Genomic DNA, 230,686 nt, shown 5'->3' with positions numbered 1-230,686 from the left:
GCCGGGCGTCTCCGGCGCGGCATTCACCGACGCCCAGGGCAACGCGCAAAGGCTGCCGAGCAAGAGCAGCCGGTAACCCAGCCCCGGCATCCTAGAACTCCCGAGCCATTACGCGATGCACCACCGTGTCCGGGCAAACCAGCGTCTTGATCCGCGCCAGCAATTCGCGGCTGTCGGCGGGCTTGAGCAGTACCGCGTCGAAGGCCAGGTCTTGTGGGAAACTCTCCGGCCTGTGTGGCGGGACCGCTGAGTACAGCATCACCGGTAGATCATGCTCACGGGCACGCACGTGTCGCAGCAGTTCCCAACCGTCCATCCCAGGCATCATCTGATCGCTGATCAGCAGGTCGATTGGCTGTTCCGCCAGGCAAGCCAAGGCATCTCCGCCGCTCGCCGCCATGCTCACATCGAAACCGTAACCGGCCAGCAGGTCATAGAGCCATTCGCTGTTTTGTTCGATGTCGTCCACCAGCAACACGTGTTTGCCCTGGCCATCGAGCGGCGTGATGTTGTTATCGACGATGCCGTTTTCCAGGTCATCTTCTTGGGCGCATTTGAGTTGCAGGCGAAAACTGAAGTGGCTGCCCTGCCCCGTGGCCTGGGGTTCGAGACGGCTGCCCATGCGTTCCAGCAATTGGGTGACGATGGACAGCCCCAGCCCGCTGCCTTCGTAGCGTTGGGCGTTGCGGCCACGGCGGAACGGTTGCAGCAGTTGTTCGAATTCTTGCGGGTCGATGCCGATGCCGGTGTCGATCACGCTGAAGCGCAGCTCCACGGTGTCGGCGGTTGCTCCCGGACAACAGCCCACTTCGAAACGGATCTGGCCGTTGCGGGTGAACTTCGCCGCGTTCGCCAGAAGGTTCATCAACACCTGCCGAAGCCGCTTGAAGTCGGCCTCCACCAGGGGCGGCAGATCCTGGGCCATTACCGCGTTAAAGCTGTTGCCCTGGCGCGCGGCGAGAAAGCCCGCCTCGTCGGCGATTTCCTGGAGAAAGCCGTACAGATAGCCCGGCGCGAGGGTCAGTTGCATCTGCTCCAGCTCGCCCTGGGAGAACTCGAGCATCTCGTCGATCAGCTCCAGTTGTTGACGGGCGTTGCGCTCGATCGTCGCCGGGTAGTCGCGATTCGGCCCGCCGTGTAGCAGGCGCGCATAGTCGATGATGCGCACCAGTGGCGAGCGCAGGTCGTGGCTGATCCGCGCCATCAATGCGCTGCGAGCCGCGAGGGAGTCGCGCAACTGCGAGGTGCGCAGGGCCACGGTGCTTTCCAGGCGCTCGTGCTCTGCCTGGCGCTGCTGTTCGAGGGTCGACAGCGCGTGCTTTTCCCGGTTGCGGCTGCGGGCCACTTCCATGATCAAGGTGCACACCAGCAACACCACGCCCGCCAAGGTGGAAGACAAGCTGTACTTGCTTTCCGGCGACTGCCAGGGCAATTGTTCCTGGGGGAAGAAAATCCGCATCAGCAGTTGCCCCACCAAGAGCCCGGGCACCAGCCATGCCATCCAGCTGTAGCTCAGCCGCCTGCGCCACGCCATGAATAACGTAGCGAACAACACGCCGTAGAAACTCATCAGGAAGACCTGAACGATCTGCGCGCCCTGGACCGCATCGATCTTCAACCACCAAAGTCGGCCGAAGACACAACCTAGCAGCGGCACCCAATAGCTCCAGCCGATGATCCTGGGCAGCTGGGACACCTGCAACAGTACGCGGAAGTACGCCAGGAACAGTACGAACGAGAGCGCGCTGGCGCAGGTCAGCAGCTCGCGCATCCAGCCCAGCGCCGACGGCCAGTAGATCAGGTAACCGTTGAGGATGCAGGTCAGCAGGATGTAGCTCAGTACCGCACCCGCGTTCACCATCAGCAGCCGGGAGCGCAGGATCCAGCCGACGATAAAGCCGAACGGCACGACCAGCAGGACAATGCCGAGGGAGAGCCCGTCGCTCAGGTACGTCTGTTGCTGACTGCGCAGCAGCGCCGGTTCGGACCACAGTTCCGGCTCCAGCAGCATCTGGAAGTTGCTCGCCACCCGGACGAACACCGTGGTGCTCTGCCCCGCCGCCAACGACACTGGGAACGCCGGCTGACGCGCCGCCGGTTGAGGCCATTCGGCCAGGGGATAGGCGCCGCCGCCGTGTGCCTCGTACCCCGGTTGGTAGACGCGGATGTCTTCCAGGCGCGGCGCCCCGACCACCAGCAAGCGCGAACACGCCGCATCGCTCGAATTGGTCAGCCGTAATTTCAACCAGAAGGCGGAGCGGCTGTAGCCCTGCGTCGGCCAGCTTGGGGTGGCGGCTTTGAACTGCGTGTCTGGCAGCCGAGCGACTTCTTCCAGGCTCAGGCGTGCCTGAGTGTCTTCGAGAATCCGCACGACGGACATCAGGTTCAGAGAGTCGGCGCGGCAGATATCCACAGGTGCCGCACGCAGCAGGCCTGTGGATAACAATGTAATGGTCAGCAATAGAAACTGAAGAAGCCGCATCAGGTGCGCCCGGCCGACTCGGTTTCAACGATGCCCAGGGTTTGCTGGCGAAACTGGCTGGGCGTCATGCCGATTCGCTGGCGGAAGGCCGTGGTGAAGTTGCAGGCGCTGCGAAAGCCCACCAGTTCGGCGACATCCTGCACGCTCATGGCGCTTTCGCACAGTAGATCCTGGCCGCGCCGCAATCGCGCGTCGCGAATATAGGCGAACACGGTCAGCCCGAGATGCTCGCGAAAAATGGCGGAGAGGCGTTTCTCATGGGTGCCGACTTTTTGCGCGAGCATGCCCAGGGACGGCATGTCGTCCAACTGGTTTTCTATCAGTCGCATGGCCGCGCGCAGCACGATTTCATCACCCTGCGGCTCCGGATCGGCCGGACTTTCCTGGACGGTTGGTGGTGCGCGCCAAGTCAGCTGCAGGTGGATCTTGATGCGCGCCAGCACTTCTTCGGGGGCGCAGGATTTGGGGATGTAGTCCACGGCGCCCACGGTCAGCCCTTCCAATCGTTCCAATGAGGTATTTGCAGAAGACAGGAACAGAATCGGGATATGCCGGGTGGCCGGTGCCTCGCGCAACAGCCTGCACAGGCTGAAGCCGTCCATTTGTGGCATGTGCACATCCAGGACGATCAGGTCCGGGCGCAGCGCAAGTGCCCGTTGATAGCCCTGATAGGCGTCGCTGGCCAGGGAAATGCGCCAGGGCTGGGCCTTCAAGAGGATGAGCGTGGCGCGGATGTCTTCGGGGATATCATCGATCAGCAGGATATGCGGCACGGGCTCGGACACCGCCGTGCCCTCCGCCGTCGCTGCCTGCCTTGCGTATCGTCCGTTGTCCATTCGCCAGGTCTCTTGTTGTGTTTAGCCAGCTCTCTGTCGCGAAACTGCCGGCGGAAGATCACCTATCGGGCCGGCAATAAATGGATATAACGGCAGGGCGGGCGAGAACTGAAGCTATCAAATTTTCAACAGACGATAAACGGTCACGCCGTTCGGGGTGGGATGTAGTTGGGGGGCATAGACATGTGGCGAGGGGATAAATCCCCTCGCCACAAACGAGATATGGTCGACTAACTGTGCCGAACTGCAGGGCCTGCTGCGCAGCCCAGCGGGAGCAAGCTCCCTCGCCACGGGTTTGTTGACTACCTTGAATGAGCGGCGTTTGGTTAGAACTGGTACCCAATCTGGGCCAGCAGTTGTGGGTTTTCCTGACGCGTGTCGCTTTGCGCTTCACCGCCGGAGTGACGCCAGGCGACCGTTGCGTCGAACGAGAGCGGGCCGTACTGAGCGCGCAAACCCACACCGCCGCCGGAGATGCTGCGGGTGTTTTCCTCATCAGCCCACTCGTCGTGGTTGATGCGCACTTTGCCGGCGTCCCAGAACAGGTAAGGCGTCAGCTTGTCGATGGGGTAGCGAAGCTCGATCTGGGTCAGCATGCCTTCGTCGCCCGAGGCTTCGCTTTGTGGATAAGCCCGCACCCCATCGATGCCACCGAGGCTGAAATCTTCGGAGGAATCGAGGTTGTCCTGGCTCCATTGGCCGAGGAACCGGGCGAACAGCGTGAAGTTGGCGGGCAGCGCTTGCAGGCGGGCAAGGTCGACGTTCACCTTGCTGAATTGACCTTCGGTCTGGGCGGTCTGACGGTCGCCCTCGCGCAGGGCGGAATCGAGTTTCAAGTCACCGTAGGTCAGCGTCGCGCCGCCGTAGGTGATGCCGCCGCCGAGCAAGGTGTCCCTTACATCGAACTGCAGGCTGATGGGCAGCGAGTCGCTGCTTTTTTCAAAGCTCAGGCCCAGTACTTCGTACTTATCTTCTAGATCCTTGTGCTGGTACTGCCCGGCCAGCATTAGGTTCGCCTGATTGCTGCGAACGAGCGGATAACTCAAGCCGACGCTGCTGACTTCGGCGGTACCGGTCGCACCCAGGTCGGCGAATTCAGCGCCCAGGTCATAGGAGCTCTTGGCGTAGCCCACGTTGCCGCGCAGGCCAGAGGTTCCCAATGGCATCGAGTAGCCGAGGCTGCCGAAATACAGCTCCTCATCGGTGGCCATCACGGCGGCGCTCAGCCGGTCGCCCAGCATCATCGGGCTGTTCCAGTCACCTTGTACCGTCAGGCGATTGCGCCCCGAATACCGGTTGCCGTGGTTGTCCAGCGTGGCCTTGCCTTCGAAGGCCTTGGTTTTGCTCACCTGGGCATCGAGGTCGCCCGTACCGAGCTCGTCACCCGGGCGGATGACCGGACGAACCGCCACGCCCGGCAGGTCGGACAGAACCAGAATGCTGCGCTCCAGGCGGTCACGCTCGATCACGTCGCCCGGCTGCAAGTCGTCCAGGAAGGGCTGCGCCTGCGCGGCCAGTTTTGCATCGTCGTTGACGGCAGTGACTTTGCCATAACGCCCTTCGATCACCGCGATGGTCAGCTCGCCGTTGGCCATGCGCTGAGCCGGCAGGTAGGCGCGTGCAAACGGGTAACCGTGCTCACGGTAGTAAAGCGTGACCTGCCGGGCGATTTCCCGCAGCTCGTCCAGATCAAGGGACTTGCCAATGGCCGGCGCGACGACGCGTTGCAGGCTGGCCTCGTCGATACGGGTATTGTCGGTGAAACGCACGGCATTGAGCTGGACCTTGGCGCCGCCGACTTTTTCCTGCGCCGGTTGCGGCGCCTCGACGTCCAGGCGAATGCTTTGCGGCAGTTCCTGTTGAGGAATCGGCAGTTCTTGCAGGATGCGCCCCGCGTCGGGGATCGGGCGTGCCGGTAGGGTCGCCGCCCAGGCCGGGGAAGTGGACAACAGCGCCAGACCAGCGGCGCAATACATCAATTTGTTATGCATTGAATATGTCTCGAATAAAGCGGGTTGCCTGAGCCCCTTGGCCGCGTCCGGGGACGCGGCCAAGGGGCTCCTTCAAAGGGAAAAGTGAGTGTCAGGGGTCAGGGACGCATGGCCAGGCTCGGCAAGCGCACACCGCCGCGCACGACGAAAACAGTCTGTGGCGGGTAGGCCGCACAGGCGGCCCCACCCGATACACCGCCGTCGGCGCAGACAGTCCCGGCCAGTTCCCGCTCGCTGTCGGCGTCCTGGGCCTGGGCAGCCGAATCGCCGTCGCCTTGGGCCAGGGCGTCGCCCGCAGCGTTGCCGCCATTGGCGTTTGCCGGCGCGCCGCTCTGATCCACCAGCAGCAGGCCGCCGTCCTCGACCCCGACGTCGGACCAATCAGTCGGTTTCGGCTGGACCGGATTGAGCTCCGGCGCATGGGGCGAAGTCACTTGCACGACGATGCGCGTTGCATCGGCGACGCTCTGCTGGATGGCGCTGATATCGATGGACTGCGTCACCGTGAGGTTGCCATTGGCCGGGTCGCTGACGATCAGGTAACCGAGGTCAGCCAGCCCACCGATATTGATCTGGTGGGTGCCGGGGTCTGGGTTTCCTATCGAATACTCCGGCTGGCCGAGCATCTGTTTGGTGTCACCGTTCTGCAGGCCGTTGACGTCGAAACCGGCTGCACCGCCACCGTTGAACGTGGTTTGGCCGTCGAATGGTTTGGTCTGGGTGGTCGTACCGTTCGTGGACACCACCAGCGTCGGTTGCTCGCGGTATACGGCATGAACCCCGGTGTTGCCCAGCGCCCGACCGAAATTGCTCTGCTGCTCGTCGCTGTTGTAGCGGAAGTTGCCGCTGCCACTGCCCACCACATCCACCACGCCGGTGCTGCCGGCGAGGCTGCCGGTGTAGATCACCGCCCGGCCACCCGCGCCGGTGGACACCGTCACGCCCGCGTTGGCTTTAACGTCACCGCCCGAGGCCACGCCCGCCGAAGCGGATTGACCGGCGTTGAGCACGATCGCATCAGCGGCATTGCTGGTGGTGCTGACGTTCTCGGTCAGGGTGATATTACCGGTGGTCGTTACAACCTGGACTTTGCCGGTGTTGCCGATGCCAACGATCTGATCCAGCTGGGTGCCGTCCAGCGCCGTCTCGGTCAGCCTGCCGACGGTGACGTCCGTGCGGTTGACGAAGTTGACGTCCTTCGCCCGGCTGGCGATATCGCCGACCCAGTTGCTGGCATTGCGCAGGTCAAAATCGCCGCCCTTGAGCGCCAGGCCATCGGCGGTGATGGTGCCGTTGGCATCTTGGGTGGTCTTGCCATCGACGTTGAGGAACACGTTGCCGTTGGTGGCCAGCGCTTCGTTGATCGCCAGATCGCCGTCGGTGCCGATGCTGACGTCGCCGGTGTTGTTCACCCCGGTGGTGGACTTGACCACGTTGCCGTTGCCGTCGGTTTCAGTCAGCGTGCCGACCTTCAGGTTGCCAGTGTTGTTGAACGCGACCTTGCCCGCCTCGCTGGCGATGTCGCCCACCACGTTGCCGTTGTTGCGCAACTCGAAGTCGCCGCCGTTGAGCGCCAGGCCGTCAGCGGTGATGTTGCCGTTGGCATCTTGGGTGGTCTTGCCATCGACGTTCAGGAACACGTTGCCGCTGGTGACCAGTTCTTCGTTGATCGCCAGATCGCCGTCGGTGCCGATGCTCACGTCGCCGGTGTTGTTCACGCCGGTAGTCGTCTTGACCACGTTGCCGTTGCCGTCGGTTTCAGTCAGCGTGCCAACCTTCAAATTGCCAGTGTTGTTGAACGCGACCTTGCCCGCCTCGCTGGCAATGTCGCCCACCACGTTGCCGTTGTTGCGCAACTCGAAGTCGCCGCCATTGAGCGCCAGGCCGTCAGCGGTGATGTTGCCGTTGGCATCCTGGGTGGTCTTGCCATCGACGTTGAGGAACACGTTGCCGCTGGTGGCCAGCGCTTCGTTGATCGCCAGATCACCGTCGGTGGCGATGCTGACGTCGCCAGTGTTGTTCACACCGGTGACGGTCGTTTGCGTGCCATCGGCATGGGTCGCGGTAAGCGAGCCCACTTTGAGGTTCCCGTTGTTGTTGAACTGGACCTTGCCCGCATCGCTGGCGATATCGCCGATCACGTTACCGCTGTTGCCCAGGGCGTAGTTGCCGCCCAGCAGCACCAGGCCGCTGGCATCGAGCTTGGCCCCGGCGTCACCGGCCTGGGTGGTGTTGCCCGCCACTTCCAGGGTGATGATGTCGTCGGCGCGGGTTTGACCCTGGCCGGCGTCATCCCGTGGGCCGTTTTCGATGGTGATGCCTTTAACCAGCGACAGGTCGTGGTCGGTTTTCAGGGTGACCGCTTCGTTGGAGGTAATCCCAACGGTGCCGTCCACGACGCCAACCGTCAGGTTGCCGTTGCCGGCGAATTTCAAGCTGCCGACATCGGCGGCGATGACGCCCACGTCATGCCCCTTGCCCAGGTCGAAATCGCCTTCGCCGCGCAGGGCCAATTCGTCCGCGGTAATGGTCGCGCCCGTTGCCTGGGTCGCCCCTTTGCCGCCGTCGACGGTGAGGGTCAGGCCTTTGCCGGTCGTGCCGTCTTCGTCGGTGCCTTCGGGATCCTCGAGGGTCAGATCGCCCAGCAGGTTCAGGACACCGTTGGCGACCAACGCCAGGTCGTCCATGAGCGTCGCGCCTTCATCGTCGACGGTGATGTTGCGGGTCTTGTCATTGCCGATGACGACCTTGTCGAAACCGTCCTGGATGTTGGCCAGGTCAGCGTCGGACAGCACCAGCGGATCGTTTGGCCCGGTCACCTCTGGGTCATCACTGCCGCCCACGTGGATATCCAGGCCTGGGGTCTTCTGCTGCAAGGTGAGACTGCCGCCACCGGCAACGCTCGCGGCGAGATCGATTTCGTCGGCGGTCAGGCTCGTATTGCCCTGGGTCGCCAATGCCTGGCCGACCGTAAGCGTGTCGGCGATAAGGTTCAGGTCGCCGGTCTGGGTCATGCCGGCCACCGGCACACCTTGCGGGTTCGCCGGGGTCTGGCTGTCAGGAACGGTGACGACGCCGACGGTCAGGTCATCGACATCGGCAAAGCTGACGGTGCCGGTGTCGCTGGCAATCGTGTCGACGTCGTTGGCGGCGTTGTCCAGGTCATGGACGGCGCCGTCACCCAGCAACACCAGGCCATCGGCGACAATGGCGCCGCCAGCGGTCTGGTCGATCTTGCCGCCATTGCTTTGCAATGCCAGGACCGGAGCCGGTTTGTTGTCGTCGTTGCCGGTGCCTGGTGCGTCCGCCACGGTCAACTGGTCATTGATGTGGATATCGCCGGTGCCGGCATCGAGGATAAGGTTGTCGTTGATGCGGGTGGCTTCGATGATGCTGATGTCACCGGTCATGTCCGCGCCACCGATCTTGACGGAAGTGAACCCGTCGCCCAGGGCGCTGATGTCGGTGCCGGTCAGTTCCAGCGAACCGGCGGCGTCGCCGGTGCTGCCGCCCACGGCAATGTTTTTGCTCGGGGTGTTGGTTTCAAGGGCAATGGAGCCATTGCCGGTAACGCTGCCGGCGCCGCCGTTGAAGTTGATATCGTCGGCCTTGATGGCCAGGTTGTTGTCGGTGCCGTTGAGGCTGCCGTTGAACGTAATCGAACTGCCTTGCAGGCCCTTGCTCCCCGAGGTGTTGGTCTTGATGTTGTCGACGTACAGCGAGCCGCCAACCTGCTTGCCGGCGGTCTGGTCGAAACTGCCCGAAACGAACACGAATTTGTACGTGCCGGCCTTGTCAGCGGTCGCCGTATGGCTTTTCCAATCCACCGCGCCCGTGCCGTTCCCCGTTTCGTTCAGGATGATCTGGTATTCACCGGTGTTGACGTTCAACAGATAGCCGAAGACGTCATAGGTGTCGCCGCCCGCGACCGGTTTGTAATCGAAACTGACCGCTTCCCCCGCCGCCAGGGAGACCGTGCCCTCGCTCACCACCGACGGACCGCGCATGATGCAACCGGCGGGTGCGTTCTGGCAGTTGGAGTTGTTCTCGGTGCCCAGCAGCAGCGCAGCGCCACCGTCCTGGCCCTGGCCAGCCGCGACGACCGGTGTGAGGGGCTTGTAGTTCATGTCGCCCTGGTCGCCAGGCGAAACGCTCGGCGGGTTGCCATTGGTCGGCGATGTGGTTGGCAGCGTCGGGTCATCGGGAGATACCACGCCCTCCACCACGGTCACACCAGTGAAGAATTGGTCGATGGAGGTCTTCCAGCCGACCAGGCCGTTTTCGAAGTCGGCGTTCAGGAACTGCGAGGTGCCCATCTCAACCGCACCGTTGTAGACCTGCTCGCCGCTGGTGAAGACTTTTGCACCGTTGATATACGTCTTGCCGGCGCCACTGGTGGTCGCGTACAGGGCGCCCAGGGCGCTGTTACCGCCCACCATGTCGCTGAAGATGATCGAGCCTGAACCTGCGTCCACGCGCAGCTCGCGCTTGTTGGCCACCGCATCGGAATCCACCACGCCGGCAAACACGATGTTGCCGCCGTTGCTCTTCAGGCTGACGTCGGTGTTGAGCGCCATCTTGCCATTGAAGATCAACGCCAAACTGTTGCCATTGCCCGCGCCGCTGGCGTCGATGTCACCGTTGAGGAAGATATTGCCGAAGACGTAGCGGCCCGTGCCGACGTCGTTGTGCCCGGACTGCAAGGTCAGCGTCCGATCGCCGCTGATGTTCGTCGGGGTGTAGTCGCCGTTCCAGTGGATGCTGTTGTCGGCTTTGATCGCCACATCGGTGCCGCCGGCCAGGGCCGTATCGATCGCGTTGAAACCGACCGTGGCCTCTGTCCCGTTGGCGCCGCCCGTCAACCCGCCGTTGCCCGGTCCCACCGTGACGCTGTCCGGATCGAGCAACCACAAGCCGCCCATGCCGTTTTTGGCCGAGGCATCGGCGGCTTTGCTCACCGCCAGCTTGGCGCCGCTGGTTTCGATCTTGCCGCCGTCACCGCCCTTGGCGCCGCCGGTGGCTTTCAAGGTGCCGTCCACGCGCGTCACGCTGCCAGGCTTCTTCACATCCGACCAGGCCACCACGGTGCCGCCTTTGCCGTTATCGGTGGCCGATGCATCGAGCACGGCGCCTGCGGCGATAGTGGTCTGGCTGGCCTGCTTGATCGAAGCGTCCTTGCCTTGCCAGCTCCCGCCCACGTAAATCTCGCCGCCGCCCTTGGCGCCGGTGGCGTCGAGCGCAGCGCCGCCGTTGATGGCCACGCGATCCCCGGTCACGACGATCTTGCCGCCCTTGGCGGTGTCGGAAGACACATCGATGCGCCCGGCGACTTGTACGTCGCCCCGGTCGCCCATCAACGTGACCACGCCGTTTTCACCGACATCCAGGGAACGGGCTTCGATCAGGCCGGTGTTGTTGATGACGGTGCTCGCCAGGGTTTCCGCCGCACGGGCGGTCAGCAGGATTTTCCCGGCATCGGCACGAATGGCACCGCCGTTTTCAATCAACGCCTGCAACGCGCCTTCCTGGACTTCCAACTGCACCGGCCCACCCAAGTCGAGCGTCACGACGCTGCCGGCGCCCAGCAGCACGTTGCCCTTGTGCGCGGTGATGTTGCCTTCGTTGACGATTTTCGCAGCGATCAGGGCAACAGTGCCGCCCTGCGCTGCGTTGATGTTGCCCTGGTTGACCACCGACGCGGCGCTGTCGCCACTGAAACGGTAATTGCCGGCAAGGAAATCTTCGGTGGATAGATTAAGCGTGGAGGCCACCAGACCGCCCACATCCACTTGCGCGCCGGGGGTGAACAATACGCCGTTGGGGTTGACCAGGAACACCTGGCCGTTGGCTTTCAGCGCGCCCTGTATCACCGACACATCCGAGCCCAATACCCGGTTCAATGCGACAGAATTCGCGCCAGGCTGGACGAACTGGACGGTGTTGCCCTTGCCGATGGAGAAGCTCTGCCAGTCAATCGCAAGCTTGTCGCTGCCCTGATGAATGACCATGCCCGTGCCGCCCTGGTGGATGCTGCCGTTACCCGCCACGATATTGCCGCCGGTCGGCAAAGGCCCCGCCGTGGCAAACGAGGCGAATACACCGCCGCCCACGCCCATGACGAGGCTCAGTCTGGTGTTGAGGGATTGACGGCTTTTGTCCTTGCCCTGGCTTTTGACCAACTCGGATGCCACCTGCCATGCGCCCATCACGGCATTCCAGACGACTCGGTAACTTCTATTCATTGTGTTCACTCATTCCTGATACAGCGGGTCACGCCAAGACGACCCGACGGTTCCTGTCGACAAATCAAACGGAGAAACCGAATCCGGGGCGGATTGCGGCTCGAAAAATCCCACAGTGCTGCGCCCATCATGTCCGCCGCGCTGGGGGCAGTGCCTTTGCTTGAGCGCCCATGGCTTTTGAATGAGGGGATGGAATTCCAATTTTCCGATGGGTGGCTCGCTGGTCACCTCCTCGTCGGCGACCTATGCTCAGTCGGTCCAGTTTCCACAGGCGGGCCCTGATGATCCGATGCAAACGCGCCTACGAAACCGCCACCGCCGAGGATGGCGTGCGGGTGCTGGTGGACCGTTTGTGGCCGCGTAACCGCCCCAAGGATGCCTTGGCGATCACCGAGTGGCTGCCGCAGGTCGGGCCTTCCCATCCATTGCGCAAGGCGTTCAAGGCGGGCGCGGTTTCGTTCGAGCAGTTCCGCGAGGCGTATCGCAAGGAATTGGCGGCGCGGCCGGAGCATTGGTGGAAGCTGGTGGACCTTGCGCGGGATGGAACGCTTACCCTGGTGTATGCGGCCAAATCGACGGATGAAAATAACGCGGTGGTGCTGGCGCAGTGGTTGGAGGATGAGGTGGAGAAACGCACGGAGTCGAGCTCACCGGTGTGTTATCTGGATGAGTTTCCAGAGCTTTGAAAGGGGCTTGCTGTAACACCGTGGCGAGGGACCTTGCGCCCTCGCCACGGGTTGTCGATTTGCCTAAGATCGGCGCAGAGAATTCACCGGGAGGACAGCCGTGACGCCATCGCCCTTTGATCCGTTGGTTCATATCGATTGGAAAACACCCGGCAGCGACTTGCTTGGGCTGCTGCAGCATTACTACCCCGACATCGGGGTGTTTGCCGGCCCGGGGTTCGAGACGTTATTGGATAAGCTGTCCAACGAGATGCCCGAGGTCTGCTTCGAGGCGCTGGCGGCGCTGTTGTCGCACCATGGTTACGACCTGTGGAACCTGGACGCCGGCGGCGATGATTATCGGCCGGTTATTTTCCCCTCCGACCAACGCGAGGCGTTTGCCCAGCATTGGCAAAGCCCACGTGGCGAACCCAGATTCACGCCGAGATTGATCGAGCCGCCCAAGCCCATGGTGACCGAACACAAACCGGCCAAGACCAAGCGCGGCAAGGTGAACTGGCTGCAGGAAGTCCATGACTACCCCGGCCCCACTCACGTGCATGAATACAACTACCGCAATGGCTGGGCTGCCATCACCGAGCAGGACGAAGACCGGTGGTTGTGCTTTTTGATCGACTACAACCAGTGGCCGCCTGTCGAGCTGGACATGCTCGAACAACGCACCGATGAGGTGGATGGCGGGGACCTGCGGCTGATCGACGCCAACGCCCAGCGCAGCCTGTGGCGACGCCAGGTCAAACGCGGCGATTACAGCGCGGATGATCGGTTCAAATATGAGACTCGCCGGGGCGATACCATAGAGGACTTCGGACCTGCCGGCCAGGAGTGGCAGGCATTCGAAGAACCCTGCGTTGTGGCAGACGACACGATTTTCGAGCGCCAGCGCATTTACGAGCCCAAGCACCTGACGAGGATCAGGCGGACCACGGCGGACAGCAGCGAGGTGATTTTCGAGGACTCGGATGAGCTGACCATCCTGCCCGTCGGCCCGCGCCGATTGCTGTTCATGCAACACAACGGCAAGCGCTGCTGGGTCTGGAACCAGGACCCGCCGCACCAGGCCGTCGCCGCCAAGCCAATGCCCGCCGAGGCTTATAAGCTGCGCGCATCGACCGCGTACCTGGGCGGTGACGAGATTTTGCTGTTCAGCGAAGGCGCGCGGCCGAACGTCGAGCACTCGGGTTATCAAGAGACGGTGCTGTTGGCGTGGCGCTTCAATTTCATCACCGGCACCAAGGCGAAGGCGACGTTGGACGGCTTCGGCAGCGAGCTGCGCCAGGACACCCGCCTGCTGGTCACCCAGCCCAAGCAGGTGATCACGCTGCGCACGTTCCATGGACAGCTTCATGTGTCCCGTGGGCATGGTGATTGGTGGGTGTGGCGTTATCGCGCCAACACCTTCGGCACCCAGACCCTGGCATGGTTTTGGAATCAACGCAGCAATGAGGTAGTGAAGCTCTCGACCAAGGATATCCCGCGCGTCAAGCCTGAGATTCGTTACGTGCCGGCGCAGGATCGGTATCTGGCGTTCGAGACGGATTTTGTGGCGCGGTTGCCGGGCTTCGCGCAGATCCTTGAGGCCAAGGGATGTGAGGTTCTGACTTTTCAGTGAGGCGATTTAGCGGCGGCGACCTCCGTGGCGAGGGAGCTTGCTCCCGCTCGACTCCGCAGCAGTCGCAAAACCTGCCAACCGTTTTCCCCTGCCATGCCGCCGGGGCCTGCTGCGCAACCCAGCGCGAGCAAGCTCCCTCGCCACGGGTTTGTCTTAAACCTGCAGCACCCCACGAAACCCACGCGCCGCGTAATACGATTGCACCCCATTGTGGTAAACGAACACCCGGCCATAACGAAAATCGCCAAACAACGCCCCACCCAGCGCCCGGATTTCCGAAGGTGTTGCCAACCAACTGGACGTCTTGGCATCAAACTCACCCAGCGCTTGTAATGCCCGGTATTGCACTTCGGTCAACAGGCTCACGCCCATCGCTTCGGCCAATTCCAGGGCACTGCCTTTGGGTTTGTTCTCCTTGCGCGCATCCAGGGCCGCACGGTCGTAGCAGAGGCTGCGGCGGCCGGTCGGGCTTTCCTTTACGCAATCGCAAAAGGTGATAGAGCCTGTCTTCGCGTCCAGGCCAATCACGTCGGGCTCGCCGCCGGTGGCTTCCATGGCTTGGAGCGTTTCAAGGGCGCTGGGGTTGTTGTCGAGCCGCGTCTGGACGTCGGCCCATGGGATGTTTGGATGGCGGTCGGGTTTCTGTTCAAAACGGGCCCGAAGGGTTTGCAGCAAGGTTTGTTGTTCTTGTTCTTTCATGGCGCGAGGTCCTTGGGTGCCGATGGGTTGTGCATGGAGCGCTTAATAGCGATATGCAGCAAGTCACAGCTTCGATATTTCTATTTGATATTGGCTACTGTCGACTCTGACAGTAGTTGCGCAGCGGCGTTGGCTCTTAACCTGCTACAGGTTCGCGAGCAGGAGCCTAGGGTGAATACAACGATAAGCTGCATCAGAGCGCTGCCACTTATCCTGCCTATTACATTGGCCGGCACCTGTTTCCCGGCGCTGGCGACCGAGGACTGCAATATTCAGAAAGTCGGGCTGGCGATGATTCTGGAACCTGGAGGTATAGCTCAAAAAGCCTTGTCCAAAGCCCAGTACAGGGAAAAACTGGATGTGAAGCGCGTGCGGATCACCCACTCGGAACGGGCCAAGCACCCGGATAAATCTCGCCTCACTGTGGTGATCGACAAAAAAAGAAAAGTGAAGCACATCTATTGCGAATGAACACCCGCTGCTGGTGAGCCCGTGGAAAGGACACCCGGTCAGCGCCTCACCTGGGCGCTACGCGGCGCGAATTGTGGAGCTGCCCCAGCTATACCCGCTTGGCCCGTGACGCGGACAAGGCACAGCGTTGGAATCGCATGCACCCCGGGATGCCAAGACGATCGTCGCATCTGCTCGACTGCCTGGGCCCCTCGGACAGTCCGGTCGTCGCGGTGACGGGTTACGCGCAGCACGTCGCCGAGCAGATCGGCAGCCACATCGGCTCACGGTTCGTGGCCCTCGGCGCCGACTCTACCGGTGCCGCTTGCGCAGCGGTGGATAAACACTGGATCGTGGTGTCGTCGTTGCAGGCCCTGGCTCAGGATGGGCTTATCGACCGAGCGTTGGTCGAGCAGGCGATGAGCCAATACCTGTTGCAATGACCACACATCGCTCATCCCGCTCGCCCACTGGAGCGCGCCGCTTTGGCCGCACGTTCCAATGCTTCGCTGAAGACTCGTTGCTGGTCGTCATCGAACTGCGACAGGAACAATTCGTCCACCGCGCCTTCATAGACCTTCCACATCTTCTTGCGCAGCGCTTTCCCGCTCTCGGTGATGGCCGCGTACGCGCCTCGACCGTCGTCGCTGGCGCGGCTGCGGGTGACCAGGCCTTCAGCCTCCAGGCGGTCGACCAGGCGCGTGAGATTGTAGCGTTCGATGGCCATGACATCGGCCAATTCGCTCATCCGCCGCGCGCCGTCAGGGCCACTTTCCAAGCCCCATAACGCGTCGTACCAAGCATAGGCAGGCAGCCCCTCAGCCGCCAGGCGACGCTCTATTTCGCGGATCAGGCAGCGGTGGGCCCGGACGAATCTGAACCAGGTGTCCGGCTCGTTTGAAGACATGCAGCACCTTTTTAATGAGATCGATTTAGTTGCAATTGTAGCGCGTGGCAGGATAAGTTCTCGCTCGTAGTTGCAAATGCAACTACAAAATTCCAGAAGGTTGGCGTCCACCCACGCCCCTTAGTCAGGCACCAAACGACTCGGTGCTGCAGCACTGACCAGGAGACGACAACGATGGCACAACAATCCATGTTTCTCGACGAGGATCCACAAGAGACTCGCGAATGGCTCGAATCCATTGAGTCGGTGGCAAGCGTCGAAGGGCGCCCTCGCGCTCACTACCTGATCGACCAGATGCTTGATTTCGACGCCAACCGCCACGGCGATTTCTACGGCCGAGTGACGACCCCCTACGTCAATACGATCCCGGTCGACCGCCAGCAGCCCTACCCTGGCGACCTGGCCGTCGAGCGCCGGATCAACGCCTATATCCGTTGGAATGCGCTGGCCATGGTGCTGCGCGCCGGCAAACATTCAAACGTGGGCGGGCACATCGCGTCCTATGCATCGGCGGCCGTTTTGTATGACGTCGGCTTCGAGCATTTTTTCCGTGGCCGCACCGAGCAATTCGCTGGCGACATGGTGTACATCCAAGGCCATTCTTCACCCGGCATCTATGGACGCGCCTATCTGGAAGGTCGCCTGAGCGAAGAGCAGCTGGACAACTTCCGCCGCGAGACTGACCGCGACGGTGTTTCGTCCTATCCGCATCCACGGCTGATGCCAGACTTCTGGCAGTTTCCAACGGTCTCCATGGGGCTCGGACCGATCACCGCCGCGTATCAGGCCCGGTTCATGCGCTACCTTGAAGATCGTGGCCTGAAAGAACACCAAGGCCGCAAAGTCTGGGCGTTTCTCGGTGACGGTGAAATGGATCAGCCGGAATCGCTGGCGGCCATTTCCCTGGCGGGCCGGGAGAAGCTCGACAACATCATGTTTGTCGTCAACTGCAACCTGCAACGCCTGGACGGTCCGGTGCGTGGCAACAGCAAGGTGATCCAGGAGTTCGAAAGCCTGTACCGGGCGGCCGGCTGGAATGTCATCAAGGTGATCTGGGGCAGTGGCTGGGATGCCCTGCTGGAAAAGGACAAGAGCGGCCTGCTGCGCCAACGGATGATGGAATGCGTTGACGGCGACTACCAGAACTATAAATCCCAGAACGGCGCCTATGTGCGTGAACACTTCTTCGGCAAGTATCCCCAGTTGCTGGAGCTGGTCAGCGACCTGAGCGACGACGACATCTGGAAGTTGTCTCGCGGTGGCCACGATCCGGAAAAAGTCTACAACGCCTATGCCGCTGCCATGCGCCACACTGGCGGGCCGACAGTCATTCTGGCCAAGACCGTGAAAGGCTTCGGCATGGGCGAAGCGGGTGAAGGCCAGAACATCAATCACCAACTCAAGAAAATGGGCGACGAGGCGGTCAAGGCGTTCCGTGACCGGTTCGCACTGGCGCTCACCGACGACCAGTTGGGTGACATGCCTTATCTCAAACCCGCCGCGGACAGCGTCGAAGCCCTCTACCTGCAAGCCAGGCGGACCCAGTTGGGCGGCTATATCCCGGCGCGTTTCAACGCCGTGGCGCCATTGCAGGTGCCACCCTTATCAGCGCTGGATACACAGCTCAAAGGCACGGGCGAACGGGCGATTTCCACCACCATGGCGTTCGTGCGCATCCTCGGCACGCTGCTCAAGGACCCGAACATCGGCAAGCTGATCGTGCCCATTGTGCCGGACGAATCTCGCACCTTTGGCATGGAAAGCCTGTTCCGCCAGATCGGCATTCACTCCCATGTCGGCCAGTTGTATACCCCACAAGACGCCGGCCAGTTGAGCTACTACAAAGAAGCCCGGGACGGCCAGATCATGCAGGAGGGGCTGAACGAGTCCGGCGGGATATCTTCGTGGATCGCCGCAAGCACGTCCTACAGCACCCATGGCGTGATGATGGTGCCGTTCTACATCTTTTACTCGATGTTCGGCTTCCAGCGCGTTGGCGACCTGGCCTGGGCGGCGGGCGACGCACGCGCTCGCGGCTTCCTGCTCGGGGCGACTTCCGGCAGGACGACGCTCATGGGTGAAGGCCTGCAACACGACGACGGCCATAGCCACGTGCTGTCCTCGACCATCCCGTGTTGCGTATCCTACGACCCGACCTACGCCTACGAACTGGCGGTGATCATCCAGGACGGTATGCGGCGGATGTACGCTGAAAACGAAGACATCTTCTATTACATCACCGTACTGAACGAAAACTACGCCCACCCACCGATGCCCGAAGGTGTCGAGGAAGGCATTCTCAAGGGCATGTACCGCCTCTCGGCGCCGGAAAAACCTGTCGAAGGCAAGCATGTGCAGCTGATGGGTTGCGGTTCGATCCTTCAGGAAGTCGTTGCGGCGGCCCAATTGCTGGAACAGGATTTTGCTGTCAGCAGCGAAGTCTGGAGCGTGACCAGCCTGACCGAACTGCGCCGTGACGGCCAGGAAGCCGAACGCTGGAACCTGCTGCATCCCGAGCACGCGCCGCGCGTCAGTTATGTGGAAAGTTGCCTGCACGACAAGCAGGGCCCGGTGGTGGTCGCGACGGACTACATGAAGATTTTCGCCGACCAGATCCGCCCGTTCGTACCCAAGCGCCGCTTCGTGGCCCTGGGCACGGATGGTTTCGGTCAATCGGACACTCGCGAGTCGCTGCGCAGATTCTTTGAGGTGGACCGTCACTTCATCGCCCTCGCGGCGTTGAAGGCCCTGGCCGACGACGGGCAAATCCCAAGGGAAAAAGTCGCTGAGGCGATTACACTTTATGGGATCGATCCGCAAAAGCAGAACCCTGCGAAAGTTTGACCCCACGATCAACCTGTGGGAGCGAGCTCGCTCCCACAGTGGATGGTGATGCAGGTCATTGCGCCTTCAGTTCGACCACACCCCGGACTCGCTGCAACATATTGATCAAATGCAACCGCATCGAAGCCCGTGCTGCTTGCGCATCGTGCCGCGCCAACGCCGCGTAGATCTGCTCCCGCTCGCGCACCACCAGTGCCCGGTTCTGGCCTGTCACCGACGGCCCGGCCTGTTGCACTACCTCGATCAACGTGTTGCCCACATGGGCCATGGCATCGATGAAAAAGCTGTTGCCGGTGCACTGGGCGACCTGCCGATGAAACTCGAAATCGACCCGGGCGCTTTCCTCATCCGTTGGATCAAGCGCATTCGCCGCATCGAGCGCCTCACGCATCGTTAGCAACTGATCCGGCGTGGCGCGTTGCGCAGCGATACCCGCAGCTTCCACTTCCAGGCTCAGGCGCAGTTCGATCACGGCCAGCGCGTCATAAGCGCCACCCTTGACATGTTTGCCGCCCTGGAAATCTCCCGGGCGCGCGGTGTCCACCACAAACGTGCCGATGCCATGTCGGGTTTCCACCAAGCCTTCAGCCTGGAGCCGGGACATGGCTTCACGGACAACAGTCCGACTGACGCCACGCTCCTTGATGATCACCTGTTCCGTTGGCAACTTGCTGCCCGCAGGCAGGTCGCCCGCGAGTATCTGCTGCGTCAGGTCGACCACCAGTTGCTGAGTCATGCTCAGGCGTCGATCGGTTGTGACACGCTCCATTGCACCTATCCATCAAGCCAGACGATCGCGGCATTATAGCCGCGACCTTGCCTCAAAACTCACTATAATGCCCGCTGATCTCACTAGAGCACGCCGATGACGGACCAAGCGTTATCTCCATTGAACAAGCCGCGCCGCCTGGCCGAAACGCTGGTCGACCGTTTTGCCCAGCGCATGCGCGACGGCATCCTGAAATGTGGCGAAAAACTGCCCACCGAAGTGCACATCATGGAAGCCGAAGGCGTCAGCCGTTCGGTGGTGCGCGAGGCATTGTCGCGTTTGCAGGCGGCGGGGTTGGTAGAGACGCGCCATGGCGTCGGCACGTTTGTTCTGGATATGCCGGCACCGGAAGGGTTTACCCTCGGGCCGGCGACGATTGCCACATTGTCCGACGTGCTCAACTTGCTGGAGTTTCGCCTGAGCCTCGAAGTGCAGGCCGCCGGCATGGCCGCCGAACGCGCCACGCCCGAAGCCCTGGCCGAACTGGCCCAGGCGTTGGATGCGTTGTTGCAAGGGCCGGAAAAATCCGGCACCACCATCAACGCCGACTTTCAGTTCCACTTGAAAATCGCCAAGGCGGCCGGCAATTACTACCTGATCGACATCATGAAGCACCTGGGTACGAAGCTGATCCCGCGCACCCGGATGAACTCCGCCTACTCAGGGCAAAGTGATCGCAGCGCCTACCTGCAGGGGATCAATGCCGAGCACCAGCAAATATTCGATGCCATCGCCAGTCGCAATGTCGATGCGGCGCGGGCGGCCATGTACCTGCATTTGAGCAACAGCCGCATGCGCCTGTGTGAAACCCAACAACGCCAGGCGTTCTACAACGAATAACCCCCCCAGTTTTGTGGCTGCAGTAACCACCGCATTTTTATTCTCCACCGCCCCCTGTGGGAGCGAGCTTGCTCGCGAAGGCGGCGGAACATCCAATATCACCGGCACAGGCAGGCCGCTATCGCGAGCAAGCTCGCTCCCACAGTTTTAATTCAGTGTTGACTACCTCTCCCACCACTCAGAAAAAGTTGTACTGGATCCCCACCCGCAACCGCAGTTGGCGATCACTGTCCACCGAGTTGACCTTGATATCACCCACTTCAAAGAACGGTGCCCAGCGCTTGTCCCACTTGTACTTGACCACGGCATTCTGCTCATAGTCGTCAGTACCGCCGTTGTAGCGGATGTAATCGGCATCAAAGTACGTCAGTTGATATTCATACGCCCAAGGCCCTTGATCCGCGTAGTTGAGGTACACGTCATAGCGATGGATCGTCTGGTCGTCCTGGCCGTTGTCCGGCACGTCGCGATCGACTTTGTCGCGGTCCAGCTTGGAGGAATCGTAACGGTAGCGACCGGCGATGCTCAGTTCTTTGGTGATCTTGTAACCCAGGCGCATGCCCATTTTGTAGGTCGTGGATTCCTCGTCGCTCTCCAGGGCCAACGAAGGCGTCAGCGTCCAGCGATCATTGATCTTATGCTGGTAGTTGACCGTAAACTCATGGCCGCTGCCGACGGTATTGTCGAAGGCGACGTCTTTCCGGTCACCGGCGGTCTTGTATTTGAGTTCACCTTCCAGGCCCACGCCGTTATCCAGCCTGATGCCGAACTTGGCGCGGTCGGCATGCATTCGAGTCTTTTCAGCATATTGATGCCGGACATTGATATAACCGGTATCCGCCTGAGCGACAACCGAGGTGAACAACGAAGCGATCGACAAAACTACGAGGGTCTTTTTCATATTTTTTATTCTTGTAAGTTGAAATCATTAGTTGGGTTGAACGCCAAATCGCAGGCGAGCGCGTACGCGCATTGAAACGTGCGGTTCAACGTGTTCTGCGGTTTAAAACAGGTACAGCGGGTCAGTTACTTCAAACGGCAATAGGTACGCGTTGAATATCGCGACTGGCTTGCACCAACAGGCGCGTGTATTCATGGTCGGCGCCATTGTTCGCGAGCAAGTGACTGTCGAGTGTCTCCACTACCCTGCCCTGCTGCATCACCGCCAGCCGATCGCACAAATGCGCAACGACGGCCAAGTCGTGGGTGACCATCAAATAGGTCAGCCCTTCCTGGCGACGCAGATCGGCCAACAGATTGAGGATTTCCGCCTGCACCGAGACATCCAGCGCCGAGGTCGGCTCGTCCAGCAGCAACACCCGAGGGCGCAGGATCAGCGCACGGGCAATCGCCACGCGTTGGCGCTGGCCGCCGGATAATTGATGCGGGTAACGAAAGCGAAAGCTGTCGTTCAAACCAACCTTGCGCAGGATCTCGCTGACCTTCGGCCCACGCCCGTCGATACCGTGGATACGCAGTGGCTCCTGCAGCGCGGCGTCGATGGTGTAGCGCGGATGCAGCGAGGCGTACGGGTCCTGGAAAACCATCTGCACGGTACGGTAGTGGTCCAGCGGCAGCTTGCGCGTCACTGCCCTGCCGGCGATTTGCAGTTGACCAGTCCAGTGCTGGTATTGTCCCGCCAGGCAACGCAGCACGGTGGTCTTGCCCGAACCGGACTCCCCCACCAGGCCAAACGCCTCACCTTCGCCAACGCTCAGGCCCACGTCGTGCAGTACCGCGTTCAGTGCCGCGCCGGTGCCGAAACTGAGGTTCAGGCCGGTGATTTCGATCATGCTCATGACAGGCTCCTCAAGGATTCAACCAGTGTGGGTCGCGCTGCAACACCGGCAGCGTGGCGCGCGGATGGTCCAGGCTGGGCAATGCGGCCAACAGGCCTTGGGTGTAGGGATGGGTGGCGTTATCCAGGTCGGCGGCGGCAATCGACTCGACCACGCGGCCGGCGTACATCACCAGCACGCGGTCGCAGAAATGCCGTACCAGGTTCAAATCGTGGCTGATGAAAATCAGTCCAAGGTCACGCTCGCTGACCAGCTCTTCCAGCACGTTGAGCACCTGCCGGCGCACCGATACGTCCAAGGCCGAGGTGGGTTCGTCGGCGATGATCACCTGGGGATCGGTGATGACCATCATGGCGATCATGATCCGCTGGCCCATGCCGCCAGAGACTTCGTGGGGGTGCAGGTCATAGACCCGACGAGGGTCACGAATGTGCACCTTTGCGAGCATGTCCAAGGCCCGTTCCCGCGCTTGGCGATGGGGCACTTTGTGATGGGCAAGATAGGCTTCGGCGATTTGCTCGCCAACGCGCACCACCGGGTTCAGTGAATATTTCGGGTCTTGCATGATCATCGACATGCGCGCGCCGCGAATCGCCTGGATCTGCTTTTCGCTCGCGCTCAGCAAGTCGATATCGGCGAAGCGCAGGGTCTTGGCGGTGACCCGCGCCGTCGGCGGATGCAGACGCAAAAGGCTGCGGCCGACGGTGGATTTGCCCGAGCCGGATTCGCCGACAATGGCGAGTTTTTCCCGGCCCAGGTTGAACGACACATCACGCACCGCCAGCGAGGTTTTGCCCGCGTTGCGAAACTCCACGCACAAATCCTGTACCGCAAGTTTTATCTCAGTCATGACTTGTTCCTCAGGATTGGCTGCGGGGATCAAGGACGTCGCGCAAGCCGTCGCCCAACAGGTTGAAGGCCAGGCTGACCAGCATGATCGCCGCACCGGGCGCCGCCACCAGCCACCAGCTTTCGAGCATGTAGCGCCGCCCGGTGGAGATCATCGCCCCCCACTCCGGCAAGGGTGCCTGAGCGCCGAGGCCGAGAAAGCCCAGGGCGGCGGCGGTGAGGATGATGCTCGCCATGTTCATGGTCAGGCGGATGATCACTGACGACAGGCACATCGGAATGATGTGGCGCAGGATGATCCGGGGACTCGACGCGCCCTGGAGCTGGACCGCCACGACAAAGTCAGCGTTGCGCAGCGGCAGGGTTTCAGCGCGTGCCAATCGGGCTATCGGCGGCCACGCCGTCAGCGCGATGGCGATCACCGCGTGCTCCAGGCCCGGGCCGAGGGCAGCGATGAAAGCCAGCGCCAACACCAGGCTGGGGAACGAGATGAAGATGTCAGTGATGCGCATGTACAGGCTGTCGACCCAACCGCCGAAGTAACCGGAAACCGTGCCGACCAACAGGCCGATAGGGCCGACGATCACCGTCACCAGCAAGACGATGTACAGCGTGATGCGCGAGCCATACACCAGCCGGGCGAACACATCGCGACCGTACTCGTCAGTGCCGAACCAGTGCTCGCTGCTGGGCGCATGCAACGCGCCAGCAAGGTTCTGCGCCAAGGGATCGTGACCGGCGATCCAGGGCGCGAAGGCCGCGACCAGGATCAGGGTCGAGACGACGACCAGGCCGGCGAACGTCATCGGGTTGCGCAGCAGAAATCGCAGCAGCCGGGTGGCGCTGGCGACCAGCGCAGCCGTACTCGAAGCAGGCAGCGCGGCACTGCCGGCTGCGCTGGAAGCAAGGGGCAGGTTCATTAGCGAGTCCTCGGGTCGAAGATCTTGTAGAGCGCATCGCTGATCAGGTTCAGCGTCACGAAGATGAGGCCGATCAACAGAACGCAAGCCATCACCGCGTTCATGTCACCGAGCAACAGACTGCTCGTCAGGTACTGCCCGAAGCCCGGCCAGGCGAACACGGTTTCGATCAGCACCGCGCCTTCGAGCAACCCGCCGTAGGCCAGCGCGACAATGGTCAACAGCTGCACGCGAATGTTGCCGAAGGCATGGCCCCAGACGATCTTGCGCTGGGACAGCCCCTTGACCCGGGCCGTGATGATGTACTCCTGGGACAGCTGTTCGAGCATGAAGCTGCGGGTCATGCGGCTGATGTAGGCGACCGAGTTGAAGCTGAGGATCACCGCCGGCAGCAGGATGTGCCGCAGTGCGCTGCGAAAGGCCTCCCAATCGCCGGACCAAGCCGTGTCGATCAACAACAATCCGGTGTGACTGGGGATCAGCCCGTCATAGGCCAGGCCGATCCGCCCGACGCCGCCGGCCCAACCCAGCCAGGCGTAGAACACCAAAAAAGCCATCATGCCGATCCAGAAAATCGGCGTGGAATAACCGAACAGCGTGATCAGCCGTGCGATATGGTCACCGGCACGGCCCTGATGGGTCGCCGCGTAGACACCCAGCGGCAGGCCCGCCAGCACGCCGAACAGAATGGCCAGGGTCGCCAGTTCCAATGTCGCCGGGAATACTCGGGCGATGTCAGTGATGACTGGGTTGCCCGTCAGCAACGCCATGCCGAAATCACCGTGAACCAGATCGCCGAGATAGATAGCGAACTGGGTCCACAATGGCTTGTCCAGGCCGAGCTCTTTATATACCTGGGCATACGCCGAAGCGTCGGCGTCCGGGCCGACGATGGCCAGCACCGGGTCCAGGGGCATCACGCGCCCGATAAAGAAAGTCAGCAGCAGCAACCCCAGCAGCGTCACCGCCACCGAGCCGCCGCGCCGGGTCGCCGAAACGGCCCGGGTGGTCCAGATTGAAAAGGATGCAGTCGACATATTCATTCCTGCCTTGGCCTGCGGCCGTCGATTTCAGCGCTGCTTGTAGACGTCCCGAAGGCGCGTGGTAGCGGCGGTGTGTCCGATGTAGTTGCGCACGTCAGCGTGGATCACCACCTCATCGACCATCTGTGAGACCGGCATGATTGCCCCGGCCTGTTGGTCATAGAGGGTCTGGACCTGGGCGTACATTTGCCGCTGGCGCTCGGGGTCGCGCTCGCTCTCGGCCTGTTCGATCAACTGGTTGAGCTGCGGGTTGAAGAACGAGGTGCGCCAGCCCTGGAAGTTGCTCAACTTGGCTTCGGTGCGGTTGTCCGGGTTGTACACCAGAGCGCGCAGGCTCGAATGCGGATGGCGCTCAGCCCCGCCACCACCACGCCCCACGAGGATGTCGAACTGTCGGTCGCGCATCGCCCCGTAAATCTGGTTGCCGGTGCCGGTGATGATCGTCGCCTGGATGCCCGCCTGGGCCAGCGTCGCTTGCAGGCTGGTGGCGATGTTGATGAACGGCGGGTCGGTCAGCGAGCGAATGCTCACCTTGAAGCCTTCGGCATGTCCGGCCTCCACCAGCAGCCGCTTGGCCTTGGCCACGTCCAAGCGATAACCCGGATCCTCCAGGCGCGCCGGCAAGCCCAATTGCATCGGCCGCTGGTTGATCACGCCGTAATGCGGCATCACCACATCGTTGATGCCCTGGTAGTCGATCAACAGACGGATCGCCTGGCGCACGCGGATGTCCTGGAACAGCGGTTGCTGCATGCTCATCGCCACGTAGTACAGCGTTCCGCGGGCGATGCTCTGAATGCGCACCTCGTCGACCTTGCCCAGCGCCTTGATGTCGGTGGCGGCCATGCCGCGCGCTACGTCCAGGTCACCCCGCTCGACCATCAGGCGCAACGCCTGTGACTCGGTCATGTTGCGCATGATCACCCGGCGCAACTTCGGCGCGCCGCGCCAATAGTCGTCATTGCGACTCATCAGGATCACATCGTTGGCCCGCCATATGTCGAGCTTGAATGCGCCTGACCCGGCCGTATGCGTAGCCAGCCAGGCCGCGCCCTGATCGTCACCGACCTGATGCTGCAAGGCCACCGAGCGGTCAACGATGAAGGCACTGGGCGAAGTTGCCAAGGTATTGAGCACCAGCAGCGGATCGGTGCTGCGCGCCAGCTCCATGACAAAGGTGTGCGGCCCTTCTGCCCGCATCAGTTTGACGACATTTTCGGCTGTGAAACCGTAAGCTTTCCAAGTCGAAGCCAAGGCGCGGTTGAGGATGACAACGCGTTGCAAGGACCAGGCGACATCCTGCGCAGTGAGCGGAGCGCCGGAGTGAAAGCGTACGTCGTCGCGCAATTGAAACGTCAGGCGCATCCGGTCCGGGCTGATTTCCCAGCTTTTGGCCAGGGCCGGAACCAGCGTGTCCGGCTGCGCCGCGTCTTGCTCCAGGAGCATGTCGTAGACGTTGGCGTTGACCTCGGCAACCTCCAGGCCCGTCGCGGCGGCCGGGTCCAGGGACAGCAGGTTGATCATGCTCATGCCCACCACCAATTGGTCGGCGGGCGTTTCGCCTTTGGCCAGGCTGACGGGCACCTGCACTGTGCACAGCGCCACGATGACACACAGCAGCCTGGACAGGCGCTTGGGCCAGAGTTTCATGGTTCAGTCCTTTTTTATATTTATATAGACTTGCCGTCCGGGCCATTCAGCCTCGGACGCAGTGCGCCATCAATGTCGGGATAATGTGTTGGCTTCGATATAGGCGAAGTTGATGTCCTCGCCCAACCCCGGCCGATCAGACAGGTGCACATAACCGTCGGCGTCCATCGGATCGACGATGCTGTTGAGATGCGCCGGCACTTGCTCGTAATCGAGGAACGGGTGCAGCAGGCCACGCTCGTACCAACGACAATTGCTGATCGCCCCCACCACGGCGAGGTTCGCCGCGCCGTTGCCGTGGACTTCGCAATCCATGCCGAACGACTCGGCCAGGTGCGCCACTTTCAGGCAGGGCCCGATGCCGCCGACGCCGGCCACGCCGGCGCGCAGGATGTCACAGGATTTGTGCGTGACCCAACTGGCGCGGCTGTGGAATTTGCCGGCGATGCTTTCGGGGCCCAGCACCGGAATATCCAGGTTGGCCGCCAGCCAGGCGTAGGACTCGGCGGAGTCTTCCATCATCGGCTCTTCGAACCAGGCGAAATTCAACTTTTCCAGGGCCTTGCCGATGGTCAGCGCGTCCATGCGGCTGTACCAGTGGTAGCCGTCGAGCATCAGCGCGATATCCGGGCCAACCGCTTCGCGCACGGCGGCGCAGGCCTGGATATCCATTTGCGGATTTGGCGCGAAGGAAATCGGCGGCATCCAGGTGTGCAGCTTGATTGCCTTGTAGCCGCGCTCGACGAGCTTTTCGGCAAACTGGCCGTACTCATCCGGCGTCGATAGACCGCCCGGCAGATCATCGCCGCACATCGTCGAGCCGTAGGCCAGGACTTTGTCGCGGTAACCGCCGATGAGCTTGTGCACCGGCAGCTTCAGCTTGCGCCCGGCCAGATCCCACAAGGCTTGTTCCACCAGGGCCAGCGCCCGGTCGGTGAACTGCCCTGCGCTACCGCGCTGCCAATGCGCCAGGTCCTGCCAGATGCGCTCACGGTCCATCGGGTCGCGACCGATCAGCACCTTGCGCACGAAGGATTCGATGATGTGCGGTCGAATCAATTCAGGCGTACCGAACGCATAACCCTCCGATCCATCGTCGCAGCTGATCCGCAGCAGGGCCATCTTGATCATGACTTCGTCGCCGGGATGAGCGTGGCCGGCGCTGTCCTGGGCGCGACGCGACGGAGTGGAAAATATTTCGACGTGAACGCCTGTGATTCTCATAGGGAGGGCACCGTGTTGTTATTTATATTTGTATGTCGTCATACAACGTGTCCGATTATTTGAGCACCTTAGCCGACCTGTCAACCCATCAAATCAACGAAGGAAGAGATTTACCTTGTCCGGACAGCTTTTTACAACCATGACATCTTAAGAAGTCGTCATACCACAAACCACTTCATCGCCACGAATCAGCCCGTGCCCGTTGCGGGAATCATTGGCTACAGTGACTGGACTCATTGGCGCCAGAACTCATGCGGAGGCCGACATGAAGAACTTCAGCATCGAGCGCATCGACCACATCGTCTTGCGCGTGAAAGACATCGAACGCAGCCTCGCCTTCTACACATCGGTATTGGGTTGCGAGCTCAGGAAACGTCGGGACGAGCTGGGACTGATCCACCTCGGAGCCGGTGCATCGATGATCGATCTGGTGGACGTCGACGGGCCACTTGGCCGTCAGGGTGGCGAAGCAGCCGGCGAACACGGCCATAACGTCGACCATTTCTGCCTGCGCATCGAACCGTTCGACGAACCAGCGCTGCTCGCTCATCTACACGCAGCAGGCCTGGAGGTCGAGAAAGCGCAAATGCGCTTCGGGGCGGAGGGTAAGGGCTTATCGATCTACTGCTGCGATCCGGATGGCAACCAGATCGAGTTGAAGGGGCCGTCGCTGGAGCCCTGAGCTCCAGCCGGCCTGCTGCGATCAGGCCAAGAGGTGCCTGGAGATGACCTTGGAGATTTCAACGATACCGGTCTTGCCGGTGAATTCGAACTTCACCTTGCCCAGGGACGAAAAGTAAATCTCCAGTTCAGAATCCAGGTCGAAGGTGCCGGAGGTTTCCACCGAGTACGCGACGATGTTTTTATAGGGCAGCGAAGTGAAGTCCTTCTTGCTGCCGGTGATGCCCTGCACGTTCACGGCAATGATGCGTTTGTTGGTAAAGACCACCCCATCGCGCATGGACTTGTAGGCGTCGATGACTTGTTCGCCGTCCAGCAAGAGGGCTGTGACGCGTTCGGCGTACTCATCGTTTTGCTTGAGCTTGAAGAAACCTTTGTTGTTGAAATCGATCATGGAGCGAAGTCCTTGCTGGTGTTTGAGAACATCCTGCTTGCTTGATTCTGAAGGCCAGTCCCGGCAGGTGCCAAGCGATTTTACCCACCACGCCAAAACAGCCCGGCGGCCCGCATTTTATCTCCTAGACTTGCCATTGTTTGCTGTTCGCAGGGGCATCGAAGGTGTCCGTACGATAAACATAATTCCAAGAGATCCGCCATGCTCAAATCCTTGTGGAAAGCGCTCGCCTGTACATTGGTCATTACCGCATCGGGCGCCGCCATGGCAGCCGATCCCATCGTCATCAAGTTCTCCCACGTAGTCGCCGAGCAGACGCCGAAGGGCCAAGGCGCGCTGATGTTCAAGAAACTGGCGGAAGAACGCTTGGCGGGCAAGGTGAAGGTCGAGGTTTACCCCAACTCCACGCTGTTGGGCGATGACAAGGAGATGGAAGGCTTGCTGCTGGGAGACGTGCAGATCATTGCCAGGTCACTGGCGAAGTTCGAGCAGTACACCCGCAAAGTCCAACTGTTCGACCTGCCGTTCCTGTTCGATGACATCGCGGCGGTAGATCGCTTCCAACAAAGCCCCCAGGGCCAGCAATTGCTCAAGTCCATGGAGAGCAAGAACATCACTGGCCTGGCCTATTGGCACAACGGCATGAAACAGCTCTCGGCGAACAAACCGCTGCGCATGCCCAGCGATGCGCAGGGCCTGGTGTTTCGTGTGCAGACTTCCGCCGTGCTGGAGGAGCAGTTCAAGGCGGTAGGCGCCAAAGGGCAACCGATGATTTTTTCGGTGGTGTATCAGGCCCTGCGCGCGGGTGTGGTCAATGGCGCGGAGAACCCCTATTCGAACTTTTACAACCAGAAACTGAACGAGGTGCAAAAGTACGTTACCGAGACGGACCACGGCATTCTCGACTACATGCTCATTACCACGTCCGATTTCTGGAACGGTTTGCCAGCGGACATTCGCGTCGAACTGGACAAGATCGTGGTCGAGGCAACCGCCCATGCCAACAAAGAGGCGCAGCGACTGAACCAGCACGACAAGGAACGGGTTCTGGCCGCCAAGACCACCGAAATCACTACCCTCACGGCGGACGAGCGCAACGCGTGGCGCGACAAGATGAAGCCCGTTTGGGCGAAGTTTGAAGCAGATATCGGCCCGGATCTGATCAAGGCTGCCGAAGCGTCCAACAAGACGCAGTAAAGCCGTGCACTTGATGTCACAATGCCCCGGCAAGCTAATTTCTGCCTAGACTTGCAACGGTCCCACCGTGCGTTGTGTTTTGAATGAGCCCGCACGGGCGAAACTAAAAATAAAAGGAAACCCCAATGTTTAAACCTATGTGGAAAGCACTCGTCTGCACGCTGGCTCTCAGCGCGCTGAGCACCGCCATGGCGGCTGATCCGGTGGTCATCAAGTTCTCGCACGTGGTGGCTGAACAAACGCCAAAGGGCCAGGGCGCGCTGCTGTTCAAGAAGTTGGTGGAAGAACGCCTGCCAGGCAAAGTCAAAGTCGAGGTGTACCCTAACTCCTCGCTGTTCGGCGACGGCAAGGAAATGGAAGCCCTGCTGTTGGGCGATGTGCAGATGATCGCCCCGTCCCTGGCCAAGTTCGAGCAATACACCAAGACGGTGCAGTTGTTCGACTTGCCCTTCCTGTTCGATGACATCTCCGCCGTGGACCGCTTCCAGCTGAGCCCAGAGGGCCAGAAACTGCTCAAGTCCATGGAAAGCAAGAACATCACCGGCCTGGCCTATTGGCACAACGGCATGAAGCAACTGTCCGCCAACAAGCCACTGCGCGAACCCAAGGACGCCCGTGGCCTGAAGTTCCGCGTACAAGCCTCCGCCGTGCTCGAAGAGCAGTTCAAGGCGGTGAACGCCAACCCGCGCAAGATGAGCTTCGCCGAGGTGTACCAAGGCCTGCAGACTGGCGTGGTCAACGGTGCGGAAAACCCGTACTCGAACATCTACAGCCAGAAAATGCATGAAGTTCAGAAGTACATCACCGAATCCAACCACGGTGTACTCGACTACATGTTGATCACCAACACCAAGTTCTGGAGCGGCCTGCCGCCAGACGTACGTAGCGAACTGGACAAGATCCTGGTTGAAGTGACCGCGCACGTGAACAAAGAAGCGGCGCAACTGAACCAGAACGACAAGCAGCGCATTATCGACGCCAAGACCACCGAGATCATTACGCTCACGCCTGAAGAGCGCAACGAATGGCGCGAGAAGATGAAACCGGTGTGGAAGAAGTTCGAAGGTGACATCGGTGCCGACCTGATCAAGGCCGCCGAAGCCTCCAACAAGGCTCAGTAATGGGTTGGCCGGCGCTGCCGTCATGGCAGCGCCGACCTGTCGTCCTCCCTGCAGGAGATGCCATCCATGAACGCCCTTCGGCGCACTTGGGAACATTTCGAGGAAGCTTTCATTGCCTTCCTTTTGGCCGCCATGACGTTGGTCACCTTCGTCTACGTGGTCCTCAACAACCTTTATGCGGTGTTCTACAGCCTTGGCGACAACTGGCCGGCCGCCAGCGAGCCCATGTTCGCCATCGGCGACGGCATCATGGGCATGGCCCAGGCCATGACCTGGAGCAGCTCCTTGACCAAGGCGCTGTTCGGCTGGTTGATTTTCTTCGGCTTGTCCTACGGCGTGCGCACCGCCGGGCACATCGGTGTCGATGCGCTGGTGAAACTGGCGAGCAAACCGGTGCAACGCTACATCGGCGTGATCGCCTGCCTGTGCTGCCTGGGTTATGCCGGGTTGCTCGCGGTGGCGAGTTTCGAGTGGATCAACACCTTGATGATTGCCGAGATCGGCGCCGAAGACCTCGGCCACTTCGGCATCATGCAATGGCATATCGGGCTGATCGTGCCCGTAGGATTCGCGTTGGTATTCATCCGCTTTGCGGAAATTCTCGTACGCATCCTGATGAATCGTCAGACCGGCCTGGGCCTGGCTGATGAAGCGGCGGAAGCGATCAAACTGACCGATATCGAGGAAGACAAGCCATGACCATTGCCTTCCTGTTCCTCGCGTTGTTCGTGCTGATGTTTATCGGCGTGCCGATCGCGATTTCCCTGGGCCTGGCCGGATCGCTGACGATCATTTTCTTCAGCCCCGACTCGGTACGTTCCCTGGCGATCAAGCTGTTCGAAACCAGCGAACACTACACCCTGCTGGCGATTCCGTTCTTCCTGCTGGCCGGTGCGTTCATGACCACGGGCGGCGTGGCGCGACGGCTGATCGACTTTGCCAACGCCTGCGTCGGCCACATTCGTGGCGGCCTGGCAATTGCGGCGGTGCTGGCGTGCATGCTGTTTGCCGCCTTGTCCGGCTCCAGCCCCGCGACGGTAGCGGCGGTGGGTTCCATTGCCATCGCCGGCATGGTGCGCTCGGGTTATCCGCAGGCATTTGGCGCGGGTATTGTCTGTAACGCGGGCACCCTGGGCATCTTGATCCCGCCGTCGATCGTCATGGTGGTGTACGCCGCCGCGACCGAAACCTCGGTGGGCAAGTTGTTCATGGCCGGTGTGATACCGGGCCTGCTGCTTGGGACCGCCTTGATGGTGGTGATCTACATTGTCGCGGTGAAGAAAAACCTGCCGGCCATGCCCAGGGCAACCTTGCGTGAATGGCTGACGGCAGCGCGCAAGGCAGGCTGGGGCCTGCTGCTCATGGTGATCATCCTCGGCGGGATTTATTCGGGGATGTTCACACCCACCGAAGCAGCAGCCGTGGCGGCGGTCTACTCAGCGTTTATCGCACTGTTCGTCTACAAGGACCTGACGTTCCGCGAAACGCCCAAGGTGCTGTTGGAGTCGGCCAAGTTGAGCATCATGCTGATGTTCATCATCGCCAACGCCATGCTCTTCGCCCACGTGCTGACCACCGAGCAACTGCCGCAGCAGATCACTGCGTGGGTGATCGAAGCCGGGCTGACGCCAGTGACCTTCCTGCTGGTGGTGAACATCGTGCTGCTGATTGCCGGTGCGTTCATGGAGCCGTCGGCGATCATCCTGATCCTGGCGCCGATCCTGTTCCCCATCGCCATGAAACTGGGCATCGACCCGATCCACCTGGGCATCATCATGGTGGTGAACCTGGAGATCGGCCTGATCACACCGCCGGTGGGGCTGAACCTGTTCGTCACCTCGGCGGTAACCGGCATGTCGTTGACAGCGACCATCCGCGCGGCCATGCCGTGGCTGATGATCCTGCTGGCGTTCCTGGTGCTGATTACTTATGTGCCATGGATCTCGTTGGCATTGCCGAACTGGCTGGGCATGAGCTAAGTCTTGTGGCGAGGGAGCTTGCTCCCTCGCCACACCAGTGCAGCCTCCACAGCCCTCGGGCACATTGCGTTATGATCCTCGCTTTCCTTTGAAAGCAGAGCTTTTCCACGCATGTTGCCGTCCTCTTCCGACACCTCTTGCACCCTGCCCTCCGTCCTTGTAGGCCCGCTGCTGCGGCGGCTGGAGCCCCGGCGGCTGGTGATGTGGCTGGTGGGCTCGCGGCCGTTGGCGTTGACCTTGCGGCTGGACGGCGCAGCCGATCTGCAACTCGACGCCCTGCATTGCACGGTGGTGCCGGTGGGCCGCCATGCGTTTGTGCATTTGATCGATGTGCAACTCGATACCGCCCTGCCGCTGGACGCGGCGATTGACTACGACCTGCTGGTGGACGGTGCCGGCATCGCCGAATGGGCGCCGCATCTGGTGTATGGCGATGCACGGTGTCCAAGTTTCATGGTGCATTCGCGCATCGACCAACTGGTCCACGGCTCCTGCCGCAAACCCCATTTCCCCGCCAACGACGGATTGCTCTGCGTCGACCGGTTGTTGGCGCAATGCCCCGAACAACGGCCGGCGCTGCTGATGATGAGCGGCGACCAGGTGTATGCCGATGATGTGGCGGGCCCGATGCTGCGGGCGATCCATGCCTTGATCGAGCGCCTTGGGCTGTTTGAAGAGTGCCTTGAAGGCGCGGTGGTGCAAGACAGCGCCAAGCTTTACCAACACCCGGCCAGTTACTACCACCGCGCCGATCTGCTGCCGGCACTGGAAAGCAACGAAACCCTGCGGGAACGATTTTTCGGCGGGGCGCGCAAGCCGATCTTTACCAGCAGCAGCGCCGATAATCACTTGGTGACCTTCGCTGAAGTCATGGCGATGTATTTGCTGGTGTGGTCACCCGTGCCGTGGACGCTGATCGATCCGCAACCGCCGGAACTGACCGTCGAACGGCGCCAGCGCTACGAGCTGGAACACCAACGGATCGAGGCCTTCAAGACCGGGCTGGACGGCGTGGCGCGGGTATTTGCTCACCTGTCCTGCCTGATGATCTTCGATGATCACGACATCACGGACGACTGGAACCTGTCCGCCCAATGGGAAGAAACCGCCTACGGTCATCCCTTCTCCAAGCGCATCATCGGCAATGCATTGATCGCCTACATGCTCTGCCAGGGCTGGGGCAACAACCCGGATGCCTTTGGTGAGGTCATCCAGCAAACCGTGGCCTTGAGCGGAACCGCCCAGGACCGCTACATCGACAGCGCCCCCCAGGATGCGTTGATCGATAGATTGCTCAGTTTCCAACAATGGCATTACGTGTTGCCGACGACCCCGGCGTTGGTGGTCCTCGACACCCGTACTCGCCGTTGGCGCAGCGAGAGCAGTCTCAAGCAGCCGTCGGGCCTGCTGGATTGGGAGGCCCTGAGCGAACTGCAACAAGAATTGCTCGACCACCCTTCGGCGATCATCGTCTCGCCGGCGCCGATTTTTGGCGTCAAGCTGATCGAGACCGTACAAGGGGTGTTCAGCTGGTGCGGCTACCCGCTGCTGGTGGACGCGGAAAACTGGATGGCCCACCGTGGCGCGGCCCAGGTGATTCTGAATATCTTCCGACACTCGCGCACACCGGGCAGCTATGTGGTGCTGTCCGGCGACGTGCATTATTCGTTCGTCTACGAGGTATTGATCCCACATCGCAAGGGTGGCCCGCGCGTCTGGCAGATCACCAGCAGCGGCATCAAGAATGAATTTCCGCCGGCGTTGCTGGAGTGGTTCGACCGCCTGAACCGCTGGCTCTATTCACCCCGTTCGCCGTTGAACTGGTTCACCAAGCGCCGCAGCATGCGCATCGTTCCCCATGTCCCGGAACACGCCGAGGCCGGGGAACGGTTATGGAACTCGGCCGGGATCGGCCAGGTATTTTTCAACGAACAGGGGCAACCGGCGCGAATCTATCAACACAATGCCGATGGCAAGCCGCCAACGCGCATGCTGTCGCCAAAAAACCCCATGAGCTGATCACTTGCTGTCAGAGGTCATCAACGCCTATGCAACTGAACGACCGCTTTCGCGAGCAAGCTCGCTCCCATAGGGGGGTTGGGCCAGGTCAGAATGCCAGTTGCAGGCTCTGCTGGCCTTCAAGGCTGAGCAAATACTGTTTGGCGGCGAGGCCGCCGGCGAAACCGGTGAGGCTGCCGGAGGTACCGATGACCCGATGACACGGGGCGATGATCGAGATCGGATTGCGGCCGTTGGCCGCCCCTACCGCCCGGGTCGCGGTCGGTTGGCCGATCTGGATGGCGATGTCGCGATAGCTGCGGGTTTCGCCGAACGGGATGGTCAGCAACGCCTGCCAGACCCGCACCTGGAAGTCAGTGCCGGCGAAGTCCAGTGCCAGCTCGAACTGGCGGCGCTGACCGGCGAAATATTCAAGCAGCTGGCGCTCGGCCTCCTTGAGGGTCGGGTGATCGCTGTCGAGCTCCAGCGGTCCGAGGCGCACCCGGTTGAGCCGTTCGTTTTCCCACAGGATGGCTGCCAGCTTGGCGTCGCGAGCAACGAGGATCAGCTCGCCGACCGGGGATGGGATGGTTTTGTACAACGGCAACATTCGAGTGATTCCTTGGCTCAAACCCAATAGGTGCTTGTGGCGAGGGAGCTTGCTCCCGCTGGCATGAAGCAGCCCCATGCAAAGCCTGATACACCGCGGCGCTTGATGTTGGGGTCCGCTTCGCAACCCAGCGGGAGCAAGCTCCCTCGCCACAGGTTTCTCACAGCATCGTCATCCCAACAATCCCAACGCTTTGGCCCGAGCCACGGCCTGGGTGCGGCGCTCGACGCCGAGCTTGCTATTGATATGGCTGGCGTGGGTCTTCACCGTGTGCAGCGAGATGAACAGTTGCTCGCTGATCTCCTGATTGGAACATCCCTGGGCAATCAGTTGCAGCACCGCTCGCTCCCGGCTACTGAGGGTCTCCACCGATGGCGCGGCCTCGACAGGCAGTACCGTCGACGGTAAACGATCGAGCAACTGTTGACGCAACTCGCTGTGCGGCGCTTGCAGCAGTTGCTCACGCAACCATTCGGGACGCTCCTTGAACAACCATTCAAATGGCTGCAGCGCCCCCCCGATGGCGGCTTCGAAAGCCTCGGCCAATGTGCCGCGCGCATCGGGTTCGCGGCCCACGCTCAGCAGCAAGGCGACTTTCTGGTTGAGCACCATCACGGCGAGCATCTGCCGTCCGGTTTGCTGGGCGTGCTGGAGCAATGCATCGAGCCGCCCTTCAGCCTGCATCGGCTGGCCGCGGATGGACTCCAGCAGGGCTTGTTGCAGCTCGACATGCAGCGGCAGTTGCGGATGGAATTCCGGTGGCGCGGCGGCCCGTTCGCCGGTGTAGGTCTGCCCCAGCCGCGCCAGCCAGGCTTCGGCCAGTTCAGTGCGACCCTGGGCCAACCAGAGCTCGCATTTCACAAGGGTGATCATCGCCAGGTAGTACACCGGCGGAACATCCCAGATATGCATCAGGCGCTCGGCTTCGGCCAGTTCGGCAAAGGCTCGGGCAAATTCGCCCGCGTGGCCTTCGACGCGGGCGATCACGCAATGGCCGATCAACACGCTGATATCCCGGCAGGCACGGGCTTCAGTGAGGCCTGCCTGCAACCGCGCCAACCCGGCCGTGGATTGCATGCGCAGCGTCAACAGGAAACCTTCGTACAGGACCAGTCGCGCGCGCACCGCATACAACCGTTGAGGCGAGAGCGCGTGCAAGCGCTGCAAGCCCTGTTTCACCTCATCGAGCGCCCTCAGGATTTCCCCTCGGGCCTGCAACACCCGGGCGCGATCGTAATGGGCCAAAGCCTCGAAGAGTGGGTTGCCGACCCGCTGCGCCAGTTCCAGGGAATCGCGGTTCAGCGCCCGGGCGCGCCACAGGTCGCCGTCGGCAATCGCCAGGTTCGACAAGGTGGACAAGCACATCAGGCGTTGTCCGTAACGTTTTTGCGGCAGGCTTTCCAGGGCTTCGGTGCAATAGCGAAGGGTGGCCTGGCGATCGCCACGGCCACGGGCGACGATGCCGCTCAGGGCCAGCCACTGGGCGAGCATGGATTTATGCGCGGTGGCCGACGGGGCCGGCAGAAAGCGGCTCAAATGAGCGGCCAGCTCCTGCGCGGCATCGAGTTGGCAGGCCAGGCCCAAGGCCCAGCTGTAGAGCACGATCAAGCGCGGCGTGCTGATGAGCAGGCTGTCGGGCAGGTCCATTTTCCAGCGCAGCAACATACCGACATTCTGTTCGGCCAGCAGTTGTTCCTCCGAAAGGTTTTGCACCAGGTTTGCCGCCACGTCCAGATGCCCGGCGCGTAGCGCCTGCTCCACGGCTTCATCGATCAGGCCTTGGACGTTGAACCAGCGACAGGCGCGCAGGTGCAACGTTGCGCCCGGCACCATGGCTTGCGCGCTGGGCCGACTGCGCAACAGATCGGAAAACAGGTGATGGAAGCGATACCAGCGCCCGTGCTCGTCCAACGGCACGAGGAAAACCTGATGGGCCGCCAGGTATTGGAGAATTTCCTGGCTGTCGTGGGCGTCGCGCACCGCATCGCACAGCTCGCTGCAAAAACGTTCCTGCGGGGCGATGTCGTAGAGAAACGCTTGCACCTCGGCGGGCAGGCAATCGATGACTTCTTCCAGCAGATAGTCACGGATCAGCCCTTCCCCCCCGTGCAGGGCTTGGGGCAATCGCCCCTCGCTGCCGGCCTCGGAAGCAGCCAGCAGCCAGAAACGCAGCCCGGCGACCCAGCCTTCGCTGCGCTGGATCAGATTTTCCAAGGCTTCCCCACGCAGTGAACTGCTGTGGTGCTGAAGCAGCGTCAGCGCTTCGTCGTGGGTCAGGCGCAGGTCCTGCTCGTTGAGCTCGAGCAACTGGCGCGACAGGCGCAAACGCGCCAGATGCCAGTCCGGCCGCTGGCGACTGGTCACCAGCACCAGCAACCCATCGGGCAAGTGGTTGAGGAAAAACTGCAAGCAGCGATCCAGCACCGGGCTCTGGGCAAGATGGTAGTCATCGAGCACCAGCAGCAAGGGCGCCCGTGGCGATAGATGCCCGGACAGCTCGTCCAGCAGGCCGTCCAGCCATTCCTCGAAAGCAAAGGGCTGGTGGCGCTGGCGCATCTTCAACAGGCCCAACGCCTGGCCGCCCAACTGGGGGAAAAACGCCTGGAGCCCTTCAAGCAACCGCTCCAGGAAACGCCCCGGATCGTTGTCCCTGGCACTGAGCCCCAACCAGAGGCTGTGCCAATGCGTCGGCAAACCCTGGCAAAACTCCACCGCCAACGAGCTCTTGCCGAACCCCGCCGGGGCGCTCACCAACAGCAACCGGCCACCGAGCCCAGCGCTCAGGCGCTCGCACAACCGCGGCCGCACGACGTGGCCATCGGGCAAAGGGGGGCGATAAAAGCGCCCTTCCTGTACCGCGAAGGCTGCGCGGGAAGAATCCGGGAGTGAAGACAGATCAGTCATGGCCGGCTCTTGTTGGAATGCGGGTGGCGGCGTTGCAGATGTCCGCAGACTAGCCGTAAACGAGGACGTATTGAAGGGAGTGCTACAAATGGCTACAAAAAGACTACAGATTGTTTATGGCAGTTGTGGCGAGGGAGCTTGCTCCCGCTGGGGTGCGAAGCGCTCCCCAAAGCGGACCGCCCTGGCTTATCGGATACCGTGGGAGGGTTTGATCTGGGACTGCTTCGCAGTCCAGCGGGAGCAAGCTCCCTCGCCACAAAAGATATGCGTTGGCAAAAAAAACGCCCCGAACCAGTCGGGGCGTTTTTTCGAGGATGCGGCCTCGGGCAAAGCGGTTAGCGAACGCCTTCCTGGCGCAGCGCCGCTGGGGTGAAGTCGCTGGTGGACGCGGTGAAGCCGAAGTCGTAGGCCGATTTCTCTTCGTTCTTCATGCCCAGGGCCAGGTAACGACCGGACTGCAGGTCGTAGAGGGTTTCCAGGGCGTACCACGGCACTTGCTTGTCGTAGTAGTTCTCGGCATGGGCCTCGGCCACGCGCCACAGTTGGCCACGACCGTCGTAGTGGTCGATGACCGCCGCTTGCCAGGTGTCTTCGTCGATATAGAAGTCACGCTTGGCGTAGATATGGCGCTGGCCTTCCTTCAGGGTCGCGGTCACGTGCCAGACACGACGCAGTTCATAGCGCGCCAGGTCCTGGTTGATGTGGCCGGCCTTGAGGATGTCGGCGTACTTGAGTTGCGGCGAATCGATCTTGTGGCTGTTGGAGGCGATGTACAGCTCTTTCTTGCCTTCAAGCTTCCAGTCGTAACGGTCCGGCGCGCCGTTGTACATGTCCAGGTTGTCGGAGGTGCGCAGGCCGTCGGCGGCGGTACCCGGGCCGTCATAGGCGACTTGCGGGGCCTGGCGCACACGGCGTTGGCCGGCGTTGTAGATCCAGGCCTTGCGTGGTTCCTTCACCTGGTCGAGGGTTTCGTGAACCAGCAGCACGGTACCCGCCAGGCGTGCCGGCGCGGTCACTTGCTGCTTGAAGTAGAACAGCACGTTGCCCGGGTTGGCCGGATCGAAGCCCTTGATCTTGTCGCGGAAGACGAACTGATCCTGGAAGTAAACAAGGTTGTACGAACCGTTTGGCTGCGGCGTGGCCTGGGTCACCAGGCGGGTCACGCTGCCGCCGCGATAGCGGGTGATGTGGTTCCAGATCACTTCGAGTCCGCTCTGGGGAATCGGGAACGGCACGGCCGTCTCGAAATTCTCCAGGCCGTTGCCGCCGCCCACCAGTTTGGTGTTCACGGCGTTTTTCTTGATGGAGGCCAACACGTCATCGGGCACGGTTGCGCCGCGATGGGTCGTGTAGACCGGCATCTTGAAGGTTTCCGGGTAGCGCTTGAACATCGCGTACTGGCCGGGGGCGAGTTTGTCCTTGTACTGGTCGACGTTTTGCGCGGTGATCGTGAACAACGGTTTTTCACTGGCGTACGGATCGGCGAGGAAACCCTTGCCGTCCACGCTACCGGCGTTCTTGGCCATGGGTTTCCAGGCCGAAATCGAACCATCGGCGTTACCCGCCATCTCGGCGCCCATCGGCGTCAGGCTCTTGCCCAGCTTATCGGCCTCGGCCGCAGGCACGGCGGCCATGACGCTGGCCGCCAGCAGGGACAACCCCAGCGCTCCGACTTGCAACAGATTCTTTGTTATTTTCATAGTGTGTCGTCCTGAAATACGGTGCTTAGAAGGTCACGCCGACGCTGAGCGCCAGGAAGTCGCGATCGTCCACGGTACTGAAGTCGCCACCAAAGAAGTTGGTGTAGGCCAGGCTCGCGTTATAGGTGTTCTGGTACTCGGCATCCAGCCCGAGGCTGACGGCCTTGCGGCCTTCCTCGAAGTTGGCGCCAGGGCCTGGCGAGTAGCCTTTCACGTCATGGGACCAGGCCACGTTGGGCTTGAGGTTCACACCGGCGAAAACGTCCGGGTAGTCCCAGATGGCACGAGCGCGGTAGCCCCAGGAAGTGGCAGTGGTGAAGCCGTCGTTGTTGCAGTTGCTGTTGACGCCGCTGATGGTCTGGCCACCGCCTGCGGCGGTCGATGTGTTGAGTGTGTTGCAGAAGCCATTTGGCAGTTCACCCGGCCCGAATACCGGATCACGACCGTAGCGAACGTCGGATTTGCTTTCCAGACCGCCCACATGTGTCACACCGATCTCGCCCACCAGGGTCAGACGACTGGCGCCCATGACCTGATCGAGGAAGTGGGTGAATGTGGTCTGGAACTGGGTGATTTCCTTGCGACGGTAGCCGTGCAGATCCTGGCCTGGTACGCCTGTCAGCAGCGAAGCATTGTCGAATGGACGACCTCCGGGACCGAAATTGATCGGGCGAACACCCGCGAACAAGATATCGGTCGTGCTTAGCTGAACCGGTGCATTCGGCCGATAACTCAGTTCGCCGCTCCATGCCGTACCGGTAGGCAGTGTGGTGGAGAAGCTCAGGCCATAGAGGCGGATATCTTCTGGATATTCGACGAAGTATTCCGAGTTACCCGCTACGAGCACCGGCGCCGCTTGACCAAGGCCCGGTGCGATGTTGTAGATAGACTGTGGAGCGCCAGTGGCACTGAAAATTGGAGCTCGACTGTGATAGTTGATGAAGTAAGCGCCGAATTCGGTGTCCAATGGCTCGAACATGTATTTCAGGGAAGCACCCCATTGGCCACTGTCTCGAGCATCGCGGTCCGCGCCACGACGCACGAGCACGCCTTCACCGTTTATGTCGACGCCCAATGCACCCAATCCGGCTAATTGGCCCGCTGTAAAGCTGGAGCTTGGACTCAGAACCCGCAAATTATCCGAGCACCCATCGGCAATCACATCCGGCTGGGAGAAGAACGTCCCGCAGTTATCCACGACGGTCTGATCCCACTCAATTTGGTAGAAGGCTTCAGCCGACAGGTTATCGGTCAAGCTCTGGGACACATAGAACATGTTGACCGGGATCAGGCCTTCCTTGACCTCGGCGCCTGGACGACGGAACGCGGACACGTCGACCGGGTTGATGGCGTTGATACCGCCCTGGATGAAGGTGCTCTCACCCCAGCTGACGACCTGCTTGCCCAGGCGGACCGACCCCGGTTGATCGGCAATCGCGTAGTTGTGGTAGACGAATGCATCAAGGATCTGACCGCCGGAAGACTTGGCGCCTTCCTTGCGGTTGCTGTCGCTGATGTCTTTGAAAAGACGATTTTCGTCCTTGAGTTCAAAGTCGTACCAGTATTTGCCACGCACAAACACACCGGTGTCGCCGTATTTCAGTTCAAGATCGTGGATGCCCTTGAAGATCTTCGAGAAGGTTTCCCCACGCTTGAAGTTCAGGTGGCCGTCATCGGAAGTCTGGGACAGGCCCTTGCCGCCGTTGTTCACACCAATCAGGTCGCGGTTGGCCTTGGCCGTGGACCAGCTCGCGCCGACCGACAGGGACGAATCGAACTGGCCTTCGATTTCACCAATGTTGAAGCTGACGCCGAATGCCGGGCCGGCGAGCGAGGAGGCAAGACTGACGGCCAGAGGCAGTTTTGCCCGGCGCCAGAAAGTGTTTGCTGAGGTCATCGACGCAACTCCATGTGTTTTATTGTTATGGCAGTGGACGTTTCCGGAAACCCTTCGCCGTGCTGGCACGCGCGTCCCATTCCGAAAAGCCTTGAGCGGACTATAGCCAGCAGGTAGTACGGCTTGATCCCTCTAAAGTGTGATTTGCAGCCCCCGACCACTCTGGAACAGTCCTTCGCCAGGCCGACGTTTGTCGGCACGGCAAGGATGGCTGAAATTTCCTATTTAACAAGACAAGCGCTTGCTTGGTGGGGCTGCCGTGCCCTTTTCGGGCACGGCGAGGACGCTCAAAGCGTCGAAAGGAAGGTGCTGTTGTTGCTCTGCCATTCGGTGATGTCGACGCGGATACGTTTCTTGTCGAGCTTGCCGACGCTGGTCTTGGGAATTTCCGTAACAAGGGCAATCTGGCTTGGGATCGCCCATTTGCTCAGGTGCCCCAGCTCGACAAACGGCTTGAGGTGCTCCTTGAGCTCGCGAGCCCCGATCTGGTGCCCCTCACGAACGACCAGCAAGGCAAACGGCCGCTCGCCCCATTGCGGGTCGGGAATGCCGACCACTGCTACTTCGCGTACCGCCACATGCCGACTGATAAGGTCTTCCAGGTCCAGGGACGAGATCCATTCGCCGCCGGTCTTGATCACATCCTTGATGCGGTCGCGAATGTCGATGAAGCCCATGCCGTCGAGCGTGGCGACGTCGCCAGTGTGCAACCAGCCGCCACTCCAGAGTTCGGCGCCCTTCTGCGGTTCGTTGAAATAACCTTCGGTGAGCCATGGCGCGCGCAATACCAATTCGCCCTGGGTTTCGCCATCGGCGGGAAGGAAGCGGCCCTCGCCGTCGACGATCGCTGCCTCCACCAGTGGCCCTGGCACGCCGGCCTTGATCCGATAAGTGATGCGCTCGTCTTCGCCGCCGGCCATCAACTCATCGTTGAGGTGGGCGCAGGACACCAACGGGCCGGTTTCGGACATGCCGTAGGCGGCGGTGAGCTGGAAGCCCTTGGCCTTCGCCGCCTCGTACAGGCTGCGGTTCAGGGCGCTGCCGCCGATGACGATTTTCCAGCCGCCGAAATCGGTGTCCTGGGCGCCCTTGGCGTTGAGGACCATTTGCAGGATGGTCGGCACGCAGTGGGAAAACGTGACCTTTTCCTTGCGCCACAGCTCTACCAGGAACTCCGGGTCGTAGCGACCGGGGTAGACCTGCTTGAGGCCGAGCATGGTTGCCACGTACGGCAAGCCCCAGGCGTGAACGTGGAACATGGGGGTGATGGGCATGTACACGTCGTTGGTGCCCAGCAGGCGCACGCTGTCGATGGCGCCCATGATGGTCGACACACCCAGGGTGTGCAGCACCAGCTGCCGATGGGTGAAATATACGCCCTTGGGGTTGCCCGTGGTGCCGGTGGTATAGAACGTGGTGGCGACGGAGTTTTCGTCGAAATCCTGGAAATCGTAGGTCGGACTGGCGCCGGCCAGCAGTTGCTCGTACTCGCCCACGAGGTCGGGCAGGTCGGCGGTCTTGTCCGGCTGGTCGGTCAGCAGTAGCGTCTTTTTCACCGTGGTCAGTTGGCCGGCGATCGCCTGGTACAAGCCGACGAACTCGCTGTTGACCAGCACGAAGCGATCCTCGGCGTGGTTCATGGTGTAGAGGATCTGTTCCGGCGACAGTCGCACGTTGATGGTATGGATCACCGCGCCGATCATCGGGATCGCGAACATGCATTCCAGGTACCGATGGCTGTCCCAGTCCATGACCGCCACGGTATCCCCGGCTTTCACCCCGGCCTCGGTCAGCACGTTGGCCAGCCGTGCGACGCGCTCGATCAGGGTGGGGTAGCTGTAGCGCAACTGGTCCCGGTAGATGATCTCGCGGGTTTTCTCATAGCGTGCGCCGGACATCAGCAGCCGCTTGATCAGCAACGGGTATTGGTAAACGCCCTCGGCTGGAGGAATAACGCGAGTCTGCAACATAGGAATCCCTTTTCTGACTGCACGGTCTTGGCTGGAAAAGTAAGCACTTTAAAGCGCTTGTCCGCGGATCAAATCAGCCGAAGGAATGATTTGATCCGCCCGCAAACACTAGCCTTGAGCCATCATCAGGATTCGCTCAACTCGTTCAATGGGCCTCGGTAAACGCCAGTTTCACGCCGATGGCGATCAGCACGGCGCCCATGGTCCGGTCGAACCAATGGCCCATGCGGGCAAAACCGGCACGCACCCGCGCCTGGCTGAACAACATTGCGACCATGCAGAACCAGGCCGCCGTGGCAACCGCCAGGTACACACCGTAGCCGGCCTGGATCGCCAGGGGCGTATGGGGATTGATGACCACGGTAAACAGGGACAGGAAGAACAGCGTCGCCTTGGGGTTCAGGCCGTTGGTAACGAAGCCGGCGGTAAACGCGCCCCGAGCGGTGCGCTCACCTGCCTCCTTGTGCAGGTTTTCCTGGCTGGCCTTGGCCGGCTGGGCGCGCAGGGCCTTGAAGCCGATGTAGAGCAGGTAAGCGGCGGCGGCCCACTTCAAGGCGTTGAACAGCACGATCGACTGGGACACGATCAGGCCGATGCCCAGCAATGAATACCCCACGTGCAGGAAAATCGCCGTGCCGACCCCCAACGCCGTCCAGGTCCCGGCACGGCGGCCGTGGGTCACGCTTTCGCGGACCACCACGGCGAAGTCCGGGCCAGGGCTGGCCACGGCCAACAGGTGGATCAGGGCGACAGTGAGAAATTCGGCGAGGTACATGGTGGTGCTCCTGGCGACAATCTTTGTTGAATGAAATCCGTGGCGAGGAGCTTGCTCCCGCTCGGCTACGCAGCAGTCGCTCGTCGCGTATCGGGGCCTTGCCTTGCAGGCCAGCGGGAGCAAGCTCCCTCGCCACGGCAACTCTTCTGATAGGCTCGCCACATTACGCCTTCAGTCTTCTACATGACAGGTACAGCTGATGACCAATACCGCACGCGCAGTTTTCCTCGATCACGCTTCACTGGACCTCGGCGACCTGGAGCTGGCTCCATTGCGCGATTGCTTCACCGAACTGCAGCTGTTTCCCGGCACCCGCCCGGATGAGGTGGCAGGCCGGCTCGAGGGCGCCACGGTGGCGATCACCAACAAGGTCGTGATCGACGCAGCCGCCATGGCCGCCAACCCTGAACTGAAGCTGATCCTGATCAGCGCCACCGGCACCAATAACGTCGACCTCGCCGCTGCCCGCAGCCATGGCATCATCGTCAGCAACTGCCAGGGCTATGGCACACCGTCGGTGGCCCAGCACACGATCATGCTACTACTGAACCTGGCGACGCGCCTGGGCGACTATCAAAAAGCCGTGGGCGAAGGTCGCTGGCAACAGGCTTCGCAGTTCTGCCTGCTGGACTACCCGATCGTCGAACTGCAGGGCAAGACCCTCGGGCTGCTCGGCCATGGCGAACTGGGTGGCGCCGTCGCACGGCTGGCCGAAGCCTTCGGCATGCGCGTGCTGCTGGGGCAGATTCCAGGAAGGCCCGCCCGTGCGGACCGCGTGGCCCTGGACCAACTGCTACCCGCGGTGGACGCCTTGACCTTGCATTGCCCGCTCAACGAGCACACCCGCCACTTCATTGGCGCGCGTGAACTGGCGTCGCTCAAACCCGGCGCGTTCGTAGTCAACACCGCACGCGGTGGCCTCATCGACGAACAGGCACTGGCCGATGCGCTGCGCAGCGGTCACCTGGGCGGGGCGGCCACCGACGTGTTGAGCGTGGAGCCGCCGACCCAGGGCAATCCGCTGTTGGCAGGTGATATCCCCCGGCTGATCGTCACACCGCACAACGCCTGGGGCAGCCGCGAGGCCAGGCAACGGATCGTCGGCCAACTGGCGGAAAACGCCCGGGGCTTTTTCAGCGGTACAGCGCAACGAGTCGTCAATTGATAGACTGCCGCACTTTTTTACAAGGAGCAGACCATGGATCCGCGCAGTGAAGTACTGCTTCGTCAGGCCGAGTTATTCCAGGGTCCGGTCCTGCTGGCCGGGCTCCCCGCCGACGACCTGCTTGGCCGCTTGCCCGAGGCCCACGGCTGGTGCTGGCATGCCGGCGACCAGGCGGCCCTGGATGCCCGCTTCCCAGGGCGCAGCCATTTTGGCGTGAATGTACCCGAACTTTCGTTCGACGCTGCCGTGGTCTTCCTGCCCAAGGCCAAGGACCTGACCGACTATATCCTCAACGCCGTTGCCGCGCGCCTGGCTGGGCGCGAGGTGTATCTGGTGGGGGAAAAGCGCAGCGGCATCGAAGGCGCTTCCAAGCAGCTCAACCCCTTTGGCAAGCCGCGCAAGCTCGACAGCGCGCGGCATTGCCAACTGTGGCAGGTCACCGTCGCCAACGTCCCTGAAGCCAAGCCGCTGGAAAGCCTCGCGCAAACCTATGAACTGCCACTGGTCGAGGGCCCGCTCAAGGTCATCAGTTTGCCGGGAGTCTTCAGTCATGGCCGCCTTGATCGCGGCAGCGCGCTGTTGCTGGAGCATCTGGACAAGCTGCCCAGCGGCCACCTGCTGGACTTCGGCTGCGGCGCCGGCGTGCTGGGGGCGGCGGTCAAGCGACGCTATCCCCATAACACCGTGACGCTGCTGGACGTGGATGCCTTCGCCGCCGCCAGCAGTCGATTGACGCTGGCCGCCAATGGCCTGGAAGCCGAAGTGCTGACGGGTGACGGGATCGACGCCGCGCCCATGGGCCTGAACGCGATTCTGAGCAACCCGCCGTTCCACGTCGGCGTACACACCGACTACCACGCGACCGAAAACCTGTTGCGAAAAGCGGCCAAACATCTGAAAAACGGCGGCGAACTGCGCCTGGTTGCGAACAGTTTCCTCAAGTATCAGCCGTTGATCGAAGAGCACCTGGGGCCCTGCGCGATCAAGGCCGAGGGCCAAGGCTTTCGCATCTACCGGGCCAAGCGCGGCTGAAGCGTTTTGAGAAACAGCGCTTGCCCAATCGGATTTGCCTAGGCAGAATCCGCACCGTCCTAGGGGAGTAGTCTCCCGCGAGCGCCCTGCTCGCCCGGCATACGTCAACATACTTGGTCAGCAGACCATGGCGTATGCGGCCCAAGCGTCCACGCAGATGGTCGCTGGGTTTGACAAGACCTATGACACGCACACCTTACCCGGGGCGGGAAGGCTGTACGTGTCATAGCCGTGTCGACCCGCCCCTCTTAGGAACTACCTGATGCTGGACTCTTTCCTTGTTCCCACCGCCATCGTTGCACTGGCCGAAATCGGCGACAAGACGCAACTGCTTGCGCTTATCCTCGCTGCTCGCTTTCGCAAGCCGTGGCCGATCATCGCTGGCATCGTCGCCGCGACCCTGGCCAACCATGCGGCCGCGGGCGCGGTAGGAGCCTGGGTCAGCGGGTTCTTTTCCGATGCGGTGTTGCACTGGATATTGGCGGCAAGCTTCGCGGCCACGGCCCTTTGGACCCTGGTGCCGGACAAGCTCGACGATGAAGAGGCGAATACGGCCCGCAGGTTCGGCCCCTTCCTGACCACGCTGATCGCGTTTTTCCTGGCGGAAATCGGTGACAAGACCCAGATCGCGACGGTGATGCTCGCCGCGCAATACCCGGAACTGTGGCTGGTGATCATTGGCACCACCGTGGGCATGTTGATTGCCAACGTGCCGGTGGTACTGGCTGGCAACTTTGCCGCCGAGAAACTGCCCCTGGCCCTCATCCGCCGCCTGGCCGCCTCGGCGTTTTTCATCCTGGCGATCGTTGCGGTGTACAAGGCGATGCAGAGCAGTGGGTGGGTTTGAGGCTGTTGTGGCGAGGGAGCTTGCTCCCTCGCCACAAAAAAAACTTCACCACATGACGGTGGTTACTTCTTGGCTTGCTGATAAAGCGGCATCACCTTCGGAATCGCCGCCTGCAACGAGGCGATCCGGCTGCTCGAGGACGGGTGGGTGCTCATGAATTCCGGTGGTGCCCCTTCCGAAGCCTTGGCCATCTTGTTCCACAAGGTGATCGCGGCGTTCGGGTCGTAGCCGGCGCGGGCGGCCAGCTCCAGGCCGATCAGGTCGGCTTCGTTCTCGTTGCCACGGCTGTTAGGCAGGGTCATGCCATAGTTGGCAACCGTGTCGGCCAACGCCAGGCTATCCTGGCCCAGGCCGAATATCGCACCGGCACCCTGCTTGGCCATTTCGATGCCGTAAGCCTTGGACATGGCTTCACGGCCGTGCTCGCGCAAAGCGTGAGCGATTTCATGGCCCATGATCGCGGCGATTTCAGCGTCGGTCAGCTTCAGTTTGTCGATCAGGCCGGTGTAGAACATGATCTTGCCGCCGGGACCACAGTTGGCGTTGAGTTCATCGCTCTTGATCAGGTTCACTTCCCAGTTCCACTGCGCCGAATCCGGACGGAACACAGGCGCCTGGGCGATCAAACGATCAGCAATGACCTGCAGGCGCTTGGCGTCGCTACTGGTCTTGTCCAGGGCACCTTGCGCACTCGCCTCACCCAACGTCTTCTGATAGGACTGGGCATACATCTGGTTGACCTCGGCGGTCGACAGCATGCTGAACATGTACTGCTTGCGCTCCACGCCCACGGCTCCGCCGCTGGTGGTGTTGACTGACTGGCAACCGGCGAGCAGCAGAGCCACGCCCAGAGCGCTCACCATCAAAGTCTTGTTCATACAAAAGAAGCTCCATGGAATCGTGGGCGTATCCTAGGCTTTGATTTGTATCGGCGCCAGATACACAGCGAGCGATTACAGTTTTTTCGGACAGGTCCCACTCATCCTTTTACGACTCCCACCTAACCAATACAGTCACCCGACGAACAGCGCCTCATGCCCGCCCACGGAAATGCCGATACAGATACCAGACGTCATTTCCGGGTCCGGAGCCATTATGAAATTCAAATCGATCCAGTTTTCCGTTGCCGCCCTGGCCGGTGCCATCGTCCTCAGCGTTGTTGGTGCCCTGGTGCTGTACGCATTGTTCGCCGGCGCCCGTACCCAGGAAATGGTGCAACAACGGACCAAGGCGCAATTCGAGCAACTCATCGAACAACGCCTCAGTGCGCTCGCCCGCACCCAGGCCAGCCTGATCCAACGCGAGCTTGAAGCACCGCTGTTGCTTGCCCGAGGACTGGCGACGACTAACGCCCTGATGGGCATGAACCGCACGGACGGCAACCCGTTATTGAAGATGCCCCGTGAGCAGATGATCAGCCTGTTGCGCGAGTCCGTGGTGCGCAACCCGAAGGTCCTGGGTGCCTACATCGCCTGGGAACCGAACGCTATCGACCACGACGACGCCAACTATGTGAACAGCCAGGTGCTCGGCATGGAAACCAATGGGCGCTTCCTGCCGTGGTGGTTTCGCAACCAGGACGGCACCTTGGGCCTGGAAAAGCTCGCCGACGTGACTGACCAGAAACTGCTGTCCACTGGCATTCGTGCCAGCGAATACTACCTGTGCTCCCAGGACAGCAGGAAAGCCTGCGTGATCGACCCGGCGCCCTACCGCGTCGGCAGCACCATGACCATGCTGGCCTCCTTCATCGAACCGATCCTCGTCGATGGCAAATTCCAGGGCATCGTCGGCGCCGACCTGTCGGTGAACTTCATCCAGGACATGCTCGTTGCCGCTGACGCCAAGCTGTACGACGGCGCCGGGGAAATGGCCTTGCTCGCCAGCAACAATCGCCTGGTGGCCTTCACCAAGGACCCAAGCAAGCTCGGGGAAAAAGCCAGCGACCTGCTGGACGCCAACGAGCTGGACAACCTGGCCAAGCTCGGCGCTGGCGAAGTGCGTTACGACGTCGACGAAGCCCACGGTCACATCGAGGTGTACATGCCGTTCGGCATCGGCGAGACCAGCGCTCGCTGGACGCTGATGATGCAACTGCCGTTGAACGCGGTGATGGCAGATCTGCAAGCCCTGCAGAAGGACCTCGACGATCAGCGCGAGACCGACATTTTCGGCATGGCCATGGTCGGCCTGGCGATTGCCGCCATCGGCCTGCTGGTGATCTGGCTGGTGGGCCACGGCATCGCCCGGCCGCTCAAGCAAATGGTGGCGATGCTCGATGACATCGCCCAGGGCGAGGGCGACCTGACTCGCCGATTGACCAGCGACCGCGCCGATGAACTGGGCGCCATCGCCAAGGGCTTCAACACGTTCCTCGGCAAATTGCAGGGGATGATTACCCAAGTGGTGACCTCGGTGCAGAGTGTCAGCGATTCGTCGGAGCACACCGCCGACATCGCGATCCGCACCAACCAGGGCGTGCACAAGCAGATGTCGGAGATCGATCAGGTCGCCACCGCCGTGCATGAAATGACTGCCACCGCCCAGGACGTGGCCCGCAATGCGACCCAGGCCGCCCAAGCCGCCAGTCACGCCGACCAGGCCGCCAGCCAGGGCATGCAGATCGTACGCGACACCTCCACCTCCATTGGCGCGCTGGCCGTGGAAATCGGCAAGGCCGTGGGCGTGGTGCAAACCCTGGCCAAGGACAGCGAGAACATCAACGCGATCCTCACGGCCATCCGCGGGATCGCCGAGCAGACCAACCTGCTGGCCCTCAACGCGGCCATCGAAGCGGCTCGGGCCGGTGAACAAGGTCGAGGTTTTGCGGTGGTCGCCGATGAGGTGCGCAACCTCGCGCAGAAAACACAGCAGGCCACGGAAGAAATCCAGTCGATGATCCAGCAATTGCAACAGGGCACCCGCGATGTGGTGCGCGTCATGGAAGACAGCCAGCACCGCACCGATGAAAGCGTGCAGCACGCAGCCAAGGCAGCCCAGGCGCTGGAGACAATTACCCAGGCGGTGTCGGTCATCAACGACATGAACACCCAGATCGCCAGCGCCGCCGAGGAGCAAAGCGCCGTAGCGGATGACATCAACCGCAACGTGATCAACATCGGCCAAGTGGCGAACGAGGTGGCCAGCGGCGCCGACGAGTCGAGCGCGGCCAGTGCCGGGCTGACCAAGTTGGCGGAGCAGCAGCGGCGGTTGATCAATCAGTTCAGGGTCTGACCCAAGCACCTCATTGCGAGCAAGCTCGCAATGAGGCCTGCACAGCCATCACAAACCTCAAGCCGGCGTCAGGCATTCCGGCCCATTGAGTTTCGGGTCGTTGACCATGTTGGCCAGCACCCGCTCGCGCAGTTGCGCAGGCTCGCTCGCCAGCAGCCCTTGCAAGGCATGCAAGGGTGTCTCGGGGTCGAGCCACAACCGTTGGCCTTCTTCATCCAGAATCAATGGACGCCGCTGACCGGCCGCCGGCTGGGTGATGACGGCGGTGCTCAACCACACCTGTTCCTGCACCGGATACGCTTCCCAGATCGCCGCAAAAAACAGCGACGAACCTTCCCCCGGCGTCAGCCAATAGGGGCGTTTACGCGAACCACCGCGCCATTCGTAGAACCCGTTGGCCGGCAGCAGACACCGACGCAACCGCAGGGCCTCGCGGAACATCGGCTGTTCGGCGACGGTTTCGGCCCGAGCATGGGCCGGGGTCCGGGACAGGTCCGTCAGCCACGGCGGCGTCAGCCCCCAACGGACGCGGGCCAATTCGCGCTGGCCATCGGCGCCAGCCCGCAGCATCAGAACCGAATCATTGGGCGATATGTTCCATTGGGCCTTCTGGTCGGCAGGGAAGCCAGGCAAGGCCGCAAAGGCGGGGTTCCAGCGAAACAGGGCATAACGTCCACACATGGGGTAACACGACTCTCCTATCAAACGGCGGCCAGCCTAGGGTCTGTACGAAATGTATTCGCGCGAAGGCCAGACAAGGCGAAACGGGGCGAGGAAGCGCAGTGTACTGGAGTACATGAGCATTCCGAGCCCCGTTTCAACGCAGTATGGGTGAGTGCGGATACATTTCGTACAGAGCCTAACAGACCAGCGTTCCGGGGTAACTGTCCGGCTCATCGCCGGGCACCGGCAGCGCGGCATTGTAGGCGGCGATCAGTTCCTGGGCGTATTGCGCCTGTTCATCGTCCACCGCCAGCCCCAGCAAGCCATGCATCGGCAATTCCCCTGCGCCCCCCACCAGGTCACGTCCCACCAGATGCGCGGTGATGCCTTCGCTGGCGAGCATGCCTTGCAGCAATTCGCCTTCCATCAGGTTTTCCGATTCGTAGATTCGCTGCATGGCCGCCCCTCATTCGTTTTCGCTGAAGACCTCGAGGTGCCATTCTTCATCGTGTACCTGTAGTACGAAAATGATCGGCCGGCAACAGACCTGGCAATCCTCGATATAGGTCTGGTCGCCACCGGAAAGATCCAATGAAGTCTCGACCTCTTCTCCACAATACGGACATTCATATTCAGCAGCTTCCAGCATCGCGGTCTCCCGAGTGACTTGTGCGTATAATCGCCGGTCTATTTGCAGGGCTATTGTTGCCTGGACTGTCTTCCTGGCCGAGCCCTGGCGCTATTTATCGAACCTTTACTTACCCTAGCCGTTTCCAACAAGAGAGCATGATGGGCGAATTCGATGCCATCCGACCTTACGACGACAGTGAAGTCCCAGCGGTGCTGGCACGGCTGCTCAGCGATAAGGCGTTTCTAGATATCCTCACCCACTTCCGCTTCCCGCGCCTGGCCGGTGCTTTCGGCTGGATGCTCAAACCCCTTATAGCGCAGAAGCTGCGTCGAGAGTTCGCCGGTGTGACATCGGTCGCCACGTTGCAGGACAAAGTGGAGTTCTATGTCGACCACACCATCGAACGCGCCACCGATGGCGTGACCTACACGGGGGTGGAGCAGTTCAAGTCCGGCAACGCGTACCTGTTCATCGCCAACCACCGCGATATCGTGATGGACCCGGCATTCGTCAATTACGCCGTCTACCACGCGGGCCTGCCGACCCCGCGCATCGCCATCGGCGACAACCTGCTGCAAAAGCCGTTTGTCAGCGACCTGATGCGCTTGAACAAGAGTTTTATCGTTCACCGTTCCATCACCGGTCGCCGGGAAAAAATGGCGGCGTACCAGTTGCTGTCGGCGTACATCAATCACTCGATCCGCAACGATTGCGCCTCGATCTGGATCGCCCAGGCCGAGGGCCGAGCCAAGGACGGCGATGACCGGACCGAATCGGCGATCCTCAAGATGTTCCACATGAGCCGCAAGGACGAGCCGTTCGGCGAGGTCATCCGCTCGCTGAACCTCACGCCGGTGTCGATCAGCTACGAATATGATCCGTGCGACCAGGCCAAGGCCCGGGAGCTTTACATCCGCGCCACCACCGGGACCTACACCAAGGCACCAGGCGAGGACGACGTCAGCATCGCCAAGGGCATCACCGGCTACAAAGGCCGGGTCCACGTGAACTTCTCCGCGCCGATTACAGAGCTGTTCGAGGACACCAAGCAATTGGCAGCGGAGATGGACCGGCAGATTCTCGGCGGTTATCGCCTGTTCCCCGTGCACTACCTGGCCTACGCCCAATGGACCGATGCCGACCCGCAGCTGCAGGTGCCGACGGCGGCTGAAGTGTTCGGTGCCGAAGAACTGGCGAAAGCTCAGGAAGAATGGCAGCGTCGGTTGGATGCGTGCCCGGCGGAACAGCGGCCATTCCTGGTGCTGCAATATGCAACGCCGGTGCGTAATCAGTATCGGGTCAAGGCGGGGTTGCCGCTTTAAAGCAGTGATTGCTTAGCAGCTTTAATGGCGAGGGGGCTTGCTCCCTCGACACTGAAGCTGCTGCGCTCAGAGCTGCGTGCTGATCCAGGACATCAACAGCGCGACGCCCAGGCAGGCAAAGCCGAACCGGTAGAAAAACCGGTTCATGCGTTGGGTGGCCAGGTCCAGCAGGGCTTCGAATCGTTCATTGCTTTCGCCACTGCGCGCTTGGAGGCAGGCGCGTGCTCGCTGTTCGCGGCGGCGCGTTGCGTGCAATACCCAGCCACCCGGGCAGGCAAACAGCAGCGCGAGCAGGTTGATCAGTTTGGCCGGGTGGGCAGCGAACAGCGAAAACAATTGCAACGACATCACAGACCTCAAGCGAATAACGGACGCCTTGCGCCCGGGACCTACGAACAGGGCGCGGATTCTACCGAAAGCCTGGCGTGCTGCGTCGGTTTTTCCGACCGGTAACGATGCCTCGCAAGGTTGGGTGCTTTTGGGCGAGCGTGTTTGCGGATTAATTTCATCGGTAACGGTTTCGTCATATGGATAGGCCACCCTGTCGCCCTCCAAACCCGCACGGAACCCGTCATGCTGCACGCCGAAAACCAGGATCGCCTCTATCTCATCAGCCCGAGCGACGAACAACAGAACCTCGTCGACAGCCTGTCCTTCAACGTGCAGGACCGGCACTGGCTGGTGTATTGCGCCCTCGGCGGCCATTCACATGCCGATCTGCCGGAGACGGACCTGCTGACCGGAATCAGCGTGCTGGAGCTCTATTCCCAGGCGGCGTGAATTTATCGCCCATAAAAAACCCCTGTGGGAGCGAGGTTGCTCGCTCCCACAGGGGATACGGGTCTTCAGTCGTTACTCTGCCAACACCTGACCGATGGTCGGGTCCTTGAACAGACGGGTCAGGGCATCACTCAATACATCGCTGACCAGCTTGGTATTGGTGTCCTGGTTGGGCGCCATGCCGAAGCGTTGGTCCAGCGAAGCGCCATAACGACCGCTGTAGCGACGATTGGCGTTCTGCACGTCAGAGCGGAAGGTCGCGCCGATCGTCGCCTCGGTCACGTACATGCCTTCCTTGGGCGACTGGTATTTCAGTTCGGCCAGGGTCACGGTCAGTTGCGGGGCATTCATTGCATTGGCGGTGGGGGTGAAGCCCAGCAAACGCACGGCCGCCTCGGCCTGGGCCTGCAATTTAGGCAGGATTTGCGCACCCTGCACCGTGATCACGCTGGTTTCCGGGTACAAGCCACCCCGGGTGCCGAGGGTCGGCGACGGACGACCGTCCACGACACGGACCACCACCGGCTGGCCGCGACCCACCGGCGCCAGTTGGGCGTTGAGCTTGGGCTCCGGGTTAAGTTGTTGCGGGCTGTGGGCACAGCCGACGAGGGTCAGACTGGTCACTGCGATCAAACCGAACAACAGGCGTTGCAACATGCTCTTCTCTCCAGAATCGGGCACAGACAGGCCGGCAGTATAGCGGTGCGCCATCGCGGCGAACCAGCGCCTTCGATGAATACTGAAATGTCTGACACGGGCCCGGATAGGCGGTTCCTGTCACCCCGTTGTCACGGTCCTTACACCAGGGTGTCATGGCCGGCTGTCAGGCTGTCCCCAAGCTCCCCGGACACGGTACCTGACCATGCGTTTTCTCATCTCCCTGTTTACCCCGCGCCCGCATCATCGTTGCTTCGCCCTGCTGGACCGTACCGGCCGCTGCCAGGCATTCAAGCAGTGCAGCCTGCAGCCCATGGGCGATGGCTGGGTGGAAATCGAAGAGATCCGCCTCAACTGGCTGCACCAGCCCTTGCCTGCCAGTGCCCTGGTACAACCGCCTCGCACTCGCGTACGTAACCGCCAGCTGTTGGCCTTCTGACCGCAAGGCTAATAAAAGTCATAAAACACGACCATTTCCGCGCGTTTCTTCGTTACAATCTCCCCCCGATTATAAGGACGTCTCCTGATCGGGCCTCGCAACGCCGCTGATGCGCTTGTATTGGCACCCCGCACCGCCCACAGAGAGCCGCCCACACAGATCGAGTGAAGCTGGCGCGCTTGCTGTTTCCCTGGCAAATCACCGCTTTTCGCGAATCTGCAGAGCTGTCATTACGCTCGGTCACTGAGCTGTCTGCCCGTTTTGCCTGTCATGTATTGCATGGGGGCAACCAAACCGGGCCCGGTGCCAGGCTGGGACAGCCCTTTTTTGAGGTTCACGTCTTCAAAAGAGCGTGAAAAAACGGGTTTTCACAACTTCACAAGAGTGTGGCGAGCAAATGAAGAGTTTTGCGTCTGAACAAGCACCATCAGCGTCTGGAACAGCCCAACGACACAGGACCGGATATCGCTCAAGAACCGCCGCCTGAAGCCTGTCCGCTACGGATTTGGTTGCACGAACGGATGTCTCGGCCATAAGTCGAATTGCTTGCCCTGCGCTTAAATGAGTTCATGGGACTCTAGAGGCCAGGCTGCATGCATCCGCAAAAGTGCGAAAAATTGCGAAGATTCGGACATGGCGATTCCTGGCCATGGATACCTGGGGCGCAACTGACCTGCCCCGCTTCCTGGCCGCTATGCCGACAATTTGGTGCTGCAGATTTTGGAGACGCGTTAAATGGCGCATAACGAAGCAGTTGATGTAGTTCTGGTAGGGGCCGGCATCATGAGTGCCACCCTGGCCGTACTGCTCAAGGAGCTCGACCCGGCGATTTCCCTGGAAGTCGTCGAGCTGATGGACTCGGGTGCCGCGGAGAGTTCCAACCCCTGGAACAACGCCGGTACCGGTCATGCCGGGCTGTGTGAGCTGAACTACACGCCCCAGGCCGCCGATGGCACTGTCGACATCAAGAAAGCCGTGCACATCAACACCCAGTTCGAGGTGTCGAAGCAGTTCTGGACGTACCTGACTAAAAAGGGCACGTTCGGCTCGTCGAAATCCTTCATTGCCCCGGTGCCGCACCTGAGTTTCGTACAGGGTGAAAAAGGCGTGGAGTTCTTGAAGAAGCGCTTCGAACTGATGAGCCAGCATCACGCCTTCGCCGACATGGAATACACCGAAGATCGCGACCAGATGGCCGAGTGGATGCCCCTGATGATGCCAGGCCGGCCGGCCGATGAAGTCATCGCCGCCACCCGCGTCATGAACGGGACCGACGTCAACTTCGGCGCCTTGACCAACCAGTTGCTCAAGCACCTGGGCAGCGCGCCGGACACTCAGATCAAATACTGCAAGCGCGTCACCGGCCTCAAGCGCAAAGGTGACGGCTGGACCGTGAGCATCAAGGACGTCAATTCCGGCAGCACCCGCGAAGTCGACGCCAAGTTCGTCTTCCTCGGTGCCGGTGGCGCCGCGTTGCCACTGTTGCAAGCGTCGGGTATCGAAGAAAGCAAGGGCTTCGGTGGTTTCCCGGTCAGCGGCCAGTGGCTGCGTTGCGACAACCCGGAAGTGGTCAAGCACCATCAGGCCAAGGTCTACAGCCAGGCCGCCGTGGGCTCGCCACCGATGTCGGTGCCGCACCTGGACACCCGCGTGGTCGACGGCAAGAAATCCCTGCTGTTCGGGCCTTACGCCGGCTTCACCACCAAGTTCCTCAAGCACGGCTCGCTGATGGATCTGCCAATGTCGGTACGCGCCGGCAACATCGGCCCGATGCTGGCCGTGGCCCGGGACAACATGGACCTGACCAAGTACCTGATCAGCGAAGTGATGCAGTCCATGGAGCAGCGCCTGGAATCGCTGCGCCGCTTCTACCCCGAGGCGAAAGCCGAGGACTGGCGCCTGGAAGTGGCCGGCCAGCGGGTGCAGATCATCAAGAAAGACCCGAAGAAAGGCGGCGTACTGCAATTCGGCACCGAACTGGTGGCGGCCAAGGACGGAACCCTCGCCGCCCTGCTCGGCGCTTCGCCAGGCGCCTCGGTCACCGTTTCGATCATGCTGGAACTGATCGAGCGTTGCTTCCCGGAAAAAGCCAAGGGCGAGTGGGCCACCAAGCTCGCGGAAATCTTCCCAGCCCGGGAAAAAGTACTGGAAACCGATGCCGCGCTGTATCGCAAGATCAATGCGCAGAACAACATTGCGTTGGAACTGGTTGAAGAAAGCAGCGAGACCCAAAGCTACGCTTGATTCGGTCGGCTAAAAAAAGCCCCGCTCTCCATGAGGGCGGGGCTTTTTTTTTGAAGCTTTTCGTGGCGAGGGAGCTTGCTCCCGCTGACCTGCCAGGCAGGCCCTCGGCCTATCAGCCACGCGCCTTGTTGATCAACTCGATGTATTCCTCGGCGTTGCGCTGGTCCTTGTTCAGCGCAACGAAATCATTGCCATGTTCGTCCTTGCCATCGAGGTCGTAGCCCGCCTCGACGAAAAACACCAGGAAACGCTCGAAGTCGTCGACACGCAGCCCACGGTAGGCCTTGATCAGTTTGTGCAGCGACGGCGACGTAGCATCGACCGGTTCAAAATTGAGGAACAGCTTGATCTGTTCGTCGCCAATCTCGTCACCAATCACTTGTTTCTTGTCTTTACGCATTGCCGGCTCCAACTCGCACAATTCACGGGGCGGGCAGTTTACCCCCGGCGGGCGTTGCGGCTCAACGCGGGCGTGCGGTGCCGGTGTGCAGATCGGCCCAGATATGGCCGTTGGCGTAGCTGAGGAATTGCACGTACACCGTGTCATTGCGCAACAGGTCGATGACCACCCGGTACTGAGCCTGTGGATAAGACAAGGTCAAGGTCTTGCTCGCCTCGTCGTACGCCGGTTTCTTCAGGCTTTTGCTTTCCCCGTCGAAATTGAGAATCACCTGGCTGATGGTCGCGCCCTTGTTCAACGGTTTGCCTTTGAGGCGCACCATCAATGGTGAGGTGACCGGGATCGGCTGCTGGTTGGAAGGGCGCTGGTTGCCCAGTACCACCGAGTATTCGGTGACTTGCAGCAACTGCTGCTGTTCAGGCTGCTCCTGGCGCGCCACGAGGTCATCCGGCGGCAAGAACTGACTGTGCATCGGCGCGGCCACGGCCATCAAGGGCAAGCTAGTTAGCAACAGCAAAGTGGCGCAGCGGCGGATCGATACACTCATGACAGGCTCCGGAGGCTTGGCCGGGCACGCTAGCATTCATCGAAAAAATAAGCGACCCGGACAATTCATTCGCGGCACAGGCCATCAGCGCTGGCCTCATAAAAGCGCGATCGCCATCGATATTAGTCGAATTGAGCGCGCATCCAGGCCTGGTATTGCGCAACGCCGGGCTCGCCTTCGCGGGGCGCCCAAGGGGCCAGTTCGCCGTCGCCCACCGGCCGGTAGGGGCCGGCTTTGCATTCGAACATCAGGCTGTCGGCTTCCAGTACCACCAGGCCATGGTAGACACCGGCCGGCAGATCGACACCGAGGCAATCGCCACCGGCCTGCAGGATGCGCTTGCCGGTCACGGTTCCGGTTTCATCGAAGATCAACACACCGAGGCGGCCTTTGAGCACCAGTAAGGTTTCAGCCTTGTCGGCGCTCAGGTGGCGATGCGGCGGGATGTAGGTCGAGGGCTGCAAACCCACCGCCATGCGGTGGCAAGGCTCATCCATCTGGTGGAAATTGTGATGTTGGCGCCCACGCGCACTGGCCCCGGCCTTCTCGGCCAGCTCATCGAACAAGGCTTGATCCAGGAAGGCAGGGCCAGTCATCCGATTACATCCCCTTGACGGCGAAAATGCCATTGGCGTTGCGCCAGTAGCCTTTATAGTCCATGCCGTAGCCGAAGATGTAGCGGTCGATGCACGGCAGGCCGACAAAATCGGCCTTCAGGTCAGGTCGGGCCTTGCGGTCGTGGTCCTTGTCGATCAGCACGGCGGTGTGCACCGCGCGGGCGCCAGCGTGTTTGCAGAAATCGATGATCGCGCCCAGGGTATGCCCTTCATCCAGGATGTCGTCGATGATCAGCACGTCACGGTCGATGAACGAGACTTCCGGCTTGGCTTTCCAGAACAGGTCGCCGCCGCTGGTCTCGTTGCGATAACGGGTGGCGTGCAGGTAGGAAGCTTCCAGCGGGAAGTTCAGATAGGTCAGCAGCTTGCCGGAGAAAATCAGCCCGCCGTTCATCACGCAGAACACGACCGGATTGCTTTCAGCCAATTGATCGTTGATTTGCGCACCGACACGGGCGATGGCCGCTTCGACTTCAGCTTCGGTGTACAGGCAGTCAGCCTCTCGCATGACTTGACGGATATGCTCGAGATCAGCGGACATGTGCGCTCTCCAGGGGTGGCAGTTCGGAAAAGCGGGCAAAGGTACGCATCCCGCCCGGCCAGATCAAGCATTTGTGGACTAACGTTCTGTATTGTCTATAGGACAACACCCTCGGATAGATTAATCTAGGCCGGTTTTTTTGCCCGCCGCCGGAGCCTTCCCCATGCCCATCCTCGAGATCCGCCATCCGCTGATCAGACATAAACTCGGCCTGATGCGCCGCGCAGACATCAGCACCAAGAACTTCCGCGAACTCGCCCAGGAAGTCGGCGCCCTGCTCACCTACGAAGCCACCAAAGACCTGCCGCTCGAATCCTACGAGATCGCCGGCTGGGCCGGTGCGGTGCAAGTGGAAAAAATCGCCGGCAAGAAGATTACCGTGGTGCCGATCCTGCGCGCCGGTATCGGCATGCTCGAAGGCGTGCTCAGCTTGATCCCGGGCGCCAAGGTCAGTGCCGTGGGCGTGGCTCGCAACGAGCAGACCCTGCAAGCCCACACCTACCTGGAAAAACTGGTGCCGGAAATCGACGAGCGCCTGGCAATGATCATCGACCCGATGCTCGCCACCGGCAGCTCGATGGTCGCCACCATCGATCTGTTGAAAAAGGCCGGTTGCCGCGATATCCGCGCCATGGTGCTGGTCGCCGCGCCCGAAGGCATCAAGGCCGTGGAAGATGCCCACCCCGACGTGACCATCTACACCGCCTCCATCGACCAGAAACTCAACGAACACGGTTACATCATTCCGGGCCTGGGCGATGCCGGCGACAAAATCTTCGGCACCAAGCAGAAGGACGCCTGAGCATGCAGGACGAATTCAACGATCCGCTCTGGCGTCAGGTGCTGTCCGGCGCGCAGATGCTGTTCGTCGCCTTCGGCGCGCTGGTGCTGATGCCGCTGATCACGGGCCTGGACCCGAACGTGGCACTGTTCACGGCGGGCCTGGGGACGATCCTGTTCCAGATCGTCACTGGGCGCCAGGTGCCGGTGTTTCTGGCGTCGAGCTTTGCCTTCATCACACCGATCATCCTCGCCAAGGGCCAGTTCGGCCTGGCGGCGACCATGGGCGGCGTGATGGCGGCCGGTTTCGTCTACACGTTTCTGGGCCTGGCGGTGAAGATCAAGGGCACCGGGTTCATTGACCGCCTGCTGCCGCCGGTGGTGATCGGTCCGGTGATCATTTCCATCGGCCTGGCGATGGCGCCGATTGCCGCGAACATGGCCATGGGCAAGGCCGGCGACGGCACCGAGCTGATTCATTATCAGACCGCGATGATGATTTCGATGCCGGCGTTGCTCACCACGTTGATTGTCGCCGTGTTCGGCAAGGGCATTTTCCGCCTGGTGCCGATCATCTCCGGCGTGCTGGTGGGCTTCGCCATGGCGTTTTTCTTTGGCGTCGTCGACACCGCGAAGATCGCCGCGGCCCCCTGGTTCGCCCTGCCCGCCTTCACCGCACCGGAGTTCAACTGGCAGGCGATCCTGTTCATCGTGCCCGTCGCGCTGGCACCGGCCATCGAGCACATCGGCGGCGTCATTGCCGTGGGCAGCGTGACCGGTCGCGATTACCTCAAAAAGCCAGGCCTGCATCGCACGTTGTTCGGCGACGGCGTCGCCACCACCGCAGCCGGCCTCTTCGGCGGCCCGCCCAACACCACTTACGCCGAAGTCACCGGCGCGGTGATGCTGACCAAGAACTACAACCCGAAGATCATGACCTGGGCCTCGATCTTTGCCATCAGCCTGGCGTTCATCGGCAAGTTCGGCGCGCTGCTGCAAAGCATTCCGGTGCCTGTGATGGGTGGGATCCTGTGCCTGTTGTTCGGCTCGATTGCCGCAGTGGGCATGAACACGCTGATTCGTCACAAGATCGATCTGGGCGAGGCGCGCAATTTGGTGATCGTTTCGGTGACGCTGGTGTTCGGCATCGGCGGCGTGCTGGTCGGCACCGGCACGGGCCCGGACGACTTCGGCCTCAAGGGCATCGCGCTGTGCGCCGTGGTGGCGATCGCGTTGAACCTGATCTTGCCGGGCAATGACGGATGGAAGCAGAAGAAGGCGGATGAGCCGCTGGTCTGACTCAGCTTGAGGTTATTGCTGTCAGTCAGATTGCTTTGGCGAGCAGGCTCGCTTCCACAGGAGATCCGTTGTGAACACAAATTTTGTGACCACTCGAGATCTACTGTGGGAGCGAGCCAGCTCGCGAAGGAGCCGCAGAATTTTTATAGAGCTAGAGGCGCCCGCTCGCAGAGGGTACTCAAGGCCTGCGCCCAGCGCGGATCGTCATTGAGACAAGGCACCAGTACCAACTCCTCGCCTCCCGCCTCGCGGAACTGCTCTCGGCCGCGATCACCGATTTCCTCGAGCGTCTCGATGCAATCGGCCACGAACGCCGGGCACATCACCAGCACTTTTTTCACGCCGCTCTTGGCCAGTTCTTCCAGACGCGCTTCGGTGTAGGGTTCGATCCACTTGGCACGGCCCAATCGCGACTGGAACGACACCGACCATTTACCCTGCGCCAGGCCCATGCGCTGGGCGAACAATTCGGCGGTACGAATGCACTGGGCGCGGTAACAGGTCGCCATGACTTCAGGCGGCGCGTTCTTGCAGCAGTCGGCATCCCTGAAGCAGTGGTAACCGGTGGGGTCGAGCTTGGTCAGGTGCCGCTCGGGCAAGCCATGGAAACTCAACAACAGGTGATCATGGTCCTGCATCAGGTACGGCTTGGCGGTGGCAACCAGCGCATCGAGGTATTCCGGCTGATCGTAGAAAGGCTGGAGAATCGAGAATTTCACGTCGAGCTTCTTCTCGCGCGCAACCCGCTTGGCTTCTTCGATGACTGTGGTGACAGTGCTGTCGGCAAATTGCGGATACAACGGGGCCAGGGTGATGTTCTTGTGGCCCTGGCTCGCCAGGCGCACCAAGGTGGACTCCAGCGACGGCTCGCCGTAACGCATCGCCAACTCTACGGGCCCCTGCGTCCATTGGGCGGTCATCGCCTGTTGCAAGCGGTGGCTGAGCACTACCAGGGGTGAGCCCTCTTCCCACCAGATCGACGCGTAGGCGTGGGCAGACTGTTCGGGGCGCTTGATCAGGATCAGCGACACCAGCAACCGCCGGACCGGCCATGGCAGGTCGATCACGTACGGGTCCATCAGGAATTGATTGAGGTAGCGGCGCACATCGGCCACCGAGGTGGAGGCAGGCGAACCCAGATTCACCAGAAGCAACGCGTGATCGGTCATGCAACGTCCTATTTCAAAGGCGACCCGATAAATCTTCCAGGGCCGCGGGCAAATCAGTGAACTGGAATGAAAAACCCGCCGCCTGCAATCGGGCCGGCGTGGCGCGCTGGCCGCCCAGCAACAGCAATGACAATTCCCCCAACGCGACTTTCAGCGCAAGCTCCGGCATCGGCACCACGGCCGGGCGATGCAACACGTGCCCCAGGGCCTTGGCAAAATCGCGGTTGCGCACCGGGTTCGGCGCGCAGGCATTATAAGGACCGCTGGCATCACTGCGGTGCAGAAGAAAATCAATCAGAGCGATTTGATCGTCGATATGTATCCATGGCATCCACTGCCTCCCGTTGCCGATACGCCCGCCCAGCGCCAGTTTGAAGGGCAGCAGCAACCGCGACAAAAAGCCGCCCTCGGCGGACAGGACCAGGCCGGTTCGAACCAGGACCACGCGCAGGCCCAAGGCCTCGGCCCGCTGCGCCGTTTCCTCCCAAGCGATGCACAGCTGGCTGGCGAAGTCCTCGCTGACCGGCCCTGATTCCTCGGTCAGCTCCCGCTCGCCACCGTCGCCATACCAGCCCACGGCGGAACCGGAAATCAGCACCTGCGGTTTCTGCTCGCACCGTTCCAGCCATGCAAGCAAAGCCTCGGTCAACGTGATGCGGCTGCTCCACAGCAAGATCTTGCGCTTGTGGCTCCAGGGCCGATCAGCGATGGGCGCGCCGGCGAGGTTGACCACCGCGTCCACCGGCTCGCCAATTTCATCGAGCGCGGCGATGCCGCGCACCTGCGCCCCGCAGATTTTCGCCACCTGCTCGGGTCGACGACTCCATACCGTCAAGCGATGGCCTTGCTCCAACCAGTGCTGGCAGAGCTGACGTCCGATCAAACCAGTACCGCCGGTCAGCAATATGTGCATGAGGTGTTCCTCGCATCGCGTTTTACCCGGCCCATTAGTCTATTTTTATAGGTAGAGATTTTTCACATCGGCCAAGGTCTGTTTCTAACAATAGGACAACCTGCCAAAACGCGAACGGTAAAACTTATACCAAAAACCAAAATTGTACAGGATTAAAGACGGCGTAGTCTGTACAGAAAGTAAACGAGGCCCTCATGACTGTACCTATCGCAATCATCGGCACCGGCATCGCCGGACTCTCCGCCGCCCAGGCCCTGACGGAGGCCGGGCATGTCATCCAACTTTTCGATAAAAGCCACGGTAGCGGCGGACGCATGTCGAGCAAGCGCAGCGACGCTGGCGCGCTGGACATGGGCGCCCAGTATTTCACTGCCCGGGACCGGCGCTTCGTCACGGAGGTGCAGCGCTGGCAAGCCAACGGCTGGGCAGCGGAATGGAACCCGCAGCTCTATCACTTCCAGGACGGGCAGATGAGCCCTTCACCGGACGAACAGACCCGTTGGGTCGGCACCCCGCGCATGAGCGCGATTACCCGTGCCCTGCTCGGCGACCTGCCCGTGCAGTTCTCCTGCCGCATCACCGAAGTGTTTCGCGGCCAGGAGCACTGGCATCTGCAGGACGCTGAAGGGTTCACCCATGGCCCGTTCGGCCAGGTGGTCATCGCCACGCCCGCGCCCCAGGCGACCGCATTACTGGCCGCGGTGCCGAAACTGGCTGGCGTGGCCGCCGGGGTAAAAATGGACCCGACCTGGGCGGTGGCGCTGGCCTTCGAACAGCCTTTGGATACGCCCATGGAAGGCTGCTTCGTACAGGATAGCCCTCTCGACTGGCTGGCACGCAACCGCAGCAAGCCAGGCCGCGATAGCAAGCTCGACACCTGGGTGCTGCACGCCACCAGCGACTGGAGCCGCCAGCACATCGACATGTCCAAGGAAGCGGTCATCGAACACCTGCACGGTGCCTTCGCCGAACTGCTGCACAGCGCCATGCCCGCTCCGAGCTTCAGCGTGGCCCACCGCTGGCTGTACGCCCGCCCCGCCAGCAGTCACGAATGGGGCGCGCTGGCCGATGCGGACCTGGGGTTGTACGTGTGCGGAGATTGGTGCCTGTCCGGCCGGGTCGAAGGGGCTTGGCTCAGCGGCCAGGACGCCGCGCGCCGGTTGCACGCCAGCCTCCAGTAGATCGCCCTTGCCTCCCTCGCTGCTGTCGCAATAGACAGCAGCCCATCTGCGCCCTCCGTGGCATCGCCCGTTCATTCCATTGCCGGTTGACTTGTGTCCATTCAGACCTATGATTAAAAATATTGTACAGCGAAGTAAATATGTACAAGATTTTTATCCCAGAGGTAGCTCATGCCCAGCGAAGCGAACGCCAAACCCAAGATTGCTATCAGCGCATGCCTGATGGGCGCCGAAGTTCGCTTCAATGGCGGGCACAAGCAATCCCAGCTATGCAGCCGCACGCTTAATGACTTTTTCGATTTCGTCCCGGTTTGCCCTGAGGTCGCCATAGGCTTGGGCATTCCCCGGGAACCGATTCGGCTGGTGGGCAAACCCGAGCAACCCCACGCGGTCGGCACCGTGAACCGCGATCTCGATGTCACCCAACCGCTGGACGATTACGGTCGGCAAATGGCCGAGGAACTAAACGACGTTTGCGGCTACATCTTCATGCAGAAGTCGCCGTCGTGCGGGCTGGAACGGGTCAAGGTCTACGATCACAACAGCGTGCCTCAGGACGGCGGCGGGCGTGGTATCTACGCGCAGGCCTTTTGTGCACGCCATCCGGACCTGCCGGTGGAAGAAGACGGTCGCCTCAACGACCCGGTATTGCGTGAGAACTTCCTCACGCGCGTGTTCGTCTACGCCGCTTGGCAACCGCTGCGCCGTCGCGACCTGACCCGGCGCGATCTCATTGAATTCCACTCGCGCTACAAATACTTGCTGATGGCTCACGATCCGGTGCAATACAAGGCCCTCGGCAACCTGTTGGGCAACATGGGCACGTCGGATCCCAATGAGTTGGGCCCGCGTTATTTCAGTGCCCTGATGACGGCCTTGAAGAAATGCGCCACCCGTCGAACCCACGCCAACGTACTTCAACATTTGAGTGGCTATCTCAAACGCGCTATCGGCGCCGATGACAAGCGGGAAGTGCAGCACCTCATCCAGCAATATCGCCTCGGCATCGTGCCCTTGGTGGTGCCGCTGACGTTACTCAAGCATCACCTGCGCCAGCATCCCGATCCATATCTCGCGCAACAGGCGTACCTGCAACCCCACCCGGAAAATCTCAGCCTGCGAAACGCCATCTGATGAACGACGAACCCGACTCCAGCGCCAGCGAAGACCTCGGCGCTGATTTTGCCACAGCGCTGGCGCAGGGCTGGCTGCCCATACGCGAAGTGTCCCGGCGGACCGGCGTCAACGCCGTCACGCTGCGTGCCTGGGAGCGCCGCTATGGCTTGATCGTGCCGCACCGCACCCCCAAGGGCCATCGCTTGTTCAGCGCTGAACATGTGCAACGGATCCAGAGCATCCTCACTTGGATCAATCGCGGCGTGGCCGTGAGCAAGGTCAAGCCGTTGCTCGACACTCCGCAGCCGCCCGACGAGCCATTGGAAGATGATTGGCAGTGCCAGCGCCACGCCCTTGCCCTGGCGGTGATGCAACTGGCCGAGCGGCAAGTCGATCATCTGGTCAACCAGGCGATGGCGCTTTATCCGCCCAGTACTGTTTGCGAACAGTTGCTGCTGCCCTTGCTCGACGAATTGCAGACACGTTGGCAAGGGCAATTCGGCGCGCAGTTGGAGCAGGTGTTCTTTTATTCCTGGCTGCGCAGCAAGTTCGGCAGCCGGGTCTACCACAACAACCGCCAGGTGCATGGCGCGCCGTTGCTGATGGTCAATCATTCTCTGTCGTCCCAGGAACCGCACCTGTGGTTGACGGCCTGGCTCGCCAGCAGCGCCGATTGCCCCGTGGAGGTCTTCGATGCGCCTTTGCCGGCGGGAGAGTTGGCGCTGGCGGTCGAACGGCTCAAGGCCCGCGCCGTGTTGCTGTATTCAAGCAATGCCTTGAACCTTTCCCAATTGCCTAGGCAACTGAATGCCGTCGACTGCCCGATCATCATCGCCGGCCCGGCCGTGTCCATTCATCTCGCCAGGCTATCCACCGACGTCTCGATGCCCCACGTCAGTTGGGCCGAAAACCCGCTCTGCGCTCACGCCGAACTGAATCGTCGGGCGCTTCTTTAAAGAGTATGTCCATGCAATTGATCTGGCTGCGCAGCGATTTGCGCGTGCACGACAACACCGCGCTTGCCACCGCTGCCGCCCGAGGTCCCTGCGTGGCGGTATATCTGCCAAGCCCGGGGCAATGGCGCGCCCACGATGATGCGCCTTGCAAAGTCGACTTCTGGTTGCGCAACCTGGCGTCGCTGAGCACGGCGTTGGAACGACTGAACATCCCGCTGCTGATCCGCCAAGCGCCCCAATGGGACCAGGCGCCAGAGATATTGGCGACACTGTGCCGGGAGCTGAACATCGACGCCGTGCACGTCAACGAAGAATACGGCCTGAACGAAACCCGACGCGACACCGAAGTCGCTCATGCGCTGGCTGGAGAGGGTGTCGAGTTTCATAGCCACCTCGACCAGCTCTTGTTCAAGCCCGGCAGCGTGCTGACCAAGACCGGCAACTATTTCCAGGTATTCAGCCAGTTTCGCAAGGTGTGCTACCAGCGCTTGCATTTCTCGCTACCGAGCGTGGTGCCCACGCCTGCCCGGCAAGCGTCCACCGCCATAGCCAGTGATCCCGTGCCGACGTGCGTCGAAGGTTTCGAGCCACCCAGCGAAACGCTGCGAACCCTGTGGCCGGCCGGTGAGAGCGAAGCCCGGCGGCGGCTGGATGGGTTTGTCGAGCAGCACATCGACGACTACCTGACTGAGCGGGACTTCCCGGCCAGGCCTGGCACCAGCCAGCTTTCGGCCTACCTGGTGGCCGGCGTGGTATCGCCGCGCCAATGCCTGCACGCGGCACTGCACGCCAACCAGGGTGAGTTCGAAAGTGGAAATGCAGGAACAGTGACCTGGATCAATGAATTGCTCTGGCGGGAGTTTTACAAACACATATTGGTGGGCTATCCACGCGTGTCCCGACACCGCGCGTTTCGCCCGGAGACCGAGGCCTTGGCCTGGCGCCAAGCGCCGGATGAACTGGCGGCGTGGCAACAGGCGCGCACCGGCCTGCCGATCATCGATGCGGCCATGCGCCAGCTGCTGGAGACGGGCTGGATGCACAACCGGTTGCGGATGGTGGTGGCCATGTTCCTGACCAAGAATCTGCTGATCGACTGGCGCGAAGGCGAACGTTTTTTCATGCGCCATCTGATCGACGGCGACCTGGCGGCCAACAATGGCGGCTGGCAATGGAGCGCTTCCACCGGGACGGACTCGGCGCCCTGGTTCCGCATCTTCAATCCACTGAGCCAATCGGAGAAATTTGATCGCGAGGGACTATTTATCAAGCGTTGGCTGCCTGAATTGAACAATTTGGATAACCAACGTGTCCACCGTCCTGATGCCCAGCGCGAACTGTTTGACGCAACGGATTATCCGTCACCGATCGTTGATCTGGCGCAATCGAGAATGCGGGCTTTGGCGGCCTTCAAGCGGTTGCCGTCTCGCCAGGCCATGAAATCAAACTGAAGCGCGATTATCAGACATGAAATTGGGTAGATCGGGAATTCACATCGCGCTGGACCTTATATAGTCTTACTAACTTAGGGCTTCTGCATAGGACGCAGGCCTCGATATGACACTCAGGATAGGAGAACAGGATTGGGACGAAGGTATTGGCTAACCGGTGCGGCTGATGGCGTGGGTGCCTCGCTGGCTGAAGCATTGCTTCAGACCGGGGCGCAGTTGGCTATCGGCTCGTCTAAAATGTCTAAGCTCCTGTCCCAGCGCTTTCCCGACCAAGTCTTGGCGGTCCCGGCCAAATTGACCAACAGCCAGATCGCTCGAGAGGTCGGCCAATTGATTTCCCAGCAATGGGGCGCGTTGGACACGGTGATCATCAATGCCGGAACGGCCGAATACGTTGAAGGCCAACCGGCTGACCATACGCTGGTCGAACGCATCATCCGCAGCAATCTGTTGGTTGCAAGTTTTTGCATTGACGTGGCGCTGCCGTTATTGCGCCTGGGGGCCACGCCTCACCTGGTAGGCATTACCAGCCCCGTCACGTACCTGGCACCTTCCCACGCGCCAGGCGACGGCACTACGCTGCGCCAGGTGTTTGAATCGGTTCGTGGCGCCCCGTCCGGCAAAGGCATCGACGTAACGCTGGTTATCCCAGGATTCGACGACCCGGCGATGGGTCTCGACGGTAGCCTTCCCATCCCGACCCGATGGTCGGCCCCAGCGACGGCGAACTACATCTTGGCGCAGTTGAACGAACGCCCCCACGAAACGCCCCTACCCGCCGCCTCCATGAAGACCCTCTGGCCGTTACCCTCCCCGGCCAACAATTTTCCCGCGGACACCCAGCCCGCTGGCGAATCCCCGATCAAGGGACAACCCTGATCGACCCGGTTGCCGTACACTGCGCGCCATGAAAACCATCCCCCTCGTTGAACTGCCTGCGCCGGTCGTCACGTGCTCGACATGCGCGGCGTGCTGCTGCCAGCTGGAAGTGATGTTGATCACCGATACTGGCGTTCCGGAACGTTTCATCGACACCGACGATTGGGGTGGGGAGGTCATGCTGAGGCTCGATGACGGCTGGTGCGCGGCGCTGGATCGCGACAGCATGATGTGCACGATCTACGAAAAGCGTCCGCTGATCTGCAGAGAATTCGAGATGGGCGCGCCGGAGTGCCTGGAAGAACGCCAGGGCATTGCGACGGCGTATCGATAAAGAATGATCTGACGCACTGGATCCCTGTGGAGCGAGCTTGCTCGCGATAACGGTGGACCAGGCGAGTGCAGGCGCTGGTCACCGCTATCGCGAGCAAGCTCGCTGACACGGTTTTTGCTGTTACAGCGGCATCGTGTAGTGCAGCGCGTAACTTTCTACCCCGTCGTTGTCCGACGAGATGCCGGCGTTGGAGTAGTGAGTGGCACGAATGCCCACTTCGTGTCCGCCATTGAAGCGCAGGCCGAAACCGACACGGTCTTCGAACTGGAACGACGTACCGAGCTTGTTGGTTTCGATCTCGGTATTGTCAAAAAACGCGACGCCGATCCCCGCCTCGATGTAGGGCTTCACGTTCTGACCCGCAAATTCGTACACAAACACCGGCGAGAACGACAGACTATGGTTACTGGAGGTCTTGTCCCCTTCCCAGTAAGTGTAGGCACCGCTCCAATAACCGGTCAGCCGACCCACGTCACTCTGTAGCCAGCTCTTGTCCCAATCGAACTGCATGCCCAGGCGATAGGTCATGGTCGAGTCGCCGGTCTGGCCGACCCCGAACTCCACGCCTGCCGCCTGTGCGGTGTAAGTGTGCCCCAGCAACGCAGCCGCAAGCGCGGCAAAGCAGAATAAACGCTTCATTAGAAACATCCTTTTCCGACAGCTTTAGTTAGTTTTTTCTTACAAACAGACAGAGCTATAGAAATCCGCGCCAAAACAGAAGTTCAGCACGATTTACATAATTTTCACGTTTTTTTTACAGGACGAAGCTTCGCACAATGCCGGAAGAATTCCATAGCATCGGTAGGATTTTTCTTAGATGTGACGGATCGGCACTGCTCCAGAATTGCGTTTCGCCAGCAGGCCCCTCGGCAGCTATTGCCCGCTCGCTCAGTAAGCGCTGGAGTTGGCGAGCCACGGCAGCGCCAGTGTCGATCAGGCTGACATCCTCCGGAACCATCTCTTTGAGCAGTGACTTGAGGAATGGATAGTGCGTGCAGCCCAGGATCACCGTGTCGCAACCAGCCGCCAGCAACGGGGCAACGTACCCCTGCAGCAACTGGCGCAAGGCCGGGCTGTGCAAGTCGCCAGCCTCGATCAGTTCGACCAAGCCGGGACAGGGCTGCGTGACCACTCGCACGTCCGTGGCGAAACGGTCGAGCAATGCGGCAAATTTGGCGCTCTGCAACGTGCCTGTGGTGGCGAGCACACCGACGATGCCGCTTCGAGTCGCCGCAGCGGCCGGCTTGACCGCCGGTTCCATGCCGACAATGGGCCAGTCCGGATAATCACGACGCAGGTCAGCCACTCCGGCGACGGTTGCCGTATTGCAGGCCACCACCAGCGCCTTGGCTCCCTGGCGTTGAAAAAAATCGGCAATGATCGCGCACCGCCGACGGATGAATTCCGGGCTTTTTTCTCCGTAGGGAATATGCCCGCAATCGGCTACGTACAGCAGCGACTCATGGGGCAGCAATCGGCGAATTTCCCCCAGCACCGACAGCCCGCCGACCCCTGAATCGAACACCCCGACCGGCGCCTCACTCATGTCGGGTACCGCAAACGCCGCACTCCGGATCACGCTTGACCCGCAATTCGCGAAATCGCGTGCCCAGCGCATCGATCAACAGCAGGCGCCCCATTAGCGGCTCACCAAAGCCGGCCAACAGTTTCAGGGCCTCAAGCGCCTGGAGACTGCCCACCAACCCCACGAGCGGCCCAAGAACGCCGGCCTCGCTGCAGGTCAGCTCGGCTTCGCTGCCGTGCCCGTAGAGACAGTGGTAACAAGGGCTTTCGGGGCGGCGCGGGTCGAATACCGACAGTTGGCCCTCCAGGCGGATGGCCGCGCCGCTGATCAAGGGCTTGCCCGCGGCGACGCAGGCTGCGTTCACCGCTTCGCGGGTGGAAAAGTTGTCGGAGCAGTCCAGCACGACGTCGACCGCCGCCACCGCGTCAGCCAGGCTGTCGTCGTCCATGGCCGCTGGATGGGGGACCAGTCGGACTTCAGGGTTGATGGCGGTGAGGCGGCGCATCGCCGAATCGACCTTGGTCAACCCGACGCTATCAGTGTCGTGGATGATCTGTCGCTGCAGGTTGGTCAGGTCGACCGTGTCGAAGTCGGCCAGGTGCAACTCGCCGACACCGGCTGCGGCCAGGTACAACGCCACTGGCGCGCCCAGGCCACCGAGGCCGACAATCAATGCGCGGCTCTGCTTGAGGCGCAGTTGCCCATCGATGTCGACGTGTTGCAACAGGATCTGTCGACTGTAGCGCAGCAGCTCTTGATCGTTCAGCACGGCAGGCGTCCCAGACTGATGCGTTCGTGATCACCGAGGTCCTTGCGGCTATGGACCTGGGCAAAACCTTGGTCTTGCAGCAGCCCCCGCACCGCGTCGGCCTGGTCATAACCATGCTCGAGCATCAGCCAGCCGCCTGCCTCGAGGTGATCGGGGGCCTGCTGGACAATCGCGCGCAAATCGTCGAGCCCGTCCGGCCCCGCCACCAGCGCACTGGCCGGCTCGAAACGTACGTCGCCCTCGGCCAGATGCGGATCGCTGGCGGCTATATAGGGCGGGTTACTGATGATCAGCCCGAAACGTTCGCCTTCCAGCGCACTGAACCAGTGGCTGCTCAGGACTGCGACGTTACGCAGGCCCAGGCGCTGGCGATTGCGTTCGGCCAACGCCACAGCCTCCAGCACACGATCGACCGCCGTCACGCTCCAGGCCGGACGCTCGCTGGCCAATGCCAAGGCAATCGCGCCGCTGCCGGTGCCCAGGTCGAGGACCCGGGCCGGCGTGGCTGTCAGCAGCTCCAACGCAGCCTCAACCAGCAACTCCGTGTCGGGACGCGGGATCAATGTGTGGGGCGCGACTTCCAGGTCCAGTTTCCAGAAACCCTGCTGCCCGAGGATATAGGCCACCGGCTCGCCGGAGCGACGACGGCGTAGATATTCGGAAAACACCAGCGCGGCCTCGCTCGGCACGATCCGCTCGGGCCAGGTGTGCAGGAAGCTGCGGGACTTGCCCAGGGCAGCGGCCAGCAACAACTCCGCATCCAAGCGTGACGTGGGGGAATCCGGCAATTCGGCGGCGCGAAGCAAACTGGCGATGATGGTCATTGGGTCACCCGTCCTTACTCGCCAATCGCGGCCAGTTGGTCGGCCTGGTATTCGGCGAGCAAAGGCTCGATGACGGCGTCCACACCACCGGCCAGGATTTCGTCGAGGGAGTACAAGGTCAGGTTGACCCGGTGATCGGTGACCCGGCCCTGGGCAAAGTTGTAGGTACGGATGCGCTCGGAACGGTCGCCCGACCCCACCAGCAGTTTGCGCTCGCTGGCGATGGCGTTGGCGGCGGCGCTGGTCTGCTGGTCGTTGAGCTTGGCCGAAAGCCAGGCCATTGCCCGTGCCCGGTTCTTGTGCTGAGAGCGTTCTTCCTGGCACTCGACGACAATGCCCGAGGGCAAGTGAGTGATGCGGATCGCCGAATCGGTCTTGTTGACGTGCTGGCCACCAGCCCCCGAAGAACGGTAGGTGTCGATCCGCAGGTCCGCCGGATTGATCTCGATGGCTTCCTGCTCGTCCGGCTCGGGCAACACCGCGACGGTGCAGGCCGATGTATGGATGCGGCCCTGGGATTCGGTGGCCGGCACCCGTTGTACGCGGTGGGCGCCGGATTCGAACTTCAACTTCCCGTAGACGTTGTCGCCCTCGACCCGGGCGATGACTTCTTTATAGCCACCGTGTTCGCCTTCGTTCTCCGACAGGATCTCCACCCGCCAGCCGCGACGCTCGGCATAACGCGAATACATGCGAAACAGGTCGCCGGAAAAGATCGCGGCTTCGTCGCCGCCCGTGCCGGCGCGGATTTCGAGAAAGACGTTTCGTCCGTCATTCGGGTCCTTTGGCAGCAACATGCGTTGCAGATTGCTTTCCAGCTCGACCAGTTGTTCCTTGGCTTCGCGCACCTCCTCCACGGCCATTTCGCGCATGTCCGGGTCGCTGTCCTTGAGCAGCGCCTGGGCGCCCTCGAGGTCGCCCTGCACTTTGAGCAGTTGCTTATAGGTGGCGACAATCGGCTCGACTTCCGCGTACTCCTTGGAATAGGTGCGGAATTTGTTCTGGTCGGAAATGACTTCGCCGTCGCCCAGCAAGGCGGTCAGTTCCTCGAAACGGTCCTGGAGAATGTCCAGCTTATTGAGCAGTGACGCTTTCATTGCGATTTTTTATCCGAAAAGCTATCCGGTGAAGCCTCACCGAGGGCGAAAAGTTCCTGGGCCATGGCCAGCGCATCGAGGCGGCCCTCGGCCGTCAGCTTCTTGAGCTGGACGCTTGGGGCATGGAGCAATTTGTTGGTCAGGCCGCGCGCCAGTTGCACCAACACCTCTTCGGCGCTGCCGCCGTTGGCCAGCAGGCGCTGGGCCTTTTGCAATTCTTCGTCGCGCAGGCGCTCGCTTTGCTGACGATACGCCTTGAGCACGTCCACCGCCGCCAGCTCGCGCAGGCGCACCATGAAATCCTCGGCGCCAACGGTGATCATTTCCTCGGCGGCCTGCGCCGCGCCTTGCCGGCTCTTCAGGTTCTCGGCTACGACTTCGTGCAGGTCATCGACACTGTAAAGGTATACGTCGTCCAGTTCGCCGACTTCGGGCTCGATGTCGCGGGGCACGGCAATGTCGACCATGAAGATCGGCTTGTGCTTGCGCAGTTTCAAGGCGCTTTCCACCGCGCCCTTGCCCAGGATCGGCAACTGGCTGGCGGTGGAACTGATGACGATGTCGCTGTGCACCAGTTCGGCGGGAATATCCGACAGCAGCACCGCATGCGCACCGAATTGCTCGGCCAGGGTACTGGCGCGCTCAAGGGTGCGGTTGGCGACCACGATGCGCTTTACCCCCAGGTCATGCAGATGGCGGGCGACCAGGGTGATGGTCTCGCCAGCACCGATCAGCAGCGCCTGGCTGCGTTGCAAATCGCTGAATATCTGCTTCGCCAGGCTAACAGCGGCAAACGCCACGGACACAGGGTTTTCGCCAATGGCGGTGTCGGTGCGCACTTGCTTGGCGGCGTTGAAAGTGGCCTGGAACAGACGCCCCAGCAGCGGCCCGACGGTGCCGGCCTCGCGCGCCACGGCATAGGCCGACTTCATCTGGCCGAGAATCTGCGGTTCGCCGAGCACCAGCGAATCGAGCCCCGAAGCGACACGCATCATGTGACGAACGGCCGCATCGTCCTCATGGACATAGGCACTGGCGCGCAGCTCTTCCAGACTCAGGTCATGGTATTCGGCCAGCCAGCGCAGCACCGAATCGGCCGAGACGTGATCCTGTTCTATATAAAGCTCACTGCGATTACAGGTGGAGAGGATCGCAGCTTCGCGGCTGTCGGTGAGTCGGCAGAGCTGCTGCAGGGCCTCAACCAGCTGCTCAGGCGTAAAGGCCACGCGCTCGCGGACATCTACTGAAGCAGTCTTGTGGTTAATACCAAGTGCAAGGAAGGCCATTCAAGGTCGCTGATGGTGACGTGAAGCCGGCAATTGTCCTACTTCGCCAGATTGAGAACAACCACCACCGACTATTGTCACAATTACCTGTGCCTATAAGGCATCCGCCGAGACTCGGTTATGTTTGACCGATGGCTTGTGTCATGATGATCCGACCGCAGGTAAGTCGTCCTCTTCCTATATGAATAGATCTTTTGCGTTGCTCCTCGCTTTTGCCTTTCTCGGCGGCTGCCAGTCCATGGCCCCCGTTTCGACGGACGGTACGCCACCGGTCGAAGGCAGCACTCCGGCTCTTGAAAAGCCCAAGGTGTACGGCTCGTTCAGCGAAGAAACTGTCTTCAGCCTGCTGAGTGCCGAGCTGGCAGGCCAGCGCAATCGTTTCGACATTGCCCTGGATAACTACGTCACCCAGGCCATCAACACTCAGGATCCGGGCATTTCCGAGCGGGCGTTCCGCATTGCCGAATACCTGGGGGCCGACCAGGCCGCGCTGGATACGGCGCTGATCTGGGCCAAAAACGCCCCGGACGACCTCGAAGCGCAACGCGCCGCCGCCGTGCAACTGGCGCGCGCCGGGCGTTACGACGATTCCATGGTGTACATGGAAAAAGTCTTGCTGGGCAAGGGCGATACCCATTTCGATTTCCTTGCGCTGTCCGCCGCCGATACCGACCAAGAGACCCGCGACGGCTTGAAGAAGAGTTTCGATCGCCTGCTGGAACGTCACCCGAACAACGGCCAGTTGATTTTCGGCAAGGCCTTGCTGCTGCAGCAGGACGGCGACTCCCAAGGCGCCCTCACCTTGTTGGAAGACAACCCGCCGGAAGCGGGCGAAGTGGCGCCTATCCTGTTGCGTGCACGCTTGCTGCAAGGCATGAATCGCGGCGACGAAGCGCTGCCGCTGATGGAAAAAAGCATCAAGAAGTACCCGGACGACAAACGCCTTCGCCTCACCTACGCCCGCATGCTGGTGGAAAACAACCGCATGGACGACGCCAAGGTCGAGTTTTCCAGCTTGGTGCAGCAATACCCCGAAGACGACGATTTGCGTTATTCCCTGGCGCTGGTCTGCCTGGAAGCCAAGGCGTGGGAAGAAGCCAAGGGTTATCTGGAAGACCTGATAGCCCGGGAAAGCCACGTCGACTCGGCCCACCTGAACCTGGGCCGCATCGCCGAGGAGCGCAACGATCCCGAGAGCGCGCTGATCGAGTACGCCCAGGTCGGCCCGGGCAATGACTACCTCCCAGCGCAGCTGCGCCAGGCTGACATCCTGATCGGCAACGGCCGGACGGCCGAGGCCCAGAGTCGCCTGGCCGTTCAGCGCGACACCCAGCCGGACTATGGCATCCAGCTCTACCTGATCGAGGCCGAAACCCTGTCGGCCAACAAGCAGGGCGATAAAGCCTGGACTGTCCTGCAACAAGCGTTGAAGCAATACCCGGACGATCTGAACCTGCTGTACACCCGCGCCATGCTCGCGGAAAAACGCAACGATCTGGCCCAAATGGAAAAAGACCTGCGGCTGATCATCCAGCGCGACCCCGACAACGCGATGGCCCTCAACGCCCTCGGCTACACGCTATCGGATCGGACCACCCGCTACGATGAAGCCAAGGTGCTGATCGAGCAGGCCCACCGGATCAATCCGGAAGACCCGGCCGTACTCGACAGCCTCGGTTGGGTGAATTTCCGCCTGGGCAACCTCGACGAAGCCGAACGCCTGTTGCGCCAGGCCCTGGAGCGCTTCCCCGACCAGGAAGTCGCCGCGCACCTGGGTGAAGTACTGTGGGCCAACGGCAAACAACGCGAAGCCAGGCAGATCTGGGACAAGTTCCTCAAGGAACAACCGGACAGCCCGATTCTGCGCGGCACCATCAAACGCCTGACCGGATCAGAGACCCTTTAAGATTATGTTTGTGCGCCACTTCATTATTTTCAGTTTCATCGCCCTGCTCGCCGGTTGCGCGGGCTTCGGCGCCCGAGAATCCGTCCAGGGTCATGGCGACCCGGCCCAGTGGCGCGAGCATAAAAAACAGCTCAGCGGCCTCGACGGCTGGCAGATCGACGGCAAGATCGGCATTCGCGCGCCCAAGGACTCTGGCAGCGGTACCTTGTTCTGGTTGCAGCGCCAGGATTACTACGACATTCGACTTTCGGGCCCACTGGGGCGCGGTGCGGCGCGGCTGACCGGCCGGCCAGGGCAGGTTTCGCTGGAAGTCGCCAACCAGGGACGCTACGAGGCTCCGAGCCCCGAAGCACTGCTGGAAGAACAGCTGGGCTGGAAACTGCCGGTTTCCCACCTCACTTGGTGGGTTCGCGGCCTCCCGGCACCGGACAGCAAGAGCCGTCTGACCCTGGACGCCGACAGCCGCCTGTCGAACCTGGAGCAGGATGACTGGCAGATCGAATACCTGAGCTATGCCGAGCAGAACGGCTACTGGTTGCCGGAGCGCATCAAGCTGCACGGCAGCAACCTGGACGTCACGCTGGTCATCAAGCAATGGCAGCCGCGCAAGCTGGGACAATGACATGACCGCTGCACGCCTGACGCTGCCCTCCCCGGCCAAGCTCAACCTGATGCTGCACATCCTCGGTCGTCGCCCGGATGGCTATCACGAGCTGCAAACGATTTTCCAGTTCCTGGATTATGGCGATGAGATCACTTTTGCCGTGCGCGATGACGGCGTGATCCGTTTGCACACCGAATTCAACGGTGTTCCCCACGACAGCAACCTGATCGTCAAGGCGGCGAAGAAGCTTCAGGAGCAATCCGGCTGTTCGCTGGGCATCGACATCTGGATCGAAAAAATCCTGCCCATGGGTGGAGGGATCGGTGGCGGCAGTTCGAATGCGGCCACGACGCTGCTAGGCCTCAATCATCTCTGGCAGTTGGGCTGGGACCTGGATCGCCTCGCGGCGCTGGGCCTTTCGCTGGGTGCCGACGTACCGGTTTTCGTGCGTGGCCACGCGGCTTTCGCCGAGGGCGTCGGGGAAAAACTCACACCGGTAGAGCCCGAGGAACCTTGGTACTTGGTGCTGGTGCCGCAAGTCTCTGTAAGTACAGCAGAAATTTTTTCAGATCCACTGTTGACACGTAACTCTCCTCCCATTAAAGTGCGCCCCGTTCCCAAGGGAAACAGTCGAAATGACTGCTTACCGGTGGTAGCAAGGCGTTATCCAGATGTTCGTAACGCATTGAATTTGTTAGGTAAATTTACCGAAGCAAAACTCACCGGAACTGGAAGTTGTGTGTTTGGGGGCTTCCCAAGCAAAGCTGAAGCTGATAAAGTCTCGGCCCTTCTTACAGAGACCCTTACAGGGTTTGTAGCAAAAGGAAGCAACGTTTCGATGTTGCATCGCAAGCTGCAAAGTCTGCTCTAAAAGGAATCGAGTGCTGGGCACTCGCAGCAACAGATACAGGGGCGTCGCCAAGCGGTAAGGCAGCAGGTTTTGATCCTGCCATGCGTTGGTTCGAATCCAGCCGCCCCTGCCATTTTCCTATACTCATCCAGGTATACCCTCAGCCTTCAGGTACTGCGCGTGTCCAAGATGATGGTCTTTACGGGGAACGCTAACCCCGATCTGGCTCGGCGTGTCGTACGTCAGCTGCATATCCCTCTCGGTGACATCTCTGTCGGTAAGTTCTCCGACGGCGAAATCACCGCCGAGATCAATGAAAACGTTCGCGGTAAAGACGTCTTCATTATTCAGCCGACTTGCGCTCCGACCAACGATAACCTGATGGAACTCGTCGTGATGGCTGATGCCTTCCGCCGTTCCTCGGCTACTCGTATTACTGCTGTTATTCCTTACTTTGGTTATGCCCGCCAGGATCGCCGTCCGCGTTCCGCACGCGTGGCCATCAGCGCGAAAGTCGTTGCCGATATGCTGACCGTGGTCGGCATCGATCGTGTACTGACGGTCGATCTGCATGCTGACCAGATCCAGGGCTTCTTCGATATTCCCGTGGACAACATCTACGGCTCCCCCGTCCTGGTGGATGACATCGAGGATCAGCGCTTCGAAAACCTCATGATCGTGTCCCCGGACATTGGCGGCGTCGTGCGTGCACGGGCCGTAGCCAAATCCTTGGGCGTTGATCTGGGTATCATCGACAAACGCCGCGAGAAGGCCAATCACTCCGAAGTGATGCACATCATCGGCGATGTCGAAGGGCGCACCTGTATCCTGGTCGACGACATGGTCGATACCGCCGGCACCCTGTGCCACGCGGCCAAGGCCTTGAAGGAGCATGGCGCTGCCAAGGTCTTCGCCTACTGCACGCACCCTGTGCTGTCGGGTCGGGCGATCGAAAACATTGAAAATTCCGTGCTGGACGAGCTGGTGGTGACAAACACCATTCCGCTGTCCGCTGCAGCACAAGCCTGTGCGCGTATCCGTCAGTTGGATATCGCACCGGTGGTTGCCGAGGCGGTTCGCCGCATCAGCAATGAAGAATCGATCAGTGCGATGTTCCGCTAAGGGCCCTGCCCTTTCCCGGATATCTCGTTGACGAAAAGCGCCCCGCCCCAACACTCATGTTGGGGCGGGGCTTTTTTGCCCATACCGCTTTGGCGTCGGTCGCAGACGTCATTCGGATATGGCTATTTTGGAGAAACAACATGACCGATTTCATTCTGAACGCCCAAGCGCGTACCGACCTGGGGAAAGGTGCGAGCCGCCGCCTGCGTCGTCTCGCCAGCCAGGTTCCTGCCGTTGTATACGGTGGTGACAAGGCCCCTGAATCCATCACCATGCTGGCCAAAGAAGTGGCCAAGCTGTTCGAAGACGAGGCTGCTTTCAGCCACGTGATCGAACTGAACGTTGATGGCAAGAAGCAAAACGTCATCGTTAAAGCGATGCAGCGTCACCCGGCCAAGCAGTTCATCATGCACGCTGACTTCATCCGCGTCGTGGCTGGCCAGAAACTGACCGCTACCGTTCCAGTGCACTTCATCAACGAAGCTGCTCCGATCAAGAAAGGCGGCGAAATCTCGCACGTGACTTCCGAGCTGGAAGTTTCCTGCCTGCCGAAGGACCTGCCTGAATTCATCGAAGTCGACCTGGCTGACGCCGAGATTGGCACGATCGTTCACCTGTCCGACCTCAAGGCTCCTAAAGGCGTTGAGTTTGTTGCCCTGGCACACGGTGATGACAAGGCTGTTGCCAACGTCCACGCTCCACGTGTTGCTCCAGAAGCGACTGAAGAAGGCGCAGCAGAGTAATTACACTCTGTCGCCGGAGTGACCGGAAACATCGCGGACTGGAACGTAGCGAGACAACGGGCAAGAACGCGAAGTTTACTTAACGGTAGATCCGCAATTTTCGTTCGTTGTCGCCACACCGTCTGACCGCGACATGTTAACCACCACTCCAGGAAGGGCCCCTATCGTGACTGCCATCAAACTGATCGTTGGCCTGGGAAATCCAGGCGCCGAATACGAACAGACCCGGCATAACGCAGGGGCCCTTTTTGTTGAGCGCATCGCGCACGCCCAAGGCGTCAGCCTGGCCGCCGATCGCAAATATTTTGGCCTGACCGGGCGTTTTTCACACCAGGGTCAGGATGTTCGCCTGTTGATTCCCACCACCTATATGAACCGCAGCGGCCAGGCCGTGGCGGCGTTGGCCGGTTTCTTTCGCATCAAGCCTGAAGAAATCCTGGTGGCCCATGACGAACTCGACCTGCCTCCGGGCGTTGCCAAGCTCAAGCAGGGCGGCGGCCATGGCGGTCACAACGGGTTGCGCGACATCATTGCGCAACTGGGCAATCAAAATACCTTTCACCGCCTGCGGCTCGGCATCGGCCACCCGGGCGTTGCCAGTATGGTTTCAAATTTTGTCCTGGGTCGCGCGCCTCGCGCCGAACAGGAAAAACTCGATGCCAGCATCGACTTTGCCCTCGGCGTGCTGCCGGATATCCTCGCCGGTGAATGGAACCGCGCGATGAAAAACCTGCACAGCCAGAAGGCCTGACACTTATCCGAGGGGAAACACCATGGGATTCAATTGCGGCATCGTCGGCCTGCCTAACGTCGGCAAGTCCACCCTGTTCAACGCCCTGACCAAATCCGGTATCGCGGCCGAGAACTTCCCCTTCTGCACCATCGAGCCGAACAGCGGCATCGTGCCGATGCCCGATCCGCGCCTGGACGCACTGGCGGCCATCGTCAATCCCAAGCGCATCCTGCCGACCACCATGGAGTTCGTCGACATCGCAGGCCTCGTGGCCGGTGCTTCGAAGGGTGAAGGCCTGGGCAACAAGTTCCTGGCCAACATCCGCGAAACCGATGCCATCGCCCACGTGGTGCGCTGCTTCGAAGATGAGAACGTGATCCACGTTTCCAACAGCGTCGACCCGAAACGCGACATCGAGATCATCGACCTGGAACTGATCTTCGCCGACCTCGACAGTTGCGAGAAACAACTGCAGAAGGTTGCCCGCAACGCCAAGGGTGGCGACAAGGATGCAGTCGTCCAGAAAGGCCTGTTGGAGCGATTGATCGCTCACTTCACCGAGGGCAAGCCCGCGCGTAGCCTGATGAAGGACATGAGCACCGACGAGAAGCTGGTGATCAAGGGCTTCCACCTGCTGACCACCAAGCCGGTCATGTATATCGCCAACGTCGCCGAAGACGGTTTCGAGAACAACCCGCATCTGGACGTGGTCCGTGCCATCGCCGAGGAAGAAGGTGCCATGGTCGTTCCGGTCTGCAACAAGATCGAAGCGGAAATCGCCGAACTGGACGATGGCGAAGAGAAGGACATGTTCCTCGAGGCCCTGGGCCTGGAAGAGCCTGGCCTGAACCGGGTGATCCGCGCTGGCTACGAAATGCTCAACCTGCAGACCTACTTCACCGCCGGTGTCGAAGAAGTCCGCGCCTGGACCGTTCGCGTGGGCGCCACCGCCCCGCAAGCCGCTGGCGTCATCCATACCGACTTCGAAAAGGGCTTCATCCGCGCCGAAGTCATCGCCTACGCCGACTTCATCCAGTACAAGGGCGAAGCTGGCGCAAAGGAAGCCGGTAAGTGGCGTCTGGAAGGCAAGGAATACATCGTCCAGGACGGCGACGTGATGCACTTCCGCTTCAACGTCTGAAATGAAAAAAACACCGCGTGGCAGTGACTGTCACGCGGTGTTTTTTTATGGGCGTCAACTTAACAAATGCCATTGATCGACGTCTGGCGCCACCCCGATCAGGCCTAGTTGGGCGTCGGGAGCCGCTGTGGGAGCAAAGACCATGTTGTCTTCGCCGAGGCTTTCCCGCCAGTCCCCGGCCAGCGCAACCTGGAACGAATGGCCTTGCGCGTCCGCTTGCGCATCCTTCAGGTAAGTGCGGTCCAATGCCTCGTTGTAGACCAACTTCAGCGTAGTGCCCGTACCCTCTCCGAAGCCGGTATAGCCTAGTGCCGACACATCGATCTTGTCGTCAACCGTAAAGCCTTCGATAAGGTCGGCAAAGCTCTGGTTGTCGGTACGGTAGCTGTCCTCGATGGAGAGATAGCGGAACACGTCGGCGTTTTCCCGATTGTCCGTCCACAACGAAGTATCGGCTCTGTCCCCACCGTTGAGACGGTCGGCGCCCGCGCCGCCGATGATGACATCCGCTCCGGCGCCGCCGTTGATACGGTCATTGCCGTTCAGGCCATGGATGATTTCCGACAAGGCAGAACCGGTAATCGTATCGTTGGTAGATTCCCCTTCAAGCGTGGGCGCTGTGAACACAAGATTCGTGTTGTTCAATTGCCCGACCAGATTGCCATCCAAGGTCAGTTCAAAACGTTGCCCGGTAGCATCGGCGTCGAAGCTCTTGAGGTAGGTGCGGGTGCCGTCCGCGCTGGCCTGGATGGCCAAGGTACCGTCATGGCCATCGCCAATACCGGTGAAGCCCAGGCCGATCAGGTCAATGCGGTCCTCGGAGACATCGAAGTCCTGGATTCGGTCGCTGCTGTTCAGCGTGGCGGTGCGGAAGCTGTCGCCCAGTTCGGTAAAACGGAAGATGTCCGAGCCTGAGCCACCTTGCAACACATCACGCCCGCCGTCGCCGTGGAGCACATCATCGCCCGCCAGGCCGTGGATGATTTCGGCGGCATCGGTGCCCCGCAAGATTTCCTCGCCGGCGTACCCCTCCATATGGAGCTTGCCGTCCTGGCTGCCAAAGCTTGAGTCCAGGCTACCGTCGGCGTTCAAGCGGATGACATTGAAATCTCCGTTGTTCGTGCCGGCAGCCAAGATCCTGCCATCGGCTTGCACCGTCAAAGCCACCGGCGTGTCGGCCTCGAAGGTCACCGAGCCATTGCTGCCGAAACTACTGTCGAATGACCCGTCAGCGTTGAGCCGCGCCACGGTAGCCAGGCGATCGCCCTCGCCATGCCCCATCACGATGATCTTTCCGTCAGCCTGCACGGTGACCACCGAGTCTTCGCCAAACCCCATGGCAGCGCTCAAATGCAGGACGCCGTCGTCACCGAAACGGGTATCCAACTGGCCGTCGGCGTTGAAACGCTGCAAGGCGAACGTCGGATCGCCCATGCCGGCGGCATTGTAGGCAGCCCCGACCACGACACTTCCATCTGCCAACACCGCAGTGGAGATCCCTCCGTTGAAAAACGGGTCTTCGTAAATGTCGACGGTGAGCACGCCGTTGTGACCAAAGCCGTCGAGCAAGCTGCCGTCATTGCCAGCCTTGGTCACGGAAGCCTGGTCAAACCCGCGGGCACTGACCTGAAAGGTGCCGTCCGTATTGACCGTCAGGTCGATATCCTTAAAATCATGGCTGATGTCGACCGTCATGACACCGTTCTGACCAAAGCCGACATCGCGCGTCCCGTCACTGTTGTAGCGCTCCACCTGTATGCCGGTGTTCAGCGCCACAGCGACGAGCACCTTGCCATCGGCCTGCACCGCCGTTAACTCATAGCGGGACGCTGGGGCTGTCGTGGTCGGTATCGTATCGACGCCACCTTCATGAAAGCGGGTGTCCAGGCTGCCATCCGCATTCAGGCGGATAACGGAATGGTTCTGCTCGTAGCCGTAGCTTTCCTCACCTGGCGCCCCGGGGTAGCCCCATGCCAGGTACTCGGTATAGCCGCCAATCAGTATCTTGCCGTCCGGCTGGATAATGATGCTCTGGGCATCATCTAGCTGGCCGGTGAGGTCGACCTGGACAGTGCCGGGGCCGGTTCTTACGGTATGGGAATTCAGGTTCGGGTTATCGACGGTTGCCATGGTTTAGTCCCTTAAAAGAAATGCCAGTTTCGTCACCTGGTAGAGCGACAACGCTTTGCACGCTGCCTCGGTCATAACCATGACCGGTGGCTTCTTGTTGGAGCCAATTGACTGGAACAGGCTCTTTGCGTCGGAAACACCAAAGAGCGGCAAGTTCATTCATGGCTCAGGGACAACGATAAACGGTACATCGACCCCATCCGGGGTCGAGAGCAAAAATGCCTGATGGATTGACCGAAGCTCTGTACGAAAGGTATCCGCGCTGGCCCATACTGCGTTGAAACGGGGCTCGGAATGTTCGATTCAGGCCCTTTTGGTCCTTGGCAGGAAAATCGCCAACACGCCGAACAACGGCAGGAACGAGCACAGCCAATACACGTATTCGATACCCCGGATGTCCGCCAGATGCCCCAGCAGCGCGGCGCCGATCCCACCGAAGCCGAACATCAACCCGAAGAACACGCCGGCGATCATCCCAACGTTGCCCGGCACCAGCTCCTGGGCATACACCACGATGGCGGAGAAAGCCGACGCCAGGATGAAGCCGATCACCACGCTGAGGATGCTGGTCCACAGCAGGTCCACGTGAGGCAAGATCAGCGTAAATGGCGCCACACCCAGAATCGAGAACCAGATCACCGCCTTGCGTCCGATCTTGTCGCCGATAGGGCCGCCGAAGAAGGTTCCCGCCGCCACTGCGCCAAGGAACAGGAACAGGTGCAGCTGGGAAGATGCCACCGACAGGTCGAACTTTTCGATCAGGTAGAAGGTGAAATAGCTGGTGAAACTGGCCATGTAGAAATACTTCGAGAACACCAACAGGCCAAGCACCACCAACGCACTCAGGACCCGCCCCTTGGATAAGCCATGCGTCGCCGCCTGGCCTTGCTTGAGCTTGAACAGGTTCAGGTGATTGGCGTACCAACGGCTGATGCGGTACAGCACGAACAAGGCAAACAGCGCGAACAAGCCGAACCAGGCCACATTGCCTTGACCGTAGGGAATGATGATCGCTGCGGCCAGCAGCGGGCCGAATGCGGAGCCGGCGTTTCCGCCCACCTGGAAAGTCGATTGCGCCAGGCCGTAACGACCGCCGGAAGCCAGTCGCGCCACTCGCGATGCCTCGGGGTGAAAAGTCGACGAGCCGATACCGATCAAGGCCGCCGCCAGCAGGATCATGGCAAAGCTGCCGACCATGGACATCATCACGATGCCGATCAGCGTGCACACCGTTCCGGCCGGCAACAGCCAGGGCTTCGGGTGCCGATCGGTGTGATAGCCGACCCAAGGCTGCAACAAAGATGCGGTCAACTGGAACGTAAGGGTGATCAGGCCGACCTGGGTAAACGTCAGGCCATAGCTATCCTTGAGCATCGGATAGATGGACGGCAGCACAGCCTGGATCAGATCGTTGATCAGATGAGCCAACGCCACCGCACCAATGATGCGCATGACCAAAGGACTGCTTTGGGGCGTGGCGCCAATGGGCGTCGCGTCAGCCGGAGTATTGCTGATAGCCATGGGAAGTTTCCAGACGGCAGGTGGGAGCACATGGGCAAGGTTCGCCAATGTGCCATTTTTCAGTGCGACAAGGCTATCCCCTTAGCTTGCTATCGACCGATAAAAAATAGTCGGCAAACAAGGTGATAGCGCAACGCCATGGTCTGAATCTTGCCTTGTAAAAGTCTTACGACGCGGCCCCTTACAAAGGGGACCGAGAATGGGAAGTTTCGCTACAGAGCAGGCCTACAGAGCCGGCCTGGACAAGCTTTCGAGGCCTTTTGAAAGAGCACCCGTTTCGGCACTTGTGTAAAAACGCACAAAAAAAGTGCAAGGGTGTTCAGGGGAGTATGGGCATGCAGGCTTTTCTATCACCGGGCATCCGGTTGCTGGGGCATTTTGGTTTCGCCCGTAAATTCCAGTTGTTGTTCCTTTTGTTCATCCTGCCGCTCATGGGCAGCCTGTGGCTCATCGGCCAGGACTACCGGGACAAACTCAACCTGATTTCCGGAGAGCGCGCCGGCGTACGCCAGTTGCTCGCCCTGGATAACCTGGACAACCTGCTCGCCGCCCAGCGTAATCGCGCGGCGCGCTGGCGGGCCACGGAGACCAATCGACAACCCACCCCTGCGACGATCGCCGCCATGGCCGCGTTCGATGCGGTACAACCGGAGCTCAACCAGGTCGCCAACGATCTTGGCGCGACCTTGCAGGCCGAGGGCGTCGAAGCCGACACCCTCGCCCGCTACCAGGCCTTGCAGACCAGCCTCAACGGCCTGGATTCCAAGAGCCTGGGCGCCGTGGGTTGGTGGCCGGATGGCTATGATCGTTTCACCGCTGCCCTCAGCGCATTGCAAGCGTTGCGCGAACAGATGGTCATGGACAATCGCCTGACGCTCGCCTCCTGGCTGGAAACCTACCTGCTCACCCAGATTTCGACCCAGCAGACACCCGAGCTGATCGAACGTGTCGGCCGCCTGGCCAGCGTTGGCCAGGCCTCGGTGGTGTCAGGCCAATTCACTTTGCAGAGCCGCCTGCAACTGCGTGACTTGCGCAGCCGCATCGGCGACGCCCGGGATCAGTTGGTCAAGACCGGTGCGTTGCTGGAAACACGCTTGCCCAGCGAACTGCAATCCTGGGCTGGACAATTCCAGGGCAGCCTCAAGCACTTGGACGCCGGCTTGAAAATCTTGGATGAAGGCGTGTTCGGCGGCTCCATCAATCTCAAGCCGGAAGCGTTCGAGAAACACATGGACGCCCTTCTCCGAGACCTGGCGACCCTGCGACAACAATCGCTGGTCGCACTGGACACGCGGCTGGACCATTACCACGGCTCGGCGATCCGCCAGTTCACCTTGGTGGCCACGGTGCTGGGATGCCTGCTGTTGGCGGCGCTGTACCTGTTCGTCTGTCTGCAAGCTTCCATCCGCCGCAGCGCCAGTGGCATTACCCTGCTGGCTGAAGCGCTGCGTGACGGAAACTTGAGCCTGCAAGTTCCGGTACAAGGGCGTGATGAGCTGGCAGCTATCAGCACCGCGCTCAATGTCGCCGTGGTGCAGTTGCGCACCAGCCTGCTGGGCGTGGATCACGAAACGCTGCAACTGAGCGACGCCGTGCGCACCCTCAATACACATTCCAGCGGCGCCTTGGGCGAAGTCGAGGCTCAGCAGATGCAAATCAGCCAGATCGCCGCCGCCGCGACGCAACTGGCCGCAACTTCCCAAGGCGTTGCGAAAAGTTGCGAACAGGCGTCAGACAGCGCCCAACAGACCCGCCGCATCGCCGCCGACAGCAGCCGCGACAGCCTGCGCACCACGGCGAGCATTCAGCAGCTCAACCAGCGGCTCAACGAAACCGCCGCCGCCTTGGGCCGGGTCAGCGAGCAGGGCCAACAGATCCAGCTGGTGGTCGATACCATTCGCGGCGTGGCCGAGCAGACCAATCTCCTGGCGCTCAACGCCGCCATCGAAGCCGCCCGCGCCGGTGAACAAGGCCGGGGCTTTGCCGTGGTGGCCGATGAAGTGCGCAGCCTGTCGCAACGTACCCAGTCCTCCACCCAACAGATCGCCGGCACCGTCGACAGCCTGCGCGCCACGGTCAACGAAGCCGTCAGCCTGATGGAAGCGGCGTGCGGCCAGGCCCAGACCGACGCGCAAGCCGTGACCGGCCTTGGCGAGCGTCTGGGGGAAATTGCCAGCGCCGTACAGAGCGTCACCGATACCCTGGCGCAAATCGCCACCGCGGTGGATGAGCAGGCCAGCACAGCCGACGAGGTCAGCGGCAATATCCAGCAGGTCGATCAAGCGGCCATGCGCCTGCTGGAAGGCGCCCGCGCGGTGAACGTGGCGGCGGACACCTTGAGCCAAGGCAGCCAGGCCTTGAGCGCGAACACAGGGAGATTTCAGCTCAGTTGACGCACATCGGCGACGAGGATGGTTAAGCGGTTGAAAGTGCAGAGAAATATTTTGGATTTACGCTTGACACATCTTCGTTACCAGCGAATAATGCGCGCCACTTGGCTACATAGCTCAGTTGGTTAGAGCATAGCATTCATAATGCTGGGGTCCGGGGTTCAAGTCCCTGTGTAGCCACCAAGTCCTGTTCAAAGATGTTCCTGAATGTCTTTGAACAACAAGAAGCCCGCCTAGTGCGGGCTTTCTTGTTTCTGGGTATATCTCCCTGAATGCCCCCGCAAGATTCAGCTATTCCCACGGGGCGTAGTGATTTATGTGGCTTCCTGGAAATCCATCTCCGGTGGCTGGCGACGAAAGCCTCCCGTCAGCACCGCCAGATACACCAAGCCAATCGCCAGCCAGCTCAGGCCAAGGTAGATCGCCAAGTGATCGAGGCTGACCATCAGCCATACATCAGCCGCCAGACCAACGAACGGGAACAGCAGGAACAACACGAATTCACGCAGCCCTTTCTTCTGCGCGCCGATCCAGTAGTGAAAAATCACCGACAGGTTCACCAGGCTGAATGCCAGGAACGCGCCGAAGTTGATGAACGAGGTTGAGGTGGTGACGTCCAGTTTCAGCGCCAGCAACGCGACCACGGCGCACAAGAGAATGCTGTTGACCGGCGTACCGAAGCGTTCATGCAAGGCGCCAAAGAACGATTTCGGCAGTACGCCATCTCGGCCCATGGCGAACAACAGCCGGGAGCCGCTGGCCTGGGCCGACAGCCCCGACGCGAATTGGCCAACGATCAGGCCGATCAGGAAGATCGATACGAACAGGTCGCCACCGATATTGCGGGCAATTTCATAGGCCGCCGCGTCGACACTGTCGAACTGGGACGACGGATGGGCGATCTGCACGAAGTACGACACGCTGACGAAGATCAATCCGCCGACCAGGGTAATCAGCATGATCGCTCGTGGAATGGTACGGCGCGGGTCGCGGGTTTCTTCGGTCAGGGTACTGACCGCGTCGAACCCCAGGAATGAATAACAGGCGATGGCTGCGCCGCTCATGATCAATGGCATCTGCATGTCACCGTTAAAAAATGGCTCGACCGACCATAACGGTGTGCTCGCATCCCCGCCAACATAATGAACGCACAACGCAACGAAGGCGATCAGCACCAGGAATTGCACCAGCATCAACAGCGCGTTGATGCCGTTGGCCAGTTTCAGACCGACGATGTTGATCGCACTTGTGATGCCAATGAAGACCAGCACCCAGAGCCACTGCGGCACGGTCGGGAATGCGGAATGAAGGTAGGCCGCGCCGATCAGCCAGATGGCCATGGGCAAGAAAAGGTAATCGAGCAATACCGCCCAACCGGCGATGAAACCGAGTTTCGGGCTGATCGCCTTGCGGACATAGCTGTAGGCCGAACCGGCGACAGGGAACGCCGCGGCCATTCGGCCGTAGCTCATCGCGGTGAAGAACATCGCCACCAGTGCTGCCAGGTAAGCGGCGGGGACCATGCCGGAGGTGGATTGAGCGAGAATACCGAAAGTGCCAAGGACAATGATCGGTGTCATATAGGCGATGCCGAACAGCACCACCGACCCCAATGACAGGGTGCGTTGCAAATGAGCCATGAGTGACTACTCCGAATTATTAGATTTATGGCAGAGCCGAGTTCGGCGCAATTTCGGGTGTTAGGTTCTTGTTCTGTTTTTTTTCAACGCAAACATGTTGCTTGTCAGGGCCTCTTCGCGGGCAAGCCCTGACGACACAGATTCAGGATCAACGCGAAGGAATCAACAGCTCTCGCAATCCATAGGGATGCTCGACAATCTCTCCCGGCATCTTCAGCCGCTGATCATCGAGGTAGCGATAATCACGCCGCGCCGCCGTCAGTTGGTTCAGGTCCAATTCCACCGCAAACTGCCCTTCTTCGCGCCCGGCCTCGAACAACAGCGTGCCCAGCGGGTCCACCAACGCACTGCCGCCTGCGAACACCAACCCGCCATCCCCTTCTTCCACCCGATTGACCATCAGCGCATACGCTTGGTTTTCCTGGGCGCGAGCCATGATCGCGGTGCGGTGAGTCGGCCCGTAGGGGTCCATGTTGCCGTTGGTGACGATCAGCAGTTCGGCCCCCAGTTGCGCCAGGGCTCGGGCGGTTTCCGGGAACTCGATGTCGTAGCAGATCAGCAGACCAACGCGCACACCGTTCCACTCACACGTGGCGTAACGGTCGCCGGCCTCGAACACACCGCGGTCCGACGCCCAGAGGTGGGTCTTGCGATACTTCAGCGCGATACCCTGCGGGGTGATCAGCAGCGTGGTGTTGTAGAAGCGGCCACGGTCGTTTTCGGCCACGCCTATGACCACGGCAATGTTGTGCTCCCGGGCCGCAGCAAGCACCGCGCTGACAGTCGGGCCATCCAATGGCTCAGCGGTTTCTGCCACTGTCTCAAGCGATGGGAAGCCCATCAGGTGCGTTTCGGGAAATACGATCAACTGCGTATCGGCCGCACAGGCGGCAATCGCCTGAAGGGCGCGTTCGAGGTTATAGGCCGTGTCGTTATCACGGCCCGCCAACTGGGCGAGTTCGACTTTCATGGGTATTCCTTGTTCAAACCAGGCGGGCTGAAAGATTGCCCGGTCGGTGTCTGTGAGCCAGTATGCGCAGCAGGCCCACGGCGGGAAATCACGCCGCTGGGGTAACCCGATAGGGGTAGAGGCATGACACTTTCGTTAGACGACATCGCGTGGCACCGCTCGGTCGGGCAACTGATCGACGCCTTGGACAAGCCTAATTTCTGGACGCAGCTGGTCCGTTTGCTCGATCAATACGTACCTTTCGACAGTTGGGTGGCACTGCTTTTCAGCGCCGACCAGCGCCCGCAGGTATTCGCAGAGTGCCCGGGTGCGGACGGCAGTCCGGATCAATTGTTCCAGGATTATCTGCGCGGCCTGTATCTGCTCGATCCGTTCTACATCGCCTGTCGCGAGCAGTCGCGCACCGGGCTGTATCGCCTGTCGGAAGTCGCACCGGAACATTTCGAGTTGACCGAGTACTACCAGCGTTACTTCCGCCTGAATGTGGTGTCCGATGAGGTCCAATTCAATTGCCAGCTCGAAGGCGACCGCACGCTTTGCCTGTCGCTGGGCAGCAAGCAGCGGTTCAGTGGCGAGCAGACTGCCTTGCTGTCACTCATCCAGCCCTGGGTGCTCGGCCTGTTGCGCCAGCGCCTGCCTTACGAAATCAACGAAGTGGTGGCCCTTGCACCAGCACCGCCGCAAGCCGATTGGCGCGTGCAGCTGGAAGCGTCAGTCCAGCAGCTCAAAGGCGCGCAATTGACCGCACGGGAGCTGGATGTCGGGCGCTTGATGCTCAGCGGTTGCTCCAGCAAGGAAATCGCTCGCAAGCTGGAAATTTCCGCCGAAACCGTAAAAGTCCATAAAAAACATATGTACAGCAAACTGGGGATCAAGTCCCAGTCCGAGCTGTTTTCTATTTTTCTCCAGGCGCAGAACGCCTGACGTCTTGTGGGGGCGAAGCCGAATCGCCGCCCCCCGTCGATTTGCGCCCCACGCCTCGTATCGCTACAGTCGATCTCAATATCCTTGGCCCATGGACGGAGCGACACGTGCTTTCAGATCTCAAATCGAAACTTCATCGCCTGTCAGCCGTTTCCCTGCTGGCTATCGCCTTGGCACTCGTCGCCTGCAAGGCTCCGCCCTCCTCCACGTCCGCTTCTGCCTTGCCCACGGCTCCGGAAATCGCTTCCGGCTACCGCACCGATCTACAGACACGTCATGCCGACAAACACATGGCCGCCGCGGCAAACCCGCTTGCCGCGCAAGCCGGCCGGGAAATGCTCCGGCGCGGCGGGTCGGCCATCGACGCGGCAATTGCCATGCAGGCAGTGCTGACATTGGTGGAGCCGCAGTCTTCCGGCATCGGCGGAGGTGCGTTCATTGTGCTATGGGACGGCAAGGCGGTGCGCACCTACGACGGCCGCGAAACGGCGCCGGCCGGTGCTACCGAAAAACTCTTCATCCAGGCCGATGGCAAACCGATGCCGTTTACCGCCGCGCAGATCGGCGGCCGCTCCGTGGGTACACCGGGCGTGTTGCGTGCCCTGGAGCTGGCCCATCGCAAACATGGCCGCCTGAAGTGGGCGACACTGTTCGAGCCGGCAATTGTATTGGCGGAACAGGGGTTCAGGATTTCGCCTCGACTTCACTCGATGATTGCCGCCGATGCCTCTTTACCCGGCTCGCCCGACATGGCCGCCTATTTCCTGAATGCCGACGGCAGCCCCAAGGCAGTGGGCACCCTGCTTAAAAATCCGGCACTGGCGGGCGTCCTCAAGCGTATTGCCAACGAAGGCCCCAATGCTTTGTACGAAGGGCCCGTTGCTGAAGAAATTGTCGCCAAGGTCCAAAGCCACGCCAATCCGGGCAGTCTGTCGTTGAGCGACCTCAAAGGTTACGCCGCCCGGGAGCGCGCGCCGTTGTGCACCGACTACAAACGCTGGCAAGTCTGTGGCATGGCGCCGCCCTCCTCCGGCGGGATTGCCGTGGCGCAGATCCTCGGAACGTTGGAGAACCTGGAACAGCGCGACGGCCAAACCGCCCTCGCGGCATTGAAACCGATCAAATCCACGAAGCCCGCTGGTATCGAGCCTTTGCCCGAAGCCGTGCACATGATTTCCGAGGCTGAGCGCCTGGCCTACGCTGATCGCGCCCTTTACGTTGCCGATCAGGATTTTGTCCCCGTGCCGGTCAAAGGCTTGGTCGACCCCACGTATCTGGCGAGCCGCGCAGGCCTCATCGGCCCTCGCAGCATGGGCGTTGCCAAGCCGGGAACACCACCGGGCATCCAGATGGCCTTCGCGCCGGATCGCTCGCCCCTGCGAATTTCCACCTCGCAAGTAGTGGCCGTGGATGACCAGGGCGGCGCCGTGTCGATGACGACCACGGTGGAGTCAGCGTTTGGTTCGCACTTGATGGTGCAGGGATTCATGCTCAACAACCAGATGACTGACTTTTCCTTCATACCCGAAGAGAACGGGCGCAAAGTCGCCAACCGCGTCGAGCCCGGCAAACGCCCGCGATCGTCCATGGCTCCGACCCTGATCTTTGATCGCCAGAGCGGCGAATGGCTGGCCGCGGTTGGTTCCCCAGGTGGATCACAGATCATTGAATACGTCGCCAAGTCCGTCATCGGCCTGCTGGATTGGGACCTGGACCCGCAAGCCGCCATCAATCTTCCCAACTTCGGCAGCCGCAATGGCCCCACCGAACTGGAACAGGGGCAATTCAGCCCGGCGTTGGTCCAGGCGTTGAAAGACAAAGGCCACACAGTGGGCGAAATCGACATGACCAGCGGCACCCAGGCGATCATCCGGGTGCGTGATGGCCAAGGGAAATCCTCGCTGGCTGGCGGGGCCGATCCAAGGCGTGAAGGTCAAGCGCTGGGCGACTGATCGGATTCGCTTCGCGGCTGGTAAACCAGCAGGTCGGCCGGCTGACAGTGCAGATAGTCACAGATGGCTTCCAGGGTCGCCAAACGTATGCCCTTGACCTTTCCCTGCTTCAACAGGGAAAGGTTGGCCTCGGTGATGCCAATGGCGGCGGCAAGATCCTTGGACTTGACCTTGCGCATCGCCAGCATCACATCAAGTTGAATCACGATAGGCATGGGTATCTCAAACGAAAGTTCGGTTTTCTGAATCGACTTCAGCGGCCTGGGACAATATCCGGGCAATGATCGCAATGCACGCCGCCAGAAACAAAGCGACGAAGGACGGCGCGGTGATGCTCAAGCTCAGCAATCGCTGGCCAACGGGCGCATTGATGGTGAGCAGCAGGCTCAACAAAGGTTCGCACAGGAAATCCAGCAGCACCCACAATGCCACTGCGCGGCCGGCCTTGCCCAGTGCAATGGCGGCTTCGCCGGAGAAATACTGCCCCTGCGCATAGCGCTTGAAGAGCTGTCGCAGATTGACCAGCCCGACTGTCAGCGCCAGCAGAGGGATACTCGATAAGAAGATCGCGCCGAGGCTCTGCCAACCAGTCAACAAGGTCGCCTCCCCTGACAGGCTGGACAACTGACGCTGAGTCAACGCAAAGCCCAGGCCGTACTGCGACTCGATATCAGGAAACACCCAGACCAGGGCATTGATGGCCATCATGGCCGCAATGAATATCAGCGTGATGGCAGCCATGCGTTGACTATAAACAGCTAGGCGATTCGAACCCATGTGAGGCTCCAACAGAACGAAAGGAGCACAGAACATAGCCTTAAAATTATCGAAATACGATAATTAATTTGTAAAAAACAACAATAAACCGCCCTTATGTTGATAACTGATTGGCAAACTGGCTCACCGCGTCCACGACTTTCTTCGCGCCGTCCTGGATCTCGACGATTACCGTTCCCGCCTCGGCCGCCAAGGCCAGGCCCTGTTCAGCCTGGTGTTGGCCGTCGGTCATCAGCGCCACGGCATTGCGAGCCATGTCCTGGTTCTGGCGAACGACGCCGACGATCTCATCGGTTGCCTGGCTGGTACGCGACGCCAGTTGCCGGACCTCATCGGCCACCACCGCAAATCCGCGCCCTTGTTCACCGGCCCGGGCAGCCTCGATTGCGGCGTTGAGCGCCAGCAGGTTGGTCTGTTCGGCGATGCCGCTGATGGTCTTGACGATGGTTCCGATGACCAGCGACTGTTCGTTCAGTGCCTCGATACCCTGGCCAGCGGTCTGCATATGCCGGGCCAGGTCGCGCATCACGTCCACGGCCTGGGTCACGACGGTGGTGCCGCGCTGGGCGCTGTTATCGGTTTGCAGGGAAGTGCTGTAGGCGATGTTGGCGGCCGCGGCAACGGCTTTTTCCTGCTTGACCTGGTCGGTGATGTTGGTGGCGAACTTGACGATCTTGTACAGGCGATCGTTGGCATCGACCACCGGATTATAGGAAGCTTCCAGCCACACCTCGCGACCGCTGCTGTCGATACGCTTGAAGCGCCCGGCAACGAACTCGCCGCTGTTCAAACGCTTCCAGAACTGCTGGTAGGTCGCGCTGTTGTATTGCTCAGGCTCGCAAAACGTACGGTGATGCTTGCCCTTGATCTGCGCGAGGCTGTAACCCATCGCATTGAGGAAACGGTCATTGGCCGTCAATACATGGCCACCCAGGTCGAACTCGATTACCGCCGTCGAATGCACCAGGGCACTTATCAGGTTCTCATGCTCGCGGGAGTTTTCGATGGTGCGAGTGAGGTCGTTGGAGTACATCGAAAAAGAACGAATTCGCCCCTCGGCATTGCGTATGGGCTGGAGGATCGAGCGCAGCCAGGCCTCTTTGCCGTCGCCCCGCATCAGGCGCACGGCGCCGGAAAAATGCTCGCCACGGGTCAGCGCGGTCTTGAAGCGCGCCTGGAATTCATTGGACTTCAGGTAAGCCGGTACCAGTTCCTCGACAGAACGGCCAATCAGGTCTTGGCTCTTGTAACGCATGTCATCGAGAAAGTTCTGGTTGACCGACTGTATCCTCCCCTCAGCATCGAGGGTCAAACCGAGCATTTCGCGATCAAGGCTCTCTTTTATCTGCATGAGACTGGAGAGTTCTTGGCGAAGAGCGAGCAGCTCCTGCTTCAGGCGATTGTTGAACATGGCAAGCTCCGGCAGGCAGGAGAATTACTGCTGTTCCTTGCCATCGGCCCAAGGATTTTTTTCTGAAGAGCGCCGGTGTTCGGTCTGAAAAAAATCACGTCGGACTCCGAACGCCGGTCCGTCTCCCACGGTCATTGGAATGTTCCAATATTGGCGCCCGACCGCCGATGCTTCGTCGCTCCAGATACCGATAATCATAAAAACCCGAGGTAATTGCCGTGACCACTGACATTGAAGACAGCCGTTCCGCCCGCTTCGCGCTGCGCTGTTCCAGTTTTGCCGAGCGCTGGTTCCCCGACTCCTGGGTCTTTGCCGCGCTGGCGGTGCTGGTGGTCGCGCTGGCGACGCAGCTCATTGGCGCCACGCCCACTGCCGCAGCCATGGCTTTCGGCGATGGGTTCTGGAGCCTGATTCCCTTCACCATGCAAATGGCGTTCGTGGTGATTGGCGGTTATGTAGTGGCCAGCTCGCCTCCAGCCGTCAAGCTGATCGACCGCCTGGCGCGCATTCCCAGCAATGGCCGCTCCGCGGTGGCGTGGGTGGCCGTGATCTCCATGGTCGCATCGCTGCTCAACTGGGGGCTGTCGCTGGTGTTCGGCGGCCTGCTGGTGCGTGCCCTCGCCCGGCGCGCCGACTTGAAGATGGATTATCGCGCCGCTGGCGCTGCCGCTTACCTGGGCCTGGGCGCGGTGTGGGCGCTGGGGTTGTCTTCTTCGGCCGCGCAATTGCAAGCCAACCCGGCCAGCCTGCCGCCATCGATCCTGTCGATTACCGGCGTCATCCCTTTTACCCAGACGATTTTCCTCTGGCAGTCCGGTGTGATGCTGCTGGCGCTGATCGTGATCTCGGTGATCATCGCGTATGCCACCGCGCCGGGCCCCAACAGCGCCCGTGACGCCGCCGCCTGCGGGATCGACCCCAATTTCAGCATGCCGGCGCTGCAACCGCGCACCCGCCCCGGGGAATGGCTGGAGCACAGCCCGCTGTTGACCATTGCATTGGTGCTGCTCGCCGCTGGTTGGCTGTTCCATGAGTTTTCGACCAAGCCGGCCATCAGCGCCATTTCCGGGCTCAACACCTATAACTTTCTGTTCATTATGTTGGGCGCCTTGCTCCACTGGCGGCCACGCAGTTTTCTCGATGCCGTGGCCCGCGCCGTGCCAACCACCACCGGCGTGCTGATCCAGTTCCCGTTGTACGGATCGATTGCCGCACTGTTGACCACCGTCAAGGGCAGCGATGCGCAGACGCTGGCACACCATATCTCTACCTTTTTCGTACAAATCGCCTCCCATGACACCTACGCCCTGTTGATGGGCGTCTACTCGGCGGTGCTGGGCTTTTTCATTCCTTCCGGCGGCGGTAAGTGGATCATCGAAGCGCCCTATGTCATGCAGGTGGCCAACGACCTGAACTACCACTTGGGCTGGGCCGTGCAGATCTATAACGCCGCCGAAGCACTGCCGAACCTGATCAACCCGTTCTACATGCTGCCGTTGCTGGGCGTTCTGGGGTTGAAAGCGCGGGACTTGATCGGATTCTCTTTCGTGCAGTTGCTGGTTCACACGCCGCTGGTATTGGTGCTGCTGTGGGCCCTGGGGACCACGCTGACCTACCTGCCGCCAGTAATGCCATAAAGCCATAAAAAAGGGCCGATTTTTCCATCGGCCCACTTCTTCTTCGGCTCCGTCTGTCTCAGTATGGATACACCCTGTTTCCAAGGGCCCACGCTGAAAAGGATCTGAGCATGTTCAAACTCGCCGTACTTCCTATCGCCGCCTTGGCCTTGAGCGCCACCGCCCAAGCCGCCGACATCGGTGTCAACCTTGGCAGCACCGAACGCGTCACCCGCCTCTTCGCTTACCCCAACAACTGCAATGTCATCTGTTTTCGCAACTGGACACTCGAGCAGACCGTCGAGCATTATTTGACGCAAAGCGTCCAGCGCGACGGCTACGACGCGGCCAAAGTCGAGGTCAAAAGCGACAACGGCACCGTCTACGCCAACATCAGCGGCGTGCCGAAGAGTTATGGCCAACCGTTGGCCGCCTTGCTCAACGCCGGCGACCTCGCCTATAACGGCGCCACGAAACTCAACACCGATAAAAAATGGGCCTACAACTGGTACCTGTTCCTGCCCCTGGGCATGGCGCTGGAGAACCGCAAGAGCGTCGAGCTGCTGCACTTCCCGCCGGATTATTCGCTGACCCAGGCCCAGGATTATCTGGAGTCGGCCACCACCGACCGCTGGGCCACGCTGCTGACCGCCAACGGCATCGCCGCCGGGGACACGCCTGCTTACCAGACCATCATCGACATCGCGCCCATTGCGGCGCCGTCCAATGCGGGCAGTACACTCGCCGGCCTGTATAGCTATTTCAACGATTACCAGACCACCATGGTCAAGGAAGTCACTCGGAACGCCAGCGGGGCGTCGCTGCCGATGGTGGCTTTCGGAGCGCCCGTCCGGGACTGGATCAAGACCCAATACGGCCAGACCGTGGCGGTACTCGGCCTGGCGACCATCGAGCCTGCGCCGGGGGCCAAGGTTCCGGTGCTGGGCTCCAACCACCCCAGCTACATCTGGTACGCAGCCGATCCGGACAGTTATGACGGCGACCAGGCCAAGGCCGATGCCGCGGGCTTGAAAGTCATGGGCCAGGACCTGAGCGCTGCATGCTGGCAGGCCGGAATGGGCAGCAAGCCAGGTACCGACCCGAGCGCATTGCTGAGCCAATGCACCCAGACGTGGCAGGTCACGCAAAAAGAGCAGACTTGCGAGCTGTTCTATACCTCGGTTCGCAAGCTGAGCGAGGTGGACGCAGACAAGAAGTGCGAAACACCACCGGTCAAATCGCAACTGCAGCAGTTGAAAGTGCCCATGCCCTTACCGGCCGAAGCCGTATAAACCCTGACGAACCTTTCCCGTGTAAGCCTGCGCTCACACGGGAAAGCGCTTATGGCACCTGTCAGAGTCGACAGTAGATACGCATCACGGCTTGGAGGAAGCTATCGGAGTTTTTAACCGCCGCCGGCTGGAGGCCAGCGCTGAAAAGTCGAGTGTCCAGCACCGACAAGGACGGTCATGATCGAATTCATCGACAATTGCGTCGATTCAAAGACCCGGGACTGCATCTATCCGGGAAAACAATTCAGCCCTCGCCAGGGCTATCCCTCGGTGCGCGATTTTGAAGTGCGCCAGACCAACGCCGGTCGCGGCAATGGGATCATCGCCCGCAAGCCATTCGCCCCCATGACGCGGATGTGCAGGGTATCGGGGCTGCTGATCAGCCGCCGACGCCTGCACACATTGCAGCTTCTGCCGGATGTCCACATGTACGACCCACACTTCGCCGGATTGCTGCTGCACTCCTGCAATCCCAATGTCTTCCTGGACATGAGCGAATTGTGGCTGTGGTCCCTGACGGATATCCGTGAAGGCGACCGCCTGGCGATGGACTACGCCAGTACTGAACGCAAGCTGTATCGGCAATTCGCCTGCCGGTGCGGTTCATCCAACTGCCACGGCTGGATCACTGGCTATGACGAATCGCCGAATGAGCGAGGAATGGAATTTTTGCGGCACTGGCGGCGCCGTTGTCATCGCGACTAGAGGTTGCCCTCAGGGCGCGTCGACCGGACGTAGTCGATACTGCGGCGGCAGTTGCTCGAAGCCGCTGATCGTGGTGTCCAGGCTTTTCCAGCGGCCGTCCTTGATGCCGTAGATGCAGCCATGAATCGACAACTTCTGCCCACGGTGCCAGGCGTTCTGCACGATGCTGGTGTGGCCCACGTTCGCCACTTGCTGGATCACGTTGAGCTCGCACAAACGGTCCACGCGTTCTTCTTCGGTGGGGAGCTTGGCCAAGGCATCGCGATGCTCGTAATACAGATCGCGAATCGAGCGCAGCCAGCCGTCGATCAGGCCCAGTTGGCGGTCCTGCATCGAAGCACGCACGCCGCCGCAGCCGTAGTGACCCGTCACCAGGATGTGCTTGACCTTAAGCACGTCGACTGCGTATTGGATGACCGAAAGGCAATTCAGGTCAGTGTGCAGTACGACGTTGGCGACATTGCGGTGCACGAACAGATCACCCGGCAACATGCCAACGATTTCGTTGGCCGGTACCCGCGCATCGGAGCAGCCGATCCACAGGTATTCAGGGGTCTGCTGACGAGCCAGCTTGGCGAAGAAGTCAGGATCCTCCTGCTTGATCGCATCGGCCCAGCGCGCGTTGTTATCAATCAGATCTTGTAATTCATTCATGCTGTCCAGCCTCGATAGAGAGTGCCCAACTGTGACAGACGACCGCCGGTCGAGGTCACGTCGGCGATGCATTGGAATTCCTGGCCCCACAGTCGGTCGACTCTTAGTAAGGCCCACAGTATGAGGAATTGCCATGAATGATTCACGACGTCCCTACGATGCGGTGCAACCGGAACCCATCGACGACAACGAAGACCGCATGGGCTCGATGCGTGAGCTGGAATTCGATGACGATGAATACGACGCCAGGATCGGCGATGAATTGCCGGAGGAAGAACGCGAGCAACTGATGCCGGATGAACGCGTGCGTGAAGCGGGCATGACAGGGGCCTCGATGGAAGACCGCCAGCCGACCGATGATGACATGAGCCCCGAAACCTTGATCCACGAAGACGGTGCCCGGGACGCCCGCGAGGCCGGCGAGGATGAGCAGGCCGATTGGGACCTGAGCATCGTTGGAGAAAACGATATAGGTGGAGGCGACGGGTTGGACGAAGCGGAAATGGCCGATATCGATCCGCTCGACGGCAAGCGCTGACCGGTAACGCCACCGCTCCCACAGTGGTTTTGTGCTCTCAGGTTCTGGGAACGCCCATTGACCCTGTGGGAGCGGGCCTGCTCGCGATGACCGCAGACCAGTCGATTCAATCCACCAGCGTACACACCATGACCACCGCATCCTCGCGCCCACCCACGGCAGGGTAATAGTCGCGGCGCCGCCCAACCTCGTTGAAGCCATAGCGCTCATACAGTCGGAACGCCGTGCGATTGCTGTCGCGCACTTCCAGGAAGCACTCACGCGCCTCGGCCTTGTAGGCAATCGACATGAGGTGTTCCAACAGCCGCAGGCCCAAGCCCCGCCCTTGGTTTTCCGGTTTGACGGTGATGTTAAGCAGGTGCGCCTCATCCAGGATGATCTGCACCACCCCATGGCCGACCTGCTGCTGGCCTTCGAACATCAGCCAGATCTGGTATTTGCCCAGCCCATCAAGAAATATCCCGCGGGTCCACGGGTGGCTATAGGCCGCGTATTCAATCTTCAGCACAGCGTCGAGGTCCGCCTCGGTCATCGGGCGGAACGATACAGCGTCACTCATTCGATTCTTTCCAGCGCGCCATCAGCCGGCGCATGGCTTGCCAGACTTCAGCCTTGCGCTGTGGCGTTTCCATTAACGATTCAAGCCCCGGCAACGCCCAGGCAGAGCCCAGGCCTTCGACCTGCAATTCACGGTAGAACGCGTCGAAGTCCGCCTCGCCAGCGAATTTCACCGCGGGCAGGCCAACCAGCCACAAGCACACACACGGTTCGTCTTCGAGCCGCGCCGAGACGAATCCCTGGACGAAATCCCGAGCCGCCTCGGGCCCCTGGTCCATCGTGCCCCGCGACAACAACGGCCAGCGCACCGGTTCGCCAATGATCTGCGGGCTGTCCGGCAGGCCAGCGGCGCGCAGCATGTCCTTGAGCAACAGGTAAGCGGGATCGCGGCTTTGGAACGGCTCGCCTGTGGGTAACTCCACCAGCAACAGGCAACGCCCGGCCCGCAGCAATTGCAGGGCGAAGCGCGGCGGCGGCACGTGGGCGACCTTGATCGGGGCCGGCGCTACGTCGGCCTCTTCTACCGGTTTGGCATTCGTACGGGTCGAGGCCAGGCTCGGACGCAGGACTTCGATTTTCGGCCGTTCAGCGGCAGGCGCAACCGGTTCGGCGGCAGCCTTGGCTACGGGCGCTGCGTGAGGCGGCGCGATTTCCACCGGCTCCGGCGTTTCCAACAGCTCAGGCCGCGATGGCGCGGCAAAGGGCAATTCGGTACGCGGCAGCCAATTGACCACCTGCATGGCGGTCAGATAAGCGCGGCGACGGGACTCGATAAGCAAAGGTCGGCCACTTGGGGATAACTGAAAGTGGCAGCGATTCTACCGCCCTTCGGCGCGGACCGCTTCCCTGTCGGTGGATTAGTTGATCAATACGCGACGACAGTCCGTCTCGGGGGTGAATCGCAACCGGCCCGATGCAGTACAATCGCCGCTTTTAATTGCCAACCCGACGGCCATTGCGATGATCGAACCCAAGCGCGTCTTGCGCGCCCTCGCTGAACACTGGGCATTGCTGGAACCTTTGTGTGAGCATTTCGACCAGGGCACCCTGAGCCTCAACGAATTGCGTTCACAGCTGGCCGCCCAACAATTGGACAGCACGCCCCAGGACATCACCCATCTGCTGGACGTGTGGATCCGCCTGGACATCCTCGTACCGGTAGCGAAAAGCCCGAACCGCTTCGAGCTCAACGCCCAGATCCACGATTTCCTCGCCTACCTGCGCCGCGAACACCGCTTGGGCCTGTGCCTGGAAATCGAAGCCTACCTGCGCCACCTCGAGCGTCTGGCCGGCTATATCCAGGACGCCTTCGATGTGCGCGACGGCAACGACCTCGCCCGCCAGTTGCGCCTACTGGACATGCGCGTGCGCGACGTTCTCAAGAAGCTCGCCAACGACGAACAGGCGCTGGTCGCCGTCGCCGAACGGGCCAAGACCAGCGACCGGCAGATCCCGCTGCGCCAGCGCTACGCCGAAGTGCTGGCGACCTGGGACGAATACGTCGAGCCGATGATCCAGTTGGTGAACGCCGACGGCGCGTTCGAGCAAGGTGTGCGCAAGGTCGAGAATGTATTGCTGCGCATGCTCACCGAACAGCAGCGCCTCGGTCACCTGGTGGACGACGACATGCTGCTGCGCACTCACGCGCGAATCCTGGAGATGCAGACCAGCGCCCAGCTGACCCTGCGCCATGCGCGTGAGCTGCTGCTGCCGCTGCGCGAAGAGGCCCGCCGCCACAACGCCGTGACTCGTGGCGCAGCCCTGGCCCTGGCCGCCATTCGCCGTAAAGGTCTCGATGCCGTGCCGCAAGCGGCGATGCCGCTGTTCACCCGACCGCAAAGCACCTTCCTGGGCAGCGCCAGCCAGGTCGAAGCCTACGTGTATGCACTGGCCCGCTTCGAACCAAAACCGGCGCGGTTCCCCAAGTCTCACAAGACCCACAAGGGCGGCGATGCGCCGCGTGCGCCACGCACCGTGCGCGAGATGGTCGAGCGTTGCGAAGACGCCCTGCCGATGCCGGACCTGATGACGTGGCTGCTGGAGCAGGAACCGGACGGCGCCACCGACGAATTGCTGTACTGGTTCTCGCGTCTGTCGCGGGAAAAACGCTTCAAGCGCGAGCGTCTGGAACGCCGCGACTACCATACTCACGAGCATCAGGTCAGCCTGCGCTCCTTCGCCCTGCTCTCGGCCGGCGACACCGCCGCCGAGGATTCTGCGAGCATCCCCCATGCATCTTGATCTATCCGAACTGTCCCAGCTGGCGCCGATCTTCCGCGAGCTGTTCAAGGGTTATCACGTCAGCCGCCGCGACCCGGAGCTGTACGCCCAATTATCGAACTTCCAGGATCAATACCGCACGCTGTTTAAGGCCCTGGGCTTCGAGCTGGTGTGCGATACCCGCGGGTTCTATTACTTCGTGCCGGACCTGGCCGCCGCGGCAGTGAACAAGACCGCCCAGCGCCTGGCCCTGTTTACCTTCATCCTCGTCGAGCACCTGGCCGACCAGGGCCGCGACCCGATCGCCGTGCTCGACGGTGGCAGCCTGGGCCGTGATGAGCTGCCTTCGCTGCTGGAGAAATACCGCGATCTGTTCATCCAGGCCGAAGTGCAGACCCAGGAAGAGTTGGAAGAAAAAATCATGCGCCGCATGACCCAACTGGGTTTCGCCAGCGAAGAGAACGGCGTGTACCGCTTCCTGCCGCCAATGCATCGCTTCCTCGACGTCTGCCTGTCGGTCCAGCAGGACCGCGACCTGGCCGCCAGCCTGCACAGCGTGTTGCCGCTGCCAGCGCCGGTGCTGATCGACGAAGACAGCGACGAAAAACTGCTTCAGACCGATGACCCGCTGGACCTCAGTGAATTCGACGGTGAAGAAGAAAGCGAAGAAGACGCACTGGCCCGCGCCATTGCCGAAGAACAGGAGACCGACGCATGAGCAAGGAACGCTACGGCATCCGCCGCTTTGCCCTTTTGAACACCGCCGGCTACAGCCTCGGCCTGTTCCCCCTGGAGGAACCGCTGTCGGTGTACGGCGCGAACAACCTGGGTAAATCCGCCTCGATCAACGCCCTTCAGTTTCCGATCCTGGCGCGCATGTCGGACATGAGTTTCGGCAAGTACAGCCTGGAACAATCCCGGCGCTTCTACTTTGCCTCCGACACCAGCTACATTCTGGTGGAAGTCGCCCTGCCCCACGGCCCACACGTGATTGGCGTGGTAGGTCGCGGCCCTGGCGGCGGTTTCGGCCATCAGTTCTTTGCCTATGCCGGCAAACTGGACTTGGCTCATTACCAGAAAAACGACACCTGCCTGCGGCAGAAAGAACTGTTCACCAACCTGGAGCGCGAGGGCCTGAAAGCCTACGAACTCAAGCCGGATGAACTGCGTCGCCTGCTGGTGGGCGGCCACACTTCGATTCCGCTGGACCTGACGCTGATTCCGCTTCGCTCCACCAGCGAGCAAAGCCTCAAGACCTTCCGCGCGTTGTTCATCAACCTGCTGCACATGCGTGAAATCACCGCGGCCAAGCTCAAACAACTTTTCCTCGATGCGTTCGAGCACAGCCTGCGCTCCGGCAGCGTGGACTACATCGCGGCGTGCGAAGAAGCCTTCCGCGACGTACGACGCATGGAGCAGGACTACAACTCACTCGTGGCGGCCGGTCCGCTGGTGGAAGCCTTGGCCAATGGCGTGAAGCAGCGCGATGTCCTGCGGGGCAAACTGCATCGCCTCTCGCCGCTGCTCGACTCGCTTCTGGGCACCTGGTCGGATTACGCCAGTGCACGCAAGGAAGAGCTGACCATCCAAGCCGAGCATTACCGCAACGAGCAGGATTCGCTGCAGAACGACCAACGCGGCGGCACTCAGGAGCTGATGCGCCTGGAGCGGGAAATCAGCGGCATCCAGCGTTGGCTAGGCGAGCTGTCGGTGCTCAAGCATCGCTTTGCCCTGGTGGATGACGCCAAGGTCCTGGAGCAGCAACTGCTCGCCGCCAAGGACGCTCACGACGAACTGGCCGGCGCCCTGGCCCAGTCCCGTCAATTCAGCGCCGAAGACCTGGAAGAGCGCCTGCGGGACCTGGAAAAACGCCTCAAGTCGGTCAAGCAGCAACTCGACCACGCCGATAACAACAGCTACGCCCGCCTGCGCGAAGAGTTCTCCCAGCAGGACGTGGAACGCCTGATGCGCTTGTTCAACAGCGCCCTGTTCAGCCTGCCGTTGGGCGAACATGGCATCGCGCTGGATGAGAACGGCGAGTGGGTCAAGTCCATGGAGCTGATCCTCGACGGGTTCAAGGGCGAGCGGTTCGAAGTGCCGGGCCTGTCCATCGACCTGTCCCACATCGAGCCGCCGGCCCTGCAAGCCCTGGCCGACCGTGCCGCGCTGCGGGATCAGAAAGAGCGTCTGGAAAAAGAACTCAAGCAGCTCAAGACCCAGCAAGCCGTGGCCGCCGACCGCGCCGCAAGCAAGACCCAGACCGAGGCGCTGTACCAACAAGTGCTGGATGCACAGAAAGCCCTGGAAGACTTCCGTCGCACCCAGACCTTGAGTGCCGAAGAGGGCGAGAAGCTCGAGCAACTGGCGCAGATGGAAGCCGCCCAGGATGAGCTCAAGCGCTCCAGCGATGCCTTCACCGAGCGCGTCCAGCAGTTGTCCGCCAAGTTGCAACTGGTGGGCCGGCAGATCGCCGACATGGAAGCCAAGCAGCGCACCCTCGACGACGCCCTGCGCCGTCGCCAGTTGCTGCCGGCGGACCTGCCGTTCGGTACGCCATTCATGGACCCGGTCGACGATTCCATGGACAACCTGCTGCCACTGCTCAACGACTACCAGGACAGCTGGCAAGGGCTGCTGCGGGTTGACGGTCAGATCGAGGCCTTGTATGCCCAGGTACGCCTCAAGGGCGTGGCCAAGTTCGACAGCGAAGACGACATGGAGCGGCGCCTGCAACTGCTGATCAACGCCTATGCCCACCGCACCGACGAGGCCCTGACCCTGGGCAAGGCGCGCCGTGCGGCCGTCACAGACATTGCCCGAACCCTGCGCAACATCCGCAGCGACTATGACAGCCTCGAGCATCAACTGGCGCTGTTCAACCGCGAGATCAACAAGCGTCAGGTGTCCAACCTGCAGAGCTTCCGTATCGTCCTGGCGCCGAACAAGGAAGCACTCAAGCACATCGACCAGATCATCCACAGCGCCGGCCAGTACGAGGAAGGCGAGACGCTGTCGGTGTTCGACCTCAGCCAGAGCGCCGAGCAGGACAACAAGAACGAAGAAGCCAAGGAGTACCTGGCACGACTGGTGGCGGCGAACCACAACCAGCTCGGCCTCAAGGACCTGTTCGAACTGGCATTCGAGATCACCAAGGTCAATGGCCAGCCGGTGATCCACACCGACATTGACGGCGCGGCGTCCAACGGCACTACCATGACCATCAAGGCGCTGACCAACATGTACTTGTTGCTGCACCTGATGGACCGTGAACAGGCCGGCCGCGTGCGCCTGCCGTACTACCTGGACGAAGCGGCGGACATCGACGAGAAGAACCAGGCCGCACTGCTGGAAACCAGTCTGCAATTGGGCTTCGTGCCGATCCTGGCGAGCGTGAAGCCACAGGTCTGCGCCAGTGTCGCCATCGACCTGGAGGGCGGCAGCGGCCCGAACGGCATCTACATCGATGAGGCGGACTGGAAATACATTCGTCGCCATGATGCCGTGAAGGCCACGATGAACGTCCAGGCCGATGAACCGGAGCTGGATTCGGTTTGAGGTGATCATCTGGATGTGAAAAAGGCCGCGATCCAATGGATCGCGGCCTTTTTTGTTATCGCATACTCAGCGGTGAGGGAGTTTGCTCCCTCGCCACGGGTGTTGCATCCGATAAGCTTACTTGGCGAGACTGATCTTCGGCGCCCAGGTCAGCCATTCATCTTCAAACTTGTCGAACAGCGGGAAGGTTTGCTCCGGGCGTGCCGGGTTGCCCATCCGCTCGCCGTCTGGCGTTGCGAATGCGATACCGCCCTGGATCAAGGTTTCAAGCGACTCGGTTCGCACCGTCGCGCCCTTGAACAGGCCGAAGTCCAGGCCGAAGCCGCTGCTGTTCCAGAAACGTGTACCGCTGCGCACCAGTGGCGCGTATTTAGGCTCGATCAGGATGTGAATCAGCACCCGGTCCGCCGTCTGGCCCAACTCGTAGCCTGTGACTTTACCCACGGTCACTTCGCGGTAGGTCACCGGCACGCCAATCTTCAACGAACCACGTCGGGCGGCACTCAACACCAGGCTCAAGCCAGCTTCGGGAACAACACTTTCGGGTGGTTCGGCCAAGGCCACGAAGTTTTTCTGCGGCCCCAGGTTCTTCGTCGCGGGCTGCACTTCGATGTACTGGCCGGTCACCAGGGTTTCCAGATTCGATGTCTTCATCAGTCCCAATTCAGGCTTGACCACCCAGAACTGAGTCCCTGTGCGGGCGATACGCTCGGGCACTTCGGTGATACGTGCGGTGACCAGCACCGACTGCATATCGGCGCTCAGGTCGACGTCCTCGATCTTGCCCACATCCAACCCCTTGAACCGGATCGGCGTGCCGCTGCGCAAACCGTCGGCACGATCGACCTTGATCGTCACGACAGTGCCTCGTTGCTGCGCGGTTTCACGATCTTCGTGCAAACGGAACCGGGGGATGCGCCGTTTCAGCGGCACGTTCGGCTCAGGAGTTTCGAAAGCGATCCCCCCGGCCATCAAGCTTTGCAGGGACTCGCTCTTGACCTGTATCCCGCCGGTCAAGCCGCCCGTGAGGGTAACGCCACTGGCATTCCAGAACCGCGTGGAGCCGTTGACCAGCCCTTCGTATTCCTTCTCGATATGCACTCCGATGATCAGTTGCTTCTTCTTGCGGGAAAACTGGTAGCTCTGCACCGATCCGACCTTGACCTGTTTGTAGAGGATCGGGCTACCGACCTCCAGCGACCCGAGATTTTCGGTCAGCAAGACCAGATGCAGCCCGGGTGAACGAAGGTCCAACGGCGGCGCCTTCGCCCTGGCCTCGAACTCGCGCTGCGGCGCTCCGCCTTTGTCGCCAGGGCGCACGGCGATGTAGTTACCCTTCACCAACGCCTCCAGGCCCGTGATGCCCGCCAGGGAAATCGATGGTTTGACGACCCAGAACTGAGCGCCGGCGACCAGGTAATCTTCCGCCAACGGATCGAGCGTCAACTCGGCGCTGGCGCTGGACAGGTCCGGATCGACTTTCAACGTCTTCAGGCTGCCGACCTGGATGCCCTTGTACATCACTGGCGTACGGCCAGCCTGCAATCCCTCGAAATCACTGAGCTTGACCTTGACGCGAATCCCGGCGGCGGCTGCCTCGAAATCTTCATACAGGCGAAATGGCAGGCTTGGATCCGTCGGAGGGCTGTCCTTGCGGTTTTCCGGAGTAGCAAACGCGATGCCGCCCGCCACGATACTGGCCAGCGACTCGCTGCGTACTTTGACGCCTGACAAATTGGCATCGATGCTGATGCCGCTGGCATTCCAGAAGCGCGTGTGCTTGCGGACCAGGCTGGCATAAGTCGGCTCGATAAAGACCTTGATCTCTACTGCGCGTTGATCTTCGGATAGTGAGTAACTTTTCACCTGGCCAACTTGGATCTGTTTGTAGAAAACCGGACTGCCACGATCCAGCGACCCCAGTCGATCGGCCTTGATCGTCAAGTGCAGGCCAGGCTTGGCGTCAGACAGCGGGGGCTCTTCGGCCAAGGCCTTGAACTTGCGAGTCGACTCGCCTTCCCCCGGGCTGATGGCGACGTAATTACCGGAAACCAACGTCTCCAACCCGGTGATCCCTGCCAGGCTCACACTTGGTTTGACCAGCCAGAAACGTGTGCCGGTCTTGAGATATTGCTCGACTTCCTTGTTCATCTCGATGGTCGCAATGACCCCCTTCGAATTCCCTTCATCATCAAGCGTGAGGTCCTTCACCTTACCGACCGTCATGCCTTTGTAGACGACCTCTGTCTTGTTGACCTGGATGCCCTCACCGCTTTCAAAACGCACGTTGATCTCAATACCGGTCTCGTTATAAGCACGCCAGCCAAGCCAGCCGCCAATAATCAAGGCAATCAACGGCAGGACCCAGATGGCCGACCAATTTGAAGCCGGTCGGGTTTTAGCAGTAGGCAAATCAGTCATGGTCGTCATCCGACTCCGTGTTATCCCAAATCAGTCGGGGATCGAAGGTTACTGCGGCAATCATTGTAAGGATCACCACGCTGGCAAACGCGATGGCGCCAAGACCGGCTTCGACACTGGCAAGCCGGCCGAAATTCACCACCGCCACCAGAATGGCGATTACAAAAATATCCAGCATCGACCAGCGGCCGATAAACTCAATGAAGCGATACATCAGGATGCGCTGGCGCGCCGACATGGGTTGGTGACGTTGCACGGAAAACAGCAGCAATGCGATACCGACCAACTTGAAGGTGGGGACTACGATACTGGCAATGAATACCACCGCTGCAATGGGAATCATGCCGTGTTGAACCAGCTCGATAACACCCGCCATGATGGTGCTGGGCGCGCCCTGGCCGAGCGAGTTGATGGTCATGATTGGCAGTACGTTGGCAGGGATATAGATAATCGCTGCCGTGATCAGCAATGCCCAGGTCCGCATCAAGCTGTTGGGACGCCGAGGGTGAATACGAGCGCCACAACGAGTGCAGACTTGCTTCTGGGCGGCGTCGTCCTGCCGATTCAATTCATGACATTCGGTGCAAACCAAAATGCCCGCATCAATTGCTCGCATGGACGTCTTCCCCTGACAACGCGTGCCAGATCTGGTGCGGTGACATCACCACTTCCAGCCAGATCTGAACCAGTAACAAGCTGATAAAGCACACCAGGCCCAACCCCACGGTAATCGCCGCCATGTCCGCAAGTTTGACGATGGCAACCAGTACGCCCATGAGATAAACCTCGAGCATCCCCCAATCCCTTAGATGATGATAAATGCGATACCACAACAAGCCGTAACTTCTTCCGATGTTCCAGCGGATGGTCAGCAGTACAGCCAATTGGCAAAGCAACTTGAGCAACGGAATGCCCATGCTGCATAGAAATACCACCACCGATACACCTTGCATTCCGGTGCCGAACAGACCGACCACGCCACTCCAGACGGTGTCTTGGGCGGATTGTCCGAGCAGATTGAGCTGCATGATGGGTAAAAAGTTCGCGGGTACATACAACAGCAGAGCGGCGACAACCAGGGCAAGGCTGCGATCAATCACATTGTGCCGGTGGGCGTAGAGCTCGTATCCACAGCGCGGGCACTCGGCTTTCTCACCATTGGCCAACTGAGGCTTGCGCATCAACAGGTCACACTCATGACACGCTACCAGATCGTCCAGGGGTAGATCTGACAACCTATCAATGTCTGACGGATCGGGCATAAACAGCTCTGGCTCAACTAAGGTGCGGCTATTCTAGTGCTGCGGCTCAAAAATAACTGTGCAAATTTAACATGAGCCGTCGCGGATTTTTATGACGAACAAAAACAAAACCCCTACCTGCATCAGCAGATAGGGGTTTCGGAATTTAATCTTGACGATGACCTACTCTCACATGGGGAAACCCCACACTACCATCGGCGATGCATCGTTTCACTTCTGAGTTCGGGATGGGATCAGGTGGTTCCAATGCTCTATGGTCGTCAAGAAATTCGGTAGCCAGCGCGTGCCTTGCGGTCACGTTCCAGCGAATGGGTATGTGATAGCGTGTTGCTTTGTGAGTATCTCGAACTTTCGGTTCGTTTCGTCTTCACAACACCGCAATCTGGCCTCTTTCGAGTCTACAAATTGCTTGGGTGTTATATGGTCAAGCCTCACGGGCAATTAGTACAGGTTAGCTCAACGCCTCACAGCGCTTACACACCCTGCCTATCAACGTCGTAGTCTTCGACGGCCCTTCAGGGAGCTCAAGGCTCCAGTGAGATCTCATCTTGAGGCAAGTTTCCCGCTTAGATGCTTTCAGCGGTTATCTTTTCCGAACATAGCTACCCGGCAATGCCACTGGCGTGACAACCGGAACACCAGAGGTTCGTCCACTCCGGTCCTCTCGTACTAGGAGCAGCCCCTCTCAAATCTCAAACGTCCACGGCAGATAGGGACCGAACTGTCTCACGACGTTCTAAACCCAGCTCGCGTACCACTTTAAATGGCGAACAGCCATACCCTTGGGACCGGCTTCAGCCCCAGGATGTGATGAGCCGACATCGAGGTGCCAAACACCGCCGTCGATATGAACTCTTGGGCGGTATCAGCCTGTTATCCCCGGAGTACCTTTTATCCGTTGAGCGATGGCCCTTCCATACAGAACCACCGGATCACTAAGACCTACTTTCGTACCTGCTCGACGTGTCTGTCTCGCAGTCAAGCGCGCTTTTGCCTTTATACTCTACGACCGATTTCCGACCGGTCTGAGCGCACCTTCGTACTCCTCCGTTACTCTTTAGGAGGAGACCGCCCCAGTCAAACTACCCACCATACACTGTCCTCGATCCGGATAACGGACCTGAGTTAGAACCTCAAAGTTGCCAGGGTGGTATTTCAAGAATGGCTCCACGCAGACTGGCGTCCACGCTTCAAAGCCTCCCACCTATCCTACACAAGCAAATTCAAAGTCCAGTGCAAAGCTATAGTAAAGGTTCACGGGGTCTTTCCGTCTAGCCGCGGATACACTGCATCTTCACAGCGATTTCAATTTCACTGAGTCTCGGGTGGAGACAGCGCCGCCATCGTTACGCCATTCGTGCAGGTCGGAACTTACCCGACAAGGAATTTCGCTACCTTAGGACCGTTATAGTTACGGCCGCCGTTTACCGGGGCTTCGATCAAGAGCTTCGCGTTAGCTAACCCCATCAATTAACCTTCCGGCACCGGGCAGGCGTCACACCCTATACGTCCACTTTCGTGTTTGCAGAGTGCTGTGTTTTTAATAAACAGTCGCAGCGGCCTGGTATCTTCGACCGGCGTGGGCTTACGCAGCAAGTGCTTCACCCTCACCGGCGCACCTTCTCCCGAAGTTACGGTGCCATTTTGCCTAGTTCCTTCACCCGAGTTCTCTCAAGCGCCTTGGTATTCTCTACCCAACCACCTGTGTCGGTTTGGGGTACGGTTCCTGGTTACCTGAAGCTTAGAAGCTTTTCTTGGAAGCATGGCATCAACCACTTCGTCACCCAAAGGGTAACTCGTCATCAGCTCTCGGCCTTAAGATCCCGGATTTACCTAAGATCTCAGCCTACCACCTTAAACTTGGACAACCAACGCCAAGCTGGCCTAGCCTTCTCCGTCCCTCCATCGCAATAACCAGAAGTACAGGAATATTAACCTGTTTTCCATCGACTACGCTTTTCAGCCTCGCCTTAGGGACCGACTAACCCTGCGTCGATTAACGTTGCGCAGGAAACCTTGGTCTTTCGGCGTGGGTGTTTTTCACACCCATTGTCGTTACTCATGTCAGCATTCGCACTTCTGATACCTCCAGCAAGCTTCTCAACTCACCTTCACAGGCTTACAGAACGCTCCTCTACCGCATCACTTACGTGATACCCGTAGCTTCGGTGTATGGTTTGAGCCCCGTTACATCTTCCGCGCAGGCCGACTCGACTAGTGAGCTATTACGCTTTCTTTAAAGGGTGGCTGCTTCTAAGCCAACCTCCTAGCTGTCTAAGCCTTCCCACATCGTTTCCCACTTAACCATAACTTTGGGACCTTAGCTGACGGTCTGGGTTGTTTCCCTTTTCACGACGGACGTTAGCACCCGCCGTGTGTCTCCCATGCTCGGCACTTGTAGGTATTCGGAGTTTGCATCGGTTTGGTAAGTCGGGATGACCCCCTAGCCGAAACAGTGCTCTACCCCCTACAGTGATACATGAGGCGCTACCTAAATAGCTTTCGAGGAGAACCAGCTATCTCCGAGCTTGATTAGCCTTTCACTCCGATCCACAGGTCATCCGCTAACTTTTCAACGGTAGTCGGTTCGGTCCTCCAGTCAGTGTTACCTAACCTTCAACCTGCCCATGGATAGATCGCCCGGTTTCGGGTCTATTCCCAGCGACTAGACGCCCTATTAAGACTCGCTTTCGCTACGCCTCCCCTATTCGGTTAAGCTCGCCACTGAAAATAAGTCGCTGACCCATTATACAAAAGGTACGCAGTCACCCAACAAAGTGGGCTCCCACTGCTTGTACGCATACGGTTTCAGGATCTATTTCACTCCCCTCTCCGGGGTTCTTTTCGCCTTTCCCTCACGGTACTAGTTCACTATCGGTCAGTCAGTAGTATTTAGCCTTGGAGGATGGTCCCCCCATATTCAGACAAAGTTTCTCGTGCTCCGTCCTACTCGATTTCACTTCTAAGATCCTTTCGCGTACAGGGCTATCACCCACTATGGCCGCACTTTCCAGAGCGTTCCGCTAAAATCAAAGAAGCTTAAGGGCTAGTCCCCGTTCGCTCGCCACTACTAAGGGAATCTCGGTTGATTTCTTTTCCTCAGGGTACTTAGATGTTTCAGTTCCCCTGGTTCGCTTCTTGCACCTATGTATTCAGTACAAGATAACCATCTTATGATGGCTGGGTTCCCCCATTCAGACATCTCCGGATCACAGTCTGTTTGCCGACTCCCCGAAGCTTTTCGCAGGCTACCACGTCTTTCATCGCCTCTGACTGCCAAGGCATCCACCGTATGCGCTTCTTCACTTGACCATATAACCCCAAGCAATCTGGTTATACTGTGAAGACGACATTCGCCGAAAATTCGATCTGGCTCTAAGAGCCACTCACAAATTTTACCTTAGCCTGATCCGTTACCAGTGAAAGTAACGTTCAGTCTATCTTTCTATCACATACCCAAATTTTTAAAGAACGATCTAATCAAAAGACTAGAAATCAACATTCATCATCCAGCGGATGGAACGCTCATTTCTAAGCTTTCAGAAGCAGTTTATGGTGGAGCCAAGCGGGATCGAACCGCTGACCTCCTGCGTGCAAGGCAGGCGCTCTCCCAGCTGAGCTATGGCCCCATAACAAAATTGGTGGGTCTGGGCAGATTCGAACTGCCGACCTCACCCTTATCAGGGGTGCGCTCTAACCAACTGAGCTACAGACCCAATTTCGAGCTTGTAACTGTTAGCTGTGAGCTATCAGCTTGGAGCTTAAAGCTGCTTCTATCGTCTTCTTCAATGAATCAAGCAATTCGTGTGGGAGCTCATGGAGCCGCTGCTGTCGTCGATTAAGGAGGTGATCCAGCCGCAGGTTCCCCTACGGCTACCTTGTTACGACTTCACCCCAGTCATGAATCACACCGTGGTAACCGTCCCCCCGAAGGTTAGACTAGCTACTTCTGGTGCAACCCACTCCCATGGTGTGACGGGCGGTGTGTACAAGGCCCGGGAACGTATTCACCGCGACATTCTGATTCGCGATTACTAGCGATTCCGACTTCACGCAGTCGAGTTGCAGACTGCGATCCGGACTACGATCGGTTTTGTGGGATTAGCTCCACCTCGCGGCTTGGCAACCCTCTGTACCGACCATTGTAGCACGTGTGTAGCCCAGGCCGTAAGGGCCATGATGACTTGACGTCATCCCCACCTTCCTCCGGTTTGTCACCGGCAGTCTCCTTAGAGTGCCCACCATAACGTGCTGGTAACTAAGGACAAGGGTTGCGCTCGTTACGGGACTTAACCCAACATCTCACGACACGAGCTGACGACAGCCATGCAGCACCTGTCTCAATGTTCCCGAAGGCACCAATCCATCTCTGGAAAGTTCATTGGATGTCAAGGCCTGGTAAGGTTCTTCGCGTTGCTTCGAATTAAACCACATGCTCCACCGCTTGTGCGGGCCCCCGTCAATTCATTTGAGTTTTAACCTTGCGGCCGTACTCCCCAGGCGGTCAACTTAATGCGTTAGCTGCGCCACTAAGAGCTCAAGGCTCCCAACGGCTAGTTGACATCGTTTACGGCGTGGACTACCAGGGTATCTAATCCTGTTTGCTCCCCACGCTTTCGCACCTCAGTGTCAGTATCAGTCCAGGTGGTCGCCTTCGCCACTGGTGTTCCTTCCTATATCTACGCATTTCACCGCTACACAGGAAATTCCACCACCCTCTACCATACTCTAGCTCGACAGTTTTGAATGCAGTTCCCAGGTTGAGCCCGGGGATTTCACATCCAACTTAACGAACCACCTACGCGCGCTTTACGCCCAGTAATTCCGATTAACGCTTGCACCCTCTGTATTACCGCGGCTGCTGGCACAGAGTTAGCCGGTGCTTATTCTGTCGGTAACGTCAAAACACTAACGTATTAGGTTAATGCCCTTCCTCCCAACTTAAAGTGCTTTACAATCCGAAGACCTTCTTCACACACGCGGCATGGCTGGATCAGGCTTTCGCCCATTGTCCAATATTCCCCACTGCTGCCTCCCGTAGGAGTCTGGACCGTGTCTCAGTTCCAGTGTGACTGATCATCCTCTCAGACCAGTTACGGATCGTCGCCTTGGTGAGCCATTACCTCACCAACTAGCTAATCCGACCTAGGCTCATCTGATAGCGCAAGGCCCGAAGGTCCCCTGCTTTCTCCCGTAGGACGTATGCGGTATTAGCGTCCGTTTCCGAGCGTTATCCCCCACTACCAGGCAGATTCCTAGGCATTACTCACCCGTCCGCCGCTCGCCACCAGGTACAAGTACCCGTGCTGCCGCTCGACTTGCATGTGTTAGGCCTGCCGCCAGCGTTCAATCTGAGCCATGATCAAACTCTTCAGTTCAAACATCTTTGGGTTTTGAGAAAACCCTAAACTTGGCTCAGCAATCGTTGGTTACATCTTTGATTTCTCGCGGAGTAACTTGTGATGCTGATAATCTGTTGACTAGCAGTCTGACTCCACAAGCACCCACACGAATTGCTTGATTCAGTTGTTAAAGAGCGGTGGGTTGAGCCTTTCGTCTCAACCGAGGCGCGCATTCTACAGCGCCCCGTGTATCTGTCAAGCGGTTATTTTAAGAAGTTTTCAAAGTTTCGCTTGGAAATCCTTAACAACTTCAACCACTTGCGCTTTCGATCTCTCGTTAGCGGGAGGCGAATTCTACAGCGTTACTCGCTGCTGTCAACACCTCTTTTTTACCGCTTTCGACCGAGAGGATCGAACCGTCGATAGCGCCTAACAAACCGGCCTACCCACTCCTTCCGCGCTTCGATGAACTGAAGCGAAGCACTTACCGAAAATTGGATAACTCATTGAAACTCAAGGAGTTTTCCGTTTCGACTGCGCCGGAAGTGGGGCGAATTATAGACATCCAGAATTTGCCGTCAACCCTTTATTTCGTTTTTATTACCGACGGGATCTTCTTACCGATTAAACGAGGGATCCGCCGCGCAACCGGTCCAATCCTCAGCACCAACAATACGCCGCCTATAAAGGCATATATCGACCACTCCTTGAGATCCGCTCGCACGATCCACAACATATGCAGCAAACCAAGCCCGAGGATCAGGTAGGCCAGCCGATGCAGCTTTTTCCAGCGGGCTCCAAGTCGCCTTTGACTATAACGATTGGACGTAACTGCCAAGGCCAGCAGGCCAAGAAAGCCGAGCGCTCCAACGATGATGTAGGGCCGTTTGCTCAGCTCGACGCCTAATTGCGACCAATCGAACCCCAGGATGAACGCCGCATATCCACCCAAATGCAACACGACGTAAGCAAAGCACCACAACCCCAACTGTCGTCTTACGGCAATCCACCCAGCCCAGCCGGTCAGCTTCTGCAGCGGCGTCATGCTCAATGTGATCAATAGCAGTACCAGGGTTCCCAACCCGAGTCGATCCACCAGCACCTTGCCTGGATCCGGTCCCAACGAATTCATGGACGCTTCGTAAAGCCAAAGCAATGGCCATATCGCCGCTGCGACGAAAACGCCTATCCGCCATGCCAGGAAACGCATCAGTAGTCTTTCCTCAGATCCATCCCTGCATATAAAGAAGCCACTTCCTCCTGGTATCCGTTGAACATCAAGGTATCGCGCACATTGGGGCTCAACAGACCGCTTGGCAAACGACGCTCTCGCGCCTGGGTCCAACGGGGATGATCGACGGTGGGATTCACGTTCGCATAAAAGCCGTACTCATCGGAGGCGATGCTTTGCCAGGTGGTCTTGGGCTGCTCGCCCACCAGGCTGATGCGCACGATGGACTTGACGCTCTTGAAGCCATACTTCCACGGCACCACCAACCGTAAAGGAGCGCCATTCTGGTTAGGCAGCTCCCTTCCGTACATGCCAACCGCCAGGATGGCCAGCGGGTTCATCGCTTCATCCAACCGCAAACCTTCCACGTAGGGCCAGTCGATCAATGCAAAACCTGAACGCTGGCCTGGCATGGTCTTGGGGTCCTGCAAGGTTTCAAAACGAATGTATTTGGCCTTGGACGTCGGCTCGACTTGCTTGAGTAACGCGGATATGGGGAAACCAATCCAAGGGATGACCATTGACCAAGCCTCGACGCAGCGCAAACGGTAGATACGCTCTTCGAGCTGATAAGGCTTCATGAAATCTTCCAGTCCATAGCGCCCCGGCTTGCCCACCTCGCCATCCACCACCACGGTCCAGGGCTCGGTTTTCAACGATCCCGCATTGGCTGCCGGATCGCCTTTGTCAGTGCCGAACTCATAAAAGTTGTTGTAGTGGGTTGCATCCTTGAAGGGTGTGATCGCCTCCCCCTTGGCGGTCACCGCATCCCATTGGGTAGCAGGCAGCTTATCGGCAAACCAGGACGGCGCGTTTCCAGGCTCCACATTGGGATAACGCGCCACATCAGCGGCGCCGGCCCAGCGCGGCAGACTGCTTATGGCGACGCCAGCCACGGCGGCCCCCAGCATCTGGCGACGGGATAGATAAAGGGATTCGGGCGTGACGTCCGACTCATGACAATCGGACGACTTGGGGATCTTGATCAGCATGACGACTCCGCAGCATTGGGGGGAGATGCACCAATAGACTGCGGAGTATGGGGGAAATTAGATTAAGGCAACATTTAGCGGCGGCGAAGACGCAACAAATATTGCACCGGACCGGAAGCGGCATAGGCGAGGAAGACCAGCAGCAGGATACGTGGCGGATCGCTGAACACCACCGCAAACACCAGTACTACGGCCAGGATGGCCACGAACGGCACACGGCCCTTCAGGTCCAGCTCCTTGAAGCTGTTGTACTTGATGTTGCTGACCATCAGCATTCCGGCCGCCGCGACCAACAATGCGACCAAAAACGACATCTTCGAGCCCTGGATCCCGTAGTCGCTGAACGCCCAGACCACCCCCGCCACGACCCCAGCAGCCGCAGGACTGGCGAGACCAATGAAGTAGCGCTTGTCCGCAGTGCCGACCTGGGTATTGAAACGCGCCAGACGTAACGCGGCACCGGCTACATAGATGAAGGCAACCATCCAGCCGACCTTGCCCATGTCACCCAGCGCCCAGCCGAATGCCAGCAACGCAGGGGCGACACCGAACGCAACCATGTCGGACAGAGAATCGTATTCGGCACCGAATGCACTCTGGGTGTTGGTCATGCGGGCCACGCGCCCATCCAGGCCATCGAGCACCATGGCGACGAAAATCGCAATCGCGGCAAAAGCGAAGTAGCGACTCGCCCCAGCGCTGTCACCCGCACTTAATGCCGCCTGGGCACTCATGGAGCTGATGATGGAATAGAAACCGGCGAACAGGTTCGCGGTGGTAAACAGGTTCGGCAGCAGATAGATGCCACGATGCCGGACCTTACGGCCTTCCGCGTCATGCCCCTCTTCGACATGCTCGTCGATAGGCAACAGGCTTTCGGCGTCAGGAGCCTGGTTCGGCTCGTCGGGACGTTCGCTCATGGACAGTACCTTGCAACGGTGTGAAAAATTCGACAGGTGCCCGGGGCGACGGTTCGACCCCAAACGATGCAGCTTTATACCAGAAGCCGACGCCCAAACGAAAAAACGCGGCCTGGGCCGCGTTTTTTCGATCAAGCTCGCGACTCAGTTCTTGGCTTTGTCGACGATCTTGTTGGCACCGATCCACGGCATCATGGAGCGCAGTTGCTCGCCGATGATCTCGATACCATGAGCGGCGTTGTTACGACGCTTGGCGGTCATCGAAGGATAGCCGGTAGCACCTTCGCTGATGAACATCTTGGCGTATTCGCCGTCCTGAATACGTTTCAGGGCATTGCGCATGGCCTGACGGGACTCGGCGTTGATGACTTCCGGACCGGTCACGTACTCGCCGTACTCGGCGTTGTTGGAGATCGAGTAGTTCATGTTGGCAATACCGCCTTCGTACATGAGGTCAACGATCAGCTTCAGTTCGTGCAGGCATTCGAAGTAGGCCATTTCAGGCGCATAGCCTGCTTCAACCAAGGTTTCGAAACCAGCTTTCACCAGCTCAACGGTACCACCGCACAAAACGGCTTGCTCGCCGAACAGGTCGGTTTCAGTCTCGTCCTTGAAGGTGGTTTCGATGATGCCGGTACGACCACCACCAACACCGGCAGCGTAGGACAGGGCCACGTTCTTGGCGTTGCCGGACGCATCCTGGTAAATCGCGATCAGGTCAGGGATACCGCCGCCCTTGACGAACTCGGAGCGTACGGTGTGGCCCGGTGCCTTCGGCGCGATCATGATCACGTCTAGGTCGGCGCGTGGCACAACCTGGTTATAGTGGATCGCGAAGCCGTGGGAGAAGGCCAGGGTGGCGCCTTTCTTGATGTTCGGCTCGATTTCGTTCTTGTACAGCGACGATTGGAACTCGTCCGGGGTCAGGATCATGACCAGGTCGGCAGCGGCTACGGCGGAAGCCACGTCGGTGACTTTCAGGCCATGGGCCTCGGCCTTGGCAACAGTGGCCGAGCCTTTGCGCAGGCCCACGGTCACGTCAACGCCGGAGTCTTTCAGGTTGCACGCCTGGGCGTGACCTTGAGAACCGTAGCCGATGATGGCGACTTTCTTGCCCTGGATGATCGACAGGTCGCAATCTTTATCGTAGAAAACTTTCATGAATTTCCCCTATATCCGGCCGTTCCGGCCATTCGCTAATTTGGTTTAGATGCTCAGTACTTTGTCGCCACGGGCAATCCCGGTGACGCCACTGCGTACGGTTTCCAGAATCGAGGCAGTGCCGATCGATTGAATGAAGCTGTCGAGCTTGTCGCTGGTACCGGTCAACTGAACGGTATAGACGCTGGCGCTGACATCGACGATCTGCCCACGATAAATATCGGTAGTGCGTTTGATCTCGGCGCGCTGGGCACCGGTGGCCTTGACCTTGACCAACATCAGTTCGCGTTCGATGTGAGCGCTTTCCGACAGGTCCACCAGCTTGACCACCTCGATCAGCTTGTTCAGGTTCTTGGTGATCTGCTCGATGACTTCATCGTGGCCCACGGTGGTCAGCGTCAGACGCGACAAGGTCGGATCCTCCGTTGGTGCCACGGTCAGGCTTTCGATGTTGTAGTTGCGCTGTGAGAACAGGCCCACTACGCGAGACAGAGCACCCGGTTCGTTTTCCAGAAGCAAGGAAATAATGTGTCGCATGATTAGGTACGCTCCGTCTTGCTCAGCCACATATCGCGCATGGAGCCGTCTTTGATCTGCATCGGGTAGACGTGCTCGCTGGTGTCGACCTGGATGTCCAGGAACACCAGTCGATCCTTCATGGCGAAGGCTTCTTCGAGCCCGGACTTCAAGTCCTTCAGGTCAGTGATGCGGATGCCGACGTGACCATAGGCCTCGACCAGCTTGACGAAATCCGGCAACGACTCCATGTAGGAGTGCGAGTGACGGCTGCCGTAGCTCATGTCCTGCCACTGGCGAACCATGCCCAGTACACCGTTGTTCAGGTTGACGATTTTCACCGGCAGACCGTATTGCAGGCAGGTCGACAGCTCCTGGATATTCATCTGGATGCTGCCTTCACCCGTCACACAGGCAACATCGTTGTCCGGGAAGCTCAACTTGACGCCCATGGCCGCCGGGAATCCGAAGCCCATGGTGCCGAGGCCGCCGGAGTTGATCCAGCGGTTGGGTTTGTTGAACTTGTAGTACTGCGCCGCGAACATCTGGTGCTGGCCCACGTCCGACGTCACGAAGGCGTCGCCGTTGGTCACTTCGCACAACGTCTCGATGACGGTCTGCGGCTTGATTACGCTGCCGTCGCCCTTGTCGTACGGGAACAGGCCCCGATCGCCACGCCATTCATCGACCTGCTTCCACCAACTGGCCACGGCATCTTTGTTAGGAGCCTCGCCAATTTCCTTGAGGATCGCGACCATCTCGGTCAGCACGCTCTCGACAGGACCCACAATCGGCACATCTGCCTTGATGGTCTTGGAGATGGACGCCGGATCGATATCGATGTGGATGATCTTGGCGTTCGGACAGAACTTCGCCGGACCGTTGATGACACGGTCGTCGAAGCGCGCGCCCACGGCCAGGATCACATCGGCATGGTGCATCGCCAGGTTCGCGGTGTAGCTGCCGTGCATGCCGAGCATGCCGATGAACTGGCGGTCGGTACCTGGGTAGGCGCCGAGCCCCATCAGCGTATTCGTAACAGGCAGGTTGAGCATCTTGGCCAGTTCGGTCAGGGGCTCAGAACCACCGCCGAGGATCACGCCACCGCCGGAATAGAGCACTGGACGCTTGGCCGCCAGCAGCATTTCGGCAGCCTTGCGGATTTGTCCCGAGTGACCGCGCACGGCCGGGCTGTAGGAGCGCAGCTTGGCTTTCTTCGGATAGATGTATTCGAACTTCTCGGCCGGGTTGGTCATGTCTTTTGGTACGTCGACCACGACAGGGCCAGGACGACCGGACTCGGCCAGGTAGAACGCCTTTTTCATGACCTCCGGGATTTCCGAAGCGTGCTTGATCATGAAGCTGTGCTTCACGATCGGCCGGGAGATACCGATCATGTCGGTTTCCTGGAACGCATCGGTGCCGACCATGGTGCTGGGCACCTGGCCGGAGATGATCACCATTGGAATCGAGTCCATATAGGCCGTGGCGATACCGGTAATGGCGTTCGTGGCGCCGGGGCCGGATGTCACCAGAACCACGCCGGCCTTGCCGGTGGCGCGGGCATAGCCGTCAGCCATGTGGGTGGCCGCTTGTTCGTGGCGAACCAGGATGTGGGTCACTTCCGGTTCTTTGAACAGGGCATCATAGACATGAAGAAGAGCACCACCGGGGTACCCGTAGATATATTTGACGCCTTCGTCACGCAAGAAGCGGACGAGCATCTCACCGCCAGATAAAAGCTCCACGTTGTTCACCTCTAAAACGCCAGAATACCGACCCATGGGAAAGGGACGGGTCTTAATAGGTTTACTTCTCGGCAGAGCATGAGCGACGGTGGTCGCCGACTACGTCAGCACTGACTGAGCAAGTATTGGGATCGTCCCAAGTGTTGCGGGCCTTTCCCACCCAGCGCGAGGTAACGCGTTGCGGGTGTAACAGGTCGGCGCGGATGTGCGCCTCATGATCTGCCGAGTGGGTCTGCTTCTGGCAGTCCCTCTACAGCGGACTTTGGATTCTTCTGTTTCGCCCTCTGCAAGTCAAGTCGTCAATGTGCTTTATTGAAGTAAGCACATGAGAACGCAAGAAAAAACCTTTAAACGGCTACTCTGTTAGCTTCGATTGCGCAACCCAGGACAAGGAAACAGCATGCGAATGATGTTATTGACGGCCAGCCTGTTGGTGGGCCTGAGCCCAATGAGCATGGCCGGCCAGATCTTCAAGTGGGTCGATGCCCAAGGCGTGACCCATTTCGGGGCCCAGCCGCCCGAGGGCGTCCAAGCGACCACCGTGGGCAAATCCGCGACGCCCCCCCCCAAACCTGCGGCGCCAGCTTCAGGAGGAGTGATTGGCGACCAGAAAACCATCGATCAGCAGGTAAAACAGCAGGTTGCTGAACAGGAAGCTCAACTCAAGGCGTTTTGCGAACAGGCACGGACAAACCTGGCGCAGCTGCAGAACAACCCTAGGGTACGGGAAGAGGTGGAAGGCGAAATGCGCCGGCTTACCGACGAAGAGCGGCGCCAGCGCATCGATGAAACCCGTGCGCAGATCGACGAGAACTGCCAGTGAGTACCGTCAGCTGACGTCGGCGATCAGCTGGTCGAATTGTGCCAGCAGTCGCTGCAACTCGGTCCCCTGCCCTGGCCGTTGGGCATAGACCATTTCAGCCATGGCCAGAATACCCGAGGCGTTGGGCAGCGGCAGGTCGTTTTCCAGGATGGCTTTCATGCGCGGAAGAAAGATCCATTGGAGCCACTGCTCGAAATCCAGGGTGTCGACGGCGAACGGCTCGACACTGGCCAGCGCGTCGGCCGAAGGCGAAACATCACTCCACCAGCCCTGGACCCGCAGCTCTCGCTCGATCAGCAGTAGCTGATCGGCAATCTTGGGAAACCGAACATCCATCAGAGCGAAACCTTGGCTTTCTGGCGGGCCAGTGCCGCGCCTGCCGAATCGCCTTGCTTCTCGCGAGCCTGGGCGATCAATTCCCACAGGCTCGCCTGGAGCGCCGGGCGACCGCTGGAGAATGTCAGGCCGCGACGAGCCAGTTGTTCGGCTTGCGGCGCATCGCCCTGGGCCATGCGTACCTGGGCCAGACGATAAAGAACCTGCGGCTCACGCGGCGCAACACGCTGGGCTCGCTCGAGGCTCGAGGAAGCACCGTTGAGATCCCCTCCCGCCTGCTGCTGTTGCGCCGTGGTCAACAGGGCCAATACCGGTCCGTCCAGTTGCTCATCGGCGGACAAGCCACCGGAACTGGCCGATGGGATACTGCTCGGCGTCGATGGCATGCTATAGCTGCCCTGGTTGATCGGCGAGGTTTCGATAGGTCCAGGCGTGATCGGGCCCGGCGTGATCGGCGTGCTGCTGATCGGTGCCGACGTGGTGGCGCCACCTCCCGGCACCATTACCACCACGCCGGTGTCCCCTTGGGGAATCGCCTGCGCCTGGCCTTGTACTGGCCGTTTGACCGTCGTCTGACGGAAACCACCGTTGGCCGAGACTCGCTCGCTATTGGAAACGGCCGTACCGGAGTCGACGACCGGAATCGAACCGCGCTGTACGGTGGAACAGCCACTGAGCAAAGCCACGGCGGTTACCGCTGGAATCAACCACTTGTTCACTTGAAACCCTCTTTGCTTAATTCATCCAGTCCTTGACCCAATCCATCACCGATTCGGCGGGATTCTGACCACCACAGGCTGCACCGGGTGGCGGTTCGCTGCCGCGAATATACGGCATCTGCACAGCGCCCGGGCAGTTGGCATCGGAGCCTTGCCCAGTGCGCGAATCGACCCAGGCCTGGACGATGTTGTCGGGTTGCGGCATGTCCAGAGGCAGCGGATCGGCCTTGCGCATGAAACTGGTCCAGACCTGCAACGCACCGGTGGCGCCAGTGAACGGCGTCTTGCCATTGTCGTCACGGCCAAGCCAGACAACCGCCAGCAAGTCCTGGCTGAATCCGGCGAACCAGCTGTCGCGCGAATCGTTACTCGTACCGGTCTTGCCCGCCAGGGTCAACGTCCGTGGGAGTACGTTATAGACCGAACTGCCAGTGCCTTCGCGCATGACTCGTTGCATGGCGCTCTGGATCAGATAAATAGAAGCCGGGTCGAAGCGTTGCTGAATCTGGAACGGATAACGCTTGAGCGGCTCGCCATCGGCGGTCAACACGCTGCGGATCCCGCGCATCGGTGTGTTGAAGCCACCATTGGCAAGGGTCTGGTACATGGCCGCCACTTCGATCGGAGCCAGGCCACCGGCGCCCAACAGCATCGATGGGAAGGCCGGGAATTCGCGGTTCACTCCCAGGCGCGCCAAGGTCTTGAGCACATTCGGCACGCCGACTTCCAGCCCGAGGCGGGCCGTCGATAGGTTGTAGGAATGCGCCAGGCCTTGGTACAGGAACACCGTGCCGTGGGGACGACGATCATAGTTCTGCGGCGTCCAGACCTGCCCGTCCGCGCCCTTGACCGAGAACGACTCATCGGACAGCCAACTGGTGAGCGTGTACTGGCTTGGCTTTTCCAACGCAGTGAGATAAACCGCCGGTTTGATCAGCGAGCCGATCGGTCGCACCGCGTCCAACGCCCGGTTGAATCCTGCGAAACTGGCCTGGCGGCTGCCGATCATCGCCTGGACTTCCCCGGTTTCCGGATTGGTCACAACCATTGCCGCTTCGACTTCGTCGGAACCCTTGCGCCCCGCCAGTCGCTTGAAAGTGTCATTGACCGAGGCCTCGGCCTTCATCTGCAGGATCGGGTCGAAACTGGTGAAGATCCGCAGGCCTTCTTCGGTCAAGTCTTCGTCGCGGTAGTCTTCTCGCAGTTGACGCTTGACCAGGTCCATGAAGCCTGGGAAAGAACTGTCCGCCAAGCTGCCACGCTTGGTCACGCCCAGCGGCATCTTTTTCGCCGCCTCGACTTGTTCTGCCGTTGCCACGCCCTGCTGCTGCAACAGATCGAGCACCAGGTTGCGCCGCTCAAGCGCACGCTCCGGATTACGACGCGGGTTGTAGGAAGACGGCCCCTTGACCATGCCCACCAACAACGCCACCTGGTGCAGCTTGAGTTCGGACAGTGGCTGGCTGAAGAAGAACTGGCTGGCCAGGCCGAAACCGTGCACCGCGCGCTGGCCGTCTTGCCCGACGAAGACCTCGTTGAGGTACGCCTCCAGGATCTCCTGCTTGTCGTAGTGCAGCTCCAGCAGCAACGCCATCATGGCTTCGGTCAACTTGCGGGTCAGGCTGCGCTCGTTGGTCAGGTAGAAGTTCTTGACCAACTGCTGGGTCAAGGTACTGCCGCCCTGGCGCATGTGCCCCGAAGAAGTATTGACCCAGACGGCACGGGCGATCGACTTGGGCGAGACGCCGAAGTGATGGTAGAAATCACGGTCCTCGACGGCAATCAGCGTATCGAGCAGGAACGGTGGCACCTGGTCGATCTTGATCAGGATCCGGTCTTCGAGGTTCTTGGGGTATAGGCCGCCAATCAACAGCGGCTCAAGACGCACCACGGACAGCTTGGCATTGTTGGCACCGGTCAGCGCGGCTACATAGTCGCCGGAAAACCGCACCCGCACCGGTTGCGCCTGCTCCATGCCTTCATAGAACTGGAAACCGCGGGTGTTGAGGTCGATGGTATTGCCGTTCACCGACGCCGCCCCGGGACCATTGGCGACGCTTTCGCGGCGATAACCCAAGGCATCGAGCTCAGTCAGGAAATCATCCTTGCTCAGCTTTTGTCCGACGAACAGCTCCAACGGCCGTGCGTAGACCTTGGCCGGGATGGTCCAGCGCTTGCCGGAGAACTTCTCCTGGACGATGGCATCGAGGTAGACGGCAAAACCGGCAAGCACGACAAGGCCTACCAGGCTCAGTTTAAGGGCCCAGCCCAACCAGGGCCGCAGGCGGCTGGCGGGTGGTTTCTTGGGGGTGCGGGGGGATCGGGTACGAGTCATGGCGGCGGATTATACGCACTTTGTCGAGGTTCAACATGAGTCCGCCAAGGTTTGCGTTAGCGCCGCTTGCGGCCATAATGACCGCCTTGAATTTTCCAGTCTCTGAAGGATCGCCCGTGAGCCAATCACTGATCGCTGCCCTGCAAAACCCAGCCCTCTACCCGCATCCCATCGAAGGGTTCCAGGTCATCGAAACCCACATCTCCTGGGTGTTGCTCACCGGCCCCTACGCTTACAAATTCAAGAAACCGGTCAATTTCGGCTTCCTCGACTTCACCAGCCTCGACGCACGCAAGCATTTCTGCGGCGAAGAACTGCGCCTGAACCAACGCCTGACCCAGGACCTTTACCTGGAAGTCTTGCCGATCACTGGCAGTGCCCAAGCGCCACAACTGGGCGGCGATGGCCCGGCTATCGAATACGCCTTGAAAATGCGCCAGTTCCCCCAAAGTGAACTGCTCAGCACGCTGCAGGCCAATGGCGAACTGACCACCGCGCACATCGATGAAATGGCCGCGCAGATCGCCCAGTTCCACCTCACCACGCCAAAAGTGCCTGCCGACAATGCGGCGGGCACACCAGACAGCGTCATGGCGCCGGTGCGGCAGAATTTCGAACAGATCCGTCCATTCCTCAACGACAAGGCTGACCTGCTGCAACTCGAGGCTCTCCAGGCCTGGGCGGAAACCAGCTTCGAGCGGCTCAAGCCGTTGTTTACCCAACGCAAGGCCGACGGTTTCATTCGCGAATGCCACGGCGACATCCATCTGGGCAACGCCACGGTGATCGACGGCAAAGTGGTGATCTTCGACTGCATCGAATTCAACGAGCCATTCCGTTTCACCGATGTCTACGCCGACACCGGGTTCTTGGCGATGGACCTTGAAGACCGCGGCCTCAAGTCCCTGGCGCGACGCTTCGTCAGCCAATATCTGGAGCTGACCGGCGATTACGATGGCCTGGAATTGCTGAACTTCTACAAGGCCTATCGTGCCCTGGTCCGCGCCAAGGTCGCGCTGTTCAGCATGCCCGCCGAAGCCGATCCGGTGCAGCGCGCCACGACCCTGCGTCAATACCGCAACTACGCCAACCTGGCGGAAAGCTACAGCACGATTCCTTCGCGCTTCCTGGCCATCACCCACGGCGTGTCCGCCGTTGGCAAAAGCCACGTAGCGATGCGCCTGGTGGAAGCGCTTGGCGCGATTCGCCTGCGCTCGGACGTGGAACGCAAGCGCCTGTTCGGTGAACAGCAAGTGCCGAACGATCCACAGGCCGGCATCTATAGCAGCGATGCCAGCAGCGCCACCTACGCCCGGCTGCATGAGATCGCCGATGCGATCCTCCACGCCGGGTTCCCCGTGGTGATCGATGCCACCTACCTCAAGCATGACCAGCGCGACGCCGCGGCCAAGGTTGCCGAAGGCACGGGCGCGCCGTTCCTGATTCTGGATTGCGAGGCGCCGCAAGCAGTGATCGAGAGCCGGCTCGCCCAGCGCCAAGCCGACCAGAAGGATCCTTCCGATGCCAACCTGACCGTCATCGCCGCCCAGCAGGCGAGCCGGGAAGCACTGACGCCGGCAGAAATCCTTTGCAGCAAACGGGTTCAAACCAACGAAAGCGGCACGCTGGATGTCGTGGTGGCGCAGATCCGCCAACGCTTGCCGGGCCTGTAGAAACTATTTCGGCCGTGAAGCGACGCCCGGCTTCACGGCCGCCAAATAGTGGCACTATACTGGCGCCATAAAACCATCAGGTGATATGCCATGAGCCACCCAAAGCTTCTCGATACCCCGCTTTATGCCTTGTTGCGCAAAGATGACGTCGCCGGGTTTAACGCCGAACGACCTCAAGGTCCTATCGACATGCGCGGCGGCGATTTTCGTGGCCTCGACCTGCGGGAACTGAACGCCGACGACGTGGATTTCACGGATGCCTACTTCCGTTCCACCGATTTGCGCGGCATCGATTTTCGCAAGTCGTCACTGGAAGGCGCGAGCCTGGCTCATGCGCAGATCTCCGGCACCTACTTTCCACCCGAGCTATCTGCCGACGAGATCCTGATGTCGATGAATTTCGGCACTCGCCTGCGCTATCGCACCCGCTGAAACGACGGCACCCGTGGTTGCGGCACCATCACTCTCCAGCGCCCCTGCCTGCGCTGGACGATGCGCTTTTCCTTCTTCCCTCAACCATCGTGCGTAATGCATTAGAAGCTTTTGCGTCGATTCCGATCAAAGAATCACGCTTTTCCTGCTGAACGCTACACTCCTGAAAAGCTTGCCCACTGCACCAGTCGGCCGTCGCAAGGAGGCTCGATGAATGATGAACTGCAACACCTGAAGAATCTGGGCAAGACATCAGCCCAGTGGCTGCACGCCGTGGGCATCCACAGCGCCTCGGATCTGCGCCGGCTCGGCGCGGTAGACGCCTATCGCGCCGTACGCACTCGCGGGTTTCGCGCTTCCAAAGTGCTGCTGTATGCCATCGAAGGCGCGCTGATGGACATGCATTGGAACGATATCCCCCCGGAACGCAAGGAAGCCCTCAACAAACAGTTGGATGCCATTTCGGCGCGGCACAAAGCCTGAAACCATTTTTCTCGCGTCCGACCCGCTCACGCAAGAAACTTCGGGCAATCGGGAAAGAATGTTTGACTTGGTAATGAGAATCGCTATGATTACCACATCCGGTCGCGAGACTGGTCGATATTTGAAAAGCCCTTGGTTCGGACTCTCAGATATCTCCTCATCAGGCTAATCACGGTTATTTGACCCGGCTTTTGCCGGGTCTTTTTTTGCCTGGAGAATCACTTCGCGTCGCCTGAACGCATTTGCGCGCAGTAATCCTGCGGCGGCATTGCCGGGGTGTACCACACGTAATCCGCCATGGCCGGTGTCACATTGCTGCCCTCTTCAGCCAACATCAGCACCGACGGCGCATCGTGGGCCCCCAGATCCAGCGCATGCAGCGGCACGCCAACGTCCTTGCGGCCATGCCAGGCGCCCGCGAACAACAACGCCGGCGCGGGAGCCTCAAGCAATCGTTCGGCCATGCGCCGGTCACGCTGCTGCTGCACAGCCAGCATCGCAGGCATTTGCGACTCTGGCAGGAGTCCGCAGTGGGACTCACGGATCTGCTCCAGCAGCACGCCCTTCACAGCATCCGAATTGGAAAGAACTCCCTGCATCACAGGCGCTTGACGATAAATCCGTTGGATCTGCGCGCTGTCCAGATTGGCCGCCAGCACGGGATAGGATTGCATCAGGGCGAACTCGACCATGGGCCCGTAGAGGCTCCAGTCCCAACCTGGCGACCAGTCCAACGCGCCGGGCAGATCCCTTGGCAAGGCAGACAACTGGCGAACCGCGTCGACCCGTGGTTGTTGCTGGGGCGTCAACATCTCCAGTAACAGGCTGCCTTGGGCCCGTCGCTCGGCCAAGGCCTGGAGCAGCCAACGCTGCAATTCATGGTGATCGCGATTGTCATGTTGCTCTCCAACCACGACTCGCTGGGCACCCGCCAAACGCTTGACCAATACCTGGGGCGTGATCGATTGGCCGGTGTGCAAATCACGAATCCGTCCACCAAGCGGAGGGGGCTCGACAGTTTGACAGGCCGTCAACACAGCCAATGCCAGCATCAGGATCAAGCGCATATCGGTATTCTCCAGCCAGACTCAGCGGGCAATGATCAACGGATGGCCGCGCTCCGGATGGGACTGCACCAGCACGTCCAGGCCAAACACCGCCTTGAGGGGCTCCGGGCGCAGCACTTGCTGGGGCGAATCCAGGGCCACCGGCCTGCCGGACGCCAGCAGCAACAGGCGATCACAGTAACGCGCCGCCAGGTTCAGGTCATGCAGGATCACCAGCACCGCCGCGCCACGACCGGAAAATTCACGCACCGCTTGCAGAATGGTGTGCTGATGCAGCGGATCGAGCATGGAAGTGGGTTCGTCCAGCAGCAGGATCTGTCCCGCCTCGCCCGGCCACAATTGCGCCAGTACCCGGGCCAGATGGACCCGCTGTCGCTCACCGCCGGACAAGCTCAGGTAATTGCGACCTTGCAAATGTGCGGCGTCCGCAGCCCGCAGCGCCAATTCGACAATTTGCCCGTCACGTATCCGGCCGCTCTGGTGGGGCAGCCGCCCGAGGCCGACGACTTCTTCAACACGGAATGCGAAATCCAGGGTCGAGGTCTGCGGCAATACCGCCAGGCGACGGGCGCGCTCGCTGCCTTCCCACTGGGCCAATGGCCGATCATCGAGCCAGACCTCTCCCTGTGCCGGACGCATTTCTCCACACAAACCGGCGAGCAGCGTACTTTTGCCCGCCCCATTGGGACCCAGCACACCCAGCACTTCGCCCGGAGTGAGCTGCAGATCAATATCCGCCAATACGGTTTTGTGGCCCCTGCGAATGTACAGGTTCTGCGCTCGCAACATCAGGCGCGCCCCCGCAACAAAAGATAAAGGAAAAACGGCGCGCCGATGAAGGCCGTGACGATGCCGATCGGCAGCTCAGCCGGGGCCAGCGCCAGACGCGCGACCAAATCGGCGAGCAGCAACAGGCTCGCCCCCGCCAGCACCGATGCCGGCAACAGAACGCGGTGGTCCGGCCCCGCCATCAACCGTACCAGGTGCGGCACCACCAGCCCGACAAAGCCGATCATGCCCGCCGCCGCGACGGCAGCCCCGACGCCCAAGGCGGTGCAGAACACCAACTCTCGCTTGAGCCGTTCGACGTCGATGCCCAGATGGGCGGCTTCCGATTCGCCGAGCAGCAAGGCGTTAAGCGCCCGGGCGCGACGCGGCAGCCAGATCGCGACGCCGACGCTGACCAGCAACAACGGCCACAACCGCCCGTAGCTGGCACCGTTTAGGCTCCCCAGGTTCCAGAACGTCAGGGTGCGCAAGGTCGCATCGTCCGCCAGGTAAGTGAACAAGCCGACCGCGGAGCCGGAGAGCGCGGTCAAGGCAATGCCAGCCAAGAGCATGGTGGCGACATGCGTCTGGCCGTTGCGCCGGCCGAGGCGATAGACCAGCGCCGTGACTCCAAGCCCGCCGAGAAACGCACACAACGACAACACGTAAGGCCCCAACGCTTCGGGCACCCCGCCCAGCGCCGAGCCGGCGACGATGGCAAACGCGGCACCCAACGCCGCGCCACTGGACACGCCCACCAACCCCGGGTCGGCCAGCGGGTTACGAAACAATCCTTGCATCGCCACGCCAGACAGCGCCAACACTCCCCCCACCATCAGTCCCAGCAACGTGCGCGGCAGACGAATCTGGCCAAGGATCAGCTCGGCCTGCTCCAGGCCGTCGGCGGCCACCGGCAGACCCAACAGGCGCAGGGCGGCCCGCAAGGTATCGAATAAGGGCAAGCTCACCGGCCCCAACGCCAGGGACAGCCAGGTCGCCAGCAGACACAGCAGGCCCAGCCCAATAAACAACGTGCGCGGCTTGACCAGCGCCGTCATGGCACCTGGGCCGGATAGAACGCATTGGTCAGCTTCACCAGGCTTTGCGGCAAACGTGGGCTTAGTCCGCCCACCAGCAACGTTGGGTCCAGCTCCATGACGCGCCCGTCTCTGGCGGCGCGCGTCGAGGACAGGATCGGATTTTCCTTGAACAACGCCGCGCGCGCCTCTTCACCGCGCAAGGCACGATCGGCGAAGACCAGCACTTCAGGGTTCAGGCTGGCCAGGGTTTCAACGGAGAACGGTTTGTAACCGCTGTGGGTCGCCAGGTTGTGGCCGCCGGCCTGTTGCAGTAGCCAATCAGCGGCGGTGTCCTTGCCCGCGACCAGCGGCTTGCCGCCGGCGCTGCCCACCAACAGCAATACACCAGGCGCCTTTTGCTTGAGCCGGGCTTCATCCACCCTAACGCTATGCCGGGAAAGACTCTGTTGATAATCCTCGAACAATTCTCTAGCCCTGGACTCGGCTCCCAACAACTGACCCAGGTGACGCAGATTGTCCTGGAGCGCCGCCAGGCTTGGCGCCGCAGAGAACAGTTCGACCTGCACCCCGGCGTTGCAAATCTGCGCCAAAACCGGAGGCGGCCCCATTTCTTCGGTACCCACCAGGATTTGCGGACGCAAGCTCAGCACGCCCTCCGCCGATAGCTGCCGCTGATAACCGATACTGGGCAACGCTCGCAGCGATTCGGGATGCTGGCTGGTCGTGTCCACGCCCACCAGTTTCGATTCACCACCCAGCGCGCCGACCCACTCGGACAACGCGCCGCCGGCGCTCACCCAGCGCTGCGCAAGATTGGCCGCCAACGCTCCCTGGCAGGCCAGCAAGACGATACAGAGCGCAGCAACGCGGACATTCAGGCGCATCGGGCAGCTTCCTCGAAGAAGTTTTCCACAGGGTCGGGCTTGGACAAGTATCCTCGACACCACCTGCGAAGGAGGCGCCATTTGATAATTGTTTTCATTTGACCGTCAAGCATGGCACTCGACAACATAGCCTTCAACGAGCCCGTCCTTATGACACCTAGAGACTCACATGAAATTTCTTTGTAGCACCGCCGAGCTGGCTGAAAGCGGCAGTCGCGGTTTCGACATGGATGGGCGCAAGGTCCTGGCCGTGCGGCGCGCAGGCCAGGCGTATGTCTATCTCAACCGCTGCCCGCACCGCGGCGTGCCGCTGGAATGGCAACCCGACCAGTTTCTCGATACCAGCGCCAGCCTCATCCAGTGCGCGACCCACGGCGCGCTGTTCCTGATCGAAAGCGGTGAGTGCGTCGCCGGCCCTTGCGCGGGGCAATTCCTGGCGGCGCTAGATTGCCGGGAGGACGATCAAGGCATTTGGGTCGAGCTGTAGTGGCTCAAGCAACACCGGCAGCGGACGATCGACCCACATCTGCTCCGGCGTCAGCGTGGCGCCATATGCCAACACTTCCACCCCGGCGGCCACGGCCTCGCGCAACGCCGCGGCGTACACCGGGTCGATTTCGTGCGCCGGCCGCACCGCATCGATGCCGCTCAGATTCACGCAATACAACTGCACCGCGCGCACGCCCTCCCGCGCCAGGCAAGCCAGCTCTCGCAGGTGCTTGGCGCCACGCAGGGTTACCGCATCGGGAAACGCCGCGACATTCGTCCCGTCGAAACCCAGCGTGACGCTTTTCACCTCGACCCAGGCCGAGCTGCGATCCGCGTAGTCGAGCCGAAAATCGATGCGGCTGTTCTCGACGCCATAGGCCACTTCCCGCTTGAGCCCTATGAACCCGATCAGCTCACTGATGACACCGGCGCGCAGCGCTTCCTCGATCAACCCATTGGCCCGCGCGGTGTTGATACAGGCCAAGCGCCCCTGAGGGGTTTCGCCTATTTCCCAAGTGCCCGGCAACTTGCGTTTGGGGTCGTTGGAGCGACTGAACCAGACGCGCGCGCCCTCGGCCATGCAATTGAGCATCGAGCCGGTGTTGGGGCAATGAATTGTCAACAGTTCGCCATGAACGGTCTCGATATCGGCGAGAAAACGTTTGTAACGTCGAATCAACCGTCCTTCTTCCAAGGCAGGGGAAAAGAGCATCAGCCTTGCCAGCTCCGCAGTCCGCGTTCAATTCGCTCCACCGCTTCTTGCAGCCGCGGCAGGCTTTGGGTATAGGCGAAACGCACGTGATGACCGGCCTGATGACGACCGAAATCGAGCCCCGGCGTGAACGCCACGTGTTCGGTTTCCAGGAAGTGCTGGCAGAACGCGAAGGCATCTGCGCCGAAAGCGCTGATATCGGCATAAAGGTAGAACGCCCCTTGGGGCTCCACTGCGATGCCGAACCCCAGCTCACGCAACGCTGGCAGGAGAAAGTCACGACGCAGCGCGAACTCGGCGCGCCGTTGTTCGAAAATCGCAATGGTCGCCGGCTCGAAACAGGCCAAGGCCGCGTACTGGGCCATGCTTGGCGCACTGATGTAGAGGTTTTGCGCGAGCTTTTCCAACTCAGCGACGGCCGCCGAAGGCGCCACCAGCCAGCCCAGCCGCCAGCCGGTCATGCCGAAATATTTGGAAAAGCTATTAAGGACGAACGCATCGTCATCGACCTCCAGCACGCTGGCGGCGTCGGTGCCGTAGGTCAGGCCGTGATAGATCTCGTCGACGACCAGGTGCCCGTTGTGGGCCTTGATCGCCTTGGACAATCCCGCCAATTCATCCCGGCTGAGAATCGTCCCGGTCGGGTTGGCCGGGGAAGCCACCAGGGCACCGACGCTGTCCTGGTCCCAATGGCGATCCACCAGGTCCGGCGTCAACTGATAACGCACGTCCGGCCCCACGGGCACCAATTGTGCCGCGCCTTCGATCAGCCGCAGGAAATGACGGTTGCAGGGGTAGCCTGGGTCGGCCAATAGCCAATGTTTACCAGGGTCCACCAGCAGAGCACTGGCCAGCAACAACGCGCCGGATCCACCCGGAGTAACCAGGACGCGCCGGGGATCGATCTCCACGCCGTAGCGCTGCGCGTAGAAACCGGCGATGGCTTCGCGCAGCTCGGGAATGCCCCGGGCCGCGGTGTAGCGGGTCTTGCCGGCGGCCAGGGCAGCCTGGCCGGCCTGGATGATCGGCTCGGCGGTGGTGAAGTCCGGCTCGCCGATTTCCAGGTGAATGACATCGTTCCCGGCGGCCTGCAGTTCGTTGGCGCGCGCCAGCAGCGCCATGACATGGAATGGTTCGATGGCACGGCTGCGTGCGCTGTAGGGCTGGGCCATTGGGCCGTCCTTCACGAAAAAAGAACCGATTCTACCCAACTCGGGAACGGGTGCGGGAACGAGCGCAAATCTAAAACGGTCCTAGCGCTAGCTGGAAATGACTCCAGCGTTAAACCCAGACTTGACTAAAATCAAGCATTGAGCAGGTTTGCAACACCACCGAACCGGACCCGATCATGTTTTACGGGCCCCAGCCGCGCCAGGCTCGACAACCGGGAGTAGCGCAGGCTGATTTGATCTGGTAAGTTCGCCCGCTTGCAGCCGCAGGGCCGGCAGGTGTCGGTGATGGAGCAATCCTGCGTAGTGGATTACAAGAGTAGAGGCGGTCCATTCATGCCCACCCAAGCAAAGCAGAATCAAAATCAGTCGCTCAGCGGGTTTGAGCCGTATGTCGCGAAAGAGGGCGAAGAGTACATGGGCGCCCCCATGCGCGCGCACTTCACCAAGATCCTGAACAAGTGGAAACAGGACTTGATGCAGGAAGTCGACCGCACGGTTGACCATATGAAGGACGACGCTGCTAACTTCCCCGACCCGGCCGACCGTGCCAGCCAGGAAGAAGAATTCAGCCTTGAACTGCGCGCTCGCGACCGTGAACGCAAGCTGATCAAGAAAATCGATAAGACGCTGCAACTGATCGAAGACGAAGAATACGGCTGGTGCGAGTCCTGCGGCGTCGAGATTGGCGTCAAGCGACTGGAGGCACGTCCGACCGCCGACATGTGCGTCGACTGCAAGACCCTCGCGGAAATCAAGGAAAAACAGGTCGGCAAGTAATCGCCGGGGCTGTCATCGAAACGGAGCGTTCATACGCTCCGTTTTTTGTTTGCGAGGCTCCCATGCCCTCAGTTCTTGTGGGAGCGAGCCTGCTCGCGAATGCGTTCGTCCAGCCTACATTGATGTGACAGCCACACCGCTTTCGCGAGCAGGCTCGCTCCCACAGGGAATTATGCTCCGTCATCAAGATTTGCACTCCTTTCGCCCGGACTCCGTAAAATTCGCTCTATGACTGACTACACCGGACGCTTCGCCCCCACCCCCAGCGGCCACTTGCATTTCGGCTCGCTGGTCGCCGCCCTGGCGTCGTACCTCGATGCCCGGTCCGTGGGCGGACGCTGGTTGTTGCGCATGGAAGACCTCGACCCACCCCGGGAAGTGCCCGGCGCGCAGGCGGCAATTCTCAAGGCGCTGGAAAGCTACGGCTTTGAATGGGATGGTGAAATGGTGCGCCAGAGCGACCGCCACGCCGCCTACCAGCAGGTCATCGATCGCTTGTTCAACCAAGGCCTCGCCTACGCCTGCACCTGTTCGCGCAAGCAACTGGAACCCTATCAGGGCATTTATCCGGGACTGTGCCGCAACGCAGGTCACAACATCGAAGACGCCGCCATCCGCCTGCGCGTCCCCGAACTTGAATACCATTTCGTCGATCGGGTCCAAGGCGAATTCCGCCAGCACCTGGGCCGCGAGGCCGGCGACTTTGTGATTCGTCGCCGCGACGGGCTGTATGCCTACCAATTGGCAGTGGTCCTGGACGACGCCTGGCAGGGTGTCACCGATATAGTCCGAGGCGCCGACCTGCTGGATTCCACGCCGCGCCAGCTATACCTGCAAGAACTGCTTGGGTTGCCACAACCGCGCTATCTGCACGTGCCACTGATTACCCAGCCGGACGGGCACAAACTCGGCAAATCCTATCGTTCACCACCCTTGACGGCCGATCAGGCAACGCCTCTGCTGTTGAGAGCGCTGCGCGCACTGGGCCAGCAACCGGCATCGGAATTGGTCGATGCCAGCCCACGGGAGTTGCTGGCCTGGGGCATTTGCCACTGGGATGCGGGAAAGATCCCACGCACACTGTCCCTGCCCGAAGCGCAAATACAGTGACGGCCCTTGCAGCCTGCCGCCTATCCGTTACCATCGCCGCACGTTTTCGGGCACGTGCATAAAAAAGAGAGGCCGGGATGTACATCTATCGCTTGGTCCTGCTCCTGGTAGTGGGGATTTACCTGTTCTCCCCAGCCATCATGGATTGGTGGATCGATGCCACGGGTGCCTGGTATCGGCCCTATCTGCTCTGGCTGATCCTGATCGTCGTGACCTTCATCCTGCAGAGCCAAAAAGATGCCGATGAGCTTTAGCCTGACCCAGATGATCCTGATCAGCGCCGCCTATCTGGCGGTGCTGTTCGGCGTGGCTTGGATCAGTGAACGAGGCATGATCCCCCGGGCAATCATTCGCCACCCGCTGACCTACACCCTCTCGTTGGGCGTCTACGCCAGTGCGTGGGCGTTTTATGGCACGGTCGGTCTTGCGTACCAATACGGCTATGGCTTCCTGTCCAGTTACCTCGGGGTGTCCGGCGCCTTTCTGCTGGCGCCGGTGCTGCTTTATCCGATCCTGAAAATCACCCGCACCTATCAATTGTCTTCGTTGGCCGACCTGTTCGCCTTTCGATTCCGCAGCACCTGGGCCGGTGCGCTGACCACCATCTTCATGCTGGTCGGCGTGCTGCCATTGCTGGCGCTTCAAATGCAGGCGGTCGCCGACTCCATCAGCATTCTGACCCACGAACCGGTGCAGCACCGGGTGGCGCTGAGCTTCTGCGTCCTGATTATCCTGTTCACGATTTTCTTTGGCTCGCGGCACATCGCCACGCGGGAAAAACATGAAGGCCTGGTGTTCGCGATCGCCTTCGAATCGGTGATCAAGCTGGTCGCCATCGGCGGCGTCGGCCTCTATGCCTTGTATGGCGTATTCGATGGCCCGCAGCAGCTCGAGATCTGGCTGTTGCAGAACCAGACCGCCCTCGCCGCGCTGCATACGCCGCTCCAGGAAGGCCCGTGGCGCACGCTGCTGCTGGTGTTCTTCGCCTCGGCGATCGTCATGCCGCACATGTACCACATGACCTTCACCGAGAACCTCAATCCGCGCTCATTGGTCAGCGCGAGCTGGGGCTTGCCGCTGTTCCTGCTGTTGATGAGTCTGGCCGTGCCGCTGATCCTGTGGGCCGGCTTGAAACTGGGCGCCAGCACCAACCCGGAGTATTTCACCCTCGGCATCGGCATCGCCGCCAACAACGAAGCCTTGGCGCTGCTGGCGTATGTCGGCGGCCTGTCAGCGGCCAGTGGTCTGATCATCGTGACCACCCTGGCACTGTCGGGCATGGCTCTCAACCACTTGGTACTGCCGCTCTACCAGCCTCCAGCCGAGGGAAACATCTATCGTTGGCTGAAATGGACCCGTCGCGCATTGATCGTCGCGATCATCATGGCCGGCTACGGTTTCTATCTGATGCTGGGCGACGGACAGGACCTGGCCAACCTGGGCATCGTCGCGTTCGTTGCAACCCTGCAATTCCTGCCCGGCGTCCTGTCAGTGTTGTATTGGCCGACCGCCAACCGCCGCGGCTTTATCGCCGGCCTGCTGGCGGGGATCGTGGTCTGGCTGGTCGCCATGCTGCTGCCGCTGCTGGGCAACCTGCAGGGTTTCTATATTCCGCTGTTGAACATGATCTACGTGCTCGACGACACCAGCTGGCACATGGCAGCCATCGCCTCGCTGGCGGCAAACGTGCTGATGTTTACCCTGATCTCGCTGTTCACCAATGCCAGCAGCGAAGAAGCCAGTGCCGCCGAAGCCTGCGCTGTGGATAACGTGCGCCGGCCCCAGCGCCGTGAACTGCACGCTGCCTCGCCCCAGGAATTCGCCACCCAACTGGCCAAGCCTCTTGGCGCCAAGGCCGCGCAAAAGGAAGTCGAACAGGCCCTGCGCGACCTTTACCTGCCATTCGACGAACGCCGTCCATACGCCTTGCGTCGGTTGCGGGATCGGATCGAAGCCAACCTGTCCGGCCTGATGGGCCCCAGCGTGGCCCAGGACATGGTCGAAACGTTCCTGCCCTACAAGGCCGGCGGCGAGAACTATGTCACCGAAGACATCCACTTCATCGAGAGCCGCCTGGAGGATTACCACTCGCGCCTCACCGGCCTGGCCGCCGAGCTGGATGCCTTGCGCCGTTACCATCGCCAGACCCTGCAGGAACTGCCGATGGGCGTGTGCTCCCTGGCCAAGGACCAGGAGATCCTCATGTGGAACAAGGCCATGGAAGAACTGACCGGGATTGCCGCGCAGCGGGTGGTCGGTTCCCGCCTGAGCACGTTGGGCGAGCCGTGGAAAGGCTTGCTGCAAGGCTTCATCGACCTGCCGGACGAGCATCTGCACAAACAACACCTGGCCCTGGACGGACAGACCCGCTGGCTGAACCTGCACAAGGCAGCGATCGACGAGCCTTTGGCGCCGGGCAACAGCGGCCTAGTGCTGCTGGTGGAAGACCTGACCGACACGCAGATGCTCGAAGACAAGCTGGTCCACTCCGAGCGCCTGGCCAGCATCGGTCGCTTGGCCGCCGGGGTGGCCCATGAAATCGGCAATCCGATCACCGGCATCGCCTGCCTGGCGCAGAACCTGCGCGAAGAGCGCGAGGACGATGGCGAGCTGACGGAAATCAGCGGCCAGATTCTCGAACAGACCAAGCGCGTATCGCGCATCGTCCAGTCGTTGATGAGTTTCGCCCACGCCGGCGGTCATCAGCACAACGACGAGCCGGTGTGCCTGGCCGAAGTGGCCCAGGACGCCATCGGCCTGCTGGCGCTCAACCGGCGCAACTTCGAAGTCCAGTTCTTCAACCTGTGCGACCCCGAACACTGGGTCGACGGCGACCCCCAACGGCTCGCCCAAGTGCTGATCAATCTGCTCTCCAATGCGCGCGACGCCTCACCGGCCGGCAGCGCGGTACGGGTCAAGAGCGAAGCTTTCGAACATACCGTCGACCTGATCGTCGAAGACGAAGGCAGCGGTATTCCACAGAACATCATGGACCGATTGTTCGAACCCTTCTTCACCACCAAGGATCCTGGCGAAGGCACCGGTCTGGGCCTCGCACTGGTCTATTCCATCGTTGAAGAGCATTATGGACAAATCACCATCGACAGCCCGGCCGATGTTCAGAGCCAACGCGGCACCCGTATTCGGGTGACCTTGCCGCGTCATGTCGAAGCGACGTCCGCTGTGAACTGAGACCGTCGAGAGAATCGAATCAATGCCGCACATTTTGATCGTCGAAGACGAAACAATCATCCGCTCCGCCTTGCGCCGCCTGCTGGAACGCAACCAGTACCAGGTCAGCGAAGCCGGTTCCGTGCAGGAAGCACAAGAACGCTTCAGTATTCCAACCTTTGACCTGATCGTCAGCGACCTGCGCCTGCCCGGCGCCCCCGGCACCGAGCTGATCAAGCTGGGCCAGGGCACGCCCGTACTGATCATGACCAGCTACGCCAGCCTGCGCTCGGCGGTCGATTCCATGAAAATGGGCGCGGTCGACTACATCGCCAAGCCATTCGACCACGACGAGATGCTCCAGGCCGTGGCCCGGATCCTGCGTGATCGACAGACGGCGAGCAGCCAGCCAGCGGAAGCGACGAACGGTAAGGCCGCGGCGTCCGGTAAGGTGGGCGCAAGCAACAGCAACGGCGAAATCGGCATCATCGGCTCTTGCCCTCCGATGCAGGACCTCTACGGCAAGATCCGTAAAGTGGCGCCGACCGACTCCAATGTGCTGATCCAGGGCGAGTCCGGCACCGGCAAGGAACTGGTGGCCAGGGCGCTGCACAACCTGTCCCGCCGGGCGAAGGCCCCGATGATCTCGGTGAACTGCGCAGCCATCCCGGAAAGCCTGATCGAGTCCGAATTGTTCGGCCACGAAAAAGGCGCATTCACGGGCGCCAGCGCCGGGCGCGCCGGCCTTGTTGAAGCAGCGGACGGCGGCACGTTGTTTCTCGATGAAATTGGCGAACTTCCTCTGGAAGCCCAGGCGCGGTTGCTGCGCGTGCTCCAGGAAGGCGAGATCCGCCGGGTGGGCTCCGTGCAATCGCAGAAAGTCGATGTGCGCCTGATCGCGGCGACCCACCGGGACCTCAAGAGCCTGGCGAAGATCGGCCAGTTCCGTGAGGACTTGTATTACCGCCTGCACGTGATCGCGCTCAAGCTGCCGCCGCTGCGCGAGCGTGGCGCGGACGTCAATGAAATTGCCAATGCCTTCCTGGCCCGCCAGAGTGCGCGTGTCAACCGCACCGACCTCAAGTTTGCCCCGGACGCCGAGCAGGCCATTCGTCACTACGCCTGGCCGGGTAACGTACGCGAACTGGAGAATGCCGTGGAGCGCGCGGTGATCCTGTGCGAGAGCCCGGAAATTTCCGCCGACCTGCTGGGCATCGATATCGAGGTGGGCGACCTGGACGATGAGGAGTTCATCGGGCTCGCACCGCAGCAAAACGGCGCGAACAACACCAGCCACGAGCCCACCGAGGACCTGTCGCTGGAAGACTACTTCCAGCACTTCGTCCTCGAGCACCAGGACCACATGACCGAGACGGAGCTGGCACGCAAGCTGGGCGTGAGCCGCAAATGCCTGTGGGAACGCCGGCAGCGCCTGGGTATTCCACGGCGCAAGACCGGGGCCACCAGCGAAAGCTGAGGTGCCCAGGTAACATCGCTGGATGTGAAAAAACTGTTACCTCAGCTTTTTCACGTAACAAAAGCCGGGGTTTACGGTAACGAAATCCCGGCTTTTTTTTGCCCCGAGCAAACCGGAATAAGCATAGAACCCCCGTCTTTCCTGGGCCTTGCAAAAGTTGGCACGCACCCTGCTATAGCTTTGGTACAAGAACAACAACAAGCAATGCACAAGACAATAAAAATAAGACGAATCGACTCACGCACAATAAAAACAAGACGGCGAGAGGCGCAGCTAACTGATTCTTTTGGAGAGGCGTTGTATTTGGGGCTTGCCCCACAACCAGGCCGAGAACAATAAAAACTGTCTCAAGACAGGTGCCTGAACTGGTTGGATCGATTGATCACTGCAACACAGCGACCAAAGCAATCCGTTTGCTCTTGGCTCCCGATTGGGAGGGTCACGAAGGGAAGACCTCGTGATATGGGCGCTCAACAAAAACAAGAAGCCCAAAACCAATAATAAAAAAAGAGCACGCAACTAATTCTGGGGGAGCTTCGGCTCCCCTTGTGGTTTCTGTCGTTCAGCCTTCCCGCATCCTACAAGCCTGTCGCTCAACGCTTGCAACACAAAACGCCTGCGTCCTACACCATCCCTCGACTAAATGCTAGAATCCCCGCCCATCATGCGGTCATTCTTGGTTTTTGGCCGAATATTCCTTCAAACAGTGCATCCCATGCTGAAGAAGCTGTTCCAGTCATTCCGTTCTCCCTTGCGTCGTACGCAACACATACGCAGCACGCCTGAAGTGCTCAATAGCGGCCAGCATTCGTTGCAAAAGGCCCAATTCAGCCGTTACGCGGTGAACATCGTCGAACGCCTGCAGAACGCCGGTTACCAGGCCTACCTGGTCGGCGGGTGCGTGCGTGACATGCTGTTGAACATCACCCCCAAGGATTTCGACGTCGCCACCAGCGCCACGCCAGAGCAGATACGGGCCGAGTTCCGTAACGCACGGATCATCGGGCGTCGCTTCAAGCTGGTGCATATCCACTTTGGCCGCGAAATCATTGAAGTGGCGACTTTTCGCGCCAACCATCCGCAGAATGACGAAGACGAAGACAGCAACCAGTCTTCTCGCAACGAAAGCGGACGCATCCTGCGCGATAACGTCTACGGCACGCTGGAAGAAGACGCGCAACGCCGCGACTTCACCATCAACGCCTTGTATTACGATCCGGTCAGCGAACGCATCCTCGATTACGCCAACGGCGTACACGACATCCGCAATCGGCTCATCCGCCTGATCGGCGATCCCAGGCAGCGGTACCAGGAAGACCCGGTGCGAATGCTGCGGGCCGTGCGTTTCGCCGCCAAACTGGATTTCGGTATCGAGAAACACAGCGCCGCGCCTATCCGCGACCTGGCCCCCATGCTCAGGGAAATTCCTTCGGCTCGCCTGTTCGAAGAAGTGCTCAAGCTGTTCCTTTCAGGCAACGCCGCAGACACCTTCGAGATGCTCGTCGACCTGCAATTGTTCGACCCGCTGTTCCCAGCCAGTGCCGAGGCGCTGGAATACAACCCGACCTACACCCACACACTGATCAGCGAAGCGCTGATCAACACCGACCTGCGCATCAAGCAGAACAAACCGGTAACTCCGGCGTTCCTGTTCGCCGCTTTGCTCTGGCCGGCCCTCCCCGCCCGCGTCTTGCGCTTGCAAGAGCGCGGCATGCCGCCGATCCCGGCGATGCAGGAAGCCGCCCACGAGCTGATTGCCGAACAGTGCCAGCGCATCGCCATTCCAAAACGTTTTACGATGCCGATTCGCGAAATCTGGGACATGCAGGAACGCCTCCCCCGCCGCAGCGGCAAACGCGCCGACCTGCTGCTGGACAACCCGCGTTTCCGCGCCGGCTACGACTTCCTGCTACTGCGCGAAAGCGCGGGCGAGCAGACCGATGGCCTGGGCGAATGGTGGACCGATTACCAGGACGCCAACGACAGCGAACGCCGCGACATGATCCGTGACCTCAGCGGCAAGGACGACGGCACCGGCGGCCCGCGCAAGCGCCGACGCAGCAGCGGTGCCAAGCGCAAGCGCGCGGGTGTACCGAGCGCCTCGGGCGAGTAAGCGATGGAACGCATCTACATCGGCATGGGCAGCAACCTGGCCGAACCCGCAGGACAACTGCGCAGCGCCGTCGAAGCGCTGGCGCGACTGCCCGAGACCCGATTGGCAGGCGTCTCGGCGTTTTATCAAAGCGACTCGCTGCTTCCTGGCCAGCCACGCTATACCAACGCCGTGGCGGCGCTGGAGAGCAGCCTCGCACCGCTGGATCTGCTCGATGCGCTGCAAGCCATCGAAACCGATCAAGGGCGTGAACGCCTGGAGCGCTGGGGCCCGCGGACGCTGGACCTGGATATCCTGCTGTTCGGCGATCGCCTGATCGACGAACCCCGTCTCAAGGTTCCTCATTACCATATGCAGGCCCGGGCCTTCGTGCTCTATCCCTTGGCAGAGTTGGCGCCCGCCGACCTGCGCCTCGCTGACGGACGCCGTCTCAAGGACCTGCTTGCGGCGTGCCCATTCGTCGGCCTGGAACGCTTGCCTCTTATCTGACGAAGACATCCCCTGTGGGAGCGAGCTTGCTCGCGATGCCGGTGGATCAGTTGCCCCACCTGTAACTGACACAGCGCTATCGCGAGCAAGCTCGCTCCCACAGGATCCGGGACCCGGCAGTCAGATTCGAAACACGCTCCTGCGCTGAAACGCATCAGTAACCCCGGTAACACCCGGCGGTAACACATCCAATTGACTTCCCCGGTACTCCTCACGACTATAGGCGTCCCGTCGCCGCCAACGCGGCGCTAATGGGTGCAATCCAGGCCTTACAAGCACCGCGCATAGAAGGTGCGCCTGTATTGGAGCGCCTAATGAGGACTTTTTCATGCCAGCTATTACCCTGACCACGCTGCAAGGTCTCAAGCAGAAAGGTGAGAAGATCACCATGCTGACCTGCTATGACGCCACCTTCGCCAATGCCTGCAACGAGGCCGGAGTTGAAGTGTTGCTGGTGGGCGACTCCCTCGGCATGGTGCTGCAAGGTCATGACAGCACCTTGCCGGTGACAACCGCCGACATGGCCTACCATGTGGCCGCCGTCAAACGCGGTAACACCGATGCGCTGATCCTCGCCGACCTGCCCTTCATGGCCTATGCCACCCTCGAACAAACCATGACCAACAGCGCCCTGCTGATGCAGGCCGGCGCGCACATGGTCAAGATCGAAGGCGCGTTGTGGCTGGCCGATTCGATCCGCTTGCTGGCCGAGCGTGGTGTCCCGGTATGCGCACACCTGGGCCTCACCCCCCAGGCGGTGAATATCCTGGGGGGTTACAAGGTCCAGGGTCGCAGTGAAAACCAGGCGCGGCAGATGCGTGCCGATGCAATCGCGCTGGAACAGGCCGGGGCCGCCATGCTGTTGCTCGAATGCGTGCCCAGCGAACTGGCCCAGGAAATCACCCAGGCAGTGAGCATCCCGGTGATCGGCATCGGCGCCGGCAACGCCACCGACGGCCAGGTGCTGGTGCTCCACGACATGCTCGGGCTGTCGATCACCGGTCGCGTGCCGAAATTCGTGAAAAACTTCATGGCTGGGCAACCCTCTATCCAGGCAGCCCTGCAGGCCTATGTCGCTGAAGTGAAGGCTGCGTCCTTTCCCGGCGCTGAGCACGGATTCTCCGCATGAACACCGTCAAGACCGTACGCGAACTCCGCGCCGCAGTGGCCCGCGCCCGCGGCGAGGGCAAGCGCATCGCTTTCGTGCCGACCATGGGCAACCTGCACAGCGGCCACATGGCCCTGGTGACCAAAGCCTCGCAACGAGCCGATTTCGTCGTGGCAAGTATTTTCGTCAACCCGCTGCAATTTGGCGCTGGCGAGGATCTGGACAAATATCCCCGCACCCTCGCCGCTGACCAGGAAAAACTGCTTCAGGCCGGTTGTCATTTGCTGTTCGCACCCGGTGTCGAGGAAATGTATCCCGATGGCATGGCCGGGCAGACCCGGGTCAGCGTCCCGCAGTTGTCCGAAGGATTGTGCGGAGCCAGCCGTCCGGGGCATTTCGAGGGTGTGGCGACCGTGGTGAGCAAACTGTTCAATATGGTCCAGCCGGACCTGGCAGTGTTCGGCCAGAAAGATTTCCAGCAATTGGCGGTGATCCGCGCATTGGTCCATGACCTGAACATGCCGATCCAGATTATCGGTGAGCCAACCGTCCGCGCCGAGGACGGCCTGGCGCTGTCGTCGCGCAACGGCTTCCTCAGCCCCGAGCAGCGCGCCGTCGCGCCCGTGGTCTATCGCGTCCTGAGCCAGATCGCTCAAGCTATCCAGCAGGGGCAACGGGATTATCCGGCGTTGATCGATGAGCAGCTCAAGCAACTCGAAGCCGCGGGCCTGCGCCCCGACTACCTGGAAATCCGTCACGCCAAGACCTTGCGTCCGGCCGTGAGCGAGGACCGCGACCTGGTGATCCTGGCCGCTGCTTTCCTGGGCACCACACGGTTGATCGACAACCTGCACCTGGATCTCGACGCGCCCGCCTGAACACCTCAGTCCGAATGTGGGAGCGAGCCTGCTCGCGATAACGGTAGATCAGTTGATATCGACTTTGACTGGCACACCGCTATCTCGAGCAGGCTCGCTCCCACGGGGGGATGTGGTATTCAACAGACTGCATTTGCAAATTCCAGCCGTATTGCCGCTCCCAAAGCCTTCGGGCAAACTGCCCGCCGTTTGGACCCGACCAGAGGAAACACCCATGCACGCCATCATGCTCAAGGCCAAGTTGCACCGCGCCGAAGTCACTCACGCCGTGCTTGATTACGAAGGCTCCTGCGCCATTGACGGTGAATGGCTGGACCTGTCGGGCATCCGTGAATACGAACAGATCCAGATCTACAACGTCGATAACGGCGAGCGCTTCACCACCTACGCGATTCGTGGCGAAGAAGGCTCGCGGATGATTTCAGTCAACGGCGCCGCCGCGCACAAGGCCAAGGTGGGCGATCGCGTCATCATCTGCGCCTACGCCCACTACAGCGAAGCCGAGCTGCTCAACTTCAAGCCTCGCATGCTCTACATGGCGCCGGGCAACGAACTGAGCCATACCAGCAACGCCATTCCGGTTCAGGTCGCCTGACCGAAACCCTTTGCATCACCATACTTGTGTGGGAGCGAGCTCGCTTCCACAGTGGTTCATCAGGATCCACCGCGTTCCGTCTGTCGGCCCCTTCCATCCCCCGCTGTATAAAAAAGTACCGGGAAACTGTCAGACAAAGTCAAGACAGATCGCAACGCGAGGTTTACTGTAGTCGCCCTGCGCCTGGTGATCGTGTCGGTGCAGTTATCCGGAAGCCCGCTTCGAGCCGCGCCGGAATTTTTCGTGTACAAAAGGTCGTTCAAGTAAAAAGGAAACCCGCAGCGATGGCGTATTACCTAACTCCTCAAGACGTGACCGCTCTGCCCGCCTGGCAAGCGCTGAATGACCACCGCAAAGCCATGCAGGATTTCAGCATGCGCGAAGCGTTCAATGCCGATCCGCAGCGTTTCAACCAATTCACCCTGTCGAGCTGCGGCCTGTTTCTCGACTATTCGAAGAACCTGATCAACGCCCAGACCCGCGACCTGCTGGTGGGCCTGGCGAACGAAGTCGACCTCCAGGGCGCGATCAAGGCGCTGTTCGAAGGAGAGATCGTCAACGCCTCGGAAAACCGCCCCGCCCTGCACACCGCCTTGCGTCGCCCGGTCGGCGACAAGTTGCTGGTCAATGGCGTCAACGTGATGCCAGACGTGCACAAAGTGCTGAACCAGATCACCGACCTGGTGGGCCGCATTCACGACGGCCTGTGGCGCGGTTACACCGAGAAGCCGATCACCGACGTGGTGAACATCGGTATCGGTGGTTCCTTCCTCGGCCCGCAGCTGGTATCCGAAGCGTTGTTGTCCTACACGCATAAGGGCGTTCGCTGCCATTACCTGGCGAACATCGACGGCAGCGAGTTCCACGAGCTAACGATGAAACTGCGCGCCGAGACCACGTTGTTCATTGTCTCGTCGAAATCCTTCAACACCCTCGAAACCCTGAAAAACGCCCAAGCTGCACGTGCTTGGTACCTGGCCCAAGGCGGTTCGGAAGCGGAGCTGTATCGCCACTTCATCGCGGTGTCGAGCAACAACGCCGCCGCCGTGGCCTTCGGCATCCGCGAAGAAAACATCTTTCCGATGTGGGATTGGGTCGGCGGGCGTTACTCGCTGTGGTCAGCCATCGGCCTGCCGATCGCCCTGGCCATCGGCATGTCGAACTTCAAGGAATTGCTGTCCGGCGCCTATTCCATGGACCAGCATTTCCAGAGTGCGCCGTTCGAACAGAACATGCCGGTGCTGTTGGCATTGCTGGGCGTGTGGTACGGCAACTTCTGGGGTGCGCAGAGCCACGCGATCCTGCCGTACGACCACTACCTGCGCAACATCACCAAGCATTTGCAACAGCTGGACATGGAGTCCAACGGCAAGAGCGTCCGCCAGGACGGCACGCCGGTGTCCACCGACACTGGCCCGGTGATCTGGGGCGGCGTCGGCGCCAACGGCCAGCACGCTTACCATCAGTTGCTGCACCAGGGCACCCAATTCATCCCGGCCGACTTCATCGTGCCGATCGTCAGCTTCAACCCGGTTTCCGACCATCACCAGTGGCTGTACGCCAACTGCTTGTCCCAGAGCCAGGCGCTGATGCTCGGCAAGACCCGCGCCGAAGCCGAGGCCGAGCTACGTGAGAAAGGCGTCAGCGAAGCAGACGTACAGAAACTGGCCGCCCACAAGGTGATCCCGGGCAACCGTCCGAGCAACACCCTGGTGGTGGAACGCATCAGCCCGCGCCGTCTCGGTGCGCTGGTCGCGCTGTATGAACACAAGGTCTTCGTACAAAGCGTGGTCTGGGGCATCAACGCCTTCGACCAGTGGGGCGTGGAGTTGGGCAAGGAACTGGGCAAAGGCGTCTACAACCGTCTGGTGGGCAGCGAGGAAAGCGCGGCCGAAGACGCCTCGACCCAAGGCCTGATCAATTATTTCCGCGGGCGTCATCGCGGCTGATCCCAGGTTTTGCATTGCCTTTGTGGGAGCGAGCCTGCTCGCGATAGCGGTCGATCAGTTAACACCTAAGTTGACTGACACACCGCATTCGCGAGCAGGCTCGCTCCCACAGTTGCTTATGGGTGACTTGAACCCTACGGCCACTGGGCGCATCTTTATATCTTGTCGCAAAACAAGAATAAGGAACCGTCATGTTCGATATCAGCCAGTACCCCCAAGCCGATGCCGTCCACCGGGCTGCGCAACTGAGTCAAGACGAGTACAAGCGGCTCTACAAGGAATCCATCGAACACCCCAGCGCCTTCTGGGCCGAGCAGGCCACGCGCTTTCTCGACTGGATGACGCCGTGGCAGACCGTCCAGCGCTACGACCTCAGGAGTGGCGAAGCCAGTTGGTTCACCGGCGCCAAGCTGAACGTCAGCGCCAACTGCATTGACCGTCACCTGGAAGCCCGAGGCGATCAGACAGCGATCATCTGGGAAGGCGACAACCCTGCCGAATCGGCACAAATTACCTACAGCAAACTTCATCACCACGTTTGCCGACTGGCCAATGTGTTGAAAAGCCGTGGGGTGAAGAAAGGCGACCGGGTATGTATCTACATGCCGATGATCCCGGAGGCGGCGTACGCCATGCTCGCCTGCACCCGCATCGGTGCGGTGCATTCGGTGGTGTTCGGTGGATTCTCGCCGGATTCACTGCGCGACCGGATCCTCGACGCCGACTGCCGCACCGTCATCACCGCCGACGAAGGCGTACGCGGTGGGCGCTTCATACCCCTCAAGCGTAATGTCGACAAGGCGCTGCAAAGCTGCCCGAACGTCAGCACCGTGCTGGTGGTCGAGCGCACCCAGGGCGAGGTGGATTGGGTCGAAGGCCGTGATCTCTGGTATCACCAGGCCACTCATGAAGTGAGCGACGATTGCCCGCCCGAGCCGATGGACGCTGAAGACCCTCTGTTCATCCTCTATACGTCCGGCAGCACCGGCAAGCCCAAGGGGGTGCTGCACACCACCGGCGGCTATCTGCTGCAAGCCGCGATGACTTTCAAGTACGTGCTGGACTACCGCGACAACGAAGTGTTCTGGTGCACCGCCGACGTCGGCTGGGTCACCGGCCACAGTTACATTGTCTACGGCCCGCTGGCCAACGGCGCCACCACGCTGATCTTCGAAGGCGTGCCGAGCTACCCGAGCAGTTCGCGGTTCTGGCAGGTAATCGACAAACACCAGGTCAATATCTTCTACACCGCGCCGACCGCCCTGCGCGCGCTGATGCGCGAAGGCGCCGCCCCCTTGCAGGACACGTCTCGCAAGAGCCTGCGTTTGCTAGGCAGCGTCGGTGAGCCAATCAACCCCGAGGCGTGGGAATGGTACTTCAACGTCGTCGGCGAGCAGCGCTGCCCGATTGTCGATACCTGGTGGCAGACCGAAACCGGCGGCATCATGCTCAGCCCCTTGGTGAGCGCGCCAAGGCTCAAGCCGGGCTGCGCCACTCGACCGATGTTCGGCGTGCAGCCGGTGCTGCTGGATGAGACCGGCAAGGAGATCAGCGGGCCGGGCAGTGGCGTGCTGGCGATCAAATCCAGCTGGCCGGCACAGATTCGTAGCGTCTACGGTGACCATCAACGCATGGTCGATACGTACTTCAAACCCTACCCCGGCTATTACTTCACCGGCGACGGCGCCCGCCGCGACGAAGACGGCGACTACTGGATCACCGGACGTATCGACGACGTCATCAACGTCTCGGGCCACCGCATCGGCACCGCCGAAGTGGAAAGCGCGCTGGTGTTGCACGACAACATCGCCGAGGCGGCCGTCGTTGGTTATCCCCACGACCTCAAGGGCCAGGGCATCTATGCGTTTGTCACGCCAATGGACGGCGTCGAGGCCAACGACGCGTTGAAGCAAGAGCTGCTGGCCCATGTCAGCAAGGAAATCGGCAGTTTCGCCAAGCCGGAGCTGATCCAGTGGGCGCCGGCGCTGCCGAAGACCCGGTCAGGCAAGATCATGCGCAGGATCCTGCGCAAGATCGCCTGCAACGAGCTCGACAGCCTGGGTGACACCTCGACCCTGGCCGACCCGAGCGTGGTGGAGGGTTTGATCGACAAACGCCTGAACCGCTGAGACAACATAAACCCCGTGGCGAGGGAGCTTGCTCCCGCTCGGCTGCGCAGCAGACGCAATCGCTATCGCCCCTTTGAAAAAAGGGGGCGCTTCGCACCCCAGCGGGAGCAAGCTCCCTCGCCACAAAAAGCGCTGCCTGACGCAAATCTGCAGACAATACCCGAGTATCCATAACTGCTAAACTCCCGCGCCTCATTTCTCTAAGGCGCGCCCGGCATGTCTTCCTTGAATCTGGCGCTGCGCGCCGCCCTCGACCAGCGCCAGGCCCTGCTCGACCAACTGCACCAGCAAGGCACCGATTGCTATCGCCTGTTCCACGGCAGCCAGGAAGGCGCGCCGGGCCTCACCGTCGACCGCTATGGCCCGCAACTGCTGGTGCAGAGTTTCCATCAGTCGCTGGAACTGGAACCCTTGCTGCAGCTGCACGGCATCGTCAATGAACACCTGAACCTCGACACCCTGCTGGTCTATAACGACCGCTCCCGGGGCAATTCGCGTATCGACCGTCAGGACAGCGTCTACCAGGCCGATGAGGCCGCCCTGCAAGACCTCGTCGGGCATGAGTGGGGTTTGAACTACCGCGTCCGCGGCCGCCATGCCGGGCAGGATCCGTTGTTGTTTCTCGACTTGCGCAACGCGCGCGGCTGGGTCAAGGCGCACAGCCGGAACAAAAGCGTGCTGAACCTGTTTGCCTACACCTGTGGCGTAGGGCTTAGCGCGGCGGCTGGCGGGGCGCGGGAGGTCTGCAACCTGGATTTTGCCGAAGGCAATCTGGCGGTGGGCCGCGAGAATGGCCTGCTCAATCCCGAGCTGCCGACGATGGAATTCGTGCAATCGGATTATTTTCCAGCGATCCGCCAACTGGCCGGCCTGCCCGTCAGCCAACGTCGCGGACAGAAACTTCCGAGTTACGTGCGCCTGGAACAGCGCCAGTACGATCTGGTGCTCCTCGACCCACCCGCGTGGGCCAAGAGCGCATTCGGCACCGTCGATTTATTGCGCGACTACCAGAGCCTGCTCAAGCCGGCGCTGCTCGCTACCGCCGACGATGGCGTGCTGATCTGCTGCAACAACCTGGCGAAAGTGCCCATGGAGGACTGGCGTGAACAAGTCCTGCGTTGTGCGCAAAAGGCTGGTCGCCCGGTCCGCGAGTGGAGCGTGCTGGCGCCCGGCGACGATTTCCCGTCGCGGGACCAGCAGCCACCGCTCAAAACGCTGATTCTTCAATTCTGAGCACGCCTCAGCGATCCCACCAAAAAAACGGACAAATCTCATAAAACACAGTGGCTTCGGAACCGTAAACGCATGCCATACTCCAAGGCACTCCGATTCATACCAGACGAAGCCACACATGCCCAAAGGATTGATTCGCGCTTTCGGCGCCCTGTTGACCGCACTGGCCCTCTACAGCCTGATGGGTTTCCTGATCTTGCCGGGCATCGCCCTGCGCATCGTCAATCAGCAACTGGCCGCCCACGCCACGGTGCCGGCCCAGATCCAGCGTATCGAACTCAATCCCTTCAGCCTTGAATTGACCTTGTGGGGCCTGATCGTCGGCGAGCCGGGCAAGGAGCAGGTCGGCTTCGAACGCCTCTACGCCAACCTGCAAGTCGACAGCCTGTGGACGGGCGCCCTGCACCTGGCGGACATCGAACTGGACAAGCCCAAGACCGAAGTGTTGTTCGCCAAGGACGGCCAATTGAACCTGCTGGGCCTGTTCAAACTGCCACCCAGCGAGCCGACCCCGGCCGATCCGGATGCCAAGCCGTTTCCCCTGCGGGTGGATCGGGTCAGGCTTGCCGGCGGCTACGTGCATTTCCAGGACTTGCGCCCCAGCGAGCCCATCGAGTTCCTGTACGACGCCCTCGATTTCGAGCTGAAAAACCTCAGCACCCTGCCCGACGACAGTGCAGACATGACATTGATGGCCGCGGGCCCCGAGGGTGGGCAGATCGACTGGACAGGCAATTTCAGCCTCGCGCCAATTGCCTCCGAGGGCACACTGAAAATTACCGATGGACAGATGAAAGCCTGGTGGCCCTACGTGCGTGACGCGGTGCCCCTGGTGTTGGAAAACGGCGTGCTGAACCTCAGCACCGACTACAAGCTCAACCTCGCCCAGGGCACGCAATTGCTGCTCAGCAACGCAGCGGTCAGCGTCGCGCCGTTCGCCATGAAGGCGCCTGACGGCCGTCCATTGGCACGGCTGGAGCGCCTGGACGTAAGCGAAACCTCCGTGGACCTGGCGAAGCAGCAGGTCATCGTCGGCAAGATCCGCAGTCAAAAGCTGGAAACCTGGGCCGCTCGGGAAGCGGACGGACAATTGGACTGGCAGAAGCTATTCGCCAGCCAGCCAGCCAAACCGCAGGTCAAGGCCGAACCCGCCTCGGCCCCGGCAGCCGCCGACTCGCCCAAGCCTGAGCCGACAGCACCCAGCAAACCGTGGCAAGTGCTGCTCAAAGACGTGCAGTTGCGCGATTACCAGGTGCACCTGGCCGACCGTCAGGCACAGCCGCCCGTAGCCTTGGAGGTTGGCCCACTGAACCTTGACCTGCAAAACTACGACACCCTCAACGGCTCGCCCTTCAACCTGAAGCTGGATACCGGGCTGGGCAAGCAGGGCAAGGTACTCGCCGACGGCGTGGTCAACCTCAACCCGGTCACCGCGAAGCTTAACGTCAAGACCCAGGACATCGACCTGCGAGTCGCCCAGGCCTACATCAACCCGTTCATTCGCCTGGAGCTACGCTCCGGGATGCTCGGCAGCGACCTGGTGGTGGATCTCAAGAGCACCGAGCCGTTGGCATTGGCCGTCACCGGCCGCGCCCAGGTCGACCAGTTGCACACTCTCGATACGCTCAAGACCCGCGACTTCCTCAAATGGCAACGCCTTGAACTCCAGGGCCTCAACTACCAGCATGGCGACAGCCTGTCGATCGCCAAGGTCAATCTGCTCCAACCCTACGCGCGGTTCATGATCAATGACGATCGCACCACCAACGTCGACGACCTGTTGATCCCGCAACCCGCCGACGGCACGGCCAAGGACAGCGGGGCCAAACCGGCATCGAAGGAAAAGCCGCTGGGCATTCACGTCGGAGCCATTGCGATCAATGACGGTTCGGCCAATTTTGCCGACTTCAGCCTGACGCCGAACTTCGCCACGGCCATCCAGCAGCTCAACGGAGAGATCGGCACCATCGACAGCCGCCAGGCCAAGCCCGCCACCGTGGACGTAAAAGGCAAGGTCGACCGCTACGCACCGGTGACCATAAAGGGCGCGGTCAACCCCTTCGACCCGATGGCCAGTCTCGATATCGCCACCAGTTTCAAGCGGGTCGAATTGACGACCCTGACGCCCTACTCCGGCAAGTTCGCCGGCTATCGCATCCGCAAGGGCCGGCTCAACCTCGACCTGCATTACCGGATCACCAAGGGCCAGCTCCAGGCCGACAACAAAGTCGTGGTCGAGCAATTGCAATTGGGCGAAAAGGTCGACAGCCCGGACGCCGTGAGCCTGCCGCTGAAGCTGGCCGTCGCCCTGCTCAAGGACTCCGAAGGCAGGATCTCCATTGAACTGCCTGTCTCCGGCAACCTCAACGACCCGCAGTTCAGCGTGATGCCAATCGTCTGGCAAACCCTGCGCAACCTGGTGGTCCGCGCTGCCCAGGCACCATTCAAGCTCATCGGCGGGCTGGTGGCCGGCGGCGGTTCGGAAGACTTGGGCAGCGTGGCGTTCGCCCCCGGCTCAAGCGACCTGAGCCAGGACAACGAAAGCGTGTTGTTGAAGTTGTCCGAGGCCTTGGGCAAACGTCCGGAACTGCGCCTGGAGATCGAGGGTACCGCCGCCCAGAGCAGCGACGGCCCACTGCTCGCCGCCCAGCGCCTGGAACGCGAATATCAGTACAACTACTACAAGATACTGCAGCGCCGGGGCGATAAAGTCCCGGCCAAGGCTTCCCTGTTGCAAGTACCGGAAGACGAAAAAGCCCCGCTGCTGGAAGGTATCTACCGCACCCGCCTGAAGACCCAGCCACCGGCTGAATGGACGCAACTGGACAAACAGGCCCGCATCGACAAGCTCCGTGAAGGCGTCATCAAGTTCTGGAGCGGTAGTGATGTACTGTTGCGCGAACTGGGCCAGGAGCGGGCCAGCAGCATCAAGGATTTCCTCGTGGACAAGGGCAAGCTGGCCGATGACCGCGTGTACTTCATTGACGCCAGCCTGGGCCAGGCCGAAAAGGACGGCACCGTCATTACGCCAATGCATCTGGATGCGGAGTGAAATGAAGTATTGGTACGGATTCAGCCTGAGTCTGCTGCTATTGGCAGCGGGCCAGGCCACAGCCGCCAATACGTTGCGCTGTGGCAGCCATTTGATCAGCATCGGTGATCGTACGAGCGAGGTGCTGCAAAAATGTGGACAGCCTGCAGCGCGTGATGATCTGGGCTACAAACGCAGCGTCAACCGCCGGGAGGAGTATCCGGTGGAGGAATGGACTTACGGACCCCGTAGCGGGATGTACCAGTACTTGCGCTTCGAGAGGAATCGGCTGGTGGAGATTACCAGCAAGCGTGGGCGGTGATTGGTTGGGCTATTCCAGGGTATCTGCAGCGACAGTGCCTACGCCTTCGCGAGCAGGCTCGCTCCCACAGGGGCCGGGTTGTTTCTGGAAGAATGCGATCAAATGTGGGAGCGAGCCTGCTCGCGAAAGGGACTACCCGGTTTCCCTGACTGGCTCACATTCTCTCCCTCCCAAAATAGAACAGGCCCCCGGCACGAATGCCGGGGGCCTGTAATGGCCACGTCCATGTGGCCTTTCGCATGAACTCCAAAGCATCGGCAAGCGTAAAACACAGCCCGCTTGCCGCGCCTTCTCCCGTCCAGGCGAGAAGCCTTGCCTTACTCGGATTTCAGGCCATCGGCCGACACATCACGTACGCCTTTGATTTTCTTGGCGATCGCGACGGCGGTGTCTTTCTGGGCATCGCTCAACACAGCGGTCGAAGACAGGGACACGACGCCCTTGTTGGTTTCAACCTTGATGTCGGAGCCTGGAATGCCTTTCTCGGTCACCAGGTCGGCCTTGACCTTGGTGGTGATCCAGGTATCGGAAACGTCTTCCTTAGCCTCTGTCACTTCGCCCGCAGCCAGCATCATCGGGGCCTGAGTTGCTTGAGTGGTCTCGGCGAAAGCGCTAGCCATGGTCAGGGTCAGTGCAGTGGCAGCAGCGGCAGTGATAGCGAACTTCTTCATACGAGTAACTCCTGTTTTTCTCAGAAACTGCCGAAATTGCATCGCGGCAGGTTGTCAGGAGTAGTGCGAAGGCTGTGCCAGTTTTGAAACAACAAGAAAGTCGTTATTAATCAATCAGTTAAGCGAAGCGGCTATTTTCATAATCATGCAAATTGCATGACCGAGGGATTTGGTACATGCAACATGCGGGTTTTGCCGGATTGCTAAGCTCATGAATTACCGAGGTTATTTCAATATTGGAGATTTACCCCCGCTAAATGACAAAGCCCCGCTGATGCGGGGCTTTGGTTTGTCTCGCAACAACTGTCAACCTGCTGCCGCGCCAGCCGCTGCTGTGCAACCGCCCGCAGGCAAAAACTCTTCCGCAACGTTAGAAGTACATGTCCAGGCACCTGTGCCGGCACGGCTGAGAATGATCGTCTTGCCTATGATGGAGGCAGGTGCCTCTTTGATAGTGCAAGTGATGCTGGCCGTCCCAGCGGCCGCGTCACCCCCAATGGTCATCGTGCAGTTATTGCTCGACGCCGGTACGCCCGTGTTGGCAGCGGTTGGCGTTGTACCTTTATTCAGAAGGTCTTCAACCGGCACCTTCAATGAAGAAGCTTCCGCCAGCCCGACCGTCACCTTCGCCCGCGCCTGGTACTTCGAGTACTGCGGCAACGCAAACGTCGCCAGGATCCCAATGATCGCCACCACGATCAGCAGCTCGATCAGTGTAAAACCCTTTTGCTTATTCATAGACATCTCCCGTGCATGAGTCGAAATCTCATGACCTGAAACGGTCATTGCAGGGCACATGCCAACCCTGGAAGCCCCGCCAGCCCAGGCTTTCCCTGCCGCATGAGATCAACGTCCTACCCCAACAGCCGCACTATCTGACGCTTTTTGTCACCTCTGCTCGCTGGTCAGCCACCGATGCTTGACTAGGCTATAAATCATGAACAGTCCGCGTCCGGTATCCCCATGAATGACATCGCCCTCAGCGGCCTGGCCAAGCAATTGGTGTTGGCTGAACTGATCACCGAACAAAGCGCGCAGCAGGCTTTTCAACAGGCCCAGCGCAACCGAGTGCCCCTGGTCAGCTACCTGGTGCAAAACAAACTGATCCAGAGCCGCCAGGTGGCGGAAATCGCCTCCGAGCATTTTGGTATCGCCCTGCTGGACCTCAACAGCCTAGACAAAGACAACCAGCCCGCCGGCCTGGTCAGCGAGAAACTGGTGCGCCAGCATCACGTGCTGCCGCTGTGGCGGCGCGGCAACAAGCTCTATGTGGGCATTTCCGACCCCACCAATCACCAAGCCATCAACGACATCCAGTTCAGCACCGGCCTGACCACCGAAGCCATCCTGGTGGAAGACGACAAGCTCAGCGATGCCATCGAAAAATTCTTCGAATCCAGCAGCACCGGCCTGGAGGGCATGGCCGACGTCGATCTCGACGGCCTGGACATCGAGTCGATCGACGACCGCAAGCAGGACACTATCGCGGGGCAGGACGGCGACGATGCGCCGGTCGTGCGTTTCGTCAACAAGATGCTGCTGGACGCGATCAAAGGCGGCTCTTCCGACCTGCACTTCGAGCCTTATGAGAAAACCTACCGGGTGCGGGTGCGTACCGACGGCATGCTGCGGGAGGTCGCCAAGCCTCCCATCCAGCTAGCCAACCGCATTGCCGCGCGCTTGAAAGTCATGGCGAGCCTGGACATTTCCGAGCGACGCAAACCCCAGGACGGTCGACTGAAGATGCGCCTGTCGAAGACCAAGTCCATCGACTTCCGGGTCAATACCCTGCCCACGCTGTGGGGGGAAAAAGTGGTGATCCGGATCCTCGATCCCTCCAGCGCGCAAATGGGCATCGATGCCCTGGGCTATGAGCCGGAACAGAAAGACCTGTACATGACAGCCTTGAAGCAACCACAAGGGTTGATCCTGGTGACCGGGCCGACCGGCTCGGGCAAGACCGTGTCGCTCTACACCGGCCTGAACATCCTCAACACAGTGGATATCAATATCTCCACGGCGGAGGACCCGGTGGAAATCAATATGGAAGGCATCAACCAGGTCAACGTGAACCCGCGCCAGGGCTTGGATTTCGCCCATGCCCTGCGCTCGTTCCTGCGTCAGGACCCGGACGTGATCATGGTCGGCGAGATCCGTGACCTGGAAACCGCCGAAATCGCCATCAAGGCCGCCCAGACCGGGCACCTGGTGCTGTCCACCCTACACACCAACAGCGCCGCCGAAACACTGATCCGCCTGCAGAACATGGGCATCCCCGGCTTCAACATTGCCACGGCGGTCCACCTGATCATCGCCCAGCGCCTGGCGCGCAAGCTGTGCGCACAGTGCAAGAGAACCATCGAGATTCCCGAGGAAACCCTGCTCAAAGAGGGTTTCCCCCGGGAACGCATCGGCTCATTCACGATCTATGAGCCGGTCGGTTGCGAACAGTGCAACAGCGGTTACAAAGGTCGCGTGGGGGTATACGAAGTGGTGAAGAACACGCCAGAGCTGCAACGATTGATCATGGCCGAGGGCAACTCCCTGGAAATCGACCTGCAGATGCGCAAGGACGGCTTTAACGACTTGCGCACCTCGGGGCTGTTCAAAGTGATGCAAGGCATCACCAGCCTCGAAGAAATCAACCGGGTCACCAAGGATTGAACATGGCGGTCAAGGCAGTAAAAACCGACGTCTACACGTGGGAAGGCAAAGACCGCAAAGGCACGAAAATGTCCGGCGAACTGACCGGCCAAAGCCCGGCACTGGTCAAGGCACAGTTGCGCAAGCAGGGCATCAACCCGGGCAAGGTTCGCAAGAAGTCCACCTCGATATTCAGCAAGGGCAAGCGCATCAAGCCGTTGGACATCGCCCTGTTCACCCGCCAGATGGCAACGATGCTCAAGGCCGGGGTGCCGCTGCTGCAGGCGTTCGACATCATTGGCGAGGGCTTCGACAACCCGAATATGCGCAAGTTGGTGGACGAGGTGAAGCAGGAGGTCGCCGCCGGTAACAGCTTCGCCGCCTCGCTGCGCAAATGCCCCCAGTATTTCGACGAGTTGTACTGCAACCTGGTAGATGCCGGTGAGCAGGCCGGTGCCCTGGACACGCTGCTGGACCGCGTCGCGACCTACAAGGAAAAAAGCGAGGCCCTCAAGGCCAAGATCAAGAAAGCCATGACCTATCCTGCCGCGGTGATCGCCGTTGCCGCCGTGGTCACAAGCATCCTGCTGATCAAGGTCGTGCCGCAGTTCGAGTCGGTATTCGCAGGCTTTGGCGCAAAGCTGCCGGCCTTCACGCTGATGGTCATCGGCTTGTCGGAGTTCTTGCAAGAGTGGTGGTGGATGTTGCTGGGAGGGCTGGTGGGTGGGTTCTTCGGCGTGAAATATGCGCTCAAGCGTTCCCAGGCATTTCGTGACTGGCGAGACAAATGGCTGCTCAAGCTGCCCTTGATCGGCACCTTGATGTACAAGTCCGCCGTGGCTCGCTACGCCCGTACGCTGTCGACGACCTTTGCGGCCGGCGTACCATTGGTCGAAGCCCTCGACTCCGTGTCGGGCGCTACCGGCAACGTAGTGTTCAAGCGCGCGGTACAACGCATCCGGCAGGATGTCTCGACCGGCATGCAGTTGAATTTTTCAATGCGTGCTTCCGGCGTTTTCCCGAACCTGGCGATTCAGATGACCGCCATCGGCGAAGAATCAGGCGCGCTGGATGACATGCTCGACAAGGTGGCGAGTTTTTATGAAGCCGAGGTGGATAATCTGGTGGACAACCTCACCAGCCTGATGGAACCCTTCATCATGGTAATCCTGGGGGTGGTGGTCGGTGGCCTTGTGGTTGCCATGTACATGCCCATCTTCCAACTCGGCTCTGCGATCTGACATGCCCCTGAGCGAATTCTTCGTGCTTTACCCCTTGGCTTTCGTGCTGACCGCATTGCTGCTCGGGCTGATCGTCGGCAGCTTTCTCAATGTGCTGGTGTGGCGCCTGCCCAAGATGCTCGACCGTGAATGGCGCCTGCAAGCCCAGGACCTGCTGGGCCTGCCGACGCAAGCCCCTGGCCCGGTCTACAACCTGATGCTGCCTCATTCCCAATGCCCTCATTGCGGCCACCGTATCCGGGCGTGGGAAAATATTCCACTGCTGAGCTACCTCATGTTGCGCGGCCGTTGTTTGAGTTGCGCCGCGCCCATCGGCAAGCGCTACCCACTGACCGAACTGGCCTGCGGCGCGCTGTCGGCTTTCGTTGCCTGGCATTTCGGCTTCGGCTGGCACGCCGCGATGGCGATGGTGCTGAGCTGGGGCCTGCTGTCCATGAGCCTGATCGACGCCGAGCATCAGCTGCTGCCCGATACCCTCGTACTGCCGTTGTTGTGGCTGGGGCTGATCGTCAACAGCTTCGAGCTGTTCGTCTCGCTGAACCAGGCATTGTGGGGCGCGGTGGCGGGTTATCTGGCGCTGTGGTCGGTGTTCTGGGTCTTCAAACTGATCACCGGCAAGGAAGGCATGGGCTACGGCGATTTCAAGTTGCTGGCGATGCTGGGCGCCTGGGGGGGCTGGCAAATCTTGCCGCTGACGCTGTTGCTGTCTTCGCTGGTGGGCGCCGTCGTCGGCATTATTGTGCTGCGCATGCGGGACGCGCCGGCCTCGACACAAATCCCCTTCGGCCCCTATCTGGCCATCGCCGGCTGGATTGCGCTGCTCTGGGGTGGTCAAATAACCGACTTCTATTGGCAGTCAGTCGGTTTCTAATGAACAGCCCTGCGAAAAAACCCTGGATTCTCGGCCTGACCGGCGGCATCGGCAGCGGCAAGAGCGCGGCCGCCCAGCACTTCATCGACCTGGGCGTGCACGCGATCGATGCCGATCATGCGGCACGCTGGGTGGTCGAACCTGGACGCCCGGCACTGGCAAGCATTGCCGAGCACTTCGGCCCTGGCGTGTTGCAGGCAGACGGCGCGCTGGATCGCTCGGCGCTGCGCACGCTGATCTTCGAGAATGCCGATGAGCGTCGTTGGCTGGAAAAGCTGCTGCACCCGCTGATTGCCGAGGAAATTGCCCATCATCTGGGGCAGGCCCAATCGCCCTACGCGATCCTGGTCTCACCGCTGTTGATCGAGTCGGGACAATACGCAATGACCCAGCGGATCCTGGTGATCGACGCGCCTGAACAACTGCAGATCGAACGCACCTTGCAGCGCGACCAGACCAGCGAACAGCAGGTCCAGGCGATCCTCAAGGCCCAATCCAGCCGTCAGGACCGCCTGAACCATGCCGACGATGTGGTGGTCAACGACCGCGATCTCACCTGGCTGCACAGCGAGGTCGAGCGCCTGCATCACTTTTACCTTACCTTGCGTGGAGGCCAACCATGAGCCAACCCCCCATCGTCGATTGCCCAACCTGTGGCGCCCCGGTCGAGTGGACCCCTGAAAGTAAATTCCGGCCATTCTGCTCAGATCGCTGCAAGCTGATCGATCTGGGCGCCTGGGCGTCGGAAGAACACAAGATCCCCGTGGCCCCGGATGCCGAGGATGAGTTGTTCAGCGAAGACTTCAACCCTCGTTCCCACCATTAAACGGCGCAATCAAGGCTTGTCGTCGTTCCAGGGTGCCGACAGGTAGCGCGTGCGGTTGAAAGTCTCCAGCCATTCGGGGCTGAACACCACCAACGCGCTGACCACCATGCCGTTGATGAAAGCCTCGGGAAAAATGATCAGCCAGAGGTAGCCGATGAAATCCCCCAGCCAGTAGGGCATGGCAAATATGCCGTCATGCCAGAGCAGGCCCAGCCCCAGCAGCAGGCAGACCAGCGCCGAAAGCGCGGCAGCCAGGAACCCCGAGCAGAAGATATACACAAACAGGTTGCGCGGCTGGGCACGCTCCACCAGGATCGCGCAACACTCAGTGATCAGCACTGGCAGGAGAACCAACAGCGCGCCGTTGATGCCGACCGCCATCATGTCCTGACGGCCCAGCAGCACCAGCGCGAGCTGCGCGCACAAGCCACCAAGGATCGCCAGCGGCCAGTCCAACAGCAGAGTCACGGCGGTCAGGCCGATGAAGTGATACGAAACGCCCGTGTCGAAGTCTCGTCGCACCAGCCACAACATGAACAGCGCGAACACCGTGCCGAACAACAGATGCTGGCGACGACCGTCGGTAAACAGCTCGACCCACGGAGCACGCGCCACCGCCCAGGCCAGCGCCGGCACATAGATCAGCCAGCCGGCCACCAAGGTCTGCGACGAGAGCAATTCGGCTCCGATCATCGATCTACTCCTTTGGCATGCCCGTGCAACACAGACCCCGTGGTCGCCCCGAGATTCAAGCTGGCAGTCTACACCTCCCCACGGGACGCCATTAATCAACGCAACGCTTTGGGCTTGTAGCAATTGAACGCTAAGCTTGGGTTCATGGATGATTCCGATTATTTACGCCTGCTGACCATCGCGGCCGAGCAGGCCAACGCCTTTCTCTCCAACGCCCGCAAATGGGAGCGTGAGCGGTGGGTCTGCCAGCGCCTGTTGCAAGGGCTCAACGTGCCTTATCGCGCCGACGAATTCGCTCCGGCCGGAGAGCCGCCGGATGTGCTATTTCGCGACGCCAATTTCGAAGTATTTTTTGTGCTCGACGAGGGCCGTCGTCTCAATGACGAATGGCGCGATGAACTGCAGCGTCGTCGTAGTGCCTTCTCACTGAGCCAACTGGTGCGGCGCGAGGCCAAGCCCCGACGAATTCCCGCCAATGAGTTTCTGATGAGATTGGCACCGACCCTACGCAAGAAAGCCCATAACTACACCGAGCGTGGCATGGACCTGGGCGAACTGGACATCATCGCGTTCGCCAGCCTCAAGCGCGAAGTCCTGGACCTCAACAGCCACTTCCCACCGCCGACCGAATACCTGCGCCAGGGCTGGCGCTCGCTGTCGCTGGTGGGGCCGACGTTCGCCCGGGTGCTGTTCGCCCACCCCGATGCGCCGGACTTCCTGCGTGGCAACCTGGGCCGCAGCATTGTCTTCGACGTGGGGATCAGCCTGTGATTCGCTTGTCGTCTCAGGGCTGTATACGCCGGATAGCCAGACACTGTAACGTCTTCACATTCCGCAACGTCTACCTGACGAGGCCTTTATGACCAGCCGCCTGAACCCAGATGACCAGAAGCATGTCGAAGAGTACCTGCAACTGTCCCAGCACCGAGTCGAGCGCCGGCCTTTCCGGCCGTGGATGCTCCTGGTGGTGGTACTGGCCATCACGATTGGCCTGGGCCTGTTGAGCCGATTGATCAGTTACCTGACGCTATGAGCCGCTTTTTGTCATTGACGCTCGCGTAGGTAACGGCACCGAATTCCTTTAGCCTTGCGAGATATCCCCATGACTCATCGTATTGTCATCGTTGGCGGCGGCGCCGGCGGTCTGGAGTTGGCTACCCGTCTGGGTAAGACCCTGGGCAAGCGTGGCACGGCCAGTGTGATGCTGGTCGACGCGAACCTGACCCACATCTGGAAACCGTTGCTCCACGAAGTAGCGGCCGGCTCCCTCAACTCTTCCGAAGACGAACTCAACTATGTTGCCCAGGCGAAATGGAACCACTTCGAGTTCCAGCTCGGGCGCATGAGCGGCCTGGATCGCGAGAACAAGAGAATCCAACTGGCCGCCACCTATGACGAGGCGGGCGTCGAGCTGTTGCCAGCCCGGGAGCTGGGCTACGACACGCTGGTGATCGCGGTGGGCAGCACCACCAACGATTTCGGCACCGAGGGCGCGGCGCAGCATTGCCTGTTCCTCGATACCCGCAAGCAGGCCGAGCGCTTCCACCAGCAGTTGCTTCACCACTACCTGCGCGCTCACGCCGGGCAGACCGATACCATCGAGCGCATCAGCGTTGCGATCGTCGGCGCCGGTGCGACCGGCGTTGAACTGGCGGCCGAGCTGCACAACGCCGCCCACGAACTGCATGCCTACGGCCTGGACCGGATCAAACCGGAGAACATGCACATCACCCTGATCGAGGCGGGCCCACGGGTCTTGCCGGCACTGCCAGAGCGGATCGGCGGGCCAGTGCACAAAACCCTGGAAAAACTTGGGGTGAATGTCATGACCAACGCCTCCGTCAGCCAGGTGACTGCCGACAGCTTGATTACGGCGGACGGCAAAGTGATCGACGCGAGCCTGAAAGTCTGGGCCGCCGGGATCCGCGCGCCAGAATTCCTCAAGGACATCGACGGACTGGAGACCAACCGGATCAACCAGCTGCAGGTGCTGCCGACACTCCAGACCACTCGCGACGACAACATCTTTGCCTTCGGCGACTGCGCCGCCTGCCCGCAACCGGACAGCGACCGCAACGTCCCACCCCGCGCCCAGGCAGCGCATCAGCAAGCCTCGCTGCTGGCTAAATCGCTGAAGTTGCGGATCGAGGGCAAGGCCTTGCCTGAATACAAATACACTGACTACGGCTCGCTGATCTCGCTGTCGCGCTTTTCGGCGGTGGGTAACCTGATGGGCAACCTGACCGGCAGCGTGATGCTTGAAGGCTGGCTGGCGCGGATGTTCTATGTGTCGTTGTACCGCATGCACCAGATGGCGCTGTACGGGATGTTCCGTACCGCGATGCTGATGCTGGGTAGCAAGATCGGGCGTGGGACCGAGCCACGGTTGAAACTGCACTGACATGACGATCGTTCCCACGCTCCGCGTGGGAACACCGCCCGTCCAGCCCTTGATCGTCAATCAAACCTGAAACCGCTGCACCATCGTGCGCAGCGAGTTTGCAAGCTGCGACAATTCATGGCTGGAGGCACTGGTCTGATCCGCGCCGGAAGCCGAGCGCACGGACAAATCGCGAATATTCACCAGGTTGCGATCGACCTCGCGAGCCACTTGCGCCTGTTCTTCGGCGGCACTGGCGATGACCAGGTTGCGCTCATGGATCTCGCTGACCGATGCTGTAATGGTTTGCAGCGCTTCCCCTGCCCGCTCCGCCATCGCGAGGGTGCTCGCCGCACGGCTGGAACTGGCTTGCATGGAATCCAGCGCCTGGGTGGCACCGCTGCGCATGCCCTGGACCATCTGCTCGATCTCCTGGGTCGATTGCTGCGTGCGATACGCCAGCGCCCGCACCTCGTCGGCAACCACCGCAAACCCCCGCCCGCTCTCTCCCGCCCGGGCCGCTTCAATGGCCGCGTTAAGGGCCAGCAAGTTGGTCTGCTCGGCAATGGCCCGAATCACATCCAGCACTTTGCCGATATCCTGGGATTGGCTGGCCAGTGACTGCACCAGGCCGCCGGTAACCTGAACATCGTTGGCGAGCGCGCTGATGGCGTCGACGGTGTCGCTGACCCGCTCCTGCCCCAACGTCGCCGATTCGCTGGATTGGCGGGTGGCGTCGGAGGTTGAAACGGCGTTGCGCGCGACTTCCTCCACGGCGGTGGTCATCTCGGTGACGGCAGTGGCAGCCTGTTCAATTTCGTTGTTCTGCTGCTGCAGGCTGTGGGTACTGTCGAGCGTGACGGCGTTCAGCTCATCGGCTGCCGTGGCCAGTTGCGCGGCCGAGCCGCTGATGCCCTGCAACGTCTCACGCAGATTCTGCTGCATGGCCGCCAGCGCCATGAGCAAACGGCTGACTTCATCGTTGCCATGGGTCTCGATCGGCCGGGTCAGGTCACCCCGGGCTACGCTCTGCGCAGCATTCAGCGCCTCGCCCAGGGGCTTGACGATGCTGCGCGTGAGCAACATGGCCAGGGCCACCGTAGCCAGGGCGGCAAGCACAATGAACAGGCTGACGATCATGCGGGAATTGACGTAGTGCTCCTGGGACTTCTGGCTCTCGATCGACACCTGCTTGGAGAATAATTCCGCCAGATCATTGAGCTGTTTGCCCGAACCGTCCACCACGGTTTTCATGTCCACCAGCAACAACTTGATCAGCTCATCCCGACGCCCCTGCTCCGCCAAGGTAAACGACTGGGCGATACCCGAGCGATAGGCGGCGAAAGTCTGTTTGAACTGGTCGTAAAGCGCCTTGCCTTCCGGCGTGACGACCAATTTGTCGTAACTGGCGATTTTTTCGCTCAGTTCTTTATCCCGGGTATCCATCTGGCCGCGATACACCGCAATGTTTTTCGGGTCCTGGTCCAAGGCCATGCGCAGGGAAATGGTGCGAATGCGCAGCATCAATTCACGGATCTCGTCTCCGCCACGGATGCTGGGCAACCACTGGGTTTCCACCGCGACCTCACTGTCGCGAATGCTCGACATCTGTCCCAGCGCAAAGACCCCGAGCAGCGCCACCAGGACGGCGATCAAGGCAAAACCCAGCGCGGCGCGGCGGGCAATATTCAGTTGGCGAAGGAACATGTCGGGCGCCTTTTCTTGTTGTTGGCCTGAAGGTGGGCGATCGATGCTTGCCCTGTTGGCGGGTTATCGGCAGGTTGTACGACGACTTGAAGTCATCGGCTTTTCCGCAGGCAAAAAAAATCCCCGTATCTTTCGATACGGGGATTCTTAATATGGTCGGGGTAAGGGGATTCGAACTCCTGACATCCTGCTCCCAAAGCAGGCGCGCTACCGGACTGCGCTATACCCCGGTAAAAAAAAGGCGACCTTCGCAAGTCGCCTTCCTCGATCAGCGCTTTTGGCCTCTGATCTTAAGATTCGATTCCAGCGAACTGGTTTCAAAAATGGTGGGTCGTGTGGGATTCGAACCTACGACCAATTGGTTAAAAGCCAACTGCTCTACCAACTGAGCTAACGACCCAAATATGGTCGGGGTAAGGGGATTCGAACTCCTGACATCCTGCTCCCAAAGCAGGCGCGCTACCGGACTGCGCTATACCCCGATTGAAATGGCTCCGTGACCAGGACTCGAACCTGGGACCCAATGATTAACAGTCATTTGCTCTACCGACTGAGCTATCACGGAACTGATATTTCAAGTTACTGCTATTTGAAGCTACAACATTGAAGCCAGCTTCAACCTCTTCTACCCGTCAGCATCGCTGCGTTCGTGTGTCTGAGGCGCGCTATTCTACAATCTTCGTAACCTCTGTCAACCCCTTAAATTGCTTTCAAGACAATGATTTGCAACTTATTTTAGGTTCCTTCCCAAAGAGAAGTCGCCCTTGGGGTGACGTACTGCGGGGCGCACTTTACAAGTCTTTTCCTTTGAGTTCAACGGCCTGATGAAAAAAATGGCCTCGCAATGCAAGGCCATTCCAATATCCGGCGATGCCGGCCTTCAGTTGAAGACGATTTCGTCGTTTTCCACGGTACCGGTCACGGTTTCGCCCGGCATGAACCGCCCGGACAGAATCAACTGCGCCAACGGGTTTTCGATCCAGCGCTGGATCGCTCGCTTGAGCGGCCGCGCGCCATAGACCGGGTCGTAACCCACCGCGATCAGCTTGTCCAACGCCTCGTCGCTCAGTTGCAGCTTCAACTCGCGCTCGGTGAGGCGGCTGCGCAGGCGACCCAGCTGGATCTCGGTGATGCCGGCGATCTGATCCCGGGCCAACGGCTCGAAGATCACCACTTCGTCGACACGGTTGATGAACTCCGGCCGGAAGTGCGTAGAGATCGCATCCATCACTGCGGCACGTTGCGCCTCGCGATCGCCGACCAACTCCTGAATCTGCGTCGAGCCCAGGTTGGAGGTCATCACGATCACCGTGTTGCGAAAGTCCACCGTGCGCCCATGACTGTCGGTCAGGCGACCGTCCTCCAGCACTTGCAGCAGGATGTTAAAGACATCCGGGTGCGCTTTCTCGACCTCATCGAGCAATATCACCGAGTACGGCTTGCGACGCACGGCCTCGGTCAGGTAACCGCCCTCTTCATATCCAACATAACCCGGCGGTGCGCCGATCAAGCGGGCCACGGAGTGCTTCTCCATGAATTCGGACATGTCGATGCGCACCATGGCTTCCTCGGTATCGAAGAGGAACTCGGCCAGCGCCTTGCACAGCTCGGTTTTACCCACACCGGTCGGGCCGAGGAACATGAACGAGCCGCTCGGACGGTTGGGGTCCGACAACCCGGCACGGGACCGGCGCACGGCGTTGGACACCGCCACCACCGCTTCTTCCTGGCCGATCACACGCTGGTGCAACAGGCTTTCCATCTTCAGCAGCTTGTCGCGCTCGCCTTCGAGCATCTTCGAGACCGGAATGCCGGTCCACTTGGACACCACTTCGGCGATTTCTTCCTCGGTGACCTTGCTGCGCAGCAGCTGGTTTTCGCTTTTGCCGTGTTGGTCGACCATCTGCAGGCTGCGCTCCAGGTCTGGGATGACCCCGTATTGCAGCTCGGCCATGCGGTTGAGGTCACCTTTGCGGCGAGCCGCTTCCAGCTCCTGGCGGGATTGTTCGATCTTTTGCTGGATCTGCGCCGAACCCTGGACTTCAGCTTTTTCCGAATTCCAGATCTCTTCGAGATCGGAATATTCGCGCTCGTGACGAACGATTTCTTCCTGCAACCTTTCCAGACGTTTCTTCGCCGCTTCGTCGCTTTCTTTTTTCAGCGCCTGGGACTCGACCTTGAGTTGAATCAAGCGTCGCTCCAAGCGATCCAGCACTTCGGGCTTGGAGTCGATTTCCATGCGGATACGGCTGGCGGCCTCGTCGATCAGGTCGATGGCCTTGTCCGGCAACTGACGGTCGGTGATATAGCGATGGCTGAGCTTGGCCGCCGCGATGATCGCGCCATCGGTGATGGCCACTTTGTGGTGGACCTCATAGCGCTCCTTCAGGCCGCGCAAGATGGCGATGGTGTCTTCTTCGCTGGGCTCATCCACCAGCACTTTCTGGAATCGCCGCTCTAGCGCCGCGTCTTTCTCGATGTATTGGCGGTATTCGTTGAGCGTGGTCGCACCGACGCAATGCAGCTCACCACGGGCCAGCGCAGGCTTGAGCATGTTGCCGGCGTCCATCGAGCCTTCGCCCTTGCCGGCGCCGACCATGGTGTGCAATTCATCGATGAATAGAATGATCTGGCCTTCCTGCTTCGACAGTTCATTGAGCAGGGCCTTGAGCCGTTCTTCGAATTCACCGCGATACTTGGCGCCAGCGATCAGCGCCCCCATGTCCAGAGACAGCAGGCGCTTGCCCTTCAGCCCATCCGGCACTTCGCCGTTGATGATGCGCTGGGCCAAGCCTTCGGCGATGGCGGTCTTACCCACGCCGGGCTCACCGATCAGGACCGGGTTGTTCTTCGTGCGCCGTTGCAGGACCTGGATGGTTCGACGGATTTCATCGTCACGGCCGATCACCGGGTCGAGCTTGCCTTCTTCGGCGCGCTTGGTCAGGTCGACGGTGTATTTATCCAGGGCTTGGCGCGCTTCCTCGTGGTTCGGGTCGTTGACCGCATCGCCCCCGCGCAGGTTGTTGATGGCGTTTTCCAAGGCTTTCTTGCTCACGCCCTGACCGAGCAGCAACTTGCCAAGCTTGCTGTTCTCGTCCATCGCGGCGAGCAACACCAGTTCGCTGGAAATGAACTGGTCGCCCTTCTGCTGGGCCAGGCGGTCGGCCTGGTTGAGCAGCCGCGCCAGATCCTGGGACATGTTCACATCACCGGTCGGATTCTGGATCTTGGGCAACTGGTCGAGTTCTTTGGCCAGTTCCTTGCGCAGGCTGTTGACGTCAAAGCCCACTTGCATCAGCAGCGGCTTGATCGAGCCGCCCTGCTGTTCGAGCATGGCCTGCATCAAATGCGCCGGTTCGATACTGGGATGGTCCAGCCCGACGGCCAAGGACTGGGCGTCGGACAAGGCCAATTGTAATTTGCTGGTTAAACGGTCAATACGCATGGGTCACCTTCCTTTTGAGCAGGCCGGACCTAAGAAACATCCTGAATGAAGAAACCTGCCAGATACCGCTATAGATGTGGCCGATTCTGGAAGATTCAAGCAGCGCACTGTTGATACAGATCAGGAGAGTCTAGCGTTCGAGCCAGATCAAGGAAGCGAAGCGACCGGTGCGCGCGTTGCGGCGATAGGAAAAGAAGCGTGGGTCGGTCACGGTGCACAAGCCGCCACCGTACACGGCGGTAACGCCCCGTGCCGCCAGACGCAGGCGCGCCAGCGCGTAGATATCAGCCAGGAACTTGCCAGTGTTGTGGCTGGGTACGAAGGCTCGCTCTGCGTCGGCCAGTTGCGCAATAAAGGCTTCGCGCACTTCCGGCCCGACTTCGAACGCTTGCGGACCGATGGCCGGGCCGAGCCAGGCAAGGATTTCATCCGCGGGCATGGCAAGGCTATCGAGGGTGGCTTCCAGCACACCGTTCGCCAATCCGCGCCACCCGGCATGGGCCGCCGCGACATGGGTTGCGGCGCGGTTGCAGAACAACACCGGCAGGCAATCGGCCGTCATTGCCGTGCAAGCGACACCCGGCGTGGCGCTCCAGCTCGCATCAGCGGTAACCACCTGGGTCGGATCAGCCTCGACCACGTCAATACCGTGGACTTGCTGCAGCCAGGTTGGAGTGATCGCGAATCGGTCGGTGAGGCGGCGACGATTTTCAGCGACGTCCGCAGGGTCGTCGCCGACATGGTCGCCCAGGTTGAGGCTGTCGAACGGCGCCAGGCTGACGCCGCCTTCGCGGGTGGTGACGCAGGCTTTGACCCGGGCTGGCGCGGGCCAGTCGGGGAGCAGCCAGTCATTCATCCGATGAACGCCTCGCGGTCCTGCTTGAGCAACGTCAAAAGCCAGACAAAATCATCCGGCAGCGGCGATTCCCAGCTCATGCGCTTGCCGGTCGTCGGGTGATCGAGCTCAAGGAAGCGCGCGTGCAGCGCCTGTCGAGGGAAATTCTTCAGCGATTCCACCATGGTCTGGCTGGCAGCCGGTGGAATGCGGAAACGACCGCCATAGGCCGGGTCGCCCACCAATGGGAAATTGATGTGAGCCATGTGCACGCGGATCTGGTGGGTCCGGCCGGTTTCCAGCTTGACCCGCACGTGGGTGTGGGAACGGAAGCGTTCAAGCACGCGGTAGTGGCTGACGGCCTGCTTTCCGCCTTCCATCACGGCCATGCGCTGGCGCTGCTGGCCGTGACGGCCGATCGGCGCGTTGATCTTGCCACCGGCGGTGACCACCCCGATCACGATGCACTCATAGATGCGGCTGACGCTCCGGCTTTGCAGCTGTGTCACCAGTTGCGTCTGCGCCTGGATGGTCTTGGCGACCACCATCAGACCGGTGGTGTCCTTGTCCAGGCGATGGACGATACCGGCGCGCGGCACATTGATGATGCCCGGCACGTGGTGCAGCAAGGCGTTGAGCAACGTGCCGTCGGCATGACCGGCCGCCGGGTGGACCACAAGGCCCGCAGGCTTGTTGATCACCAGGATATCGTCGTCTTCATAGACGATGTCCAGGGCAATGTCCTGGGCGACCCATTCTCCCTGGGCCTCCTGCTCGGCGGTCAGCTCGAGGACGGCACCGCCATGGACGATGTCGCGCGGGCGGATCACCGCCCCGTCCACCGTCAGGCGGCCGTCCTTGATCCAGGCGGAAAGGCGCGAGCGCGAGTGCTCGGCGAAGAGTTGGGCGGCGACTTGATCGAGGCGTTGGCCGCCCAATTCGGACGGCACCTCTGCGCGAAGTTCTATTTTATCGGACATGCTCGGACTGGGCGTCGGCACAGCCTTTGGTTTCGGCTGCGCGCTTGTGGTTAAATACGGCGTCTTTTGCCCCGAGGCTTTCAACGGGGCGCTCATCATAACAGGACGGCCCCGCCCAAGACAGCGGCCGTCATAGGGACGCAAGCCGCCATGCAAGTGAAACACCTGCTGCTGATCGCCATCCTCGCATTGACTGCTGCTTGCTCGTCGAAGGAAGTCGTAGACGAAAACCTGAGCGAAGTCGAACTGTACCAACAGGCGCAGAACGACCTGGATAACAACAGCTACACCAGCGCCACCGCCAAGCTGAAGGCGCTGGAGTCGCGGTATCCGTTCGGTCGCTACGCCGACCAGGCGCAGTTGGAGCTGATCTACGCCAACTACAAGAACGCCGAGCCGGAAGCTGCCAAGTCCGCCGCCGAGCGCTTCATTCGTCTGCACCCGCAGCACCCGAACGTCGATTACGCTTACTACCTCAAGGGCCTGACCTCCTTCGACCAGGACGTCGGACTGCTGGCGCGCTTCCTGCCGCTGGACATGACCAAGCGTGACCCGGGCGCCGCGCGCGACTCCTACAACGAGTTCGCCCAGCTGACCAGCCGCTTCCCCAACAGCCGTTATTCGCCCGACGCCAAGCAGCGCATGATCTACCTGCGCAACCTGCTGGCGTCCTACGAAATCCACGTAGCTGATTACTACCTGACTCGCCAGGCTTACGTCGCCGCCGCCAACCGTGGCCGATACGTGGTGGAAAACTTCCAGGAAACCCCATCGGTCGGCGACGGCCTGGCGGTGATGACCGAAGCCTACCAGCGCCTGCACCTGGACGAACTTGCGGCCACCAGCCTGGAAACCCTGAAGCTGAACTACCCCGACCACCCTTCCCTGGTCGACGGCCAATTCACCCCACGCGTCGACGAAGCCGACAACCGTTCGTGGCTGAGCAAGGCGACCCTTGGCCTGATCGAGTCCCGTCCTCCGCTGCCACCGGGCGAAACCCGCGCCAACCAGGACGTACAGCGTCAGTTCCAGGATGCCAAGGAAGCCATTCCGAACGAGCTCAAGCCAAAGGATGAAAATGGCGACGTGATCGAAGAGCCAGAGCCTGAAAGCGAGTCCAGCGACCGCTCCTGGTTCAGCTACATGACCTTCGGCCTGTTCGACTGACACACGGCCCGATGAAAAAGGAGACTCGCGAGTCTCCTTTTTTGTGCCTGGGTTTTATTGCGCTGTGCGCCGTTCCTGTCCTTGGCTAAACTGCCTGATCTCTAGCCAAAAAGTCGCCCACCATGCTTCGTCTATTGTTCTGGATCGTACTGATTGCCGCCGCGATATGGCTGTGGCGCAAGTTCAAGGGTGCCTCCTCCGCGTCCAACGCGCCCCGGGAGCAGGACGCGCCGCCGATGGTTCGCTGCGCCCATTGCGGCGTTCACTTGCCACGGGACCGGGCGCTGGAGCTCCAGCAACAATGGTACTGCAGCCAGGCTCATCTCGAGCAAGGCCCGGGCACTCGTGATCGCTAAGGACGAACGCCCTCGCGTCAAACAGGCGCAGCGCCTGCTGCGTCTTTATCACCTGTACCGCCTCAGCATCGGCATCACCCTGGTGCTGTTGATCTCCAGCAACATGGACAACCGCCTGCTGGAGTTCGCCAACGACGACCTGCTACGCAGTGGCAGTTGGTTATACCTGATATTGAACATCCTGCTGGTAGTGTTCCTGGAGAACACTCGCCACCCCGCGCGACTGTTTGGCCTGGCATTGACCGACATATTGCTGCTGTCGTGGCTGTTCTTCGTCGCGGGCGGCGCCCCCAGCGCCATCGGCAACCTGATCATAGTGTCGGTGGCGATCGGCAATACCTTGCTGCGCGGCCGAATCGGCCTTCTGCTCGCCGCTGTGGCCACCCTCGGAATCGTCGGCTCGACTTTCGTGCTCGGCCTCAGCGATTCGAGCCGGCCCAGCAGTTATTTGCAGGCGGGCACCCTGGGCGCCTTGTGCTTTGCCGCCGCGTTGCTCGTGCAGCGCCTGACCCGACGACTGGAAGCGAGCGAGATCCTCGCCGAGCAAAGGGCCAGCGAAGTGCTCAGCCTCGAAGCGCTCAACGCATTGATCCTGCAACGCATGCGCACCGGCATCCTGGTCCTGGATCGTCAACGCAGGGTTCAACTGGCCAATGAAAGCGCCTTGAACCTGCTGGGCATGCATGACCTGATCGGCCAGCGAATCGACGATTCATCGAGCGCCCTGGTCGAACGACTGCAACTATGGCTGAACAACCCCAGCCTGCGGCCGCAAAGCCTGACCATCAGCGGCAGCGGCCTGACGTTGCAGCCCAGCTTTATCGCCCTGGGATCGCAGGATCAGCAGCAGATCCTGGTATTTCTCGAAGATCTGGCCCAGGTGGCCCAACACGCCCAGCAACTGAAGTTGGCTTCCCTCGGTCGCCTCACCGCCGGTATCGCCCATGAAATCCGCAACCCGCTGGGAGCGATCAGCCACGCTGCGCAATTGCTGCGCGAGTCCGAGGAACTGAACGACGCGGACCGGCGTCTGACGCAAATTATTCAAGATCACTCCCAACGTATGAATCGCGTCATCGAGAATGTCCTGCAGCTGTCACGCCGCCAGCAAACCGCGCCCCAACGCCTGGATCTACGCACCTGGTTGGAGCAATTCGTCCAACAGGCCAGGGAAAGCGCCGCGCAACACCAACAGTTGCACCTGGACATCGCTCCAGGCGACTACATCACCCTGATGGACCCCGGCCAGCTGGCCCAGGTGCTGGATAACCTGCTGCGCAACGCCTGGCGCCACAGCGCAATGGCCCATGAACAGGCCGAGGCGTGGCTGGAGCTATTCATCGATCCCCGCAGTCAACTGGCGACACTGGACATCCGCGACAACGGCCCCGGCGTGACACCTGACCAGCAGACACACCTGTTCGAACCGTTCTTCACCACCAGCAACCAGGGCACCGGCCTTGGGCTCTATCTGTCCCGTGAGCTGTGCGAAAGCAACCAGGCCCGCCTAGACTTCAAACCACGCCAAGGCGGCGGCTGCTTTCGCATCACCTTTGCTCACGGACGGAAACAGATTTGAATACACGCTCACGGCAACGAATCCTGGTCGTCGATGACGAGCCGGACATCCGCGAACTCCTGGAAATGACCCTGGGAAGGATGAAACTCGACACCCGCAGCGCCAAGAACCTGGCCGAGGCGCAATCCGCCCTGGCGGGCGAAGCCTTCGACCTGTGCCTGACCGACATGCGCCTGCCCGATGGCACCGGCCTGGAACTTGTGAAACATATCCAGAAACGTTATCCCCAACTGCCCGTGGCGATGATCACCGCCTACGGCAGCCTGGACGTCGCCATCGACGCCCTCAAGGCCGGCGCCTTCGATTTCCTGACCAAGCCCGTGGACCTGACTCGCCTGCGGGAACTGGTCGGCAGCGCCCTGCGCCTTTCAGCGGCCATCCCGCCCGCCGCCACCGTCGAACGCTGTCTATTGGGCGATTCGCCACCGATGCGCAGCGTGCGCAAGCACATCGAAAAACTGGCCCGCTGCCAGGCGCCGGTGTACATCAGCGGCGAATCGGGTTGCGGCAAGGAACTGGTCGCCCGCCTGATCCACGAGCAAGGGCCCCGTGCCAGTCAGCACTTCGTGCCTGTCAATTGTGGGGCGATTCCCAATGAGCTAATGGAAAGCGAGTTTTTCGGCCATCGAAAAGGCAGCTTTACCGGCGCCATCGAAGACAAACCCGGACTGTTCCAGGCCGCGCACGGCGGAACGCTGTTCCTCGATGAAGTGGCCGACCTGCCGCTGGCGATGCAGGTCAAACTCTTGCGCGCCATCCAGGAGAAAGCCGTTCGCGCCGTCGGAGGCCAGCAGGAAGAAGTGGTGGACGTACGAATCCTCTGTGCCACCCATAAAGACCTGGACGCTGAAGTCGCCGCCGGGCGCTTTCGCCAGGATTTGTACTACCGACTGAACGTCATCGAACTGCGCGTCCCGCCCCTGCGCGAACGCCGTGAAGACATCGAACCCCTGGCCAACCACATGCTCCAGCGCCTGGCCGCCAGCACTGGCAACCCTGTGGCGAAGCTGCACCCACAAGCACTCGAGGCTCTGCGCAACTATCGTTTTCCGGGCAACGTGCGGGAATTGGAAAACATGCTGGAAAGGGCCTATACCCTTTGCGAACACCATCAGATCGAGGCCGATGACCTGCGCCTTGCCGAGAGCTACGCGGGTGGCGACGTGGCCAATGCCGACCTGGTGCGGGTCGACAACCTGGAAGACTACCTCGAAGACGTTGAACGCAAGGTCATCCTCCAGGCGCTGGAGGAAACCCGCTGGAATCGCACGGCGGCGGCACAACGATTGAAGTTGTCGTTTCGATCGATGCGATATCGGTTGAAGAAGTTGGGGTTGGATTAGCTCAAGGCTTGGGGTTCATGCTCATCCCGTGGCGAGGGAGCTTGCTCCCGCTGGGCTGCAACGCAGCCCTAATCTGGCACCTCGCTGTATCAGGCGGACCGAGTCGTTGCTGTTGGGGCTGCTGCGCTGCCCAGCGGGAGCAAGCTCCCTCGCCACATGGGTTGTGATTACCGCAGAGGCGCCGTCTACCGCCCGGTCACCGGTACCTGCTCGTCCAGCACTCGATTGGCGAGCAATTCACCCAGTTCAATCAGTTGCTGTACGCCCAGGGCGATTTGTCGATGGTGCGCTTGGTGGCTTCATCGAGCCCTTCTGGGTTAAGGCTGGCGTCAGGAGAGGCTTTATTGTTTTCTGAAGGTAAAGAAGGCTTGCCATACATTGCGGTACTCCAAAGAGGAATGGATTACCAAGTTAGCGGGCCGCGACGCCCGGACGCTGAATTGGCAGCGACGGGAATAGGTTAGCGAGAGTTCTTCCCACCCGACAACCGCCAGACCTTGTCGGATAATTCGGCTTGGGTCAGGCGGTTGGCCGACCATTCCCACAAAGGCTCGTTGGCTGAGGGCAGTGGATATATCCATTTTTGCGGTAACGGCTACCTAGGGTTCCGCCCTTACGGCGGGTCACTTTCGAAAAGCGCGAAAGTAACCAAAGCGCTTTTGCCCCACCACTCGGCACCTCGCTTAGGCGAGGTGTTCCCTCACTCCGGCATTGCTCCGTGGGCCCGCCGCGAAGGGCCATCCATGGCCCAGCGCGGCTATCCCGGCATCCATGCCGGAATGCCCACTACACAATGCCTGCGTTCGGCCAGCGTGGTTTAACGGGGCGTATAGATCAAAATCAAAAGCAGAGCAACAGCAAAAGCAGAGCAACAGCAACAGCAGCAGCAACAGCAACAGCAACAGCAACAGCAACAGCAACAGCAACAGCAACAGCAACAGCAACAGCAACAGCAACAGCAACAGCAACAGCAACAGCAACAGCAACAGCAACAGCAACAGCAACAGCAACAGCGGACGGACCCGCATTAGCTTGATGACGATCTACAGATTTGTGGGCCACCGCAAATCCCACAATTTGGATTGGAGTGTGACTGCCGTTGATTTTGATTTTGATCTGAGGCGCCCCGTTAACCACGATGGCTGAACGCAGGCCTTGCGCAGTGGGCACCTCGGCATGGATGCCGAGGTAGCCGCGCTGGGCCATGGATGGCCCTTCGCGGCGGCCCGCTGCGCAAGGCCGGAGTGAAGGCATGCCGAGCCTAGGCGAGGCACCGAGTGGTGGGGCAAAGCCTTTTTGGTTACTTTTTTGGCGTCTGAAAAAAGTGACCCGCCGTAAGGGCGGAACCCTAAGCAGCCATTACCGCAGATATGGATATGTACCCGATCACAACTACAACCGCCCAGCCGGCGCATAAGGCACAGGATCAACCACCGGCTCGCGCCCCAACATCAAATCCACAAACAACCGACACGAAGCCGGCGCCAGCACCAGCCCATTGCGATAATGCCCACAGTTCAACCAAAGCCCCGCGAACCCCGGCACTTCGCCAATATAGGGAATCCCTTTCGGCGACCCAGGCCGCAACCCCGCCCAGTGCCCAACCACTTCGGCATCGGCAAGCTCAGGAATAAGCGCCACCGCCGAAGCCTTGAGGCTCTCCAGCGCGGCATCGGTCGGCGTCTTGTCAAAGCCCTCACGCTCCAGCGTACTGCCAACCAAGATGTGCCCATCACGACGTGGAATTGCGTAGCGCCCCTTGGCCAGGACCATGCTCGACAAAAAATCCTCCGCGCATTTGTACAGGATCATCTGCCCCTTCACCGGTTCGACCGGTAACTTCAAGCCCAATGTCTTGAGCAGCTCGCCACTCCAGGCGCCAGCCGCCAATACCACTTGATCGCCGTGAATCGCTCCAGCCGAGCTGTCCACTCCCACCACGCGCTCACCGTCGCGTATGAATCCCCGGACTTCGCAGTGCTCATGGAGCGTGACGTTGGGCAGCGCTGCCAACGCGGCCTTGAGGGATTTCACCAGCCGGGGATTACGCACGTTAGCCACGTCGGCCATGTAGATCGCCCGGGAAAACCCTGAGCCCAGCACCGGCACGGCGTCGTGAACCGCCGAGATATCCACGGCGCGCAACGGACGCCCTTCCCGCTCGGCCCAGGCCAGCGCTTCGTCCTGGTCATCGAGGTCGAGCCAATACAGCCCGGTGACATGCACCTGTGGATCAATCCCGGTGGCGGCAAACAAGCGCTCGCCCAGCTGTGGATAAAAATCCTGTGACCAATGGGCCAGCGCGGTGACCGCCGGGCTATAACGCCACGGGTACAACGGCGAAACGATACCGCCACCCGCCCAGGATGACTCCTGCCCAACGCCGGAGCGATCCAGCAGCACGACGCGCTGCCCCTCGCAGGCCAGATTGAATGCGGTCAGCAGGCCAATCACCCCACCGCCGACGATCACCACTTGCTGTTGCCTGGTCATGTTCTGTTTCGACTCATTAGACAAAGGGCGCAACGCCGCGCCCATCAATAGAAAACTCAGCGGCCCCAACAGTCCTTGACGGTCACCCCGGCAGCGGCGTTCGTGATGTCCCGCTTGCCCGTGTTGTTGATCGTGAAATCACCGCACTTGTCCGCGGCCATGGACGAGCCGCTCCTGCGCGCGGCCGTCAACGTGAAGGTCTGGTCCGTCAAGGTCGTAGGGATAATGGTGTAGAAGTCATTCCCAGTGCTCAGGCCGGTCGCGTTGGAATAGACGTTGTTCTTCGAGTAGTGACGCTCGAGGATCTGCGCCTGCTCCGACAGCAGCGAGGCAATCTCGGTACGCCGGGCCTTTTTAATGTATTCGGTCAGACTCGGGTAGCCGATGGTGATCACGATACCGATGATCGCGATGACAATCATGATTTCGATCAAGGTGAAACCTCGGTTGGATCTGTGCATGCCTTGCCTCTCACTGTATTTGTCGCCACATGATGCGGCGGCTGCCGCCGACGGCTTTGCCCAGCAGATCGGTGATACCACCACCGGAGTCGTTCACGATCATATTAGTAGCCCCGTTGGCACTGACCACCGCGCTTAGGGTCGGGATCCCGCCCGTGAACACCACGCCGGCGGAAATCGTGTCGAGGCTGTTGAGCGAACCATCGTTATTGGTATCGAGTACCGCATAGTTGAGCATCTTACCGTTGAACGCATCCACTTCGATCAATTTGCCGGTACCGAAGCTGGCGCATGGGTCGGTGGTGTCCACGGCGGCCGTGGTGAAGACAACGCGACCAAGTACCAGGTTGGCCGGATTGATGACACGCTCGCCGGTGAGCGCATTGTTGTATGTCAGCGGCAGATACCAGCCTTTTTTCGTGGGATAGGCCACGTCGGTCTCGCTGGTCGTTATGAACTGCCCCGTAGCGCCGGAAAAGATACCCGTGATTGACTGGGCTTGCAGGCTCGAGACGGTGATCTGCCCCGTGCCGCCAGTGGCGTCCCAGATTGAATAGAATCCCTGCAGATCCTTGTTGAGCTTGTCCACGGACTCGTTGAATTTGCCCGTGCCGAAAAACACTTGAATGCCGCCCTGAGGGTTTTCCGCCAGCAAAGGTTGGGCGGTAATCGGCTGGGTCGTCCCGCCGGGGGCGGTGAACAATGGCTGACCGGCGAATGCCAGGCCCCAGGTGTTCGGTGAGGTACCACTGAGGTCGAATTTCCACATCCGTCCTCTCAGGTCACCGCCATAGGCGGCCTGAACCACATTCTGGGAATTGACCCGAAGCTTGACCGACGACAGCCCGTTATTGGTTTCGCTGCTGTTGACGATGATTTTCCGGATCAGCGAACCGTCGCGAATATCCACCACGTACAGCGCGGCCACACCGGTGTTGCTGCCGTAACCATTGGAGATAAACGCGGCCCAACGGCCATCCGCCAACCGTGCCACTTCGGGGCGTGCGTAGGCGTAGCCCAGGTCATTGAAGGGGTGTGCTGTGTTGGCGACCGTCGGCGCGCTGATTTCCCACAACGCCCGAATCGCGTTGCCCGCCGATGCATCGAACAATTGCACCGCATAAAAAGCCCGGCCACCCGCGCCGGTTCCGCCCAGGGCAAGGGTTTTCCAGACGGAGCCCAGCTGTGCATCAAAAACGCCGAGCTGCCCATCCACCAGGAATTTGTGGCTTACGCCGTTGACGTAGCTAGGGTCGGCGATGAGCTGCAACGACGGCAGGACGCTCGATGGCATGTAAGCGTAACGCCGGGTGCCGTTCGTACTGTTGATGACGCTGAAGAAACCATCGTTGGCGTTCACCACCAGGCTGGCGTTCATGTTCGCCGCCTTGGTCGTCAGGTAGGCGCTGTAGCTGGTGTCATTCACCAGGTCGGAGGCGGTCTGGTCGTTGGGCGAAGCCAGCAGCAGCGGTGAATTGATGATGTCCCCGAGCAAGGCGCTGCGCGCTTTCAGCCCGGTCTTGTTGATGCCCTTGCTCCATTCCACCAAATCGTTGCCGGTGACCCCTGTAGGCAGCCCCTGGCTCAGGCTGGTCTGCTGAGCCGGGGAGAAGTTCCCGTAGGCCAGGGTTACCGGCACGTTGGTGGCGGTGCTCCAGGACTGATAGATCGGCGCCGTCGCGCCGGGCACGATAGCGGTGTCGGTGGTCCATTGAACCGCCGCCGTGTTGACCGTCCCGGTGGAGTTGAAACCGAACGCCTTGATGGTCCCGCGCCAATCCCTGGGGTCATAGGTGGTCTGGTAGTAACTGGAGGTGCTTGAGAGCGTGGCGCCATTGCTGGTGCCGCCGCCTCCCGAACCGGCCTTGGAGGTGATGTCGCTGAGGGCCGATGACAGCGCCGAGTTCAAGCCCTCGCTGTCGGTGGCCGGATAATATTTGCCCGCACCATAGCGAGCGGCGTCGGAAAGCATCTGGTTAGTAACGGCAAACCCTACGGTATAAGTGTTGAGGTACTGCCGGCGAAACTCGGCCCCATCCCAGCTCTTGCCCGTGACATCGGTGCCTGTGGTGCGCATGTCAATGTCGAAGGCGAACTTGGCGATGTCATCCAGATAAAGCGTGTCGCCCTCCGCATCGCCGCTGGAGCTGGCACCATCGTTGGTACTGATGCCATCCCAGTTCGGCAAGCGGTTGCCCCCTAGGGGGTCGTTGGTTGGAAACGTGCGGTCATAGGTGGGTAGGCCATCCGTGATCACCACGCCAAAGTTCTTCTGGCATCGGTATTGGATCGGGCTGGTATAGGTGCTGGGTGTACCGTTGTAATACGGCGCCATGCCTCGGAAATAGCGGGTGACTTCGTAATAACTTTCGGCCAAAGGCGTGTTGGCAACGGCGCCCAAGCCGTTGATGGCGTTGATCAAGGCGCTGTAGTTATTGTTGGCCTGGGCCTGGGTCACGCTGCCACTGACTGAAGAAAGATCGCTGATGGCCCGGGCAATGTAGCCGCCCGGGCCGGAGTTGCTGCTGTTGGGCGGGTTGAAGGTGGCAAGGCCAATGCGCAGGGCGCGGTTGTTGGCGACCAGGTCGGTCGAGACATCCCGTGCAACGTTGATGCGATAATCGTTGGGAATCGTCCCCGTGGTGAAGTCCCGGCTGGCACCGTTGGCCAGGGTTACCAGATAGGCCAGGTACTTCCCCGCGTAACGGGTATTACCCCCGCCCACCGGATCTGGCAGTCGCAGACAGATTCGCCCGATGCCGGTCCGATAGAAGCCGTACCAGCCAGACAAGCAGCCGCCCCGCAACAGGCTCACCAACAGAATGTTCGAATCGTCCTGATCCAGCTCATACCTGTCGTTGCAGTTGTTACTGGAGTTACATGCAAAGGTGCGCGTCTGCGTCACCGCCGGATCAAAGCCGGCGGCCCAGATGATGTTGTTCATGCTCCCGGAATCATCGATCAGCAGCATCACGTTGGGCGTCACCGCCGCCGCGCTCAACAGAGGCGACTCCGAAGGCGTGAAGCCATAGACCGGCGCCGCCAGGTAAAGGCTGAGCAACGCCCCCCACAACGAACCGAGCAACGCCCTAATACTTCGCATAGATGCTCTCCACCACGCTGCGCTGATTGTTGCCCACTACAGCCACCGCAGTGATCCGATACAACGTCGCCGAGGTATTGACCGGCACGTTGACTGCCGCAAGGGTCGTGCCGATATTCTGCACGCCATAAAAGCCGCCCGCGGCGGCCACCCAGAGCACCCCCGACGACGAATTACGCCCCGCGCCTGTCACCGTCGCCGACTCGGCCGGTGGAGCACATTGTGCCGGGGTGCTACAGACCGGCAATGAATACGTCTCGACCTGCACAGCGCTTTCCCCCACCCTCAGCGCAGCCTCGGCCAGTTGGAACGACTGGTTGCGCTGCATGACGCTGCCGGTCATTTTTTCCTGGAGCGTGGCGCTCTGCATCGACGACAGGCCGATCAGCGTCAATAGCAGCAAAAAAACCAGGCTGACCAGCAATGCCATGCCGCGCTGGCGATGTCCGAGGCCTGTCGAAGTCATCGGTCGCTCCCTCATGGCAGCCGGTTGCGCAAGGCGGCAACCACGTTGAAGGTCTGGTCGCGCACGCTGTTCCTCGGATCGAACAACGTCAGTGTCAAGCGCACGCTGCGAATCAGCGCCGGGTCGGTCGGGTTGGCGCTGTAGTTGGTGGCCGCGATATCCGTCGCACTGTCGGCCACGCCAAAGGTCACGTCGAACGCCCGCACGTTGTCCACCAGCACCGCCATGGTCGGGTTGCCGCGGCCACTGCCCAGGAGCAGTTGATTGTTGCTGAAACCGTAGATCAAACGACGAATCGGAAAAGCCAATTGTCCGCTCGCCGGTAATCGCGCCCCGGTGTAGGCGGTCGCCGTGTTACGGCAGTCGGAAATGATCGTCCAGGCCGGCGTGCCGCCGCTGTTGCCGATGTCGGCCGTCACCAGGGTCAACCTTCGGTTGGCGTTGTCCCAGCGAATGGGGGTGAGCTGGCTGGCGGCGAAATCATTGTTCGAAGAGGCATCGGTGATGGTCGCCAGGCAGCCAAACATGCCCACCATGCGAATCTCCTGGATCATCTTGCTCAAGGCAAACCGTGCGTCCTCCTGCATCACCGCCGCAGCGTTCTGGCTGACATAGGTGTTCTTGGCCGAGATGAAAATCTGCACGACGCCCAACACCACGACCAGGCTGATCACCAGCGCGATCATCAATTCAATCAGGCCGAATCCCCGGTTGCTTCTATTCATGGTGGCGTCGCCACCGGGTCGACGGCGACACGGCTGGTCAATACGAAGCTACGCCTGGCCTGCGCTGTGTTTGTCGTGTTGGCGGCCCGGGCATCGTCCCAGGAAACAGTGATGGTGTAGACCCGCTGATTCAGCGCGACAGTGCCCGTGGCCGTGGCGCCGCCGAAGGCGACGATGTTGGTCTTGAAGTCGTACAGGTCCTGGTCCCGGGCCACGCTGAAATTGGGTGAGCTGGGCGGCGTGATGGTGTAGTCGGCGGCTGAATTGGCGCGGATACGGTCCATCAGGTCGTAGGCGATGAAGCTGGCCTGGCTGGTCATGCGCGAGCTGTCGGTGTACTTGAGCGCATTGAGCTGGACCATCGCCGCCCCCAACAGGCCCACGCCAAGGATCAGCACCGCCACCAGCACCTCGATCAGCGTCATGCCCTCCTGTGCCCGTCTACTGCAACCCTTCATCCGCAACTTCCATCCAATACAATTCGTCCATTGAGGCAAACACTGAGCGTCCTGCTCTGCGCCCCCCGTACGTAACTGAAACTCACCGGCGTGGCCGGTGCCGATAATCCGCCCAGGTTGTTGAAATCGATACTGGTCACATCTGAGGTTAGCGTCAGAGTCACGCCGCTGCCCATCGCTGGAACAACCCGCAATACATTGGCCGGATTGCCGGTGCTGTCATACACGGTCAACTCACCACTCCAGGCTCCGCCCTGCGTCGTGGGACGAATTCGCGTGGTAATGCCACGATTGATCGCTTCCATTCGCGCGAAGTTCAAGGCACGGCGCAAGTCGCCGATCTCGGTATCGGCCTTGCTGCTTTGCAGCGACCCGGTGAACGACGGCACCGCCATGGTGATCAGGATCAACAGCACACCGAGGGCCACCAGCAGCTCGATCAGCGTGAAACCTTTTGTACGAAGATCCATCGATGCCCTCCGTTGCCGTCGGCTATACCTGCTTCTACAACGCTAGAACAAACCACCGCTTGTGGCGAGGGAGCTTGCTCTCTCGCCACAACATGCTTCCTGCCAATCGCGCCGCTTCATACTCTCCAGGGAGGAGACGTCATGTACCAACAAGGCTTCAGCCTGCTCGAACTGCTCATGGGACTGGCAATTGCCGCGATTGTTCTGCCATGGGCCGGCACAAGCTGCAAAGAGCTGATCGAATCCATGCAGCGCGAGGATACGGCGCAGTTGCTGCTCAGCGGGTTGCGCAGCGCCCGCAGCGAAGCCATCACGCGCAACCGCCGGGTGCTGATACAAGGAATAGACAACGATTGGGGTAAAGGCTGGCGGATCACGCTGGACAACAAGGAGAAAACCTTGCTGATGGAGCGCAGCGCACACGCTCGGGTGATCGGCAACTCGACGGTCAAACGCAGGGTGAGATTCGGCAGCCAGGGGGAAGCGCTGCACCTCAATGGCTCTTTCCAGGCCGGCACCCTGCATGTCTGCGCCAAGCGCGAACCGGTCAGCCATCACCAGGTGATATTGGCGCCCTCCGGCCGCGTCCGTCTGGAAAGTATCGAAGCCGAACAGGCCCTGTGCGCAAAAGGACTTAAAGCAGGGAGCGGACGCGCAGTTCCTTCGGCATCGAAAACGTAATGTTTTCCTCGCGACCGGCCAGCTCGTCAGCCCCGGTGGCGCCCCAGGCCTGCAACTGCTCGATTACGCCACGTACCAGGACTTCCGGCGCGGAAGCACCGGCGGTGATGCCGATCCGCTCGACGCCGTCGAACCAGCTGCGCTGCATGTCTTCGGCACCATCGATCAGGTAGGCCGGGGTGGACATGCGCTCGGCCAGTTCGCGCAAGCGATTGGAGTTGGAGCTGTTCGGGCTGCCGACCACCAGGACCACATCGCATTCGTTGGCCAGTTGCTTGACCGCGTCCTGACGGTTTTGGGTCGCGTAGCAGATGTCATCCTTGCGTGGTCCGCCGATAGCCGGAAAGCGCGAACGCAAGGCATCGATGACCCGACTGGTGTCGTCCATGGACAGAGTGGTCTGGGTGACGAAAGCGAGCTTTTCAGGATTGCGCACCTGCAAGGCCGCCACGTCTTCCTCGTCCTCGACCAGATAGATGGCGCCGCCGTTGCTGGCGTCATACTGGCCCATGGTGCCTTCAACTTCCGGATGGCCCTCGTGCCCGATCAGGATGCATTCGCGACCGTCACGACTGTAGCGGGCCACCTCGATGTGAACCTTGGTGACCAATGGGCATGTGGCGTCGAACACCTTCAGGCCGCGACCGGCGGCTTCGGTACGCACCGCCTGGGAAACGCCGTGGGCACTGAAGATCACGATGACGTCGTCCGGCACCTGGTCCAGTTCCTCGACGAAAATGGCCCCGCGACTGCGCAGGTCCTCGACGACGAACTTGTTGTGCACCACTTCATGGCGCACGTAGATCGGAGGCCCGAAGACTTCCAGGGCGCGGTTGACGATTTCGATCGCCCGGTCCACGCCAGCGCAGAAGCCACGGGGGTTGGCGAGTTTGATTTGCATGCTGTGCCTCGTGTCTGTGGGAGCGAGCCGGCTCGCGATACGGTGGATCAGTCAACTCGATGGCGACTGTGACTCAGCTTTCGCGAGCAGGCTCGCTCCCACAGGTATTGTGGGGGCGATAATTGCCGTTAAACCTTAAACCGCCTTGACCTCAAGAATTTCCACTTCGAAACTCAAGGTCTTGCCCGCCAATGGATGGTTGAAGTCCACCGTCACCTGGGCATCGTCGAAAGCCTTCACCACACCCGGCAGCTCGGCGTTGGCCGCATCGTTGAAAATCACCAGCAGGCCCTCGGACAGTTCCATGTCCTGGAATTGCGAGCGTGGCATGGTCTGCACGTTTTGCGGGTTGGGCTGACCAAAGGCATTTTCCGGTGGAACGACCACGGTGCGCTTGTCGCCGGCCTTGAAACCGAAGAGCGCCGCCTCGAAGCCCGGCAGCAGGTTGCCGTCGCCGACCTTGAACACCGCCGGCGCCTTGTCGAAAGTGCTGTCGACCGTGTCGCCGTTTTCCAGGTGCAGGGCGAAGTGAAGCTTCACTTCGGTGTTTTGAGCGATACGCTGCTCAGTCATGGACGGCTTCTCCGGTTTTCTTGCTCTTGAACATATCCAGGGCGAGCATCACGGCGCCCACGCTGATGGCGCTGTCGGCAAAGTTGAACGCGGGGAAGTACCAGCGATTCTGCCAATGCACCAGGATGAAATCGACGACGTGGCCCAAGGCAATCCGATCGTAGAGATTGCCCAGCGCCCCACCCAGGACCAAGGCCAGCGCCACCGCCAGCCAGGTTTCGTCACGCCCCAGGCGCTTGAGCCAGACCACCAGCACGGCGCTGACCACCACGGCGATCAGCGCGAACAGCCAGCGCTGCCAGCCCGAGCTGTCGGCCAGGAAGCTGAACGCTGCACCGGTGTTGTAGGCCAGGGTCCAGCTGAAGTAGTCAGGAATGACCACGATCTGCTGGTACAGGGTCAACGACCCCTCGAAGTAGTACTTGCTGGCCTGGTCGATCACCAGCACCAGCACGCTCAACCAGAGCCAGCCCAGCCGCCCGAAACGGCCCGCCACATTAGGCATAGTGGCGAACCTCGCCTGTGCCGCTGATGTTGTCGACGCAACGACCGCAGATTTCCGGATGCTCCGGGTTCACGCCGACGTCTTCACGGCAGTGCCAGCAACGGGCGCATTTGACGAAGCTCGACTTGACCACCTTGAGCTTCAGGCCACTCACTTCGGTGACCACAGCATCGGCCGGCGCCTGCGCCAACGGCGCGACACTGGCGGTGGAGGTGATCAGCACGAAGCGCAGCTCGTTGCCCAGTTTCGCCAGGTCGGCGCCCAGGGCGTCTTCGGTGTAGAGCGTCACTTCGGCCTGCAGGTTGCCGCCGACGGCCTTGGCCGCCCGCTGAATTTCCATTTCCTTGTTGACCGCTGCCTTGACCGCCATCACTCGATCCCAGTACGCACGGTCCAGCTCGAAGCCTTGCGGCAGTTCGGTCAGGCCTTCGTACCAGGTGTTGAGCATCACCGACTCATTGCGCTCGCCCGGCAGGTATTCCCACAGCTCATCGGCGGTGAACGCCAGGATCGGCGCGATCCAGCGCACCAGCGCTTCGCTGATGTGGAACAGCGCGGTCTGGCAGGAACGGCGCGCCTTGCTGTTGGCGCCGGTGGTGTACTGGCGATCCTTGATGATGTCGAGGTAGAAACCACCGAGCTCCTGCACGCAGAAGTTGTGGATCTTGGAGTAGACGTTCCAGAAACGGTATTCGCCGTAGTGTTCCTGCAATTCGCGTTGCAGCAGCAAGGTACGGTCCACGGCCCAGCGATCCAGGGCGAGCATGTCTTCGGCCGGTAACAGGTCGGTGGCCGGGTTGAAGCCGGTCAGGTTCGAGAGCAGGAAACGCGCGGTGTTACGGATTCGCCGGTAGGCGTCGGCGCTGCGTTGCAGGATCTGCTCGGAAACCGCCATCTCGCCGGAGTAATCGGTGGACGCAACCCACAAGCGCATGATGTCAGCGCCGAGGGTGTCGTTGACTTTCTGCGGCGCGATCACGTTGCCCAGGGACTTGGACATCTTGCGGCCGGACTCGTCGACGGTGAAGCCGTGGGTCAGCAGCTCGCGGTACGGCGCGTGGTTGTCGATGGCGCAACCGGTCAGCAAGGACGAGTGGAACCAGCCGCGATGCTGGTCCGAACCTTCCAGGTACAGGTCGGCGCGCGGGCCGGTCTCGTGGCCCATCGGGTGTGAACCGCGCAGCACGTGCCAGTGGGTGGTGCCGGAGTCGAACCAGACGTCCAGGGTGTCGCTGATCTTGTCGTACAGCGGCGCTTCGTCGCCCAGCAGCTCGGCGGCGTCCAGCTTGAACCAGGCTTCGATGCCTTCGGCTTCGACGCGCTGGGCAACTTGTTCCATCAGCTCGACAGTACGCGGGTGCAGCTCGCCGCTTTCCTTGTTCAGGAAGAACGGAATCGGCACGCCCCAGTTGCGCTGGCGAGAGATGCACCAGTCCGGACGGTTGGCGATCATCGAGTGCAGGCGCGCCTGGCCCCAGGCCGGCACGAACTGGGTCTCTTCGATAGCCTTGAGCGAACGCTGGCGCAGGGTGTCGCCGCTGGTGGGCTGCTTGTCCATGCCGATGAACCACTGCGCCGTGGCACGGTAGATCAGCGGGGTCTTGTGGCGCCAGCAGTGCATGTAGCTGTGCTCGATGACGGTGGTGTGCAACAGCGCGCCGACTTCGGTCAGCTTGTCGACGATGGCCGGGTTCGCTTTCCAGATGAACTGGCCGCCGAAGAATTCCAGCGACGGCACGTACACGCCATTGCTCTGCACCGGGTTGAGGATGTCATCGTTGACCATGCCGTATTTCTTGCAGGTCACGAAGTCGTCAACGCCATAGGCCGGCGCGGAGTGAACCACGCCGGTGCCCGCGCCCAGTTCCACGTAGTCGGCCAGGTACACCGGCGACAGACGGTCGTAGAACGGATGGCGGAAATTGATCAGTTCCAACGCCGAACCTGGCGCGGTGGCAACCACCGAACCTTCGAGGCCGTAACGGGCCAGGCAGGATTCGACCAGCTCTTCGGCCAACACCAGCAGCTTGTCACCGACATCGACCAGGGCGTAGTTGAATTCCGGGTGGACGTTCAGCGCCTGGTTGGCCGGGATGGTCCACGGGGTGGTGGTCCAGATCACGATAGCCGCCGGCTTGGCCAGCTTGCCCAGGCCGAACGCGGCGGCGAGCTTGTCTTCATCGGCGATCGGGAATGCGACGTCGATGGTCGAGGACTTCTTGTTTTCGTACTCGACTTCCGCCTCGGCCAGGGCCGAACCGCAATCGAAGCACCAGTTCACGGGCTTGAGGCCCTTGAACACGAAGCCACCCTCGACGATTTTCGCCAAGGCACGGATTTCGCCGGCTTCGTTCGCAAAGCTCATGGTCTTGTACGGGTTGGCGAAGTCGCCCAACACGCCGAGGCGGATGAATTCGGATTTCTGCCCTTCGATCTGCTCGGTGGCATAGGCACGGCACAACTCGCGGGTCTTGTCCGCGCCCAGGTTCTTGCCGTGGGTCACCTCGACCTTGTGCTCGATCGGCAGGCCGTGGCAGTCCCAGCCCGGGACATACGGCGCGTCAAAACCCGACAGGGTCTTGGAGCGGATGATCATGTCCTTGAGAATCTTGTTCAGCGCGTGACCGATGTGGATGGTGCCGTTGGCGTACGGAGGGCCGTCGTGCAGGACGAACTTCGGACGATCCTTGCCAATTTCGCGCAACTTTCCGTACAGGCCAATGCTGTCCCAACGCTGCAGAATCTGTGGTTCGCGCTGAGGCAGGCCGGCCTTCATTGGGAAGGCGGTGTCCGGAAGGTTTAGCGTGGCTTTATAGTCGGTCATTTAAGGCTCTTCATTAGCGATTGGCGCTGGTTGCGACAAGGGCACGGGCGGCGGCGATATCTGCATGGATCGCCGTCTTGAGCGCCTCCAGAGAGGCAAAACGCTGCTCTTCACGCAGCTTCTGGTGGAAAACCACCGTCAAACGCCGGTCATACAGATCGCCGGCAAAATCCAGAATGTGTACTTCGAGATGGGCCTTGCCATCTCCCTGGACCGTCGGCCGTACACCGATATTGGCGACGCCGGGCCAGGTCTTGCCATCGATGTCGACACTCACCAGGAACACCCCGGTGAGCGGCACACGACGGCGCTTGAGCTGCACGTTGGCCGTTGGCGTGCCTAATTGGCGCGCCAGTTTCTGCCCATGCAGGATCCGCCCGGCAATCCGGTACGGCCGGCCGAGCAAGCGCTCGGCCAATTCGAAGTCGGCGGCCGCCAAGGCGTTGCGGACCTGGGTGCTGCTGACGCGCAAACCGTCCATCTCGACGGTCTGCGCCGCTTCAACCGTGAAGCCCTGGGCGATACCTGCCTGTTGCAGGTAATCAAAATCTCCGGACCGATCACAGCCAAAACGGAAGTCATCGCCGACTTCCAAGTGTTTCACATCGAGACCATCCACCAGGATGGTATCGACGAATTCGGCGGCACTGAGTTTGCTCAGGCGCTGGTTGAAGGCCAGGCACAGGACCCGGTCGACGCCTTCGGCGGCCAGCAGCTGCAGCTTGTCCCGCAGCCGCGCCAAGCGGGCCGGAGCGGTGTCCGGGGCGAAAAACTCCCGGGGCTGCGGCTCGAAGATCACCACGCAGCTGGGCAGGCCCAATTCCAGCGCACGCTCGCGCAGCCGCGCCAGGATAGCCTGGTGACCACGGTGGACACCGTCGAAGTTGCCAATGGTGGCGACACAGCCCCGATGGCGGGGACGCAGGTTGTGAAGGCCTCGAACCAGCTGCATAACGCGCTTCTTGCTCATAAAGTGGCCGATTATAACCACACCCGGCGGTCGGTGACAGGCAACACCGTAACCCAAAGTGATCGAACCGACAAAACCGCCGTCGGGCCCGTGATCATACAGAGCAGGTGCTCAGTTCAAGGCTTTGCGATTGAAGTCGCGCAAACGGAACCCCATCAGCAGCAACATGCCGAAATACGCCACCACGCCCGCCACGACCAACACGCCCAGGCGCAGGAAACGCTCGAGCATCTGCCCTTCGCCCCAAGCCGGCATGAAGTGCATCCCGGCCAACAATACCGCCGACATCACCGTCACGGCGACCAGCAGCTTGAGGCCGAACTTGCCCCAGCCCGGCAGCGGTTGATACATCTTCTGCTTGCGCAGTTGATAGAACAGCAGCCCAGCGTTGAGGCAGGCCCCTGCACTGATTGCCAAGGCCAGGCCGGCATGGGCCAGGGGACCGATGAGCAACAGGTTGAACAGTTGGGTCATCACCAGCGTGAAGACCGCGATCTTCACCGGCGTGCGGATGTTCTGCTGGGCATAGAAACCTGGCGCAAGGACCTTGATCACGATGATCCCGAGCAGCCCCACCGAATAGGCAATCAGTGCCCGCTGCGTCATCAGGGCATCAAATGCATTGAATTGACCGTACTGGAATAAGGAAACGGTCAGCGGCTCGGCGAGGATCCCCAACGCCAGCGCGCAAGGCAGGACCAGCACGAAGCACAGGCGCAGGCCCCAATCGAGGATCCGCGAGTACTCATGGCGATCCTGGCTGGCGTAGGTCTTGGCCAGGGTCGGCAGCAGAATCGTGCCCAGCGCCACGCCCAGCACGCCGGACGGCAACTCCATCAAGCGGTCGGCGTAGTACATCCACGACACCGAGCCAGCCACCAGAAACGAGGCAAAAATGGTGTTGATGATCAGCGAGATCTGACTCACCGAGACACCGAGAATCGCCGGCAGCATCTGCTTCATGACGCGCCACACGCCGCTGTCGCGCAGGTTCAGCCGCGGCAGCACCAGCATGCCGATCCTCTTCAGGTGCGGCAGTTGATAGAGCAACTGCGCCAGGCCACCCACCAATACCGCCCATCCCAGGGCCATTACCGGTGGATCGAAATACGGCGTCAGGAACAACGCAAACACGATCATGCTGACATTGAGCAGCGTCGGCACGAAGGCCGGCACCGAAAAGCGGTTCCAGGTATTGAGGATCGCCCCGGCCAGCGACGACAGTGAAATCAGCAATATATAAGGAAAGGTCACCCGCAACAGATCCGAGGTGAGCTGGAATTTTTCCGGCGTGTCGGTGAACCCTGGCGCGGTGGCCCAGATCACCCAAGGCGCGGCGAGCATGCCGGCGGCCGTGACAAGTGCCAACACCAGCGTCAGCAACCCCGTTACATAGGCGATGAAGGTGCGGGTCGCCTCGTCGCCCTTCTGGCTTTTATATTCCGCCAGGATCGGCACGAAGGCCTGGGAAAAAGCCCCTTCGGCAAAGATTCGCCGCAGCAGGTTGGGCAATTTGAACGCAATGAAGAAGGCGTCGGTGGCCATTCCGGCACCGAATATCCGGGCGATCAGCGTATCGCGAACGAATCCCAGGACACGGGAAAGCATCGTGATAGAGCTGACGGCAGCCAACGATTTAAGCAGATTCATGAAAAGAGTTTTTGCCTGTCGATAAACAGCAGGCGAACAATGCGCCCACTTGTGCGATACTCCGCGCCGCTAAACAGCACAGCGCCAAAGCCCGCGAGTTTACAGGTCGCACGCCGGAAAGAAATCATTCGGTGCGCCGCACCTGCCATTCAGCGGAACGTGTCACCCGCCCTTGACAAGACCTCAACTCATCGGCATGATTCGCGGCCTATTTTGTTTGCTATTTCCTAAAAAGTCTTTCGAGGAGCTCGACGGTGGCCAACTCACCTTCCGCCAAAAAACGTGCAAAACAGGCTGAGAAGCGTCGCAGCCACAACGCCAGCCTGCGTTCCATGGTCCGTACCTACATCAAGAATGTAGTCAAGGCCATCGACGCAAAAGACGCTGAAAAAGCACAAGCTGCTTACGTTCTGGCTGTGCCAGTTATCGACCGCATGGCCGATAAAGGCATCATCCACAAGAACAAGGCTGCTCGCCATAAGAGCCGCCTGAATGGCCACGTAAAGGCCTTGAACGTTGCCGCTGCTGCCTAAGCGACGCGCTCGTTAAAAAACCGACCTCAGGGTCGGTTTTTTATTGCCTGCGATTTATCAACCACACAGCAAAAAAACTGTGGGAGCGAGCTTGCTCGCGAATGCTGTCTGCCAGCAGCATTGATGCCACCTGACACACCATATTCGCGAGGCAAGCTCGCTCCCACACAGGGGCATTGAGCGTAGGTTATTGAGCCCGAGCCCACGGCAGGATCGGAATCGCCGTCACCGCATTTTGCGGGCTGCCCTCGATCACGCGATCGCTATAGACCAGATACACCAGCGTATTGCGCTTCTTGTCGAGGAACCGCACCACCTGCATGGTCTTGAACACCAACGAAGTGCGCTCGCGGAACACCTCTTCGCCGTCCTTGAGGTCGCCCTTGAAGCTGATGGGCCCGACCTGCCGACAGGCGATGGACGCCTCGGCGCGATCTTCGGCCAGGCCTAGACCGCCTTTTACACCACCGGTCTTGGCCCGCGACAGGTAACAGGTCACGCCGTCCACCTTGGGATCGTCAAACGCCTCGACCACGATCCGATCGTTCGGCCCGACAAACTTGAACACCGTCGAGACCTGGCCGATTTCCTCGGCCGAAGCCAGCAGCGGCAGTGCCAGTAGCAAACCGATCAATCCTTTTGCCATACCCATGTTTTTTCCTTAGACGAGGATCAGGTTGTCACGGTGGACCAATTCGGGCTCCGCCATGTAACCCAACAAGCCGACGATCGCATCAGACGACTGGCCGATGATTTTCTGCGCTTCCAACGCGCTGTAGTTGGCCAGACCGCGGGCGATTTCGCGACCGTCCGGCGCGACGCATACCACCATCTCGCCGCGACGAAAACTGCCCTGGACCAGCTTCACGCCCACTGGCAGCAAACTCTTGTTGCCCTGGGACAAGGCCGACACCGCCCCCGCATCCAGCACCAAGGTGCCACGGGTTTGCAGATGCCCGGCCAGCCATTGCTTGCGTGCCGCCAGCATGCCGCGCTCGGGCGACAACAATGTTCCGATACGCTCGCCATCCTTCAGGCGATCCAATACACGTTCCAGCCGACCACCCACGATAATCGTATGCGCCCCAGAGCGGGCCGCCAGGCGCGCCGCGCGCAGCTTGGTCTGCATGCCGCCACGCCCCAAAGCCCCGCCGGTGCCACCCGCCACGGCATCCAGCGCCGGATCATCGGCGCGGGCCTCGTAGATCAGCTTGGCGTCGGGATTGTTGCGTGGATCGGCATCGAACATGCCGTCGCGATCCGTGAGGATCACCAGCAGATCCGCCTCCACCAGGTTCGCCACCAGCGCGGCCAGGGTGTCGTTGTCGCCAAAACGGATTTCGTCGGTGACCACCGTGTCGTTCTCGTTGATAACCGGGATAACCTTCAGCTCGACCAACGCCCGCAACGTACTGCGGGCATTGAGGTAGCGCTTGCGGTCGGACAGGTCGTCATGGGTCAGCAGGATCTGCGCCGTGTGGCGGCCATGCTCGGCGAAGCTCGACTCCCAAGCCTGGACCAGGCCCATCTGGCCGATGGCGGCGGCAGCTTGCAGCTCATGCATCGCGCTGGGTCGCGACGTCCAGCCCAGGCGACTCATGCCGGCAGCCACGGCCCCGGAAGAGACCAACACCAACTCGACACCCGCCTCATGCAAGGCCACCATCTGTTCGACCCACACCGCCATAGCCGTGCGATCCAGGCCCTTGCCATCCGCCGTCAGCAGTGCGCTGCCGATCTTGACGACCCAGCGCTGCGCACCCGTCACCTTGCTCCGCATTTTCTTCAACCTTTGCCAGCGAACGGCGCGACCCAGCGCCGCCCATGGGATTATTCGTATTTGCGTTTTACAGATACCAAAACGCCGCTCGTTTGAGCGGCGCCTTGGAAACCGGCTGGCTGCGATGATAACACCGCCCTGGACCAGTTAATGCCAGCCACACGAGAATCCTTGTGGGAGCGAGCCTGCTCGCTCCCACAGGTTTTGCCTTCAAGCGGCCGGCATCAGCACAAGATCAATCGCGGACGTAGATGATCTCCGGGCCGTCCTCGTCATCCACATCTTCTTCGTCCCAATCGTCGTCACCGATGTCATGGACCGACTTGACGCCACTGCGGCGCAAGGCACGCTGGTCGTCCAGCGCCTGCAACTGGGCGCGCGCCTCGTCTTCGATGCGCTGGTCGAGCTCGGCCAGCTCTTCCTTGTAGGCCGGGTCGTTGGCCAGGCGATCGGCGCGATCTTCCAGGTAACGCATGATGTCGTGGCACAGACGCTCGGTGTTTTCCTTGGCGATGGCCGAGATCACGTAGACCGGACCTTCCCACTCCAGGCGATCGACGATCTCCTTGACCCGCTCCTCGTGCTCTTCCTCGAGGATCTGGTCGCACTTGTTCAGCACCAGCCAACGGTCGCGCTCGGCCAGGGCCGGGCTGAACTTGGTCAGCTCGTTGACGATGACCTCGGCAGCATCGGCAGCACTGGTTTCATCCAGAGGCGCCATGTCGACGAGGTGCAGCAACAGGCGGGTACGGGACAAGTGCTTGAGGAAGCGAATGCCCAGGCCGGCACCCTCGGAAGCGCCTTCGATCAGCCCCGGAATGTCGGCGATCACGAAGCTTTTCCAACGGTCGACACTGACCACGCCCAGGTTTGGCACCAGGGTGGTGAACGGGTAGTCGGCCACTTTAGGCTTGGCCGCCGACACCGAGCGAATGAAGGTACTTTTACCGGCATTCGGCAGACCTAACAGACCCACATCGGCCAACACTTTCATTTCCAGCTTCAGGTCACGCTGTTCGCCGGGCTTGCCTGGCGTGGTCTGGCGCGGCGCGCGGTTGGTACTGGATTTGAAACGGGTGTTGCCCAGACCGTGCCAGCCACCATGGGCCACCAGCAAACGCTGGCCGGCCTTGGTCAGGTCGCCGATGACTTCCTGGGTGGCGGAATCGATCACCGTGGTACCGACCGGCACGCGCAGGATCAGGTCTTCGCCCTTCTTGCCGGTGCAGTCGGTGCTGCCACCGTTGGAGCCACGCTCGGCATCGAAGTGCCGGGTGTAACGGTAGTCCACCAGGGTATTGAGGTTTTCATCGGCGAGCATGTAGATCGAGCCGCCGTCGCCCCCGTCACCACCGTTGGGGCCACCGTTTTCAATGAATTTTTCCCGACGGAAACTCATGCAGCCATTGCCGCCGTCGCCAGCCTTTACTCGAATCGATACTTCATCAACAAACTTCATGACACACGCCTCTCGCCGTACGGACGAGCCGAAAAAAACAAGACATAAGACTCTTGCAAAAATGAGCGCAGCGACCTCAAAACACGCCCCAACCGCAGCGCCGACAGCCCATACAAACAGTTTTGCAAGAGACTCACCCCACAAACGAAAAAGCCCCGTCGCAAGACAGGGCTTTTCCAGCGGTCTCGCAATTAAGCTGCGATAACGCTTACGTAACGACGACCGAAGGCGCCTTTTACTTCGAACTTGATCACGCCTTCGATTTTAGCGAAGAGGGTGTGATCCTTACCCATGCCAACGCCGTAGCCAGCGTGGAATTGGGTGCCGCGCTGACGCACGATGATGTTGCCCGCTTTGATAGCCTGGCCGCCATACATCTTCACGCCAAGGCGTTTGGCTTCTGAGTCGCGACCGTTACGGGTACTACCACCAGCTTTTTTGTGTGCCATGAGTTCAATTCTCCTAGTGAGGAATTAGGCTGAAATTAAGCCTGAATACCGGTGATTTTGATCTCGGTGTACCACTGGCGGTGGCCCATACGCTTCATGTGGTGCTTACGACGACGGAACTTGATGATGCGGACTTTATCGTGACGACCTTGGGAGATCACTTCAGCCACAACGGTAGCGCCAGCAACGACTGGAGCGCCGATATTCACGTCATCGCCATTGGCGACCAACAGAACGCGATCAAAAGTCACGGATTCGCCGGTAGCGATTTCCAGTTTTTCGATCTTCAGGTATTCACCTGGGGCGACCTTGTATTGCTTGCCACCAGTAACGATTACTGCATACGACATGGTATTTCTCCGATAATCCTGCTCACCCAGCGCTTTATAAGAAGAGGTATTGGCTGGCATGGCTGCATGGGCTGGAAGGCCCGGATGCAATTGCGTAAGGCAGGTGCTGCCCAGGAAGTTCAGGGTGCGCGATTGTACGCAAGCTGACCGAGCCTTGCAAGTGGCCGCCCCGCACTGTAGAAGCATGCGCCTTGACACCTGCGGACGTGGGTCCTAGCATGCCGCGCAACCCTTCTGGAGCGCCTGTCGCTGATGCAACCCCAAGCTTTCTACCGCGCAGTGGCGGACGATTTTAGTGCCGTCGACGGTATCATCAAGAAGCAGCTGACGTCCCGCGTGCCGCTGGTATCGAAAATCGGCGACTACATCACGTCGGCCGGCGGCAAGCGCCTGCGTCCTTTATTGGTGCTACTGTGCGGCAAGGCACTGGGTCGCGAAGGCGACGACATGCGCCTGCTCGCCGCCACCATCGAATTCCTGCACACCGCGACCCTGCTGCATGACGACGTCGTCGACATGTCCGGCATGCGCCGTGGCCGTTCGACCGCCAACGCCATGTGGGGCAACGCCCCGAGCGTGCTGGTGGGTGACTTCCTGTACTCGCGCTCGTTCGAAATGATGGTCGAGCTGGGCTCGATGCCGGTAATGAAGATCCTGTCCCAGGCCACGCGCATCATCGCCGAAGGCGAAGTGCTGCAGTTGTCCAAGGTGCGCGATGCCAGCACCACCGAAGAAACCTACATGGAGGTCATTCGCGGCAAGACCGCGATGCTCTTCGAAGCCTCGACCCACAGCGCCGCCGCCCTGGCCGGTGCCACCAGCGAGCAGAGCGAAGCCCTGCGCACCTTTGGCGACCACCTGGGCGTGGCCTTCCAGCTGGTGGACGACCTGCTGGACTACAAGGGCGACGCCGAGACCCTGGGCAAGAACGTCGGTGACGACCTGGCCGAAGGCAAGCCGACCCTGCCGCTGATCTACACCATGCGTGAAGGCACGCCTGAACAGGCAGCTTTGGTACGCCAGGCGATCCAGAAAGGCGGGATCGAGGACCTAGAGAGCATCCGGATCGCGGTCGAAGCTTCCGGATCGCTGGAATACACCGCGAAATTGGCCCAGGACTACGTCGCCCGCGCAATCAAGTGCCTCGACGCCCTACCGGCCAGCGAGTACCGCGATGCGCTGGTGGAACTGAGCGAGTTTGCGGTCGCCCGCACCCATTGATGACAAAAGCCCTGTGGGAGCGAGCTTGCGCCACAGGGGTATTTCACTGCGCTGCCCCCTTTGACTTAAAACCCTATACAATGTGCGCCCTTTTGTCCTCCTGATACCAAGGAACCTTAGTGAGCACGTTGCCTCCCTGCCCGAAATGCAATTCCGAATACACCTACGAAGACGGTACCCAGCTGGTCTGCCCGGAGTGCGCCCATGAATGGTCCGCCGGCGGCGAAGCGCAAGCGCCATCCGACGACATCGTGAAGAAGGATTCGGTCGGCAACGTCCTGCAGGACGGCGATACCATTACCGTGATCAAGGACCTCAAGGTCAAGGGCACTTCCCTGGTGGTCAAGGTTGGCACCAAGGTCAAGAACATCCGCCTATGCGATGGCGATCACGATATCGACTGCAAGATCGACGGCATCGGCCCGATGAAGCTTAAATCCGAGTTCGTCAGAAAAGTCTGAATCTGTTGTATTTCCCATCCCATGCCCCGCGTGGGATGGTGCTTGCCTTCCCCCTCCCCAACCCTATTTTTGTGCGACCCCACGGGATTCCAACCCGCTTGGGCTTTCACAACCCATCGTCAGAAAAAAAACCGTTGCGCCAATAGAGACTTGCTATTTAGCGAATAAGAATTATTCTCATCGAACCCATCAAGGAGATGAGAACCATGACTTATTTGATCGATGCCTGGCTGGACCGTCCACATCCCTACCTGAGGATCCTGCACCGGGAAACCGGGGAAGTCTGTGCGGTGCTTGAAGAAGAAGCCTTGAATGAGCTGCAGGACCAGGGGGATCTGGACCTCAACAGCCTCAACTCCAGCGAACCGCTGGTGCTAAAGGAGTTGGTGCGAAACCTGTTCCTGTTCTGCTACGCCCGGGCGTTGCGCCCAACGGGTGATTTTAGCGGCAGATTCCATGGATGAGCATAAATAACCTATGGGAGAACCTGTGGGAGCGATGGTGCGGCTCGCTCCCACAGTTTTTTGTCCGGCTGTAAAAACCGGACAGGGTCTTACAATACGTCCAACAGCTCGACGTCGAACACCAGCACGCTGTGCGGCGGGATGCTGCCAACGCCCTGGGCGCCGTAGGCCAGCTCGCTAGGCACGTACAAACGCCATTTACTGCCGGCGTTCATCAGTTGCAGCGCCTCGGTCCAGCCAGGAATCACGCCGCCTACCGGGAATTCGGCTGGCTGGCCACGATCGTAGGAACTGTCGAACACAGTGCCGTCGATCAGGGTGCCGTGGTAATGGGTGCGCACCTGGTCTTCACGGGTCGGCTTGGCGCCTTCACCCTGGGTCAGCACTTCGAATTGCAGGCCGGAGGCCAGGGTGGTGATGCCTTCGCGCTTGGCATTTTCAGCCAGGAACGCACGACCTTCGCCCGCAGCGGCCTCAGCCTTGGCGGCGGCTTCCGCTTGCATGATTTCACGGATGACCTTGAAGCTGGCGGACATCTCGTCCTGGCCCACGCGGCTTGGCTTGCCGGCGAACGCGTCGGTCAGGCCGGCCAGGATCGCGTCCAGGCTCACGCCCGGTGGCGGATTGTCGCGCAGTTGGTCGCCCAACTGACGGCCAATGCCGTAGCTGACGCGTGTTTCGTCGGTGGACAGGTTAACTTCGGACATGATGCTGCTCCGCTGTGCGGACGGCCCGGGAAGTTGCCGTGCGTACACAGCGCCTCCCGGAGCGCCCGGAACCAAAAGGGCGAGCAGACTAGCACAGATGCCGCAGCGCGTGACGAACCTCAGTGCTTGGTCAGCTTGTCCAGATACCCCATGGCGAAGGCCGACACCACGAACGTCATGTGGATGATCACGTACCACATCAGGTGGTCGGGATCGACATTCTTGGCATCCATGAAGATACGCAACAAATGGATGGAAGAGATGGCTACGATCGACGCGGCCACCTTCATCTTCAGGGATGAAGAGTCCATCGTGCCCAGCCAGTTGAGCTTTTCCTTGTCGGAATCGATGTCCAGTTGCGAGACGAAATTCTCGTAGCCGGAGATCATCACCATGACCAGCAAACCGCCCACCAGCGCCATGTCGATCAGCGACAGCAGTACCAGGATCAGCTCGGACTCGGCCATGGAAAACACGTTGGGGATGACGTGAAAGACTTCCTGGAAGAATTTCAGCGCCAGGGCCAGCAAGCCCAGAGACAGCCCGAAGTAGATCGGCGCCAGCAGCCAACGGGAGGCGTACATTGCATTTTCGATAAAGCGTTCCATTGAGTCTCACACCAGGGCTGAAAAAACGCGGCGAGTATACCAGCCACGCCCCTACCGACAAACGCCGGTCCGGCCTGCGGATCTACTGGCGGAGCATGCCCTTGGACGACTCACTGAAGCGGACGAAACTCAAAACCGCCAACGTTGCGACAACGCCCTCCGTTGATCTCTCGCAGTTGCGCCTGCATGTGCAGGGACCAGATCTGCGGATCGTCGGCCAGTTCATAACCGTGGGTCGTCAGGCTCTGGACGATGGTGTCGAGTATGGTTTCTGCGGCGGTCGGCCCGGGAAAAGGCCCCTGGGCCTTGATGGCGGAAGGTTGCTCACCGGCCATTCCGGCGGCGAAGAGCACGGTCCACATGCCCGTGTCTCCAGCGAGCGGACGGACAGCACATTCAATGCGGGTCACCAGGCCCAGGCACTGGCGGGTAAGGCAAAGGTTGCGCGACATGGCGGCGCCCCTCGGTAGATCCGGTATTCAGCCCAGGCGGGGCTGTTTCGATCCAATGATGGCTCTCGTTATCCTTGAACTGAGGATAGGAGAAAAGTTCCGGCGGCGAAGGATTTCGAAACCAGAATGCGCCGAGCGGTCACAGTGTGAATATTGACGCCAAGCTGGTGGCGCATTAAGAAAATGATCCACAACAAAACAGTGTGGGAGCGAGCCTGCTCGCGAAGGCGGATGGACAGCAACAATGATGTCGACTGTCCATCCGCTATCGCGAGCAGGCTCGCTCCCACAATTAGGTTTCCGATATCGTGAAAATCCTCAAGCCGGCTTGGCCTCCGCCAGCGCCTGCTGCGCCAGTTCCTTTTCCGCCTCCTTGATATCGTCCTCGCTGATCATTTCCGCGATAACCCGCAGCCGCTCCACCACGCGCGCATTGACGCTGCCCTCCGGGAACTCGCCGTTCTCGTCCGGCTCGCCCGCGGGTTCGCCCACCAGCAGGCTCAGGGCTTCGTCGGCCTGGCGCACGGCGTAGACGTGGAATTGCCCGGCGCGCACGGCGGCCAGCACTTTTTCATCGAGCATCAGGGTCGCAACGTTGGCCTGGGGAATGATCGCCCCCTGCTCGCCTGTCAGCCCGCGGGCTTCACAGAGGCGGAAGAAGCCTTCGATCTTCTCGTTGACCCCACCCACCGCCTGCACTTCACCAAATTGGTTGATCGAGCCGGTGATGGCGAAGCACTGCTTCAATGGCGTCTTCGACAAGGCCGAGATCAGCGTGCAAGCTTCGCCGAGGGATGCGCTGTCGCCGTCCACATAGCCGTAGGACTGCTCCAGGGCGATGCTGGCCGAGATCGCTAGCGGGAATTCCTGGGCATACCGGCTTCCCAGGTAGCCGGTAAGAATCATCACACCCTTGGAGTGGATCGGCTGGCCGAGGTTGACCTCTCGCTCGATGTCGACGATACCGCTGCCGCCGGGATATACCGTGGCCGAAATGCGCGCCGGGACACCGAACGCAGAGTCGCCCACCTCAAGTACCGTCAACCCGTTGCACTTGCCCACGGCCGCGCCGTCGGTGTCGATGAGGATGATCCCCGCCAGCATGTCGTCGAGGATTCGCGCCGAGACACGCCCGGTGCGGGTTGCCTTGGCCTTCAAGGCGCGCTCGATGTGACCGGCATCGGTCATCTCGTCACCGGCCAGTTGGCGGATGAAATCCGCCTCGCTGACCAGTTGGAAAAGGTCACCGATACGCGCCGAAAGGCGTCCCTGGTGTTCGGCCAGACGCGCACTGTAAGTCGCCAAGCGCGCCACCGCATCGGCGGTCAGCGGCGCCATGCCCTCTTCCGAGGTGCGTGTCTTGAGCAACTGGGCAAACTGCTCCAGGCTCTCGTCGCCCATCGGGATGTCTTCATCGAAGTCCACCAGTACGCGAAACATTTCCTGGAAATCCGAATCCAGGTCCTGCAAGGCGTAATAGAGCTGGCGCGCGCCGATGATCACGACCTTGACCTGCAACGGGATGTGCTGCGGCGTCAGGGTGACCGTCGCCAGCCGCCCCAACTCGCCCAGTGGCGACTCCATTTTCAGCTTGCGCGACTGCAGGGCACGCTTGAGCGCATCCCACACGAACGGCTCGCCGAGCATCTTTTCCGCTTCCAGGATCAGAAAACCACCGTTGGCACGGTGCAAGGCGCCTGGGCGCAACTGCCGATACGTGGTGTAGAGCGCGCCCTGGTCGGTGCTGTACTCGATGCGCCCGAACAGGTTGTCGTAGGTCGGGTGCGGCTCGAACACCACCGGCGCGCCACCGCTCGCCGGATGGCCGACGACCAGGCTCGGCGCGTATTGCTCTTCCAGCAGCTTGCGGGCGACGGCGTCGGTCTTGCTGTCGTCCACCAGTTGTTCGACCACGGTCTTGAGCAGATAGACCTGCATGGCTTGCAGATATCCACAAACCGCGGCGTTCTCGGCGTACTTTTCCGACAACGGCGCCAGCAAAGGCTGTAAGGCCAGCGTGATGGTTTCTTCGTTGAGCTGACGCAACTGGTTGTTGGATTCGCGTTTCCACTGCGGGAGGCTGGCGAGCTCTTCGTTCAGGCGCTCCTCCAAGCCGGAAATATCTTCGTGGAACCGCTCGCGCTCGGCCTCCGGCAGTTGGGCGAACTCCGCCTCGTCCAGCGCCTTGCCCTCGCTCATCGGCGTGAACGCGATGTTGCTGCTGTCACGGTACAGCGCGACATCCTTTTCCAATGCCAGGCGCTCGATCACATCGAGAGCGCGGTCGTAGCGCTGGTTGAAGGCGCGGTCGATGGCGCTTTTTTTCTGCTGGTAGGACGGGTGCTCGAACACGGCCGGAAAAGTCGCCAGCAGATTGTCGATAAGGCCATTGATATCGCCGATGAACGTGCCCGCCGTACCCGAGGGCAGCTCCAGGGCGCGTGGCTCCCGAGGCTCATCGAAGTTATTGACATAGACCCAGTCCGACGGGGTCTGCATGCGCTTGCCTTCGGCCTTGAGGTAGCGCTTGACGAAAGAGAACCGGCCAGTACCGGGCTCACCCATGACGAATACGTTGTAACCGGGGCGTGGCATCGCCACACCGAACTGCAATGCTTCGACCGCACGCTCCTGGCCAAGCACACCGCGGAAGGGCTCCAGATCATTGGTGGTAGAGAAGCTGAACTGTTCAGCGGAAAACGGACGGGTCAGCGCTTCGGGCGCTAGACGCAAGCTGGCAGCAACAGGATCAGGCATCGGGCTTCCTTACATCAGGCGGGGCAGATAGCGGCATTCTGGCGCTGCCTATACCTGACTGGCAAGGAGCGTCTCAGGCCAAAGCATAGTCGAGGGAAAAACCCAGCGCAGAGCCCCGCAAGCAACGGGTTTGCAGTAATGTTTTTGCAAAATGTCACGGAACCCTCGGATCGTGCCTAAACTCCAAACTGCGCGGCTGGAACAATAACCGGCCCACTGGCTCCTGTAGGGGCCAGACCCTGTCCATTGGTATGCACATAAAGAGAACATAGCTATGAAACGGATTCTTCTCGGTACTCTCTTCACCGCTGTATCCATCAACGCCATGGCTCAGGCGCCGGGCGGCCCGGATTGCGGTTGGGGCAACATGCTGTTCGAAGGTCAGCGTGGCACCCCGGCCCACTTCCTCGCATCCACCACCAACGGCACCTCCGGCAACGCCACCTTCGGCATGACCTCCGGCACCAACGGCTGCTCGACCAACGCAGCACTGACCTACGGTGGCAAGTCCTGGCTGGCCATGAATGGCATGATGAACGAGCTGTCCGAAGACATGGCCAAGGGTCAGGGCGAAGCGCTGACCACCTACGCCGTGGTACTGGGTGTGGCGCCGGAAGATCGCGCTCACTTCTCCGCTGTGACCCACGAGCACTTCCAGCAGATCTTCAGCAAGGCTGACGTGACCGCAGAAGACGTGCATGCCAACACCCTGGCCATTCTGAAAAACGACCCTCGCCTGGCCAAGTACGCGACTCAAGCTTAAGCTCGACACCACTCGCTCCTTTCGGGGAGCGGGTTTTCTCTCTGGGGCCCTATCGGTCTTTATTTTTCGATCTTCCAAGTAGCCGACTATGCTCAAACGCCTTGCCTGGCTGGCGCTCTGTGTGTGCGCCCCGCTATCCGCCGCGCCTCATGTCGACCCTCAACGTTTGCAGCAACTGGCCAATGACCGCTTCTGGATTTCCCTTGGCCACTACGAAACCGCCAAGCTCGGCGGCTGGCGCAGCTACATCAGCGACAAGAAATTCTTCCTCGCACCCGACGGCAACGAGCATCCCGACCGCGAACTGACCGCCACGCTGCAAGCCCTGTACGGCCCGGCCAGTGCCGGTCAGCAGCATGCCCAGTGCGTGTACCCGGCGCGTACCCGCTGGCTGAAGGCGCAGCTCGACCTGACGGACCTGCCCTCGGTCAATTGCAGCGATTACACCCAATGGTTCAAGGACGTTTCGCCCCACAGCGCGGTGATGATCTTCCCGGCCGCGTACCTGAACAGCCCGTCATCGATGTTCGGCCATACGTTGCTGCGCATCGACCAGGCCGATGTGCAAAGCGACAAGACCGCGCTGCTCAGCTACGCGATCAACTTCGGCGCCTACATTGAAGGTTCGGATAACAGCATCCTCTACGCCTGGAAGGGCCTGATGGGCGGCTACCCTGGCCTGTTCGCCCTGGTGCCGTACCAGGAAAAACTCTCCGAATACCGCAGCCTCGAGAATCGCGACCTGTGGGAATACCGCCTGAACCTGAGCCAGGCGGAAACCGAACGGATGGTCGAGCATGTGTGGGAACTCAAGCAGATCCAGTTCGACTATTTCTTCTTCGACGAAAACTGCTCCTATCGCCTGCTTGAATTGCTGCAAGTCGCCCGTCCCAGCCTGCGCCTGACCGAACAGTTCCCGCTCACGGCGATCCCCACCGACACCGTCAAGGCGGTGAAAGAAGCCGGGCTGGTGGAAAGCATCCAGTACCGCCCGTCCCGGGAGCGAGAGTTGCTCAGCCGCGCCGAACCGCTCAGCGATAATGAGCAGCAGTGGGTTTTGAAGGTCAGCGCCGACCAGCAACAATTGCAAACGCCCGACTTCAAGGCGCTACCGCGCGAGCGCCAGGCGCTGATCATCGATGCCGCCTACCGCCTGGAGCGTTATCGCGCCAACGGCCAGGAGCGCGATCCACAGCGGGCCCAGCGCAGTTTCGAGCTGCTGAGGGCGATCAACCAGAACCCCGCGCCGGAACTGGACATCCCACAGCCGGGCCTTCCGGAAGACGGCCACGAATCGCGCACCTGGCAGGCCGGCCTGGGTACGCGGGGTGACCGTGCGTTCGGTGAGTACGGCCTGCGCATGGCCTATCACGACCTCAACGACAACGCCGAAAGCTTTCCGCTGGGGGCGCAGATCGAGATCCTGCAACTAAAGCTGCGCCAGTACGAAGGCAACGACTGGCAAGTGCAGCAGCTGGACCTGGCGACCATCCGCTCCCTGACCCCGCGCAACGAGCTGCTGCAACCGTTGTCCTGGCAGGTCACTGGTGGCCTGGAGCGGGTGCCGGGCAAACACGACGATGAAACATTGGTCAGCCACGTCAACGGCGGCGCGGGCGGCACTTGGGCGCTGGGCGAAGATGTACTGGGCTTTGCACTGGGCACGGTGCGGGTCGAACACAACAACGATTTCGCTCAATTCATCGCCCCGGCCGCCGGATTCAACAGCGGCGTGCTGTGGAAGAACCCGCTGGGCAACCTGAGCCTGGAAGCCAAGGGCGATTACTTCGTCAATGGCGAGGTACGCCGTAGCCTGAGCCTGAACCAGCAGTGGGAATTGTCCCGCAACCTGGGCCTGCGCCTGAGCGCCCAGCGAGAGTTCAGCCACTTGGCCTCGCCAGAGAACGAGGTGATGCTCGAGGTGAAGTGGTACCACTACTGAACGAACGGATTGATCACCGCGCTTTCACACCTTTCTGACGAATCCGCTTCTAGACTTCTTTTATGAGTGGATCGGGCAGGAACGCAAAACATGTGGCGCGCGGCGGTGGTATTGGGGGTGTTGGTGTTGCTCGGTGGCTGTGAAACAACCCATGAGGATTTGATTGCCCGAGGTTATCCACCGGCCTTCGCCGACGGTTTCGATGATGGCTGCAGTAGCGGTCGGCAAGCCGCCGGCGTGATCACAGGCCAGTTCAGGAAGGACGTGCCGCGTTATCTCAAGGATGCCCGCTACGCCGAGGGCTGGAGCGACGGCTTTCGCCAGTGCCAGGCCATGCGCGAGAGCGAAGAGCGTGACGCCTACCGCGAACGCCACTGGGACGATCGCGAACGTGCCTGGCAGCAGGAGAAAGATCGCGACGCCGCTCGGGCCTATCGCACGCAGTGAGTCGCTCAGAGACATCCGTCGAAACCAAAACCTTGCGACCATGGCCCAAACTCCAAAGAGGAGAACCCTATGAGTCGCGCTTTCGTCAACGAAGACAACGCCGCCGCCCAGGCCGATCAACCGGTCGAACGCCAGGTCAGCGCACAGCCCAACTACGTCACGCCGGCGGGGCTTGCTCAATTGCAGGCACGGGTCACCGAACTGCAGCAACTGCATAGCCAACAGTCTGCCCAGGGCGAGCGGGCAGACAAGCAGCGTATCGCCGATATCGAACGGGATCTGCGATATTTCAATCAACGCCTGCAAAGCGCCCAGGTCGTTACGCCGAGCCATTGCGATCAGGTGCGAATCGGGCACTGGGTGACTTTTGCCGATGAGCACGATCAGGAACGGTGTGTGCAATTGGTTGGGGAAGACCAGGCCGATGCGGCTAATGGACTGATCAACTGGGGCTCGCCGCTGGGGCGGGCCTTGCTGGGGGCGAAGGTTGGGGATGAGGTGGTGTGGAAGCGGCCGGCGGGGGATCTATCGATTGAGGTGGTGGCAATTGACCTGAAGTAAAGCCACGGTCCATGGAAAACGGAGCCCGAAGGCTCCGTTTTTCATGCAACCGACCGAATCAGGCCAGTTTCTTGTGCCGTACGCGATGCGGCTGGGCGGCGGCTTCGCCGAGGCGCTTCTTGCGATCGGCTTCGTACTCGGTGTAGTTGCCTTCGAAGAACACCGCTTGGGAGTCGTCTTCATATGCCAGGATGTGGGTTGCCACGCGGTCAAGGAACCACCGGTCGTGGGAGATCACAATGGCGGCGCCCGGGAAGTCCAGCAAGGCTTCTTCCAGGGAACGCAGGGTTTCGACGTCGAGGTCGTTGGACGGTTCGTCGAGCAGCAAGACGTTACCGCCCTCCTTCAACGTCAAGGCCAGGTGCAAGCGACCGCGCTCACCGCCGGAGAGATCCTTGACGAACTTCTGTTGATCGCCGCCCTTGAAGTTGAAACGACCGACATAAGTGCGCGACGGGATTTCGTAGTTGCCGATACGGATCTGGTCGGAACCGTCAGATATCTGCTGGAACACGGTCTTGCTGCCGTCCAGGTCCTCACGGCTCTGGTCGACGCAGGCCAGTTGCACCGTTTCACCGATCTCGATGGTGCCGGAGTCCGGGGTTTCCTTGCCCATCAGCATGCGGAACAGCGTGGATTTACCCGCACCGTTACCACCGATCACACCGACAATGGCGCCTTTAGGCATGGAGAACGACAGGTTGTCGATCAACACGCGGTCGCCGTAGCCCTTGGTGACGTTCTTGAATTCGATGACCTTGTCACCCAGGCGCGGGCCGGCCGGGATGTAGATCTCGTTGGTTTCGCTGCGCTTTTGGAATTCCTGAGACTGCATTTCCTCGAAGCGTTGCAGGCGAGCCTTGGATTTGGACTGGCGGGCCTTGGCGCCCTTGCGCACCCATTCCAGTTCTTCCTTCATGGCTTTTTCATGGGCCGACTGCTGCTTGGACTCCTGGGCCAGACGATCGGACTTGGCTTCCAGCCAGCCCGAATAGTTGCCCTCGTACGGAATGCCCGCGCCGCGGTCGAGTTCCAGGATCCAGCCGGCGACGTTGTCCAGGAAGTAACGGTCGTGCGTGATCGCAACCACGGTGCCTGGGAAGTCGTGCAGGAAGTGTTCGAGCCAGGCGACGGAGTCGGCGTCCAGGTGGTTCGTCGGTTCGTCGAGCAGCAACATGTCCGGCGCGGACAGCAGCAGGCGGCACAGGGCCACGCGACGCTTTTCACCGCCCGACAGATGTTCCACTTTCGCGTCCCAGGCCGGCAGGCGCAGCGCATCGGCGGCCACTTCCAGCTGGCGATCCAGGTTGTGACCATCGCTGGCCTGCAGGATCGCTTCGAGCTTGGCCTGTTCGGCGGCCAGCTTGTCAAAATCGGCGTCCGGGTCGGCGTAGGCGGCGTAGACCTCGTCCAGGCGCGCCTGGGCGTCCTTGATCACGCTGACCGCTTCCTCGACCACTTCACGCACGGTCTTGGTCGGGTCCAGTTGTGGCTCTTGCGGCAGGTAGCCGATGTTCAGGTCGGGCATCGGACGGGCTTCACCGTCGAACTCCTTGTCGACGCCGGCCATGATTTTCAGCAGCGTGGACTTACCCGAGCCGTTGAGGCCCAGTACGCCGATCTTGGCGCCAGGGAAAAAGGAAAGAGAAATGTTTTTCAGGATTTCCCGCTTCGGCGGAACAACTTTGCCCAGCCGATGCATGGTGAAGACGTATTGAGCCATGGTGAACCTAGCGTCAGTGACAGTGAAAAGAACGAGCCAGGCCATGCGCGGCGCGGGCAGTTGATGTTGATCACTGCCTGCGAGCCGATGGAGCCTGGGAATCCGGAGCTGGAACGCTCTTGTTTGACCGGCAAAGCTACCTCAACCGTCGGTCCAGGTCCAGCCACCGAGGGCTGGCACTTTGCCACAAGGCAAGGCATGCTAGCCGCCCTTCGGGCGTCCGGCTTATAGTGACGTCGCGCCAGTCCAGCAAACCGCAGGATTACAGCTTGTCCAACGTCACTCCGCCCCCGTCCCCACGCGCACCCGTCGCCGTGCCAGGCTTGCCCCTGCGCGGGACATTGAAGGGCGGGCTGGCCTCGCTGGTGCTGTTGTTGCTGGGGCTACTCTTCTGGCAGTTGCTTGACCAACTGCGCGAAACCCAACAGCAGCAGCGCCAATACACCATCGACTACACGGCCGACCTCGCCGCGCAAGTCAGCCTGAACATGGCCCTGAACGCGCAAATAGCCCTCAATCTGCTACCGATCGTCGAACAACCGCAAACCGCCGACGAACAGCAGGCTCTATTGCGCAAGCTCAAGCAATCATTGCCCGAATTGCGCAGCCTGGCGCTGCTGAGCCCCTCCGGCAGAGTGCTCAGCGACAGTGACGCGGATAGCCAGGACGCGGATTACCTGGCCGAACTGGTACGGCGCAGTCGCGCCCAGGCTCACTATTTCAGCAATGCCGAGGACGGTTCCGTGGTGCATCTGCTGTTGCACCAGGCCAGCGGCAGCTCTCGCGGATACTGGGCGCTGCGCCTGTCTCCGAGTTTCTTTTCGACATTGACCAAACAGGGCGATACGGGCCTGCGGCCACTGTGGCTGGTGGAGAACCGTCTCAATCGGCAGATCATCAGCCGCGACGAAAGCCTGCCCACGATCACCCCGTCCCAACTGACCCCGCAGGACCTGAGCAACACGGTGTTGACCGTCCCCCTGAGCAGCAGCGACTGGCAGCTGCGCGGGCTGTTCGACCGGCGCCAGGTGCTCGAGCAGCTGCTCCCGGCCTTCATCGGCAAATGCCTGCTGGGCCTGGCGTTTTCCATGTTGCCGGTCATTGCCCTGCTGAACATGCGCCGACGCCAGCGGCAGCTGCACGAAGGGCGCCGTCGCTATCAGGACATTTTCGAGGGCACCGGCGTGGCCCTCTGCGTGCTCGACCTGTCCGGCCTCAAGGCGTTTTTTGCCAGGACTGGCCTGCACAACGGCGAGCAATTGCGCGCCTGGTTGCAGGTTCCGCAACAGCTCGAACAGTTGCAACAGCAAGTGCACGTCACCGAAGTCAACCAGGTGGCGTTGAAGCTGCTCAATGTCGACTCCTGCCAGCAAGCCTGGCAACTGCTGGTTGGCAACGCCGAAAAGGACAACAACCCGGTCGGTTCGAAACTGCTCGAAGCGTTGCTCGATCCCCATAAACAGCTGGAGCTGGAAATCAGGCTCCAGGACGCCCACGGCCGGGATCAGCATCTGTGGCTGGTGTTGCGCCTGCCGGAAACACAGCACGACTATAACGCGGTCATCCTGAGCATCAGCGACATCACCAGCCGCAAGCTGATCGAACTGTCGCTACTGGAACGCGAAGGGTTCTGGTCCGATGTGGTGCGCACCGTTCCGGATCATCTTTATGTGCAGGATGTGATCAGCCAGCGGATGATCTTCAGCAACCACCACCTGGGCCAGACGCTCGGCTACGACCGGACCGAACTGCACCAGATGGGCGAGTACTTCTGGGAAATCCTGCTGCACAGCGACGACGCCGATCACTATCACACGCTGCGCCAGGAACAGCGGCGCGGCGGCTACACGCAGTTGCTGCAATGCCAGCTGCGGTTCCGCCATCGCAACGGCAAGTGGCGCCGTTTCGAGGTCCGCGAACAGGCCCTGGCCCGGGACCGCTACGACCAGGTGACCCGGATCATCGGCGTGGCCAAGGACATTACCGAGCAGATCGAGGCCAGCGAATCGCTGCGCGACAGCGAGCAACGCTACCGTATGCTCGCCGAAAGCATCAGCGATGTGATTTTCTCGACCGACAGCAAGCTGTCGCTCAACTATGTCAGCCCGTCCGTCCAGGCGGTGCTGGGCTACACCGCCGACTCGATCTTCCGGAACGGCTGGCAGTCGACCATCGCCAACCCGCAACAACTGACCGGCATCTACAGCCTGATGGACCGGCTCAGCAAGGCCCTCGACAAGCCCGACCAACTGACCGAGCTGCGCAACCAGATGCAGACCCAGTTGTATCTGTTCGACTGCCTGCGCGCCGATGGGCGCAAGATCCCTATCGAGCTGCGGCTGGTGCTGGTGTGGGATGACCATGGCGCGTTCGAAGGTGTACTGGGGGTGGGCCGTGACATCAGCCAGCAGCGGCGCGCCGAAAAAGACCTGCGCATGGCCGCCACCGTATTCGAGCACTCGACATCGGCGATCCTGATCACCGACCCGGCCGGCTACATCGTTCAGGCCAACGAGGCGTTCAGTCGCGTCAGCGGTTACGCGGTATCGCAAGTGCTCGACCAACTGCCCACCATGCTGACCGTGGATGAGCAGCAGGAAGCCCATTTGCGCTACGTGCTCAAGCAACTGCAACAACACAGCACCTGGGAAGGCGAAGTCTGGCTCAAGCGCCGTAATGGTGAACATTACCCGGCCTGGGTCGGCATCACGGCGGTGCTCGACGACGAAGGCGACCTTGCCAGCTACGTGTGTTTCTTCAGCGACATCAGCGAACGCAAGGCCAGCGAGCAACGCATCCATCGCCTGGCCTACTACGACGCATTGACTCACCTGCCCAACCGCACGCTGTTCCAGGACCGTCTGCACACCGCGCTGCAGTCAGCCGAGCGGCAGAAGACCTGGGTCGTGCTGATGTTTCTCGACCTGGACCGCTTCAAGCCGATCAACGACTCCCTGGGCCATGCCGCTGGCGACCGGATGCTCAAGGAAATGGCGACGCGCCTGCTCGGCTGCGTGGCCGACGACGACACCGTGGCGCGCATGGGCGGCGATGAATTCACCCTGCTGCTGCAACCGCGAGCCACTCGCGAGATGGCGTTGAACCGGGCGATCACCGTGGCCGAGCAGATCCTTGCCAGCCTCGTCCGGCCCTTCGTGCTCGAAGGTCGCGAGTTTTTCGTCACCGCCAGTATCGGTATCGCCCTCAGCCCCCAGGACGGCAACGAACTCAGCCAATTGATGAAGAACGCCGACACGGCCATGTATCACGCCAAGGAGCGCGGCAAGAACAACTTCCAGTTCTACCAGGCCGACATGAACGCCAGCGCCCTGGAGCGGCTGGAATTGGAAAGCGACCTGCGCCACGCCTTGGAACAGAATGAGTTCGTGCTCTATTACCAACCCCAGTTCAGTGGCGACGGCAAGCGCCTGACCGGCGCAGAGGCCTTGCTGCGCTGGCGCCATCCGCGACGCGGGTTGGTGCCGCCGGGGGATTTCATCCCGGTGCTGGAAGAACTCGGCCTGGTGGTGGACGTCGGCGACTGGGTCATCAGCGAAGCCTGTCGCCAGCTCAAGACCTGGCACCAGGCCAAGGTCCGGGTGCCGAAGGTCTCGGTCAACATCTCGGCCCGGCAGTTCTCCGACGGCCAACTCGGCACACGCATCGCCAATATCTTGCGCAGCACTGGGCTGCCACCGGCCTGCCTGGAGCTGGAACTGACGGAAAGTATCCTGATGCGCGAAGTCAGCGAGGCGATGCAGATCCTCGCCGGGTTGAAAAACCTTGGCCTGAGTATCGCGGTGGATGACTTCGGCACCGGTTATTCGTCGCTCAACTACCTCAAGCAATTCCCCATCGACGTGCTGAAGATCGACCGCACCTTCGTCGACGGCCTGCCGTCCGGCGAGCAGGACGCGCAGATCGCCCGGGCGATCATCGCCATGGCCCACAGCCTCAACCTGGCGGTGATCGCCGAAGGCGTCGAGACCCACGAGCAACTGGACTTCTTGCGCGAACACGGCTGCGACGAAGTACAGGGCTACCTGTTCGGCCGGCCGATGCCGGCGAATCGGTTTGAAGCGCAGTTCAGCAATGATGCGTTGTTCATGATCGACTGAGAGCGTGCGGCGCCTGTAGCGGCCTCATCGCGAGCAAGCTCGCTCCCACACTTGTTTTGGGTGCCTTGGCAATCTACATACACCACAGATCCCTGTGGGAGCGAGCCTGCTCGCGATGAGGCCGGTACAGGCGACGCTGAGCCCTGCATGAAACCCATTCGTCCAAGACATGACGCCCTTTCATATGCCTTCCAAAACCGGTTGAGGTAGAATGCCCCCCTTTTCTGCCCCGATCCTTGAGGACCGCCATGTTCAGCCGTGATTTGACTATTGCCAAGTACGACGCCGATCTCTTTGCCGCCATGGAGCAAGAAGCTCAGCGCCAGGAAGAGCACATCGAGCTGATCGCTTCGGAAAACTACACCAGCCCAGCGGTGATGGAAGCTCAAGGCTCGGTACTGACCAACAAGTACGCCGAAGGCTACCCAGGCAAGCGTTACTACGGTGGTTGCGAGTACGTCGACGTGGTCGAGCAATTGGCCATCGACCGCGCCAAGCAGCTGTTCGGCGCCGATTACGCCAACGTCCAGCCACACGCAGGTTCCCAGGCCAATGCCGCCGTGTACCTGGCGTTGCTGTCGGCCGGTGACACCATCCTGGGCATGAGCCTGGCCCACGGCGGTCACCTGACCCACGGCGCCAGCGTTTCCTCCTCCGGTAAACTGTACAACGCCGTTCAGTACGGTATCGACGGCAATGGCCTGATCGACTACGACGAAGTCGAGCGCCTGGCCCTCGAGCACAAGCCGAAAATGATCGTGGCCGGTTTCTCCGCCTACTCCCAGATCCTCGATTTCCCGCGCTTTCGCGAGATCGCCGACAAGGTCGGGGCCTACCTGTTCGTCGACATGGCCCACGTTGCCGGCCTGGTTGCCGCTGGCGTGTACCCGAACCCGGTGCCGTTCGCCGACGTGGTCACCACCACCACCCACAAGACCCTGCGCGGTCCACGTGGCGGCCTGATCCTGGCGCGCGCCAACGCCGACATCGAGAAGAAGCTGAACTCGGCGGTATTCCCAGGCGCCCAGGGCGGCCCGCTGGAGCACGTGATCGCAGCCAAGGCGATCTGCTTCAAGGAAGCCCTGCAGCCTGAGTTCAAGGCCTACCAGCAACAAGTGGTGAAGAACGCCAAGGCCATGGCCGGCGTGTTCATCGAGCGCGGCTTCGACGTGGTGTCCGGCGGTACTGAAAACCACCTGTTCCTGCTCTCGCTGATCAAGCAAGAGATTTCCGGCAAAGACGCTGACGCGGCGCTGGGTAAAGCGTTCATCACCGTCAACAAGAACTCGGTACCCAACGATCCACGTTCCCCGTTCGTCACCTCGGGCCTGCGTTTCGGCACCCCTGCGGTGACCACTCGCGGTTTCAAGGAAGCCGAGTGCAAGGAACTGGCTGGCTGGATCTGCGACATCCTGGCCGACCTGAACAACGAAGCGGTGATCGACGCCGTGCGTGAGAAGGTCAAGGCGATCTGCAAGAAGCTGCCGGTATACGGCGCCTGATAGCAGTAGCAAAAAAAAACCGGCCCCAGTGGCCGGTTTTTTTATCGTTGGAAAACCACTTGCCCCACGCGTGGATGGTCAGTGGAGCGCGGCTTCGAAGCCGGCGCGGATCTTTTCTTCGGGCAATTCATCGGCGATGAACACGATAACGCTTTCCCGGGCCTCGCCTGGCGCCCAATCGGTGTCCCAATCGAAACCGTACAATTTGAGCACACCCTGGAATACCAACCGACGGGACTCGCCCGCGATGTTCAAAACGCCTTTGTAGCGCAGCAACTGCTTGCCGTGTTCTTCCAGCAACTGGTTCATGAAGTCGCTGAGCTTGTCGATGTCCAGCGGCTTGTCGGTGCGCAGCACCAGACTGCTGATGCGATCGCCCGTGGTCGCCTTGCCAACCGGACGAAGGCTGAGCCCGGCGCCCAGGTCCGCATTGAGGTTGAAACCGCGGATGTCCAGCAATTCGGCCAGGTCGATCTTGCCGTGTTCGACCACCCGAATCGGCGCCCGCCGGTTGATGCGCATAAGGCGTTCGCGAAGAGCCTCGACATGGGCCGCGTCGACCAGGTCTGTCTTGCTCAACAGAAGGCGATCGGCAAATCCGACCTGGGCCTGGGCAATGGCCTGGACCAGGTGGGTGTCGGCATGGGCGGCATCCACCAAGGTCAGGATACCGTCGAGGATGTAGCGCTCACGCAGGTCCTCGTCGATGAAAAAGGTTTGCGCCACCGGTGCGGGATCGGCGAGACCGGTGCATTCGATCACTAGGCGATCAAATTGGATCTCGCCGCTGTCCAGCCGCTCGAGCAACAAGTACAGGGCCTTGGTGAGGTCGGTGTGGATGGTGCAACAAACGCAGCCGTTGGCCAGGGTCATGACCTGCACCGGCTCTTCGCCCAGCAACTGGGTATCGATGCCTGCATCGCTGAATTCGTTCTCGATCACGGCAATTTTCAGGCCGTGCTCGGCCTTGAGCAGATGACGCAGCAGCGTGGTCTTGCCAGCGCCGAGGAAGCCGCTGAGGATCGTGACCGGGATGGGAGAGGACAAACTGAATCTCCTTGATGCCTGAAAAAGAAAGCGGATCCTGTGGGAGCGAGCTTGCTCGCGATGGCGTCAGGTCAGTCAATTCATCATCAACTGACACTTCGCTATCGCGAGCAAGCTCGCTCCCACAAGGCGATCCGTGGTGTACGCAATCCCAAGGCCACCCCAAAACAACTGTGGGAGCGAGCCTGCTCGCGATGGCGTCGGGTCAGTCAATTCATCATTAACTGACCCACCGCTATCGCGAGCAGGCTCGCTCCCACAAGGGATGGGCCTCAGTTCAACAGCACTTGGGCCCGGCCTTGCCGCCGTAACGGGCCTCTTGGCGCTCTCGGAAGAACGCCTCGTAGTCCATCAGCGGCTTGTCCGGGTGCTTGGTTTGCATGTGCTCGACGTAGTTGTCGTAGTCGGGCATGCCGACCATCAGGCGGGCGGCCTGACCGAGGTATTTACCGAGGCGACTCAAGTCATTGAACATCGTTGCAATCCTCTATCAAGCGTCCGGCAGGGCCTGGAATGGCGCTTCTTTGTCCGTGCGCTCTTTCGTGCCCCAGGCGGCGATGCCGACCTTGAGCGCGTAGAACAGGATGCTGAAGACCACGAACAGGAACAATACCGTCAGCGTTGCGTTGGTGTAGGCGTTGAACACCACGTGCTGCATCTGCTCGATGCTCTTGGCCGGGGCCAGGATCTGGCCGGCGGCCAGGGCATCGTTGTATTTGCGCGCCAGGGCCAGGAAGCCGATCGCCGGGTTGGCGTCGAACAGCTTGATCAGGCCCGCGGTGGTGGTGCAGATCAGCAGCCAGCTCGCCGGCAGCAGCGTGACCCAGACGTAGCGCTGGCGCTTCATCTTGATCAGCACCACGGTGGCGAGCATCAGCGCGATACCGGCCAGCATCTGGTTGGAGATGCCGAACAGCGGCCACAAGGTGTTGATGCCGCCCAGCGGATCGATCACGCCCTGGTACAGCAAGTAACCCCACAGCGCGACGCAGCCGGCGGTGGCGATCAGGTTGGCGGTCCAGGATTCGGTTCGCTTGAGGGCCGGCACGAACGAGCCGAGCAGATCCTGCAGCATGAACCGCCCGGCACGGGTGCCGGCGTCCACCGCGGTGAGGATGAACAGCGCTTCGAACAGGATCGCGAAGTGGTACCAGAAGGCCATGGTGTTCTCACCCGGCAGCACCGAGTGCAGGATCTGCGCGATACCGACCGCCAGGGTCGGCGCACCGCCGGCACGGGCCAGGATGGTGGTCTCACCGATGTCCTTGGCCACCGCTTGCAGCGCGTCGGGGGTGATTGCAAAGCCCCAACTGCTGACGGTCTGGGCCACGGCTACCACGTCAGTGCCGACGATCGCCGCCGGGCTGTTCATGGCGAAGTACACGCCCGGCTCGATCACCGAGGCGGCAACCATCGCCATGATGGCCACGAAGGACTCCATCAGCATGCCGCCGTAACCGATGTAGCGGGCGTTGGTTTCGTTATCCAGCAGCTTGGGCGTGGTGCCCGAGGAGATCAGCGCATGGAAACCCGAGACCGCGCCGCAGGCGATGGTGATGAACAGGAACGGGAACAAGCCGCCCTTCCACACCGGCCCGGTGCCGTCGGTGAACTGAGTCAGCGCGGGCATTTTCAGCTCGGGCATGGTGACCAGGATGCCGATCGCCAGGGCGACGATGGTGCCGATCTTGAGGAAGGTCGACAGGTAGTCCCGTGGCGCCAGGATCAGCCACACCGGCAGGACCGCCGCGACAAAACCGTAGCCGATCAGCATCCAGGTGATCTGGATTCCGGTGAAGGTGAAGGCCTTGGCCCAGACCGGATCGGCGGCGATCTGCCCGCCCAGCCAGATCGAACCCAACAGCAACAGCACGCCGATGATCGAGATCTCGCCGATGCGGCCCGGGCGGATGTAGCGCATGTAGATGCCCATGAACATCGCGATCGGGATGGTCGCCATCACCGTGAAGATGCCCCACGGGCTCTCGGCCAGGGCCTTGACCACGATCAGCGCCAGCACCGCGAGGATGATGATCATGATCAGGAAGCAGCCGAACAGCGCGATGGTGCCGGGAATGCGGCCCATTTCCTCGCGCACCATGTCGCCCAGGGAGCGACCGTTGCGGCGGGTGGACAGGAACAGGACCATGAAGTCCTGCACCGCACCGGCCAGCACCACGCCGGCGATCAGCCAGAGCGTGCCGGGCAGGTAGCCCATCTGCGCGGCCAGCACCGGCCCGACCAGCGGCCCCGCGCCGGCAATGGCCGCGAAGTGGTGGCCGAACAGGATGTGCTTGTTGGTCGGGACGTAGTCCAGGCCATCGTTGTTGAGCACGGCAGGCGTGGCCCGGCGCGCATCGAGTTGCATCACGTTGTTGGCGATGAAGAGGCTGTAGTAGCGATAGGCGACCAGGTAAATGGCCACGGCTGCGACGACGATCCAGAGGGCGTTGATCGCCTCGCCTCGACGCAATGCCACGACGCCCAGGGCGCACGCTCCTACGACGGCCAGCAGTAGCCAGGGCAGATGGCGTAGCAGGCTATTATTGTTTTTCATTTTTATATTCCAGCCAGGGTGGACAAGAAAGATAGCCACTGGAGTTTAGCGCTAACCAGCGTAAAGGCCATACCCCGACATTCGTCGGCCACTGACCGAACGACAACGACGGCGCGCCAGTTGGGTCTATAGTCAGTGGATCTTCAGGGGGAACGGGTAATGAGCGAACGCCGCCGCTTCGTACGAATTGAATTCCATGCCAAGACCGAACTGAGCCAAGGGCCCTTCATCTGGCCAGTGAAGTTGCTGGACCTGTCCCTCAAGGGGCTGCTGATCGAAAAGCCCCAGCCTTGGCTCGGTGATCCCGAGGCGCCTTTCATGGCAGACATCCACCTGAGCCCGGAGGCAGAGGTCAAGATGGAAGTCCGGCTGGCTCACGACGACCACGGCCACCTGGGCTTCGTCTGCGAGCATATCGACCTGGATTCCATCGCCCACTTGCGTCGATTGGTGGAACTGAACCTGGCCGACCATGATGAACTGGAGCGGGAACTGGCGGCGTTGATCCACATTTGAATCCAGCAGTGCCCCCCTGTGGCGAGGGGATTTATCCCCGCTGGGCTGCAAAGCAGCCCTAAACCTGACAACTCGGTGTGCCAGGTTGATTGGGGTCGCTTTTTTGGGGCTGCTGCGCAGCCCAGCGGGGACAAATCCCCTCGCCACAGATAAATCCGCTCACCACAGTGGACCGCACCCGCCTCGGTGCTATTCGAACAACGCATCCAACGCCTGCTCCAGACGTGTCACCGCGATGATCTGCAACCCCGCCGGCGCCTCCTTCGGCGCATTGCCCTTGGGCACGATGGCGCGCTTGAAGCCATGCTTGGCCGCTTCTTTCAGCCGCTCCTGGCCACTGGGCACCGGTCGCACTTCTCCCGACAACCCCACTTCCCCAAACACCAACAAATCGTGGGGCAGCGGCCGGTTTCGCAGGCTGGACATGACCGCTGCCATCAGTGCCAGGTCGGATGCGGTCTCCAGCACCTTGACTCCGCCCACCACGTTGAGAAAAACGTCTTGGTCGTGCGTAGGAATCCCGCCGTGCCGGTGCAGGACAGCCAGCAACATCGCCAATCGGTTCTGATCCAGCCCCAACGTGACACGGCGCGGGTTCGCCAGGTGACTGTCATCCACCAACGCCTGTACTTCCACCAGCATCGGTCGGGTGCCTTCCCACGTAGCCATGACAACGCTGCCTGGAACTTCTTCCTGGGCGCGTGTCAGAAAGATCGCCGAGGGGTTGGATACTTCCTTCAAGCCCCTGTCGGTCATGCCAAATACACCCAGTTCGTTGACGGCGCCGAAGCGATTCTTCACCGCCCGCAGCAATCGCAGGCGACCATCGGATTCGCCTTCGAAATACAGCACGGTATCGACCATGTGCTCCAGCACCCGGGGCCCGGCTAGCGCGCCTTCCTTGGTGACGTGGCCTACCAGGAAAATCGCCGTGCCGCTCTGCTTGGCGTAACGCACCAGCAACGCAGCGCTCTCTCGCACCTGGGACACGCCGCCCGGGGCCGATTGCAGTTGTTCGGTAAAAATTGTCTGGATCGAGTCGATCACCATGACCTTGGGTTTTTCCAGGCGCGCCGTGGCGATGATCGTTTCGATGCAAGTCTCGGTCATGACTCGCAACTGATCCTGGGGCAACCCCAGGCGCCGGGCGCGCATGGCCACCTGCTGCTGGGATTCTTCGCCAGTGACATACAGCGCCGGCATGCGCGTGGCGAGATTGCACAACGTCTGCAACAGGATGGTGGACTTACCGATGCCCGGATCGCCGCCGATCAACACCACCGAACCGTCCACCAGACCACCGCCCAGCACGCGGTCCAGCTCACCGGATGCCGTGGAGAACCGCGGAATTTCCTCAACGCTGACCTCGGCCAGCGTCTTGATCTGCGCCTGCTGGCCGGCCCAGCCCGTACGCCCGGTGGGCGCCGCCGCGCCGCCGCTTTCCACCATGGTTTCGGTCAGAGTGTTCCAAGCCCCGCATTCGCTGCATTGGCCGGCCCATTTGGGAAAGGTCGAGCCGCACTCGGTGCAGCCGTACATGCGCTTTGCCTTGGCCATCTGAACTCCGGGTAAAAACCGCGATGATAACAGCCGGGCTTTACCGCGGGGCCGGCATTCTGATTTCACCCTTTGCCAGATCTGCCGGGGTGTTGCCCAACGGATCCCTGGCCTCCAGGTCGGCCCCCTTGGCCTTCAGGGCATCGAGCAACTCGCCACGCTTGAACAGACCGGCATACATCGCGGCGGTCTGCCCGGCACCGTTGCGCTGGTCTGGGCTGCAATCGGTGGACAATAAACGACGCGCGATCTGCACTTCGCCCTTGAAAATCGCCCCCATCAACGCAGTGTTGCCACGTTTGTCCTGGGCACAGGCATCCGCCCCGGCGACCAACAGACGCTCGACCGCCGGGCCATGACCGTGATACGCCGCCAGGATCAGCGCGGTGTAGCCCTTCTCATCCCGCGTGTCGAGCGAATAGCCGGCCTCGATGAAGGTATCGAGCATCGGCACATCGCCCCGGCGGGCGGCATCGAAATAATAATCTTGCAACTGTGCCCGCACCTCATCCGCGCCGGCGGTCGGAGCCTGATCGGCCAGCACAGCCCATGACCATGTGATTAATATCAATGAAAGGAACTTACGCATCATGACCTCTCCATGCGACTGCGAATTATGGGAGCCGAACCCACTCGGCTCCCATAAGCGGATCAGTCGCTCAGCTTCTCGGCCAGCGCCTTGACCCGCGCCAGGTCGCCCCTGGCGACACGGGCCACTCCCGTCCCGTATTCAGGATCGGCTTTGTAGAGGAACGACAGGATGATGTGCTTGCTCTCGTCATCGGTAGTCGCCAAAGACCCACCAAAACTCTCGATCAAGTCACTGCGCTCCTTTTGGTTGAACGAGCGGTACAGGTCGCCCGCCTGCTTGAAGTTCTGCTCGCGCTGGATTTTCGCCTGTTGGGTGCTACCGGTCAGCTCGGCCTGGCTATAGCGCGCCGCTTGTTGTTCTTCACGGGGCATCAAGCGGCTCGGCTGGTAATTCACGCCGGTGCTGGTCTTGCCAAAATTCATCGCGCCATCCTGGTTGCCGTTGTTGACAGCGACCTTGGGGGCATTGATTGGCAACTGCAGCGCGTTCGGCCCAACCCGGTACATTTGCGTATCGGCATAGGAAAACACCCGCCCCTGCAACAACCGGTCTTCCGAAGGCTCGATACCCGGCACCAGGTTCGCCGGCGCCATTGCCACTTGTTCGGTTTCCTGGAAAACATTCGCCGGATTACGGTTCAACACCATTTGCCCAACTTTTCGCTCAGGAACATCCGGCCATATCTTGGTCGCGTCCAATGGATCGAAGTCAAACTTGGCCAGGTCCTGAGGCTTGAGCACCTGGACGAACAAGTCCCACTTTGGAAAGTCCCCCTTATTGATATGGCTGACCAAATCGTTGGTCATATGGCTGTAATCCTGTCCTTGTACTTTCACCACTTCTTTCGGGTCGAGATTTTTGAGGCCTTGCAAACTTTTCCAATGAAACTTTACGTAACTGATCTCGCCCTTTGAGTTGATCAGTTTGTAAGCATGTACACCGTTACCGTCCATCTCGCGGTAACTGGCTGGTGTCCCGGAGTTTGAATACAACTCGGTCAGGGTGCGAGTCGCTTCTGGAACATGGGAAAAGAAGTCGAAACGACGGGAGTCATCATCCAGGTTGGTTCGCGGATCGGGTTTGAACGCGTGGACCATGTCAGGGAACTTGATAGCGTCACGGATGAAAAATGTCGGGAAGTTATTACCCACCAGATCCCAGTTACCCTCCGCCGTATAGAACTTGGTGGCAAAGCCACGCGGGTCGCGCAGTGTTTCGGGCGAATGATTGCCATGCACCACGGCGGAAAAACGTACGAACACTGGCGTGACCTGGCCCGCCGCGAAAACCTTGGCCTTGGTCAGGTCGCTCAAATCATTGGACACGGTAAATTCGCCATGGGCACCGGTGCCACGGGCATGGACGACGCGCTCGGGGATACGTTCGCGGTCGAACCGCTGGAGCTTCTGGATCAGTTGCACATCCTGCAGCAAGGTTGGGCCATTGGGCCCCGCCGTTTGCGAGTTCTGGTTGTCGCCTACCGCTGCACCATTATCGCGAGTCAGCGTGGCGGCATGGATGGACAGGGAAAACAGGCTGGCGGTCAGCACAACAAGGGAACGGCGACCGGACATAGCGCCGAGGCCAAGGGAAGTGTTCATTGAAGTTTCCTCTGATTTTATAAAGCGCATCCATGTGCGCCTTTCAGAGGCTAGTGCTCGGAAAATGAAAACCTAAATAGAAATGCCATACCGCGCTGATAGAAAAAACAATATAGGGAGTCAGCCCTGAAGCGCGTTTCGCGCGCGATTGGTGGCACTTTGTAAACTTTTCGCGGGGGGCCGGGTCGATTACAGGCACGCTTTGTAAGCAATCATGTCGAGCGAGACACCGATGACTGGCTTACACTGCGGCTATCAACTCATCTGTCACAAGGAATCATTCATGGGCGTGCTAAGCGAGTTCAAGGCCTTCGCGGTCAAAGGCAATGTCGTCGACATGGCCGTCGGGATCATCATCGGTGCTGCTTTCGGCAAGATCGTTTCGTCGTTCGTGGGTGACGTGGTCATGCCTCCGATCGGCCTTCTGATCGGCGGGGTGGACTTCAGCGACCTGGCCATCACCCTCAAGGCCGCCCAAGGCGATACGCCGGCAGTTGTGCTGGCATATGGCAAATTCATCCAGAGCACAGTGGACTTCATCATCGTCGCGTTCGCGATCTTCATGGGCGTCAAGGCCATCAACCGGCTCAAGCGCGAAGAAGCCGTCGCCCCGAGCGCCCCCCCTGTGCCGACCAAGGAAGAGCTATTGCTGAGTGAGATCCGCGACTTGCTCAAGGCCCAGAACGAACGGCCCTGATATTCCCGCGCCTAGAAATGGCGTCCCCGGGACGCCATTTTTCTACCAATAGTTTTCCACCGCTACCTGGCCGGGCCGGCGGGTGAGGCTCAGTTGCAGGCCCCTGGCCTTGAGCAGCTTGCGCGTGTCGTCAATCATCTGGGGATTGCCGCACAGCATGACCCGGGAATGCTCAGGCGTCAGCGGGACACCGGCGACCCGTTCCAGCTCACCGTTTTCTATCAACGTAGTGATTCGCCCGTTAAGGGCCTCTGGAACCTGCTCACGGGTGACGGTCGATATAAACCGGAACTTATGCGCGTATTCGGCCAGGTAGTCTCGCTGGAACAACCCCTCGATAAGGTCTTGGTACGCCAGTTCCCTGGCCTCCCGCGCACTGTAGACGAGGATGATCCGTTCGAATTTTTCCCAGACCTCGAAATCCTGCAGGATCGAAAGAAACGGGGCGACACCCGTTCCCGTGGACAACAGCCATAGATCACGACCGTCGACAAAACGGTCCAGCGTCAAATAGCCAAAGGCCTGGCGCTCGACCAGCAGATTATCCCCTGGTTTCAGACGGCTCAGCTCGCTGGTGAATTCACCGCCCGGGACGACGATCGAAAAGAACTCGAGAAACTCGTCGAACGGCGATGACACCATGGAATAAGCGCGCCAGACGGTGCTCCCATCCGCCTTGACGACACCGAGCCGGGCGAACTGACCAGCCCGGAAGCGGAAACCGCGATCCCTGGTGGTGCGTAGCGTAAACAAGTGAGGCGTCAACGTTTGTACGTCGACCAGTCTCTGGCGGGTAAACTTTTCTGCATTGTCGGTCATGGGGCACTCCAATCGAACAAGGCCTGCAGTGTCCCGCAAAGTGAGGATATTAACCACCGCCGAAGATTGATAGCGTTAAGCCACCCACCTTGTACATCGGCGGATAAAGCTCTACAAAGTAAAAAACATGTATCAAAAACACTGTTAGTAAAGTGCCTTCGTCAATAGCGACGACGCCAGACAAAAGAAAAAAATCTAACTACCGAGCAAGGAAAAGTCCTACACTCATTTTCGCGTCACAGATTGGATCCACCTCGTTAAAAGTTCCAAAGGAGAAATGCTATGGACGAGTGGAAGGACTTGCAACTGCGAAAACTGTCATGTGAAAAGGACTTGCAAAGGGCCTATCGTCTGGTACTGGATTTCTTTAATTTTCAAGGATTTGAATACTGTGCCTTTGCCGCATACTCGGGCGTTCCCGATCGGTATGCCAGCAAGATCAATATTAATAATTACCCTTATGGATGGGACCGGCTTTATGAACAAAATGGTTACGTCAACAATGACCCGATAGTGGCGCATTGCAACCAGTCCGCATTACCGATCCTGTGGAGTGAGAGTGCATTTTCCGAAGCACCCAAGTTATGGCGGGAACTTAACCGACAGGGTCTCAGGCACGGCTGGACACAAGCCATACATGATGAGCACGGCTCCCATTACAGTTTATTCAGCCTCGCCAGGACGCATTGTCCGATCGATGCCGACGAACACTATGGGAACCTTGGCTATGCCATCTTCGCCAGCCAGAAACTGCATGCTCTGGCGGGCAAGAAGTTGGTCGACAATATGGTGCCCCCGCAAACCTACCACCTCTCCCCCCGGGAGATCGAAGTGCTGAGGTGGTCCGCCGAAGGAAAGACGGCGTCGGAGGTCGGGCGCATCCTGTGCTTGTCCGAACGTACCGTGAATTTCCATGTCTGCAGCTGCATGCGGAAGTTGAACGTAACCAATAAAATCTCGGCGGTGGCGAAAGCTGCGCACATCCATGTGATCTAGGTAACCGCTCAGTCCGCAAAAACCCACGGGTAATGCCTGGCAAAAAAACGTACCATTTACGGCCCCACTTGAATGATGACGCGCCTAGTCCGCGACGCAGTTCATTCAGGAGGTCCCGCTGACAGACCTGCCCAAGGCAGCGGGACACCCGTTGATTTGCCAGAGTCCCAGCCATGCCCTTGCTCGATACTCCCTTCGCCCAACTCGACCTGATCCGCCAGCCCGAACAGCCGAACGAACCCCTGCAAGCGTTCGACGCTGCCGATGAATATCTGCTTGCGCACCTGGCCGAACAGCAACCGGGCGCGGAAACTCGAGTGCTGGTACTCAATGATGGCTTCGGCGCCCTGGCGGCCAGCCTCGCAGGCAAGGTCAAGGTCACCAGCAGCGGTGACTCGTTCCTGGCGCTGCAGGCATTGGAAAAGAATCTGGTGCGAAACGGCTTGCCGTTCGATACGGTGCCCATCGTGCCGGCCAGCGAAGCGCTGACGGGGCCTTTCGATTGTGTCCTGGTCAAGGTGCCCAAGACCCTGGCGCTGCTGGAGGAGCAACTGATCCGGCTGCAAGGGCAACTGGCACCAGGGGCCCAGGTGATCGCTGCCGCGATGGTCAAGCATCTGCCCCGGGCCGCAGGCGACCTGATGGAGCGCTACGTCGGCCCGGTGCAGGCCTCGCTCGCTGTCAAGAAGGCCCGTCTGTTGATTGCCACGCCGCAACCGAGGACACCGGCCGCTTCCCCTTACCCCACTCGGTATGCGCTCGATGAGCCGAACATCGAGTTGCTCAATCATGCCAATGTATTCTGCCGTGAAGGGCTGGACATCGGCACCCGCGCCTTCCTGCCGCACCTGCCCAAGAACCTGGGCTCGGCGCGTGTTGCGGACCTGGGTTGCGGCAACGGCGTGCTGGCCATTGCCAGCGCCCTGGCTAACCCGGACGCTCACTACACCCTGGTGGACGAGTCGTACATGGCCGTGCAATCAGCCGCCGAAAACTGGCGAGCCGCCCTGGGCGAGCGCGAAGTGATCGTGCGGGCGGACGATGGCTTGGCCGGGCAAGAAGCGCAGTCCCTGGATGTGGTGCTGTGCAACCCGCCCTTCCATCAGCAGCAAGTGGTGGGCGATTTCCTTGCCTGGCGCATGTTTCAGCAGGCCCGTGAAGCGTTGGTGGTCGGCGGCGCGCTGTACATCGTCGGCAACCGCCACCTGGGCTATCACAGCAAGCTGGCGCGGCTGTTCCGCGGTGTCGAGCAGGTGGCCGCCACGCCGAAGTTCGTGATCCTCAAAGCCCGCAAATGACTCCGTCAGTGAGTCGTCAAACCCGCGGCGTTCATGAACATCCGCATCAAGCTGGCTACGATGAACAATGCCAGCACGCTACCGGCCCAAATCGCCGCCAGCCAACCGAGCCGCTGCCATAGCGGCTTTTTTTCCGCGGCCTCGATGTCTTTCAAGTCAGGCTTGGCCATCTTCGGCACCTCGCAGGTCGGTCAATGGTAGCCATCGTCATGGGTCACCTTGCCGCGGAACACGTAGTAGCTCCAGAAGGTGTACACCAGGATCAACGGAATGATGAACAACGTGCCGACCAGCATGAAGCCCTGGCTCTGTGGCGGCGACGCGGCGTCCCAGATCGAAATGGACGGCGGCACGATGTTCGGCCACAGGCTGATGCCAAGGCCGCTGTAACCCAGGAAAATCAGCACCAGCGTCAGGATGAAAGGCGTGTAGTTGGCGTTGCGGGCCACGGCGCGGAACAACCCGTACATGGTCACCAACACCAGGATCGGCACCGGCAGGAACCAGAACAGGTTCGGCAAGGTGAACCAGCGCGCGGCGATATCGGCATGGGCCAGTGGGGTCCAGATGCTGACGATGCCGATCACCGCCAGCACCACGAAGGCCAACGGCCTGGCCAGGTCATGCATCTGTTCTTGCAGCTTGCCTTCGGTCTTCATGATCAGCCAGGTACAGCCGAGCAAGGCATAGGCGGCGATCAGCGCCAGGCCGCAAAACATGGTGAACGGCGTGAGCCAGTCCAGGGAACCGCCGGCGAACTGGCGGTTGACCACTTCGAAGCCGTCGATGAACGCCCCCAGGGCGACACCTTGGAAGAACGTCGCCGTCAGCGAGCCACCGATAAATGCCTTGTCCCAAAGATGCCGCTTCTCGGCCTTGGCCTTGAAGCGGAACTCGAACGCCACGCCCCGGAAGATGAGCCCGATGAGCATCAGGATCAGCGGCAGGTACAATGCCGAGAGCACCACCGAATAGGCCAGCGGGAACGCCCCGAACAGCCCTGCCCCGCCCAGCACCAGCCAGGTCTCGTTACCGTCCCAGACCGGCGCGACGGTGTTCATCATCACGTCGCGGTCGCGCTCGCCCTTGACGAAGGGGAAGAGAATGCCGATGCCCAGGTCGAAGCCGTCCATGATCACGTACATCATGATGCCGAAGATGATGACCACGGCCCAGATCAGCGGAAGATCAATACCCATGACTCAATTCCCCTTGTTCGAGCTGTCGTTGTGGTCCACTTCGTCGTCGCCTTCGTTGGCGGCCGACAATGGACGGGCCGGGGTGCGTTTCTGACCGGGGCCACCGTCGGTCGGCTCGGCTTCCTGCGCCACCGGGCCCTTGCGCACCAGACGCATCATGTAGCTCAACCCCGCGCCGAACAGCGCGAAATACACCACCACGAACATGACCAGGGTGAAGCTCATCTGCGCAAAGCTGTGGCCGGACGACGCATCCGCCGTGCGCATCAAGCCGTAGACTACCCACGGCTGGCGACCGATTTCCGTGGTGAACCAGCCGGCCAGGATCGCGATTAGCCCGGAAGGCCCCATCCACAGCACCAGATGCAGGAACGGGCGGGATTGGTAAAGCCGGTTGCCGCGGCGTAGCCAGAGGCTGCACAGCCCAGTGAATATCATCAGCAACCCCAGGCCCACCATGACCCGGAACGACCAGAACACGATGGTCGAATTCGGTCGATCCTCAGGCGGGAAATCCTTCAGCGCCGGCACCTGATCGGTCAGCGAGTGGGTCAGGATCAAGCTGCCCAGGTACGGGATTTCCACAGCGAACTTGGTTTGCTCGGCCTTCATGTCCGGCCAGCCGAACAGAATCAGCGGCGTGGGTTCGTCGCCGACGTTTTCCCAGTGCCCTTCGATGGCGGCAATTTTTGCCGGCTGGTGCTTCAGCGTATTGAGACCGTGGAAGTCACCGATTACCGCCTGTACGGGCGCGACCAGCAGGGCCATCCACATCGCCATCGACAACATGCGGCGAATGGCCGGGTTATCGCGACCGCGCAGCAGGTGCCAGGCCGCCGACGAGCCGACGAAAAACGCGGTGGCGACAAAGGCCGCGACCGACATGTGCATCAGCCGGAACGGAAACGAGGGGTTGAACACCACGGCCAGCCAGTCCACCGGAATGACCCGGCCATCGATAATTTCGTAGCCTTGCGGGGTTTGCATCCAACTGTTGGACGACAGGATCCAGAAGGTCGAGATCAGCGTACCGATCGCCACCATGACCGTGGAAAAGAAGTGCAAGCCACGCCCCACGCGATTCCAGCCGAACAGCATTACGCCGAGGAAGCCCGCTTCGAGGAAGAATGCCGTGAGCACTTCATAAGTCAGGAGCGGCCCGGTTACAGCGCCAGCGAAATCCGAAAAACGGCTCCAGTTGGTGCCGAACTGATAAGCCATCACCAGCCCGGAGACCACCCCCATGCCGAAGTTGACGGCGAAAATCTTCGACCAGAAGTGATACAGGTCGCGGTAGGTATCGTCGTGTGTCTTCAGCCACAGGCCTTCGAGTACCGCCAGGTAACTCGCCAGGCCAATGGTGATGGCCGGGAACAGGATGTGGAACGAGATGGTAAACGCGAACTGGATTCGGGCGAGATCGAGCGCCTCCAAACCGAACATAAGTCTTCCTCTGTCAGGTAAAACCGGCTGCGGGCGGGGCTTGCATCACAGCCCCCAGGGATATGGAGTGCGATGCTTTTAAAATCGTTCTTTTTAAACCGTCACAACGCAGGACTTTGGCCCAATGGCCGCCAGCACAACGCCCCAAGGGGAATTGACCTGGGTCAAGCAATGTTCAAAGAGTAGTCGCTATATGGCCGATGGACGGCGTGGTCTTTTGTCGCGTGGCAGGTTGTCCCAGGCGCTCAGGACATAAGTAAAAACTCTTGTGGCGAGGGGATTCATCCCCGCTCGAGTGCACAGCACTCGAAAAAGCTTGGGGCCGCTTAGCGCCCCAGCGGGGCGGTGCGACGTTTCGCTAAATCCCCTCGCCACAAATGTTCCCTCAAGCCAATATCGATGTTTGGCTAACTATTTTTCCAA

Annotated in this window: 201 protein-coding genes, 8 tRNA genes, 3 rRNA genes, 6 pseudogenes and 1 riboswitch (1 of these 219 cut by a window edge); of the genes and pseudogenes, 95 read left to right on the top strand and 123 right to left on the bottom strand. The window is 60.6% G+C overall.

The annotated features are described in order from the left end of the window. The 5 genes from J3P81_RS04790 to J3P81_RS04770 form a co-directional block, all read right to left on the bottom strand. On the bottom strand, positions 1-90 hold the 5' portion of the coding sequence (locus J3P81_RS04790; protein WP_434562409.1) for a TonB-dependent receptor. The gene continues 2,262 nt to the left of window position 1, outside the view; the window shows 90 of its 2,352 coding nt (coding positions 1-90); it begins with the start codon at positions 88-90; its stop codon lies off the left edge, out of view. A gap of 1 nt (position 91) precedes the next feature. Then, positions 92-2,482, bottom strand: a complete 2,391-nt coding sequence (locus tag J3P81_RS04785; protein ID WP_434562407.1) for a 7TM-DISM domain-containing protein — start codon at positions 2,480-2,482, stop codon at positions 92-94. Continuing rightward, positions 2,482-3,318, bottom strand: coding sequence for a response regulator transcription factor (locus J3P81_RS04780; RefSeq protein WP_420764124.1), 837 nt, complete (start codon positions 3,316-3,318; stop codon positions 2,482-2,484). The genes J3P81_RS04785 and J3P81_RS04780 overlap by 1 nt, the downstream gene beginning before the upstream one ends. 326 nt (positions 3,319-3,644) lie before the next feature. Next, a complete protein-coding gene (locus J3P81_RS04775; protein ID WP_420764123.1) occupies positions 3,645-5,309 on the bottom strand; it encodes a ShlB/FhaC/HecB family hemolysin secretion/activation protein in 1,665 nt (554 codons plus the stop codon). Between the two features lie 98 nt (positions 5,310-5,407). Continuing rightward, complete coding sequence (locus tag J3P81_RS04770) at positions 5,408-11,551, bottom strand: filamentous hemagglutinin N-terminal domain-containing protein (protein ID WP_434562405.1); 6,144 nt, start codon at positions 11,549-11,551, stop codon at positions 5,408-5,410. A 281-nt stretch (positions 11,552-11,832) separates the two neighbouring features. Between J3P81_RS04770 and J3P81_RS04765 the strand changes: the two genes are divergently transcribed. Both J3P81_RS04765 and J3P81_RS04760 read left to right on the top strand, forming a co-directional pair. Further along, a complete protein-coding gene (locus J3P81_RS04765) occupies positions 11,833-12,237 on the top strand; it encodes a DUF488 domain-containing protein (protein WP_434562403.1) in 405 nt (134 codons plus the stop codon). A 100-nt stretch (positions 12,238-12,337) separates the two neighbouring features. After that, a complete protein-coding gene (locus tag J3P81_RS04760; protein ID WP_434562401.1) occupies positions 12,338-13,849 on the top strand; it encodes a DUF6630 family protein in 1,512 nt (503 codons plus the stop codon). Between the two features lie 153 nt (positions 13,850-14,002). Here J3P81_RS04760 and J3P81_RS04755 read toward each other — a convergent pair whose 3' ends face one another. After that, positions 14,003-14,548 (bottom strand): DUF4256 domain-containing protein, encoded by a 546-nt coding sequence (locus tag J3P81_RS04755; protein WP_434562399.1) that lies wholly within the window; start codon positions 14,546-14,548, stop codon positions 14,003-14,005. A gap of 171 nt (positions 14,549-14,719) precedes the next feature. On the opposite strand from J3P81_RS04755, the gene J3P81_RS04750 reads away from it, so the two are divergent. After that, positions 14,720-15,019 carry a hypothetical protein gene (locus J3P81_RS04750; RefSeq protein ID WP_420764119.1) on the top strand — a complete coding sequence of 100 codons (300 nt, stop codon included), beginning with the start codon at positions 14,720-14,722 and terminating at the stop codon, positions 15,017-15,019. A gap of 149 nt (positions 15,020-15,168) precedes the next feature. Next, on the top strand, positions 15,169-15,441 hold the full coding sequence (locus J3P81_RS04745; RefSeq protein ID WP_434562397.1) for a hypothetical protein: 273 nt from the start codon (positions 15,169-15,171) through the stop codon (positions 15,439-15,441). 11 nt (positions 15,442-15,452) lie between these two features. On the opposite strand, the gene J3P81_RS04740 is transcribed toward J3P81_RS04745, so the two are convergent. Further along, positions 15,453-15,905: a MarR family winged helix-turn-helix transcriptional regulator gene (locus J3P81_RS04740; protein WP_420764117.1), complete on the bottom strand. Its 453-nt coding sequence runs from the start codon at positions 15,903-15,905 to the stop codon at positions 15,453-15,455. Positions 15,906-16,079: 174 nt separating this feature from the next. Here J3P81_RS04740 and aceE point away from each other — a divergent pair, with 174 nt between their 5' ends. Then, positions 16,080-18,749 (top strand): pyruvate dehydrogenase (acetyl-transferring), homodimeric type, encoded by a 2,670-nt coding sequence (gene aceE / locus J3P81_RS04735; protein ID WP_434562395.1) that lies wholly within the window; start codon positions 16,080-16,082, stop codon positions 18,747-18,749. Between the two features lie 55 nt (positions 18,750-18,804). On the opposite strand, the gene J3P81_RS04730 is transcribed toward aceE, so the two are convergent. Continuing rightward, positions 18,805-19,518, bottom strand: coding sequence for a FadR/GntR family transcriptional regulator (locus tag J3P81_RS04730; protein ID WP_434562393.1), 714 nt, complete (start codon positions 19,516-19,518; stop codon positions 18,805-18,807). A gap of 96 nt (positions 19,519-19,614) precedes the next feature. Between J3P81_RS04730 and J3P81_RS04725 the strand changes: the two genes are divergently transcribed. Beyond that, positions 19,615-20,358 carry a FadR/GntR family transcriptional regulator gene (locus J3P81_RS04725; RefSeq protein ID WP_181287902.1) on the top strand — a complete coding sequence of 248 codons (744 nt, stop codon included), beginning with the start codon at positions 19,615-19,617 and terminating at the stop codon, positions 20,356-20,358. A 178-nt stretch (positions 20,359-20,536) separates the two neighbouring features. Here the strand turns inward: J3P81_RS04725 and J3P81_RS04720 are convergent, their stop codons facing one another. From J3P81_RS04720 to J3P81_RS04690, 7 genes are all read right to left on the bottom strand, one after another. Then, the gene (locus J3P81_RS04720) at positions 20,537-21,259 is read right to left on the bottom strand and encodes an oligogalacturonate-specific porin KdgM family protein (RefSeq protein ID WP_434562391.1); all 723 of its coding nucleotides are present in this window, start codon (positions 21,257-21,259) and stop codon (positions 20,537-20,539) included. Positions 21,260-21,389: 130 nt separating this feature from the next. Next, positions 21,390-22,157: an ABC transporter ATP-binding protein gene (locus J3P81_RS04715; RefSeq protein ID WP_420764112.1), complete on the bottom strand. Its 768-nt coding sequence runs from the start codon at positions 22,155-22,157 to the stop codon at positions 21,390-21,392. Between the two features lie 10 nt (positions 22,158-22,167). Beyond that, on the bottom strand, positions 22,168-23,007 hold the full coding sequence (locus tag J3P81_RS04710) for an ABC transporter ATP-binding protein (RefSeq protein ID WP_420764111.1): 840 nt from the start codon (positions 23,005-23,007) through the stop codon (positions 22,168-22,170). Positions 23,008-23,017: 10 nt separating this feature from the next. Further along, positions 23,018-23,926, bottom strand: coding sequence for an ABC transporter permease (locus J3P81_RS04705; RefSeq protein WP_434562389.1), 909 nt, complete (start codon positions 23,924-23,926; stop codon positions 23,018-23,020). After that, positions 23,926-24,963: an ABC transporter permease gene (locus J3P81_RS04700; protein WP_420764109.1), complete on the bottom strand. Its 1,038-nt coding sequence runs from the start codon at positions 24,961-24,963 to the stop codon at positions 23,926-23,928. Before J3P81_RS04700 ends, J3P81_RS04705 begins: the two co-directional genes overlap by 1 nt. 33 nt (positions 24,964-24,996) lie before the next feature. Beyond that, a complete protein-coding gene (locus tag J3P81_RS04695) occupies positions 24,997-26,619 on the bottom strand; it encodes an ABC transporter substrate-binding protein (protein ID WP_434562387.1) in 1,623 nt (540 codons plus the stop codon). 69 nt (positions 26,620-26,688) lie between these two features. Further along, entirely contained in the window at positions 26,689-27,843 is a 1,155-nt protein-coding gene (locus J3P81_RS04690; RefSeq protein WP_420764107.1) for a mandelate racemase family protein, read from the bottom strand. 265 nt (positions 27,844-28,108) lie between these two features. Here J3P81_RS04690 and J3P81_RS04685 point away from each other — a divergent pair, with 265 nt between their 5' ends. After that, positions 28,109-28,525 (top strand): VOC family protein, encoded by a 417-nt coding sequence (locus J3P81_RS04685; RefSeq protein ID WP_420764106.1) that lies wholly within the window; start codon positions 28,109-28,111, stop codon positions 28,523-28,525. A 21-nt stretch (positions 28,526-28,546) separates the two neighbouring features. On the opposite strand, the gene J3P81_RS04680 is transcribed toward J3P81_RS04685, so the two are convergent. Beyond that, positions 28,547-28,918 carry a PH domain-containing protein gene (locus tag J3P81_RS04680; RefSeq protein WP_039592153.1) on the bottom strand — a complete coding sequence of 124 codons (372 nt, stop codon included), beginning with the start codon at positions 28,916-28,918 and terminating at the stop codon, positions 28,547-28,549. Between the two features lie 201 nt (positions 28,919-29,119). On the opposite strand from J3P81_RS04680, the gene J3P81_RS04675 reads away from it, so the two are divergent. The 5 genes from J3P81_RS04675 to J3P81_RS04655 all read left to right on the top strand — a co-directional run bounded on the left by J3P81_RS04675 (position 29,120) and on the right by J3P81_RS04655 (position 35,234). After that, a complete protein-coding gene (locus J3P81_RS04675; RefSeq protein ID WP_434562385.1) occupies positions 29,120-30,115 on the top strand; it encodes a TRAP transporter substrate-binding protein in 996 nt (331 codons plus the stop codon). Positions 30,116-30,240: 125 nt separating this feature from the next. Then, positions 30,241-31,236: a C4-dicarboxylate TRAP substrate-binding protein DctP gene (dctP, locus tag J3P81_RS04670; protein ID WP_420764104.1), complete on the top strand. Its 996-nt coding sequence runs from the start codon at positions 30,241-30,243 to the stop codon at positions 31,234-31,236. Positions 31,237-31,302: 66 nt separating this feature from the next. Next, positions 31,303-31,935, top strand: coding sequence for a TRAP transporter small permease (locus tag J3P81_RS04665; RefSeq protein WP_420764103.1), 633 nt, complete (start codon positions 31,303-31,305; stop codon positions 31,933-31,935). Continuing rightward, complete coding sequence (gene dctM / locus J3P81_RS04660) at positions 31,932-33,215, top strand: C4-dicarboxylate TRAP transporter large permease protein DctM (RefSeq protein ID WP_420764102.1); 1,284 nt, start codon at positions 31,932-31,934, stop codon at positions 33,213-33,215. Before J3P81_RS04665 ends, dctM begins: the two co-directional genes overlap by 4 nt. Before the next feature lie 111 nt (positions 33,216-33,326). Continuing rightward, entirely contained in the window at positions 33,327-35,234 is a 1,908-nt protein-coding gene (locus J3P81_RS04655) for an alkaline phosphatase D family protein (RefSeq protein ID WP_434562383.1), read from the top strand. An 88-nt stretch (positions 35,235-35,322) separates the two neighbouring features. Here the strand turns inward: J3P81_RS04655 and J3P81_RS04650 are convergent, their stop codons facing one another. The 6 genes from J3P81_RS04650 to J3P81_RS04625 form a co-directional block, all read right to left on the bottom strand. Next, positions 35,323-35,823, bottom strand: a complete 501-nt coding sequence (locus J3P81_RS04650; protein ID WP_434562381.1) for a methylated-DNA--[protein]-cysteine S-methyltransferase — start codon at positions 35,821-35,823, stop codon at positions 35,323-35,325. A gap of 171 nt (positions 35,824-35,994) precedes the next feature. Beyond that, complete coding sequence (locus tag J3P81_RS04645) at positions 35,995-38,727, bottom strand: LuxR C-terminal-related transcriptional regulator (RefSeq protein WP_434562379.1); 2,733 nt, start codon at positions 38,725-38,727, stop codon at positions 35,995-35,997. A 335-nt stretch (positions 38,728-39,062) separates the two neighbouring features. Beyond that, positions 39,063-40,427 (bottom strand): DUF1329 domain-containing protein, encoded by a 1,365-nt coding sequence (locus J3P81_RS04640; RefSeq protein ID WP_420764098.1) that lies wholly within the window; start codon positions 40,425-40,427, stop codon positions 39,063-39,065. 25 nt (positions 40,428-40,452) lie between these two features. Further along, positions 40,453-42,324, bottom strand: coding sequence for a DUF1302 domain-containing protein (locus tag J3P81_RS04635; protein ID WP_434562377.1), 1,872 nt, complete (start codon positions 42,322-42,324; stop codon positions 40,453-40,455). Between the two features lie 287 nt (positions 42,325-42,611). Beyond that, positions 42,612-44,294, bottom strand: coding sequence for a fatty acid--CoA ligase (locus tag J3P81_RS04630; protein ID WP_434562375.1), 1,683 nt, complete (start codon positions 44,292-44,294; stop codon positions 42,612-42,614). 145 nt (positions 44,295-44,439) lie between these two features. Beyond that, on the bottom strand, positions 44,440-45,069 hold the full coding sequence (locus J3P81_RS04625; protein ID WP_434562373.1) for a LysE family transporter: 630 nt from the start codon (positions 45,067-45,069) through the stop codon (positions 44,440-44,442). A 199-nt stretch (positions 45,070-45,268) separates the two neighbouring features. Here J3P81_RS04625 and J3P81_RS04620 point away from each other — a divergent pair, with 199 nt between their 5' ends. The 3 genes from J3P81_RS04620 to J3P81_RS04610 all read left to right on the top strand — a co-directional run bounded on the left by J3P81_RS04620 (position 45,269) and on the right by J3P81_RS04610 (position 48,113). After that, complete coding sequence (locus J3P81_RS04620; protein WP_434562371.1) at positions 45,269-46,234, top strand: 2-hydroxyacid dehydrogenase; 966 nt, start codon at positions 45,269-45,271, stop codon at positions 46,232-46,234. 33 nt (positions 46,235-46,267) lie between these two features. Continuing rightward, a complete protein-coding gene (locus J3P81_RS04615; protein WP_420764093.1) occupies positions 46,268-47,266 on the top strand; it encodes a methyltransferase in 999 nt (332 codons plus the stop codon). Positions 47,267-47,316: 50 nt separating this feature from the next. Then, positions 47,317-47,438, top strand: a riboswitch (yybP-ykoY riboswitch). 90 nt (positions 47,439-47,528) lie between these two features. Beyond that, positions 47,529-48,113 (top strand): TMEM165/GDT1 family protein, encoded by a 585-nt coding sequence (locus J3P81_RS04610; RefSeq protein ID WP_434562369.1) that lies wholly within the window; start codon positions 47,529-47,531, stop codon positions 48,111-48,113. Between the two features lie 62 nt (positions 48,114-48,175). On the opposite strand, the gene J3P81_RS04605 is transcribed toward J3P81_RS04610, so the two are convergent. Beyond that, positions 48,176-48,991 (bottom strand): M48 family metallopeptidase, encoded by an 816-nt coding sequence (locus J3P81_RS04605; protein WP_434562367.1) that lies wholly within the window; start codon positions 48,989-48,991, stop codon positions 48,176-48,178. 172 nt (positions 48,992-49,163) lie between these two features. Between J3P81_RS04605 and J3P81_RS04600 the strand changes: the two are divergent. Both J3P81_RS04600 and J3P81_RS04595 read left to right on the top strand, forming a co-directional pair. Next, positions 49,164-50,441: pseudogene (locus J3P81_RS04600) on the top strand (methyl-accepting chemotaxis protein); the annotation flags it as partial. A gap of 63 nt (positions 50,442-50,504) precedes the next feature. After that, positions 50,505-51,347 (top strand): methyl-accepting chemotaxis protein, encoded by an 843-nt coding sequence (locus J3P81_RS04595; protein ID WP_434564080.1) that lies wholly within the window; start codon positions 50,505-50,507, stop codon positions 51,345-51,347. Between the two features lie 57 nt (positions 51,348-51,404). On the opposite strand, the gene J3P81_RS04590 is transcribed toward J3P81_RS04595, so the two are convergent. The 3 genes from J3P81_RS04590 to J3P81_RS04580 form a co-directional block, all read right to left on the bottom strand. Continuing rightward, positions 51,405-52,028, bottom strand: coding sequence for an SOS response-associated peptidase (locus tag J3P81_RS04590; protein ID WP_434562365.1), 624 nt, complete (start codon positions 52,026-52,028; stop codon positions 51,405-51,407). 178 nt (positions 52,029-52,206) lie between these two features. Further along, positions 52,207-52,467: a putative signal transducing protein gene (locus tag J3P81_RS04585; RefSeq protein WP_434562363.1), complete on the bottom strand. Its 261-nt coding sequence runs from the start codon at positions 52,465-52,467 to the stop codon at positions 52,207-52,209. 9 nt (positions 52,468-52,476) lie between these two features. Next, entirely contained in the window at positions 52,477-52,659 is a 183-nt protein-coding gene (locus J3P81_RS04580) for a CPXCG motif-containing cysteine-rich protein (protein WP_434562361.1), read from the bottom strand. Between the two features lie 137 nt (positions 52,660-52,796). Between J3P81_RS04580 and J3P81_RS04575 the strand changes: the two genes are divergently transcribed. After that, complete coding sequence (locus J3P81_RS04575; protein ID WP_434562359.1) at positions 52,797-53,963, top strand: 1-acyl-sn-glycerol-3-phosphate acyltransferase; 1,167 nt, start codon at positions 52,797-52,799, stop codon at positions 53,961-53,963. 66 nt (positions 53,964-54,029) lie between these two features. On the opposite strand, the gene J3P81_RS04570 is transcribed toward J3P81_RS04575, so the two are convergent. Then, the gene (locus J3P81_RS04570) at positions 54,030-54,311 is read right to left on the bottom strand and encodes a hypothetical protein (RefSeq protein WP_420764088.1); all 282 of its coding nucleotides are present in this window, start codon (positions 54,309-54,311) and stop codon (positions 54,030-54,032) included. A 225-nt stretch (positions 54,312-54,536) separates the two neighbouring features. Between J3P81_RS04570 and J3P81_RS04565 the strand changes: the two genes are divergently transcribed. After that, the gene (locus tag J3P81_RS04565; RefSeq protein WP_420764087.1) at positions 54,537-54,743 is read left to right on the top strand and encodes a hypothetical protein; all 207 of its coding nucleotides are present in this window, start codon (positions 54,537-54,539) and stop codon (positions 54,741-54,743) included. Positions 54,744-54,815: 72 nt separating this feature from the next. On the opposite strand, the gene J3P81_RS04560 is transcribed toward J3P81_RS04565, so the two are convergent. Next, positions 54,816-55,400, bottom strand: coding sequence for a YajG family lipoprotein (locus J3P81_RS04560; protein WP_030138601.1), 585 nt, complete (start codon positions 55,398-55,400; stop codon positions 54,816-54,818). Positions 55,401-55,605: 205 nt separating this feature from the next. Between J3P81_RS04560 and J3P81_RS04555 the strand changes: the two genes are divergently transcribed. Both J3P81_RS04555 and mqo read left to right on the top strand, forming a co-directional pair. Beyond that, positions 55,606-55,839: a hypothetical protein gene (locus J3P81_RS04555; RefSeq protein WP_420764086.1), complete on the top strand. Its 234-nt coding sequence runs from the start codon at positions 55,606-55,608 to the stop codon at positions 55,837-55,839. 735 nt (positions 55,840-56,574) lie between these two features. Beyond that, positions 56,575-58,083, top strand: a complete 1,509-nt coding sequence (mqo, locus tag J3P81_RS04550; RefSeq protein WP_420764085.1) for a malate dehydrogenase (quinone) — start codon at positions 56,575-56,577, stop codon at positions 58,081-58,083. 112 nt (positions 58,084-58,195) lie between these two features. Here the strand turns inward: mqo and J3P81_RS04545 are convergent, their stop codons facing one another. The 4 genes from J3P81_RS04545 to J3P81_RS04530 form a co-directional block, all read right to left on the bottom strand. After that, on the bottom strand, positions 58,196-58,483 hold the full coding sequence (locus J3P81_RS04545) for a PA4642 family protein (RefSeq protein WP_420764084.1): 288 nt from the start codon (positions 58,481-58,483) through the stop codon (positions 58,196-58,198). A 61-nt stretch (positions 58,484-58,544) separates the two neighbouring features. Continuing rightward, positions 58,545-59,030 (bottom strand): hypothetical protein, encoded by a 486-nt coding sequence (locus tag J3P81_RS04540; protein WP_420764083.1) that lies wholly within the window; start codon positions 59,028-59,030, stop codon positions 58,545-58,547. A gap of 122 nt (positions 59,031-59,152) precedes the next feature. Further along, positions 59,153-59,626 (bottom strand): WbuC family cupin fold metalloprotein, encoded by a 474-nt coding sequence (locus J3P81_RS04535; protein WP_434562357.1) that lies wholly within the window; start codon positions 59,624-59,626, stop codon positions 59,153-59,155. 4 nt (positions 59,627-59,630) lie between these two features. Further along, entirely contained in the window at positions 59,631-60,188 is a 558-nt protein-coding gene (locus J3P81_RS04530; RefSeq protein ID WP_030138595.1) for a hypoxanthine-guanine phosphoribosyltransferase, read from the bottom strand. 163 nt (positions 60,189-60,351) lie between these two features. Between J3P81_RS04530 and upp the strand changes: the two genes are divergently transcribed. Both upp and J3P81_RS04520 read left to right on the top strand, forming a co-directional pair. Then, positions 60,352-60,990: a uracil phosphoribosyltransferase gene (gene upp, locus J3P81_RS04525; RefSeq protein WP_039592183.1), complete on the top strand. Its 639-nt coding sequence runs from the start codon at positions 60,352-60,354 to the stop codon at positions 60,988-60,990. Between the two features lie 2 nt (positions 60,991-60,992). After that, positions 60,993-62,267, top strand: a complete 1,275-nt coding sequence (locus J3P81_RS04520; RefSeq protein ID WP_434562355.1) for a uracil-xanthine permease family protein — start codon at positions 60,993-60,995, stop codon at positions 62,265-62,267. 143 nt (positions 62,268-62,410) lie between these two features. Here J3P81_RS04520 and hemH read toward each other — a convergent pair whose 3' ends face one another. Both hemH and J3P81_RS04510 read right to left on the bottom strand, forming a co-directional pair. Next, on the bottom strand, positions 62,411-63,436 hold the full coding sequence (gene hemH, locus J3P81_RS04515; RefSeq protein WP_434562353.1) for a ferrochelatase: 1,026 nt from the start codon (positions 63,434-63,436) through the stop codon (positions 62,411-62,413). Between the two features lie 13 nt (positions 63,437-63,449). Continuing rightward, a complete protein-coding gene (locus J3P81_RS04510) occupies positions 63,450-64,349 on the bottom strand; it encodes a TIGR01777 family oxidoreductase (RefSeq protein WP_420764079.1) in 900 nt (299 codons plus the stop codon). Between the two features lie 194 nt (positions 64,350-64,543). On the opposite strand from J3P81_RS04510, the gene J3P81_RS04505 reads away from it, so the two are divergent. The 6 genes from J3P81_RS04505 (at position 64,544) to J3P81_RS04480 (ending at position 70,266) form a co-directional block, all read left to right on the top strand. Beyond that, positions 64,544-65,530 (top strand): NAD(P)/FAD-dependent oxidoreductase, encoded by a 987-nt coding sequence (locus tag J3P81_RS04505; protein WP_434562351.1) that lies wholly within the window; start codon positions 64,544-64,546, stop codon positions 65,528-65,530. A 171-nt stretch (positions 65,531-65,701) separates the two neighbouring features. Beyond that, positions 65,702-66,664: a YbgA family protein gene (locus tag J3P81_RS04500; RefSeq protein WP_434562349.1), complete on the top strand. Its 963-nt coding sequence runs from the start codon at positions 65,702-65,704 to the stop codon at positions 66,662-66,664. Further along, positions 66,664-67,602, top strand: a complete 939-nt coding sequence (locus J3P81_RS04495) for a MerR family transcriptional regulator (RefSeq protein WP_434562347.1) — start codon at positions 66,664-66,666, stop codon at positions 67,600-67,602. Before J3P81_RS04500 ends, J3P81_RS04495 begins: the two co-directional genes overlap by 1 nt. Before the next feature lie 11 nt (positions 67,603-67,613). Continuing rightward, a complete protein-coding gene (gene phrB, locus J3P81_RS04490) occupies positions 67,614-69,053 on the top strand; it encodes a deoxyribodipyrimidine photo-lyase (protein ID WP_434562345.1) in 1,440 nt (479 codons plus the stop codon). 171 nt (positions 69,054-69,224) lie between these two features. Beyond that, positions 69,225-69,932 carry an SDR family NAD(P)-dependent oxidoreductase gene (locus tag J3P81_RS04485; protein ID WP_434564079.1) on the top strand — a complete coding sequence of 236 codons (708 nt, stop codon included), beginning with the start codon at positions 69,225-69,227 and terminating at the stop codon, positions 69,930-69,932. A 28-nt stretch (positions 69,933-69,960) separates the two neighbouring features. After that, positions 69,961-70,266: a YkgJ family cysteine cluster protein gene (locus J3P81_RS04480; RefSeq protein ID WP_420764073.1), complete on the top strand. Its 306-nt coding sequence runs from the start codon at positions 69,961-69,963 to the stop codon at positions 70,264-70,266. Positions 70,267-70,386: 120 nt separating this feature from the next. Here the strand turns inward: J3P81_RS04480 and J3P81_RS04475 are convergent, their stop codons facing one another. The 6 genes from J3P81_RS04475 to hemA all read right to left on the bottom strand — a co-directional run bounded on the left by J3P81_RS04475 (position 70,387) and on the right by hemA (position 75,767). Further along, positions 70,387-70,905, bottom strand: a complete 519-nt coding sequence (locus J3P81_RS04475; protein ID WP_434562343.1) for an acyloxyacyl hydrolase — start codon at positions 70,903-70,905, stop codon at positions 70,387-70,389. Between the two features lie 115 nt (positions 70,906-71,020). Then, positions 71,021-71,812, bottom strand: coding sequence for a glutamate racemase (gene murI / locus J3P81_RS04470; RefSeq protein WP_434562341.1), 792 nt, complete (start codon positions 71,810-71,812; stop codon positions 71,021-71,023). Continuing rightward, the gene (locus J3P81_RS04465; RefSeq protein WP_434562339.1) at positions 71,805-72,560 is read right to left on the bottom strand and encodes a molybdopterin-synthase adenylyltransferase MoeB; all 756 of its coding nucleotides are present in this window, start codon (positions 72,558-72,560) and stop codon (positions 71,805-71,807) included. The genes murI and J3P81_RS04465 overlap by 8 nt, the downstream gene beginning before the upstream one ends. After that, positions 72,554-73,384 (bottom strand): peptide chain release factor N(5)-glutamine methyltransferase, encoded by an 831-nt coding sequence (gene prmC, locus J3P81_RS04460; RefSeq protein ID WP_434562337.1) that lies wholly within the window; start codon positions 73,382-73,384, stop codon positions 72,554-72,556. Before prmC ends, J3P81_RS04465 begins: the two co-directional genes overlap by 7 nt. A gap of 14 nt (positions 73,385-73,398) precedes the next feature. Next, positions 73,399-74,481, bottom strand: coding sequence for a peptide chain release factor 1 (gene prfA / locus J3P81_RS04455; protein ID WP_039592197.1), 1,083 nt, complete (start codon positions 74,479-74,481; stop codon positions 73,399-73,401). Continuing rightward, complete coding sequence (gene hemA / locus J3P81_RS04450; protein ID WP_039592198.1) at positions 74,478-75,767, bottom strand: glutamyl-tRNA reductase; 1,290 nt, start codon at positions 75,765-75,767, stop codon at positions 74,478-74,480. Before hemA ends, prfA begins: the two co-directional genes overlap by 4 nt. A 181-nt stretch (positions 75,768-75,948) precedes the next feature. On the opposite strand from hemA, the gene J3P81_RS04445 reads away from it, so the two are divergent. The 8 genes from J3P81_RS04445 (at position 75,949) to ychF (ending at position 82,866) form a co-directional block, all read left to right on the top strand. Further along, on the top strand, positions 75,949-77,673 hold the full coding sequence (locus tag J3P81_RS04445) for a tetratricopeptide repeat protein (RefSeq protein ID WP_434562335.1): 1,725 nt from the start codon (positions 75,949-75,951) through the stop codon (positions 77,671-77,673). A 4-nt stretch (positions 77,674-77,677) separates the two neighbouring features. After that, positions 77,678-78,295: a lipoprotein insertase outer membrane protein LolB gene (gene lolB, locus J3P81_RS04440; protein ID WP_434562333.1), complete on the top strand. Its 618-nt coding sequence runs from the start codon at positions 77,678-77,680 to the stop codon at positions 78,293-78,295. Between the two features lies 1 nt (position 78,296). Further along, positions 78,297-79,148: a 4-(cytidine 5'-diphospho)-2-C-methyl-D-erythritol kinase gene (gene ispE / locus J3P81_RS04435; RefSeq protein WP_434562330.1), complete on the top strand. Its 852-nt coding sequence runs from the start codon at positions 78,297-78,299 to the stop codon at positions 79,146-79,148. 37 nt (positions 79,149-79,185) lie between these two features. Continuing rightward, positions 79,186-79,260, top strand: a tRNA-Gln gene (locus J3P81_RS04430). A gap of 47 nt (positions 79,261-79,307) precedes the next feature. After that, positions 79,308-80,249, top strand: coding sequence for a ribose-phosphate pyrophosphokinase (locus tag J3P81_RS04425; protein WP_003171603.1), 942 nt, complete (start codon positions 79,308-79,310; stop codon positions 80,247-80,249). 140 nt (positions 80,250-80,389) lie between these two features. After that, positions 80,390-80,992 (top strand): 50S ribosomal protein L25/general stress protein Ctc, encoded by a 603-nt coding sequence (locus J3P81_RS04420; RefSeq protein WP_420764064.1) that lies wholly within the window; start codon positions 80,390-80,392, stop codon positions 80,990-80,992. 166 nt (positions 80,993-81,158) lie between these two features. Continuing rightward, a complete protein-coding gene (pth, locus tag J3P81_RS04415) occupies positions 81,159-81,743 on the top strand; it encodes an aminoacyl-tRNA hydrolase (RefSeq protein WP_003185374.1) in 585 nt (194 codons plus the stop codon). A gap of 22 nt (positions 81,744-81,765) precedes the next feature. Further along, complete coding sequence (gene ychF, locus J3P81_RS04410; RefSeq protein ID WP_434562328.1) at positions 81,766-82,866, top strand: redox-regulated ATPase YchF; 1,101 nt, start codon at positions 81,766-81,768, stop codon at positions 82,864-82,866. 54 nt (positions 82,867-82,920) lie between these two features. Here ychF and J3P81_RS04405 read toward each other — a convergent pair whose 3' ends face one another. The 3 genes from J3P81_RS04405 to J3P81_RS04395 all read right to left on the bottom strand — a co-directional run bounded on the left by J3P81_RS04405 (position 82,921) and on the right by J3P81_RS04395 (position 86,517). Further along, positions 82,921-84,996 carry a calcium-binding protein gene (locus tag J3P81_RS04405; RefSeq protein ID WP_434562326.1) on the bottom strand — a complete coding sequence of 692 codons (2,076 nt, stop codon included), beginning with the start codon at positions 84,994-84,996 and terminating at the stop codon, positions 82,921-82,923. A gap of 3 nt (positions 84,997-84,999) precedes the next feature. After that, positions 85,000-85,155 (bottom strand): hypothetical protein, encoded by a 156-nt coding sequence (locus tag J3P81_RS04400; RefSeq protein ID WP_420764060.1) that lies wholly within the window; start codon positions 85,153-85,155, stop codon positions 85,000-85,002. 144 nt (positions 85,156-85,299) lie between these two features. Further along, positions 85,300-86,517, bottom strand: coding sequence for an MFS transporter (locus J3P81_RS04395; RefSeq protein ID WP_434562324.1), 1,218 nt, complete (start codon positions 86,515-86,517; stop codon positions 85,300-85,302). 335 nt (positions 86,518-86,852) lie between these two features. Between J3P81_RS04395 and J3P81_RS04390 the strand changes: the two genes are divergently transcribed. Both J3P81_RS04390 and J3P81_RS04385 read left to right on the top strand, forming a co-directional pair. Continuing rightward, positions 86,853-88,910: a methyl-accepting chemotaxis protein gene (locus J3P81_RS04390; protein WP_434562322.1), complete on the top strand. Its 2,058-nt coding sequence runs from the start codon at positions 86,853-86,855 to the stop codon at positions 88,908-88,910. 103 nt (positions 88,911-89,013) lie between these two features. Beyond that, positions 89,014-89,090, top strand: a tRNA-Met gene (locus J3P81_RS04385). A gap of 131 nt (positions 89,091-89,221) precedes the next feature. On the opposite strand, the gene J3P81_RS04380 is transcribed toward J3P81_RS04385, so the two are convergent. Further along, positions 89,222-90,547: an APC family permease gene (locus J3P81_RS04380; protein WP_434562320.1), complete on the bottom strand. Its 1,326-nt coding sequence runs from the start codon at positions 90,545-90,547 to the stop codon at positions 89,222-89,224. 148 nt (positions 90,548-90,695) lie between these two features. Next, positions 90,696-91,517, bottom strand: coding sequence for a carbon-nitrogen hydrolase family protein (locus J3P81_RS04375; protein ID WP_434562318.1), 822 nt, complete (start codon positions 91,515-91,517; stop codon positions 90,696-90,698). Between the two features lie 123 nt (positions 91,518-91,640). Between J3P81_RS04375 and J3P81_RS04370 the strand changes: the two genes are divergently transcribed. Together J3P81_RS04370 and ggt are read left to right on the top strand one after the other, a co-directional pair. Beyond that, complete coding sequence (locus J3P81_RS04370) at positions 91,641-92,441, top strand: helix-turn-helix transcriptional regulator (protein WP_420764055.1); 801 nt, start codon at positions 91,641-91,643, stop codon at positions 92,439-92,441. Between the two features lie 107 nt (positions 92,442-92,548). Then, the gene (ggt, locus tag J3P81_RS04365; RefSeq protein WP_434562316.1) at positions 92,549-94,393 is read left to right on the top strand and encodes a gamma-glutamyltransferase; all 1,845 of its coding nucleotides are present in this window, start codon (positions 92,549-92,551) and stop codon (positions 94,391-94,393) included. Here ggt and J3P81_RS04360 read toward each other — a convergent pair. From J3P81_RS04360 to J3P81_RS04345, 4 genes and pseudogenes are all read right to left on the bottom strand, one after another. Further along, positions 94,375-94,608 (bottom strand): helix-turn-helix domain-containing protein, encoded by a 234-nt coding sequence (locus J3P81_RS04360; RefSeq protein WP_434562314.1) that lies wholly within the window; start codon positions 94,606-94,608, stop codon positions 94,375-94,377. The genes ggt and J3P81_RS04360 overlap by 19 nt on opposite strands. A gap of 7 nt (positions 94,609-94,615) precedes the next feature. Next, positions 94,616-95,134, bottom strand: a complete 519-nt coding sequence (locus J3P81_RS04355) for a DUF2975 domain-containing protein (protein ID WP_434562312.1) — start codon at positions 95,132-95,134, stop codon at positions 94,616-94,618. A 130-nt stretch (positions 95,135-95,264) separates the two neighbouring features. Beyond that, a pseudogene (locus J3P81_RS04350) lies at positions 95,265-95,696 on the bottom strand (methyl-accepting chemotaxis protein); the annotation flags it as partial. 156 nt (positions 95,697-95,852) lie between these two features. Continuing rightward, positions 95,853-96,425: pseudogene (locus tag J3P81_RS04345) on the bottom strand (PAS domain-containing protein); the annotation flags it as partial. A 374-nt stretch (positions 96,426-96,799) separates the two neighbouring features. On the opposite strand from J3P81_RS04345, the gene J3P81_RS04340 reads away from it, so the two are divergent. The 3 genes from J3P81_RS04340 (at position 96,800) to J3P81_RS04330 (ending at position 100,194) form a co-directional block, all read left to right on the top strand. After that, complete coding sequence (locus J3P81_RS04340) at positions 96,800-98,218, top strand: short-chain fatty acid transporter (RefSeq protein ID WP_434562310.1); 1,419 nt, start codon at positions 96,800-96,802, stop codon at positions 98,216-98,218. A 110-nt stretch (positions 98,219-98,328) separates the two neighbouring features. Further along, on the top strand, positions 98,329-99,489 hold the full coding sequence (locus J3P81_RS04335) for a hypothetical protein (protein ID WP_434562308.1): 1,161 nt from the start codon (positions 98,329-98,331) through the stop codon (positions 99,487-99,489). A gap of 177 nt (positions 99,490-99,666) precedes the next feature. Beyond that, complete coding sequence (locus J3P81_RS04330) at positions 99,667-100,194, top strand: lysine methyltransferase (protein ID WP_420764049.1); 528 nt, start codon at positions 99,667-99,669, stop codon at positions 100,192-100,194. 9 nt (positions 100,195-100,203) lie between these two features. On the opposite strand, the gene can is transcribed toward J3P81_RS04330, so the two are convergent. Continuing rightward, on the bottom strand, positions 100,204-100,848 hold the full coding sequence (gene can / locus J3P81_RS04325; RefSeq protein ID WP_039594546.1) for a carbonate dehydratase: 645 nt from the start codon (positions 100,846-100,848) through the stop codon (positions 100,204-100,206). 133 nt (positions 100,849-100,981) lie between these two features. Between can and J3P81_RS04320 the strand changes: the two genes are divergently transcribed. After that, positions 100,982-101,386, top strand: a complete 405-nt coding sequence (locus tag J3P81_RS04320; protein WP_434562306.1) for a serine kinase/phosphatase — start codon at positions 100,982-100,984, stop codon at positions 101,384-101,386. 106 nt (positions 101,387-101,492) lie between these two features. Here J3P81_RS04320 and rimI read toward each other — a convergent pair whose 3' ends face one another. Both rimI and J3P81_RS04310 read right to left on the bottom strand, forming a co-directional pair. Then, entirely contained in the window at positions 101,493-101,945 is a 453-nt protein-coding gene (rimI, locus tag J3P81_RS04315) for a ribosomal protein S18-alanine N-acetyltransferase (protein WP_420764047.1), read from the bottom strand. Then, the gene (locus J3P81_RS04310) at positions 101,938-102,723 is read right to left on the bottom strand and encodes an energy transducer TonB (RefSeq protein ID WP_434562304.1); all 786 of its coding nucleotides are present in this window, start codon (positions 102,721-102,723) and stop codon (positions 101,938-101,940) included. The genes rimI and J3P81_RS04310 overlap by 8 nt, the downstream gene beginning before the upstream one ends. Before the next feature lie 181 nt (positions 102,724-102,904). On the opposite strand from J3P81_RS04310, the gene mksB reads away from it, so the two are divergent. Genes mksB through mksF form a run of 3 tightly spaced genes read left to right on the top strand, consistent with a single transcriptional unit; the run spans position 102,905 to position 107,719 of the window. Next, a complete protein-coding gene (gene mksB, locus J3P81_RS04305; RefSeq protein WP_434562302.1) occupies positions 102,905-104,185 on the top strand; it encodes an Mks condensin complex protein MksB in 1,281 nt (426 codons plus the stop codon). Continuing rightward, positions 104,175-104,882, top strand: coding sequence for an Mks condensin complex protein MksE (mksE, locus tag J3P81_RS04300; RefSeq protein ID WP_181289764.1), 708 nt, complete (start codon positions 104,175-104,177; stop codon positions 104,880-104,882). Before mksB ends, mksE begins: the two co-directional genes overlap by 11 nt. After that, positions 104,879-107,719: an Mks condensin complex protein MksF gene (mksF, locus tag J3P81_RS04295; protein ID WP_434562300.1), complete on the top strand. Its 2,841-nt coding sequence runs from the start codon at positions 104,879-104,881 to the stop codon at positions 107,717-107,719. Before mksE ends, mksF begins: the two co-directional genes overlap by 4 nt. 117 nt (positions 107,720-107,836) lie before the next feature. Here the strand turns inward: mksF and J3P81_RS04290 are convergent, their stop codons facing one another. From J3P81_RS04290 to J3P81_RS04225, 14 genes are all read right to left on the bottom strand, one after another. Then, positions 107,837-110,140, bottom strand: a complete 2,304-nt coding sequence (locus J3P81_RS04290) for an MlaD family protein (RefSeq protein ID WP_434562298.1) — start codon at positions 110,138-110,140, stop codon at positions 107,837-107,839. Beyond that, positions 110,133-110,756 carry a paraquat-inducible protein A gene (locus J3P81_RS04285; RefSeq protein ID WP_434562296.1) on the bottom strand — a complete coding sequence of 208 codons (624 nt, stop codon included), beginning with the start codon at positions 110,754-110,756 and terminating at the stop codon, positions 110,133-110,135. Before J3P81_RS04285 ends, J3P81_RS04290 begins: the two co-directional genes overlap by 8 nt. Then, positions 110,743-111,402: a paraquat-inducible protein A gene (locus tag J3P81_RS04280; RefSeq protein WP_434562294.1), complete on the bottom strand. Its 660-nt coding sequence runs from the start codon at positions 111,400-111,402 to the stop codon at positions 110,743-110,745. Before J3P81_RS04280 ends, J3P81_RS04285 begins: the two co-directional genes overlap by 14 nt. A gap of 149 nt (positions 111,403-111,551) precedes the next feature. Next, a 5S ribosomal RNA gene (gene rrf, locus J3P81_RS04275) occupies positions 111,552-111,667 on the bottom strand. 155 nt (positions 111,668-111,822) lie between these two features. Further along, positions 111,823-114,714: ribosomal RNA gene (locus J3P81_RS04270) — 23S ribosomal RNA — on the bottom strand. A gap of 241 nt (positions 114,715-114,955) precedes the next feature. Beyond that, positions 114,956-115,031, bottom strand: a tRNA-Ala gene (locus J3P81_RS04265). 10 nt (positions 115,032-115,041) lie between these two features. Next, positions 115,042-115,118 (bottom strand) — tRNA-Ile (locus tag J3P81_RS04260). Between the two features lie 123 nt (positions 115,119-115,241). Continuing rightward, a 16S ribosomal RNA gene (locus J3P81_RS04255) occupies positions 115,242-116,780 on the bottom strand. Together the 16S, 23S and 5S rRNA genes with 2 tRNA genes alongside form the textbook arrangement of a ribosomal RNA operon. A 550-nt stretch (positions 116,781-117,330) precedes the next feature. Next, positions 117,331-117,954 carry a protein-methionine-sulfoxide reductase heme-binding subunit MsrQ gene (msrQ, locus tag J3P81_RS04250; protein WP_434562292.1) on the bottom strand — a complete coding sequence of 208 codons (624 nt, stop codon included), beginning with the start codon at positions 117,952-117,954 and terminating at the stop codon, positions 117,331-117,333. Next, positions 117,954-118,967, bottom strand: coding sequence for a protein-methionine-sulfoxide reductase catalytic subunit MsrP (gene msrP, locus J3P81_RS04245; protein ID WP_434562290.1), 1,014 nt, complete (start codon positions 118,965-118,967; stop codon positions 117,954-117,956). Before msrP ends, msrQ begins: the two co-directional genes overlap by 1 nt. 74 nt (positions 118,968-119,041) lie before the next feature. Continuing rightward, positions 119,042-119,887 (bottom strand): CDP-diacylglycerol--serine O-phosphatidyltransferase, encoded by an 846-nt coding sequence (gene pssA / locus J3P81_RS04240; protein ID WP_420767588.1) that lies wholly within the window; start codon positions 119,885-119,887, stop codon positions 119,042-119,044. A gap of 144 nt (positions 119,888-120,031) precedes the next feature. Next, positions 120,032-121,048, bottom strand: coding sequence for a ketol-acid reductoisomerase (gene ilvC / locus J3P81_RS04235; protein ID WP_003228216.1), 1,017 nt, complete (start codon positions 121,046-121,048; stop codon positions 120,032-120,034). Positions 121,049-121,093: 45 nt separating this feature from the next. Then, a complete protein-coding gene (gene ilvN, locus J3P81_RS04230; RefSeq protein ID WP_003176102.1) occupies positions 121,094-121,585 on the bottom strand; it encodes an acetolactate synthase small subunit in 492 nt (163 codons plus the stop codon). A gap of 2 nt (positions 121,586-121,587) precedes the next feature. Continuing rightward, complete coding sequence (locus J3P81_RS04225) at positions 121,588-123,312, bottom strand: acetolactate synthase 3 large subunit (protein ID WP_420767589.1); 1,725 nt, start codon at positions 123,310-123,312, stop codon at positions 121,588-121,590. Between the two features lie 400 nt (positions 123,313-123,712). Between J3P81_RS04225 and J3P81_RS04220 the strand changes: the two genes are divergently transcribed. Continuing rightward, positions 123,713-124,135, top strand: coding sequence for a DUF4124 domain-containing protein (locus J3P81_RS04220; protein WP_434562288.1), 423 nt, complete (start codon positions 123,713-123,715; stop codon positions 124,133-124,135). A gap of 6 nt (positions 124,136-124,141) precedes the next feature. On the opposite strand, the gene J3P81_RS04215 is transcribed toward J3P81_RS04220, so the two are convergent. The 3 genes from J3P81_RS04215 to mrcB are packed head-to-tail and all read right to left on the bottom strand — an operon-like array spanning position 124,142 to position 127,525. Then, positions 124,142-124,471 (bottom strand): YqcC family protein, encoded by a 330-nt coding sequence (locus J3P81_RS04215; protein WP_434562286.1) that lies wholly within the window; start codon positions 124,469-124,471, stop codon positions 124,142-124,144. Next, entirely contained in the window at positions 124,471-125,190 is a 720-nt protein-coding gene (locus tag J3P81_RS04210) for a tetratricopeptide repeat protein (RefSeq protein WP_420767592.1), read from the bottom strand. Before J3P81_RS04210 ends, J3P81_RS04215 begins: the two co-directional genes overlap by 1 nt. Positions 125,191-125,206: 16 nt before the next feature. Then, the gene (mrcB, locus tag J3P81_RS04205; RefSeq protein WP_420767593.1) at positions 125,207-127,525 is read right to left on the bottom strand and encodes a penicillin-binding protein 1B; all 2,319 of its coding nucleotides are present in this window, start codon (positions 127,523-127,525) and stop codon (positions 125,207-125,209) included. Between the two features lie 116 nt (positions 127,526-127,641). On the opposite strand from mrcB, the gene J3P81_RS04200 reads away from it, so the two are divergent. The 3 genes from J3P81_RS04200 to J3P81_RS04190 all read left to right on the top strand — a co-directional run bounded on the left by J3P81_RS04200 (position 127,642) and on the right by J3P81_RS04190 (position 130,113). Beyond that, entirely contained in the window at positions 127,642-129,198 is a 1,557-nt protein-coding gene (locus J3P81_RS04200) for an AAA family ATPase (protein ID WP_434562284.1), read from the top strand. Positions 129,199-129,288: 90 nt separating this feature from the next. Next, positions 129,289-129,630 carry a pentapeptide repeat-containing protein gene (locus J3P81_RS04195; protein ID WP_420767595.1) on the top strand — a complete coding sequence of 114 codons (342 nt, stop codon included), beginning with the start codon at positions 129,289-129,291 and terminating at the stop codon, positions 129,628-129,630. 210 nt (positions 129,631-129,840) lie between these two features. Beyond that, entirely contained in the window at positions 129,841-130,113 is a 273-nt protein-coding gene (locus tag J3P81_RS04190; protein ID WP_420767596.1) for a TfoX/Sxy family protein, read from the top strand. Between the two features lie 218 nt (positions 130,114-130,331). Here the strand turns inward: J3P81_RS04190 and J3P81_RS04185 are convergent, their stop codons facing one another. From J3P81_RS04185 to J3P81_RS04170, 4 genes are read right to left on the bottom strand one after another with little or no spacing between them, the layout of a single operon-like run. Continuing rightward, complete coding sequence (locus J3P81_RS04185; protein ID WP_434562282.1) at positions 130,332-131,180, bottom strand: ChaN family lipoprotein; 849 nt, start codon at positions 131,178-131,180, stop codon at positions 130,332-130,334. A 21-nt stretch (positions 131,181-131,201) separates the two neighbouring features. Continuing rightward, positions 131,202-131,969, bottom strand: coding sequence for a heme ABC transporter ATP-binding protein (locus J3P81_RS04180; RefSeq protein ID WP_434562280.1), 768 nt, complete (start codon positions 131,967-131,969; stop codon positions 131,202-131,204). Beyond that, positions 131,969-132,952 (bottom strand): FecCD family ABC transporter permease, encoded by a 984-nt coding sequence (locus J3P81_RS04175; protein ID WP_420767662.1) that lies wholly within the window; start codon positions 132,950-132,952, stop codon positions 131,969-131,971. Before J3P81_RS04175 ends, J3P81_RS04180 begins: the two co-directional genes overlap by 1 nt. Positions 132,953-133,002: 50 nt before the next feature. After that, positions 133,003-133,872, bottom strand: a complete 870-nt coding sequence (locus J3P81_RS04170; RefSeq protein ID WP_434562278.1) for a heme/hemin ABC transporter substrate-binding protein — start codon at positions 133,870-133,872, stop codon at positions 133,003-133,005. Between the two features lie 169 nt (positions 133,873-134,041). Between J3P81_RS04170 and J3P81_RS04165 the strand changes: the two genes are divergently transcribed. After that, positions 134,042-134,359, top strand: coding sequence for a Rieske (2Fe-2S) protein (locus J3P81_RS04165; protein WP_434562276.1), 318 nt, complete (start codon positions 134,042-134,044; stop codon positions 134,357-134,359). Here J3P81_RS04165 and sfsA read toward each other — a convergent pair. Next, positions 134,315-135,073: a DNA/RNA nuclease SfsA gene (gene sfsA / locus J3P81_RS04160; RefSeq protein WP_434562274.1), complete on the bottom strand. Its 759-nt coding sequence runs from the start codon at positions 135,071-135,073 to the stop codon at positions 134,315-134,317. The genes J3P81_RS04165 and sfsA overlap by 45 nt on opposite strands. Further along, entirely contained in the window at positions 135,073-136,245 is a 1,173-nt protein-coding gene (locus tag J3P81_RS04155) for a pyridoxal phosphate-dependent aminotransferase (protein ID WP_434562272.1), read from the bottom strand. Before J3P81_RS04155 ends, sfsA begins: the two co-directional genes overlap by 1 nt. Before the next feature lie 333 nt (positions 136,246-136,578). Between J3P81_RS04155 and dksA the strand changes: the two genes are divergently transcribed. From dksA to J3P81_RS04080, 15 genes are all read left to right on the top strand, one after another. After that, positions 136,579-137,022 carry an RNA polymerase-binding protein DksA gene (gene dksA / locus J3P81_RS04150; protein ID WP_420767603.1) on the top strand — a complete coding sequence of 148 codons (444 nt, stop codon included), beginning with the start codon at positions 136,579-136,581 and terminating at the stop codon, positions 137,020-137,022. Between the two features lie 228 nt (positions 137,023-137,250). After that, positions 137,251-138,132: a tRNA glutamyl-Q(34) synthetase GluQRS gene (gene gluQRS / locus J3P81_RS04145; RefSeq protein ID WP_434562270.1), complete on the top strand. Its 882-nt coding sequence runs from the start codon at positions 137,251-137,253 to the stop codon at positions 138,130-138,132. Positions 138,133-138,209: 77 nt separating this feature from the next. Next, positions 138,210-138,386: a hypothetical protein gene (locus J3P81_RS04140; protein WP_003176118.1), complete on the top strand. Its 177-nt coding sequence runs from the start codon at positions 138,210-138,212 to the stop codon at positions 138,384-138,386. Continuing rightward, entirely contained in the window at positions 138,370-141,324 is a 2,955-nt protein-coding gene (locus J3P81_RS04135) for a sensor histidine kinase (RefSeq protein ID WP_420767605.1), read from the top strand. Before J3P81_RS04140 ends, J3P81_RS04135 begins: the two co-directional genes overlap by 17 nt. Before the next feature lie 22 nt (positions 141,325-141,346). Next, positions 141,347-142,780, top strand: a complete 1,434-nt coding sequence (locus J3P81_RS04130) for a sigma-54-dependent transcriptional regulator (RefSeq protein WP_420767606.1) — start codon at positions 141,347-141,349, stop codon at positions 142,778-142,780. 715 nt (positions 142,781-143,495) lie between these two features. Then, positions 143,496-144,893: a polynucleotide adenylyltransferase PcnB gene (locus J3P81_RS04125; protein ID WP_420767608.1), complete on the top strand. Its 1,398-nt coding sequence runs from the start codon at positions 143,496-143,498 to the stop codon at positions 144,891-144,893. Between the two features lie 3 nt (positions 144,894-144,896). Beyond that, complete coding sequence (folK, locus tag J3P81_RS04120; protein WP_420767609.1) at positions 144,897-145,382, top strand: 2-amino-4-hydroxy-6-hydroxymethyldihydropteridine diphosphokinase; 486 nt, start codon at positions 144,897-144,899, stop codon at positions 145,380-145,382. Between the two features lie 328 nt (positions 145,383-145,710). Further along, positions 145,711-146,511: a 3-methyl-2-oxobutanoate hydroxymethyltransferase gene (gene panB, locus J3P81_RS04115; protein WP_434562268.1), complete on the top strand. Its 801-nt coding sequence runs from the start codon at positions 145,711-145,713 to the stop codon at positions 146,509-146,511. Then, positions 146,508-147,368 (top strand): pantoate--beta-alanine ligase, encoded by an 861-nt coding sequence (gene panC / locus J3P81_RS04110; RefSeq protein ID WP_434562266.1) that lies wholly within the window; start codon positions 146,508-146,510, stop codon positions 147,366-147,368. The genes panB and panC overlap by 4 nt, the downstream gene beginning before the upstream one ends. A 214-nt stretch (positions 147,369-147,582) precedes the next feature. Then, entirely contained in the window at positions 147,583-147,963 is a 381-nt protein-coding gene (panD, locus tag J3P81_RS04105) for an aspartate 1-decarboxylase (protein WP_003228271.1), read from the top strand. Between the two features lie 284 nt (positions 147,964-148,247). Further along, positions 148,248-149,912, top strand: coding sequence for a glucose-6-phosphate isomerase (pgi, locus tag J3P81_RS04100; RefSeq protein WP_434562264.1), 1,665 nt, complete (start codon positions 148,248-148,250; stop codon positions 149,910-149,912). Positions 149,913-150,103: 191 nt separating this feature from the next. Next, complete coding sequence (gene acs, locus J3P81_RS04095; protein WP_434562262.1) at positions 150,104-152,041, top strand: acetate--CoA ligase; 1,938 nt, start codon at positions 150,104-150,106, stop codon at positions 152,039-152,041. Between the two features lie 216 nt (positions 152,042-152,257). Further along, complete coding sequence (locus tag J3P81_RS04090; RefSeq protein ID WP_434562260.1) at positions 152,258-153,274, top strand: class I SAM-dependent rRNA methyltransferase; 1,017 nt, start codon at positions 152,258-152,260, stop codon at positions 153,272-153,274. Positions 153,275-153,392: 118 nt separating this feature from the next. Beyond that, complete coding sequence (locus J3P81_RS04085; protein WP_434562258.1) at positions 153,393-156,326, top strand: DUF748 domain-containing protein; 2,934 nt, start codon at positions 153,393-153,395, stop codon at positions 156,324-156,326. Between the two features lies 1 nt (position 156,327). Continuing rightward, positions 156,328-156,627, top strand: coding sequence for a DUF2845 domain-containing protein (locus J3P81_RS04080; RefSeq protein ID WP_420767616.1), 300 nt, complete (start codon positions 156,328-156,330; stop codon positions 156,625-156,627). 317 nt (positions 156,628-156,944) lie between these two features. Here the strand turns inward: J3P81_RS04080 and J3P81_RS04075 are convergent, their stop codons facing one another. Further along, positions 156,945-157,298 carry a BON domain-containing protein gene (locus tag J3P81_RS04075; RefSeq protein ID WP_420767617.1) on the bottom strand — a complete coding sequence of 118 codons (354 nt, stop codon included), beginning with the start codon at positions 157,296-157,298 and terminating at the stop codon, positions 156,945-156,947. Positions 157,299-157,604: 306 nt separating this feature from the next. Continuing rightward, positions 157,605-158,036, bottom strand: a complete 432-nt coding sequence (locus tag J3P81_RS04070; protein ID WP_420767618.1) for a pilin — start codon at positions 158,034-158,036, stop codon at positions 157,605-157,607. A 225-nt stretch (positions 158,037-158,261) separates the two neighbouring features. Between J3P81_RS04070 and pilB the strand changes: the two genes are divergently transcribed. Genes pilB through yacG form a run of 5 tightly spaced genes read left to right on the top strand, consistent with a single transcriptional unit; the run spans position 158,262 to position 162,879 of the window. Then, the gene (gene pilB, locus J3P81_RS04065; RefSeq protein ID WP_420767619.1) at positions 158,262-159,962 is read left to right on the top strand and encodes a type IV-A pilus assembly ATPase PilB; all 1,701 of its coding nucleotides are present in this window, start codon (positions 158,262-158,264) and stop codon (positions 159,960-159,962) included. Between the two features lie 2 nt (positions 159,963-159,964). Beyond that, entirely contained in the window at positions 159,965-161,182 is a 1,218-nt protein-coding gene (locus tag J3P81_RS04060; RefSeq protein ID WP_420767620.1) for a type II secretion system F family protein, read from the top strand. A gap of 1 nt (position 161,183) precedes the next feature. Further along, on the top strand, positions 161,184-162,053 hold the full coding sequence (locus tag J3P81_RS04055; RefSeq protein WP_434562256.1) for a prepilin peptidase: 870 nt from the start codon (positions 161,184-161,186) through the stop codon (positions 162,051-162,053). Next, positions 162,053-162,676: a dephospho-CoA kinase gene (gene coaE / locus J3P81_RS04050; RefSeq protein ID WP_420767622.1), complete on the top strand. Its 624-nt coding sequence runs from the start codon at positions 162,053-162,055 to the stop codon at positions 162,674-162,676. The genes J3P81_RS04055 and coaE overlap by 1 nt, the downstream gene beginning before the upstream one ends. Beyond that, the gene (yacG, locus tag J3P81_RS04045) at positions 162,673-162,879 is read left to right on the top strand and encodes a DNA gyrase inhibitor YacG (protein ID WP_030140256.1); all 207 of its coding nucleotides are present in this window, start codon (positions 162,673-162,675) and stop codon (positions 162,877-162,879) included. Before coaE ends, yacG begins: the two co-directional genes overlap by 4 nt. Positions 162,880-162,888: 9 nt before the next feature. On the opposite strand, the gene J3P81_RS04040 is transcribed toward yacG, so the two are convergent. Further along, positions 162,889-163,572, bottom strand: a complete 684-nt coding sequence (locus tag J3P81_RS04040; RefSeq protein ID WP_434562254.1) for an energy-coupling factor ABC transporter permease — start codon at positions 163,570-163,572, stop codon at positions 162,889-162,891. Between the two features lie 144 nt (positions 163,573-163,716). On the opposite strand from J3P81_RS04040, the gene J3P81_RS04035 reads away from it, so the two are divergent. The 3 genes from J3P81_RS04035 (at position 163,717) to J3P81_RS04025 (ending at position 165,973) form a co-directional block, all read left to right on the top strand. After that, on the top strand, positions 163,717-164,343 hold the full coding sequence (locus tag J3P81_RS04035) for a DUF1780 domain-containing protein (RefSeq protein WP_030140261.1): 627 nt from the start codon (positions 163,717-163,719) through the stop codon (positions 164,341-164,343). Positions 164,344-164,431: 88 nt separating this feature from the next. Further along, positions 164,432-164,605, top strand: a complete 174-nt coding sequence (locus tag J3P81_RS04030; protein WP_039593877.1) for a DUF3094 family protein — start codon at positions 164,432-164,434, stop codon at positions 164,603-164,605. 69 nt (positions 164,606-164,674) lie between these two features. Beyond that, the gene (locus J3P81_RS04025) at positions 164,675-165,973 is read left to right on the top strand and encodes an NAD(P)/FAD-dependent oxidoreductase (RefSeq protein WP_420767624.1); all 1,299 of its coding nucleotides are present in this window, start codon (positions 164,675-164,677) and stop codon (positions 165,971-165,973) included. Positions 165,974-166,033: 60 nt separating this feature from the next. On the opposite strand, the pseudogene J3P81_RS04020 reads toward J3P81_RS04025, so the two are convergent. The 9 genes and pseudogenes from J3P81_RS04020 to rluD all read right to left on the bottom strand — a co-directional run. Next, positions 166,034-166,633: pseudogene (locus J3P81_RS04020) on the bottom strand (methyl-accepting chemotaxis protein); the annotation flags it as partial. A gap of 303 nt (positions 166,634-166,936) precedes the next feature. Further along, positions 166,937-167,659 (bottom strand): annotated as a pseudogene (locus J3P81_RS04015) (MCP four helix bundle domain-containing protein); the annotation flags it as partial. Positions 167,660-167,812: 153 nt separating this feature from the next. After that, positions 167,813-167,889: transfer RNA gene (locus tag J3P81_RS04010), tRNA-Pro, on the bottom strand. 94 nt (positions 167,890-167,983) lie between these two features. Further along, positions 167,984-168,059, bottom strand: a tRNA-Lys gene (locus tag J3P81_RS04005). A 5-nt stretch (positions 168,060-168,064) separates the two neighbouring features. Next, positions 168,065-168,141 (bottom strand) — tRNA-Pro (locus J3P81_RS04000). Between the two features lie 7 nt (positions 168,142-168,148). After that, positions 168,149-168,224, bottom strand: a tRNA-Asn gene (locus J3P81_RS03995). Positions 168,225-168,539: 315 nt separating this feature from the next. After that, positions 168,540-171,104: an ATP-dependent chaperone ClpB gene (clpB, locus tag J3P81_RS03990; protein WP_420767625.1), complete on the bottom strand. Its 2,565-nt coding sequence runs from the start codon at positions 171,102-171,104 to the stop codon at positions 168,540-168,542. Between the two features lie 130 nt (positions 171,105-171,234). Then, positions 171,235-171,960: a peptidoglycan editing factor PgeF gene (pgeF, locus tag J3P81_RS03985; RefSeq protein ID WP_434562252.1), complete on the bottom strand. Its 726-nt coding sequence runs from the start codon at positions 171,958-171,960 to the stop codon at positions 171,235-171,237. Then, positions 171,957-172,919: a 23S rRNA pseudouridine(1911/1915/1917) synthase RluD gene (gene rluD / locus J3P81_RS03980; RefSeq protein ID WP_420767627.1), complete on the bottom strand. Its 963-nt coding sequence runs from the start codon at positions 172,917-172,919 to the stop codon at positions 171,957-171,959. The genes pgeF and rluD overlap by 4 nt, the downstream gene beginning before the upstream one ends. A gap of 150 nt (positions 172,920-173,069) precedes the next feature. Here rluD and J3P81_RS03975 point away from each other — a divergent pair, with 150 nt between their 5' ends. From J3P81_RS03975 to J3P81_RS03960, 4 genes are all read left to right on the top strand, one after another. Beyond that, positions 173,070-174,086, top strand: coding sequence for an outer membrane protein assembly factor BamD (locus J3P81_RS03975; protein WP_420767628.1), 1,017 nt, complete (start codon positions 173,070-173,072; stop codon positions 174,084-174,086). 122 nt (positions 174,087-174,208) lie between these two features. Beyond that, the gene (locus tag J3P81_RS03970) at positions 174,209-174,442 is read left to right on the top strand and encodes a PP0621 family protein (protein WP_434562250.1); all 234 of its coding nucleotides are present in this window, start codon (positions 174,209-174,211) and stop codon (positions 174,440-174,442) included. Next, positions 174,432-176,021 carry a two-component system sensor histidine kinase NtrB gene (locus tag J3P81_RS03965; protein WP_434562248.1) on the top strand — a complete coding sequence of 530 codons (1,590 nt, stop codon included), beginning with the start codon at positions 174,432-174,434 and terminating at the stop codon, positions 176,019-176,021. The genes J3P81_RS03970 and J3P81_RS03965 overlap by 11 nt, the downstream gene beginning before the upstream one ends. A 65-nt stretch (positions 176,022-176,086) precedes the next feature. Continuing rightward, positions 176,087-177,364 (top strand): sigma-54-dependent transcriptional regulator, encoded by a 1,278-nt coding sequence (locus J3P81_RS03960; RefSeq protein WP_434564078.1) that lies wholly within the window; start codon positions 176,087-176,089, stop codon positions 177,362-177,364. Between the two features lie 185 nt (positions 177,365-177,549). On the opposite strand, the gene J3P81_RS03955 is transcribed toward J3P81_RS03960, so the two are convergent. From J3P81_RS03955 to J3P81_RS03910, 10 genes and pseudogenes are all read right to left on the bottom strand, one after another. After that, complete coding sequence (locus tag J3P81_RS03955; RefSeq protein ID WP_434564077.1) at positions 177,550-177,618, bottom strand: hypothetical protein; 69 nt, start codon at positions 177,616-177,618, stop codon at positions 177,550-177,552. Further along, positions 177,615-177,743 (bottom strand): hypothetical protein, encoded by a 129-nt coding sequence (locus J3P81_RS03950; RefSeq protein WP_434562246.1) that lies wholly within the window; start codon positions 177,741-177,743, stop codon positions 177,615-177,617. Before J3P81_RS03950 ends, J3P81_RS03955 begins: the two co-directional genes overlap by 4 nt. A gap of 728 nt (positions 177,744-178,471) precedes the next feature. Continuing rightward, positions 178,472-178,570, bottom strand: a pseudogene (locus J3P81_RS03945) (nucleoid-structuring protein H-NS); the annotation flags it as partial. Between the two features lie 186 nt (positions 178,571-178,756). Then, a complete protein-coding gene (thiO, locus tag J3P81_RS03940; RefSeq protein ID WP_434562244.1) occupies positions 178,757-179,857 on the bottom strand; it encodes a glycine oxidase ThiO in 1,101 nt (366 codons plus the stop codon). A 56-nt stretch (positions 179,858-179,913) separates the two neighbouring features. Next, positions 179,914-180,318 carry a type IV pilin protein gene (locus J3P81_RS03935; protein ID WP_434562242.1) on the bottom strand — a complete coding sequence of 135 codons (405 nt, stop codon included), beginning with the start codon at positions 180,316-180,318 and terminating at the stop codon, positions 179,914-179,916. A gap of 10 nt (positions 180,319-180,328) precedes the next feature. Then, a complete protein-coding gene (locus tag J3P81_RS03930; RefSeq protein ID WP_434562240.1) occupies positions 180,329-183,421 on the bottom strand; it encodes a pilus assembly protein in 3,093 nt (1,030 codons plus the stop codon). Then, a complete protein-coding gene (locus J3P81_RS03925; protein WP_420767636.1) occupies positions 183,408-183,902 on the bottom strand; it encodes a pilus assembly PilX family protein in 495 nt (164 codons plus the stop codon). The genes J3P81_RS03930 and J3P81_RS03925 overlap by 14 nt, the downstream gene beginning before the upstream one ends. Then, positions 183,899-184,612 (bottom strand): PilW family protein, encoded by a 714-nt coding sequence (locus J3P81_RS03920; protein ID WP_420767637.1) that lies wholly within the window; start codon positions 184,610-184,612, stop codon positions 183,899-183,901. The genes J3P81_RS03925 and J3P81_RS03920 overlap by 4 nt, the downstream gene beginning before the upstream one ends. Further along, positions 184,609-185,070, bottom strand: coding sequence for a type IV pilus modification protein PilV (gene pilV, locus J3P81_RS03915; RefSeq protein ID WP_434562238.1), 462 nt, complete (start codon positions 185,068-185,070; stop codon positions 184,609-184,611). Before pilV ends, J3P81_RS03920 begins: the two co-directional genes overlap by 4 nt. Further along, positions 185,067-185,540 (bottom strand): GspH/FimT family pseudopilin, encoded by a 474-nt coding sequence (locus tag J3P81_RS03910; RefSeq protein ID WP_420767639.1) that lies wholly within the window; start codon positions 185,538-185,540, stop codon positions 185,067-185,069. Before J3P81_RS03910 ends, pilV begins: the two co-directional genes overlap by 4 nt. A 141-nt stretch (positions 185,541-185,681) precedes the next feature. On the opposite strand from J3P81_RS03910, the gene J3P81_RS03905 reads away from it, so the two are divergent. Next, the gene (locus J3P81_RS03905) at positions 185,682-186,221 is read left to right on the top strand and encodes a GspH/FimT family pseudopilin (RefSeq protein WP_420767640.1); all 540 of its coding nucleotides are present in this window, start codon (positions 185,682-185,684) and stop codon (positions 186,219-186,221) included. Here the strand turns inward: J3P81_RS03905 and ispH are convergent. The 6 genes from ispH to murJ all read right to left on the bottom strand — a co-directional run bounded on the left by ispH (position 186,175) and on the right by murJ (position 193,644). Continuing rightward, on the bottom strand, positions 186,175-187,122 hold the full coding sequence (gene ispH, locus J3P81_RS03900) for a 4-hydroxy-3-methylbut-2-enyl diphosphate reductase (protein WP_420767641.1): 948 nt from the start codon (positions 187,120-187,122) through the stop codon (positions 186,175-186,177). The two genes, J3P81_RS03905 and ispH, sit on opposite strands and share 47 nt — an antisense overlap. Before the next feature lie 135 nt (positions 187,123-187,257). Next, positions 187,258-187,695, bottom strand: a complete 438-nt coding sequence (fkpB, locus tag J3P81_RS03895) for an FKBP-type peptidyl-prolyl cis-trans isomerase (RefSeq protein ID WP_420767642.1) — start codon at positions 187,693-187,695, stop codon at positions 187,258-187,260. Beyond that, positions 187,688-188,200, bottom strand: a complete 513-nt coding sequence (gene lspA / locus J3P81_RS03890; protein ID WP_420767643.1) for a signal peptidase II — start codon at positions 188,198-188,200, stop codon at positions 187,688-187,690. Before lspA ends, fkpB begins: the two co-directional genes overlap by 8 nt. Continuing rightward, the gene (gene ileS, locus J3P81_RS03885; protein ID WP_434562236.1) at positions 188,193-191,024 is read right to left on the bottom strand and encodes an isoleucine--tRNA ligase; all 2,832 of its coding nucleotides are present in this window, start codon (positions 191,022-191,024) and stop codon (positions 188,193-188,195) included. Before ileS ends, lspA begins: the two co-directional genes overlap by 8 nt. Before the next feature lie 13 nt (positions 191,025-191,037). Continuing rightward, the gene (gene ribF / locus J3P81_RS03880; protein ID WP_420767645.1) at positions 191,038-191,976 is read right to left on the bottom strand and encodes a bifunctional riboflavin kinase/FAD synthetase; all 939 of its coding nucleotides are present in this window, start codon (positions 191,974-191,976) and stop codon (positions 191,038-191,040) included. A gap of 129 nt (positions 191,977-192,105) precedes the next feature. Continuing rightward, positions 192,106-193,644, bottom strand: coding sequence for a murein biosynthesis integral membrane protein MurJ (murJ, locus tag J3P81_RS03875; RefSeq protein WP_434562234.1), 1,539 nt, complete (start codon positions 193,642-193,644; stop codon positions 192,106-192,108). A 254-nt stretch (positions 193,645-193,898) separates the two neighbouring features. Here murJ and rpsT point away from each other — a divergent pair, with 254 nt between their 5' ends. Next, positions 193,899-194,177, top strand: coding sequence for a 30S ribosomal protein S20 (gene rpsT, locus J3P81_RS03870; RefSeq protein WP_020798646.1), 279 nt, complete (start codon positions 193,899-193,901; stop codon positions 194,175-194,177). A gap of 187 nt (positions 194,178-194,364) precedes the next feature. Here the strand turns inward: rpsT and J3P81_RS03865 are convergent, their stop codons facing one another. The 5 genes from J3P81_RS03865 to rplU form a co-directional block, all read right to left on the bottom strand. Beyond that, the gene (locus J3P81_RS03865) at positions 194,365-194,829 is read right to left on the bottom strand and encodes a CreA family protein (RefSeq protein WP_420767647.1); all 465 of its coding nucleotides are present in this window, start codon (positions 194,827-194,829) and stop codon (positions 194,365-194,367) included. 9 nt (positions 194,830-194,838) lie between these two features. Further along, the gene (gene proB, locus J3P81_RS03860) at positions 194,839-195,957 is read right to left on the bottom strand and encodes a glutamate 5-kinase (protein WP_434562232.1); all 1,119 of its coding nucleotides are present in this window, start codon (positions 195,955-195,957) and stop codon (positions 194,839-194,841) included. Between the two features lie 235 nt (positions 195,958-196,192). After that, positions 196,193-197,416, bottom strand: coding sequence for an Obg family GTPase CgtA (cgtA, locus tag J3P81_RS03855; protein ID WP_039593902.1), 1,224 nt, complete (start codon positions 197,414-197,416; stop codon positions 196,193-196,195). A gap of 191 nt (positions 197,417-197,607) precedes the next feature. Then, complete coding sequence (gene rpmA, locus J3P81_RS03850) at positions 197,608-197,865, bottom strand: 50S ribosomal protein L27 (protein WP_053153633.1); 258 nt, start codon at positions 197,863-197,865, stop codon at positions 197,608-197,610. Between the two features lie 35 nt (positions 197,866-197,900). Further along, positions 197,901-198,215, bottom strand: a complete 315-nt coding sequence (gene rplU / locus J3P81_RS03845; protein WP_003176051.1) for a 50S ribosomal protein L21 — start codon at positions 198,213-198,215, stop codon at positions 197,901-197,903. Positions 198,216-198,467: 252 nt separating this feature from the next. On the opposite strand from rplU, the gene J3P81_RS03840 reads away from it, so the two are divergent. The 3 genes from J3P81_RS03840 to J3P81_RS03830 all read left to right on the top strand — a co-directional run bounded on the left by J3P81_RS03840 (position 198,468) and on the right by J3P81_RS03830 (position 200,361). Further along, on the top strand, positions 198,468-199,436 hold the full coding sequence (locus J3P81_RS03840; RefSeq protein WP_434562230.1) for a polyprenyl synthetase family protein: 969 nt from the start codon (positions 198,468-198,470) through the stop codon (positions 199,434-199,436). A gap of 119 nt (positions 199,437-199,555) precedes the next feature. Then, positions 199,556-199,897, top strand: coding sequence for a zinc ribbon domain-containing protein YjdM (locus J3P81_RS03835; RefSeq protein WP_420767650.1), 342 nt, complete (start codon positions 199,556-199,558; stop codon positions 199,895-199,897). A 206-nt stretch (positions 199,898-200,103) separates the two neighbouring features. Beyond that, on the top strand, positions 200,104-200,361 hold the full coding sequence (locus J3P81_RS03830) for a PA4570 family protein (RefSeq protein WP_003205743.1): 258 nt from the start codon (positions 200,104-200,106) through the stop codon (positions 200,359-200,361). Between the two features lie 89 nt (positions 200,362-200,450). Here J3P81_RS03830 and J3P81_RS03825 read toward each other — a convergent pair whose 3' ends face one another. From J3P81_RS03825 to J3P81_RS03810, 4 genes are all read right to left on the bottom strand, one after another. Then, entirely contained in the window at positions 200,451-201,068 is a 618-nt protein-coding gene (locus J3P81_RS03825; RefSeq protein ID WP_003205746.1) for an FKBP-type peptidyl-prolyl cis-trans isomerase, read from the bottom strand. Between the two features lie 119 nt (positions 201,069-201,187). Next, on the bottom strand, positions 201,188-201,676 hold the full coding sequence (locus J3P81_RS03820) for a TIGR00645 family protein (protein ID WP_420767651.1): 489 nt from the start codon (positions 201,674-201,676) through the stop codon (positions 201,188-201,190). 110 nt (positions 201,677-201,786) lie between these two features. Beyond that, positions 201,787-202,128: a hypothetical protein gene (locus tag J3P81_RS03815; protein WP_420767652.1), complete on the bottom strand. Its 342-nt coding sequence runs from the start codon at positions 202,126-202,128 to the stop codon at positions 201,787-201,789. 318 nt (positions 202,129-202,446) lie between these two features. Next, complete coding sequence (locus tag J3P81_RS03810; protein WP_434562228.1) at positions 202,447-204,885, bottom strand: Lon protease family protein; 2,439 nt, start codon at positions 204,883-204,885, stop codon at positions 202,447-202,449. Between the two features lie 274 nt (positions 204,886-205,159). Here J3P81_RS03810 and J3P81_RS03805 point away from each other — a divergent pair, with 274 nt between their 5' ends. From J3P81_RS03805 to J3P81_RS03790, 4 genes are all read left to right on the top strand, one after another. Continuing rightward, complete coding sequence (locus J3P81_RS03805; protein WP_420767654.1) at positions 205,160-205,648, top strand: DUF3015 domain-containing protein; 489 nt, start codon at positions 205,160-205,162, stop codon at positions 205,646-205,648. A gap of 88 nt (positions 205,649-205,736) precedes the next feature. After that, complete coding sequence (locus tag J3P81_RS03800) at positions 205,737-207,590, top strand: Lnb N-terminal periplasmic domain-containing protein (RefSeq protein WP_420767655.1); 1,854 nt, start codon at positions 205,737-205,739, stop codon at positions 207,588-207,590. 90 nt (positions 207,591-207,680) lie between these two features. Next, on the top strand, positions 207,681-208,037 hold the full coding sequence (locus tag J3P81_RS03795) for a hypothetical protein (protein ID WP_434562226.1): 357 nt from the start codon (positions 207,681-207,683) through the stop codon (positions 208,035-208,037). 69 nt (positions 208,038-208,106) lie between these two features. After that, a complete protein-coding gene (locus J3P81_RS03790) occupies positions 208,107-208,598 on the top strand; it encodes a GreA/GreB family elongation factor (protein WP_434562224.1) in 492 nt (163 codons plus the stop codon). A gap of 58 nt (positions 208,599-208,656) precedes the next feature. On the opposite strand, the gene ettA is transcribed toward J3P81_RS03790, so the two are convergent. Continuing rightward, positions 208,657-210,321, bottom strand: coding sequence for an energy-dependent translational throttle protein EttA (ettA, locus tag J3P81_RS03785; protein ID WP_420767658.1), 1,665 nt, complete (start codon positions 210,319-210,321; stop codon positions 208,657-208,659). A 269-nt stretch (positions 210,322-210,590) separates the two neighbouring features. On the opposite strand from ettA, the gene J3P81_RS03780 reads away from it, so the two are divergent. Both J3P81_RS03780 and glyA read left to right on the top strand, forming a co-directional pair. Then, the gene (locus tag J3P81_RS03780) at positions 210,591-214,439 is read left to right on the top strand and encodes a sensor domain-containing protein (RefSeq protein ID WP_434562222.1); all 3,849 of its coding nucleotides are present in this window, start codon (positions 210,591-210,593) and stop codon (positions 214,437-214,439) included. 248 nt (positions 214,440-214,687) lie between these two features. Next, positions 214,688-215,941 carry a serine hydroxymethyltransferase gene (gene glyA / locus J3P81_RS03775; RefSeq protein ID WP_230153609.1) on the top strand — a complete coding sequence of 418 codons (1,254 nt, stop codon included), beginning with the start codon at positions 214,688-214,690 and terminating at the stop codon, positions 215,939-215,941. A gap of 78 nt (positions 215,942-216,019) precedes the next feature. On the opposite strand, the gene yjiA is transcribed toward glyA, so the two are convergent. The 3 genes from yjiA to J3P81_RS03760 form a co-directional block, all read right to left on the bottom strand. Then, on the bottom strand, positions 216,020-216,988 hold the full coding sequence (yjiA, locus tag J3P81_RS03770) for a GTPase (RefSeq protein ID WP_434562220.1): 969 nt from the start codon (positions 216,986-216,988) through the stop codon (positions 216,020-216,022). A gap of 277 nt (positions 216,989-217,265) precedes the next feature. Continuing rightward, on the bottom strand, positions 217,266-217,463 hold the full coding sequence (locus J3P81_RS03765; protein WP_072390895.1) for a YbdD/YjiX family protein: 198 nt from the start codon (positions 217,461-217,463) through the stop codon (positions 217,266-217,268). Between the two features lie 15 nt (positions 217,464-217,478). After that, complete coding sequence (locus J3P81_RS03760; RefSeq protein ID WP_420767271.1) at positions 217,479-219,545, bottom strand: carbon starvation CstA family protein; 2,067 nt, start codon at positions 219,543-219,545, stop codon at positions 217,479-217,481. A gap of 159 nt (positions 219,546-219,704) precedes the next feature. On the opposite strand from J3P81_RS03760, the gene J3P81_RS03755 reads away from it, so the two are divergent. Then, positions 219,705-220,061 (top strand): PilZ domain-containing protein, encoded by a 357-nt coding sequence (locus J3P81_RS03755; RefSeq protein WP_434562218.1) that lies wholly within the window; start codon positions 219,705-219,707, stop codon positions 220,059-220,061. A 189-nt stretch (positions 220,062-220,250) separates the two neighbouring features. On the opposite strand, the gene radA is transcribed toward J3P81_RS03755, so the two are convergent. From radA to katB, 3 genes are all read right to left on the bottom strand, one after another. Further along, the gene (gene radA / locus J3P81_RS03750) at positions 220,251-221,618 is read right to left on the bottom strand and encodes a DNA repair protein RadA (RefSeq protein WP_030140305.1); all 1,368 of its coding nucleotides are present in this window, start codon (positions 221,616-221,618) and stop codon (positions 220,251-220,253) included. Between the two features lie 40 nt (positions 221,619-221,658). Further along, positions 221,659-222,207 (bottom strand): ankyrin repeat domain-containing protein, encoded by a 549-nt coding sequence (locus tag J3P81_RS03745; RefSeq protein WP_434564076.1) that lies wholly within the window; start codon positions 222,205-222,207, stop codon positions 221,659-221,661. A gap of 62 nt (positions 222,208-222,269) precedes the next feature. After that, positions 222,270-223,811 carry a catalase KatB gene (gene katB, locus J3P81_RS03740; protein WP_434562216.1) on the bottom strand — a complete coding sequence of 514 codons (1,542 nt, stop codon included), beginning with the start codon at positions 223,809-223,811 and terminating at the stop codon, positions 222,270-222,272. A 283-nt stretch (positions 223,812-224,094) separates the two neighbouring features. Between katB and mscL the strand changes: the two genes are divergently transcribed. After that, positions 224,095-224,508, top strand: coding sequence for a large-conductance mechanosensitive channel protein MscL (gene mscL, locus J3P81_RS03735; RefSeq protein WP_420767274.1), 414 nt, complete (start codon positions 224,095-224,097; stop codon positions 224,506-224,508). A 42-nt stretch (positions 224,509-224,550) separates the two neighbouring features. On the opposite strand, the gene J3P81_RS03730 is transcribed toward mscL, so the two are convergent. Beyond that, on the bottom strand, positions 224,551-225,327 hold the full coding sequence (locus J3P81_RS03730) for a ferredoxin--NADP reductase (RefSeq protein WP_420767275.1): 777 nt from the start codon (positions 225,325-225,327) through the stop codon (positions 224,551-224,553). Positions 225,328-225,609: 282 nt separating this feature from the next. Between J3P81_RS03730 and J3P81_RS03725 the strand changes: the two genes are divergently transcribed. After that, the gene (locus J3P81_RS03725; RefSeq protein WP_434562214.1) at positions 225,610-226,323 is read left to right on the top strand and encodes an autoinducer binding domain-containing protein; all 714 of its coding nucleotides are present in this window, start codon (positions 225,610-225,612) and stop codon (positions 226,321-226,323) included. Positions 226,324-226,496: 173 nt separating this feature from the next. Continuing rightward, on the top strand, positions 226,497-227,621 hold the full coding sequence (locus tag J3P81_RS03720) for a methyltransferase (protein WP_434562212.1): 1,125 nt from the start codon (positions 226,497-226,499) through the stop codon (positions 227,619-227,621). 5 nt (positions 227,622-227,626) lie between these two features. On the opposite strand, the gene J3P81_RS03715 is transcribed toward J3P81_RS03720, so the two are convergent. Genes J3P81_RS03715 through J3P81_RS03705 form a run of 3 tightly spaced genes read right to left on the bottom strand, consistent with a single transcriptional unit; the run spans position 227,627 to position 230,263 of the window. Beyond that, positions 227,627-227,791: a DUF2474 domain-containing protein gene (locus J3P81_RS03715; RefSeq protein ID WP_080942585.1), complete on the bottom strand. Its 165-nt coding sequence runs from the start codon at positions 227,789-227,791 to the stop codon at positions 227,627-227,629. A gap of 21 nt (positions 227,792-227,812) precedes the next feature. Continuing rightward, positions 227,813-228,820 carry a cytochrome d ubiquinol oxidase subunit II gene (gene cydB, locus J3P81_RS03710; RefSeq protein ID WP_434562210.1) on the bottom strand — a complete coding sequence of 336 codons (1,008 nt, stop codon included), beginning with the start codon at positions 228,818-228,820 and terminating at the stop codon, positions 227,813-227,815. A gap of 3 nt (positions 228,821-228,823) precedes the next feature. Beyond that, positions 228,824-230,263 carry a cytochrome ubiquinol oxidase subunit I gene (locus tag J3P81_RS03705; protein ID WP_420767279.1) on the bottom strand — a complete coding sequence of 480 codons (1,440 nt, stop codon included), beginning with the start codon at positions 230,261-230,263 and terminating at the stop codon, positions 228,824-228,826. Positions 230,264-230,686: the final 423 nt, after the last annotated feature.

The sequence above is a fragment of the Pseudomonas sp. R1-6 genome, from assembly GCF_051132115.1.
GTDB lineage: Bacteria > Pseudomonadota > Gammaproteobacteria > Pseudomonadales > Pseudomonadaceae > Aquipseudomonas.
This window is presented reverse-complemented; position numbering and strand designations above follow the sequence as displayed.

Excerpts from the sequence above, each read along its gene's own strand:
- J3P81_RS04530 (WP_030138595.1), bottom strand. The coding sequence starts at position 60,188 with ATGTCCGCTGATCTCGAGCATATCCGTCAAGTCATGCGAGAGGCTGAC.
- acs (WP_434562262.1), top strand. The coding sequence starts at position 150,104 with ATGTTCGATATCAGCCAGTACCCCCAAGCCGATGCCGTCCACCGGGCT.
- J3P81_RS03730 (WP_420767275.1), bottom strand. The coding sequence starts at position 225,327 with ATGACCGACAATGCAGAAAAGTTTACCCGCCAGAGACTGGTCGACGTA.
- J3P81_RS04740 (WP_420764117.1), bottom strand. The coding sequence starts at position 15,905 with ATGTCTTCAAACGAGCCGGACACCTGGTTCAGATTCGTCCGGGCCCAC.
- murI (WP_434562341.1), bottom strand. The coding sequence starts at position 71,812 with ATGAGTGAGGCGCCGGTCGGGGTGTTCGATTCAGGGGTCGGCGGGCTG.
- J3P81_RS04650 (WP_434562381.1), bottom strand. The coding sequence starts at position 35,823 with ATGTTGCCGTTGTACAAAACCATCCCATCCCCGGTCGGCGAGCTGATC.
- J3P81_RS04580 (WP_434562361.1), bottom strand. The coding sequence starts at position 52,659 with ATGCTGGAAGCTGCTGAATATGAATGTCCGTATTGTGGAGAAGAGGTC.
- J3P81_RS04475 (WP_434562343.1), bottom strand. The coding sequence starts at position 70,905 with ATGAAGCGTTTATTCTGCTTTGCCGCGCTTGCGGCTGCGTTGCTGGGG.
- pilB (WP_420767619.1), top strand. The coding sequence starts at position 158,262 with ATGAATGACATCGCCCTCAGCGGCCTGGCCAAGCAATTGGTGTTGGCT.
- msrQ (WP_434562292.1), bottom strand. The coding sequence starts at position 117,954 with ATGCGTTTCCTGGCATGGCGGATAGGCGTTTTCGTCGCAGCGGCGATA.
- J3P81_RS04630 (WP_434562375.1), bottom strand. The coding sequence starts at position 44,294 with ATGTTGCAGACTCGCGTTATTCCTCCAGCCGAGGGCGTTTACCAATAC.
- cgtA (WP_039593902.1), bottom strand. The coding sequence starts at position 197,416 with ATGAAGTTTGTTGATGAAGTATCGATTCGAGTAAAGGCTGGCGACGGC.
- J3P81_RS04655 (WP_434562383.1), top strand. The coding sequence starts at position 33,327 with ATGTTGCCGTCCTCTTCCGACACCTCTTGCACCCTGCCCTCCGTCCTT.
- J3P81_RS04125 (WP_420767608.1), top strand. The coding sequence starts at position 143,496 with ATGCTGAAGAAGCTGTTCCAGTCATTCCGTTCTCCCTTGCGTCGTACG.
- J3P81_RS04400 (WP_420764060.1), bottom strand. The coding sequence starts at position 85,155 with ATGAACTTGCCGCTCTTTGGTGTTTCCGACGCAAAGAGCCTGTTCCAG.
- J3P81_RS04190 (WP_420767596.1), top strand. The coding sequence starts at position 129,841 with ATGAATGATGAACTGCAACACCTGAAGAATCTGGGCAAGACATCAGCC.
- J3P81_RS04335 (WP_434562308.1), top strand. The coding sequence starts at position 98,329 with ATGTTCAAACTCGCCGTACTTCCTATCGCCGCCTTGGCCTTGAGCGCC.
- J3P81_RS04195 (WP_420767595.1), top strand. The coding sequence starts at position 129,289 with ATGAGCCACCCAAAGCTTCTCGATACCCCGCTTTATGCCTTGTTGCGC.
- J3P81_RS04370 (WP_420764055.1), top strand. The coding sequence starts at position 91,641 with ATGACACTTTCGTTAGACGACATCGCGTGGCACCGCTCGGTCGGGCAA.
- ispH (WP_420767641.1), bottom strand. The coding sequence starts at position 187,122 with ATGCAAATCAAACTCGCCAACCCCCGTGGCTTCTGCGCTGGCGTGGAC.
- J3P81_RS03935 (WP_434562242.1), bottom strand. The coding sequence starts at position 180,318 with ATGCACAGATCCAACCGAGGTTTCACCTTGATCGAAATCATGATTGTC.
- J3P81_RS04695 (WP_434562387.1), bottom strand. The coding sequence starts at position 26,619 with ATGAAACTCTGGCCCAAGCGCCTGTCCAGGCTGCTGTGTGTCATCGTG.
- J3P81_RS04030 (WP_039593877.1), top strand. The coding sequence starts at position 164,432 with ATGACCAGCCGCCTGAACCCAGATGACCAGAAGCATGTCGAAGAGTAC.
- panB (WP_434562268.1), top strand. The coding sequence starts at position 145,711 with ATGCCAGCTATTACCCTGACCACGCTGCAAGGTCTCAAGCAGAAAGGT.
- coaE (WP_420767622.1), top strand. The coding sequence starts at position 162,053 with ATGAACAGCCCTGCGAAAAAACCCTGGATTCTCGGCCTGACCGGCGGC.
- aceE (WP_434562395.1), top strand. The coding sequence starts at position 16,080 with ATGGCACAACAATCCATGTTTCTCGACGAGGATCCACAAGAGACTCGC.
- J3P81_RS04390 (WP_434562322.1), top strand. The coding sequence starts at position 86,853 with ATGCAGGCTTTTCTATCACCGGGCATCCGGTTGCTGGGGCATTTTGGT.
- J3P81_RS03790 (WP_434562224.1), top strand. The coding sequence starts at position 208,107 with ATGAGTCGCGCTTTCGTCAACGAAGACAACGCCGCCGCCCAGGCCGAT.
- ileS (WP_434562236.1), bottom strand. The coding sequence starts at position 191,024 with ATGACCGACTATAAAGCCACGCTAAACCTTCCGGACACCGCCTTCCCA.
- J3P81_RS04445 (WP_434562335.1), top strand. The coding sequence starts at position 75,949 with ATGAATAGATCTTTTGCGTTGCTCCTCGCTTTTGCCTTTCTCGGCGGC.
- pssA (WP_420767588.1), bottom strand. The coding sequence starts at position 119,887 with ATGAGCGAACGTCCCGACGAGCCGAACCAGGCTCCTGACGCCGAAAGC.
- J3P81_RS04480 (WP_420764073.1), top strand. The coding sequence starts at position 69,961 with ATGAAAACCATCCCCCTCGTTGAACTGCCTGCGCCGGTCGTCACGTGC.
- ilvN (WP_003176102.1), bottom strand. The coding sequence starts at position 121,585 with ATGCGACACATTATTTCCTTGCTTCTGGAAAACGAACCGGGTGCTCTG.
- J3P81_RS04665 (WP_420764103.1), top strand. The coding sequence starts at position 31,303 with ATGAACGCCCTTCGGCGCACTTGGGAACATTTCGAGGAAGCTTTCATT.
- can (WP_039594546.1), bottom strand. The coding sequence starts at position 100,848 with ATGAATGAATTACAAGATCTGATTGATAACAACGCGCGCTGGGCCGAT.
- J3P81_RS04075 (WP_420767617.1), bottom strand. The coding sequence starts at position 157,298 with ATGAAGAAGTTCGCTATCACTGCCGCTGCTGCCACTGCACTGACCCTG.
- J3P81_RS03975 (WP_420767628.1), top strand. The coding sequence starts at position 173,070 with ATGCAAGTGAAACACCTGCTGCTGATCGCCATCCTCGCATTGACTGCT.
- dctM (WP_420764102.1), top strand. The coding sequence starts at position 31,932 with ATGACCATTGCCTTCCTGTTCCTCGCGTTGTTCGTGCTGATGTTTATC.
- J3P81_RS04645 (WP_434562379.1), bottom strand. The coding sequence starts at position 38,727 with ATGACTGATCTGTCTTCACTCCCGGATTCTTCCCGCGCAGCCTTCGCG.
- J3P81_RS04040 (WP_434562254.1), bottom strand. The coding sequence starts at position 163,572 with ATGATCGGAGCCGAATTGCTCTCGTCGCAGACCTTGGTGGCCGGCTGG.
- J3P81_RS04185 (WP_434562282.1), bottom strand. The coding sequence starts at position 131,180 with ATGCGCTTGATCCTGATGCTGGCATTGGCTGTGTTGACGGCCTGTCAA.
- J3P81_RS04565 (WP_420764087.1), top strand. The coding sequence starts at position 54,537 with ATGCTGCACGCCGAAAACCAGGATCGCCTCTATCTCATCAGCCCGAGC.
- rplU (WP_003176051.1), bottom strand. The coding sequence starts at position 198,215 with ATGTCGTATGCAGTAATCGTTACTGGTGGCAAGCAATACAAGGTCGCC.
- J3P81_RS03925 (WP_420767636.1), bottom strand. The coding sequence starts at position 183,902 with ATGAGGGAGCGACCGATGACTTCGACAGGCCTCGGACATCGCCAGCGC.
- J3P81_RS04705 (WP_434562389.1), bottom strand. The coding sequence starts at position 23,926 with ATGAACCTGCCCCTTGCTTCCAGCGCAGCCGGCAGTGCCGCGCTGCCT.
- J3P81_RS04055 (WP_434562256.1), top strand. The coding sequence starts at position 161,184 with ATGCCCCTGAGCGAATTCTTCGTGCTTTACCCCTTGGCTTTCGTGCTG.
- J3P81_RS04395 (WP_434562324.1), bottom strand. The coding sequence starts at position 86,517 with ATGGCTATCAGCAATACTCCGGCTGACGCGACGCCCATTGGCGCCACG.
- J3P81_RS04720 (WP_434562391.1), bottom strand. The coding sequence starts at position 21,259 with ATGAAAAAGACCCTCGTAGTTTTGTCGATCGCTTCGTTGTTCACCTCG.
- J3P81_RS03840 (WP_434562230.1), top strand. The coding sequence starts at position 198,468 with ATGCAACCCCAAGCTTTCTACCGCGCAGTGGCGGACGATTTTAGTGCC.
- yacG (WP_030140256.1), top strand. The coding sequence starts at position 162,673 with ATGAGCCAACCCCCCATCGTCGATTGCCCAACCTGTGGCGCCCCGGTC.
- mksE (WP_181289764.1), top strand. The coding sequence starts at position 104,175 with ATGCATCTTGATCTATCCGAACTGTCCCAGCTGGCGCCGATCTTCCGC.
- lspA (WP_420767643.1), bottom strand. The coding sequence starts at position 188,200 with ATGCCTAATGTGGCGGGCCGTTTCGGGCGGCTGGGCTGGCTCTGGTTG.
- J3P81_RS04500 (WP_434562349.1), top strand. The coding sequence starts at position 65,702 with ATGCCCAGCGAAGCGAACGCCAAACCCAAGATTGCTATCAGCGCATGC.
- J3P81_RS04360 (WP_434562314.1), bottom strand. The coding sequence starts at position 94,608 with ATGCCTATCGTGATTCAACTTGATGTGATGCTGGCGATGCGCAAGGTC.
- J3P81_RS04575 (WP_434562359.1), top strand. The coding sequence starts at position 52,797 with ATGATGGGCGAATTCGATGCCATCCGACCTTACGACGACAGTGAAGTC.
- J3P81_RS03805 (WP_420767654.1), top strand. The coding sequence starts at position 205,160 with ATGAAACGGATTCTTCTCGGTACTCTCTTCACCGCTGTATCCATCAAC.
- J3P81_RS04770 (WP_434562405.1), bottom strand. The coding sequence starts at position 11,551 with ATGAATAGAAGTTACCGAGTCGTCTGGAATGCCGTGATGGGCGCATGG.
- pgi (WP_434562264.1), top strand. The coding sequence starts at position 148,248 with ATGGCGTATTACCTAACTCCTCAAGACGTGACCGCTCTGCCCGCCTGG.
- J3P81_RS03760 (WP_420767271.1), bottom strand. The coding sequence starts at position 219,545 with ATGAAAAACAATAATAGCCTGCTACGCCATCTGCCCTGGCTACTGCTG.
- J3P81_RS03755 (WP_434562218.1), top strand. The coding sequence starts at position 219,705 with ATGAGCGAACGCCGCCGCTTCGTACGAATTGAATTCCATGCCAAGACC.
- J3P81_RS04060 (WP_420767620.1), top strand. The coding sequence starts at position 159,965 with ATGGCGGTCAAGGCAGTAAAAACCGACGTCTACACGTGGGAAGGCAAA.
- J3P81_RS04585 (WP_434562363.1), bottom strand. The coding sequence starts at position 52,467 with ATGCAGCGAATCTACGAATCGGAAAACCTGATGGAAGGCGAATTGCTG.
- J3P81_RS03825 (WP_003205746.1), bottom strand. The coding sequence starts at position 201,068 with ATGTCCGAAGTTAACCTGTCCACCGACGAAACACGCGTCAGCTACGGC.
- J3P81_RS04635 (WP_434562377.1), bottom strand. The coding sequence starts at position 42,324 with ATGACCTCAGCAAACACTTTCTGGCGCCGGGCAAAACTGCCTCTGGCC.
- prmC (WP_434562337.1), bottom strand. The coding sequence starts at position 73,384 with ATGACCATCATCGCCAGTTTGCTTCGCGCCGCCGAATTGCCGGATTCC.
- J3P81_RS03815 (WP_420767652.1), bottom strand. The coding sequence starts at position 202,128 with ATGTCGCGCAACCTTTGCCTTACCCGCCAGTGCCTGGGCCTGGTGACC.
- murJ (WP_434562234.1), bottom strand. The coding sequence starts at position 193,644 with ATGAATCTGCTTAAATCGTTGGCTGCCGTCAGCTCTATCACGATGCTT.
- panD (WP_003228271.1), top strand. The coding sequence starts at position 147,583 with ATGCACGCCATCATGCTCAAGGCCAAGTTGCACCGCGCCGAAGTCACT.
- J3P81_RS04730 (WP_434562393.1), bottom strand. The coding sequence starts at position 19,518 with ATGGAGCGTGTCACAACCGATCGACGCCTGAGCATGACTCAGCAACTG.
- J3P81_RS04355 (WP_434562312.1), bottom strand. The coding sequence starts at position 95,134 with ATGGCTGCCATCACGCTGATATTCATTGCGGCCATGATGGCCATCAAT.
- J3P81_RS03705 (WP_420767279.1), bottom strand. The coding sequence starts at position 230,263 with ATGTTCGGTTTGGAGGCGCTCGATCTCGCCCGAATCCAGTTCGCGTTT.
- J3P81_RS04710 (WP_420764111.1), bottom strand. The coding sequence starts at position 23,007 with ATGACTGAGATAAAACTTGCGGTACAGGATTTGTGCGTGGAGTTTCGC.
- upp (WP_039592183.1), top strand. The coding sequence starts at position 60,352 with ATGCCCATCCTCGAGATCCGCCATCCGCTGATCAGACATAAACTCGGC.
- J3P81_RS04375 (WP_434562318.1), bottom strand. The coding sequence starts at position 91,517 with ATGAAAGTCGAACTCGCCCAGTTGGCGGGCCGTGATAACGACACGGCC.
- J3P81_RS03920 (WP_420767637.1), bottom strand. The coding sequence starts at position 184,612 with ATGAATAGAAGCAACCGGGGATTCGGCCTGATTGAATTGATGATCGCG.
- panC (WP_434562266.1), top strand. The coding sequence starts at position 146,508 with ATGAACACCGTCAAGACCGTACGCGAACTCCGCGCCGCAGTGGCCCGC.
- J3P81_RS04680 (WP_039592153.1), bottom strand. The coding sequence starts at position 28,918 with ATGATCGATTTCAACAACAAAGGTTTCTTCAAGCTCAAGCAAAACGAT.
- J3P81_RS03810 (WP_434562228.1), bottom strand. The coding sequence starts at position 204,885 with ATGCCTGATCCTGTTGCTGCCAGCTTGCGTCTAGCGCCCGAAGCGCTG.
- mksF (WP_434562300.1), top strand. The coding sequence starts at position 104,879 with ATGAGCAAGGAACGCTACGGCATCCGCCGCTTTGCCCTTTTGAACACC.
- J3P81_RS04605 (WP_434562367.1), bottom strand. The coding sequence starts at position 48,991 with ATGAACAAGACTTTGATGGTGAGCGCTCTGGGCGTGGCTCTGCTGCTC.
- J3P81_RS03745 (WP_434564076.1), bottom strand. The coding sequence starts at position 222,207 with ATGCGTAAGTTCCTTTCATTGATATTAATCACATGGTCATGGGCTGTG.
- J3P81_RS04380 (WP_434562320.1), bottom strand. The coding sequence starts at position 90,547 with ATGGCTCATTTGCAACGCACCCTGTCATTGGGGTCGGTGGTGCTGTTC.
- J3P81_RS03960 (WP_434564078.1), top strand. The coding sequence starts at position 176,087 with ATGACCCTGGGAAGGATGAAACTCGACACCCGCAGCGCCAAGAACCTG.
- J3P81_RS04620 (WP_434562371.1), top strand. The coding sequence starts at position 45,269 with ATGACCAATACCGCACGCGCAGTTTTCCTCGATCACGCTTCACTGGAC.
- J3P81_RS04170 (WP_434562278.1), bottom strand. The coding sequence starts at position 133,872 with ATGCGCCTGAATGTCCGCGTTGCTGCGCTCTGTATCGTCTTGCTGGCC.
- gluQRS (WP_434562270.1), top strand. The coding sequence starts at position 137,251 with ATGACTGACTACACCGGACGCTTCGCCCCCACCCCCAGCGGCCACTTG.
- katB (WP_434562216.1), bottom strand. The coding sequence starts at position 223,811 with ATGAACACTTCCCTTGGCCTCGGCGCTATGTCCGGTCGCCGTTCCCTT.
- clpB (WP_420767625.1), bottom strand. The coding sequence starts at position 171,104 with ATGCGTATTGACCGTTTAACCAGCAAATTACAATTGGCCTTGTCCGAC.
- J3P81_RS03800 (WP_420767655.1), top strand. The coding sequence starts at position 205,737 with ATGCTCAAACGCCTTGCCTGGCTGGCGCTCTGTGTGTGCGCCCCGCTA.
- rluD (WP_420767627.1), bottom strand. The coding sequence starts at position 172,919 with ATGTCCGATAAAATAGAACTTCGCGCAGAGGTGCCGTCCGAATTGGGC.
- J3P81_RS04745 (WP_434562397.1), top strand. The coding sequence starts at position 15,169 with ATGCCAAGACGATCGTCGCATCTGCTCGACTGCCTGGGCCCCTCGGAC.
- J3P81_RS03905 (WP_420767640.1), top strand. The coding sequence starts at position 185,682 with ATGTACCAACAAGGCTTCAGCCTGCTCGAACTGCTCATGGGACTGGCA.
- J3P81_RS04780 (WP_420764124.1), bottom strand. The coding sequence starts at position 3,318 with ATGGACAACGGACGATACGCAAGGCAGGCAGCGACGGCGGAGGGCACG.
- rpmA (WP_053153633.1), bottom strand. The coding sequence starts at position 197,865 with ATGGCACACAAAAAAGCTGGTGGTAGTACCCGTAACGGTCGCGACTCA.
- J3P81_RS04280 (WP_434562294.1), bottom strand. The coding sequence starts at position 111,402 with ATGCCCGATCCGTCAGACATTGATAGGTTGTCAGATCTACCCCTGGAC.
- J3P81_RS03970 (WP_434562250.1), top strand. The coding sequence starts at position 174,209 with ATGCTTCGTCTATTGTTCTGGATCGTACTGATTGCCGCCGCGATATGG.
- J3P81_RS04785 (WP_434562407.1), bottom strand. The coding sequence starts at position 2,482 with ATGCGGCTTCTTCAGTTTCTATTGCTGACCATTACATTGTTATCCACA.
- J3P81_RS04420 (WP_420764064.1), top strand. The coding sequence starts at position 80,390 with ATGACCGATTTCATTCTGAACGCCCAAGCGCGTACCGACCTGGGGAAA.
- J3P81_RS04700 (WP_420764109.1), bottom strand. The coding sequence starts at position 24,963 with ATGTCGACTGCATCCTTTTCAATCTGGACCACCCGGGCCGTTTCGGCG.
- J3P81_RS04130 (WP_420767606.1), top strand. The coding sequence starts at position 141,347 with ATGCCGCACATTTTGATCGTCGAAGACGAAACAATCATCCGCTCCGCC.
- J3P81_RS03830 (WP_003205743.1), top strand. The coding sequence starts at position 200,104 with ATGACTTATTTGATCGATGCCTGGCTGGACCGTCCACATCCCTACCTG.
- pgeF (WP_434562252.1), bottom strand. The coding sequence starts at position 171,960 with ATGAATGACTGGCTGCTCCCCGACTGGCCCGCGCCAGCCCGGGTCAAA.
- J3P81_RS04495 (WP_434562347.1), top strand. The coding sequence starts at position 66,664 with ATGAACGACGAACCCGACTCCAGCGCCAGCGAAGACCTCGGCGCTGAT.
- pilV (WP_434562238.1), bottom strand. The coding sequence starts at position 185,070 with ATGAAGGGTTGCAGTAGACGGGCACAGGAGGGCATGACGCTGATCGAG.
- J3P81_RS04510 (WP_420764079.1), bottom strand. The coding sequence starts at position 64,349 with ATGCACATATTGCTGACCGGCGGTACTGGTTTGATCGGACGTCAGCTC.
- J3P81_RS03865 (WP_420767647.1), bottom strand. The coding sequence starts at position 194,829 with ATGGGTATGGCAAAAGGATTGATCGGTTTGCTACTGGCACTGCCGCTG.
- J3P81_RS04715 (WP_420764112.1), bottom strand. The coding sequence starts at position 22,157 with ATGAGCATGATCGAAATCACCGGCCTGAACCTCAGTTTCGGCACCGGC.
- J3P81_RS03795 (WP_434562226.1), top strand. The coding sequence starts at position 207,681 with ATGTGGCGCGCGGCGGTGGTATTGGGGGTGTTGGTGTTGCTCGGTGGC.
- J3P81_RS04765 (WP_434562403.1), top strand. The coding sequence starts at position 11,833 with ATGATCCGATGCAAACGCGCCTACGAAACCGCCACCGCCGAGGATGGC.
- J3P81_RS04615 (WP_420764093.1), top strand. The coding sequence starts at position 46,268 with ATGGATCCGCGCAGTGAAGTACTGCTTCGTCAGGCCGAGTTATTCCAG.
- folK (WP_420767609.1), top strand. The coding sequence starts at position 144,897 with ATGGAACGCATCTACATCGGCATGGGCAGCAACCTGGCCGAACCCGCA.
- J3P81_RS04025 (WP_420767624.1), top strand. The coding sequence starts at position 164,675 with ATGACTCATCGTATTGTCATCGTTGGCGGCGGCGCCGGCGGTCTGGAG.
- J3P81_RS04405 (WP_434562326.1), bottom strand. The coding sequence starts at position 84,996 with ATGGCAACCGTCGATAACCCGAACCTGAATTCCCATACCGTAAGAACC.
- J3P81_RS03910 (WP_420767639.1), bottom strand. The coding sequence starts at position 185,540 with ATGGATCTTCGTACAAAAGGTTTCACGCTGATCGAGCTGCTGGTGGCC.
- J3P81_RS04590 (WP_434562365.1), bottom strand. The coding sequence starts at position 52,028 with ATGTGTGGACGTTATGCCCTGTTTCGCTGGAACCCCGCCTTTGCGGCC.
- hemA (WP_039592198.1), bottom strand. The coding sequence starts at position 75,767 with ATGGCCTTCCTTGCACTTGGTATTAACCACAAGACTGCTTCAGTAGAT.
- J3P81_RS04595 (WP_434564080.1), top strand. The coding sequence starts at position 50,505 with ATGATTACCCAAGTGGTGACCTCGGTGCAGAGTGTCAGCGATTCGTCG.
- rimI (WP_420764047.1), bottom strand. The coding sequence starts at position 101,945 with ATGAGTGACGCTGTATCGTTCCGCCCGATGACCGAGGCGGACCTCGAC.
- thiO (WP_434562244.1), bottom strand. The coding sequence starts at position 179,857 with ATGACCAGGCAACAGCAAGTGGTGATCGTCGGCGGTGGGGTGATTGGC.
- ettA (WP_420767658.1), bottom strand. The coding sequence starts at position 210,321 with ATGGCTCAATACGTCTTCACCATGCATCGGCTGGGCAAAGTTGTTCCG.
- J3P81_RS04755 (WP_434562399.1), bottom strand. The coding sequence starts at position 14,548 with ATGAAAGAACAAGAACAACAAACCTTGCTGCAAACCCTTCGGGCCCGT.
- J3P81_RS04540 (WP_420764083.1), bottom strand. The coding sequence starts at position 59,030 with ATGAGTGTATCGATCCGCCGCTGCGCCACTTTGCTGTTGCTAACTAGC.
- mscL (WP_420767274.1), top strand. The coding sequence starts at position 224,095 with ATGGGCGTGCTAAGCGAGTTCAAGGCCTTCGCGGTCAAAGGCAATGTC.
- J3P81_RS04080 (WP_420767616.1), top strand. The coding sequence starts at position 156,328 with ATGAAGTATTGGTACGGATTCAGCCTGAGTCTGCTGCTATTGGCAGCG.
- J3P81_RS04520 (WP_434562355.1), top strand. The coding sequence starts at position 60,993 with ATGCAGGACGAATTCAACGATCCGCTCTGGCGTCAGGTGCTGTCCGGC.
- ilvC (WP_003228216.1), bottom strand. The coding sequence starts at position 121,048 with ATGAAAGTTTTCTACGATAAAGATTGCGACCTGTCGATCATCCAGGGC.
- J3P81_RS04085 (WP_434562258.1), top strand. The coding sequence starts at position 153,393 with ATGCCCAAAGGATTGATTCGCGCTTTCGGCGCCCTGTTGACCGCACTG.
- fkpB (WP_420767642.1), bottom strand. The coding sequence starts at position 187,695 with ATGACTGAGCAGCGTATCGCTCAAAACACCGAAGTGAAGCTTCACTTC.
- J3P81_RS04290 (WP_434562298.1), bottom strand. The coding sequence starts at position 110,140 with ATGACTGATTTGCCTACTGCTAAAACCCGACCGGCTTCAAATTGGTCG.
- J3P81_RS04155 (WP_434562272.1), bottom strand. The coding sequence starts at position 136,245 with ATGGCCCAGCCCTACAGCGCACGCAGCCGTGCCATCGAACCATTCCAT.
- J3P81_RS03950 (WP_434562246.1), bottom strand. The coding sequence starts at position 177,743 with ATGTATGGCAAGCCTTCTTTACCTTCAGAAAACAATAAAGCCTCTCCT.
- J3P81_RS04690 (WP_420764107.1), bottom strand. The coding sequence starts at position 27,843 with ATGAGAATCACAGGCGTTCACGTCGAAATATTTTCCACTCCGTCGCGT.
- J3P81_RS04560 (WP_030138601.1), bottom strand. The coding sequence starts at position 55,400 with ATGTTGCAACGCCTGTTGTTCGGTTTGATCGCAGTGACCAGTCTGACC.
- J3P81_RS04320 (WP_434562306.1), top strand. The coding sequence starts at position 100,982 with ATGAATGATTCACGACGTCCCTACGATGCGGTGCAACCGGAACCCATC.
- prfA (WP_039592197.1), bottom strand. The coding sequence starts at position 74,481 with ATGAAAGCGTCACTGCTCAATAAGCTGGACATTCTCCAGGACCGTTTC.
- J3P81_RS04180 (WP_434562280.1), bottom strand. The coding sequence starts at position 131,969 with ATGTTGCGAGCGCAGAACCTGTACATTCGCAGGGGCCACAAAACCGTA.
- J3P81_RS04675 (WP_434562385.1), top strand. The coding sequence starts at position 29,120 with ATGCTCAAATCCTTGTGGAAAGCGCTCGCCTGTACATTGGTCATTACC.
- J3P81_RS04775 (WP_420764123.1), bottom strand. The coding sequence starts at position 5,309 with ATGCATAACAAATTGATGTATTGCGCCGCTGGTCTGGCGCTGTTGTCC.
- J3P81_RS04140 (WP_003176118.1), top strand. The coding sequence starts at position 138,210 with ATGTACATCTATCGCTTGGTCCTGCTCCTGGTAGTGGGGATTTACCTG.
- J3P81_RS04685 (WP_420764106.1), top strand. The coding sequence starts at position 28,109 with ATGAAGAACTTCAGCATCGAGCGCATCGACCACATCGTCTTGCGCGTG.
- J3P81_RS04330 (WP_420764049.1), top strand. The coding sequence starts at position 99,667 with ATGATCGAATTCATCGACAATTGCGTCGATTCAAAGACCCGGGACTGC.
- phrB (WP_434562345.1), top strand. The coding sequence starts at position 67,614 with ATGCAATTGATCTGGCTGCGCAGCGATTTGCGCGTGCACGACAACACC.
- glyA (WP_230153609.1), top strand. The coding sequence starts at position 214,688 with ATGTTCAGCCGTGATTTGACTATTGCCAAGTACGACGCCGATCTCTTT.
- J3P81_RS04135 (WP_420767605.1), top strand. The coding sequence starts at position 138,370 with ATGCCGATGAGCTTTAGCCTGACCCAGATGATCCTGATCAGCGCCGCC.
- J3P81_RS04035 (WP_030140261.1), top strand. The coding sequence starts at position 163,717 with ATGGATGATTCCGATTATTTACGCCTGCTGACCATCGCGGCCGAGCAG.
- J3P81_RS04070 (WP_420767618.1), bottom strand. The coding sequence starts at position 158,036 with ATGAATAAGCAAAAGGGTTTTACACTGATCGAGCTGCTGATCGTGGTG.
- mqo (WP_420764085.1), top strand. The coding sequence starts at position 56,575 with ATGGCGCATAACGAAGCAGTTGATGTAGTTCTGGTAGGGGCCGGCATC.
- J3P81_RS04505 (WP_434562351.1), top strand. The coding sequence starts at position 64,544 with ATGACTGTACCTATCGCAATCATCGGCACCGGCATCGCCGGACTCTCC.
- J3P81_RS04535 (WP_434562357.1), bottom strand. The coding sequence starts at position 59,626 with ATGACTGGCCCTGCCTTCCTGGATCAAGCCTTGTTCGATGAGCTGGCC.
- J3P81_RS04545 (WP_420764084.1), bottom strand. The coding sequence starts at position 58,483 with ATGCGTAAAGACAAGAAACAAGTGATTGGTGACGAGATTGGCGACGAA.
- J3P81_RS04285 (WP_434562296.1), bottom strand. The coding sequence starts at position 110,756 with ATGCGAGCAATTGATGCGGGCATTTTGGTTTGCACCGAATGTCATGAA.
- ispE (WP_434562330.1), top strand. The coding sequence starts at position 78,297 with ATGACCGCTGCACGCCTGACGCTGCCCTCCCCGGCCAAGCTCAACCTG.
- mksB (WP_434562302.1), top strand. The coding sequence starts at position 102,905 with ATGATCGAACCCAAGCGCGTCTTGCGCGCCCTCGCTGAACACTGGGCA.
- J3P81_RS04555 (WP_420764086.1), top strand. The coding sequence starts at position 55,606 with ATGCGTTTTCTCATCTCCCTGTTTACCCCGCGCCCGCATCATCGTTGC.
- hemH (WP_434562353.1), bottom strand. The coding sequence starts at position 63,436 with ATGACCGATCACGCGTTGCTTCTGGTGAATCTGGGTTCGCCTGCCTCC.
- J3P81_RS04725 (WP_181287902.1), top strand. The coding sequence starts at position 19,615 with ATGACGGACCAAGCGTTATCTCCATTGAACAAGCCGCGCCGCCTGGCC.
- cydB (WP_434562210.1), bottom strand. The coding sequence starts at position 228,820 with ATGGGTATTGATCTTCCGCTGATCTGGGCCGTGGTCATCATCTTCGGC.
- J3P81_RS04625 (WP_434562373.1), bottom strand. The coding sequence starts at position 45,069 with ATGTACCTCGCCGAATTTCTCACTGTCGCCCTGATCCACCTGTTGGCC.
- J3P81_RS03720 (WP_434562212.1), top strand. The coding sequence starts at position 226,497 with ATGCCCTTGCTCGATACTCCCTTCGCCCAACTCGACCTGATCCGCCAG.
- ribF (WP_420767645.1), bottom strand. The coding sequence starts at position 191,976 with ATGCAGCTGGTTCGAGGCCTTCACAACCTGCGTCCCCGCCATCGGGGC.
- J3P81_RS04220 (WP_434562288.1), top strand. The coding sequence starts at position 123,713 with ATGCGAATGATGTTATTGACGGCCAGCCTGTTGGTGGGCCTGAGCCCA.
- ychF (WP_434562328.1), top strand. The coding sequence starts at position 81,766 with ATGGGATTCAATTGCGGCATCGTCGGCCTGCCTAACGTCGGCAAGTCC.
- J3P81_RS04215 (WP_434562286.1), bottom strand. The coding sequence starts at position 124,471 with ATGGATGTTCGGTTTCCCAAGATTGCCGATCAGCTACTGCTGATCGAG.
- J3P81_RS04610 (WP_434562369.1), top strand. The coding sequence starts at position 47,529 with ATGCTGGACTCTTTCCTTGTTCCCACCGCCATCGTTGCACTGGCCGAA.
- J3P81_RS03715 (WP_080942585.1), bottom strand. The coding sequence starts at position 227,791 with ATGGCCAAGCCTGACTTGAAAGACATCGAGGCCGCGGAAAAAAAGCCG.
- proB (WP_434562232.1), bottom strand. The coding sequence starts at position 195,957 with ATGCGGAGCAAGGTGACGGGTGCGCAGCGCTGGGTCGTCAAGATCGGC.
- J3P81_RS04570 (WP_420764088.1), bottom strand. The coding sequence starts at position 54,311 with ATGTCGTTGCAATTGTTTTCGCTGTTCGCTGCCCACCCGGCCAAACTG.
- J3P81_RS03820 (WP_420767651.1), bottom strand. The coding sequence starts at position 201,676 with ATGGAACGCTTTATCGAAAATGCAATGTACGCCTCCCGTTGGCTGCTG.
- msrP (WP_434562290.1), bottom strand. The coding sequence starts at position 118,967 with ATGCTGATCAAGATCCCCAAGTCGTCCGATTGTCATGAGTCGGACGTC.
- dctP (WP_420764104.1), top strand. The coding sequence starts at position 30,241 with ATGTTTAAACCTATGTGGAAAGCACTCGTCTGCACGCTGGCTCTCAGC.
- radA (WP_030140305.1), bottom strand. The coding sequence starts at position 221,618 with ATGGCCAAGGCAAAGCGCATGTACGGCTGCACCGAGTGCGGCTCGACC.
- J3P81_RS03930 (WP_434562240.1), bottom strand. The coding sequence starts at position 183,421 with ATGCGAAGTATTAGGGCGTTGCTCGGTTCGTTGTGGGGGGCGTTGCTC.
- mrcB (WP_420767593.1), bottom strand. The coding sequence starts at position 127,525 with ATGACTCGTACCCGATCCCCCCGCACCCCCAAGAAACCACCCGCCAGC.
- J3P81_RS04640 (WP_420764098.1), bottom strand. The coding sequence starts at position 40,427 with ATGAAAATAACAAAGAATCTGTTGCAAGTCGGAGCGCTGGGGTTGTCC.
- sfsA (WP_434562274.1), bottom strand. The coding sequence starts at position 135,073 with ATGCTCTTTTCCCCTGCCTTGGAAGAAGGACGGTTGATTCGACGTTAC.
- J3P81_RS04165 (WP_434562276.1), top strand. The coding sequence starts at position 134,042 with ATGAAATTTCTTTGTAGCACCGCCGAGCTGGCTGAAAGCGGCAGTCGC.
- J3P81_RS04090 (WP_434562260.1), top strand. The coding sequence starts at position 152,258 with ATGTCTTCCTTGAATCTGGCGCTGCGCGCCGCCCTCGACCAGCGCCAG.
- J3P81_RS03765 (WP_072390895.1), bottom strand. The coding sequence starts at position 217,463 with ATGTTCAATGACTTGAGTCGCCTCGGTAAATACCTCGGTCAGGCCGCC.
- J3P81_RS03725 (WP_434562214.1), top strand. The coding sequence starts at position 225,610 with ATGGACGAGTGGAAGGACTTGCAACTGCGAAAACTGTCATGTGAAAAG.
- dksA (WP_420767603.1), top strand. The coding sequence starts at position 136,579 with ATGCCCACCCAAGCAAAGCAGAATCAAAATCAGTCGCTCAGCGGGTTT.
- lolB (WP_434562333.1), top strand. The coding sequence starts at position 77,678 with ATGTTTGTGCGCCACTTCATTATTTTCAGTTTCATCGCCCTGCTCGCC.